The sequence below is a fragment of the Mesorhizobium sp. M1252 genome (assembly GCF_040318265.1).
Lineage (GTDB): Bacteria > Pseudomonadota > Alphaproteobacteria > Rhizobiales > Rhizobiaceae > Mesorhizobium.
Window position 1 is genome coordinate 108,887 of record NZ_JAMYLX010000009.1, and the last position, 166,634, is coordinate 275,520.

177 protein-coding genes, 2 tRNA genes and 3 pseudogenes (1 of these 182 cut by a window edge) are annotated in these 166,634 nt (G+C 62.2%); 98 read left to right on the forward strand and 84 right to left on the reverse strand.

From position 1 onward, the window contains the following. Nucleotides 1-936 carry the 5' portion of a LysR substrate-binding domain-containing protein gene (locus NKH22_RS19260; RefSeq protein ID WP_352910562.1) on the reverse strand. The gene continues 24 nt to the left of window position 1, outside the view, so only the first 936 of its 960 coding nucleotides appear in the window; the start codon lies at nt 934-936; its stop codon lies beyond the left edge, outside the window. 103 nt (nt 937-1,039) lie between these two features. On the opposite strand from NKH22_RS19260, the gene NKH22_RS19265 reads away from it, so the two are divergent. From NKH22_RS19265 to NKH22_RS19275, 3 genes are read left to right on the forward strand one after another with little or no spacing between them, the layout of a single operon-like run. Then, nucleotides 1,040-1,213, forward strand: a complete 174-nt coding sequence (locus NKH22_RS19265; protein WP_196813891.1) for a hypothetical protein — start codon at nt 1,040-1,042, stop codon at nt 1,211-1,213. Between the two features lie 28 nt (nt 1,214-1,241). Next, nucleotides 1,242-1,850: a class I SAM-dependent DNA methyltransferase gene (locus NKH22_RS19270; protein WP_023694158.1), complete on the forward strand. Its 609-nt coding sequence runs from the start codon at nt 1,242-1,244 to the stop codon at nt 1,848-1,850. Further along, entirely contained in the window at nt 1,847-2,731 is an 885-nt protein-coding gene (locus tag NKH22_RS19275; RefSeq protein ID WP_023697600.1) for a DMT family transporter, read from the forward strand. The genes NKH22_RS19270 and NKH22_RS19275 overlap by 4 nt, the downstream gene beginning before the upstream one ends. 20 nt (nt 2,732-2,751) lie before the next feature. Here NKH22_RS19275 and NKH22_RS19280 read toward each other — a convergent pair whose 3' ends face one another. Beyond that, nucleotides 2,752-3,693, reverse strand: a complete 942-nt coding sequence (locus tag NKH22_RS19280; RefSeq protein ID WP_031239324.1) for a phosphoribosylaminoimidazolesuccinocarboxamide synthase — start codon at nt 3,691-3,693, stop codon at nt 2,752-2,754. Nucleotides 3,694-3,856: 163 nt separating this feature from the next. Between NKH22_RS19280 and NKH22_RS19285 the strand changes: the two genes are divergently transcribed. The 3 genes from NKH22_RS19285 to NKH22_RS19295 are packed head-to-tail and all read left to right on the forward strand — an operon-like array spanning nt 3,857 to nt 5,983. Beyond that, nucleotides 3,857-4,828, forward strand: coding sequence for a DUF3592 domain-containing protein (locus tag NKH22_RS19285; RefSeq protein ID WP_352910566.1), 972 nt, complete (start codon nt 3,857-3,859; stop codon nt 4,826-4,828). 27 nt (nt 4,829-4,855) lie between these two features. Further along, nucleotides 4,856-5,356: a hypothetical protein gene (locus tag NKH22_RS19290; protein ID WP_352910568.1), complete on the forward strand. Its 501-nt coding sequence runs from the start codon at nt 4,856-4,858 to the stop codon at nt 5,354-5,356. Between the two features lie 24 nt (nt 5,357-5,380). Continuing rightward, nucleotides 5,381-5,983 (forward strand): hypothetical protein, encoded by a 603-nt coding sequence (locus tag NKH22_RS19295; RefSeq protein ID WP_352910571.1) that lies wholly within the window; start codon nt 5,381-5,383, stop codon nt 5,981-5,983. A gap of 23 nt (nt 5,984-6,006) precedes the next feature. On the opposite strand, the gene NKH22_RS19300 is transcribed toward NKH22_RS19295, so the two are convergent. The 5 genes from NKH22_RS19300 to NKH22_RS19320 all read right to left on the reverse strand — a co-directional run bounded on the left by NKH22_RS19300 (nt 6,007) and on the right by NKH22_RS19320 (nt 11,469). After that, a complete protein-coding gene (locus tag NKH22_RS19300; RefSeq protein WP_023669048.1) occupies nt 6,007-6,213 on the reverse strand; it encodes a type II toxin-antitoxin system HicB family antitoxin in 207 nt (68 codons plus the stop codon). A 102-nt stretch (nt 6,214-6,315) separates the two neighbouring features. Then, complete coding sequence (locus NKH22_RS19305) at nt 6,316-6,480, reverse strand: hypothetical protein (RefSeq protein ID WP_352910573.1); 165 nt, start codon at nt 6,478-6,480, stop codon at nt 6,316-6,318. 143 nt (nt 6,481-6,623) lie between these two features. Continuing rightward, nucleotides 6,624-7,250, reverse strand: coding sequence for an ImmA/IrrE family metallo-endopeptidase (locus NKH22_RS19310; RefSeq protein ID WP_352459409.1), 627 nt, complete (start codon nt 7,248-7,250; stop codon nt 6,624-6,626). After that, nucleotides 7,247-7,612, reverse strand: a complete 366-nt coding sequence (locus NKH22_RS19315; RefSeq protein WP_156951450.1) for a hypothetical protein — start codon at nt 7,610-7,612, stop codon at nt 7,247-7,249. Before NKH22_RS19315 ends, NKH22_RS19310 begins: the two co-directional genes overlap by 4 nt. Nucleotides 7,613-7,704: 92 nt before the next feature. After that, entirely contained in the window at nt 7,705-11,469 is a 3,765-nt protein-coding gene (locus NKH22_RS19320; protein ID WP_352910577.1) for a vitamin B12-dependent ribonucleotide reductase, read from the reverse strand. A gap of 732 nt (nt 11,470-12,201) precedes the next feature. Between NKH22_RS19320 and gltX the strand changes: the two genes are divergently transcribed. Further along, a complete protein-coding gene (gltX, locus tag NKH22_RS19325) occupies nt 12,202-13,575 on the forward strand; it encodes a glutamate--tRNA ligase (RefSeq protein WP_023694165.1) in 1,374 nt (457 codons plus the stop codon). Here the strand turns inward: gltX and NKH22_RS19330 are convergent. Next, a complete protein-coding gene (locus NKH22_RS19330) occupies nt 13,493-14,689 on the reverse strand; it encodes a DUF2865 domain-containing protein (protein ID WP_352910580.1) in 1,197 nt (398 codons plus the stop codon). The two genes, gltX and NKH22_RS19330, sit on opposite strands and share 83 nt — an antisense overlap. Nucleotides 14,690-14,892: 203 nt before the next feature. On the opposite strand from NKH22_RS19330, the gene NKH22_RS19335 reads away from it, so the two are divergent. Beyond that, nucleotides 14,893-15,513, forward strand: a complete 621-nt coding sequence (locus tag NKH22_RS19335) for a DUF1287 domain-containing protein (protein ID WP_352910583.1) — start codon at nt 14,893-14,895, stop codon at nt 15,511-15,513. Nucleotides 15,514-15,518: 5 nt separating this feature from the next. Here NKH22_RS19335 and NKH22_RS19340 read toward each other — a convergent pair whose 3' ends face one another. After that, a complete protein-coding gene (locus tag NKH22_RS19340) occupies nt 15,519-17,843 on the reverse strand; it encodes an NADP-dependent malic enzyme (RefSeq protein ID WP_023745999.1) in 2,325 nt (774 codons plus the stop codon). A 159-nt stretch (nt 17,844-18,002) separates the two neighbouring features. After that, nucleotides 18,003-18,782 (reverse strand): SDR family oxidoreductase, encoded by a 780-nt coding sequence (locus NKH22_RS19345; protein WP_023706506.1) that lies wholly within the window; start codon nt 18,780-18,782, stop codon nt 18,003-18,005. Between the two features lie 120 nt (nt 18,783-18,902). On the opposite strand from NKH22_RS19345, the gene NKH22_RS19350 reads away from it, so the two are divergent. Together NKH22_RS19350 and NKH22_RS19355 are read left to right on the forward strand one after the other, a co-directional pair. Beyond that, nucleotides 18,903-19,718 carry a UDP-2,3-diacylglucosamine diphosphatase gene (locus NKH22_RS19350; protein WP_023715971.1) on the forward strand — a complete coding sequence of 272 codons (816 nt, stop codon included), beginning with the start codon at nt 18,903-18,905 and terminating at the stop codon, nt 19,716-19,718. Between the two features lie 104 nt (nt 19,719-19,822). Further along, nucleotides 19,823-21,037, forward strand: coding sequence for an MFS transporter (locus tag NKH22_RS19355; protein ID WP_023822364.1), 1,215 nt, complete (start codon nt 19,823-19,825; stop codon nt 21,035-21,037). On the opposite strand, the gene dgcA is transcribed toward NKH22_RS19355, so the two are convergent. Continuing rightward, the gene (dgcA, locus tag NKH22_RS19360; RefSeq protein ID WP_023690143.1) at nt 21,008-21,991 is read right to left on the reverse strand and encodes an N-acetyl-D-Glu racemase DgcA; all 984 of its coding nucleotides are present in this window, start codon (nt 21,989-21,991) and stop codon (nt 21,008-21,010) included. The two genes, NKH22_RS19355 and dgcA, sit on opposite strands and share 30 nt — an antisense overlap. 77 nt (nt 21,992-22,068) lie before the next feature. Here dgcA and NKH22_RS19365 point away from each other — a divergent pair, with 77 nt between their 5' ends. The 4 genes from NKH22_RS19365 to NKH22_RS19380 are packed head-to-tail and all read left to right on the forward strand — an operon-like array spanning nt 22,069 to nt 26,143. After that, nucleotides 22,069-23,256, forward strand: a complete 1,188-nt coding sequence (locus tag NKH22_RS19365; RefSeq protein WP_023708615.1) for an MlaE family ABC transporter permease — start codon at nt 22,069-22,071, stop codon at nt 23,254-23,256. Nucleotide 23,257: 1 nt separating this feature from the next. Next, nucleotides 23,258-24,076 (forward strand): ABC transporter ATP-binding protein, encoded by an 819-nt coding sequence (locus NKH22_RS19370; RefSeq protein WP_023726892.1) that lies wholly within the window; start codon nt 23,258-23,260, stop codon nt 24,074-24,076. Between the two features lie 14 nt (nt 24,077-24,090). Then, a complete protein-coding gene (locus tag NKH22_RS19375; RefSeq protein ID WP_023715969.1) occupies nt 24,091-25,464 on the forward strand; it encodes an MlaD family protein in 1,374 nt (457 codons plus the stop codon). Nucleotides 25,465-25,501: 37 nt separating this feature from the next. After that, nucleotides 25,502-26,143: an ABC-type transport auxiliary lipoprotein family protein gene (locus NKH22_RS19380; RefSeq protein ID WP_502897145.1), complete on the forward strand. Its 642-nt coding sequence runs from the start codon at nt 25,502-25,504 to the stop codon at nt 26,141-26,143. Nucleotides 26,144-26,177: 34 nt separating this feature from the next. Here the strand turns inward: NKH22_RS19380 and NKH22_RS19385 are convergent, their stop codons facing one another. Further along, nucleotides 26,178-26,930, reverse strand: a complete 753-nt coding sequence (locus NKH22_RS19385) for an RNA ligase family protein (protein ID WP_352910588.1) — start codon at nt 26,928-26,930, stop codon at nt 26,178-26,180. 6 nt (nt 26,931-26,936) lie between these two features. Then, on the reverse strand, nt 26,937-33,146 hold the full coding sequence (locus NKH22_RS19390; RefSeq protein WP_352910591.1) for an apolipoprotein A-IV repeat region-like domain-containing protein: 6,210 nt from the start codon (nt 33,144-33,146) through the stop codon (nt 26,937-26,939). Nucleotides 33,147-33,459: 313 nt separating this feature from the next. On the opposite strand from NKH22_RS19390, the gene NKH22_RS19395 reads away from it, so the two are divergent. From NKH22_RS19395 to NKH22_RS19405, 3 genes are all read left to right on the forward strand, one after another. Further along, entirely contained in the window at nt 33,460-33,798 is a 339-nt protein-coding gene (locus NKH22_RS19395) for an Hpt domain-containing protein (protein ID WP_023706163.1), read from the forward strand. Nucleotides 33,799-33,955: 157 nt separating this feature from the next. Then, nucleotides 33,956-34,276, forward strand: a complete 321-nt coding sequence (locus tag NKH22_RS19400) for a 2Fe-2S iron-sulfur cluster-binding protein (RefSeq protein WP_352910593.1) — start codon at nt 33,956-33,958, stop codon at nt 34,274-34,276. 104 nt (nt 34,277-34,380) lie between these two features. Beyond that, nucleotides 34,381-35,412: an NAD(P)/FAD-dependent oxidoreductase gene (locus NKH22_RS19405; protein ID WP_352910596.1), complete on the forward strand. Its 1,032-nt coding sequence runs from the start codon at nt 34,381-34,383 to the stop codon at nt 35,410-35,412. Nucleotides 35,413-35,432: 20 nt separating this feature from the next. Here the strand turns inward: NKH22_RS19405 and NKH22_RS19410 are convergent, their stop codons facing one another. After that, on the reverse strand, nt 35,433-36,821 hold the full coding sequence (locus tag NKH22_RS19410; protein WP_352910598.1) for an MDR family MFS transporter: 1,389 nt from the start codon (nt 36,819-36,821) through the stop codon (nt 35,433-35,435). 329 nt (nt 36,822-37,150) lie between these two features. Beyond that, nucleotides 37,151-37,771 (reverse strand): DUF922 domain-containing Zn-dependent protease, encoded by a 621-nt coding sequence (locus NKH22_RS19415; RefSeq protein ID WP_023728091.1) that lies wholly within the window; start codon nt 37,769-37,771, stop codon nt 37,151-37,153. 133 nt (nt 37,772-37,904) lie between these two features. Between NKH22_RS19415 and folP the strand changes: the two genes are divergently transcribed. The 3 genes from folP to folK are packed head-to-tail and all read left to right on the forward strand — an operon-like array spanning nt 37,905 to nt 39,647. Next, nucleotides 37,905-38,750, forward strand: coding sequence for a dihydropteroate synthase (folP, locus tag NKH22_RS19420; protein WP_352802730.1), 846 nt, complete (start codon nt 37,905-37,907; stop codon nt 38,748-38,750). A gap of 35 nt (nt 38,751-38,785) precedes the next feature. After that, on the forward strand, nt 38,786-39,145 hold the full coding sequence (folB, locus tag NKH22_RS19425; RefSeq protein ID WP_023673502.1) for a dihydroneopterin aldolase: 360 nt from the start codon (nt 38,786-38,788) through the stop codon (nt 39,143-39,145). Beyond that, nucleotides 39,129-39,647, forward strand: coding sequence for a 2-amino-4-hydroxy-6-hydroxymethyldihydropteridine diphosphokinase (gene folK, locus NKH22_RS19430; protein WP_023685987.1), 519 nt, complete (start codon nt 39,129-39,131; stop codon nt 39,645-39,647). The genes folB and folK overlap by 17 nt, the downstream gene beginning before the upstream one ends. Here folK and NKH22_RS19435 read toward each other — a convergent pair. Next, complete coding sequence (locus NKH22_RS19435) at nt 39,644-40,192, reverse strand: DUF924 family protein (RefSeq protein ID WP_031243621.1); 549 nt, start codon at nt 40,190-40,192, stop codon at nt 39,644-39,646. The two genes, folK and NKH22_RS19435, sit on opposite strands and share 4 nt — an antisense overlap. Then, nucleotides 40,192-42,039 carry a monovalent cation:proton antiporter-2 (CPA2) family protein gene (locus NKH22_RS19440; RefSeq protein ID WP_023748742.1) on the reverse strand — a complete coding sequence of 616 codons (1,848 nt, stop codon included), beginning with the start codon at nt 42,037-42,039 and terminating at the stop codon, nt 40,192-40,194. Before NKH22_RS19440 ends, NKH22_RS19435 begins: the two co-directional genes overlap by 1 nt. A gap of 161 nt (nt 42,040-42,200) precedes the next feature. On the opposite strand from NKH22_RS19440, the gene NKH22_RS19445 reads away from it, so the two are divergent. From NKH22_RS19445 to NKH22_RS19455, 3 genes are all read left to right on the forward strand, one after another. After that, nucleotides 42,201-43,190, forward strand: coding sequence for an AraC family transcriptional regulator (locus NKH22_RS19445; protein WP_023673498.1), 990 nt, complete (start codon nt 42,201-42,203; stop codon nt 43,188-43,190). 59 nt (nt 43,191-43,249) lie between these two features. Beyond that, nucleotides 43,250-44,458 (forward strand): MFS transporter, encoded by a 1,209-nt coding sequence (locus NKH22_RS19450; protein WP_023715852.1) that lies wholly within the window; start codon nt 43,250-43,252, stop codon nt 44,456-44,458. A gap of 183 nt (nt 44,459-44,641) precedes the next feature. After that, nucleotides 44,642-44,908, forward strand: a complete 267-nt coding sequence (locus NKH22_RS19455) for a hypothetical protein (protein ID WP_023685989.1) — start codon at nt 44,642-44,644, stop codon at nt 44,906-44,908. Between the two features lie 342 nt (nt 44,909-45,250). Here NKH22_RS19455 and NKH22_RS19460 read toward each other — a convergent pair whose 3' ends face one another. The 4 genes from NKH22_RS19460 to NKH22_RS19475 form a co-directional block, all read right to left on the reverse strand. Then, entirely contained in the window at nt 45,251-45,799 is a 549-nt protein-coding gene (locus tag NKH22_RS19460; protein WP_023673495.1) for a hypothetical protein, read from the reverse strand. An 82-nt stretch (nt 45,800-45,881) separates the two neighbouring features. Next, complete coding sequence (locus tag NKH22_RS19465; protein ID WP_352910600.1) at nt 45,882-46,946, reverse strand: YcjF family protein; 1,065 nt, start codon at nt 46,944-46,946, stop codon at nt 45,882-45,884. Further along, nucleotides 46,943-48,421 carry a YcjX family GTP-binding protein gene (locus NKH22_RS19470; protein WP_023673493.1) on the reverse strand — a complete coding sequence of 493 codons (1,479 nt, stop codon included), beginning with the start codon at nt 48,419-48,421 and terminating at the stop codon, nt 46,943-46,945. Before NKH22_RS19470 ends, NKH22_RS19465 begins: the two co-directional genes overlap by 4 nt. A gap of 86 nt (nt 48,422-48,507) precedes the next feature. Further along, entirely contained in the window at nt 48,508-49,011 is a 504-nt protein-coding gene (locus tag NKH22_RS19475) for a SixA phosphatase family protein (protein WP_023696494.1), read from the reverse strand. A gap of 69 nt (nt 49,012-49,080) precedes the next feature. On the opposite strand from NKH22_RS19475, the gene NKH22_RS19480 reads away from it, so the two are divergent. Beyond that, entirely contained in the window at nt 49,081-49,260 is a 180-nt protein-coding gene (locus tag NKH22_RS19480; protein WP_023696495.1) for a hypothetical protein, read from the forward strand. A 5-nt stretch (nt 49,261-49,265) separates the two neighbouring features. Beyond that, nucleotides 49,266-49,682, forward strand: coding sequence for an RNA polymerase-binding protein DksA (gene dksA / locus NKH22_RS19485; protein ID WP_023673491.1), 417 nt, complete (start codon nt 49,266-49,268; stop codon nt 49,680-49,682). 175 nt (nt 49,683-49,857) lie between these two features. Here dksA and NKH22_RS19490 read toward each other — a convergent pair whose 3' ends face one another. Then, entirely contained in the window at nt 49,858-50,574 is a 717-nt protein-coding gene (locus NKH22_RS19490) for a flagellar biosynthetic protein FliO (RefSeq protein ID WP_023693371.1), read from the reverse strand. A 205-nt stretch (nt 50,575-50,779) separates the two neighbouring features. On the opposite strand from NKH22_RS19490, the gene cckA reads away from it, so the two are divergent. Continuing rightward, nucleotides 50,780-53,350: a cell cycle histidine kinase CckA gene (cckA, locus tag NKH22_RS19495; RefSeq protein ID WP_023688649.1), complete on the forward strand. Its 2,571-nt coding sequence runs from the start codon at nt 50,780-50,782 to the stop codon at nt 53,348-53,350. Between the two features lie 84 nt (nt 53,351-53,434). After that, on the forward strand, nt 53,435-54,145 hold the full coding sequence (locus NKH22_RS19500) for a purine-nucleoside phosphorylase (protein ID WP_023712397.1): 711 nt from the start codon (nt 53,435-53,437) through the stop codon (nt 54,143-54,145). Nucleotides 54,146-54,150: 5 nt separating this feature from the next. Here NKH22_RS19500 and NKH22_RS19505 read toward each other — a convergent pair whose 3' ends face one another. Continuing rightward, the gene (locus tag NKH22_RS19505; RefSeq protein WP_023670924.1) at nt 54,151-54,453 is read right to left on the reverse strand and encodes a ribbon-helix-helix domain-containing protein; all 303 of its coding nucleotides are present in this window, start codon (nt 54,451-54,453) and stop codon (nt 54,151-54,153) included. 220 nt (nt 54,454-54,673) lie between these two features. Between NKH22_RS19505 and NKH22_RS19510 the strand changes: the two genes are divergently transcribed. From NKH22_RS19510 to NKH22_RS19520, 3 genes are all read left to right on the forward strand, one after another. Further along, nucleotides 54,674-55,069: a VOC family protein gene (locus tag NKH22_RS19510; RefSeq protein ID WP_352910602.1), complete on the forward strand. Its 396-nt coding sequence runs from the start codon at nt 54,674-54,676 to the stop codon at nt 55,067-55,069. Between the two features lie 80 nt (nt 55,070-55,149). Further along, nucleotides 55,150-55,674: a twin-arginine translocation pathway signal gene (locus NKH22_RS19515; RefSeq protein WP_023712396.1), complete on the forward strand. Its 525-nt coding sequence runs from the start codon at nt 55,150-55,152 to the stop codon at nt 55,672-55,674. Between the two features lie 51 nt (nt 55,675-55,725). Then, nucleotides 55,726-57,297 carry a GMC family oxidoreductase gene (locus NKH22_RS19520; protein ID WP_023670928.1) on the forward strand — a complete coding sequence of 524 codons (1,572 nt, stop codon included), beginning with the start codon at nt 55,726-55,728 and terminating at the stop codon, nt 57,295-57,297. 64 nt (nt 57,298-57,361) lie between these two features. Here NKH22_RS19520 and NKH22_RS19525 read toward each other — a convergent pair whose 3' ends face one another. Continuing rightward, nucleotides 57,362-59,275, reverse strand: a complete 1,914-nt coding sequence (locus NKH22_RS19525; protein ID WP_352910606.1) for a PhoX family protein — start codon at nt 59,273-59,275, stop codon at nt 57,362-57,364. A 117-nt stretch (nt 59,276-59,392) separates the two neighbouring features. Beyond that, nucleotides 59,393-59,788 carry a hypothetical protein gene (locus tag NKH22_RS19530; RefSeq protein WP_023684620.1) on the reverse strand — a complete coding sequence of 132 codons (396 nt, stop codon included), beginning with the start codon at nt 59,786-59,788 and terminating at the stop codon, nt 59,393-59,395. A gap of 313 nt (nt 59,789-60,101) precedes the next feature. Here NKH22_RS19530 and urtA point away from each other — a divergent pair, with 313 nt between their 5' ends. The 6 genes from urtA to NKH22_RS19560 all read left to right on the forward strand — a co-directional run bounded on the left by urtA (nt 60,102) and on the right by NKH22_RS19560 (nt 66,593). Beyond that, nucleotides 60,102-61,412 (forward strand): urea ABC transporter substrate-binding protein, encoded by a 1,311-nt coding sequence (gene urtA, locus NKH22_RS19535; RefSeq protein WP_352910609.1) that lies wholly within the window; start codon nt 60,102-60,104, stop codon nt 61,410-61,412. 112 nt (nt 61,413-61,524) lie between these two features. After that, nucleotides 61,525-63,141 (forward strand): urea ABC transporter permease subunit UrtB, encoded by a 1,617-nt coding sequence (gene urtB / locus NKH22_RS19540; RefSeq protein WP_023742498.1) that lies wholly within the window; start codon nt 61,525-61,527, stop codon nt 63,139-63,141. After that, a complete protein-coding gene (urtC, locus tag NKH22_RS19545; protein WP_023670933.1) occupies nt 63,138-64,370 on the forward strand; it encodes an urea ABC transporter permease subunit UrtC in 1,233 nt (410 codons plus the stop codon). The genes urtB and urtC overlap by 4 nt, the downstream gene beginning before the upstream one ends. Nucleotides 64,371-64,374: 4 nt before the next feature. Beyond that, on the forward strand, nt 64,375-65,121 hold the full coding sequence (urtD, locus tag NKH22_RS19550) for an urea ABC transporter ATP-binding protein UrtD (protein WP_023696501.1): 747 nt from the start codon (nt 64,375-64,377) through the stop codon (nt 65,119-65,121). A gap of 69 nt (nt 65,122-65,190) precedes the next feature. Then, complete coding sequence (gene urtE, locus NKH22_RS19555) at nt 65,191-65,886, forward strand: urea ABC transporter ATP-binding subunit UrtE (RefSeq protein ID WP_023688639.1); 696 nt, start codon at nt 65,191-65,193, stop codon at nt 65,884-65,886. 530 nt (nt 65,887-66,416) lie between these two features. Then, on the forward strand, nt 66,417-66,593 hold the full coding sequence (locus NKH22_RS19560; RefSeq protein WP_023670936.1) for a hypothetical protein: 177 nt from the start codon (nt 66,417-66,419) through the stop codon (nt 66,591-66,593). 91 nt (nt 66,594-66,684) lie between these two features. On the opposite strand, the gene NKH22_RS19565 is transcribed toward NKH22_RS19560, so the two are convergent. From NKH22_RS19565 to NKH22_RS19600, 8 genes are all read right to left on the reverse strand, one after another. Further along, nucleotides 66,685-67,830 carry a GGDEF domain-containing protein gene (locus tag NKH22_RS19565; RefSeq protein WP_023688638.1) on the reverse strand — a complete coding sequence of 382 codons (1,146 nt, stop codon included), beginning with the start codon at nt 67,828-67,830 and terminating at the stop codon, nt 66,685-66,687. 308 nt (nt 67,831-68,138) lie between these two features. Beyond that, nucleotides 68,139-68,942: a DUF72 domain-containing protein gene (locus tag NKH22_RS19570; RefSeq protein WP_023696502.1), complete on the reverse strand. Its 804-nt coding sequence runs from the start codon at nt 68,940-68,942 to the stop codon at nt 68,139-68,141. A gap of 28 nt (nt 68,943-68,970) precedes the next feature. After that, nucleotides 68,971-69,435: a GNAT family N-acetyltransferase gene (locus tag NKH22_RS19575; RefSeq protein WP_023706185.1), complete on the reverse strand. Its 465-nt coding sequence runs from the start codon at nt 69,433-69,435 to the stop codon at nt 68,971-68,973. 34 nt (nt 69,436-69,469) lie between these two features. Then, nucleotides 69,470-72,391 carry an excinuclease ABC subunit UvrA gene (gene uvrA, locus NKH22_RS19580; protein WP_352910615.1) on the reverse strand — a complete coding sequence of 974 codons (2,922 nt, stop codon included), beginning with the start codon at nt 72,389-72,391 and terminating at the stop codon, nt 69,470-69,472. Nucleotides 72,392-73,174: 783 nt separating this feature from the next. Continuing rightward, entirely contained in the window at nt 73,175-73,396 is a 222-nt protein-coding gene (locus NKH22_RS19585; protein WP_352910717.1) for a hypothetical protein, read from the reverse strand. A gap of 146 nt (nt 73,397-73,542) precedes the next feature. Then, a complete protein-coding gene (locus tag NKH22_RS19590) occupies nt 73,543-74,151 on the reverse strand; it encodes an ATP-dependent Clp protease proteolytic subunit (RefSeq protein ID WP_023684630.1) in 609 nt (202 codons plus the stop codon). Between the two features lie 29 nt (nt 74,152-74,180). Then, nucleotides 74,181-74,648: an SRPBCC family protein gene (locus NKH22_RS19595; protein WP_023746155.1), complete on the reverse strand. Its 468-nt coding sequence runs from the start codon at nt 74,646-74,648 to the stop codon at nt 74,181-74,183. Then, a complete protein-coding gene (locus tag NKH22_RS19600) occupies nt 74,645-74,959 on the reverse strand; it encodes an ArsR/SmtB family transcription factor (RefSeq protein WP_023670944.1) in 315 nt (104 codons plus the stop codon). The genes NKH22_RS19595 and NKH22_RS19600 overlap by 4 nt, the downstream gene beginning before the upstream one ends. A gap of 133 nt (nt 74,960-75,092) precedes the next feature. Between NKH22_RS19600 and NKH22_RS19605 the strand changes: the two genes are divergently transcribed. The 5 genes and pseudogenes from NKH22_RS19605 to NKH22_RS19620 all read left to right on the forward strand — a co-directional run. Then, a complete protein-coding gene (locus tag NKH22_RS19605; RefSeq protein WP_352802752.1) occupies nt 75,093-75,494 on the forward strand; it encodes an ABC transporter ATP-binding protein in 402 nt (133 codons plus the stop codon). A gap of 210 nt (nt 75,495-75,704) precedes the next feature. Further along, entirely contained in the window at nt 75,705-76,238 is a 534-nt protein-coding gene (gene ssb / locus NKH22_RS19610; RefSeq protein WP_023670946.1) for a single-stranded DNA-binding protein, read from the forward strand. A 37-nt stretch (nt 76,239-76,275) separates the two neighbouring features. Beyond that, the gene (locus tag NKH22_RS31530) at nt 76,276-76,494 is read left to right on the forward strand and encodes a DUF2306 domain-containing protein (RefSeq protein WP_502900243.1); all 219 of its coding nucleotides are present in this window, start codon (nt 76,276-76,278) and stop codon (nt 76,492-76,494) included. Between the two features lie 2 nt (nt 76,495-76,496). Beyond that, nucleotides 76,497-76,655: a DUF2306 domain-containing protein gene (locus tag NKH22_RS31535; protein WP_502900244.1), complete on the forward strand. Its 159-nt coding sequence runs from the start codon at nt 76,497-76,499 to the stop codon at nt 76,653-76,655. A gap of 23 nt (nt 76,656-76,678) precedes the next feature. Next, nucleotides 76,679-77,101, forward strand: a pseudogene (locus NKH22_RS19620) (OsmC family protein); the annotation flags it as partial. 27 nt (nt 77,102-77,128) lie between these two features. Here NKH22_RS19620 and NKH22_RS19625 read toward each other — a convergent pair. The 3 genes from NKH22_RS19625 to NKH22_RS19635 all read right to left on the reverse strand — a co-directional run bounded on the left by NKH22_RS19625 (nt 77,129) and on the right by NKH22_RS19635 (nt 78,813). Beyond that, nucleotides 77,129-77,758, reverse strand: coding sequence for a MarC family protein (locus NKH22_RS19625; protein ID WP_023670949.1), 630 nt, complete (start codon nt 77,756-77,758; stop codon nt 77,129-77,131). A gap of 106 nt (nt 77,759-77,864) precedes the next feature. Next, a complete protein-coding gene (locus NKH22_RS19630) occupies nt 77,865-78,242 on the reverse strand; it encodes a VOC family protein (protein ID WP_352910618.1) in 378 nt (125 codons plus the stop codon). 34 nt (nt 78,243-78,276) lie between these two features. Further along, on the reverse strand, nt 78,277-78,813 hold the full coding sequence (locus NKH22_RS19635; RefSeq protein WP_023706193.1) for a hypothetical protein: 537 nt from the start codon (nt 78,811-78,813) through the stop codon (nt 78,277-78,279). A gap of 87 nt (nt 78,814-78,900) precedes the next feature. Between NKH22_RS19635 and NKH22_RS19640 the strand changes: the two genes are divergently transcribed. Together NKH22_RS19640 and gyrA are read left to right on the forward strand one after the other, a co-directional pair. Continuing rightward, the gene (locus NKH22_RS19640; protein ID WP_352802760.1) at nt 78,901-79,752 is read left to right on the forward strand and encodes a helix-turn-helix transcriptional regulator; all 852 of its coding nucleotides are present in this window, start codon (nt 78,901-78,903) and stop codon (nt 79,750-79,752) included. A gap of 223 nt (nt 79,753-79,975) precedes the next feature. Continuing rightward, nucleotides 79,976-82,765 carry a DNA gyrase subunit A gene (gene gyrA, locus NKH22_RS19645; protein WP_023696506.1) on the forward strand — a complete coding sequence of 930 codons (2,790 nt, stop codon included), beginning with the start codon at nt 79,976-79,978 and terminating at the stop codon, nt 82,763-82,765. A 56-nt stretch (nt 82,766-82,821) separates the two neighbouring features. On the opposite strand, the gene NKH22_RS19650 is transcribed toward gyrA, so the two are convergent. Then, entirely contained in the window at nt 82,822-82,968 is a 147-nt protein-coding gene (locus tag NKH22_RS19650) for a hypothetical protein (protein ID WP_023670953.1), read from the reverse strand. Between the two features lie 194 nt (nt 82,969-83,162). Between NKH22_RS19650 and coaD the strand changes: the two genes are divergently transcribed. The 7 genes and pseudogenes from coaD to tgt all read left to right on the forward strand — a co-directional run bounded on the left by coaD (nt 83,163) and on the right by tgt (nt 87,813). After that, nucleotides 83,163-83,663, forward strand: coding sequence for a pantetheine-phosphate adenylyltransferase (coaD, locus tag NKH22_RS19655; protein WP_023726681.1), 501 nt, complete (start codon nt 83,163-83,165; stop codon nt 83,661-83,663). Nucleotides 83,664-83,832: 169 nt separating this feature from the next. Further along, entirely contained in the window at nt 83,833-84,327 is a 495-nt protein-coding gene (locus NKH22_RS19660) for a peptidylprolyl isomerase (protein ID WP_245260645.1), read from the forward strand. 43 nt (nt 84,328-84,370) lie between these two features. Next, nucleotides 84,371-84,883, forward strand: a complete 513-nt coding sequence (locus NKH22_RS19665; RefSeq protein WP_023696509.1) for a peptidylprolyl isomerase — start codon at nt 84,371-84,373, stop codon at nt 84,881-84,883. A gap of 12 nt (nt 84,884-84,895) precedes the next feature. Continuing rightward, on the forward strand, nt 84,896-85,345 hold the full coding sequence (locus NKH22_RS19670; protein ID WP_023822231.1) for a DMT family transporter: 450 nt from the start codon (nt 84,896-84,898) through the stop codon (nt 85,343-85,345). After that, nucleotides 85,345-86,433 carry a tRNA preQ1(34) S-adenosylmethionine ribosyltransferase-isomerase QueA gene (gene queA, locus NKH22_RS19675; RefSeq protein ID WP_023822230.1) on the forward strand — a complete coding sequence of 363 codons (1,089 nt, stop codon included), beginning with the start codon at nt 85,345-85,347 and terminating at the stop codon, nt 86,431-86,433. The genes NKH22_RS19670 and queA overlap by 1 nt, the downstream gene beginning before the upstream one ends. After that, nucleotides 86,423-86,690: pseudogene (locus NKH22_RS19680) on the forward strand (hypothetical protein). Before queA ends, NKH22_RS19680 begins: the two are co-directional and overlap by 11 nt. Then, complete coding sequence (gene tgt, locus NKH22_RS19685; protein ID WP_023706199.1) at nt 86,683-87,813, forward strand: tRNA guanosine(34) transglycosylase Tgt; 1,131 nt, start codon at nt 86,683-86,685, stop codon at nt 87,811-87,813. Before NKH22_RS19680 ends, tgt begins: the two are co-directional and overlap by 8 nt. A gap of 6 nt (nt 87,814-87,819) precedes the next feature. On the opposite strand, the gene NKH22_RS19690 is transcribed toward tgt, so the two are convergent. Beyond that, nucleotides 87,820-88,242, reverse strand: coding sequence for a DUF4864 domain-containing protein (locus NKH22_RS19690; RefSeq protein ID WP_023684643.1), 423 nt, complete (start codon nt 88,240-88,242; stop codon nt 87,820-87,822). Nucleotides 88,243-88,435: 193 nt separating this feature from the next. Here NKH22_RS19690 and NKH22_RS19695 point away from each other — a divergent pair, with 193 nt between their 5' ends. The 16 genes from NKH22_RS19695 to glpK all read left to right on the forward strand — a co-directional run bounded on the left by NKH22_RS19695 (nt 88,436) and on the right by glpK (nt 105,608). Beyond that, a complete protein-coding gene (locus NKH22_RS19695) occupies nt 88,436-89,047 on the forward strand; it encodes a DsbA family protein (protein ID WP_023700783.1) in 612 nt (203 codons plus the stop codon). A 68-nt stretch (nt 89,048-89,115) separates the two neighbouring features. Beyond that, the gene (locus NKH22_RS19700) at nt 89,116-89,352 is read left to right on the forward strand and encodes an Lrp/AsnC family transcriptional regulator (protein ID WP_023670963.1); all 237 of its coding nucleotides are present in this window, start codon (nt 89,116-89,118) and stop codon (nt 89,350-89,352) included. Between the two features lie 307 nt (nt 89,353-89,659). Continuing rightward, the gene (locus NKH22_RS19705; protein WP_023670964.1) at nt 89,660-91,072 is read left to right on the forward strand and encodes a circularly permuted type 2 ATP-grasp protein; all 1,413 of its coding nucleotides are present in this window, start codon (nt 89,660-89,662) and stop codon (nt 91,070-91,072) included. 151 nt (nt 91,073-91,223) lie between these two features. Continuing rightward, nucleotides 91,224-92,165, forward strand: a complete 942-nt coding sequence (locus NKH22_RS19710) for an alpha-E domain-containing protein (protein ID WP_023693403.1) — start codon at nt 91,224-91,226, stop codon at nt 92,163-92,165. A 1-nt stretch (nt 92,166) separates the two neighbouring features. Continuing rightward, complete coding sequence (locus NKH22_RS19715; protein WP_023739978.1) at nt 92,167-92,961, forward strand: transglutaminase family protein; 795 nt, start codon at nt 92,167-92,169, stop codon at nt 92,959-92,961. Between the two features lie 32 nt (nt 92,962-92,993). After that, nucleotides 92,994-93,725: a proteasome-type protease gene (locus NKH22_RS19720; RefSeq protein WP_352910623.1), complete on the forward strand. Its 732-nt coding sequence runs from the start codon at nt 92,994-92,996 to the stop codon at nt 93,723-93,725. Between the two features lie 89 nt (nt 93,726-93,814). After that, nucleotides 93,815-95,230, forward strand: a complete 1,416-nt coding sequence (locus NKH22_RS19725) for a pyridoxal phosphate-dependent decarboxylase family protein (protein ID WP_023819859.1) — start codon at nt 93,815-93,817, stop codon at nt 95,228-95,230. Between the two features lie 225 nt (nt 95,231-95,455). Further along, the gene (locus NKH22_RS19730; RefSeq protein ID WP_023670971.1) at nt 95,456-96,223 is read left to right on the forward strand and encodes a DeoR/GlpR family DNA-binding transcription regulator; all 768 of its coding nucleotides are present in this window, start codon (nt 95,456-95,458) and stop codon (nt 96,221-96,223) included. A 117-nt stretch (nt 96,224-96,340) separates the two neighbouring features. After that, the gene (glpD, locus tag NKH22_RS19735) at nt 96,341-97,861 is read left to right on the forward strand and encodes a glycerol-3-phosphate dehydrogenase (RefSeq protein WP_352910626.1); all 1,521 of its coding nucleotides are present in this window, start codon (nt 96,341-96,343) and stop codon (nt 97,859-97,861) included. A 38-nt stretch (nt 97,862-97,899) separates the two neighbouring features. Then, nucleotides 97,900-98,979 (forward strand): ABC transporter ATP-binding protein, encoded by a 1,080-nt coding sequence (locus NKH22_RS19740; protein ID WP_352910627.1) that lies wholly within the window; start codon nt 97,900-97,902, stop codon nt 98,977-98,979. Between the two features lie 11 nt (nt 98,980-98,990). Continuing rightward, on the forward strand, nt 98,991-100,082 hold the full coding sequence (locus NKH22_RS19745) for an ABC transporter ATP-binding protein (protein WP_023700777.1): 1,092 nt from the start codon (nt 98,991-98,993) through the stop codon (nt 100,080-100,082). Then, nucleotides 100,083-100,949: a carbohydrate ABC transporter permease gene (locus NKH22_RS19750; protein ID WP_023670975.1), complete on the forward strand. Its 867-nt coding sequence runs from the start codon at nt 100,083-100,085 to the stop codon at nt 100,947-100,949. It begins immediately after the preceding gene. A 1-nt stretch (nt 100,950) separates the two neighbouring features. After that, nucleotides 100,951-101,865 carry a carbohydrate ABC transporter permease gene (locus NKH22_RS19755; RefSeq protein ID WP_023670976.1) on the forward strand — a complete coding sequence of 305 codons (915 nt, stop codon included), beginning with the start codon at nt 100,951-100,953 and terminating at the stop codon, nt 101,863-101,865. Nucleotides 101,866-101,932: 67 nt separating this feature from the next. Next, nucleotides 101,933-102,220, forward strand: coding sequence for a DUF2160 domain-containing protein (locus NKH22_RS19760; protein WP_023670977.1), 288 nt, complete (start codon nt 101,933-101,935; stop codon nt 102,218-102,220). Between the two features lie 77 nt (nt 102,221-102,297). Then, nucleotides 102,298-104,025, forward strand: a complete 1,728-nt coding sequence (locus tag NKH22_RS19765; RefSeq protein WP_023670978.1) for an ABC transporter substrate-binding protein — start codon at nt 102,298-102,300, stop codon at nt 104,023-104,025. Between the two features lie 89 nt (nt 104,026-104,114). Further along, a complete protein-coding gene (gene glpK / locus NKH22_RS19770; protein WP_352910630.1) occupies nt 104,115-105,608 on the forward strand; it encodes a glycerol kinase GlpK in 1,494 nt (497 codons plus the stop codon). Nucleotides 105,609-105,699: 91 nt separating this feature from the next. On the opposite strand, the gene NKH22_RS19775 is transcribed toward glpK, so the two are convergent. Next, nucleotides 105,700-106,200: a BA14K family protein gene (locus NKH22_RS19775; protein WP_352910632.1), complete on the reverse strand. Its 501-nt coding sequence runs from the start codon at nt 106,198-106,200 to the stop codon at nt 105,700-105,702. A gap of 322 nt (nt 106,201-106,522) precedes the next feature. Here NKH22_RS19775 and NKH22_RS19780 point away from each other — a divergent pair. Then, nucleotides 106,523-106,598, forward strand: a tRNA-Lys gene (locus NKH22_RS19780). Nucleotides 106,599-106,671: 73 nt separating this feature from the next. On the opposite strand, the gene NKH22_RS19785 is transcribed toward NKH22_RS19780, so the two are convergent. From NKH22_RS19785 to NKH22_RS19815, 7 genes are all read right to left on the reverse strand, one after another. Next, complete coding sequence (locus NKH22_RS19785) at nt 106,672-107,457, reverse strand: hypothetical protein (protein WP_352910635.1); 786 nt, start codon at nt 107,455-107,457, stop codon at nt 106,672-106,674. A gap of 125 nt (nt 107,458-107,582) precedes the next feature. Continuing rightward, nucleotides 107,583-107,975 (reverse strand): hypothetical protein, encoded by a 393-nt coding sequence (locus NKH22_RS19790; RefSeq protein ID WP_352910637.1) that lies wholly within the window; start codon nt 107,973-107,975, stop codon nt 107,583-107,585. Next, a complete protein-coding gene (locus NKH22_RS19795) occupies nt 107,972-108,298 on the reverse strand; it encodes a hypothetical protein (protein ID WP_352910639.1) in 327 nt (108 codons plus the stop codon). The genes NKH22_RS19790 and NKH22_RS19795 overlap by 4 nt, the downstream gene beginning before the upstream one ends. Nucleotides 108,299-108,685: 387 nt before the next feature. Continuing rightward, on the reverse strand, nt 108,686-108,883 hold the full coding sequence (locus NKH22_RS19800) for a hypothetical protein (RefSeq protein WP_352910642.1): 198 nt from the start codon (nt 108,881-108,883) through the stop codon (nt 108,686-108,688). Further along, nucleotides 108,880-109,464 carry a hypothetical protein gene (locus NKH22_RS19805; RefSeq protein ID WP_352910644.1) on the reverse strand — a complete coding sequence of 195 codons (585 nt, stop codon included), beginning with the start codon at nt 109,462-109,464 and terminating at the stop codon, nt 108,880-108,882. Before NKH22_RS19805 ends, NKH22_RS19800 begins: the two co-directional genes overlap by 4 nt. 589 nt (nt 109,465-110,053) lie before the next feature. Beyond that, nucleotides 110,054-110,428: a hypothetical protein gene (locus NKH22_RS19810; RefSeq protein WP_352910647.1), complete on the reverse strand. Its 375-nt coding sequence runs from the start codon at nt 110,426-110,428 to the stop codon at nt 110,054-110,056. A 16-nt stretch (nt 110,429-110,444) separates the two neighbouring features. Continuing rightward, nucleotides 110,445-111,305 carry an ATP-dependent DNA ligase gene (locus NKH22_RS19815; protein ID WP_352910719.1) on the reverse strand — a complete coding sequence of 287 codons (861 nt, stop codon included), beginning with the start codon at nt 111,303-111,305 and terminating at the stop codon, nt 110,445-110,447. Between the two features lie 85 nt (nt 111,306-111,390). Between NKH22_RS19815 and NKH22_RS19820 the strand changes: the two genes are divergently transcribed. Together NKH22_RS19820 and NKH22_RS19825 are read left to right on the forward strand one after the other, a co-directional pair. Beyond that, complete coding sequence (locus NKH22_RS19820) at nt 111,391-111,618, forward strand: hypothetical protein (RefSeq protein WP_352910649.1); 228 nt, start codon at nt 111,391-111,393, stop codon at nt 111,616-111,618. A 364-nt stretch (nt 111,619-111,982) separates the two neighbouring features. Next, nucleotides 111,983-112,141 carry a hypothetical protein gene (locus tag NKH22_RS19825; protein WP_352910652.1) on the forward strand — a complete coding sequence of 53 codons (159 nt, stop codon included), beginning with the start codon at nt 111,983-111,985 and terminating at the stop codon, nt 112,139-112,141. Here NKH22_RS19825 and NKH22_RS19830 read toward each other — a convergent pair whose 3' ends face one another. The 18 genes from NKH22_RS19830 to NKH22_RS19915 all read right to left on the reverse strand — a co-directional run bounded on the left by NKH22_RS19830 (nt 112,142) and on the right by NKH22_RS19915 (nt 123,588). Next, nucleotides 112,142-112,840, reverse strand: a complete 699-nt coding sequence (locus tag NKH22_RS19830) for a hypothetical protein (RefSeq protein WP_352910655.1) — start codon at nt 112,838-112,840, stop codon at nt 112,142-112,144. A gap of 13 nt (nt 112,841-112,853) precedes the next feature. After that, on the reverse strand, nt 112,854-114,569 hold the full coding sequence (locus NKH22_RS19835) for a hypothetical protein (protein ID WP_352910658.1): 1,716 nt from the start codon (nt 114,567-114,569) through the stop codon (nt 112,854-112,856). A gap of 1 nt (nt 114,570) precedes the next feature. Further along, nucleotides 114,571-114,978 carry an HK97 family phage prohead protease gene (locus NKH22_RS19840; protein WP_352910661.1) on the reverse strand — a complete coding sequence of 136 codons (408 nt, stop codon included), beginning with the start codon at nt 114,976-114,978 and terminating at the stop codon, nt 114,571-114,573. A 1-nt stretch (nt 114,979) separates the two neighbouring features. Beyond that, on the reverse strand, nt 114,980-116,863 hold the full coding sequence (locus NKH22_RS19845; protein ID WP_352910663.1) for a hypothetical protein: 1,884 nt from the start codon (nt 116,861-116,863) through the stop codon (nt 114,980-114,982). A 2-nt stretch (nt 116,864-116,865) separates the two neighbouring features. Further along, nucleotides 116,866-117,057, reverse strand: coding sequence for a hypothetical protein (locus NKH22_RS19850; protein WP_352910666.1), 192 nt, complete (start codon nt 117,055-117,057; stop codon nt 116,866-116,868). Next, nucleotides 117,054-117,314 carry a hypothetical protein gene (locus NKH22_RS19855; protein ID WP_352910669.1) on the reverse strand — a complete coding sequence of 87 codons (261 nt, stop codon included), beginning with the start codon at nt 117,312-117,314 and terminating at the stop codon, nt 117,054-117,056. The genes NKH22_RS19850 and NKH22_RS19855 overlap by 4 nt, the downstream gene beginning before the upstream one ends. Before the next feature lie 2 nt (nt 117,315-117,316). Then, entirely contained in the window at nt 117,317-117,568 is a 252-nt protein-coding gene (locus tag NKH22_RS19860) for a hypothetical protein (protein ID WP_352910671.1), read from the reverse strand. Further along, nucleotides 117,568-117,912, reverse strand: a complete 345-nt coding sequence (locus NKH22_RS19865; RefSeq protein ID WP_352910674.1) for a P27 family phage terminase small subunit — start codon at nt 117,910-117,912, stop codon at nt 117,568-117,570. The genes NKH22_RS19860 and NKH22_RS19865 overlap by 1 nt, the downstream gene beginning before the upstream one ends. Nucleotides 117,913-118,028: 116 nt before the next feature. After that, on the reverse strand, nt 118,029-118,229 hold the full coding sequence (locus tag NKH22_RS19870; protein WP_352910676.1) for a hypothetical protein: 201 nt from the start codon (nt 118,227-118,229) through the stop codon (nt 118,029-118,031). Next, the gene (locus NKH22_RS19875; RefSeq protein WP_352910678.1) at nt 118,210-119,049 is read right to left on the reverse strand and encodes a hypothetical protein; all 840 of its coding nucleotides are present in this window, start codon (nt 119,047-119,049) and stop codon (nt 118,210-118,212) included. Before NKH22_RS19875 ends, NKH22_RS19870 begins: the two co-directional genes overlap by 20 nt. Nucleotides 119,050-119,053: 4 nt before the next feature. Further along, the gene (locus NKH22_RS19880) at nt 119,054-119,278 is read right to left on the reverse strand and encodes a hypothetical protein (protein ID WP_352910681.1); all 225 of its coding nucleotides are present in this window, start codon (nt 119,276-119,278) and stop codon (nt 119,054-119,056) included. Continuing rightward, nucleotides 119,275-119,832 (reverse strand): hypothetical protein, encoded by a 558-nt coding sequence (locus tag NKH22_RS19885; RefSeq protein WP_352910684.1) that lies wholly within the window; start codon nt 119,830-119,832, stop codon nt 119,275-119,277. Before NKH22_RS19885 ends, NKH22_RS19880 begins: the two co-directional genes overlap by 4 nt. A gap of 44 nt (nt 119,833-119,876) precedes the next feature. Then, entirely contained in the window at nt 119,877-120,131 is a 255-nt protein-coding gene (locus NKH22_RS19890; RefSeq protein WP_352910685.1) for a hypothetical protein, read from the reverse strand. Nucleotides 120,132-120,384: 253 nt separating this feature from the next. Next, complete coding sequence (locus NKH22_RS19895; RefSeq protein WP_352910686.1) at nt 120,385-120,903, reverse strand: hypothetical protein; 519 nt, start codon at nt 120,901-120,903, stop codon at nt 120,385-120,387. Beyond that, nucleotides 120,900-121,298: a hypothetical protein gene (locus tag NKH22_RS19900; RefSeq protein ID WP_352910689.1), complete on the reverse strand. Its 399-nt coding sequence runs from the start codon at nt 121,296-121,298 to the stop codon at nt 120,900-120,902. Before NKH22_RS19900 ends, NKH22_RS19895 begins: the two co-directional genes overlap by 4 nt. 216 nt (nt 121,299-121,514) lie before the next feature. Then, nucleotides 121,515-121,724, reverse strand: a complete 210-nt coding sequence (locus NKH22_RS19905; RefSeq protein WP_352910691.1) for a helix-turn-helix transcriptional regulator — start codon at nt 121,722-121,724, stop codon at nt 121,515-121,517. A 119-nt stretch (nt 121,725-121,843) separates the two neighbouring features. Next, nucleotides 121,844-122,404, reverse strand: a complete 561-nt coding sequence (locus NKH22_RS19910; protein ID WP_352910693.1) for a hypothetical protein — start codon at nt 122,402-122,404, stop codon at nt 121,844-121,846. Further along, nucleotides 122,401-123,588 (reverse strand): tyrosine-type recombinase/integrase, encoded by a 1,188-nt coding sequence (locus NKH22_RS19915; protein ID WP_352910695.1) that lies wholly within the window; start codon nt 123,586-123,588, stop codon nt 122,401-122,403. Before NKH22_RS19915 ends, NKH22_RS19910 begins: the two co-directional genes overlap by 4 nt. Nucleotides 123,589-123,720: 132 nt before the next feature. Here NKH22_RS19915 and NKH22_RS19920 point away from each other — a divergent pair. The 3 genes from NKH22_RS19920 to NKH22_RS19930 all read left to right on the forward strand — a co-directional run bounded on the left by NKH22_RS19920 (nt 123,721) and on the right by NKH22_RS19930 (nt 124,994). Next, nucleotides 123,721-123,786 (forward strand) — tRNA-Ser (locus NKH22_RS19920). A gap of 180 nt (nt 123,787-123,966) precedes the next feature. Beyond that, on the forward strand, nt 123,967-124,611 hold the full coding sequence (locus NKH22_RS19925) for a DUF433 domain-containing protein (RefSeq protein ID WP_352910697.1): 645 nt from the start codon (nt 123,967-123,969) through the stop codon (nt 124,609-124,611). 5 nt (nt 124,612-124,616) lie between these two features. Further along, nucleotides 124,617-124,994: a DUF5615 family PIN-like protein gene (locus tag NKH22_RS19930; protein WP_352910699.1), complete on the forward strand. Its 378-nt coding sequence runs from the start codon at nt 124,617-124,619 to the stop codon at nt 124,992-124,994. 45 nt (nt 124,995-125,039) lie between these two features. Here NKH22_RS19930 and NKH22_RS19935 read toward each other — a convergent pair whose 3' ends face one another. From NKH22_RS19935 to NKH22_RS19970, 8 genes are all read right to left on the reverse strand, one after another. Continuing rightward, entirely contained in the window at nt 125,040-126,485 is a 1,446-nt protein-coding gene (locus NKH22_RS19935) for an AAA family ATPase (protein ID WP_023822222.1), read from the reverse strand. A gap of 34 nt (nt 126,486-126,519) precedes the next feature. Next, nucleotides 126,520-126,720, reverse strand: coding sequence for an integrase arm-type DNA-binding domain-containing protein (locus NKH22_RS19940; protein WP_023822221.1), 201 nt, complete (start codon nt 126,718-126,720; stop codon nt 126,520-126,522). Nucleotides 126,721-126,992: 272 nt separating this feature from the next. After that, nucleotides 126,993-128,054, reverse strand: a complete 1,062-nt coding sequence (locus NKH22_RS19945; RefSeq protein WP_352740931.1) for an ABC transporter ATP-binding protein — start codon at nt 128,052-128,054, stop codon at nt 126,993-126,995. Between the two features lie 39 nt (nt 128,055-128,093). Beyond that, entirely contained in the window at nt 128,094-128,915 is an 822-nt protein-coding gene (locus NKH22_RS19950) for a carbohydrate ABC transporter permease (protein ID WP_023700756.1), read from the reverse strand. Next, nucleotides 128,916-129,854 (reverse strand): carbohydrate ABC transporter permease, encoded by a 939-nt coding sequence (locus tag NKH22_RS19955; protein WP_023670984.1) that lies wholly within the window; start codon nt 129,852-129,854, stop codon nt 128,916-128,918. Continuing rightward, on the reverse strand, nt 129,854-131,191 hold the full coding sequence (locus NKH22_RS19960; RefSeq protein ID WP_023822219.1) for an ABC transporter substrate-binding protein: 1,338 nt from the start codon (nt 131,189-131,191) through the stop codon (nt 129,854-129,856). Before NKH22_RS19960 ends, NKH22_RS19955 begins: the two co-directional genes overlap by 1 nt. A gap of 65 nt (nt 131,192-131,256) precedes the next feature. Further along, a complete protein-coding gene (locus NKH22_RS19965) occupies nt 131,257-131,916 on the reverse strand; it encodes a GntR family transcriptional regulator (protein ID WP_023688610.1) in 660 nt (219 codons plus the stop codon). A gap of 23 nt (nt 131,917-131,939) precedes the next feature. Continuing rightward, entirely contained in the window at nt 131,940-132,824 is an 885-nt protein-coding gene (locus NKH22_RS19970) for a dihydrodipicolinate synthase family protein (RefSeq protein WP_023822218.1), read from the reverse strand. Between the two features lie 249 nt (nt 132,825-133,073). On the opposite strand from NKH22_RS19970, the gene NKH22_RS19975 reads away from it, so the two are divergent. After that, nucleotides 133,074-134,216: a hypothetical protein gene (locus NKH22_RS19975; RefSeq protein ID WP_023822217.1), complete on the forward strand. Its 1,143-nt coding sequence runs from the start codon at nt 133,074-133,076 to the stop codon at nt 134,214-134,216. A gap of 217 nt (nt 134,217-134,433) precedes the next feature. On the opposite strand, the gene dprA is transcribed toward NKH22_RS19975, so the two are convergent. The 4 genes from dprA to NKH22_RS19995 are packed head-to-tail and all read right to left on the reverse strand — an operon-like array spanning nt 134,434 to nt 138,465. Further along, nucleotides 134,434-135,561, reverse strand: a complete 1,128-nt coding sequence (dprA, locus tag NKH22_RS19980; protein WP_352910703.1) for a DNA-processing protein DprA — start codon at nt 135,559-135,561, stop codon at nt 134,434-134,436. Further along, on the reverse strand, nt 135,558-136,163 hold the full coding sequence (plsY, locus tag NKH22_RS19985; RefSeq protein WP_023670990.1) for a glycerol-3-phosphate 1-O-acyltransferase PlsY: 606 nt from the start codon (nt 136,161-136,163) through the stop codon (nt 135,558-135,560). The genes dprA and plsY overlap by 4 nt, the downstream gene beginning before the upstream one ends. A 56-nt stretch (nt 136,164-136,219) precedes the next feature. Next, complete coding sequence (locus tag NKH22_RS19990; protein ID WP_352910705.1) at nt 136,220-137,506, reverse strand: dihydroorotase; 1,287 nt, start codon at nt 137,504-137,506, stop codon at nt 136,220-136,222. Continuing rightward, nucleotides 137,503-138,465 carry an aspartate carbamoyltransferase catalytic subunit gene (locus NKH22_RS19995; RefSeq protein ID WP_023670992.1) on the reverse strand — a complete coding sequence of 321 codons (963 nt, stop codon included), beginning with the start codon at nt 138,463-138,465 and terminating at the stop codon, nt 137,503-137,505. The genes NKH22_RS19990 and NKH22_RS19995 overlap by 4 nt, the downstream gene beginning before the upstream one ends. A gap of 196 nt (nt 138,466-138,661) precedes the next feature. On the opposite strand from NKH22_RS19995, the gene NKH22_RS20000 reads away from it, so the two are divergent. The 3 genes from NKH22_RS20000 to NKH22_RS20010 all read left to right on the forward strand — a co-directional run bounded on the left by NKH22_RS20000 (nt 138,662) and on the right by NKH22_RS20010 (nt 141,343). After that, entirely contained in the window at nt 138,662-140,290 is a 1,629-nt protein-coding gene (locus tag NKH22_RS20000) for a DNA alkylation response protein (RefSeq protein ID WP_023688598.1), read from the forward strand. 124 nt (nt 140,291-140,414) lie between these two features. Further along, nucleotides 140,415-141,002: a hypothetical protein gene (locus NKH22_RS20005; protein ID WP_023688597.1), complete on the forward strand. Its 588-nt coding sequence runs from the start codon at nt 140,415-140,417 to the stop codon at nt 141,000-141,002. After that, nucleotides 141,002-141,343 carry a DUF6105 family protein gene (locus tag NKH22_RS20010; protein ID WP_023693426.1) on the forward strand — a complete coding sequence of 114 codons (342 nt, stop codon included), beginning with the start codon at nt 141,002-141,004 and terminating at the stop codon, nt 141,341-141,343. The genes NKH22_RS20005 and NKH22_RS20010 overlap by 1 nt, the downstream gene beginning before the upstream one ends. On the opposite strand, the gene ruvX is transcribed toward NKH22_RS20010, so the two are convergent. Next, on the reverse strand, nt 141,261-141,767 hold the full coding sequence (gene ruvX / locus NKH22_RS20015; RefSeq protein WP_023726663.1) for a Holliday junction resolvase RuvX: 507 nt from the start codon (nt 141,765-141,767) through the stop codon (nt 141,261-141,263). The two genes, NKH22_RS20010 and ruvX, sit on opposite strands and share 83 nt — an antisense overlap. Before the next feature lie 181 nt (nt 141,768-141,948). Here ruvX and NKH22_RS20020 point away from each other — a divergent pair, with 181 nt between their 5' ends. The 7 genes and pseudogenes from NKH22_RS20020 (at nt 141,949) to NKH22_RS20050 (ending at nt 146,877) form a co-directional block, all read left to right on the forward strand. Beyond that, nucleotides 141,949-142,656, forward strand: coding sequence for a metal-dependent hydrolase (locus tag NKH22_RS20020; RefSeq protein ID WP_023684673.1), 708 nt, complete (start codon nt 141,949-141,951; stop codon nt 142,654-142,656). A 43-nt stretch (nt 142,657-142,699) separates the two neighbouring features. Continuing rightward, nucleotides 142,700-143,116 carry a hypothetical protein gene (locus NKH22_RS20025; RefSeq protein WP_352910708.1) on the forward strand — a complete coding sequence of 139 codons (417 nt, stop codon included), beginning with the start codon at nt 142,700-142,702 and terminating at the stop codon, nt 143,114-143,116. Between the two features lie 109 nt (nt 143,117-143,225). Beyond that, on the forward strand, nt 143,226-143,513 hold the full coding sequence (gene gatC / locus NKH22_RS20030; RefSeq protein ID WP_023670999.1) for an Asp-tRNA(Asn)/Glu-tRNA(Gln) amidotransferase subunit GatC: 288 nt from the start codon (nt 143,226-143,228) through the stop codon (nt 143,511-143,513). 7 nt (nt 143,514-143,520) lie between these two features. Continuing rightward, on the forward strand, nt 143,521-143,976 hold the full coding sequence (locus NKH22_RS20035; RefSeq protein WP_023706217.1) for a GNAT family N-acetyltransferase: 456 nt from the start codon (nt 143,521-143,523) through the stop codon (nt 143,974-143,976). Next, a complete protein-coding gene (locus NKH22_RS20040) occupies nt 143,976-145,541 on the forward strand; it encodes an amidase (RefSeq protein ID WP_352910710.1) in 1,566 nt (521 codons plus the stop codon). Before NKH22_RS20035 ends, NKH22_RS20040 begins: the two co-directional genes overlap by 1 nt. Before the next feature lies 1 nt (nt 145,542). Further along, on the forward strand, nt 145,543-146,073 hold the full coding sequence (locus NKH22_RS20045; protein WP_023671002.1) for a hypothetical protein: 531 nt from the start codon (nt 145,543-145,545) through the stop codon (nt 146,071-146,073). 7 nt (nt 146,074-146,080) lie between these two features. Beyond that, nucleotides 146,081-146,877: pseudogene (locus NKH22_RS20050) on the forward strand (YdcF family protein). Here the strand turns inward: NKH22_RS20050 and NKH22_RS20055 are convergent. Then, nucleotides 146,826-147,569 carry a DUF599 domain-containing protein gene (locus tag NKH22_RS20055; protein WP_023671004.1) on the reverse strand — a complete coding sequence of 248 codons (744 nt, stop codon included), beginning with the start codon at nt 147,567-147,569 and terminating at the stop codon, nt 146,826-146,828. The pseudogene NKH22_RS20050 and the gene NKH22_RS20055 sit on opposite strands and share 52 nt — an antisense overlap. A gap of 272 nt (nt 147,570-147,841) precedes the next feature. Here NKH22_RS20055 and NKH22_RS20060 point away from each other — a divergent pair, with 272 nt between their 5' ends. From NKH22_RS20060 to NKH22_RS20075, 4 genes are all read left to right on the forward strand, one after another. Continuing rightward, on the forward strand, nt 147,842-149,245 hold the full coding sequence (locus NKH22_RS20060; RefSeq protein WP_023730130.1) for an L-serine ammonia-lyase: 1,404 nt from the start codon (nt 147,842-147,844) through the stop codon (nt 149,243-149,245). 78 nt (nt 149,246-149,323) lie between these two features. Then, the gene (locus tag NKH22_RS20065; protein ID WP_023671006.1) at nt 149,324-149,761 is read left to right on the forward strand and encodes a DUF1489 family protein; all 438 of its coding nucleotides are present in this window, start codon (nt 149,324-149,326) and stop codon (nt 149,759-149,761) included. Nucleotides 149,762-149,864: 103 nt separating this feature from the next. Next, a complete protein-coding gene (locus NKH22_RS20070; RefSeq protein ID WP_352910712.1) occupies nt 149,865-150,590 on the forward strand; it encodes a VWA domain-containing protein in 726 nt (241 codons plus the stop codon). Then, complete coding sequence (locus NKH22_RS20075) at nt 150,590-151,288, forward strand: DnaJ domain-containing protein (RefSeq protein ID WP_023693434.1); 699 nt, start codon at nt 150,590-150,592, stop codon at nt 151,286-151,288. Before NKH22_RS20070 ends, NKH22_RS20075 begins: the two co-directional genes overlap by 1 nt. A 46-nt stretch (nt 151,289-151,334) precedes the next feature. Here the strand turns inward: NKH22_RS20075 and NKH22_RS20080 are convergent, their stop codons facing one another. Then, entirely contained in the window at nt 151,335-152,729 is a 1,395-nt protein-coding gene (locus NKH22_RS20080; protein ID WP_502882027.1) for an SPOR domain-containing protein, read from the reverse strand. 68 nt (nt 152,730-152,797) lie between these two features. Here NKH22_RS20080 and NKH22_RS20085 point away from each other — a divergent pair, with 68 nt between their 5' ends. The 4 genes from NKH22_RS20085 to clpA all read left to right on the forward strand — a co-directional run bounded on the left by NKH22_RS20085 (nt 152,798) and on the right by clpA (nt 156,499). Then, nucleotides 152,798-153,073: a hypothetical protein gene (locus NKH22_RS20085; protein WP_155927172.1), complete on the forward strand. Its 276-nt coding sequence runs from the start codon at nt 152,798-152,800 to the stop codon at nt 153,071-153,073. Continuing rightward, nucleotides 153,070-153,399 (forward strand): phasin family protein, encoded by a 330-nt coding sequence (locus NKH22_RS20090; protein ID WP_023671011.1) that lies wholly within the window; start codon nt 153,070-153,072, stop codon nt 153,397-153,399. Before NKH22_RS20085 ends, NKH22_RS20090 begins: the two co-directional genes overlap by 4 nt. A 277-nt stretch (nt 153,400-153,676) precedes the next feature. Continuing rightward, nucleotides 153,677-154,003 (forward strand): ATP-dependent Clp protease adapter ClpS, encoded by a 327-nt coding sequence (gene clpS, locus NKH22_RS20095; RefSeq protein WP_023671012.1) that lies wholly within the window; start codon nt 153,677-153,679, stop codon nt 154,001-154,003. A gap of 6 nt (nt 154,004-154,009) precedes the next feature. Beyond that, on the forward strand, nt 154,010-156,499 hold the full coding sequence (gene clpA / locus NKH22_RS20100) for an ATP-dependent Clp protease ATP-binding subunit ClpA (RefSeq protein WP_023693436.1): 2,490 nt from the start codon (nt 154,010-154,012) through the stop codon (nt 156,497-156,499). 365 nt (nt 156,500-156,864) lie between these two features. Here the strand turns inward: clpA and NKH22_RS20105 are convergent, their stop codons facing one another. The 4 genes from NKH22_RS20105 to NKH22_RS20120 form a co-directional block, all read right to left on the reverse strand. Continuing rightward, a complete protein-coding gene (locus NKH22_RS20105; protein WP_023693438.1) occupies nt 156,865-157,293 on the reverse strand; it encodes an HIT family protein in 429 nt (142 codons plus the stop codon). 95 nt (nt 157,294-157,388) lie between these two features. Then, complete coding sequence (locus NKH22_RS20110; RefSeq protein WP_023693439.1) at nt 157,389-158,603, reverse strand: GNAT family N-acetyltransferase; 1,215 nt, start codon at nt 158,601-158,603, stop codon at nt 157,389-157,391. 42 nt (nt 158,604-158,645) lie between these two features. Beyond that, a complete protein-coding gene (locus NKH22_RS20115) occupies nt 158,646-159,386 on the reverse strand; it encodes a glycerophosphodiester phosphodiesterase (RefSeq protein WP_023693440.1) in 741 nt (246 codons plus the stop codon). 14 nt (nt 159,387-159,400) lie between these two features. Further along, a complete protein-coding gene (locus NKH22_RS20120) occupies nt 159,401-159,865 on the reverse strand; it encodes a RidA family protein (protein ID WP_023693441.1) in 465 nt (154 codons plus the stop codon). A gap of 138 nt (nt 159,866-160,003) precedes the next feature. Between NKH22_RS20120 and NKH22_RS20125 the strand changes: the two genes are divergently transcribed. The 5 genes from NKH22_RS20125 (at nt 160,004) to tsf (ending at nt 163,760) form a co-directional block, all read left to right on the forward strand. After that, entirely contained in the window at nt 160,004-160,834 is an 831-nt protein-coding gene (locus NKH22_RS20125; RefSeq protein ID WP_023671019.1) for a cell envelope integrity EipB family protein, read from the forward strand. Between the two features lie 44 nt (nt 160,835-160,878). After that, nucleotides 160,879-161,157: a DUF4031 domain-containing protein gene (locus tag NKH22_RS20130; protein WP_023671020.1), complete on the forward strand. Its 279-nt coding sequence runs from the start codon at nt 160,879-160,881 to the stop codon at nt 161,155-161,157. Beyond that, nucleotides 161,154-161,765: a LysE family translocator gene (locus NKH22_RS20135; protein WP_023706228.1), complete on the forward strand. Its 612-nt coding sequence runs from the start codon at nt 161,154-161,156 to the stop codon at nt 161,763-161,765. Before NKH22_RS20130 ends, NKH22_RS20135 begins: the two co-directional genes overlap by 4 nt. Nucleotides 161,766-161,942: 177 nt before the next feature. Then, nucleotides 161,943-162,731 carry a 30S ribosomal protein S2 gene (gene rpsB, locus NKH22_RS20140; RefSeq protein WP_023671022.1) on the forward strand — a complete coding sequence of 263 codons (789 nt, stop codon included), beginning with the start codon at nt 161,943-161,945 and terminating at the stop codon, nt 162,729-162,731. Nucleotides 162,732-162,839: 108 nt separating this feature from the next. Further along, nucleotides 162,840-163,760 carry a translation elongation factor Ts gene (gene tsf / locus NKH22_RS20145; RefSeq protein ID WP_023684688.1) on the forward strand — a complete coding sequence of 307 codons (921 nt, stop codon included), beginning with the start codon at nt 162,840-162,842 and terminating at the stop codon, nt 163,758-163,760. Nucleotides 163,761-163,793: 33 nt separating this feature from the next. Here the strand turns inward: tsf and NKH22_RS20150 are convergent, their stop codons facing one another. Next, nucleotides 163,794-164,720 (reverse strand): LysR family transcriptional regulator, encoded by a 927-nt coding sequence (locus tag NKH22_RS20150; protein ID WP_023684689.1) that lies wholly within the window; start codon nt 164,718-164,720, stop codon nt 163,794-163,796. A 99-nt stretch (nt 164,721-164,819) separates the two neighbouring features. Between NKH22_RS20150 and NKH22_RS20155 the strand changes: the two genes are divergently transcribed. Next, on the forward strand, nt 164,820-165,347 hold the full coding sequence (locus NKH22_RS20155; protein ID WP_023734354.1) for a nuclear transport factor 2 family protein: 528 nt from the start codon (nt 164,820-164,822) through the stop codon (nt 165,345-165,347). Between the two features lie 34 nt (nt 165,348-165,381). Next, nucleotides 165,382-166,491 carry an aldo/keto reductase gene (locus NKH22_RS20160; RefSeq protein ID WP_023730118.1) on the forward strand — a complete coding sequence of 370 codons (1,110 nt, stop codon included), beginning with the start codon at nt 165,382-165,384 and terminating at the stop codon, nt 166,489-166,491. Nucleotides 166,492-166,634: the final 143 nt, after the last annotated feature.

Below are 166,634 nucleotides of genomic sequence, written 5' to 3' on the forward strand. Positions count from 1 at the left end.
GGCGAGTTTTATCGCGGTGCCTAGAGGGCTGTCGCGCTTTTCGCGTTCGCGTATCTCTGCCGTTTGCGCCAGCACCCAGTCGCGAAACACCTTGATTTTGGGCGCGTTGCGGCGGCTCTCCAGATGCACCAGCCAATAGCCGTCGCCGTCCGAGCCAAGCACGTCGAATGGCTGTATCAACTGGCCCTTTTCCAACAGGGCGCTGTAAAGGTTTCTGGTGAGGATCGCGGCGCCCTTGTCGGTCAGCGCCGCCATCGCATCATAGGCCTGCGTACCCAGCTTCGGGCCAGCGATGACGCGATCGGGCTCGAACGGCACGCCGGCAGCCTTGAACCAGATTTCCCACCAGGGATCGTCGGCACAGCATAGCGGCAGTTGGTAGAGATCCTCGGGGCGGTGGATGCCGCCGACGCTTTCGGCGAGTCTCGGGCTGAGCATCGGCGTATAGTCCGCCTTGAACAGATAGTGAGCCGTCAGTCCCGGCCAATTTCCACTGCCGGTGCGAATGCCGACATCCATGTCGCCGCGCGTGAAATCGACCAGCCCGTGCGATGTATTCACCTTCACGGCAAGGTCGGGATGCATCAGCTGGAATGTTCCAAGCCATACGGCCAGCCAGTTCGATGCGAAGGTTTCCATCGTCGTCACCGACAGCACGCCGGTCGCTCCACCCTTGGTGGCGACCCATGCGTCGGCCAGGGTCGAGAACGCGCCTGTTGCGTGCGGCGCCAGCTGCTGTCCGGCCTCGGTCAGCTCGATCTGCCTTGTTTTTCTTACGAAAAGCGGCGTTCCGGCACGTTCTTCCAGCACCTTTATCTGATAGCTGGCAGCTGATTGGGTCATGCCGAGTTCTTCGGCTGCCTTGGTGAAACTGCCCAGCCGGGCCGCGGCTTCAAAGACCCTGATGGCTCCTAATGGTGGCAGTTCCCAGCTCATGACGCATCAATCCTGCTGATGCATACTACGCGACGTTCGATTGGAAACCAAGCCCGGAAAACGGCATGCTGCATTCATCGGATCAAACCCTGGAGGATAGGGCATGACCACCACCATCGCTCTCTACAACACGCTTCGCCGGCCGATGCTCGACCTCTTCACCGCGCCGTTCAGACCTCGCAAGCACGGCCTGCTCGACCGCCGCTCGCTGTCGGATCATTTCCTCAGGGATATCGGCATGCTTGACGGACGCGTGCCTCCCGGCACCATTGGCTAAGCAAGCTCTTTGACCAGGGGAGGGAAAGATGACTGTGTTATCCGAGGATCTGGCGAAGAGCCGACAAACGATCAACGCCTATGAGGACTATGCCGAACGCTACGACGCTCTGGTGCGGCACGTTCCGAACCAAAGAGAACAGAAATGGCTGAAGCGCCTGGTGAAGATCGCCGGCAAAGGTGGCCGGATTCTTGAAGTCGGTTCGGGACCCGGATACGATGCGGACTTCGTCGAAGGGCTCGGTGTCCAGGTTCGGCGCACAGACGCAACGAAGCGGTTTCTCGAGTTGCAAGCCGCACGCGGCAAGCATGGTGAGTTTCTCGATCTCATCACCGACGATCTCGGCGGCCCCTACGACGCGGTGCTCGCATTGTGCGTCCTGATCCACGTGCCGCGCGAGCAGGCCGACCAGGTGCTTGCCAAGATTGCCGGGTCGCTGCGGCCGGGCGGCGCCTTCCTCGTCTCGATGCGCATTGGCGACGGCGAGAAGAGCGGCGAATATCATACGGTCTACTGGCGCAGGGACGACTTCGCGGCCCGCCTCGAAAACGCCGGGCTGGTTCTTGTCGGAGACGAATTCAACGTCGGCCGCGATCGCGAAGAGTGGACCACCTTTCTGGCTGTGAGGCCGTCATGACGCGCCGCGGACTGTTTTTGTTCGTGCTGCTCAGCCTCCTGTGGGGCATTCCCTATTTGTTGATCAAGCTGGCGGTTGCCGAGGTGTCGGTGCCCTTCCTGGTCTTTGCCCGAACAGCCGTCGGCGCCCTGGCGCTGCTGCCCTTCGTCCTTGTCCAGCGCAGTTTCGGATGGCTGAAGACACATTGGCGGGCGGTCGCCGCATTCTGTCTGGTCGAGATGATCCTGCCATGGGGGCTGATCACCCATGGCGAAGTCAGCATCGACAGTTCCACCGCCGGACTGCTGATTGCCATGACGCCGGCCGTAACCGTCGCGCTCTCCAAGCTGATGGGCTCGGATGAGCGGCTGGGGATACGCCGCTGGACCGGCCTTTTCCTCGGTTTTGCCGGTGTTTTCGTGCTGGCGCTGCCGACCTTGGGTGGCGGATTTCTCGCGGTCGTCGAGATTCTCATGGCCGCGGCCTGCTATGCCTCGGGTTCGATCATCGCGTCGCGCTGGCTGAACGATGTGCCGGCAACCTCGCTGACGGCAGTCTGTCTGGCAGGGGCCGCGCTGATCTACGCTGTGCCGGCGGCGTTGGCCTGGCCGGCGGCCATGCCGTCGACAACGGTGGTTGGCGCAATCCTCGGTCTTGGCGTGTTTTGCACGGCGATTGCCTTCGCCACCTACTTCTTGCTGGTGCGGGAGATCGGCCCCGAACGGGCGGTCGTCATAACCTATGTGGCGCCCGCCGTCTCCGTGGCAGCCGGCGTGCTCGTGCTTTCGGAGCCGCTCGATATCGGCATTGTCGCGGCCTTCGCGCTCATCCTGTGCGGATCATATCTCGGCACGTGGCGCGCTCCGCCAGAACCGTCCGTGTCCGCGACCTCGGCAAGTTGACCGGCGGCCGCCAGCCGCCGTCAGAAATAAGGTCGCAGGTTCTCGCGAATGCGGTCCAGCACCGTCTTTCCCGAGATATCGGCGGTGAAGGTCTTGCCTGTGATGGTCTCAAAGGCCTGCGTATAGACACGCGACGTCTGCTCGATGAGTTCGGCGGGGATTTTCGGAATACGGTCCTTGTAGGGATCGCAGCGCGCGGTTACCCATGCGCGAATAAAGTCCTTGTCGAAACTTTGCGGCCGCTCGCCTGCCTTGAAACGCTCTTCATAGCTTGCCGCAAGCCAGTAGCGGCTTGAGTCGGGCGTATGGATTTCATCGGCAAGGATGATGGCGCCATCCTTGTCCGTGCCGAACTCGTATTTGGTGTCGACCAGGATCAGGCCGCGCTTGGCGGCCAACGCTTTGCCGCGCGCAAACAGCGCCAGCGCATAGCGCGAGACGGTGTCCCATTGCTCTTCCGACAACAGGCCGCGCGTCAGGATCTCGTCACGCGTCAAGGGCTCGTCATGGCCGCCATCGAGCGCCTTGCTGGTCGGCGTGATGATGGCCTGCGGCAGCTTCTCATTGTCGCGCAGTCCGTCCGGCAGGCGGATGCCGTACATATCGCGTTCGCCGTTCTTGTATTTCGTCAGCACCGAAGTGCTGGTGGTGCCGGCGAGGTAGTCGCGAACAACGATTTCCACCGGCAGAATGTCGAGCCTGGTGCCGACGACGACATTGGGGTCGGGATAATCGAGCACATGGTTGGGGCAGATGTCCGCCGTTTCCTCGAACCAGTAGCGCGCCGTCTGGGTCAGCAGTTCGCCCTTGAGCGGGACAGCGGTCAGGATCACATCGAAGGCGCTCAGCCGGTCGGTGGCGATGATGATGCGGCGGCCATCCGGCAGATCGTAATTCTCGCGGACCTTGCCTTTGTAGTGGTTCGGGAGTTCCGGAATGAAGGCATCCGAGAGAACGCGCAGTGCTGTCATCCTGGTCTCATGGCTCCTAACAGTTTGGGCGACTCTTAACAAAGTTGGCGGGGCTTCGATACCCGAGGAAGGGCGGTTCGTCCTTTGCGAATAATCAAGACATTGCCTTCGCCGTGCTATCTATTTGCAGCTTCCGGCACTCCTGGGGGACGCGGTGGACGTAGAGCTCAAATTTCTGATTGTCGGATTTGCCTGCGCGATCGCGGGCGGTCTGTCGTTCATCACCTTCGTCAAATGGCGCGAGGTGCAGGCGATGAGCCACTGGCTGCCGGCGCCGGGCAAGATCATCTCGTCGCGCGTCGAGGCGCGTGAAGTCAGAAGGTCGGGCGTCGGCTCGGACAGCAGCGACACCACCGAGATGCGCAATTTTCCGGCGATCACCTTCGAATACAAGGTCGGTAAAAAGAAATTTCAAAGCTCGCGCTACAGCGTGAAGGAGAATCTGGGGAATTTCGAAGTCACCGAAACCCTGGCGCAGTTTCCCACCGGCGCTGAAGTGACCGTCTTCTACAATCCGGCCGATCCGGGCAAGGCCGTGATCGAACGCACCCTGCCGGACGGCGCCTTCAAGTTCATGGTCAAGCTCTCGGCCGGGCTGGTGATCGGCACGGTGGTGCTGGTGTTTTCGCTCGGTGGCGTGCTGGAGGCGATCCGGCCGCACCTGCCCAAGCCGCAGAACCTCGGCGCCGGAGCGCTGCTGCTGTTCATGGGCCTGATGATCCTGCGCATGGCCTTCGTCCAGAAGTCGCTTGCCGAGCAGGCGGCAAAATGGCCGGTCGCCCCCGGCCGCATTGACTCCTCGGGCCTGCAGACGCTGCGAAACTACAGCAGCCATCGACGCTGGAGCACCGTCTTCAAATCCCGCATCGTGTACAGCTACGGCGTCGCAGGCCAGCACTACACCTCAGACCGCGTCACCTTCGGCGCCACGGTCACCGCTTCAATGCCCGGCCTCGTCAGCGGCCAGGCGCGCAGCTATGCCGAGGGCGGCAAGGTCGACGTGCATTACGACCCAGCCAACCCCGCCTCGGCAGTGCTCGAATGCAGGGTGCGCGGGCTTTGGCTGCTGTGGGTCTGTTCGGCCGCGTTTCTGGGCGGCGCGGCTTGGCTGGTCGGTTTTATCTGAGGCGCCACTTTCATGACGAGACATCCAATGATCGTTCGCAGGCTGGCCGTCGTTTGCCTGGCTCTGCTCGGCGCCGTGCAGGCAGCGAGCGCAAAGGAATGTCTGCTCAGCCATGCCACCTACCGCGAGCCGCGTTCGGGCGCGGTGATGCAATTCCGGCCGCTGAACAATGAGCCGGCGGCACTGACGGCCGAAGTGTTTTCGGTGACCGTGCCCAACACCGACACGCGCTTGCCGGCCGACATCACCTGGACCAATGGCAAAAATTCGTTTCCGCTCGGCACCATCCGCCATGCCTGCACCGACGACGACCGCGAAGCGGGGCTGGAGGACGGCAGCGGGATGTGCCGGATATGGACTGGCCAGGTCTATGCCTTGACCGGAGGCGGAGCCGAGCAGCTGAATTCACGCGAAGCGACACCGGCGCCGAAAGGCTGTTGCTGCCCGATTTCGGCGCGGGCTTCACCGAATTTGCCGATTTCGCCAATGCCAATCCGGACGGCTCGGCGTGGGACGCCTTCACATTGACAGGATGCAGCGATGAATAGCGCCATGAGACCGATTGTCTGGATATGCACGCTGTTTGCCTCGGCGACGATATCAGCCGCAGCGCGGGCGGACGAGCCGGCGCCATCCCGCCCGCCGATCGACAAATGCGTCTGGGAAAAGCTGGCCGACAAGACGATTGGGCTGGCCGCCTGGGTGCAGCGCTGCGATTTCGGCTTCCGCCAGATCCATTTCGAATTCGTCGACAACGCACTCGCCATCAAATACAGCGATGGCAGCGCGCCCGATCCGCTGATCGAGGTGTTCGACATCAAATCAGGCGAAACCGCCGAGGCCGCGGTGTTGCGCCTGTTGCTGGAAAAGACCGACAAATCAGTCAGCGCCCGCTGCGTGCTGACGCCCTACACCGAGGGCACCGTGCCCACCGGCGTCAAACGCTACACATTCAGCCCTGATGCTGCCTATGCCAAAGAGCTGAAAGCGGTGGTGAGTGATGACGTTCCCGAACCACCCTGCGGCGACTGGGGCGAAATGCCCGACGGCATCCAGTACTTCGAGGTGCCGGCGGGCGAGGGGCGGAGGGTGCTGTTCGTTCGGGCGGGGCAGGACGAGCCGTTGTTCGACGAGCAGACGCTAAGGGCGCGGTAGGAGGTTGTCCTGAAGGTTACCGCTTATGCCTCTACATATTCAGCGAGACTGATTCCTTTGGGCACCTCCAGCCCATCGGCGCGCAAGCCCTCGATGTGAAAGCGTATAGCGTCGCGAATTTCGATTTCTACTTCTGGCACGGTAGCACCAGTTGCGATGCAGCCGGGTAGGTCCGGCACATAGGCAGAGAAATTGTTGCCTGCTTTTTCAATCACCACCGCGTAACGCATATAGTCACTCCTTCAAACCGGACTGCTTGAGGCACCTGGCGCAATTTCCTCAAACGGCTTGCCGGCCGCGGTGACGCGCCCGGCAAACTTCGCCTATCAATGTTACTTCTTGCGCGGCGGTTCGTTCTTGGTGTCCCCGTAGCCGGGCTTGGGGACATGCTCGACTGTGGTCGTGTTCGGGCGGCGCTCGGCTTCTTTCACAGAAATGAATTGGCCGCTCTTTGAGCTTCGTCCAATGTCGAAAGTCTTACGTTCATTGGTGGCCATTTGGGTATCTTTCCTCTGTGTTGCCAGAGCTACCTCGACTCCGAGAACCGACTCCCCATATGATAACCTTGCTAGAGGAGATGGGATTTCGATCTCGTCGCCCCGCGTAGGCTCCGGCCTGTTCGCGGTATCCAAAGCCGGCTCTAACGAGCCGGCTTTGGTATTTCTGCGGCTTTGCTTTGCATTCCTGTAATTGCCGTCTTGACCTGATGCGGAATTATATGTGGCTCTGAGATGCCAAGATTTTGGAGGCGTTTCTCGGCGGCTGTCCTACTCACAGCAAAGAACGGCATGATTTCCAAAACGTCGGTGAAGTCACGAATTAGAGTCTCCGGCATAAGAAAACCGGCGGCAAACGCGTTAGCTTGCCATTCTGCGCTCGCGTACGCAGGTAACTCTTTCATCTGAGAATATCGCCTAGGGGCTCGATCAAGGGGAACGGCCGATTTGTGAAGAACCAAATGCCCTAGCTCATGGGCCACAGTCCACCTGCCGCGGCCTTCAAAGTTCGCGGCGGATTGATACGTTGTGCCTGACAAGACAACGCAAGGCGGATCAAATTCGGTATACCCTTCCGCTCCGTCCATCAGGTGGTCATCTTTGACAACTAGTGCGAAATCGCCAAAAAGCCGGGGCATTTCATTTTCAAGGACACTAACCATATCAGGTGCTTGGCAAGTAGTGCCTATGCGAAGTGCTTGGCGCCATGCCGCTGCTAATATCTCGATCTCAGCGCGACTCTTGGCGGATACGCAATAGTCATGACTCATCTGTCATCTCCTGGGAGTTCTGCGTCCAGTTTTCGTATCTCGTCTGGGGACATCTTGTTGATCTTCCTAAATAACCTTCTAGCAAGAGCTGCGCGTTCTTTGTTTATTGGCGTAAAGCGAATAACATTAATGCGGGCATCTGCGAGGGCCTGTAGGTGCTTTCTCGTAACGATGTCCAATTTCAACCAGTTTCCAAAGTTTTCTACGTACCCCTCTGGAACTTGTTTTCCCCCAGTCTCGACAGCGGAGATAAATGACGGCGAACACTTGAACTCCTTTGCTTGATCAATCATCCGCAACCTTCGTGCCATTCTGATTTCCCGGCATGCGGACCCAAATGCCGTCAGAGTTTTTTCGACCATCTTTATGTTTCCCTATCTTTTTCACCTGTAGGTGAAACTCTCCCTCAAAAAAAACCTCTCTGCCGCGTTGGCGGCAGAGAGGTTCGTTCGTGTCAACTGCACCCGCTCGTCGAACCACAAGTATCGCACTTCTCGCAGGTGCCGTTCCGCACCATGGTGAAGTTGTGGCATTCCGAGCATTCGTTGCCGGTGTAGCCTTGCATCAAGGATTGCTGACGCCGCGTAGAGGCAAGCGCCTTTGCCTCGGCCGCTTCTTTCGCTGCTTCGTCGGTGAACAACCCGGTGGGATCGGCTGCCTCCTCGGAAACAATATCTTCGACCAGTTCCTTGGCTCGCTCCTCATAGTCGCGCTTGTAGGCGATGGCTTCGTCGCTTGCTGGTTTAAGCGCCAGCACGTTGGAGCCTGAGAACGCAGTTGGAGTGACCCGGGCAGGGGCTCCGGCAGGTGATCCGGCAAAACCCTTGGGTTCGCCACCTAAGCCAGACACCAACTTGACCGGCGAGGCGCCGCGGGTAAGGCCCTTCGAGAACGGCGTCGCCTTGCCTTCGTTGATGCCGCGTCCGAGCGCCGTCTTGTCGAAATCCGACTGGTCGACATGGGCGAGGTCGTGGCGGCCGAGATAGGACACGGCGAGTTCGCGGAACACGTAGTCGAGGATCGACGTCGCATTCTTGATCGCGTCGTTGCCCTGCACCATGCCGGCCGGCTCGAATTTGGTGAAGGTGAAGGCCTCGACGAATTCCTCGAGCGGCACGCCGTATTGCAAGCCGAGCGAAATGGCGATGGCGAAGTTGTTCATCATCGCCCGGAAAGCAGCGCCTTCCTTGTGCATGTCGATGAAGATCTCGCCGATGCGGCCGTCATCGAATTCGCCGGTGCGCAGGTAGACCTTGTGGCCGCCGACGACTGCCTTCTGGGTGTATCCCTTGCGGCGGTTCGGCAGTTTTTCACGATCGCGGTAGAGGCGTTCGATGACGCGTTCGACGATCTTCTCGGTCACTTGCACGGCGCGCTGTGAAGCGGGCGCCGCGATCAGCTGCTCGACCGCATCGTCCTCGTCATCCTCGCTGTCGGCGAGCAGCGACGAATTCAGCGGCTGCGACAGCTTCGAGCCGTCGCGGTAGAGCGCGTTGGCCTTCAGCGCCAGCTTCCACGACAGCATGTAAGCGCCCTTGGCGTCTTCCACCGTCGCATCGTTGGGCATGTTGATGGTCTTGGAGATGGCGCCGGAGATGAAGGGCTGTGCCGCCGCCATCATCTGGATGTGGCTGTTGATGGACAGCGAGCGCTTGCCGATCTTGCCGCACGGGCTGGCGCAGTCGAACACCGCCAGGTGCTCGGCCTTGAGGAAGGGCGCGCCTTCCAGCGTCATCGCACCGCAGACATGGATGTTGGCGGCTTCGATGTCCTTCCTGGAGAAGCCCAGCGCCGGCAGCATCTCGAACGAGAAATCGTTGAGCTGCTCATCGGTGAAACCAAAGGTGTCCTTCACCCAGTCGGCGCCGAGCGTCCACTGATTGAAGACGAATTTGATGTCGAAGGCCGACTTCAGCGCAGCATTGAGCGCCGCGATCTTGTCATCGGTAAAACCCTTCGCCCTAAGCGAGCCGGGGTTGACCGCCGGTGCCTGGTTCATGTTGCCGTGGCCGACCGCATAGGCCTCGATCTCGGCCAGCTGGCTTTCGGAATAGCCCAGCGTGCGCAGCGCTTCCGGCACGGCGCGGTTGATGATCTTGAAGTAGCCGCCGCCGGCGAGCTTCTTGAACTTCACCAGCGCGAAGTCGGGCTCGATGCCGGTGGTGTCGCAATCCATGACCAGGCCGATCGTGCCGGTCGGCGCAATCACGGTCGCCTGCGCATTGCGGTAGCCATGCTCTTCGCCGAGTTCGATGGCGCGGTCCCAGGCAGCCTTGGCGTGGACGAAAAGGTCCTGCTGCTTCAGGTCGGAAGCGACCAGCGGCACCGGGTTGACGGCGAGCTTCTCATAGCCGCCCTTTTCGCCATAGGCAGCGCGGCGATGGTTGCGCATCACGCGCAGCATGTTCTGCGCATTGCGGTCGTAGTCGGCGAAGGCGCCGAGTTCGGACGCCATCTCGGCCGAGGTGGCATAGGCGACGCCGGTCATGATGGCGGTGAGTGCTGCGCAGATGGCGCGGCCCTCGTCGGAGTCATAGGGAATGCCCGAGGTCATCAGCAGGCCACCAATGTTGGCGTAGCCGAGGCCGAGCGTGCGGTATTCGTAGGACTGCTTGGCGATTTCCTTCGACGGAAACTGCGCCATCATCACCGAGATTTCGAGGACGACGGTCCACAGCCGCACCGTGTGCTCATAGGCGGCGATGTCGATCGTGCCGTCGGCATTGCGGTAGGGCAAAAGGTTGATCGAGGCGAGGTTGCAGGCCGTGTCGTCGAGGAACATGTATTCCGAGCACGGGTTGGAGGCCCGGATCGCACCGGCCGAAGCGCAGGTATGCCAGTCGTTCATCGTCGTGTTGAAATGCAGGCCCGGATCGGCCGACGCCCAGGCGGCGTAGCCGATCTTTTCCCAGAGGTCGCGAGCCTTCAGCGTCTTCAGCACCTTGCCGTCCTTGCGGGCGGTCAGATGCCAGTCGGCGTCGTCCTCGACGGCGCGCAGGAAATTGTCCTTCAGCGACACCGAATTGTTGGAGTTCTGGCCGGAGACGGTGAGGTAGGCGTCCGAATCCCAGTCGGTGTCGTAGGTCTTGAACGACATCGAGGTGTAGCCCTGCTTGGCGAACTGGATGACGCGGTAGATGTAGTTCTCCGGCACCGCCGACTTCTTGGCCGCCTTGATCTCGCGCTTCAGCGCGGTGTTGATCGACGGGTCGAAGCAGTCGTCATCATGGCCTTCGCAGTTGATGCAGGCCTTCATGATCGCTTCGAGATGTTTTTTCACGATCTTGGAGCCGGTGACCAGCGACGCCACCTTCTGCTCTTCATTGACCTTCCAGTCGATGAATTCCTCGATATCGGGATGGTCGGCGTCGACAATGACCATCTTGGCCGCACGACGCGTGGTGCCGCCCGACTTGATTGCGCCCGCCGCGCGGTCGCCGATCTTGAGGAAGCTCATCAGGCCGGACGAACGGCCGCCGCCCGACAGCTTTTCGCCTTCGCCGCGCAGCATGGAGAAATTGGAGCCGGTGCCCGAGCCGTATTTGAACAGGCGCGCTTCGCGCACCCACAGGTCCATGATGCCGCCTTCGTTGACGAGATCGTCCTGCACGCCCTGGATGAAACAGGCATGCGGCTGCGGATGCTCGTAGGAGGACTTCGACTTGGTCAGCTTGCCGGTAAACGGGTCGACATAATAGTGGCCCTGGCTCGGGCCATCGATGCCGTAGGCCCAGTGCAGGCCGGTATTGAACCATTGCGGCGAGTTCGGCGCAACGCGCTGGGTGGCGAGCATATAGGCGAGTTCGTCGCGGAAGGCGCTGGCGTCTTCTTCCGACTTGAAGTAGCCGCCCTTGTAGCCCCAATAGGTCCAGGTGCCGGCCAGCCGGTCGAAGACCTGGCGGGCGTCGATTTCGGAACCGTAGCGCTCGGCTTCCGGCAGCTTGGCAAGCTCGGCCTCGTCGGCGACGGAGCGCCACAGGAAGGAGGGGACGTCGTTCTCCTCGACCTTCTTCAGGCGCGCGGGCACGCCGGCCTTGCGGAAATACTTCTGCGCCAGGATGTCGGCGGCAACCTGCGAGAACTGCGCCGGCACATCGATATTGTCCAAGCGGAACACCACCGAGCCGTCCGGATTCTTGATCTCCGAAAGCGCCTTGCGGAATTCGATCTCCGCGTAAGCTGATTGGCCTGGCTTGGTGAAACGACGCTCGATGCGCATTGGTCCGGTCCCTTTTGTCTATATATAGCGCTTTTCCCCGGGGATTTCTGCCCCCAATGCGAAACGCGCATGTCCGCCGTCTGCCGGCGTTCGAAAACACCGGCTCTCCTTGTGGCAGTCTTCGTCGCCTTGCTGGTCGAGCTTCTTACGAAGCCGCTGTTCCAACTCTGCGCCGAACCCTGCGGGTCCCTCAAAACTGAATTTTTCCTCGATTCCCTCGACCGAGGGAAATTCACACTATCTAGCGTCGAACCTGCCTGCAAACACTAAATATAGTGTTAACAGACAATTTATTCCAGTCCGACAAATCTCCCTTTTCGCTCCCGAAGCCCCCACGATCCAACGCTTCCGCCAGCCTCGTAAACAGGCGGAAATCATGGCCAAAACGCACAAAATCCGGGAAAAATGACCGGGCTCGAAACTCTCCGGTCGCGCCCTCAACAAGAGCACATGGCACATAAAAGGCGACTCGGTTTGCGTCGTCAAGGATTCGTTTGCGTAGCTTTTGTGACCCCAACATCTTGTGTGTCACATATGTGGATAACGGGGACAAAAAGCGGCTGAGGAAAGCCCGATTCTGCCGGCGTGCACCGCTGGTGAGCGGTTCACCCGAGACAGGCCCGGCCGGATTCTGGCTCACAGCCTTTTCATTTTAGCTGGCGTGCATTATGTCTTTGGCGTCGCGCGGGGGCGCGTCTTGTCAATTCCAAGAGCATCCGTTACGCCCCGCCCATGACAGTTACCGTCCGTTTTGCCCCCTCACCAACCGGCCGCATTCATATCGGCAATGCCCGCACCGCCTTGTTCAACTGGCTGTTTGCCATGAACAACAAGGGCCGTTTCATCCAGCGCTTCGACGACACAGACATTGCCCGCTCGAGGCAGGAATTTTCCGACGCCATCCTCTACGACCTGCACTGGCTGGGCATTTTCCCCGATGCCACCGAATACCAGTCGCGGCGCTTCGAAACTTACGACGCGGCAGTGGAGCGGCTGCAGAGAGCCGGCGTTGTCTATCCCTGCTACGAGACCCCCGAAGAACTCGACCTGCGCCGCAAGGTGCGCCGCACGCGCGGCCTGCCGCCGGTCTATGGCCGCGAGGCGCTGGCGCTTTCGCAGCAGCAGATCGCCGAATACCGGTCGGACGGGCGCCGGCCGCACTGGCGCTTCCTGCTGCCGAACTTCACCAGCGATCCGCTGCAGCCCGAGCGCACCGAAATCCACTGGAACGATCTGGTGCGCGGCGAGGAAACCGTCGATCTGGCCTCACTGTCCGATCCGGTGCTGCGGCGCGAGGACGGCACTTATCTCTACACGCTGCCATCGGTCGTCGACGACATCGAGATGGGGGTCAGTCATGTCATTCGCGGTGACGACCACGTCACCAACACCGGCGTGCAGATCGCGCTGTTCAAGGCATTGGGCGCCGAGCCGCCTGTCTTCGGCCACCACAATCTCTTGACCACGGCCTCGGGCGAGGGCCTGTCGAAGCGCAGCGGTGCGCTGTCGATCGAAAGCCTGCGCGAGGAGGGCATCGAACCGATGGCTGTGGCTTCGCTGGCCGTCCTTGTCGGCACCTCGGAAAATGTCGCGGCGGTGCATGACATGCCGGCACTGGCCGCGCGCTTCGATCCCGCCGCCACGTCGAAATCGGCGGCCAAATTCGACCCGGACGAGCTGTTCGTGCTCAATCGTGCGCTCATGCACCACATGCCGTTTTCCGAGGCGCGGGATCGGCTGATCGTGCTCGGCATCTCCGGCGACAAGGCCGAGCCGTTCTGGCTGGCGGTGCGCGGCAATCTCGACCGGCTGAGCGACGCGGTCGGCTGGTGGCGCATCCTTGCCGACGGCCCGCAGCCCGCGCCGGAATTTTCCGACGAGGATCGCGACTTCCTGCAGCAGGCCTTCGACCTGTTGCCGGAAGAGCCGTGGACCGGTACGGTCTGGAAAGACTGGACGGCCAGGATCAGGGAAGCCAGCGGCCGCAAGGGCAAGGCGCTGTTCATGCCGCTCAGGCTGGCGCTTACCGGACTTGCTTCCGGGCCGGAGCTTGCAGATCTATTGCCGCTGCTGGGTCGGGAAGGAACGCTGGCCCGACGACCCTGACCTTGCGCTGGTCCGGCGGGATCAGCGACACCGGCGACACCACCGGCTTGACGGCAAGGCGCTTGATGGCGGCGCGGTCGAGCCCGCCTTGTACGTTCGCCAGCGTCTCCGGATCCGCGCCAGGATCGGGTTTGGCCGCCGGCACCGGAATGAATGGCGTTGTCTCGGTATCAGGCTGCGATTGCTCGGGCGGTGGCGGGTTGCCGCCGATGATCTCGAAATTTCCGGCCTGCGCATTGCAGCCACAAGCCAGCGGCCGCGACATGTTGGGCTGTTTGTAGAGATAGGCGGTCGGCAACTCGCTGTAGGGCCTGCCGGTCACCGACGACGTCATGTTGGCCGAATCGTCTTCCATGCCGCGCGAATAGAACACCTGCATTTCGGTGCCGGGGCAGCTCGATTCGCAATTCTTCTGGTCGCGCTCGAAATCGCCGAGCGAAGCCGAGTTCGACATCGGGAAGAAATAGCCGTCGCAGGTGCGCACGCAGCTCGTATGGAACTCGCCGCCAACCGTCGGGAAATCCGGCACGCCGGGCTGGTTGAGGACGCGGCGCACATTGCGCTCCTCGCCGGGATCATCGGGCTGATCGAGCGTGTCGATCTGCCGGTTGCCGCCAAAAAGCTGGTCGAACAGATTGCCGTCGTCGGGTTCGCGGCTGGCTTCCTGCAGCGGCTCCCGGCGCGGCGCGGGCTCGTCGCGGCAGCCATTGGCGTCGAGCGCGGCCAGGATGCGGCCGCGGTCGCCCCGCGAGCCGCCGCCGGCAAGCTGCGCGCGCTTGGCTTGCAACGCATCGAGATTGGCGTTCATGCGATCGATGCTGCTGTTCAGCGCAGCACATTGGCTGACATTGCGCGAAAACAGCGAAAACCCGCAATTCGCATCGCTCGCACGACCGCGCACCTTTGATAGCTGTTCGAACTGGCGGGAGATGGCCTTGTCATACTTCCGCACCATGCTGGAATTGCCGCCGCCATTCGATGAAGAAGCAAGCTCGGCTTCCAGTTGACGGCAAACGCGGGAGGCGGCCTGCGGTTCAGTGGTGGCGACGGCCGAAAGCACAAACGCGCCGAGCAGCGCAGCCAGGTGCTTCAGCCTCCATCGTCCGCCCGTCATTGCCCGAACCCCGCTTGCCTGCCTGTCTACCGGATTCGCGGTTAACCGTTCCCCCAATCTACAACCAAAGATGGTCTTAGCCCATAGAGGCGTTGCAGGAGGCGTTTGGATAGGGCGGCAACTGTGCGATCTCACCGCTGCATGAAAAAGGCGCAATCGCCCCGGAATTATCCCACGATCCAGCAATGCCCCGGGGACCTGGCATGACCGCGATTACCCGTCGAACCGCACTGCAGTTCGGCCTCCTGTGCCTGGCGGCGCCCGCCGCCCGGGCGCAGGAAAATCCAGCCGCTCCGGACTGGCGCAGCAAATTGGTCGAAGCCGCGCGTGAGCAGATCGGCGTCACCACCTTCTACGACCCGGCCTATGTCCGCCTCGGCTATCCCGGTGGCGACGTCGCGCCGGATAGGGGCGTGTGCACGGATGTCATCGTGCGCGCCTATCGCCGCGCCTTCAATCTCGACCTGCAGAAACTGGTGCATGAGGATATGGCCGCCAATTTCGCCGCCTATCCCAAGACCTGGGGTCTGAAAGCGACCGATCGAAACATCGACCACCGACGGGTCGGGAATCTTGCCGCATTTTTCGGGCGCAAGGGAGTTTCCTTGCCCGCCAGCGAGTATCCTCCCGACTTTCAGCCGGGCGATATCGTCACCCAGATGCTGCCCGGCAACCTGCCGCACATCGTCATCGTCTCATCCGAACGCACGGCGGACGTGCCGGAACGAGCGCTGGTCATCCACAATATCGGGTCGGGCGCCCGCGAGGAGGACACGCTGTTCGCCTTCAGGCAGACCGGGCATTACCGCTTCGCGCCTGCGTGAGAAACTCAGCCGAAATGAACCACCGCCTGCGCCTTGTGCGCCGCCTCGACCACCGCCAGCGCCGTCATATTGACGACGCCGCGCGAGGTCACTGACGGCGTCAAAATATGCGCCGGCTTGTCGGTGCCAAGCAGGATCGGGCCCACATGCAGCGCATCCATCATCGTACGCAGCGCGGTCAGCGTGATGTTGGCGGAGTCGAGGTTGGGGAACACCAGGAGATTGGCTTCGCCCTTCAGCCGCGAATGCGGATAGACGCGCTGGCGCAGATGCTCCGACAGGGCTGAATCGGCATGCATCTCGCCGTCGCATTGCAGGTCGGGCGCAACGCGCGCCAGGATCGCCGCCGCCTGCCGCATCTTCAGCGCGCTGGGTGAATCGCGCGAGCCGAAATCCGAATGCGACAGCAGCGCTGCCTTCGGCTCGATGCCGAAGCGCTGGATTTCCTCCGCCGCCAGAATGGTCATTTCGGCGATCTCCTCGGCCGTCGGGTCGACCGAGACATGGGTGTCGGTGAGGAAGATGATGCCGCGTTGCGAGATCAGCATCGACAGCGTCGACAGGTCGCGGTCCTTGACGCCCGCGCGTGGTCCGATGACCAGCGTCACATTGCGCAGATGCCGCTCGAAACGGCCCTCGAGGCCGCAGATCATGGCGTCGGCATCGCCGCGCTTCAGCGCCAGCGCGGCAATCACCGTATTGTCGGTGCGCACCATGGTGCGCGCGGCTTCCGTCGTCACGCCGCGCCGGCCGGCAAGCTCGATCAACAGGTCGACATAATGGCGGTAGCGCGGATCGTCCTCAGGGTTGATTAGGCCGAAATCGACGCCCGGCTTGATACGCAGGCCGTAGCGCTTCAGCCTGACCTCGATGACATGCGGGCGGCCGATCAGGATCGGCTCGGCAATGCCTTCCTCCAGCACCACCTGGGCTGCGCGCAACACGCGCTCGTCCTCGCCGTCGGCATAGATGACGCGCTTGGCGGTCGACGCCTTGGCCGACGAAAACACCGGCTTCATCACTAGGCCGGAGCGGAAGACGAAGCGGTTGAGCTGGTCGATATAGGCGGCGAAGTCGGTGATCGGCCGGGTCGCGACGCCGGTGTCGCAGGCAGCCTTGGCCACCGCCGGCGCGATGCGCAGGATCAGGCGGGGATCGAAGGGCGAGGGGATAAGGAAGTCGGGTCCGAAGATCGGCGTCTCGCCGGAATAGGCGCGGGCGGCGACGTCGGATGGTTCCTCGCGGGCAAGGGCAGCAATTGCCCTGACCGCCGCCATCTTCATCTCCTCGTTGATGGCGCTGGCGCCGCAGTCCAGCGCACCGCGGAAGATGTAAGGAAAACAAAGCACGTTGTTGACCTGATTGGGAAAATCGGAACGGCCGGTGCAGATCATCGCGTCGGGACGGGCGGCGCGCGCGACCTCCGGCATGATCTCGGGATTGGGGTTGGCCAGTGCCAGGATCAACGGCTTAGGCGCCATATGATCAAGCAATTCCGGCTTCAGCACGCCGGCGGCCGACAGGCCGAGAAAAACGTCGGCGCCAAGGATCACATCGGCCAGCGTGCGCGCCTCGGTGTCCTTCACATATGGGTCTTTCCAGCGATCCATCTCGTCGGTGCGGCCCTTGTAGGCGACGCCGAAGCGGTCGGTGACCCAGATATTCTCTACCTTGGCGCCAAGCGAGACCAACAGGTTGAGGCAGGCGAGCGCTGCCGCACCGGCGCCTGAGGTGACGATCTTGATGTCGGAAATGGTCTTGCCGGCGAATTCCAGCCCGTTGAGCACGGCGGCGGCGACGATGATGGCGGTGCCATGCTGGTCGTCATGGAAGACGGGAATGCCCATGCGGGCCTTCAACTGCGCCTCGACCTCGAAGCATTCGGGCGCCTTGATGTCCTCGAGATTGATGCCGCCGAATGTCGGCTCCAGCGCCGAGATCGTCTCGACCATGCGCTCTATGCCCGGCGCGTCGATCTCGATGTCGAAGACGTCGATGCCGGCGAATTTCTTGAACAGCACCGCCTTGCCTTCCATCACCGGCTTGGAGGCGAGCGGGCCGATATTGCCGAGCCCGAGCACGGCCGAGCCGTTGGAGACGACGCCGACCAGATTGGCGCGCGCTGTATAATCGGCCGCGGTTGCCGGATTGTCGCGGATTTCGAGGCAGGGCGCGGCAACACCCGGCGAATAGGCCAACGCCAGGTCGCGCTGGTTGCCGAGCGGCTTGGTCGCCTGGATCTCGAGCTTTCCCGGCCTTGGATGCTTATGGAAGTAGAGGGCGGCTTCGTCGAGGTCCGAACGTGCCGTTTTCTTGTTCTCGCCTTCCATGCGGCCGCTCCCTCAAACCTGCTTTGCAGCCTTTTAGCACGCAAAAATGGTTTTTCGCGACGCCAAATAACGCAAGGGCGGCTAAAACAACCGGGGCCGGAAATATCGACCTATTTCAAATAATTGCGCTGAAATCCTGCCGATTATCCATCGAGCCTTTTAGAACGCGCTGACATAGAGGCCGCCATCGACCGGGATGTTCTGACCGGTGAGATAGCCGGCATGGACCGAGCACAGAAAGGCGCAGATCTGGCCGAACTCTTCCGGCGTGCCGAGCCGCTTGGCCGGAACGTCGGCGCTGATGCGGGTCTTGCGCGCTGCGGCCGCTGCCGGATCTTCCATCGTGCCGGCCTCATGCGGGCCGCGCAGCCGGTCGGTGTCGAGCTTGCCCGGCAGCAGGCTGTTGATGGTGACGTTGCGGTCGATCACCGTGCGCGCCACGCCGGCCAGGAACGAAGTCAGCCCGGCGCGCGCGCCGGACGACAGATCGAGGCCGGGGATCGGGACGTAGACCGACAGCGAGGTGATGTTGACGATGCGGCCGAAGCCGCGCTTGGCCATGCCGTCGATCACGGCCTGCACCAGTTCGATCGGCGTCACCATGTTCTGCGTCACGCCCTCGAGAATCTTTGCGCGGTCGAGCTCGCGGAAATCGCGCAAGGGCGGGCCGCCATTGTTGTTGACCAGGATATCCGGGTCGGGGCAGGCGGCAAGGAGCGCGTGCTGCACGTCGGGTTTCGAGACGTCGCCGACGATCTCGGTCACCTTCACGCCGTAGCGTTCGCGCAGTTCGGCTGCGGTTTTTGCCAGCAGCTCGGCATTGCGGCCGTTGACGACGAGATCGCAGCCGGCCTCGGCCAGCGCCATGGCGCAGCCGCGGCCCAGCCCTTTGCTCGATGCGCAGACGATGGCTTTCTTGCCCTTGATGCCAAGATCCATGACGATTTTCTCCTGTGAATGGCGCGGCACGCTAGCCCTTTGGCTGGCCCAATCGCAACCGTCATACGGTTGTTGCATGAATCGGGGCATAGCCTGCGCGAAAGCAACGGTGACGATCTGATGTCCGGTACAGAAACCCGCACTTTCCGCAGCATGTTCATATCCGACCTGCATCTCGGATCGAAGGCGGCCAAGGCCGAGTTCCTGATCGATTTCCTGCGGTATCACGACGCCGATATCATCTATCTCGTCGGAGACATCGTCGACGGCTGGCGTCTGCGGCGCAGCTGGCATTGGCCGCAGAGCCACAATGACGTCGTCCAGAAACTGCTGCGCAAGGCGCGCAAGGGCACCTCGATCACCTATATCGCCGGCAATCACGACGAATTCGCGCGCCAGTTCCAAGGCGTGCATTTCGGCGGCATCGTCGTTGCCGACCGCGCCATCCACGAAACCGCCGATGGCAGGCGCCTGCTGGTCATCCACGGCGACCAGTTCGACACCGTCGTCCACAATGCACGCTGGCTGGCCTATCTCGGCGACTACGCCTATGACGCGGCGATGCTGGTCAACCGCGCGGTGACGAGGCTGCGCCACCTGCTTGGGCTTCCCTACTGGTCGTTCTCGTCCTGGGCCAAGGTCAAGGTCAAGAAGGCGGTCAACTTCATCGGCTCGTTCCAGACCGTGCTGACTGAGGAGGCCCGCCGCTCGCACGTCGACGGCGTCATCTGCGGCCACATCCATCACGCCGCGATCGAGACTTATGAGGATGTGCAGTACATCAACACCGGCGACTGGGTGGAGAGCTGCACGGCGGTGGTCGAACATTTCGACGGCAAGATGGAGATCATCCACTGGGCGCTGGTGCTGCCCGAAGCACCGGACGAGCCGTTCATCCCGCTGCTCATCGAAGACAGGGTCGTCGAAGCGGCATAACCCTCCTGTTAATCGACTGGTCCAGGCAGTTTCGGACCGCTTTCGCGCATGTTAAGGGATCGATCTGCGTTGCAGCCCTTTGTGCAGCGTAATTGGATCGATTCATGTCGCTGCCGCCGCTCTCGCCCGAACAACTCGTCAAGCCGCGCCATTTCGAACTGCGCATGAGTCTGATCTTCGCGACATTATTCGTGTCGCTGGGAACGCATGTGCCTTATTTCCCGCTGTGGCTGCATGCCCAGGGTTTCCACGCCGAGCAGATCGCCATCATCCTGGCGGCGCCGATGTTCCTGCGCGTGGTGACAACACCCCTGCTGACCGCGCTGGCCGACCGGGCGAAGGACAGGGCGGATGTCTATATTGCGCTGGTGGCCGCGACGATGGTGCTTTCCGCCGGCTATTTCCTCAACCCGACCTACGCCATGGTGCTTGCCGTATCGCTGGCGCTGACGGTGGTGTGGACGCCGCATTCGCCGATCGCCGATTCGCTCGCGCTGTCGGGTGTGCGCCGCTTTGGCTCGAACTACACCGCGATGCGCAAATGGGGCTCGATATCCTATCTCTGCGCCAATGTCGCAGGCGGCTTTATCCTCGCCTGGACGAGCCCGCAGGCCGTGCCGGTAATCATCTTTGCGGCATTGTCAGCCGCGCTCGTCGCCGGATTGCTGGCGCCGCGGCTTGGCCGCCCGCGCCGGGCTTCGCCGCTATCTGCCGCCGACATCCAGCATCAGGCGCCGAGCCTTCTCAATCCGTATTTCCTGTATTTCACCCTCGGCGTCGGCATCATCACCGCCAGCCATGCCTTCCTCTACGGCTTTGTCTCAATCTACTGGAAGTCGGTCGGCATCAGCGATTCCGTCGTTGGCCTGCTGTGGGCCTGGGGCGTGGTGGCCGAGGTCTGCATGTTCGTGTTTTTCAACCGTATTTTTGCCTCCGTCTCAGTCGTCAAGGTGATGCTGATCGCCGGCGTCGGCTCCATCGTGCGCTGGATCGCCTTTCCGTTGATCTGGCCACTCGGGCTTGGCGTTGCCGGTTTCTTCGGCGTCCAGACCCTGCATTCGGTGTCGGTGGCGATGGTGTTGATCGGCCTGCAGAAGATGATCGGCGAAACGGTTTCGGAAGAACGCACGGGTGCGGCGCAAGGCATTGCCTATTTCTTCAACGGCTTCTTCATGGCGGCGGTGACGCTGGCGTCCGGCCCGCTTTACGAGCGCTACGGCGTCGACGGCTTCCTGGCGATGATCCCGATCGCCATCGTCGGCCTGGCGCTGATCGGGCTCGCCGCGCGTTCAGCCCCACAGCATCCTGTCAGGCGGTGACACCAGCGACCCCTGGTACACGAGGCCGGGCTGGCGGTCGCGGGCAAGCAGCAGCGGACCGTCGAGGTCGACGAAGTCGGCGCCTTGCGCCAAAAGCACTGCCGGCGCCATCGCCAGCGACGTGCCGACCATGCAGCCGACCATCACGCCGAATCCCAGCTCCCGGGCGCGGTTGCGAAGGGTAAGGGCGGCGGTCAGGCCGCCGGATTTGTCGAGCTTGATGTTGACGGCGTCATAGAGGCCGACAAGCGTTTCGAGGTCCTTCGCCTCGTGGACGCTTTCGTCTGCGCAGATCGGCACCGGATGCGCGATGTGGCGCAGGATGGCATCATGGCCGGCGGGAAGCGGCTGTTCGATCAGGGCTATGCCATGTTCGGCGGCGAAAGCGAGATTCTCGATGATGTTGGCATCGATCCAGCCTTCATTGGCGTCGAGGATGATGCGGCTGTCGGGCGCCGCTTCGGTCACGGCGCGGATGCGGGCCATGTCGTTGTCGCCGCCAATCTTGACCTTGAGCAGCGGCCGCCCGGCATTGGCGCGGGCTTGCGCCGCCATTGCCTCCGGCTCGCCCAGCGACAGCGTGTAGGCCGTCTCCAGCGCCGACAAGGGCACAACGTGGATGGCGTCCGCGACCGCAACGCCGCTGATCTTGGCCTCCAGGTCCCACAAGGCGCAATCGATGGCGTTGCGGGCAGCACCCGCCGGCATCGCATCGAGCAGTTCCTTGCGGCTGATGCCGCCTTCTATCTGCCGGCGCATGGCCTCGATGGCGTCGCGCACCCCCTCCATGGTCTCGCCATAGCGCTTGTAGGGGACGCATTCGCCCCATCCGCGATTGTCCCCATCACTGATCGTGCAGGTAATGACTTCGGCTTCGGTCTTCGACCCGCGCGAGATGGTGAAGGTGCCGGCAATGGGAAAACGCTCGGCCTCAACCGAAATGACACGCGCCATAATTTTCTGCTCCGGCTATGCGACAACGCGTCGTCGGCAAATCGACAGGTACGACCCGTCAGGCTAAACAGGACGCCATGTTGACCATCGGCAAACGCGACGCAAGCGGCAACGCCGCCAAGGAGGCCGACCACCAGCCCCGCGTTGCGGTCGGCGAGGAGGGCGGCGTCCTCGGCTGCGCTTTCTCCGGCATCTGGACGACGACGACAGTGGCGCTGATCGACGCCGAGATGCGCAAGATCGAGCAGCGCAAAGGCTTCCAGACGCTCGCTTTGGATCTTTCCCACATCGAGAAGATGGACACCGCCGGCGCCTGGCTGATCGATCGCCTGGTCAGTGTCTTCGAAAAGAAGGGTGTCGAGATCAAGATGCAGGGGCAAAGCGATGTCGCCTCGATCCTGCTCGGCGCCGTTGGCGAAGCTGTCCGGCGCGAGCCCGAATCGCGCGGCGTCCGGCGCCCCAACATCATCCTCCGCGGGCTGGAGGCGGTCGGCCGCCGCATCTATGAGATGCGCGACGATTTCCTCGCCTCGATGAACATCCTTGGCGCCACCATCGGCGGCGCCCAGATGAAGCTCGGGCGCGGCCATGCCATCAACCCTGCGGCGATCTTCAACCAGATCGATCGCATGGGGGTCGGCGCCATCCCCGTGGTGGTGCTGATGTCGGCGATCGTCGGCGCCATCGTCGCCCAGCAGGGCGCCTACCAGCTCAACTATTTCGGCGCCAACATTTTCGTTGTCGATCTGGTCGGCGTGCTGATCCTGCGCGAGCTCGGCGTGCTGATGACCGCCATCATGATCGCCGGCCGTTCCGGCAGCGCCATCACCGCCGAGATAGGCTCGATGAAGATGCGCGAGGAGGTCGATGCGCTGAAGGTCATCGGCCTCAACCCGATCGGCGTGCTGGTGTTTCCGCGCCTGGTGGCGCTGGTGATCGCGCTGCCCTGTCTCACCATCGTCGCCAATTTTGCCGCCCTTGGCGGCGGCATCCTCGCCGCCTGGCTTTATTCCGGTATTGCGCCGACGGCCTTCATCGACCGGCTGCGCGGGGCAATCGATATCAGCACCATCTTCGCCGGGCTGATCAAGGCGCCGTTCATGGCCATGATCATCGGCACCATTGCTTCCGTAGAAGGCATGAAGGTCGGCGGCAGCGCCGAATCGCTGGGGCTGCACGTCACCGCCTCGGTGGTGAAGTCGATCTTCGTCGTCATCATCCTCGATGGCCTTTTCGCAATCTTCTACGCGTCGATCGAGTTCTGACATGATGCGCAGAAACTCAAAGGCGACCAAGGCTGTGCAGGGAATGGAAGAAGACGATATCGTGCTGTCGGTGCGCGATATCACCGTTTCCCTGGACGACAAGCTGATCCTCGACAAACTGGCGCTCGACATCAAGCGCGGCGAAATCCTCGGTTTCGTCGGCGCCTCGGGCGCCGGCAAATCGGTGCTGCTGCGCACGATTCTCGGCCTGCTGCACAAGCAGTCCGGCACGATCAAGCTGTTTGGCCTCGACCTCGAAAAGGCCAGCGACATCGAACGGTTGCGCATCGATATGCGGCTTGGCGTGCTTTTCCAGCACGGCGCCCTGTTTTCGGCGTTGACCGTGCAGGAAAACGTGCAGGTGCCGATGCGCGAATATCTCGATCTGCCGAAGAAACTGATGGACGAGCTGGCCTTGCTCAAGATCGAACTGGTCGGCCTGCCGCCGGACGCCGCGCAAAAATTTCCCTCGGAGCTTTCGGGCGGCATGATCAAGCGCGCCGCCCTGGCGCGGGCGCTGGCGCTCGACCCCGACATCGTCTTCCTCGACGAGCCGACTTCCGGCCTCGACCCGATCAGCGCGTCCGAATTCGACGAACTGGTGGTCAAGCTGCGCGATACGATGGATCTGACGGTCTATATGGTGACGCACGATCTCGACACGCTGTTTACCGCTTGCGACCGCGTGGCGGTGCTCGGCAACAAGAAAATCCTGGTCGAAGGCACGATCGACGACATGCTGAAAAGCGAAGAACCGTGGGTCAAATCCTATTTCCGCGGAAAACGCGCTCGGCAACTTGATCTTGCCGCGCGCGCATAGACATAAGTGGGGCAATGGAAACCAGAGCCAACTACGTAATTGTCGGCATTTTCACCCTGGCTGCAATCCTGGCGGCGTTCGGGTTCGTCTATTGGACCGCCCAGATCGGTGATCGCGGCGAGACGGCGGAGCTGCGCGTGCGCATTCAGGGTTCGGCCTCCGGCCTCGGCCCCGGCAGTCTGGTGCTGTTCAACGGCGTCAAGGTCGGGGTGGTCAAGCGCGTCTATTTCGACCGCAATGACCCCAATGCCGCCATTGCTACGACCGAGATCGACCAGACAACGCCGCTCACCAAATCCACGCAGGCCGATATCGGCATCGCCAGCCTTGCCGGCCAGGTCAACATCGAATTGAAGGGCGCCGATCCCAAGGAACCGAACCTGCTGGAAGAGGCGGCAAAGGAAGGCAGGACGGCCGAGATCATCGCCAATCCGTCAGCGGTCACCAACCTGCTGCAGACGGCGCAGAACATCTTCACCCGCGCCGACAAGGTGCTTTCCGACCTAGAAGGGTTCACCAGGGATGTGCGCGGGCCGCTGACCCAGACCGTCAAGAACGCCCAGACATTTTCCGATGCGCTGGCCAGGAATGCCGACGGCATCGACAAGTTCCTGACCGCCGTCAGCGCGCTGTCGGACGAGTTGAAGGGTGTTTCCGGCAAGCTCGACGGCACACTGAAGGCTGCCGAAGGCCTGCTCAATGCCGTCGACAAGGACAAGATCAAGAGCATCGTCGCCAATGTGGACGCCGTCACCGCCAATCTGAAGGAGACCAGCGGACAGCTCGACGGCGTGATCAAGAACGTCGATACCGCGGTCGGCTCGGTCAACGATTTCGCCAAGCGCACGCAAGGCACGCTGGCAAAGGTCGACAATGTGCTCGACGGCATCGATCCGGCACAAGTGCGCGTGGCGCTCGCCAACATTCAGAAGGCCAGCGAAAACGCCAACAAGGCCGCCGCCGACATCGCCAAGGTGACCGACAAGTTCGCCGACCGGGCCGACGACATCGACGAGACGATCAAGGACGCCAAACAGCTTGCGTCGCGCCTCAACGATGCCTCGGTGCGCGTCGACGGCATCCTGAAAAGGGTCGATACGCTGCTCGGTTCGGGCCAGGCCGACGGCGTCATGGCCGATGCCAGGGACACGCTGAAGTCGTTCAAGCAGGTCGCCGACACGCTGAACGCCCGGCTTGGCACGATCACCGACAATATTGCGCGCTTCTCGGGCCAGGGCCTGTCGAATGTCGAGGCGCTGGTCCAGGACAGCCGGCGTTCGATCAGCCGCATCGAAGAGGCGGTGACCGATCTCAGCCGCAACCCGCAGCGCATCCTGTCGGGCGGCGACGGCGAGGTCCGGCAGTTCGATGGCAGGGCACGGCGTTGACTTCCGTGCCCGCCCGCAGCAATTACATGGACTGCGGATGCGGATTCATCATACGATCCGGGGACAGTGGGGATCACGCGTGACGTTCGGGTTGGGTGGGTATAGATCGGCAGTCGTTTTGCTTGGCTTGACGCTGGCTGGTTGCGCGGCATTGGGAGGCAAGCCGGCGCCGCTCGATACGTTCGAGCTGTCCGCCCCGTCGATCGACGCCCATGGCCACAGCCGCCGCCAGATCCTGATCGCCCAGCCCTCCGCGCTCAAGGCGCTGGACAGCCAGAACATCGTCATCAAGCCGTCAGATCGCTCGATCCAGTATCTCAAGGGCGCGCAATGGGCCGACCGGCTGCCGCTGATCGTGCAGGCGAGGCTCGCCGAAACCTTCCAGCGCTCCGGAAGCTTTGCCGGCGTCGGCAAGCCGGGCGAGGGGCTGGCGATCGACTACCAGGTGATCGTCGAGATCCGCTCCTTCGAAGTCCGCGTCAATGGTGGCGAGCATGCCGAGGTCAATCTCTTCGTGCGCATCCTGAACGACCGCAACGGCGAGGTGCGCGCCTCGAAGAGCTTCACCGCATCCGCTCCCGTCTCGGGCAGCGGCAATCCGGCCTATGTCAGCGCGCTCGACAGCGCCTTCGGCGAGGCGGCGAAGGATATTGTGGGCTGGACGGATTCGGTGATCTGAGCGAACCCGGCGAGGCGCTTGAGACCCAGGAACCTTAGCCGCCTGGCAGACGGTTGGTGATCAGTTCTGCCTTCATCCAGTGGGTTTCACTCTGGACATGTCCTGCCCGTACATATTTGCCCATGCGAATGGGCATGTCTGCCTCAGCAAATGCTTCGGCAACCCTAGCCACAAAGCCTTCTTGCTTGGCCTTATCCAGGGACGCAGCCAGATTATCGAAGAGGTTGGGGCTGAAAGGCCCACGATAGAGCGTGGGAACAGGAGTGATGCCCAGTTCCTCAAACCGGGCCAGGGTCAAATCCCACGGTTGAATTTCGGCCCCGATGATCCATGCAAAGCCAAGAAAAAATGACGGCAGCGCATCATACGCAACCGAATGTCGGGCATAGAGGTTCTCGCCGACAATCCGTTCATCGTCAGCAAGTTGCGGTGAAACATTTGCTGCAAATGCCTTCAGCCAGTCTCGGGGTGGATGATAACGGCTATCGGGACTGCGCGCGTGAGAGCCATCGCGATGAAGGGTTGTGTTCTCTCCATCCATCTTCTCGGTGACCACAAGATCAGCCACCCTTAGTCCTTCAAGCGACGCCATGACCTTGTCGTCGCTGGTGGCTCCGACCGATATCGGCAGATGAAAGGTGCGACCGTATTTCCTCATGCTGGAGGCATAGCTTGCAGCCCATCGCGCCAGCAAGGGCAGCCTGAGTTCTTTGCGCTCGTCATTGTTCGATCCATGACAAACGAAAAAGGCGGGAAATTTCCCGCCTTTTTCATTTTGATGCAGCAATCGTAGCTAGTGCAAACGGCCGCTCGCATGGGCCAGCATGGTGTAGACCTTGCCGGTGTCCGACGTCAGGTAGGTCTGCGCCATGATGTTGTCGCGGTCGTTGCGCGAGACGTCCTTGAGCAGCTTCTCGAAATCGTCGCAGTAGCGGTCGACAGCGGCGCGGAACTCCGCCTCTGCCTGATATTTGCGGCGGATTTCATCGAAGGTTTGCTGGCCCTTGAGCGTGTAGAGGCGGCGCGTGAACACGTCACGCTCGCCGCGCCGGTAGCGGTTCCACAGCTCGATAGAGGCGTCGTGGTCGATCGCCCGGGCGATATCGACCGAGAGCGAGTTGAGCGACTCCATGACATGCAGCGGCGAGCGCTGGGCGGGAGTTGCGCGCGGTGCTTCCGCGGGCGCTGCCGGCCTGGCGACTTCCTCCTCGCGCGATGCCCCGGTCAGGAGATCGCGCACCCACCCGCCTTGCGGCGTGCGGGCGTTGGCGTCGCGCTGGCGCGGTGCTTCGGCAGGGCGTTCGATATCGAGCGTGCCACGCAGGCCGCCGAGCGGCGCCTGCGGAGCAGGGCGCTCCGGCTGTGGCGCCGGCGGCGGGCGGCGTACCGGCTCGGCCGGGCGCTGCACTGGCGCCTGCGGCGCCGGGCGCAGGGCGCGCGGTTCGGCATTGTCGCCGCCGCGTCCCGATTTCGCAACGATGTCCGAAAGTTCCTTGAGCGCGTTGATCTGCTCGGCAACGGCACGGCGGATCGCCGAGGTCGATTCCTTGGCCTCTTCCGGCATCTCGATGACGCCCTTCTTGAGCTCGGCGCGGGTGAGGTCGAGCTCGCTCTTGATCGAGCTTGCGGTGCGCCGCATCTCCTCGGTCGCATCGGCGAACCGGCTGGTTGCCGAATCGACCACTTCCGTTATGGCGATGCGGATCTTGTCGGCTGATGCCAGCGTCTTGCCTTCGGCATTCTGCATCGTCTGGCCGACAAGGTTTTCGAACGAACGCATCACCTTCTCGAGGTCTTCCGACTTCTTGACCAGGCCGACGGCGAGATCTTCGAGCGACGATTGCCGCTCAAGCGTGTGCTCCAGATTGCTCTGCGCCGAGCTCAACAGATCCGAAGCCGAGGACAGCAAGCGGCTGTGCTCGTCGAACTTGGTGGCGATCGAGGCCACTTCGCGCAGGGTCGACGACGACAGTTCGGTAAGCCGCGTCGTGTTCGAATCGACCAGGCGTGCCGAGCTGGCGAAGGTCTGCGCGGCCTTTTCGGTGGTTGCCGCGAAGCTTTGCGTGCTGCCGCTCAGACGTTCGTCAACCTGGCCGAGGTTGATCGCCGCCTGTTCGATCAGCTCACCAAGCTGCGAGCTGGAGACGCTCATGCGGCCGATGAGGTCGGCGACGCTATCGGCGAGCGACGAGCGCGCGCCTTCGACGGCCGACAGCGTTTCGGCGGTGCGGCTGGCGAGCGCGTTGACGAGGGCGGCATTTTCGCTGCGCAGCTTCTCGGTCGCGCGTTCGGTGACCTCTTCCATGCTCTTTTGCAGTTCCGAGCCGCCCTGGGCGAAGCGCTCGACCAGCGGCCGCGCGGTTTCGTCCAGGATCTTCGCCATCTCGGCCGAACGCGCCGCCAGCATCGTGTTGAGCTCGCGGGTATTGGTGCCGATTGTCTTGGCAGCGTCGTTGGTGCTTTGGCCGATGTGCTGGCCGACCGCGGTAAAAGTCTCCGCAATCGTGTTGGCGCGCGAGATCAGCTGAGCTTCTGCGCTGGAAACCTGCTCGTTGAGCTTCTGGCCCATCGTCTCCGTCGTATAAAGAAGGCGGTTCTCGACGTTGGCGACCTGTTCCTCGACGCGCGAAGCTGCGGACGCAACGCTCGCGGCCAGCCGCTCATCGGCGCCGGCAAGAGCCTGCTCCATCTCGCGGGCGTGGACGGCAAGTTCCTGGCCGGTCTGGCGTGCACGTTCGGCAACACGCTGCTCGGTGCTGGCGAAGGCGCCGACGATGTTGTCGGCATGCTCGCCGATCGTCGAAGTGGAGTCGGCGATGCGCGACACCAGGCGGTGATCGGCCTCGTCGAAGATGCGGCTGATCTCGGTGGCGCGGGCTGACAGCGCGTCCGAACCCTCGGCGATGCGCGAGATCAGCTGTTGGTCGGCGGCGTCGAAGATGCGGCCAAGGTCCGAGGCGCGGGCGGCCAGCGCTTCGGCGGATTCGCCGATGCGCATGCTCAGCCGCTGGTCGGCGCCCTCGAAGTTACGCAGGATGTCGCCGGCGCGGTCGGCCAGCGACTGCGCCGTCTCCACCGCGCGGGCGACCAGCTTCTGGTCGGCGGCGTCGAACGTGCCGGCGATCTCGCCGGCGCGGGCAGCCAGCCGTCCGGCCGTTTCTTCGGCGCGGGCGAGCAGCGAGTTCGACGTCTCGTCGTGCCGGGCAAGCAGCACGCTCGTTGTGTCTTCGGCGCGAGCAAGCAAGGCATTCGTCGTATCCTCGGCGCGAGCAATCAGGGCGCTCGATGTGTCCTCGGCACGGGCGTGCAGACGGCGATCCGCGTCCTCGAAGGTGCGGGCGATGTCCTCGGCCCGGGCCAAAAGGGCGGCCGAGGTCTGCTCGGCACGCTCGGCGATCTTGCGGTCGGCGTCACTGAAGGCAGCACCGGCCTGTTCGTGCAGCGCGCTGGTGACTTCCATCACCTTCTCGCGGAGCGCGCCGGCAACGAAGACGGCGCTCTTTTCAAGCACGCTGCGGACATTGTCGACACCCACCGACAACGCGCGCTCCATGGTTCCGGCGCGCTCTTCGATGATGCCGGTCTGCTTGCTGAAGGCCTGCTCGATCTTCTCGACATCGGCAGCGATTGCCGCCGAGATATCGGTGCTTCTGCCGGCAATCTGGTCGATATGGCCCGACAGCGAGCGGTCGACATCCTTACGTATGTCGGCGAGCTTTGCCAGATCGTCTTCCAGCGCCTGGGTCAACATGTTGCGGCCTTCGGCCAGCTTGCCGACATGGCCGGCGATGATGTCGTCAACCTCACCGCGGCTTGCCGACAGCTTCTGCAGGTCGGCTTCCAGCGCACGCTTCAAGATGTCTCGGCCCTCGGCCAGCTTCTCGACCTGGCCCGCGACCAGTCCGTCGATGCTCGACCGGCTCTCGGCCAGCTTGGTGAGGTCGTCCTCGAGAGCCTTCGACAGCGTCGCGCGATCCCGAACGAGCTTGTCGCTGTGACCCTCGATCAGGCTGTTGACATTTTCCAAATCCGCTTCCAGCACCCGTGCGAACTCGCCACGGTTTTCGCTCAGCTTCTGCGACTGGTCGGCAATGGCGCTCCTGATCGCATTGAGATCGGCTTCGAGCGCCCGTGTGAGGATGTCGCGGCCCTCGGCGAGCTTCTCGACCTGTCCGGCGACCAGCCCATCGATGTTGGAGCGGCTCTCCGCCAGCTTGGCGATGTCGTCTTCCAATGCCTTTGAGAGCGCCGAACGGTCCTGGACGAGCCTGTTTTGATGATCGGCCATGATGCCGCTGACATTGTGCAAATCGTCCTGAAGCGCCTGGGATAGCGTCGAACGATCCTGGACAAGCCGGCTCGAGTGGTCGGTGATCAGGCTGTTAACATTCTGAAGGTCATCCTTAAGCGCCTGGGATAGCGTCGAACGATCCTGGACAAGCCGGCTCGAGTGGTCGGCGATCAGGCTGTTCACATTTTGCAGGTCGGCCTCCAATGCCTTGGAAAGCTGACCGCGCTCGTCCGCCACCTTGTCGGAATGACCCGCGATGGCACCCTTGATGGTGTTGAGGTCGGCTTCGAGCGCGCGCTTGAGGATATCGCGCCCCTCGGCCAGCTTCTCGACCTGGCCGGCGACCAGCCCGTCGATGCTCGACCGGCTCTCGGCGAGCTTGGCGAGGTCGGCCTCGAGCGTCTGTGACAACAGGCCACGATCGTCGGCAAGCCGGCTCGAATGGTCGGAGAGCAGGCCCCTGATGCCGGATAGGTCGTTCTCCAGCGCCTTGCTGAGTTCGGTGCGGTCCTCGGCCAGTTTCGCCGAGTGGTTCTCGATCACGCCCTTGATGCCGATAATGTCGTTTTCGAGCGCCTTGGTCAGGATGGCGCGGCCTTCGGCGATCTTTTCAACCTGGCCGGCGACCAGCCCGTCAATCGAGGCGCGGCTGTCGGCGAGCTTGCCGAGATCGGCTTCCAGGGCGCGCGACAGAATGTTGCGGCCTTCGGCCAGTTTACCGACATGTCCGGCGACCATTTCGTCAATGATCGTACGGGCTTGCACAAGTTTTCCGGAGTCTTCATGCAAAGCCTGGTTGAGCCGGTTGCGGCCTTCTTCAAGCCGCTCGAGATGGCTGCCCAGCGACGCGTCGATGGCGGCGCGCGATTCGTTGACCTTGCGTAGATCCTCTTCCAGGGCGCGCGAGATCAGGTTGCGGCCTTCGGCCAGCTTCTGCACCTGGTTGGTTACGGCCGCATCGATGCCGGCGCGGCCCTCGGCGAACTTCGCCAGGTCCGCCTGCATGGCAGCCGCCATGCGTTCGCGGCTTTCGGACAGCTTGCGGCTGTGGTTTTCGACGGCGTCCTCGATGCCGACGCGGGCATCGGCAAGACGCTGGATGTCGGTGTCGAATGAGCGCGACACGACATGGCGGGCGGCTTCCATCCGGCCAGCGAAATCGCTGGCGCGGGCTTCGAGCATCGACGAGGTCGACGAGACGATGTCGGCCATGTCGGCGCCGATCTGGGTCTTGCCCTGATCGATCATGGCCGACAAATGATCCTTGCTCTCGGCAAAGGTGTGGGCGATCTCGCGGGCGCGCTCGACCAGCGTTTCGTTGATCTGGCGGGCGCGCGCCTCGAGCGCGGCGTTGAGCTTCTGCGTGCCGGTATCGAGTGCTTCGGCGCGGGTCTGAAATTCGCTGATCAGCGCCTGGCCGCGCTCGGCCAGCGTCCGCTCGATGCCGTTCAGGCTGGACTCGAATTCCGAGCTCAGGGTGCGGGCGGCGCCGCCGAGCAGCGACACCATACCGGTGGTGCGGTCGTCGAGCAGGTCGGTCAGCGACCGGGTCAGGCCGTCTGTGGTGTCCGTCAGCTTGGCGATGCGGGTGTCGAGCAGCGAAGCAAAGGCTTCGCCCGACGTCGACAGCCTGTCGGTGATTGAATCCAGCCGGGTTTCGACGGAATCGAAGATCGACATCGAGCTTTCATTGATGCGGTCGATCAGTGTGTCGCCGGAATTCGTGATCGTCATCGACAGCTTGGTCGACGCGTTGAGGATAGAGTCGCGAATAATGTCGGAGGCGGCGCCGATCTCGTCCTTCAGCGTTTCGTGCGCGCCGGTGATCGAGGCGCGCACGCGCTCGGCATGAGTGACGACGGCTTCGCGCTCGCTGCCCAGCCCGTCGACCAGCGACCGGATGCGCGATTCATTCTCCGAATAGGAGCGTTCGATCTGGTTGACCTCGCTGTGGACCAGAGTTTCGAGCTCGACGGCGCGCGCCAGCGTGCGCTCAATGCCTTCGCCCATCGCCGCCACTTCACGGCGAACGGCCTGGCCGATCATCATCACGCGGTCTTGGGCGAGGTTTTCCGGCTCCGCCAAGCGGAAAGCCACCTCCGTCATCGACTGCGCGGCAATGCGCATTTCCTGCGCACGGCGGATCATCGCCGCGAAGGCCCAAAAAAGGACGACCGGTATGATTGCCGCGATCGCCAGGCCGATCAGTTCAGGGCGGGCCAGGATTTGATCGAACGTACGAATTTTCCAGATGCTGGGGCCAAACAGCAGATTGGCGAGGCCGCCGGCGCCGGCGATCCAGGCCAGCGACACGAACGCCACGACCCAATAGATCGTGCTAGACGCGCGCCGGTTGAGGCTGTGCAGCAGCGTCTTGTAATCTTTCTGGCGGTCATCGTTTGCCGGCTTGAAGCCGGCTGGCTGGGCGCTGTTGCGCGATTCGACCGGGCGCAGCTCGGCGGGCTTGGCCGCCGGCTTCGCACTCTGGTTTTGTTGGACGGGCGCGTTTTGAGCGGGGGCGGGCTTCTGGGGGCGGCCTTCGCGCGCCAGTTCGTCCGCGGCCTGCGATATCTGCGCTTCCAGATCTTCCATCGACGCCGCGATATCGAGATCGCCGCTGCCGTCTCCGCTGAGATCGAGGTCTAGTGCCTTTTCGAGTTCCCTGGCTACGTCGCTGTCGAGAGTTCTGGTCGTCGTTGGTTTCTTCGCCATGCCTTCGCTACCCTGTACTAGCTGCCGAGGGACTTCTTATTTTTGCCTGATTCTGGCTCGTCTTATCCCACGCAGGAGGCTGAAAATGGACCTTCGTATCGTAATGACACACAGGGGTAAAGAAAACATGCATTCCGCGAGATACGTAAAACTTTAAATATAAGGTTAACGACAACGTGATCTAACCGTCTCAACGGCAACAATTTTCCAGCCCAGTCATTAACGCGTTGGCGACGGAAATCGCCTAGTTTTTTCGGCGATCGGCACAAGGAGTTTCAAATTGGTACGCGGTGAAAGCGGCATTGCCTTCTCAATGCCGGGCGGCGATGCGTCGGGACCGGCCCGTTCGCGCCCAGTGGATCTGGCCCATCTGGCCCGTCAGACAATGGGCGATCGCGCCCTCGAACAGGAGGTATTGGCACTGTTCGTACAGCAGGCGCTTTCCGTCCGCGACAGAATTGTCGATGCCGACGTCAGGGAGCGACTGCTTCTGGCGCATGGGCTGAAAGGTTCGGCGCGCGGGGTCGGCGCCTTTGCCATCGCCGACTGCGCCACCTCGATCGAACAGCAGCCGGAAGATGCGCGCATCCTCAAGCGCCTCGGCGCCCTGATCGAGGAAGTGCGCGATTTCATCGCCGCCATCAGCCGGTAATGGCTGCCGCTCGGCAGCGGCCACCGGGATGAATCGACGGGGCCAGGGCGTGCTTTGGCCAGCTTTCCGAAAAAACGTCACAAAGCGGCGCTTTCGCGCGGCAGTTGACTTGTCCGGCGGAGTGATTATCTCGGCTGGGACTCCCTTCAGGTGACAAATGACCAAGCTGACCTTCATTGCCCATGACGGCACTCCTTTCGATGTCGAGGCCGAAAATGGCTCGACCGTCATGGAGAATGCGATCCGCAACGCGGTGCCGGGCATCGAGGCAGAATGCGGCGGCGCCTGCGCCTGCGCGACTTGCCATGTCTATGTCGACGAAGCCTGGACGGCCGAGGTCGGCGAGCCGGAGGCGATGGAAGAGGACATGCTGGACTTTGCCTATGACGTCCAGCCGAACTCGCGCCTGTCCTGCCAGATCAAGGTGCGCGACGCGCTTAACGGCCTCGTCGTGCGCGTGCCGGCTCGCCAGGGTTGATCTCCCGTACCATCTGATTTTTCCCGCCGCCGCTTGGCAGCGGGCCAATGCTCATGCAGTCTCGCGCCAGTTTCGCCCCAGTCTGACAATGAGGCTCGCCTGGCATGACCGATGTAATCAAGACGGACGCACTCATCGTCGGGGCGGGGCCGGTCGGCCTGTTCGCGGTGTTCGAACTCGGCCTCTTCGACATGAAGTGCCATCTGATCGACATCCTCGACCGGCCGGGCGGCCAATGCGCCGAACTCTATCCGGAAAAGCCGATCTACGACATTCCAGGCTGGCCCTCGATCTCGGCGCAAGGGCTGGTCGACAGACTGCTGGAGCAGATTCACCCGTTCAAGCCGGATTTTACCTTCAACCGCATGGTCTCCAGCCTGGAAAAGCTGGACGACGGCTCATTTCGGGTCACCACCGACGAGAACGAGGTGTTCGAAGCCAAGGTGGTGGTGATCGCCGCCGGTGGCGGCTCGTTCCAGCCCAAACGGCCGCCCATTCCCGGCATCGAGGCCTATGAGGGCAGGAGCGTCTTCTATTCGGTGCGCCGTATGGAGGAATTCAGCGGCCACGACCTCGTCATCGTCGGCGGCGGCGATTCCGCACTCGACTGGACGCTGAACCTGCAGCCGGTGGCAAAAAGCGTGACACTGGTCCACCGGCGCGCGGAATTCAGGGCGGCGCCCGACAGCGTCAACAAGATGTATGCCATGCAGGAGATGAAGCAGCTGGAGTTCCGGGTCGGCCAGGTGAGCGGCCTGACCGGCGCCGACGGCGAGCTGGCCTCTGCTACCATCAAGGGCGGGCCTGACGGCGACATCGAGGTGCCGTGCACGCGCATGCTGCCGTTCTTCGGCCTGACCATGAAGCTCGGCCCGATCGCCGAATGGGGGCTCAACCTTCATGAGAACCTCATCCCGGTCGATACCGAGAAATTCCAGACTTCGGTGCCAGGCATCTTTGCCGTCGGCGACATCAACTGGTACCCAGGCAAGCTGAAGCTGATCCTGTCGGGTTTTCACGAGGTGGCGCTGATGGCGCAGGCCGCCAAGCGCATCATCAGCCCGGGCGAGCGCATCGTCTTCCAGTACACGACGTCGTCGACCAGCCTGCAGAAGAAGCTCGGTGTCGTGGAGTAGGTCCTACAGGGCTTTCCGGATCACTCCACCAGAACGACCGGCGCCTCGGCGTCGTCGCGGCCGCGCAGTGACTTCTCCGGCATCAGCGCCAGCGTGATCAGCGCCAGCACGAGCGTGACGGCCGCGGCAAGGAAGATCATCATGAAGGGCGTCGCCGAGACGATCTGTCCGGCAGCCGGCGCGCCTTCGCCGGCAAGCGGCAGGCCATAGCCGAGCGCGACGGCGCCGAGCATGGCGACGCCGAGCGCGCTGCCCAGCGAACGCAGGAAGGTCAGCACGCCGGTGGCAACGCCGAGATGCGCGCGGTCGACGGCGTTCTGCACCGATACGGTGGCGACCGGGAAGGTGGTGCCGCTTCCAAGGCCGATGCAGATGGTCAAGAGCTCGACCACCAGAAGCGAGGCGCGGCCGGCGACCAGGCTGAGCACGCCAAGGCAGATAATGGCGAAGAGAACGCCGACCATGGCTATACGCTTGTAGTGGAAGAAGCGCGGTATCGTGCGGCCGCTGAACGTCGCGCCGGCGACCGTTCCGAGCAGCAGGCCGAGCATGGCAAGGCCCGACTGGCTGACCGACAGGCCGATGATCGACTGCAGATAGACCGGCAGGTACACCGACAGGCCGATATTGGCGGCCTGCAGCAGGAACATCGACGCCGTGCCGGCAAGCACGATCGGATTGCTCAGCACTTCAAGCGAAATCAGCGGCTCGGCCGCACGCATCAGCCTGAGGGCGAACGCACCCCAGAAGACCGCCGAACAGGCGAGCAGGCCGACGATCTCGCGCGAGGCCCATGGATAGGCGCTGCCGCCCCAGTTGAGGGCCAAAAGCAGCAATGCCGTCGCCACCACCAGAAGCAGCGCGCCCGGCGCGTCGATGCGATGCCGCTTTGCGGCGACCGGCAGTTTGCGCAGCGGCTTGTTGATGATGGCCATGGCCAAGATGCCGAGCGGGATATTGATCCAGAAGATCAGCGACCAATGCAGATGTTCGGCAAATCCGCCGCCGAGCAAAGGCCCGGCGATGCTGGCGACCGCCCAGGTGCCCGAAATCCAGGCGGCATAACGCGCGCGTTCGCGCGGCGGCACCAGGTCGCCGATGACGATCTGCGCCAGGGCGAACAGGCCGCCGCCGCCCGCACCCTGGATCGCCCGGCCGACAACCAACACGAACATGTTGGGGGCCATGGCGCTGACCAGCGATCCCAGAAGGAAGATCAGGATCGCCGCATAGACGGTCGGCCGGCGGCCATAGACGTCGGAAATCTTGCCGTAGAGCGGCGCCATGGCCGTCGCCGTCAGGAGATAGCCGGTCACGATCCACGGCAGGTAGTCGGCATGGCCGAGCGAACGGCCGATGGTCGGCATGGCCGGCGCGACGATTGTCTGGTCAAGCGCTGCCAGCAGCATCGACAGCAGGATGCCGGCGATGATGACGTTCTTCTCGCTTTCCGTCAGCGGTGCGGCGGGAGGCAGCCTAGCCGGCTTGTCGACAGCTTGGTCCTTATCAGTTCATCCATAAAGTTTGAGAGCGATTGCGCGGCGCCAAATGGCCGCTCCGCTACGCGCCGCCTCAATTGGTCTTGATCTGGTGTTTCGAAGCTCGCGCCTTGCCAGCCCGACATATCTTGCGAGCCTGACATATGTCGTCCCGTATAGGCCGATTTCGACCTATGCCCGAAAATTTTCTGGGGCTGGCCTCATGTTTCGGCAGAATTGGCTTGGTATCAGTCCGTGTTTCAGCCGGGCGGAAGCTGGCCGTTCTCAACGCGCTGCATGCGGTAGCGCAGCAGCCGCAGGATGCGGCTTTCGAAATTCACGCCTTCCACGCGGTCGAAGCGCAATTGGTCCTGGTCATGCCTGGCGAGTTCGGCCGCGGTGATCTGCGCCGCCTTCGCCTTTGCCCCGGCGCAGGTCTTTTGCGCAAAGCTCGCGTTCAGCGCGTCTTCGAGCAGACGGCCGTGGTTCTTGGCGATCTCGACATGACGCTCCTCATGGCGCTTGATGTCGGCCGACAGGGTGTCCCAGAACAGCCTGACATCGGGATCGGCCTTGCGCGGCCTGCGCCACTCCGGAAGGATGACCTTGACCTTGACGGTAACGGCGGCCTTGGCGATGCGGCAGGTGTCTGCGGTTTGCGCGTAGCTGATGCGGGTGGTGAACGCCATCTGGGTGGCGCCTGGATGCCGCATCCCGGTGCTTTTCACCTCGGGTCCATGCTTCGACAATTGCGTCTCGATGTCATCGAGCGTGCTGCCGCCGATGGCAAAATAGCTGTAAGTCTTCACCAGATTGGCAGCATTCGCCGGCAGGACGGTCAAAGCCAGCATCAGGGCGCAGAGCAGGGGTCGTTTCATCATGTTGCCTCTTCACGCACCTTGCTTTACGGCCGTTGCCGGCGCAACGGAATTGATCTTCCACCGATCACGCATCGGTGATGGATTGCAAGCGCCCGATGAGCCACATGCCAATGAGACACATGGTTGAAGGACAATGACGACAAGGCGATGGGAACTGGCGCATGGGCGCCATCTTGAACTTGGCGAGAAAGCTATTGTGGTCGGCATTCTCAACGTCACGCCGGACAGTTTTTCGGATGGCGGACTGTTCATCACGCCCGATCAGGCGGTGGCTCAGGCGCGCCGTATGGCGCAAGAGGGCGCTGCCGTCATCGACATCGGCGGGGAATCCACACGCCCCGGCGCATCGCCCGTAACTGCTGAAGAAGAGCAGGGCCGCATCCTGCCGGTGATCGCAGCACTCGCCGGTTCAGGCGAAGCCCTGATATCGGTCGACACCTATCGCGAGGAAACCGCGCGCCCCGCCGTCGCCGCCGGTGCGCATATCGTCAACGATGTCTGGGGCTTGCAGCGTGAACCCGGCATCGCCCGCGTCGCCGCCGAGACCGGCGCCGGACTGGTCATCATGCATACCGGGCGCGGGCGGCAAAAACTCCCCGACGTCATCGCCGACCAGTTTTTGTTCCTCAAGGCTTCGCTGGAAATCGCCAGGCGCAGCGGCGTTACGGACGATCATATCGTACTCGATGCCGGCTTCGGCTTCGCCAAGGAGACGGCTGAGGAAAACCTCGACCTGATGGCGCGGTTTTCCGAACTCAGGGCGCTCGGCTTCCCGCTGATGGCCGGCACCTCCAGAAAACGCTTCATCGGCACCGTCACCGGCCGCGAGGCTGCCGCGCGCGCCGCCGGGACGGCAGCCACCAGTGTCATCCTGAGGCTGAAGGGCGCCGATCTGTTTCGCGTTCACGATGTCGCAATCAACGTGGACGCACTGGCGGTCGCCGATGCTATGCTGGCGCGTGAAAAGCTAGGGCGCTGAGCCCAGGACACTAAGAAATGCCAGGACACTAAGAAATGTACGTCATCCGCATGAAGAACTGCGCCTTCTTTGCCCGGCACGGCGTGCTGGATGAGGAAGAAGCGCTTGGCCAGCGTTTTTATGTCGATGCCGAGTTGACGGTCGAGCCCAGCCGCCCACTGGAGGATGATTCCATCGAGGACACCGTCAATTACGGCATCGCCTTCACGGTGATTGAAAAGATCGTCACTGGACATCGCCGTTTCCTGATCGAGGCGCTGGCGCTCGAAGTAGCGAAGGCGCTGACTTCACGGTTTCCGCAGATCAGGAAGGCCGAGATCACCGTGCGCAAGCCCAACGCACCGGTGCCCGGCGTGCTCGATTATGTCGAGGTGACCGTTGTCTGGCCAGAGTAACAATAACACGGTCTATCTCAGCCTTGGCGGCAATCTCGGCGATCCCTCGGCCTCGATGGCGGCGGCGCTGCGCCTGCTCGACGCCGACGAGAGCACGCGCGTCGTCGCCGTCTCCTCACTTTACCGCACGCCGCCCTGGGGCAAGCTCGACCAGCCGGATTTCCTCAACGCCGCTGCCGAAATCTCGACCTCGCTGGCGCCAAGGGCGCTGCTCGACCTCTGCCTCGAGGCCGAGCGCAAGCTGAAGCGGGTGCGCGAGGAGCGCTGGGGTCCGCGCCTGATCGACATCGACATATTGGTGTTCGGCGACCGCACAATCCACGAAACCGGGCTGGAGGTGCCGCATCCCCGAATGGTGGAGCGCGCCTTCGTGCTGGCGCCCTTGGCAGAGATCGCGCCGGATCTGGCGGTGGGCGGCAGGAGCGTGACCGAGCGGCTCAGCGCCGTCGATACGTCAGGCATAGAGCGGCTGGCTTCCGGCCGCGATTGGTGGCTGGGTTAACCGGAGAAGCCGCCGCCATCGAGAAATGCCTGTTCGTCCGCCGTCGTCTCGCGGCCAAGCATCTTGTTCCTGTGCGGAAAGCGGCCGAAGCGCTGGATGATGTCGCGGTGCTCGATGGCGTATTTCACATACTCCGGCGCCCTGGCGGTGGTGAGCTCGACCGATCTGTCCTGGTCGGCGGGCAGTTCCGAATGTTCGTAGGGCAGGTACAGGAAGACGCGCAGGTTTTCTTCCAGCGAAAGGTCATGGCCGGCGGCGATTGCCTTGGCGGCAAAATGCCTTGCCAGCGGATCGGTGGCGTACATATGGCCTGAGCCGCGAAAGCAGTTGCGCGGAAACTGGTCGAGCAGGATCATCAGCGCCAGCGAACCCTCGGCATGCTCCGACCATGCGTCGCACTCGCGCCGCGCGGCGGCAAAGTGCAGGTCGAGAAACCTGCTGCGGAAATCCGCGTCGAAGGCGTCGTTCTTCTCGAACCACGCGTCTTCGCCGGCCTCGCGCCAGAATTTTGTGACGGCGAGCGCGCGCTCATCCAATGCGGTCATCAGCTTTCCCCCTGATCGGCGGGCTCCGGCTTGTGCAGCACGCCGGCCGTCTCTTCGTTCAGCGCCTGGCCGGGCCGGCGCGGTTGCGTCAGCGGCGTCGGGATCGGCGTGCCGGTATTGCCCCTGAGGAAACGTTGCCCGGCGCGGACGCCTTCGGCCAGCTGCGTCTCCAGTCGGGCATTGTCGCGCCGTCGCACATCCTCGATGACATCGGCGACATCTTCCGGCTCGACGCCCAAAACCTCGAGCGCGGAACCGCCGAAGACGAGGGCCGATTCGAAGGTCTCGCGCAGTTGGAAGTCGACGCCGGCGCGGATGAGCGAGAGCGCGGTGCCGCGATCGTACGCGCGTGCCAGGACGGTCAGCAGCGGGAACTCCGCCTTGATCAGTTCCGCCATGCGCACCGCGGCGTCCGGCTTGTCGACGCAGATCAGCACGGCGCGCGCGCGGCCTGCACCTGCGGCGCGCAGAATGTCGAGCCGCGTGCCGTCGCCATAATAGACCTTGAAGCCGAAATCGGCGGCCGCCTGTATCATTTCGACATCATTGTCGATGATCGACACATCGATGCCGCGCAACAAAAGCGGCTGGCTGGCGATCTGGCCGAAACGGCCGAAGCCGATGACCAGCACACTGCCGGTAAGGCCGTCGGCAATGTCGACGCCTTCAAGCGACTGCTCGTCGCGCGGCGTCACATTTTTGAGCGCAATGATGGCCAGCGGCGTCAGCACCATGGAGATGATGATGATCGCGGTCAGCGTTGCGTTGGCCCGGCTGTCGATGATGCCAACCGCCGCTGCGGCCGAATAGAGGACGAAGGCGAATTCGCCGCCTTGCGCCATGATCACGGCGCGTTCCAGCGCTTCACGATGACCGCTCTTCAGCAAGCGGGCGACGAGGTAGATGCCGAGCGCATTCATCGCCATGTAGGCGACGACATAGACGGCGATCAGCCGCCAGTTGTCGGCCACCACATGCAGGTCGAGCGACATGCCGACGGCGAGGAAGAAAAGGCCAAGCAGGATGCCGCGGAATGGCTCGACGTCGGCCTCCAACTGGTGGCGGAAGGTCGATTCCGACAACAGCACGCCGGCGAGGAAGGCGCCCATCGCCATCGAGAGGCCGGAAAGCTGCATGACCAGCGCCGACCCCAGCACGACCAGAAGGGCTGCCGCCGTCATGACTTCGCGCGCCTTGGCGTCGGCCAGGATGCGGAAGAACGGGTTGAGCAGATAGCGGCCGGCCACCACCAGCCCGACGATGGCGCCAAGACCGATGCCGATTTCGGTCAGCCGTTGCTGCAGGGTCATCTCGCTGCCGCCCGGCGCCAGGAAAGCGACCAGCGCCAGAAGCGGCACGATTGCCAGATCCTCGAGCAGCAGGATGGACACGATGCGCTGGCCCTTGGGGCTGGCCATCTCGCCACGCTCTTCCAGAAGCTGCATGACGATAGCCGTCGAGGTCAGGACGAAACCGGCGCCGGCAACGAAGGATTGCGCGATCGGAAAGCCGCCGGCGAGACCAACACCGGTAAGCAGCAATGCGCAGACGCCGACCTGCAGCGCGCCGAGGCCGAAAATCTCGCGGCGCAGGCCCCATAGCCGCGACGGCTGCATCTCCAGCCCGATGATGAACAGGAACATGACCACGCCGAGTTCGGCGACATGCAGGATGGCTTCCGATTCGGAAAAAATGCCAATACCGAACGGGCCGATGACCACGCCTGCGGCGAGATAGCCGAGGATCGAGCCCAGCCCCATGCGTTTGAAGATCGGAACGGCGACGACTCCTGCGGCAAGCAGCGCCACCACCTGAATGAGATCGCTGCCCGATGCTTCCGCTGCCATGCCTCTGGTCCCTGTGTCTGACAGCACTCCTTGCATGCACCGGGAGCGGGAGGCAAGGGTCGGGAAGCCTGCCAGGATGGGTAGGGTGCCGCGGCAGCGATTCCCCGGTGGAACAACAGTCTGCGCTTGCCTGTCGGACGGCCGGTATCTATATCTGACAAATGCCTGATTATTCGTCCCGGCCGTCGCCGCTGCCACATATCCCGATGGATGCGCTCAGCGAAGTTCTGCAAGACTTTCGCTTGAGTGGCGTCAACTATGGCCGCTGCGAACTCCGGCACCCATGGAGCATAGACTTTCCGCAACAACAACTGCTTCGTTTTCACTTTGTCGGCCAGGGTCCATGCTGGATTCACACCGAAGCGCAAGGCTGGCAGGAGTTGCGCGATGGCGATCTGGTGCTGCTGCCGCAAGGCATCGCCCATCGGCTGGCGAGTGCGCCGGACGTGGTGGGCGACTCGCTCGAGGGCTGCCAGGTGATCAAGTTGGGCGGCAACGTTTGCGAAGTGATACGGCAGGGAACGGGCGCGACAAGCACCCTTTTCTGCGGCTCCATGTCTCTCGGCTCCTATGCGCTCAATCCGTTGATCACGTTGATGCCGCCTCTCATCAAGGGTTGCGACGTGGCCGGCAATGACCCGATGGTCGGCCCTTTGCTGGCGGCCATGACGGTGGAGGCCGCGCAACCGCAGATGGGCAGCGCCACCATCCTGTCGCGTATGGCGGATTTGCTGACAGCCAGGCTCATCCGGTGCTGGGTCAATTGCAACGGCGCATCGACCACCGGTTGGCTCGCAGCCATCCGCGACCCCCATATAGGCCGCGCTCTGGCGGCCATGCACCGCGACCCCGGCCACAACTGGACGCTGGGAAGCCTCGCCGGCGTGGCAGGCCAATCGCGTTCGATTTTCGCCGAGCGCTTCAGCGCGGTATTGGGGGAGGGTGCCGCACATTATCTCGCCCGCCTGCGAATGCAGCTTGCCCGCGAATTGCTGGGCCAAAACGGCTTGTCGGTTGCCGAAGTCGCTACCCGTTTGGGCTATGATTCCGAGGCGTCCTTCGCCCGCGCGTTCAAGCGCATCACCAATGTCTCGCCAGGCGTTGTGCGTCGCACAATTCCCGGACGAATGGATATGAATTTCGGATTTTAAGGTACATAACATCCGGGCGGACTCGCCTATCTAAGATCTCCAACTGTGGAGATCTTTCCGTGACGGACACAACATTACAGCTTGAAGACGCCGCAATCGGCCTTGATGCCGATGCACCAGCCGCGTGGAGCGCGGCCACATGGTTTGCGGTCCTATCATTGGCGGCCACCAGCTTTGCCCTGGTGTCAGCCGAGTTCTTGCCGGCAGGTCTGTTGACGCCGATGGCGCGCGATCTCGGCATCAGCGAGGGAACTGCCGGACAGGTCGTCACCGCCACCGCTTCCGTTGGCGCCGTGACGGCCATGTTGAGCAATGTTCTCATCGGCCGATTGAACCGCAAGGCGGTGCTGGTTGGCCTCATGGCCCTGGCGGTCGGTTCCAATATTCTTGCGGCGCTGGCGCCCAATTTCTGGCTGCTGTTGCTGGGCCGGGCCGGGTTGGGGATCGCTCTTAGCGCTTTCTGGGCACTTTCCGTTGCCGTCGTGGCGCGGCTGGTCGGCGCCAATGCGACAGGTCGCGGCATGGCGATCGTGACCCTCGGCGTCTCGCTCGCGACCATTGCCGCGCCGTCGATGGGTGCGTTGATCAGTGACTGGCTGGGATGGCGCAGCGCGATGGCCATGACGGCGGGGCTGGCCGCGCTTGCCATGCTGCTGCAGCTTCTCAGCCTGCCGACCTTGCCTGCGGCGGCAAGCAACAGCCTTGCAGACGTCTTTCGGCTGACACGGCGGCGTGGCATCCAACTCGGCATGCTTGCCATTGTTCTGCTGATGACCGGGCATTTTGCCGGCTCGGTCTATGTGCGCCCGTTCCTCGAACAGGTGACGCTCCTCACAACCGGGCCGATTGCCCTGGCGCTGCTCGGGTTCGGCATCGCCGCTGTGATCGGCAATATTGCCGGTGGCCGCCTGGCCGACACCAACATCCACATGGCCCTCGCAGTTACCGCCGCGTTGATGGCGTTTGCGGCACTCGCTTTGGTGCTTTGGGGCGCGCAAACCGGCGTTGCCTTCGGCTTTGTTACGCTGTGGGGCTTCGCCTTCGGCATGGCGCCGGTGGTGCTGCCGACCAATATGTCTCGCGCGGCATCTGATGCGCTGGAAGCAGCAGGCAGCCTGATGGTCACTTCCTTCCAGGTTGCCATCACCGTCGGTGCGGTTGTCGGCGGCTATGTCGTGGACACCTATGGCGCTACGGGACCTTTGACCCTAACCGCCGTCCTTGCCGCGGCGACGGCCGCACTGGCGCTGCTGCAGCCTCGTGGCTGAAACCTCGCTTCGTCTGACACGGGCGGCCTCAATCAGGCCGTCCGCGCCGTTGCAGCAGCGCTGCACAGGTTTATGCGCCGCACACGTTGCGTTTTGCCGCAATCGGCGGCTATGGGACGCCAGGCTTCGGCCGTTGGAAGGCAGCGACGATCAAGTTCTGCCTTCGTGAGGAGAATGACTGACATGAAGAAGTTTTTGCTCGTCGGCGTGGGTGTCGCCATGCTTGCCGCATCGGCCTGTTCGAAGGCGCCTGAATGCACGCAGGAAATCGCGGCCAAGAAGGCGCAGGAAATGACCGCCGCGCTGCAGGAAGCGATCACCAAGGATCCGACCAAGGCCGCCGACCTGACCGCCAAGGTGCAGGCTGTGACGACCAAATATCAGGGCGCCACCACGCCGGCCGACGCCTGCAAGGCCTATGACGATCTGACGGCCGCCATCAAGGGCTGATTCTTCGTTCGGAAATTGAGGAAGGCGGTGGCTCGAGTAGCCGCCGCCTTTTTTGCTGGTGTTCTTAAAGCGCATCGCGCTGACACGGAGGACCGCCGGCACGCACAGGACCATGACACGTTGGCCTTGCTGTGGCTTGGGCCATCGGAGACGCTGACATCGTCGGTTGCGCGCCACATGTCCGGTCGCGGCAGAAAGGTGCCGCCCGAGCGGCCCGTGCTTGAGGAGCGCCAACCTGGCCGCAAGGTGGCGTGTCCTTCCCGACATCGAGCTGAGCGGAACAGCTCAGCTAACGCGCAGTGCAACCCCGTTCCGCGCTTTTTTCGGGGAACCGCTTGAGAGTCAGTTTTTGGCGATGGAGCCGACTTCGACGGCGTCGACGCGCTTGAGGCTCATGCCGATGACCGGCACCAGCTGCTGGTCGACGCGCACGGCGATGGTCACCGTCATCGAATTGTCGTCGGGAATGCGGGCCTGCATGACGCCGCGCAGCTGGTTGCGGTTGATGGTGAAGACGACTTTGCGGGCATCGACCACGTTGCCGCCGATGATGTCCAGGCCCGACCCCGCGGCGCCGCCCATGAAATTGCCCTTGTAGTCGCGGCCCTTGCGCTCGACGGTCGCCGACATTTTCTGGGTGAAGACACCGACGCGGCAGTCGCCATCGAGCGTCATGCCGGTCTTGTTGTCCGGCGTCGAGCCGTCGAAGCTGCAGGTGAACTTCGTGCCCTTGTATTTGCCGGCGATGATTTCGCCCGGGCCGACCCATTTGCCTTCAACGGTGCGGAAGAACTGCTTGTCGGGCTCCGCTGCAAAGGCTTTCCCGGTCGGGCCCAGAGGTGCTGCAAGCGCGACCAGGGGCAGGACGCAGGACAAGATTACGCTTTTCATAGACGACACCCGGCAACAAGGAGGCTGTTGTTGGACGACCATGAACAAGATTGGTTAATGCTTGGTGACCGCGAGAGGGCGTTCACTTGGTCGAGGCGGGTGCTTCATTCTCTTTTCTGGCCGCAAACGAGGTCAGCGCCGACAGGAAATCGCCCATACCCGGCCGCCTGCCGGCAATGAAGGGCAGGGGCCGCGCCGTCTCCATGGCAGCAATGCCGATACGCGCCGTCATCATGCCGTTGACCACGCCTTCGCCGAGTTTCGCCGAAAGCCGTGCGGCAAGGCCATGGCCGACGATCTGCTGGACAAAGCTGTCGCCGACGGCGATCGAGCCGGTCACCGCCAGATGGGCAAGAACGCTGCGCGCCAGCCGGAAAAAGCCCAGCGTGCCCGGCCTGCCGCCGTAGAGTTCGGACAAGCGGCGGATCAGGCGCCCGGCCTCGAACACGACATAGGCAACGTCTACGAGTGCGCGGGGGCTGACGGCGGTGACCAGCGACACGCGTTTGGCTGCTTCGAGGATCATCACCTTGGCTCTCGCATCGAGCGGCCCGAGAATTTCGGTCTCGGCCAGTCGCACCAGATTGCCGCCATCGATGATCTCGCCGCGCAATTCGGCCAGGGAGCGCCTGCCGGCCGCGGTTTCGGGTTTCGCAGCGACAAAGGCCGAAAGCTCTTCGACGACGGCCCTTGTAGCCTTCGGATCGTCGCGGGCCACGGCATCGAGCGCCCGCTTTTGCAGTTTTTCGACCTCGGCCAGCCGGGCGATAGCCAGGAATTCGCGCACCAGCACGACTGCGAGGGCCAACACGGCAATTGCGGCCATTCCCGCTGCCAGCCACCCCAGCCACTCTGCGCGCTCGAACAGGTCGCGGATGAGCTGGTCGGTCCACAGGCCGACGGCGAGCGAAACCAGCACGCCGACCGCGCCGAAAAACAGGCTGGCAAACAGCGAGCGCCTGCGCGGCGCGGTCGCCGGCGGCGGTTCGGCGGCGACAATGTCCGGCTCATCGAAGACATCGATCTCGGCCGGCACGACGACGGTGCGCGGCTTGCGCGGCGGCTCGGCATGGGGGCTGCGCGTTTCCTGCTTCGGTTCGGCCTCCGGCTCGATGCGGAAAGCTGCCGGTCTGCGGGGCGCGGTCATGCCAGATGGTCTCCGATCAGGAACTGCAAGGCGCGGTCGAGCCTGATATGCGGCAGCGACAGCGTGACGCCTTCAGCGGTGCGTTCGAGCTTTGGCGGGCGAAAGCGCACGAAACGGATCGCCGGATCGTCGCTGCTCTGCCGGTGGTCGGCTTCCGAAACGTCGAAAACCGCATCAATTTTCTCCGGCAAGTCCCCGGGAAATATGGCGGTTTCGGCTTTACCATCAAAGGTTTCGCCGTTGATCTTCTCGCCCTTCAGCGGCGTGCCGATGATCACCGGCAGGGTGTCGCGGCCTTGCTTGACCGTGCCTTCGCGCGTCGCGCGCACCGCCGCCATGGCGACCACATCGACATCGGCGCCGGTGAAATTTGCCCGCGCCACGGCGCGGTCGGCAAGCCGCCGCACGATTGCCTGCAGCCGGTCATGGCTTTCGTGATGCAAATGGTCGGCCTTGGTCGCGGCAACCAGGATGCGGTCGATGCGGCGTGAAAACAGGTCGGTGAGGAAATTGCCTCGGCCAGGACGGAAACAGGAGAGGATTTCGGTCACCGCGCGTTCCAGGTCGGCCATCGCGCCGGGGCCGGCGTTCAACGCCTGCATGGCGTCGATCACCACGATCTGGCGGTCGAGGCGGGTGATGTGTTCGCGGAAGAACGGTTTCACCACATGCGTCTTGTAGGCCTCGTAGCGGCGCTCCATCATCGCTTGCAGCGAGCCGGAGCGCGGCCGTTTCTCACCCTTGAGCAGCAAGGGCGCGAAGGTCAGCGCCGGCGATCCCTCGAGGTCGCCAGGCATCAGGAAACGGCCGGGCGGCAAGGTCGAAAGCGCCCGCTCGTCGAGCTTGCAGGCCTTGAGGTAGGCGGCAAAACTCTCGGCGAGGCGCCGCGCCGTCATCTCGTCGGCTTCGGCATTGGGTTCGATCCTCGCCGACAGCGCCCGCCAGTCCTGCGACAGGTCGGCCCGCACCGGCAGCATCGCCATCTCGAACGCCTCGCGCGAAAAATCGGCGAAGGATTTGCCGAGCAGCGGCAGGTCGAGCAGCCATTCGCCGGGGTAGTCGACGATGTCGACCGACAATCGGCCGCTGGAAAACATCCGGTTCCAACCGGAGGCAGACTCATATTCGATGGTGAGCCTGAGTTCCGAAATGGCGCGCGTCGAGTCCGGCCAGACACGGTCGTTGACCAGGGCGGAGATATGGTCCTCGTACTGAAAACGCGGCACGGCATCGTCCGGCTGTTCCTCGAGGAAGGCGCGAGCGATCCGTCCCGACTTCTGCGCCTCGAACAGCGGCAGGCGCCCACCATGGATGAGATTGTGGACAAGGGCGGAGATGAACACTGTCTTGCCGGCGCGCGAAAGGCCGGTAACGCCCAGCCGAAGCGACGGCGAAAAAAGCCCGCTCGCACGCCCCGACAGCGTATCCAGGGCAATTCTCGCTTCGTCGGTGAAAGTGGTCAGCGATGATGCCAAAATCTGTTCTCTCGAGGCTTCCGTTCGCCCGATATAGGCTTTGCATCTCCAGTTTGAAATGGCGCCTGGACCTGGCCGGTTTCCGCTCAGAGATCGGCGGGCGTCAGGAAGGCTTCGAGATAGCCCGAACCTTGCGCGGCGTCGGTGAGGGTACCGTCGAAGCGCACGACCGCAAGGCCGGAGGTCGGGAAACCATGGTTCATGATGGCCCGCGCGGCCTCGTCGCCATCGCCCGAGACCGCCATGGCAAGGTCTTCCGTCATCGGATTGTGGCCGATGACCAGCAGCGAGCCGGGGCCGCCATTGCTGCGGATGATGGCGAGGTAGCCGGCGGCATCCTCGCTGTAGAGCGTGTCGAAGAACAGCACCCGGCCGGTATCGGTGTGGCCGGCGATGCCTTCCAGCGTCTGGCGCGCCCGCTTGGCGTTGGAGCAGAGCGTGATATCGGGGATGTAGTTGCGGGCACGCATCGCAGTCCCCATCATTTCGGCATCGGCAATGCCGGATGCGTCGAGCGGGCGATCGAAGTCGCGCACGCCGGGAAGGGCCCAGCCAGCCTTCGCATGCCTCAACAGATACAGTCTGCTCACCGGACCCCCAATGGTGTGCTGCCCACCAATGACACAACTGGATTAGCCACGAGAAAGGCCTGAGGCACAATGGGCGGCGACGCCCAAGCGCAGCGAATCATGTGCGAATTCGCCCGCGCCCTTGCTATGGAAGGCTTTGCTGAGGATCGCCCGCGCGGCATTAACAATTGCGTGAAACGCGCGCGGATTACGCTTGTGCAGCCTTCTCTGCGCGAATATATAGGCGCCAAATTTGGGGTTGTTGGGTGAGTCGAATGAACGATATCGTTACAGCCAATTACGTACCCTCCGAAGACGAGCCGTTCATGAACGAACGGCAGAAATCCTACTTTCGCCTGAAGCTCGTCACCTGGAAGACCGACATACTGCGCGAAGCGCGCGAAACCCTCGAAATCCTGCAGCAGGAAAACGCCAACCATCCCGATCTCGCCGATCGCGCTTCCTCGGAAACCGACCGCGCCATCGAGCTTCGGGCCCGCGACCGCCAGCGCAAGCTCATTTCAAAGATCGATTCGGCGCTGCAGCGCATCGATGAAGGCACATACGGCTATTGCGAGGAAACCGGCGAGCCGATCGCGCTGAAGCGGCTGGATGCGCGTCCGATCGCGACCTTGTCGATCGAAGCGCAGGAGCGCCACGAACGCCGCGAGAAGGTCTATCGCGACGATTGAGCCGCTGCCGTCAGGCAGGACTGTTTCATCAGAAATGGCCGGGTTTCCCGGCCATTTCTGTTTTTGGCCGAAGGGTTTAGTCCGCCCCCAAGTTAAAGCGCGTCGCGCTGAAACGGACGACACGCTTAAGCGGCGTTCGATCGGGAATCGGCAAGATGTGACGGTTCGCCGGGCTTTACCGTTTCTGGCTGGCGAGTTCGCCGAGCAGCTTGGTCATCTCGTCGTCGAGAGACTGCGGTGCCTTCGCAGCCGGCTTGCTTGCCGGTTTGGGGTGCGAATCGTCGAGCGAGACCTCGAGCTCCCGCATCAGGGTATCGTCGATGGACTCATGCTTCGGTGGCGGGGCCTGCCGGGCAGTATTGGCGGCGGAGCCATAGGCCGGCAGCGGTGTCACATTGCTCGCCTGGTAGATTTGAGCCGGTTTCGGCGCCGGCGCGGCCTGGCGCGGCGGAACGGCGGCTGGAGCAGCCCTTACCGGTTGCGGCGGTGGCGCCTGCCTTGCGGGCGCGGTGGGAGCGGGTTGTGCTGCGCGCGGCCGCGGCGCCTGTTGCTGCTGGCCAACACCGCCATCGCCGGTCAATGCCGGACGGCGTGGCGCTGCAAGTCTGATATCGCGCTCGACGACAACGTCGGTCGGGCCGCCGATCAAAAGCAGGTGTTCGATGTCGTCGCGACGGATGAGCACCAGCCGGCGGTGGCTGTCGACCGCCGTCGCGTCCATGACCGCCAGCCGTGTCTTGCGGTTCCTGCCGCCGGCAACGAAGGTGCCGAAGGTCAGGTTGCGGACCAGCCTGATGATGATGAGCACGATGACCAGCAGGACAAGGGCAGCAAACGTCCACAGCAGCGCTGCGGCATATCCGGGACCCGCCACATTATCCAGCCACTGCATCGGTGCCCCCAATCGGCTTTTGAAGTGGAGGGACACTAGACCGTTGCGGCCAGCCACCGCAAGTTGCCTTCACGCTTCGTGAACAGCTTGAAAACACCGACGCGTCATTTTTATCCGACATTTGCCGCCAGGGCCTTTTCCGGATTAGGAGAATGTGATTCAACCGGCCGGGGGCGGTGTCGGACAACTCACGAGCAGGGGGCATATGGCCAGGGAAACGCGCGGCGATTTCTATCCGGTACCGATCGTCGATCAGAACACGCGGCCAGGCGCGGTTACCCGGCTCATCGTGTTCATCATCGTCCTGACCGGGGCCGCGATCGTTTTCGGCATTTTCCGCGAGCGTCTTGGCGATCCGTTCCTGCTCGGCATGCTGGGCGTGCTTGCCATGATCGGCGTCGGCTTCCTGTTCGCCACGGCCATCGGCTTCGTGCAGATCGCGCCGCGTTCGACCGGGGATGAACTGTCGAAGGCCTTCGTCGATTCCATGTCGCAGGGCCTGATCGTCACCGACACGAAGGGCCGCGTGGTCTACGCCAACCGGGCCTATGCCGAGATGACCGGGGCTGCGTCGGCCGCCGATCTGAAGACGGTCGAAGGCCTGCTTTCCGATGTCCCCGAAGCTTCGGTGACCATATACCGGCTGGCCTCGGGCTTGCGCGATGGCCAGGCCGGCGACGGTGAGTTCCGGCTGGCACAGTCGATCCGGCCGGGCGCCGAACCCGGCGCGCGCTGGTACCGGGCGCGAGCCCGTACTTTCAGCGTTCCCGGTCAGCGCCTGCCGATGCTTGCCTGGCAACTCGCCGACATCTCGCAGGAACGGGCCGAGCAGGAGCGTTTCTTCCTCGACCTGCAAAAGGCTATCGACCATCTCGACCATGCGCCGGCCGGTTTCTTCTCGGCCGACCAGGAAGGCCGTGTCACCTACATCAACGCCACGCTCGCCGAATGGCTGGGCATCGATCTGGCGAGCTTCACCCCTGGCGCCGTGACACTCCCGGAAATCGTCGCCGGCGACGGCATGGCGCTGGTGCGCTCGGTCAAGGCCGATCCCGGCACCACCCGCAACGCCGTCATCGATCTCGATCTGACGACGACAACCGGCGAGGCGGTGCCGGTGCGCTTCATGCATCGGGTCTCGGCCAGCCGCGAGGGGACCAACGGTCCGACCCGCACCATTGTGCTCAACCGCACCCAGGGCGAGGACGCATCGGCCGACCTTCGGGCTTCGGAAGTGCGCTTCACCCGTTTCTTCAATTCGACGCCGATGGCCATTGCTGCCGTCGACAATGGCGGCCGCATCCTGCGCACCAACGCGCCGTTCCTGTCGCTGTTTTCCTCCGTCGTCGACGGCGACGCGGTTGACCGCCGCGTGCGGCTGGACACCGTGATCCATGAGCGCGACCGGCCGGCCTTTGCCGCCGCGTTCGAAAAGGCGCGGCTGAGGCAGGCCGACATCGAGCCGATCGACACGCTGCTGCCAGGCAATGAGGAGCGTCACATCCGCTTCTACGTCAACGCCGTCGCCGACGGCACCGGCGAGGGCGCCGAGGAATCGGCCATCGTCTATGCCGTCGAGACCACCGAGCAGAAGGCGCTCGAGGGCCAGATGGCGCAGAGCCAGAAGATGCAGGCGGTCGGACAGCTCGCCGGCGGCATCGCCCACGACTTCAACAATGTGCTGACCGCCATCATCATGGCGTCGGATCTTTTGCTGACCAATCACCGGCCGTCGGACCCGTCCTTCCCCGACATCATGAACATCAAGCAGAATGCCAACCGGGCGGCCTCGCTGGTGCGGCAGTTGCTCGCCTTCTCGCGCAAGCAGACATTGCGGCCGGAAGTGCTGAACCTGACCGACGTGCTTGCCGATCTCCGGATGCTGCTTGCCCGCCTGGTTGGCAACGAGATCAAGCTGAAGGTCGACCACGGCCGCGATTTGTGGCCGGTCAAGGTCGATATCGGCCAGTTCGAGCAGGTGGTGGTCAACCTGGCCGTCAACGCACGCGACGCCATGCCGGCTGGCGGCGACCTCACCGTGCGCACCCGCAACGTCACCGCCGAACAATGCAAGAGCTTCTCCTACCGCGAGCTCACGCCTGCCGACTATGTCGTGGTCGAGGTCGAGGATAGCGGCTCGGGCATTGCCCCGGACGTGCTGAAGAAGATTTTTGAGCCGTTCTTCACCACCAAGGAAGTCGGCAAAGGCACCGGCCTTGGCCTGTCGATGGTCTATGGCATCATCAAGCAGACCGGCGGTTTCATCTTCTGCGATTCCGAAGTCGGCAAGGGCTCGACCTTCCGCATCTTCTTGCCGCGCCATATCGTGGAGGCGAAGAAGCCCGGCGACGTCAGCGAGGCGCCGGCTGCGCCGGTGAAAGCCGCCGACAGCGCCAAGGACCTGTCGGGCTCGGCCACTGTGCTCCTCGTCGAGGACGAAGACGCCGTGCGCATGGGCGGCTCGCGGGCGCTGACCTCGCGCGGCTATACCGTCCATGAGGCCTCCTCGGGCGTCGAGGCGCTGGAAGTCTTCGAAGCGCTCGGCGGCAAGGTCGATATCGTCGTGTCCGACGTGGTGATGCCGGAAATGGACGGACCGACGCTGCTCGGCGAACTGCGCAAGCGCCAGCCCGACATCAAGTTCGTCTTCGTGTCCGGCTATGCCGAAGACGCTTTCGCCAGAAACCTGCCGCCGGACGCGCAATTCGGCTTCCTGCCGAAGCCGTTCTCCCTCAAGCAGCTGGCCACCGTGGTCAAGGATGTGTTGGAGTCTTAGGGCGCCCTAATTCAAAGCTTGCGCAATGACGTGACGCTGCCATGATTGCAGGCGAAACGGGCGGCGGGTATTGGGGAGCATGTCGTGACGCCGCACAACGAGGCTGCCAGGGGCGACTATGCCGCAACGGTGCTGTTACCGGGCGATCCGCAACGCGCCGAGTGGATGGCAAAGACATTTCTTGAGGCACCGCGCTGCGTCAACCGCCGCCGGGGCGCACTCGGCTTCACTGGTCTCTATCGCGGCCGTCCCATCAGCATCCAGGCCACCGGCATCGGTGTCCCGTCCTTCCTGGTCTATGTGCATGAACTCCTGGATGTTCACGGCGTCAAAACGCTGATCCGCACAGGTACCTGCGGCGGCCTGACACCCCGCGTGCCGCTGCGCTCCTTGGTGATCTCGCAGTCGGTGCGCGCCGAAAGCGACCAAAGCGGCCAGGTCTTCGGCCTCTACGATGCTGCCGCCGGGCCCGATCCCGGCCTGTTCGCCCACGCTTTGGCCTGCGCCGCCCAGCTCGGCATCGACCACCAGGCCGGGCTGACCATCTGCAGCGATGTCTTCTACCACCCTGTAGGGCGCGACCGCTTTGCCGAAGCGCAGGCGCTTGGCGCTCTCGCTGTCGATATGGAAACCAGCGCACTCTACCGAATCGCGGCGCATTTCGGCGCCCGCGCGCTGTCGCTGCTGACCGTCGTCGACAACATCGTGACCGGCGAACAGACTGCCTATTCCGAACGTCAGGCGCTGTTCACCGATATGGCGCGGCTCGGGCTCGACGTTGCGGCGGAAGGCTAGCTTCCTCAGGCCGCTTCGCGCTTCGGCGTCAGCTCATCCATGTCTGGCCGGTGACCGCGCAGATAGAGCGCGCAGGTGGTACGCAGCATCGACGCGAAGTTGGGAATGGCGCCGTTGATCTCGATCGCCTCGTCATAGAGTTTTGAGATGAACTTCGGCGTCGTCAGGCCCTGGCTGTCGGCAATTTCGTCAAGCAGCGCCCAGAACGTTCCTTCAAGCTGGATACTCGTAGAGTGACCGTCGATGCGGATCGACCGGTTGATCTGTCGATAGCCTTCCGGATCCTGCCCGGCAAAAACCCTGCACATCCTTACCTCCCGATATTGTTGGTTTTGGGCGCAGCGTGTCGCGCCTTCAAGTTGTGGTTGTCCCTGCATGTTCGGCCTTGTGGGCCGAATCGGCAATCGGACTTTCGTCTTTAGGCGCTGGCATAGCAGCGATTGCAAATTTAGCCGTGGTAACCGGCTGCCACCACCTTTCGCGCGTGCCGCCCATAATCGCCTCCAACATGCAGCGGCGGAGACTGATTTGGCGAAGGCAATCCATTCCATGATCCGGGTTCTCCAAGAGGCCAGATCCGTCGATTTCTACAGAAACGCTTTCAGGCTCGACGTCGCCGACAGGCTGGATTTCGAGACATTCACGCTGATTTACCTTGCCAACGCCGAAACGGGGTTCGAGCTCGAACTCACCGTGAACAAGGGCCGCACCGAGCCTTATGGGCTTGGCGACGGTTACGGCCATCTGGCGGTCTCGGTGTCCGATCTCGACAGCGAACACGACCGGATCGGCGCGCTCGGCCTCAACCCCAAGAAGATCGTCGAATTCAACCGCGACGGATCGCTGATCGCCCGCTTTTTCTTCATCGAGGACCCCGACGGCTACAAGATCGAGGTTCTGCAGCGTGGAGGGCGCTTCCAGTAGGGGATTATCAGCCGCATTCAGCCGCGCGGCGCCAGCAACGGCGCTGTTCAAAGGCGCAAACAGCAAGCAGGGAGGAACAAATGGTCACGATCTATGACGCGAGGCTCTCACGTCGTGAACTTCTCAAACGCGGCGGCATCGGCGCGTTGCTCGTCATTTCCGGCAGCGCCGTCATCAGCCCTGAAAATGCCTGGGGGCTCGAGACATCGGCGCTCAAGCCCGAAACCATGGCGACGCTGATCCAGATGGCGCGCGACATCTATCCGCACGATCAGGTGCCCGACAAATACTACGCCATCGCCGTAAAAGGGCATGATGAGCAGGCCGGCAAGGACGCTGCCTACAAGGCGATGATCGAAGACGGCATCGCCGACCTCGACAAGAAGTCGGGCGAGGGCGGCTATCGCGGCCTCGGCTGGGAGGAGCAGCGCGTTGCCGTGCTGCAGCAGATCGAGGCGACGCCGTTCTTCCAGTCCATCCGCGGCGGCCTCGTCGTCAGCCTCTACAACCAGCAGGAGGTGTGGCCGATCTTCGGCTACGAGGGCGAATCCTACTCCAAGGGCGGCTACATCGCGCGCGGTTTCGACGACATAGAGTGGCTCTGAGCCCTTCCGTCGTTCTGAAACCCGGCAAACAGGAATTCATGGGAGGAAACCATGGCAGCTTCATTTGATCTCAACAACGACGGCGTGGTCGTGATCATCGGCTCCGGCGCCGGCGGCGGCACGCTCGGCAACGAACTCGCCCAGAAAGGCGTCGATGTCGTCATCCTCGAGGCCGGCGCGCGCCACGAATACGAGGATTTCATCAATGATGAGTGGGGTTCCTTCAGCCAACTCGCCTGGACGGACAAGCGCACGACGTCCGGCGACTGGCGGGTGTCGAAGGATTTCCCCAATTTGCCGGCCTGGATAGTCAAATCGGTCGGCGGCTCGACCACGCACTGGGCCGGCGCCTCGCTGCGCTTCCAGGAGCATGAGTTCAAGACGCTCTCGACCTACGGCAAGCTGGAAGGCGCCAACCTGCTGGACTGGCCGGTCACATTGGCCGAGATGGAGCCGTACTACGCCAAGGCGGAAGCCAAGATGGGCGTCACCGGCACCAATGGCTGGCCGCGGCTGCCCGGCAACAACAATTTCAAGGTGCTCAAGGCCGGCGCCGACAAGCTCGGCTACAAGGAATGTCATACCGGCAACATGGCAATCAATTCGGTCGAGCGTGATGACCGGAACTCCTGCCAACAGACCGGCTTCTGCTTCCAGGGCTGCAAATGGGGCGCCAAATGGTCGACGCTCTATACCGAGATCCCCAAGGGCGAGGCCTCCGGCCATCTCGAAGTCCGGCCGAATGCCATGGCGATCAAGATCAACCACGACGCCTCAGGCAAGGTGACCGGCGTCGTCTATGCCGACAAGGACGGCAAGCTGCAGGAACAGAAGGCCCGCATTGTCGCCGTCGCCGGCAACTCGATCGAAAGCCCGCGCCTGCTGCTGAACTCCGAGTCAGCGAAGTTTCCGCAAGGGCTTGCCAATTCGTCGGGGCAGGTCGGCAAGAACTACATGCGCCACACCACCGGTTCGGTCTACGCCATTTTCGACCAACCGGTGCACATGTATCGCGGCACCACCATGGCCGGCATTATCCGCGACGAGGCGCGGCACGATCCCTCACGCGGCTTTGTCGGCGGCTATGAATTCGAGACGCTGTCGCTCGGCTTGCCCTTCATGGCCGCCTTCCTCAACCCCGGCGGCTGGGGCCGTTCATTCACCACCGCGCTCGACCACTATGATCACATGGCTGGCCTGTGGATCGTCGGCGAGGACATGCCGCGCGCGGAAAACCGCATCACGCTGCACAAGGACGAGAAGGACGCGCACGGCATGCCGATCGCCGACGTGCATTTCGATGATCATCCCAACGACACGGCGATGCGCAACCATGCCTACAAGCAGGCCACAGCGCTTTACGATGCGGTCGGCGCGACGCGCTCCTTCCCGACGCCGCCCTATCCCTCAACCCACAATCTCGGCACAAACCGGATGAGCGAAAAGGCGGAAGACGGCGTCGTCAACAAGCACGGCCAGGCGCACGACATCAAAAACCTGTTCGTGTCGGACGGCAGCCAGTTCACCACCGGTGCGGCTGAAAATCCGACGCTGACGATCGTGTCGCTGGCTATCCGCCAGGCCGAATACATCGCTTCGCAAATGTCGGCCAAGACGATCTGAGCCGTCCTCCCGGATCGCTACGCGGAACGCGCATGGCGCGTTCCGCCTTTTTCACTAGGACTCACTATGCGCCGACCGGCTGTCCGTCCCTGCGGCGGATGGCGACGACGGACGGTCGCGGCAGCTGGCCATCCCTGAAGTCGGGCCACAGCGTCTGCGCCTTGTCGAGCGTCTCTGCATCTTCCGCAGGGTGCTGCACCGACAGGAACAAAGTCGTGCCGTCCGGCGTGAAGCATGGGCCGGTCGCTTCGGCGCCATGCGGGCAGGTGAACAGCAGCTTCGGCAGGCCGCGCGCCGCACCTTCGGTGTCGACGCCATAGACGCCGTCCGGCAGGTCGAAATCATTGGCGCCGTCCGTCGCCACCCACAGCCGCCCCGCCGGGTCGAAGGTGATGTTGTCGGGGCAGACGAACCAGCCATTGTCCGACGTGTCCGGATGAAAAGTGGCGCCGACCTTGGCATCTTTCGGGTTGCCGCAGAGCACGAACAGGTCCCAGGCATACTTTTCCGCCGTGTGGTCGGCATCCGCGCCGCGGCCGCCGGGCGGGATCAGTTCGACAATATGGCCCCAGAGATTTTCCGGCCGCGTGTTGGCCGGATTGACCTTTGACTGGTCGCGCTTCTTGTTCTTGGTCATCACCGCATAGACGCGGCCGGTCACCGGATTGGTCTCGATGTCCTCGGGCCGGTCCATCGGCGTGGCGCCGAGCGCATCTGCCGCAAACCGCGTCTTCAACAGCACCTCGGCCTGGTCGGCAAAACCGTTCTCGACGGTAAGCTTGCCCTGGCCGTGCACCAACGGCAGCCACGTCATCGAGCCATCGGCATCGAAGCGGGCGACCGACAGCACGCCATCGTCGAGCAGATCGGCGCCGAAGGCCGGGTTGGCCTTGTCATAGGCCTTGGCCGAGACGAAGCGGTACATATATTCGAAATAGTCGTCGTCACCCATATAGACGACAACGCGGCCGTCCTTGTTGAGGACCACGGTCGAGGCCTCATGCGACATGCGGCCAAGTGCCGTGCGCTTCACCGGCCTGGACTGAGGATCGTAAGGGTCGATCTCGACCACCCAGTCGAAGCGGTTGGCCTCGTTCGGTTCCTTGTCGAGGTTGAAGCGGTCATGGAAGCGGCCGCGGCCATAGATGTCGGAGCCGTCGAAGCCGTAACGGTCGAGCAGGTCGGCAGTCGTCGCCTTTTTCGGGTCGCCGCCGAAAATGTCGGACACGCCTTCCTCGCAGGTCAGCACCGTACCCCAGGGGGTGAAACCGCCGCTGCAATTATAGCTGGTGCCGAGCACTTTCGTGCCAGTCGGGTCGGCCGAGGTTTTCATCAGCGCATGGCCGGCAACCGGTCCGGAAACGGTCATTTCGGTGTTGGCGGTGATGCGGCGGTTGAGCGGACTGTCCGCCACGGTTTCCCACTTGCCGTCCTTCAATTGCACCTCGAGGATCGAATGGCCCATCGCGGCCATGCCGAGATTGACCTGTTCCCTGGTCATCGTCTTGCCGGCATCGCCCTCGGTCATCCCCGGAAACATCACATTGGGCGAGATGTATTCGTTGTTGACGCAGAGCAGGCCATGATCGGAATTCACCGTGCCCTTGGGCAGCGGCATGAAGGCGATGTAGTCGCAATTGTAGCCGAAGCGCTTTTCCTGTTCCTCCGCCGCGACCTTGTTGCCGTCGAATTCGGCGAGGCCGGCTGCAAGCGGGTCGCCCCAGCGCGCGACGATGGTCGTCTCATAGCCTTCGGCGGCGGCATGGGTCTTGTCGTAGACCCGCTTCAGCTCGGGAAAGCCGAGCGTCGACTGCGCTGCGGCGGCATGCGTTTCGCCGGCAAACAAGGAGCCGACAAAGCTGCCGCCGGCAATCAGCGCGCCGGAGGCGAGGCTGCCTTTCAAAAGAGACCGGCGCGAGACGCGCTCGGCAATGATTTCGCGGATGACGGGGGAGGATGAAGACGGTGTATTGGCCATGGTGTCTGCCTCTCAGGGTGGATGTTACGGCGCACCGTTGCCCTAGTCTGCTTAGGCAACATTCACATGACATAAGAGGAAGGTTTTGCCGCAACTGGGCGCGGCACTACGCATCGCTCAGCCCTTGGTGCAGGTCGAGGCGGTGAAGGCGCCGTCGGGCTGCTTCAGAATGATGTCGAATGACGGGGCGGTCTCGCCGTCCAGTGTTGCCTGTGTCATGGAGACGGAGTTGCCACCGGTGGTATAGCCGCCCAGCGGCCCGAGCCAGGTGATCTCGCCATTGGCGTTCATCTGATAGTTGTAGCCTTGCAGCGCCGTTCCGAACGTCACCGGGCCGGTATAGACATTGCCCTTGATGGTGATGTCGCCGAGGTTGAGGAAGGCGCCGAGCAAATAGACCTCGCAATGATAGGTGCCGTCAGGAAGTTTGCCCTCGCTGAAATCGGCGCGCGCGGCGCCGCTCGTTGCCATCAGCAGCAGGATGCAGGAAATGCGTGAGATGCGAGATGTCATGACGTCTCTCTTTTGAAGGGCGAGCTTGCCCTATTTTTGCGCGGTGCCGCAACATTGTTCGCCCGGAACCCACGGCCGGAGATCAAAAACTAGGCATTTGTCTCTATTGGGCGAAAATTAGGCAAAAGTGGTGTGCGCTGCGCAAATTTGCCTCAATCAATTTTTACCGGCTGCCTTTTTGTTTCTCCAGGCTAATATACCAACCGGCTGATAACGCTCGGCTATTCCATCTTTGTGAGCGGCGCCTTCGCGTTTGGCACGGCAGTTGCTTTGCATTGTCGCGGTGCAATCAAACAGCTTGGGAGTCTTCGGTATGAGGGGTAATTTCTCCACAATAACAAAAATGTTTTCGGCGGGCGTGATCGCCGCCGGCCTGTCGATGTCGTCTCCGGCCAAGGCCGCCGAAGACACGATCAAGGTCGGCATTCTGCATTCGCTATCGGGGACCATGGCGATTTCGGAGACGACGCTGAAAGACGCCATGCTGATGCTCATCGAAGAGCAGAATGCCAAGGGCGGTCTGCTCGGCAAGAAGCTCGAGGCGGTCGTTGTCGATCCGGCCTCCAACTGGCCGCTCTTTGCCGAAAAGGCGCGCGAGCTGATCTCGAAGGACAAGGTCGCCGCCGTGTTCGGCTGCTGGACCTCGGTGTCGCGCAAATCGGTGTTGCCGGTGTTCTCGGAACTCGACAACATCCTGTTCTACCCCGTCCAGTATGAGGGCGAGGAAAGCGAGCGCAACGTGTTCTACACCGGCGCCGCCCCGAACCAGCAGGCGATTCCTGCCGTCGATTATCTCATGAGCGAGGACGGTGGCTCGGTGAAGCGCTGGGTGCTGGAAGGCACCGACTACGTCTATCCCCGAACCACCAACAAAATCCTCGAGGCCTATCTGAAGGCCAAGGGCGTCGCCGCCGAAGACATCATGGTCAACTACACGCCGTTCGGCTTCTCCGACTGGCAGACCGAAGTCTCCGCAATCAAGAAATTCGGCTCGGCCGGCAAGAAGACCGCCGTCGTCTCGACCGTCAATGGCGACGCCAACGTTCCGTTCTACAAGGAACTCGGCAACCAGGGCATCAAGGCCGAGGACATCCCGGTCATGGCCTTTTCGGTCGGTGAGGAAGAACTGGCCGGTCTCGATACCGCGCCGCTGGTCGGCCATCTCGCTGCCTGGAACTATTTCGAGAGCGTCGACACACCCGAAAACAAGAAGTTCATCGCCGACTGGCACAAGTTCATCAAGAATGACAAGCGCACCACCAACGACCCGATGGAAGCTCACTATATCGGCTTCAACATGTGGCTGAAGGCGGTCGAAAAGGCTGGCACCACCGATCCCGACAAGGTCATCGACGCCATGGTCGGCGTGTCCGTGCCGAACCTCACCGGCGGCTATTCGACCATGATGCCGAACCATCACATCACCAAGCCGGTGCTGATCGGCGAGATCCAGGCCGACGGCCAGTTCGAGACCGTGTCGCAGACGCCCGGCCTCGTGATGGGCGACGAATGGTCCGACTATCTGCCCGATTCCAAGGACCTGATTTCGGATTGGCGCGCGCCTCTGTCCTGCGGCAACTTCAACGTTGCCACCGGCAAATGCGGCGGCAAGGGCACGAACTGATCCCTCCCGGGACTGACCGATCGTGGACGCGTCCACGATCGGTACCGCCAAGCGTCCGGGCGCTTCAGCCCGCCCGGACGCGGAATTTCCCCACAGAAGAGTATCTGAACGGATGATCCTGTTGCGCACTCTCGGCCTCATGCTGGTGTTCCTGGTGGCAAGCCTATTGCCGTCGAACGCAGCCGAAGCCGATCTGCGCGCCATCGTCGCCAAATTCGCCACGGGCACGGGCTTTGCCGCCACTGAGGCTGTGGTGCGCGAACTTGCCGCCACCGGCGATCCGCTGGTTGAACGGCCGCTTGCAGCCCTCGCCGAAGGCAATCTCTACATTCGTAAAGCCGATTCAGCCGTCTTCGTCGGCAGTGAGGCCGCCGACAGCGTCACGCTGCTCGACCCGCTGAGCGGCGAGAAAGCCGGCGACGCCGCCAAGGCCGACATCACCAAGATCAAGGTCAACAACACGCTGCGCCGTGTCATCCGAGATGCGCTGGGAACGCTGACGTTGCGCGCGAGAGATCCTTCTGTTCGCATCGCCGCCGCCGACACCATGTTCAAGACCCCCGATGCCGCCAATATCGAGCCGCTCGATGCAGCCATCGCCGCCGAGACCGACGCCAAGGTCAAGGCATTGTTCGAACAGGCGCGCGCGGCATCGGTGCTGGTCTCCGATAAGCCGGAGGCCGACAAGCTTGCCGCCATTGCCCTGATCGGCGCGCGCGGCGACCGCGACGCGGTCTCGCTGCTCACCGCGGTCGAGGCCAATGCGCAAGGCGCGGTCAAGGATGCCGCGACGGCGGCAATCGCCAGCATCAATTCGAGCCTGGCGCTGTGGGATGCCGGCCAGAACATATGGTACGGCATCTCGCTTGGCTCGGTGCTGCTGCTGGCCGCCATCGGCCTCGCCATCACCTTCGGCGTCATGGGCGTCATCAACATGGCGCATGGCGAGATGGTGATGCTCGGCGCCTACACCACCTTCGTCGTCCAGCAGGTGATCCGAACATCATTCCCCGGCCTGTTCGACTGGTCGCTGGTGATCGCGCTGCCGCTCGCCTTCCTGGTTGCCGCTTCCGTCGGCCTGATCATCGAGCGCGGCGTCATCCGTTTCCTCTACGGCCGGCCGCTGGAAACGCTGCTCGCAACCTGGGGCGTCTCGCTTGTCCTGCAGCAGGCGGTGCGCTCGATCTTCGGACCGACCAACCAGGAGGTCGGCAACCCCTCCTGGATGTCGGGATCGTTCGATGTCGGCCAACTCGCCGTCACCTGGAACCGCCTCTGGATCCTGGTCTTCGCGCTCACCGTCTTCGGCGTGCTGCTCTTTGTCATGAAGCGCACGCCTTGGGGCCTGCAGATGCGCGCCGTCACCGCCAACCGCCGCATGGCCGCCTCGATGGGCATCAGGACGCCTTGGGTCGATGCGCTGACCTTTGCGCTCGGCTCCGGCATTGCCGGCATTGCCGGCGTCGCGCTCAGCCAGATCGACAATGTCTCGCCCAATCTCGGCCGCGGCTACATCATCGACAGCTTCATGGTCGTGGTCTTCGGCGGCGTCGGCAATCTCTGGGGCACGCTGGTCGGCGCCTTCTCGCTCGGCATCGTCAACAAGGTTCTCGAACCCTATGCTGGCGCGGTGCTCGGCAAGATCGTCGTGCTGGTGCTGATCATCCTGTTCATCCAGAAGCGCCCGCGCGGCCTGTTCGCGCTCAAGGGCAGGGCGGTGGAAACATGATCACGGGACGCTTCTTCGCCGCGGGTGCCGACCGTCGCATCGCCATCACTATTTTCATCCTGCTGACGGCCGCCATTATCGTGCCGCTGCTCAACCTCGCAGTGTCGCCGCAAAGCGCGTTCTATATTCCGTCCTACATCGTCGCGTTGACGGGCAAGTACCTCTGCTATGCATTGCTTGCCTTGGCGCTCGATCTCGTCTGGGGCTATTGCGGCATCCTCTCGCTCGGCCATGGCGCCTTCTTCGCCCTCGGCGGCTATGCGATGGGCATGTACCTCATGCGCCAGATCGGCTCGCGCGGCGTTTACGGCAATCCGATCCTGCCCGATTTCATGGTGTTCCTGAACTACAAGGAATTGCCCTGGTTCTGGACCGGTTTCGACCACTTCTGGTTCGCCGCCATCATGGTGCTGGCGGTGCCCGGCCTGCTCGCCTTCGTCTTCGGCTGGTTCGCCTTCCGCAGCCGCGTCACCGGCGTCTATCTCTCCATCATCACCCAGGCGATGACCTACGCGCTGCTGCTCGCCTTCTTCCGCAACGACATGGGTTTCGGCGGCAACAACGGCTTGACCGATTTCAAGGATATTCTGGGCTTCAACGTGCAGGCCGACGCCACCCGCTCGGCCCTGTTTGCCGCCAGCGCCATCATACTCGCGCTCGCCGTCTTCATCACCTGGGCGATCGTCGGCTCCAAATACGGCAAGCTGCTGATGGCGGTGCGCGACGCCGAGAGCCGCACCCGCTTCCTCGGCTGGCGGGCGGAGAACGTGAAGCTGTTTGCCTTCACCGTCTCGGCTGTCATGGCCGGCATCGCCGGCGCGCTCTATGTGCCGCAGGTCGGTATCATCAATCCCGGCGAATTCGAGCCGTCCAATTCCATCGAAGTCGTGATCTGGGCAGCCGTCGGTGGGCGCGGCACCATTGTCGGCCCGATCGTCGGCGCGCTGCTGGTCAATGCCGGCAAATCCTGGTTCACCGGCCTGCTGCCGGAGTTCTGGCTGTTTGCGCTCGGCGGCCTGTTCGTCGCCGTAACCCTGTTCCTGCCCAAGGGCATCGTCGGCATGTGGGATTCCTGGCGCGGTAACGCTCGGGCGATGCGGGCTGCAGCGATTGCAGAGGAAGCGGGCACAGACCCTGATGCCCCGCCGCCATCGAAGATCGTGCGCAGCGCGGCAACAACGCCCGGTGCCTGGTCCGCGTCCGGGCCTGAACCGCAGCCGGCGGAATAGAGCGATGTCGAAGTCCAACACCATCCTCTATCTCGACGGCGTCTCGGTCTCCTTCGACGGTTTCCGCGCCATCAACAATCTGTCGCTGGTGCTCGACAAGGGCGAGATGCGCGCCATCATCGGTCCCAACGGCGCCGGCAAGACGACGATGATGGACATCGTCACCGGCAAGACCCGGCCCGACGAGGGCGAAGTGTTCTTCGACGGCCAGGTCGATCTGACCCGGCACGACGAGGCGGAGATCGCCATGATGGGCATCGGCCGCAAATTCCAGAAGCCGACCGTCTTCGAAAGCCACAGCGTCGAAGACAATCTGATGCTGGCGCTGAAGGGCCCGCGCTCGATCTTTCCGGCGCTGTTCCATCGCCGCTCGGCCGCCGAAGCCAGACAGATCGACGACATCCTCGGCATCATCCGGCTGGGCGACAAGCGCCACGATCTGGCAGCCAATCTCAGCCATGGCCAGAAACAGTGGCTGGAGATCGGCATGCTGCTGGCGCAGGACCCGAAGCTGCTTTTGGTTGACGAGCCGGTCGCAGGGATGACCGATGCCGAGACCGAGGAAACCGCGCGGCTGCTCAAGGACATAGCGCGCGACCATTCGGTCATCGTCGTCGAGCACGACATGCATTTCGTGCGCGAACTCGGCGTCAAGGTCACCTGCCTGCATGAGGGCTCGGTGCTGTCGGAAGGCTCGCTCGATTTCGTCTCGGCCGACGAGCGGGTCGTCGAAGTTTATCTCGGGAGATGAGCATGGTCTGGCGGGTGCAATTCCATCGCTTCGACTTTTCGTTCCTCCGCTTCTGGAGAAGGCGCTGACATGCTCGAAGTTTCCAACGCCACGCTCCATTACGGCGCTGCTCAGGCGTTGCGCGGTGTGTCGCTGACGGCGGGTGCCGGCAAGATCACCTGCGTGCTCGGCCGCAACGGCGTCGGCAAGACCAGTTTGATGAGATCGATCGTCGGCCACCACCGGCTGACGAGCGGAAGCGTTGCCTTCGAGGGGAAGGCGCTCGACCGGAGCGCGGCGTATGATCGCGCCCGGTCGGGCATCGCATTCGTACCGCAGGGCAGGGAGATCTTTCCGCTGCTGACGGTGCGCGAAAACCTGGAGTCCGGCTTTGCGCCGTTGAAGCGCGCCGACCGCAACGTGCCGGCGCATGTCTTCGAACTGTTTCCGGTGCTGAAGCAGATGCTGGGGCGGCGCGGCGGCGATCTCTCAGGCGGCCAGCAGCAGCAGCTCGCCATCGGCCGGGCGCTCGTCATGCGGCCGAAACTGCTGGTGCTCGACGAGCCGACCGAAGGCATCCAGCCCTCGATCATCAAGGACATCGGCCGCGCCATCCGCTATTTGCGCGACCAGGCCGGCATTGCGGTGCTTCTGGTCGAGCAATATCTCGATTTCTGCCGCGAGCTCGCCGACGAGGTCAACATCATGGACCGCGGCCAGATCGTCCACACCGGCCCGGCCGAAGATCTCGACCGGGCGGACGTCAGGAAGTTTCTGACGGTTTAACGCAGGTCGACGGCTGCACGGATCGTACACGTCGAAGATTGGCTGAAATGCCCACAACCACTTCGTCATTCTAGGGCGGAGCCAAGGAGCGGAGCGACGCGCGCAGACCCTAGAATCCATGCCGCGACATCAGCCAAAGAGTGCCGCGATGCAGAACAAGATCGCTTCTGCGGCACATTGGCATTCCACATTCTGCACCGTTAATGACGCTTCTTCGTCCCGGCATGGATCCCTGGGTCTTCGCTCCGCTTCGCGTCGCTACGCCCAAGGATGATGAAGTCGCGAAGATCCGCGCCCGTTGCGTCGGACTTTCGTCCGAGGCCGCCACCTCTGGCACGCCGAATACTGCATGCTAGTCTTTCCTAGGCCTCGGTGAGTCGGCCGCTTCCGTATCAGTCTGGTTCTGTAGCAGATCGAGGGAATATGCTGGCTCAGCCTGCAAGTTCCACGCAAGCAAGCCACCCTAGCTTCCGTCGCAGTTCTGATTGTCGGTCAATGCGTTCAGATAATCTTGCCAGGAGAATAGGGCTATGGAACGGTTCGTCGAGGACCACCAGAAACGACGGCTGACAGAGCGTGTCGACATCATCACCGCCATCAACATTCTGCGCTCGCAAGGCTACCAGCAGGATGAGCTGATCGGCGAAATCACCAAGGTTTTCTACGTCGACCTCGACACTTACAACGAGATCGTCATAGCGGCCTAAAAACGCCTCGCGCCTGAACGGCCTCATGCGACGCGCTTTAGGTTGTTGTTTTACGTGTGGTGAGGTTCAGGCCGGCTGAATATCAGCCAGCCTACCCGGCGCGCCGGAAGGCGAGCACACGATTGCGGCCGCCGCGCTTGGCGCCGTAAAGCGCCTTGTCGGCGGCGCTGAGCACCTTGTCGAATTTGGTGCCGCCCTCGCTGCCGAAGGCGTAGCCGGCGCTGACCGTGCAGGAGAGCAGGCGGGTCTCGGTATCGATCCGGCGCATGGCAAAACTGGCCCGGATCCGCTCGGCTATGAATTCCACCTTTTCAGGCAAGGTGCGATCGAGCACCAATGCAAATTCCTCTCCGCCCATGCGCGCGGCGACATCGCCCGGCTGGAGATTGGCGGTCAAATCCTTGGCGAACAGTTTCAGCACCTCGTCGCCGGTGGCATGGCCGAACTCGTCATTTATCGCCTTGAAGCCGTCGAGATCGAACACGATCACGGCGGTGAAGGACCGGACAGGTGTTTTGCCGTGCAGATCGAACAAAGCGCGCCGGTTGAGCAGTCCGGTCAGCGGATCGGTCAGCGCTTCGCGGCGATGATACTGCGCCAGGCGTCCCTGGTTGAGCGCCAGCGAGAGCGCGCCGATGCCGGTCATGCAGGCGATGACGACGATGAGGCTGAAATCCTCGGCCCAGTTGCTCGGCGCATGGCCAAGCACCAGCCTGCCATCCCAGACAAGTGCACCGGAGCACAGCACGAAGGAAATTGCGGTGGCGGTGTAGAGCCCTGCAATGCCGAGGATCGGGGCCGGGAATTCCGTACGACCCTTCCAGTATTCATAGGCCGTCGCAAACAAAAGCAGCGCGGCGAAGGCATTCTCCAGCATGAAGCCCAGCCCGTCATAGCCAAGCGCCATCGGCGGCAAGGCGACTGCCAGCGAGACGCCGGCGCCGACAGCGATGCGCGGCAATGGCGAGCGGCCGGTCGTGAACTGATGGGCCGCGCCCAGCATGGTCGCGAAGCCGAGCAGCAGGAACGTGAAGCTGGCGAGGCCGAGCAGGCGTCCGGGCGCGTCGATATAGGCCTGGTAGGCGAAGACGTCGGCGACGATCAGAAGCACGCTGACCGCCCAGGTCAGCAGGAATTTTTCCGAGCGCGCGGTAAGCCAAATGCCGAACAGCGTCAGGCCGAGGCAAGCGGCGGAAAACCCGACAGCCAACAGAAGGGAACTGTAGTCGAGCGACATGCCCTCGTCCTTGCGCGCGGCGGCCGGCCTCTAGAAAGGACCCGCACCGGATTTATGCAGGATGGAGGTATCGATAAGGTTACGATGCGCATAAGCTATCACGCTTCGGTTCATCGTAGCAATTCTGGGTTGAAACCCTTTTCAAGGGAAAGCGCTGACCGCTTTCCCGGGAAAACCGTCCCACACTTTTCCTGGAATTGCTCCTAACGCCCAGAAGTGTGCCGCGGTTCTGGGACAACGGCATGCATCAAGACAAAGACTTAAATCGCGTCGTATGAATCCGTTTCAGCGCGACGCGCTTTAACCGATCAGCTCACCCGCTTCATCAGCGCCATGGCGCCGAACGGCGCGCGCACCTTGCCCTCGGTGATGAAGTAGACGAACACGTCGCGCGGTTTCACCGGCGCGTCGAAAGTCGGATCGGCGCGCCGCAGATCGGCCGGCTGCTTGCCTTGCGCCCAGGTCTTCACCCGCGCTGCCCATTCGTCCAAGCCATTCGGCGTATAGCAATCCGGATTGTCGTCGCTGCCGGTCTGCAGCCGCGCATAGATAAAATCGCCGGTGATGTCGGCGATACCAGGATATTTGGCATGGTCGGCATAGACGATTGCCGCCTTGTATTTGCGCGCCAGGCCCACAAATTCCGGCACGCTGAAACTGTCGTTGCGCACTTCCAGCGCATGGCGCAGCGCCACGCCATCCTGCTTTTCCGGCAGCAGCTTCAGGAAGGCCTCGAAATCGTCGGCGTCGAACTTTTTCGTCGGCGCGAACTGCCACAGGATCGGGCCCAGCTTGTCGCCCAGCGCGGCAATGCCGGAGCCGAGGAAGCGCGTGATGGACTCGCCGGCTTCGCCAAGCACGCGGCGGTTGGTGACGAAGCGATTGCCCTTCAGCGAATAGACGAAACCGTCCGGCGCCTCGCCCGCCCATTTGACGAAGGTCGGCTCCTTGAAGCTGGAATAGTAGGTGCCGTTGACCTCGATGCTCGGTACCTGGCGGGTGGCGTAACTCAGCTGTTTGGCCTTGGAAAGCTTGTCCGGGTAGAAGGACGTATCCCAGGGTTCGAAAGTCCAGCCGCCCATCCCGGCGCGGATTGTTCCTTGGCTGATCATCGTCTTCCTCCCAGTTCTAAAAATGCGGTCAGGCTATTTTTCCAACCGGTTTGATCATGTCGACCACGGTCCATCCGGGACGGTGGGGATTGGCTCGGCGGCCCGTTTCGTGGAAGCCATAGGCCGTATAGATCTCGATGTTCCGCTCCATGCGCGAATTGGTGTAGAGCCGGACCTCCGGCACCCCCCATAGCCGCGCCTGTTCCTGGGCGAAGTCGAGCAGCGCGGTGCCGAGTTTCCTGCCCTGGAAAGCGGGGGAGACCGCGACGCTGAAGATCATCGCATGATCGGGATGGCGCTCAATAACGATCAGCCCGGCGAGTTCCGCGCCGCTCTCCAAGAGCCAGACCTCGCCACGCTCGATGCGTGGCGCATAGTCCTCGGTGACTGGGAGCGGCGGCGCGCCTAACAGGGGCGTGTAGTGCTCATAGGCGGTCTGCGTCAGCGAGACGACTGCGTCGAGATCACCGGCAAGCGCCTGTCGGACTGTCATTCAAAGCTCTCCAGGCGCCCGACCGGTCTGTCAGTTACTCCGCCGCTTCGCGCTTGCCTCCGGGCCGCCGCTCCAAAAGCTCCTTCAGGAACTGGCCGGTGTAGCTGCGCTTTTCGCGCACGATGGCTTCCGGTGTGCCCTGTGCCACCAGTTCGCCACCGCCATCGCCGCCTTCGGGGCCGAGGTCGAGCACCCAGTCGGCGGTCTTGATGACTTCGAGATTGTGCTCGATGACCACCACCGTGTTGCCCTGGTCGACCAGTTCGTGAAGCACTTCCAGCAACTTGGCGACGTCGTGAAAGTGCAGGCCGGTGGTCGGCTCGTCGAGGATGTAGAGCGTCTTGCCGGTCGCCTTGCGCGACAATTCCTTGGCGAGCTTGATGCGCTGCGCCTCGCCGCCCGACAGCGTCGTCGCCTGCTGGCCGATATGGATGTAGCCGAGGCCGACCTGCTTCAGCGTCTCCAGCTTGTCGCGCACCCCGGGCACGGCGGCAAAGAAATCGACGCCTTCCTCGACCGTCATGTCCAGGACGTCGGCGATCGACTTGCCCTTGAACAGGACGTCGAGCGTCTCGCGGTTGTAGCGCTTGCCGTGGCAGACGTCGCACGTGACGTAGATGTCGGGCAGGAAGTGCATCTCGATCTTGATGACGCCGTCGCCCTGGCAGGCCTCGCAGCGGCCGCCCTTCACGTTGAAGGAGAAGCGGCCCGGCTGATAGCCGCGGGCCTTGGCCTCGGGCAACCCGGCAAACCAGTCGCGGATCGGTGTGAAGGCGCCGGTGTAGGTGGCCGGGTTCGAACGCGGTGTGCGGCCGATCGGCGACTGGTCGATGTCGATGACCTTGTCGAGGAATTCGAGGCCCTCGATGCGGTCGTGATCGGCCGGATGCTCGCGCGAGCCCATGATGCGGCGCGACGCCGCCTTGAACAGCGTCTCGATCAGGAAGGTCGATTTGCCGCCGCCAGACACGCCGGTGACGGCGGTAAAAGTGCCGAGCGGGATTTCGGCAGTGACGTTCTTGAGATTGTTGCCGCGCGCGCCGACGATCTTCAGCCGGCGGTTTTTCTTGGCCTCGCGCCTGACACCGGGCGTGGCGACTTCGAGCGCGCCCGACAGATATTTACCGGTGATCGAGTTGGGATTGGCCATCACCTGCTGCGGCGTGCCCTGGGCGATGATCTCGCCGCCATGAATGCCGGCGGCCGGACCCATGTCGACGACATAATCGGCATGCAGGATGGCGTCCTCGTCATGCTCGACGACGATCACCGTGTTGCCGATGTCGCGCAGATGCTTGAGCGTGTCGAGCAGGCGGGCATTGTCGCGCTGGTGCAGGCCGATCGACGGCTCGTCCAGCACATAGAGCACGCCGGTGAGGCCGGAGCCGATCTGCGACGCCAGCCTTATGCGCTGGCTCTCGCCGCCCGACAGCGTGCCGGAATTGCGCGACAGCGTCAGATAGTCGAGGCCGACATCGTTGAGGAAGCGCAGGCGGTCACGGATTTCCTTGAGAACGCGCACCGCGATCTCGTTCTGCTGGTCGTTGAGATGTGGCGGCAGTTCGGTGAACCACTGGTCGGCCTTGCGGATCGACAGCTCTGTGACTTCGCCGATATGCTTGCCGGCGATCTTCACCGCCAGCGCTTCCGGCTTCAGCCGGTAACCCTTGCAGACCGGGCAGGGCGTCGCCGACATGAAGCGCTCGATCTCCTCGCGCATCCAGGCGGATTCGGTTTCCTTCCAGCGCCGTTCGAGATTGGGAATGACGCCCTCGAACGTCTTGGTCGTCTTGTAGGAGCGCAGGCCGTCATCATACTGGAAGGTGACCTCGCGCTCGCCGGTGCCGCGCAGGACGGCTTCCTTGGCCTCTTCGGTCAGGTCTTTGAACTTGTCGCCGAGCTTGAAGCCATAGGCTTTGCCCAGCGCTTCCAGCGTCTGGGCGTAATAGGGTGAGGTCGACTTCGCCCACGGGCTGACGGCGCCGTCGCGCAGCGAGACGTTTTCGTCCGGCACGATCAGGCTGGCGTCGATGGCGCGCTGGTTGCCGAGGCCGTCGCAGGTCGGGCAGGCGCCGAACGGGTTGTTGAACGAGAACAGCCGGGGCTCGATCTCCGGAATGGTGAAGCCGGAAACCGGGCAGGCGAATTTTTCCGAGAACAGGATGCGCTCATGCGTCTCGTTCTTCGATTTGTTGACCGAGTCCTCGCCGGTCTGGCTGGCGTCGAGCGGCCGGTCGGCGAACTCGGCCACCGCCAGCCCTTCCGCCAGCTTGAGCGCCGTTTCGATGGAATCGGCAAGCCGTGTCGCCAGGTCGCCGCGCACGACGATGCGGTCGACGACGACATCGATGTCGTGCTTGTACTTCTTGTCCAACGCCGGCACATCGGCGATCTCATAGAAGACGCCGTCGACCTTGACGCGCTGAAAGCCCTTCTTCTGCAGCTCCAGCAGTTCCTTGCGATACTCACCCTTGCGGCCGCGCACGATCGGCGCCAGCAGGAAAAGGCGCGTGCCTTCCTCGACCGCCAGCACCCGGTCGACCATCTGTGAAACCGTCTGGCTCTCGATCGGCAGGCCGGTCGCCGGCGAATAGGGGATGCCGACGCGCGCGAACAGCAAGCGCATGTAGTCGTAGATCTCGGTGACGGTGCCGACCGTCGAACGCGGGTTCTTCGACGTGGTCTTCTGCTCGATCGAGATGGCCGGCGACAGGCCGTCGATCTGGTCGACATCCGGCTTCTGCATCATTTCGAGGAACTGGCGCGCATAAGCCGACAGGCTCTCGACGTAACGGCGCTGGCCCTCGGCATAGATGGTGTCGAAAGCAAGCGACGATTTGCCGGAGCCCGACAGGCCGGTCATGACGATCAGGCTGTCACGCGGCAGGTCGAGATCGACATTCTTTAGGTTGTGTTCGCGTGCCCCGCGAATGGAAAGGTATTTATGGTCGGCCATCGCCGGTCGCCGCCTCAGGTCTGGTGTCAGTGGGATCGGCGGGTTTTCCCGGCCATTCCCTATGTAGGTATTTTTGCCGCCACGTCGAGAGACGCCACACTTCTCGACCAAAGCCGTTTAACCGTCTTTCGCGCGAACGGGCAAGCGGAAAGAACAAAGACCGAACACGCTCCTGACAAAGCTGTGCAGAAACTGACAAGGGTGTTTCAGAAACTGACCCTGACGTAAGCTCCCGACGATCACATTTTCCGTAACCGGCTATTCAAGGTTGACGCCGTCGAATCAGGGGCGCACTCTGCCGGAGTCAACGGAGCCGGCCGTCTTTGATGGCCTCGCCGCCCATAGCGGCCTGCGAGACGCCGCAGGTTTTTGCGATTTGTGCTTCGGATTGACACCAGTCGCAACGGACATAGGAGCGGAGCATGACGCCACCGGATAGTCCCTTGAGGCTCCACCTGCTAGTGGAGCCGCGGCGGGCATAAGTGCCAGGTAGTTTCAAGGCATTGGAGTGTATGCGTCCAAACGAACGCATCGCGTCAGTCCAACAAACCACCAGACAAACCGTGACCTGCCGAATCCCACAAAAATCAGAGACGGCTAGTCGGATCGTCGGCTGAATGCCGCGAAGCATCCGAAATCAAAGTCGGTATAACACTACCGGCAGTTTGGATTTGGAATCCAAGAAAAGCCCCGACCGTTAGCGGAAGCAACGGCGGGGCTGTTCTTTTGCGAGGAAGTCGTCGGCGCAGGCTTTCTCTCCCGTATAGTAGCTGGGAGAAGGGGCTACCGGCGCGTCGGCTTGATCCCACCCGTGCCGACATCGACAGTGATGCTGCCGGAAATCCTGACATCGGTGTCGCCGATCTTGAACGTGCCGTTCTCGACGGCAGGCAGCGCGTCGTCCGGCTCCGGCTGCGGCGCGGGCTTGGCGATGCGGTAGTCGCCGGCCACGCCGGGCAGGGCGCCTTTCCGCGACGTGCTGGTGCTGCCCCCGGCAAAGGCCATGCTCGATGTCGCCGCCGTGATGGCAATGGCTATGGTCAGTCTGTTCAGGTGGTAGCGCATGGCAAGACTATAGTGCCGCGCTCAAGGCGAGGCCAGACCAGAGGCGTTGAAATTGAGGGAACACCGGCCTGCATTCAATCCGCCGATCAGGCCGCTGCCTGCTTGCGGGTGTCGAAGACGTGGTCGACGAGGCCCCAGTCCTTGGCCTCCTTCGCGGTCATGAAGAAATCGCGGTCGAGCGTGCGTTCGACCTCTTCGTGGGTGCGGCCGCAATGGTGAGCGTAGAGGTCGGCCATGTGCCGCTTGGTGCGCAAAATGCCTTCGGCGTGACGCTGGATGTCGGAGGCCTGGCCCTGGAAGCCGCCCAAAGGCTGATGCAGCACGATGCTGGCATTGGGCAGCGCGATGCGCCGCCCCGGCGTTCCCGCCATCAGCAGGAAGGAGGCCATCGACGCGGCAAAGCCCATGCACACGGTCGACACCGGGCAGCTGACATATTGCATCGTGTCGTAGATGGCGAAACCGCTGGTCACCACGCCGCCCGGCGAGTTGATGTAGAGCGAGATCTCCTTGTCGGGATTGTCCGATTCCAGCGACAGAAGCTGGGCGCAGACCAGCGCCGACATGCCGTCATTGATCTCGCCATTGACGAAGATGATGCGCTCGCGCAGCAGCCGCGAGAAAATGTCGAAGGCACGTTCGCCGCGGCTCGATTGCTCGATCACCATCGGCACCAGATTGGCAAAGCCGCTCATCTCATTGTCTCCGTTTTGATTTTTCCGGGTCAGGCAGCGCGCAGCAACAGGCGTGGCGCGTTGGCGGCGACAGGCGGTTTGGGCTTGTATGCGCGCAGCCAGAGCCGGCAGCCCGCGCCGGCCATCGCGACCGCAGGCGTCAGGACAAACCCGTCATGGACGATGCGCAGATGCGTGCCGCCGGAAACGGTGCGGGCGAGTGTGAAGGTGACGATGCTCTCCAGCTCCTCGCGGTCGGCGTCGCCGGAACGCTCGCGCCAGGAATAGCGCAGCAGGCGCCCCGGTTCGGCATCGAGCACTTCGCACTCGATCGGCTTCTCAGGCCCGGCAAAGGCAAAGCGGCTGCCGGTTTCCGGATTGATGTCGTTCGGCATCATCCATTCCGCCAAGAGGTCCGGCACGGTCAGTGCCCGCCACACTTTTTCCGGTGCGTCCGGCAGATCGCATTCGAAGGCGAGGGCATCTTTGGCGGTCTGCGTCTGCTTTTCGTCGGTCATTGGTCCATGTCCTTCAAAACGGCCTTCAGTCTTTCGATGCGCTCCGGCCAGAATGCGCGGTAGCGTTCGATCCAGCCGAGCAGCGGCTCGAGCCCTTGCGGATCGGCGCGATAGTAGGCGTTGCGGCCGGCGCGTCTTTCGCTGACCAGGCCTGCGCCGCGCAGCACGGCAAGGTGCTGCGACACCGCCGGCTGCGACACGCTCATGCCAGTGCGCAACTCCGACACGCTCATCTCGCCGGAAGTCAGCCGCTCGTAGACGGCGCGTCGCGTCGGGTCGGCCAGGGCGCGAAAAATCTCTGCTTCGATCATGGCAAAAGCATAAGTCGATACTTATCGATTTGGCAAGGGGTGTTTTGAATGCCCCGTATTGATTGGATCCTGCCGGGCCTCTAATCCATGGGCAACAAGATGGGTCGATCATGGCGAGGCAGGAGTAGTATTTATGAATTCCAACGTCGATCGTTCGTCCGCCGAGAACCTCAACGAGGCTCTGAGGCTCTATCGCCGCCTCGTCCTCGGTATAGGCGCCATCGCCGTCATCGGTTTCATGGCCGTGATCTTGTTGGCCAAGCTGGGTACGGCGCTATCGCCGCCATACGGGATTTACATCTTCGGCGAAGGATTGGGGACCTGGGGCCTGATCGCGGTGGTAGCGGCGCTCGTCGCTCAGGTCTGGTGGCACGGGCGCGCGATCGGGAAATTGCTGAATGACCCGGCTCTGAAATCTGAACCTGCAGTCGGGCTGATGTCGGCACCAACCGTGATCGCACAGCGCGCCCATGCCATGGGCATGGAGTGGAGCGGCTTTTTCGGTCCGTTGCGACCAGCTAAAAAACGGCGCTGACGACACCGCTTCTCGCCCCTGCGTGTCAGCTAAATCCACGCGCCCGCGTCCGCGATTGCTGCCATTCCTTGACAATCCGTGGTTAACAGTATAGGAACGAAAAGGGAACAAAAACCTTGTGGGAAAAGCCAGCCGCGGCAAGCCAGGATTGTCCGCGGCCTGTAAGGTGAACGACTTGAAATTTGGTTCGGATGAGCGCGGAGAAGTGTCATGGCGGGTAGCGTCAACAAGGTCATTCTGGTCGGCAACCTCGGCGCGGACCCTGAAATCCGCCGCCTGAATTCCGGTGACCCGGTCGTCAACATCCGCATCGCCACGTCGGAAAGCTGGCGCGACAAGAATTCCGGCGAGCGCAAGGAAAAGACCGAATGGCACAACGTCGTCATTTTCAATGACCAGATCGCCAAGGTCGCCGAGCAGTACCTGAAGAAGGGCATGAAGGTTTACGTCGAAGGCCAGCTGCAGACACGCAAATGGCAGGATCAGACCGGCGCCGACAAGTACACGACCGAAGTCGTGTTGCAGAAATTCCGCGGCGAGCTGCAGATGCTCGATTCTCGCGGCGAGGGCGGCGGTCAGGTCGGCAACTATGCCGGCGGCGGCGGCGCGAGCCGTGGCTCGGATTTCGGCCAGTCTGGCCCCAATGAGAGCTTCAACCGCGGCGGCAACAGCGGTGGCGGCGGTTCCAAGGGCGGCGGTGGCGGCGGCTCGTCGCGCGAACTGGACGACGAAATCCCGTTCTGAGCTGACGGTAGTCAGCGATATCTGAGGAGAGGGCGCGATGTCGCTCGGACCGCTTCTATCGGCGCGCCCTCCCATTCCATGGCACGCCTTCGCGGCCCTTGCCGCGCTGGCCATTGGCGCTACGCAACTGGCGCTGCCGAAAGGCACGACGCGTCATCGTGTCGTCGGCTATGCCTGGGCGGCGCTGATGCTGGTCGTCGCCAGCAGATACGCCTCGTCGGTCCGTTCAGCCCGATCCATCTCTTGTCGATTTTAGTGTTGATCGCCGTGCCGCTGGCGGTCTGGCACGCGCATATGCATCGGGTCGCCAAACATGGCAGGGTCATGATATCGCTGTATGTTTTCGCCCTGATCGGCGCCGGCGTGTTCACGCTGCTGCCGGGGCGGATCATGCACACGGTCGTCTTCGGCCAGTGACGCTTTCTGAAAGGAAGATTGCCGTGAAAGCACGGATCAAATGGGTCGAGGAGCGCACCTTCGTCGGCGAGTCCGGCAGCGGCCACAAACTGGTGCTGGGAACCGCCCCCGGGCCGGAAGGCAAGACGCCGGGTCCGAGCCCGATGGAACTGGTGCTGATCGGCACCGGCGGCTGCTCGGCCTATGATGTCGTCCACATCCTCGAAAAAGGCCGCGAGGCGATCGAGGACTGTGTTGTCGAACTCGACGCCGACCGGGCCGAAACCGACCCGAAAGTCTTCACCCGCATCCACATGCATTTCATCGTCACGGGCCACGCGCTGTCGCGCGACAAGGTCCAGCGCGCCATCAACCTGTCGATCGAGAAATACTGCTCGGCCTCGGCCATGCTGGCCAAGACGGCTGTCATCACCCACGATTTCGAGGTCGTCGATATGGCGGTGGAGCAGGGAGCAGGGAGCAGGGGCTGCCGCTTACCCCGCCATCAGCGCCTTGATGCCATCCGCGACGAACTGAACCGCAAGCGCGGCCAGGATGACGCCGAGCAGGCGGGTGAGGATCGAGCGGCCGGTCTGGCCGAGGATGCGGTCGATGCGCTCCGACAGCACGAACACCAGATAGGTGATGGCAAGGCAGACGAAGATGATGCCGACCAGCGCCGCTTGTGCTGCAAAACCCTGAAAAGAGCCCGACAGTAGCACAGTCGCCGAAATCGCACCGGGGCCGGCGATCAGCGGGATCGCCAGCGGGAAGGCCGCGATGTTGTGGATCATGTCCTTGGTGATGGCGACGTCGCCGATCTTCTCCTTGCGGTCCTGGCGGCGCTCAAACACCATTTCGAACGCGATGAAGAACAGCAAAAACCCGCCGGCGACGCGGAAAGCCGGCAACGTGATGCCGAACACCGACAGGATGGACGCCCCGGCCACCGCAAACAGCGCCATCACCAGGAAGCCGATGATCGAGGCGCGCACCGAAACCTGCTGACGTTCCTCGCGGTTCATGCCGCGTGTCACCGCGAGGAAGAGCGGCGCGAGACCTGGCGGGTCGATGGTCACCAGAATGGTGACGAAGGCGTTGAACAGGCTGTCGAAACTCGGCATCGCTGACCCCTCCCGCCGGGCCGGACCCCTGCGCCACGATAGTGGTAGAGCAAAGCCTGGCCGGTGGGAACCGTCTGAGATGCCGATACCGGAGACGCCGGCTATGTTAGGCGGCAGCGTTGCAATAGGCCTCCAGGCGATAGCCGTCGGGATCGACGATGAAGGCAGCGTAATAGTCCTCGCCATAGTCGGCGCGCACGCCCGGCGCGCCATTGTCGCTGCCGCCTGCACGCAAGGCGGCGGCATGGAAGGCGACGACACTCTGCCTCGTCGGCGCGGCAAAGCAGAAATGCAGACCGGACTTCTCGTCCGATGGCACTGGCCGCTCCGCGTCGTTCACCCACAGCGCGACGGCTTGCGCACCATAACCCAGTGAGCCTGGCGACTGGCTGAGGCAGGAATAACCGAGCGGCTTTAGCGCGGCATCGTAGAAGGGCTTCGAAACGTTGGTGTCGCGGACGCCGATCGAGACATGGCCAAGCATGCTTTTGGTCACCTTTTTGCAATATGTTGCGTCATCAGTCGTGGGCGACGCGGCGCGCCAGGAACTCGACTTCGAGACGCCATGTCTTGCCATCGTCGTGCGAACGCTCGCCGAGCCAGCGGAAGCTGTCTTTGGTGATGCGCGAAAAGCTCCAGCGGACCGAGGAACCAGTGCCGTCGGCGCCGACCTGCACAATCGTGTCGCCTTCGGCGCGACCAAGCTGGCGGCTGTAGTATTGGTTGCGCGGGTCGCTCCAGAAGATGTGCCAGGCATCCGAGCCGGGATCATAGGCCCGCAGCGTTGTGCCATAGAAAGTCCATTTGCCGAGAGAAGGCGAGGGGCCGGCATCCCGCGCGGGCAGGATCCATACATCCTGGATCGCCCTGCCTTCCAGGACCCAGCCGAAATGCACCTCGCCGCGTCCGGTGAGAACCGTGCCGTCCTCGAGATGGCGCGTGGCATCGAATGTCCAGGCGCCGACGAAGCGGCCGTAGAGATCAAGCTTGTCAGCCAGACCGGGGTTGGGGCCGTCGCTGTGGAGCGCTTCGGCAAAGGAGGATGTACCGATCATACTTGCTGCCTTCGTTGTGTCAGGAGGCTGCAAGCGATAGGCCCCGGCAGGGTGTCGCGCTTGGGAAAAATTGCTATCTTTCAAGCCATGACGACGAGCGAACAAAACCTGGCATCGGGGCAGGGCTGGCATGTGTCCGACGTGCTGTGCACGGCCGGCGCCGGCGACCGCCCGTTCGAGGAGGCGCACGACACCTTCTGCGTTGCCGCTGTCACCAGCGGCACCTTCCGCTACCGCACCAGGCAAGGCGCCGCCATGCTGGCGCCGGGCGCAATCCTGCTCGGCAATGTCGGCGCCTGCTATGAATGCGGGCATGAGCATGGCGCCGGCGACCGTTGCCTGTCCTTCCACTTCGCTCCGGCCTATCTCGACCGCATCGCCAGCGACGTGCCCGGCGCGAGCAAGCTCGCCTTCGGCGTGCCGCATATGCCGCCCTTGCCGGCGCTCGCATCGCTGCTGGCCGAGGCGGAAGCGGCGCGCGAGATGGTCGACATCGACGCCTTTGAAGAGCTTGGCCTGCGAATTGCCGGCGCAGCACTGGCAGTTGCCGGCGCAGCACTGCCCGTCGCCAGCGATGCGGTGCCTGGCGTTCGACCGCCGAGCCGCCGCGACCAGAAACGGGTTGCCGAGGCGGTGCGGCAGATCGAGCTCAATGCCGACAGGCCGGTCTCGCTTTCCGAGCTTGCCTGCGCGACGGCGACCAGCCCGTATCATTTCCTGCGCACCTTCCGGCAGGTCGCCGGCATGACGCCCTATCAGTTTCTGCTGAGAACCCGGCTGCACCGCGCGGCGGTGCGGCTGCGCATGTCAGGCGATGCCATCTCGGCAATCGCCTTCGAGGCCGGTTTCAACGATTTGTCGACGTTCAACCGCCGTTTCCGGCGCGTCATGGGTGAGACGCCTGGCCACTATCGCGCCCGGCGGGTGGCTACCCGCTAATGCGTCCGCCTGCCTCCTGATACGTTCTTGGCTTGGAAAACGGTCCATCGCAGGCTTTTGCCCTGGCGGCGGCGAAATGCGTTATGGCCAAATCGTCGCAATCAGCTTTATCCATTTGAAATTACCACTGAAATCGTCATTGGAAAAGCACCACGAATATTGGAGTTTCGGCCGTGCTTCCTATATAAGCGGTCAGTGATTCCTGATTAGATTGTGATCCGATTTGACCGACCAAAAACCCCCGCGCGGCGCCGACGGCGGCCCTACCGGCATCGAGCCCATCTCCATCATCGAGGAGATGCAGAGCTCCTACCTCTCTTATGCCATGAGCGTGATCGTCAGCCGTGCGCTGCCCGATGTGCGCGACGGCCTGAAGCCGGTGCACCGCCGCATTCTCTATGCGGCGCATGAGAGCGGCTACCACTGGAACCGCAAATATGTGAAATCGGCCCGCCCGGTCGCGGACGTGATGGGTAAATACCATCCGCATGGCGACGCCTCGATCTACGACGCCTTGGTGCGCATGGCGCAGGACTGGTCTCTGCGCGTGCCGCTGATCGACGGGCAGGGTAATTTCGGCTCCATCGACGGCGATCCGCCGGCGGCGATGCGCTACACCGAATCGCGGCTGACCAAGGTCGCACATGAGCTGCTGGAGGACATCGACAAGGAAACCGTCGATTTCCAGGAGACTTATGACGCCTCCGACACCGAGCCGAAGGTGCTGCCGGCGCGCTTCCCCAACCTTCTGGTCAACGGTTCCGGGGGCATTGCCGTCGGCATGGCCACCAACATTCCGCCGCATAATCTGGCCGAGATCTGCAACGGCGCGATCGCCATCATCGACAATCCGGCAATCGACTTGCCGGCGCTGATGGAGATCATTCCGGGTCCCGATTTCCCGACCGGCGGCATTGTGCTCGGCCGTTCCGGCATCTACAGCGCCTATGCGACTGGCCGTGGCTCCATCGTCATGCGCGGCAAGGTCAATGTCGAACAGCGCGGAAACGACCGTGAATCGATCATCATCACGGAAGTCCCGTACCAGGTGAACAAGGCCTCGATGATCGAGAAAATGGCCGAGCTGGTGCGCGACAAGCGCATCGAAGGCATTTCCGACATTCGCGACGAAAGCGACCGCCAGGGCTACCGCGTCGTCATCGAGCTGAAGCGCGACGCTGTCGCCGACGTCATTCTCAACCAGCTTTACCGCTTCACGCCGCTGCAGACCTCCTTCGGCGCCAATATGGTGGCGCTGAACGGCGGCAAGCCGGAAGTGATGAACCTGACCGACATGCTGAAGGCGTTTGTCAGCTTCCGCGAAGAGGTGATTAGCCGGCGCACGAAATTCCTGCTGCGCAAGGCGCGCGACCGCGCCCACGTGCTGGTCGGCCTCGCCATCGCCGTCGCCAACATCGACGAAGTGATCAAGCTGATCCGCACCGCGCCCGATCCGCAGACGGCGCGCGAGCAGTTGATGGAGCGGCGCTGGCCCTCCGGGGACGTGGAGTCATTGATTCTGCTGATCGACGATCCGCGCCATCGCATCAATGAGGATGGCACCTACAACCTCTCCGAGGAACAGGCGCGCGCAATCCTCGAACTGCGCCTGCAGCGCCTGACCGCGCTCGGCCGTGACGAAATCGCCGACGAGCTGAACACCATCGGCGACGAGATCAAGGATTACCTCGATATTCTGTCGTCCCGCGCCCGCATCCAGCAGATCGTCAAGGACGAGCTTGCCGCCGTGCGCGACGAGTTCGGCACGCCGCGCCGCACCGAGCTCACCGACGGCGGCGCCGACATGGAAGACGAGGACCTGATCCAGCGCGAGGACATGGTCGTCACCGTCAGCCATTCCGGCTACATCAAGCGCGTGCCGCTGTCGCTCTACCGGGCGCAACGCCGCGGCGGCAAGGGCCGCTCCGGTATGTCGACCAAGGAAGAGGATTTCGTCACCCGGCTGTTTGTGGCCAACACGCATACGCCGGTGCTGTTCTTCTCCTCGCGCGGCATCGTCTACAAGGAAAAGGTCTGGCGGCTGCCAATCGGCAATCCGCAGTCGCGCGGCAAGGCGCTGATCAACATGCTGCCGCTGGAGCAGGGCGAGCGCATCACCACCATCATGCCGCTGCCCGAGGACGAGACCAGCTGGGGCGAACTCGACGTCATGTTCGCCACCACGCGCGGCACCGTTCGCCGCAACAAGCTGTCCGAATTCGTCCAGGTCAACCGCAATGGCAAGATCGCCATGAAGCTGGAGGAGGAGGGCGACGAGATTCTCGGCGTCGAGACCTGCACAGACAATGACGATGTGCTTTTGACCGCCAGCTCCGGCCAGTGCATCCGCTTCCGCGTTGGCGATGTGCGCGTCTTCCAGAGCCGCAATTCGGTCGGCGTGCGCGGCATAAGCATGGCCGAGACCGACCGCATCATCTCCATGTCGGTGATCGAGCATGTCGATGCTTCACCGGCGGAACGCTCCGCCTACCTCAAGCGGGCAGCACTGGAGCGGCGGCTTGCCGCCGAGGTGACCGGCGAGGAAGAAGAGATTGCACTCACCAATGAGGAGATTGGCGAGGAGACCGAGCTTTCCGACAGCCGTTACGAAGAGCTCAAGGCGCATGAGCAGTATGTGCTGACGGTGACCGAATATGGCTACGGCAAGCGCTCGTCATCCTACGATTTCCGCCTGACCGGACGCGGCGGCAAAGGCATCCGAGCCACCGACGTGTCGAAGGTGGCCGAGATCGGCCAGCTGGTGGCGACTTTCCCGGTCGGCAATGACGACCAGATCATGTTGGTTTCGGATGGCGGCACGGTCATCCGGGTGCCGGTCAACGGTATCCGTTTCGCCAGCCGCGCCACCAAGGGCGTGACCATCTTCAACACCGCCGAAGGCGAGAAGGTCGTTTCGGTCGAACGGATTTCGGAGCCGCAGGCCGACGAGGATGTCGAAGAGGGTGTCATTGAGGCCGGCGCCGGAGATGCCGTACCGGACAGCACCGAATAGGTTTGAGCAACAACGCCGGCCCGATGGGCCGGCGCAAACAAGAAACTAGCAATAAATCAGGGGCGACGGTGGGGCCAGCGAGCGCCGAAACCTTCGAACCGCTTTGTGCGGACACGGACGCGCTCTGCCTCGCTATGCAATCCGAATGCGGTGGCGATCAGCATGGCGACGGTCATTGCGGTGGCGAGCATGTAGATCAGCATGTGCGTGTTCTCCTGCGCCTATCCAACGGTTAGATCGGGTTTTGGTTTCATCTTCCGAAGTGCAAACTAGCGAACGCGGCGTGAAGTCTTCGTGATCAAGGCATTCATCTGTCGTTCATGTCTGCGAAAAGGTTCACGCAGATGTTCCCAATCGCATTTGCCTTCCGCCCAATGCCCCGCTAGAAGCACCTCCCATGACCGATCGCATCGCCCTTTATGCCGGCTCCTTCGACCCGCTGACCAACGGCCATCTCGATGTGCTGAAGGCATCGCTGGCTGTCGCCGACACGGTATATGCGGCGATCGGCACCCATCCCGGCAAGACGCCGCTGTTTTCCTTCGACGAACGGGTGAAGCTAATCGAGGCCGCGACGAACGCCGAATTCGGCCGCGACGGAGCCCGCATTAGGGTTGTCGCCTTTGACGGGCTGGTCATCGACGCGGCCCGCAAGCATGGCGCCTCGATCATGATCCGAGGCCTGCGCGACGGCACCGATCTCGATTACGAGATGCAGATGGCTGGCATGAACGAGACCATGGCGCCGGAACTGCAGACGGTTTTTCTGCCCGCCAGCCCATCGGTACGCACCATTACCGCCACACTTGTGCGCCAGATAGCCTCGATGGGCGGAGACATCCGTCCCTTCGTACCGGCCGCCGTTGCCGGTGCGCTCACCGCCAAATTCGCGAAATAGTGCATGTCGCCCCAAAGTGGATGCCGGTTTTTGGGGCAACGACATGCACCCTAACAAAGACCTTCGGAGATCCCTTATGCAGCTGAAAAAGCTCGCCTCGTTCCTCGTCGTGCTTGCCGGTCTCGTGACCTCATCCGTTTCGGCCTTCGCCGCCGAACCGGAAAACACCATGGTCATCACCTTGAAGAACGGCGACGTCACCATCGCGCTACGCCCCGACCTGGCACCCAAGCATGTCGCGCAGATCAAGAAGCTGGTGCGTGAAGGCGCTTATAACGATGTCGCATTCCACCGGGTCATCAACGGCTTTATGGCGCAGACCGGCGACGTCAAGTTCGGCAACATGAAGAAGGGGTTCAGCCCCGAGGCCGTCGGCACCGGCGGTTCAGACCTGCCCGACCTGCCGGCCGAATTCTCGCAAAGCGAACATTTCAAGCGCGGCACGCTCGGCATGGCCCGCTCGCAGGACCCGAACTCCGCCAATTCGCAGTTCTTCATCATGTTCGCGCCGGCGCCGAACCTCGATGGCCAGTACACCATCGTTGGCAGTGTCGTCAGCGGCATGGAGATGGTGGACAAGATCAAGAAGGGCGACGAGGCCGACAACGGCACGGTCAGCGAGCCCGACCGCATGATCAAGGTACGCATCGCCGCCGACAAGTAAACCAATCAAATCAATCTGTTTTCTGAGATAAAGGATATACGACATGGCTGAGATCAAGGACCGCGAGAACGCGCTCATCCTGGAAACGACCAAGGGCAAGGTCGTCATCGAACTGTTCCCCGATTTGGCTCCCGGCCACGTCGCCCGCATCAAGGAACTGGCCCGCGAAGGCGCCTATGACGGCGTGGTCTTCCACCGCGTCATCGAAGGCTTCATGGCGCAGACCGGCGACGTGAAGTTCGGCAATTCGTCGAAGCCGACCTTCGCGCCTTCGCGTGCGGGCATGGGCGGCTCGGAAAAGCCGGACCTGAAGGCTGAGTTCTCCAACGCCAACCATGGTCGCGGCACCTGCTCGATGGCCCGTTCGCAGAACCCGAACTCGGCCAATTCGCAGTTCTTCATCTGCTTCGACGATGCCGCTTTCCTCAACCGCCAGTACACGGTCTGGGGCCAGGTCATCGAAGGCATGGACAATGTCGACAAGATCAAGCGCGGTGAGCCGGTGGTCGATCCCGACAAGATCGTGTCGCTGAAGGTCGCGGCCGACGTCAAGTAAGGACAAACGAAGATGATGGGCGTGGTCTGGTCGCTGCTCGGCATCCTGTCAGGCGCCTTCATCGCCGTCCAGGCGCCGATCAACTCGCAGCTGGCGCGCGGCCTGGGGCTCCCGGTCGCGGCTGCTGCGTTTTCGTTCCTGTCGGGCGCGATCGTGCTTGGTATCATCTCCATTGCCGTTGTGCGGCTGCAGGACATCTCGCTCGACTGGAAGGCGCCGGCGCCTTGGCTGTTCATCGCCGGCGGCATGCTCGGCGGTTTCTATGTTACCCTGTCAACCATTCTTACGCCGCGCATTGGTGCAGCCGCGTTGATGGCGTTCCTGGTTGCCGGCCAGTTGCTGGCCGGCATGCTGATCGATCGCGTCGGCTTTCTCGGCGTGGCGGCGCGCGAGATTTCGCTCGGCCGCATCGCCGGCGCGGTGCTGCTGTTGGCCGGAGCGCTGCTCGTCCGGCTCTACTGATGCGCGTCGACCTCTTCGACTTCGACCTGCCTGAGGAGCGCATCGCGCTTCGCCCGGCCGAGCCGCGCGACAGCGCCAGAATGCTGGTGGTCAGGCCGGGCGAGGGTCTTTCGGATCGCACGGTTGGCGACCTTCCGTCCTTGCTCAGGGCTGGCGATGTTCTGGTCTTCAACGACACCAAGGTCATTCCTGCCCAGTTAAGAGGCATCAGGCGGCGCGGCGAAGCGCAGGCGCAGGTGGACGCCACGCTGCATATGCGCATGGCGCCGGACCGCTGGCTGGCCTTCATGCGGCCTGGCAAGCGCATCGCCGCCGGCGACCGCATCCATTTCGGCCATGACGGCAATTCCTGTTTTCTCGGCCAACTCGACGCCACGGTGATCGAGAAGGGCGAGGCGGGCGAGGTGCTGCTCGGCTTCGACCTCTCCGGCCCGTTTCTCGACGAAGCGCTGCGCGCCGTCGGCCACATCCCGCTGCCGCCCTATATCGCCTCCAAGCGCAACGACGACGCGCGCGACCTGACGGATTACCAGACCATCTATGCCAAGGAGGAGGGCGCAGTCGCTGCCCCCACCGCAGGCCTGCATTTCACGCCGGAGCTGTTTGCCGCGCTCGACGCCAAAGGCATCGAACGCCGCTTCGTCACCTTGCATGTCGGCGCCGGCACCTTCCTGCCGGTCAAGGCGGACGATACCGCTGACCACAAGATGCATGCCGAGACCGGCTCGGTCAGCGAAGCAACAGCCGACGCTCTGAATGGCGCCAAGGCGCGGGGCGGGCGCATCATCGCTGTCGGCACGACCTCGCTGCGCCTGCTGGAGAGCGCGGCACGGCCTGATGGCTCGCTGACCGCCTGGTCCGGCCCGACCGACATCTTCATCACGCCGGGCTATCGGTTCAAGACCGCCGACCTGCTGATGACCAATTTCCATCTGCCGCGTTCGACGCTGTTCATGCTGGTTACGGCCTTCAGCGGCCTCGATACAATGCGCGCGGCCTATGCGCATGCCATCGGGAACGATTACAGATTCTACTCCTACGGAGACGCAAGCCTGCTTTATCGAGCGGAGATGAGCGATGGACGATGACCTGCAAGCTTTTGATCGCGAGAGCCTGATCGCCGAAGTGAAGAAATTGCGTGCCGGCATTCGCCAGCATCGCGATGCCACCGGCCACGATTTGCTGGCATCACCCCAACCTGTGGGATCTGCTGCCGGAAAGGACCGATCCATCGATTGCCGTGCCGCCCTGGCCGAGATTTATGCGCGGCTGCATCCACTACCGGCAGTCGCTCGACAGGCAGGCGCCAGGCGCGCCTGTCCATGACAAGGAATTCAATGGCTGAGACATTCACCTTCAAGATCCTCGCCACTGACGGCAAGGCGCGGCGCGGTTCCATCACCATGCCGCGCGGCGAAATCCGCACGCCGGCCTTCATGCCGGTCGGCACCGGCGGCACGGTCAAGGCCATGTATATGGACCAGGTGCGCGGCGTCGGCGCCGACATCATCCTGGGCAACACCTATCATCTGATGCTGCGGCCCGGCGCCGAGCGCGTGGCGCGGCTTGGTGGCTTGCATGAATTCGCCCGCTGGCCGCAGCCGATCCTGACCGACAGTGGCGGTTTTCAGGTCATGTCGCTGTCGAAGCTCAGAAAATTGACCGAGAAGGGCGTCACCTTTCGCTCGCACATTGACGGCGCTGCCTACGAGATGTCGCCGGAGCGCTCGATCGAGATCCAGGGCCTGCTCGATTCCGACATCCAGATGCAGCTCGACGAATGCACAGCGCTGCCGGCCGACCTCAAGCAGATCGAGCGCGCGATGGAGCTGTCGCTGCGCTGGGCCGAGCGCTGCAAGACAGCGTTCGGCGACCAGCCCGGCAAGGCCATGTTCGGCATCGTCCAGGGTGGCGACAACGCAGCACTCAGGGTGCGCTCGGCGCAGGCGCTGAGCGCGATGGAGCTGAAGGGCTATGCCGTCGGCGGCCTGGCCGTCGGCGAGCCGCAAGCGGTGATGCTGGATATGCTGGAGATCACCTGTCCGGAATTGCCTGACAACAAGCCTCGATATCTCATGGGCGTCGGCACGCCGGACGACATCGTGAAATCGGTGGCGCGCGGCATCGACATGTTCGACTGCGTGATGCCGACCCGCGCCGGCCGCCATGGCCTGGCCTATACCAGGCGCGGCAAGGTCAATCTCAGGAATGCCCGCCATGCGGACGATCCGCGGCCGCTGGACGAGGAGAGTGACTGCCCGGCGGCACGCGACTATTCACGCGCGTATCTGCATCATCTCGTGCGCTCGCAGGAGGCGCTGGGCGCGATGCTTCTGACCTGGAACAACCTGTCTTACTATCAGAAGCTGATGCAGGACGTTCGCGCCGCGATCGAGGCAAAGGCCTTCGAGGCGCGCACATCAGACATTTCAGAGGGATGGGCGAGGGGCGATATTCCGGTGCTATAAGCACATCTAGGTGCTGAGCGAATTCGCTGCGCGCAAGCTGCAGCCGGTGATTTGAAAGCTGCCGTCGGGCTGCTGTTCCAGCGTGTAGACCGCCTCATAGTCCTTGCCGTCGGGCCCAACGATCAGCACTTGCTGGATTAGCGAAGTTGGCCCCATCTGCTCGACCTTGCCGAAGGAATAGCTCTGCGGCTGGCGCACCGGCGGATAGCCGTTGGTCACCATGTTCATGAAGGTGTCGACGGTCGGAAAGATGCGCTTCACATTTGGAGCGGCGAAACTGTACGCCTTGGCGCCATCATTGGCGATGAGCGCCTTCAACTGACCATCGATGACGGCCTGGCCGGCCTTGACTTCGGCGTCGCCGGCAAGGGCTGCCGACACGAACAACGCGAACAGCAATGAAACAACTGCGAATGCGGTGCGGCGCATGGCCTGTCTCCATTGTCCCCCAACAAAACCTGTCCCGGGACGCATCATACCATACGCTTTGCGGAGCCTCACGGTTTCAGCAACCGCAATATTCGCCACGCAAGTGCCACATGATCATGCTTAAGCCTCCTTTAACGCGGGGCGCGCATCGTAGGGACGGGTGGGGACCCGTTCGCGCAACCAGGGGACGACCATGTTCAAGCAGCCGATCGACCGGCGCCTTTTGCTGAAGGGCGCGGCAAGCCTCGCAGTTTTGGCCCCCTTGCCCGCCTGGGCAAGCACTGGGCCGACCGTCACGGAAGTCGCCTTTGATCCCGCCATTCCAGCGCTCGGCAACCCCGATGGCGACGTCACCATCGCCGAATTCGTCGACTATCAATGCCCGATCTGCAAGCTCGTCTTCGTCGAACTGAAGAAGTTGATGGAAGAGGACAGCGGCGTTCGGCTTGTGATGAAGGACTGGCCGATCTTCGGCGACGTGTCGCGCGACGCGGCGCGGGTGACGCTGCTGAGCGGCGAACACTATGGCGCGGCGGTCGATGCGCTGATGACCAACCAGCGCGGCCTTTCGGAACGCCGCACCAACGACATCCTTTCTTCCGTCGGTGTCGATGTGGCGATGGTGCGTGCCGACCTCGCCATCCGTGAACCCGATATCGACGCTGCCCTTGTCCGCACCGAAGTCCAGGCGACGGCGTTCAAGCTGCGCGGCACGCCAGCCCTGGTCATCGGCGGCAACTTGTATCGGCGCGGCATGCCGGTGTCCGAACTGAGACAAGCCGTCGCCAAGGCGCGCTCGGCCTGATGCTTGAAAGCCGGGCGGCAGTCTGCCACAAGGGCCGCTTGTGTGCTGAAGCTTGATCGGGACCGGCAATGAAGACGTTTTTCATGCAGATAAAGTGCGATCTGGGCAAGTCCTACGAGGTCGCCAGCGCGCTCGCCGATGCCGAAATCGCCTCGGAAATCTACTCGACCGCCGGCAATTACGACTTGCTTGCCAAATTCTACGTCGACGACGAGGAAGATGTCGGCCACTTCGTCAACGAGAAAGTGCAGATTATTCCCGGAATCAAGGACACCTTCACGGTCGTCACTTTCCGCGCATTCTAAAGCAATTCCAGGAAAAGTGTGAAGCGGTTTTCCGTCCGGAATTGCGGCAAAGCAAAAAGCCATGGCAGGTCGCCGTTTCCATGAAACGGTGAACTGCTATGGCCGCATCAGGCACTTGCCCGGTGAACTGCTAGAGCCGCATCAGGCACTTGCCCGGCGACAAGGCAGAGCCTGATTAAGGTCCTGTTCCGACTGCCCGAATTTTGGGCAGTCGGAACATACTGATCGCCGATATCCTCCAAATCACCGATTGCGCTTGATTTTCTCCCGCGACGCCAGTGAAATGGCGTCACAGGGGAGTATGCGATTGGCAGCGTTCGATGAAATGCTTCCGGAAGTTTCCGGGCTGAGACAACCGTATACGGCTTACGACCGCTGGCTGAAGGAGCAGGATCCGGCCAGGCTTACCGAAAAGATGCAGGACGCCGAGCGCGTCTTCCGCAAGACCGGCATTACCTTCGCCGTCTATGGCGAGCAGGAAGCCTCCGAGCGGCTGATCCCCTTCGACATCGTGCCGCGCATCATCTCCGGCAATGAATGGCGAAGGCTGACGCAAGGCATCGAGCAGCGCGTGCAGGCGCTGAACGCTTTCCTCGACGACATTTACCACCGCCAGGAAATCCTGCGCGCCGGCCGCGTGCCGAGGGAGCTGATCGCCAGGAACGAGGCGTTCCTGCCGGAAATGATCGGAGTGCGGCCGCCGGCCGGCGTCTACACCCACATTATCGGCGTCGATATCGTCCGCATCTCGGAGAACGAGTTCTACGTGCTGGAGGACAATGCGCGCACGCCGTCGGGGGTCTCCTACATGCTGGAGAACCGCGAGACGATGATGCAGCTCTTTCCCGAGCTGTTCCAGCAGATCAAGGTGCGGCCGGTGGAGAATTATCCGCAATTGCTGCGCCAGTCGCTGGCGGCAGTGCGGCCGCAAAGCACCAAGGGCGCACCGACCATTGCCGTGCTGACGCCGGGCAGCTTCAACTCCGCCTATTTCGAACATGCCTTCCTCGCCGACCAGATGGGCGTGCAACTGGTCGAAGGCCAGGATCTGCGCGTCGTAGACGGCCACGTCGCCATGCGCACGACCGAAGGCTACAAGCAGATCGACGTGCTTTACCGGCGCGTCGACGATTCCTTCCTCGATCCGCTGACCTTCCGGCCGGACTCGGCCCTTGGCGTGCCCGGCATCATGGACGTCTACCGCGCCGGCAACATCACCATCGCCAACGCGCCGGGAACCGGCATCGCCGACGACAAGGCGATTTATTCCTACATGCCCGACATCGTCGAGTTCTACACCGGCCGCAAGGCCATCCTCGGCAACATCCCGACCTGGCGCTGCTCGGAGCCCGACAGCCTGAAATACGTGCTCGAACACATCCATGAGCTGGTCATCAAGGAAGTGCACGGCTCCGGCGGCTACGGCATGCTGGTCGGCCCGGCTGCGACCAAGAAGGAATGCCAGGATTTCGCCAAGAAGCTGCAGGCGAAGCCCTCCAACTACATCGCCCAGCCGACGCTGGCGCTGTCGACTTGCCCGATCCTGACCGAAAAAGGTCTGTCGCCGCGCCATGTCGATCTCAGGCCCTATGTTCTGGTCTCCGACCGAATCCAGATCGTGCCCGGCGGCTTGACGCGGGTGGCGCTGAAGGAGGGGTCGTTGGTCGTGAATTCCTCGCAAGGCGGCGGGACGAAGGATACGTGGGTGTTGGACGATTAGGTAGGGAATAGGGCAGTAGGCAGTAGGCAGTAGGCAGTAGGCAGTAGGCAGTAGGCAGTAGAGGGACAAGAAATGCCGTATTCCACAGAGATTCAAATGTTTACTAATCCCTACTCACTAATCCCTACTCACTAACCCGAAGGGTCTTGCCATGCTTCTCGGCCGCACCGCCAACGGGCTCTACTGGATGAACCGTTATATCGAGCGGGCGGAAAACATGGCGCGTCTGGTCGATGCCGGCCTTCGCATGGCGCTGACCCGCACCCAGAGCGCGTCGGAAGAGTGGAATTCGGTGCTGCTCAGCGCCGGCTCCGACGTCACCTTCACGCAGAAATACAAGGACTATACCGCCGCCAATGTCGCCGACTTCCTGCTGCGCGACACCTCGAACCCGTCGAGCACGATGTCGGCGATCGAGACCGCTCGTAACAATGCCCGCATGGTGCGCACCGCGCTGACGCGCGAGACCTGGGAGAGCATCAACGAAGCCTGGATGGCCCTGAAGCGCATGCTGGCAAAGCCGATCGACGAGCGCGACTTGCCGAGCGTGCTCGACGCCATCAAGCGCGAGACGGCGCTGATTCGGGGCTCGTTTTACGGCACCATGCTGCGCAACGAAATCTTCGACTTCTCGCAGCTCGGCACCTATGTCGAGCGGGCCGACAACACGGCACGCATCCTCGACGTGAAATACTACGTGCTGCTGCCGTCGATCTCCTGGGTCGGCTCGAGCCTCGACAACTACCAATGGGAATCGATCCTGCGCTCGGTGTCGGCGCACCGTTCCTATCGCTGGGTCTATGAGGCCGACTACAAACCGACCAACATTGCCGACTATCTGATCCTCAATGTGCGCATGCCGCGCTCGCTGACCTTCTGTTATCGTTTTCTCGCCGAGCATCTGAAGTTCCTCGGCGACGATTATGGCGACCGTCATGCCTGCCACGCCACCGTCGACAGGACACAGGCGATGCTGCAGGCAGGGTCGATCAAGGACATATTCGACGCCGGCCTGCACGAATTCCTGGCCAGGTTCATTCAAGACAACACCAAGCTTGGCGAAGAGATCGCACAAGATTACCGGTTCAATTGATATGCGATTGAAAATCACCCATCGGACCGAATACCGCTACGACGCGCCGGTGCATTATCTGCTGCAGCGGCTGCGGCTGCTGCCGGTCAGCGGACCGACGCAGACCGTCTTGTCCTGGGCGCTGAAGATCGAGGGCGCGCGCGAGGAAGTCCGCTTCAACGACCATTTCGGCAACGATAACAGGTTGTTGAGCGTCGATGGCGAGCGCGACTTCATCACCGTCGAAGCCTCCGGCGAGGTTGTGACGCGCGACACAGCAGGCGTGTCCGGCCCGCATCACGGCTTTGCGCCGCTGTGGCTGTTCAGCCAGGAGACAGCTTTGACCATCCCCGGCGAGGGCATAAGCGAGCTTGCCGCGGCGGTCGGCAAAGGTACCGACATCGAAAGGCTGCATCGGCTGATGGCGCTGATCGTCGAGCGCGTCGCCTACACGCCGGGCACCACCAGCGTGACGACCCCGGCGGAAGAGGCATTGGCGCTGAAGACCGGCGTTTGCCAGGATCACAGCCACATCTTTGTCACCGCAGCCCGCGTCATGGGTTTTCCGGCCCGCTATGTCAGTGGCTATCTGATGATGGATGCGGCCATCGAGCAGGCGGCAAGCCATGCCTGGGCCGAAGCCCATGTTCAGGGTCTCGGCTGGGTCGCCTTCGACGCCGCCAACGGCATTTCCCCCGATGAACGCTATGTCAGGGTAGCCACCGGCCGTGATTATCGCGACGCCTCGCCGGTGTCGGGAATTCGACTGGGACAGGCGGAGGAACAGCTTGCAGTCACCGTCACGGTAGAGCAGTAGTCTCCGGCAAGATTGCTGCCTGAAGAGATTCCATGACTTATTGCGTCGGCCTCAAGATCGATCGTGGGCTCGTGTTCATGTCGGACACGCGCACCAATGCAGGGATGGATTCGATCTCCACTTTCAAGAAGATGCATGTCTGGGAAGAGCCAGGCGAGCGCGTCATCGTACTGATGTCGGCCGGCAATCTGGCTACGACGCAGGCCGTGGTCAGCCTGCTCGACGAGCGCACCAAGGCGGTGGCGGAACGCCACGCGACGCTGCTCGAGACCCCATCCATGTACCAGACGGTTCGGCTGGTCGGCGACACCGTCAAGGAAGTCATCGCCAGCTCGTCGCCTGCCGGCGAAAAGGCGGATTCCTATTTCAACGCCTCCTTCATCCTCGGCGGCCAGATCAAGGGCAGCCCGCCACGGCTGTTCATGATCTATCCCGAGGGCAATTTCATCGAATCGACCGACGACACGCCGTTCTTCCAGATCGGCGAGACCAAATACGGCAAGCCGATCATCATCCGTGCCTATGAAAGGACGATGAGCCTGGCTGAAACGGTCAAGCTCTTGCTGGTATCGTTCGATTCGACGCTGAAATCGAACCTGTCCGTCGGCCTGCCTCTCGACCTGCTGTTCCTGCAGGAGGACACGTTCATGGTGGGTTTGAAAAAGCGCATCGGCCAGGACGATCGATATTATCGTGCTATTTCCGAAGGCTGGTCGAACGCGTTGAAGACGGCCTTTGCCAGCCTGCCGGATTTTCCGGGGTAGCGCGGGAACCTTCGTCGCGGTTGCCTGTCTCTATTTAACATGTTAATCAAAATTCAAGCGGCTGGCTGATCGGCGCGTCGGGAGGATCCATGGACAACGAGCAATTCCGCGACTGGTCGAGGCGCGCCGCCGACTGGGGCGCTGATTACCGCGCCGGCCTTCGCGATCGGCCCGTGCGACCTGCCATAGCGCCGGGCGAGATCTTCAGGAGCATCGAAGCTTCTCCGCCGGAGGCCGCGGAATCGATGGAGACGATCTTCGCCGATTTCGAAGCCAAGATCGTGCCCGGCATGACGCATTGGCAGCATCCGCGTTTCTTTGCTTATTTCCCGGCCAATGCAGCACCCGTCTCGGTGGTGGCCGAATATCTGGTCTCTGCGATGGCCGCGCAGTGCATGCTGTGGCAGACTTCGCCGGCGGCGACAGAGCTTGAGACGCGCATCGTCGACTGGATGCGCCAGGCGCTCGGCCTGCCCGAAGGCTTTTCCGGCGTGATCCAGGACTCCGCATCATCGGCGACGCTGGCCGCCGTGTTGACCATGCGCGAGCGCACGCTCGACTGGCAGGGCAACAAGAAGGGTCTTTCCGGGCAGGGCAGGCTGCGCGTCTATTCCTCCGACCAGGTGCACACCTCGATCGACCGCGCCATCTGGGTCGCCGGCATTGGCGAGGAAAACCTCGTCCGCATTCCCGTCGCCGGCACCTACCGCGCCATGGATACCGCGGCTTTGGAAGCGGCGATTGTTGCCGACCGCGCGGCCGGCCTATTGCCGGCCGGCATCATCGCGTGCGTCGGCGGCACCAGCACCGGCGGCACCGACGACATCGCTGAAGTGGCCGCGGTGGCCAAACGCCAGGGGCTCTATCTGCATATCGACGCCGCCTGGGCCGGATCGGCGATGATCTGTCCGGAATACCGGCATTTCTGGACCGGCGTCGAGGGCGCGGACTCGATCGTCTTCAACCCGCACAAATGGCTGGGCGCGCAATTCGACTGCTCGATCCAGTTCGTCCGTCAGCCGGAGGATCTCGTGCGCACGCTGGCGATCAAGCCGGACTATCTGAAAACTCGCGGCCATGACGGCATCATCAACTACTCCGAATGGTCGGTGCCTCTCGGCCGTCGCTTCCGGGCGCTGAAGCTGTGGTTCCTGCTGCGCGCCCATGGCCTCGAGGCGCTGCGCACCATGATCCGCAATCACGTCGCCTGGAGCGAAGGCATAGCAGCGCGCCTGGCCGAGGAGGAGGATTTCGAGCTCGCCAGCCAGCCGATGCTGTCGCTGTTCTCGTTCCGGCATCGCGCCGCATCCGGCGCTGACTGCGACGAGCACAATCTGCGTCTGGTCGACGCCATCAACAATGACGGCCGTATCTACCTGACGCAGACGCGTGTCGATGGGCGGGTCGCCATCCGCTTCCAGGCAGGCCAGTTCGAGACAACCGCGGCCGATGTCGATACCGCCTTCACTGTCATCTGCGAGTGTGCAAGATCGCTGAGGGACTGACAGGGTAACAGGCTAATCAGGTCCCAAACCGCGGTCGGTTCGGACGCAGCTTCATGCTCGCCCGGCAAACTCGCCGCTGTTGCACCCGCAACGTTGCCCGGCCAGCGTTACCCGCCCGCATCGATTTCGCCTTTGCAATCATCGGCATTTCATTAGCCGGCGTCTCCCTTTTCATCGCTTTCGTTTTCAGCTACAAACAAGAAAAACGAAAACGGGAGGTTCTCAGTGTATTTGTCGCCGCGCCATGCCGAAATCATCCAGATGGCGAAGGACCATGGCCGTGTGCTGGTCGATGACCTCGCCACGCATTTCAACGTGACGCCACAGACCATCCGCAAGGACCTCAACGATCTCTGCGACCAGCGGCTGCTGACGCGCATCCATGGCGGGGCCCTGTTCCCGTCCGGCATCGAGAATATGGAGTATGAGGCGCGCCGCAAGATTGCCGCCGACGAGAAGGAGGCTATCGGCCGCGCGGCGGCCAGGCTGATACCCGACAACGCCTCCCTGTTCATCAACATCGGCACCACGACCGAGTCGGTCAGCAAGGCGCTGCTCGACCATACCGGGCTGATGGTCATCACCAATAATATCAATGTTGCCAACAGGATGCGCATCTATCCTTCGATCGAGGTGGTAATCGCCGGCGGCGTCGTGCGCGGCTCCGACGGCGGCGTTGTCGGCGAGGCCGCGGTCGATTTCATCAGGCAGTTCAAGGTCGACTATGCGGTGATCGGCGCCTCGGCCATCGACCATGACGGCGCGTTGCTCGATTTCGACTTTCGCGAAGTGAAAGTGGCGCAAGCCATCATCGCCAATGCCAGGCACGTCATCCTGGTGTCCGACCAGACCAAGTTCGAACGCACCGCGCCGGTTCGCATCGGCCATCTCTCGCAGGTAAACACCTTCATCACCGACCGCTGCGACATCCCGTCGGTGCGCAAGATCTGCGAGGAAGCGGAGGTGCAATTGATTGAAACGTCGCTCGGATAGCGGCGCTATCACAGCCCCGTGATATTTCGTTTGACATTCGTTCTTATTTCGAAATAATCCCGCTACGGTTTCGTGAAAACCTAAAAATGCTGCAATGCGAAATCGCGGGAGGGCTTTGTGGACGCAGTCCGTGACATCTTCGTCATCGGTGGCGGCATCAATGGCTGCGGCATCGCCCGCGACGCCGTTGGGCGGGGCTTTTCGGTGTTTCTGGCTGAGATGAACGATCTTGCCAGCGGAACCTCCTCCGGTTCGACCAAGCTGATCCATGGTGGCCTGCGCTACCTCGAATTCTACGAGTTCCGGCTGGTGCGCGAGGCGCTGATGGAGCGCGAGGTTCTGTGGAAGAACGCGCCGCACATCATCTGGCCGATGCGCTTCGTGCTGCCCTACGCCAAGGGCCTGCGCCCGGCCTGGCTGATTCGGCTCGGCCTGTTCCTCTACGATCATATTGGTGGCCGCAAATTGCTGCCGGCGACCCGGACACTGGACATGTCCAAGGATCCGGCCGGCAAGCCGCTGAAGCCGCTGTTTCACAAGGCGTTCGAGTACTCGGACGGCTGGGTCAACGATGCCCGGCTGGTGGCGTTGAACGCGCGCGACGCCGCCGACCGCGGCGCCACCATCCGCACCCGCACGAAAGTCGTCGGGGCGCGGCGCGAAGGCGATCTATGGGCGATCCGCGTGGAAGACGTGCGGACGGGAGAGGCCGACGAGGTCAAGGCCCGGCTGCTGGTCAATGCCGCCGGTCCATGGGTCGACCACGTCCTGTCGACCACCGTGGGCCAGAACGACGTGCACAATGTGCGCCTGGTGCAGGGCAGTCACATCGTCATCAAAAAGAAGTTCGATGATCCGCGCGCCTACTTCTTCCAGAACAAGGACGGGCGCATCATCTTCGCCATCCCTTACGAGGAAGAATTTACGCTGATCGGCACCACCGATCGCGACTATCCCGGCGATCCGCATGACGTGAAGATCAGCGACACCGAGATCGACTATCTCTGCGCGGCGGCGAGCGAATATTTTGCTGAAGCCGTGACGCGTCCTGACATCGTCTGGACCTATTCGGCCGTGCGCCCGCTCTATGACGACGGTGCTTCGAAGGCGCAGGAAGCGACCCGCGACTATGTGCTGAAAGCCGATGGCGGCGAGGGCAAGGCGCCGATCGTCAACGCTTTCGGCGGCAAGATCACCACCTACCGCCGGTTGTCGGAATCGATGCTGGAAAAGATCGAAGGTTTTCTCGGCAAGCGCGGCAAGCCGTGGACGGCGAACGCGCCCTTGCCAGGCGGCGATTTCCCGGCCACCGGTTTCGACGCCCAGGTGGCGAAGCTGAAGAGCGCCTTTCCTTTCATCGACCAGCGCCTGGCGCGTCGGTTGACCCGGCTTTACGGCACGCGCGCGCAAGTGCTGCTCGGCCTCGCCAAGTCGAACGCCGATCTCGGCCGCAATTTCGGCGCCGATCTCTATGAGGCCGAGGTACGCTACCTCAGCGAAAACGAATGGGCGCTGACCGCCGAAGATGTATTGTGGCGTCGCACCAAACGCGGTCTGCATCTCAGCCGCGAACAGGCCTCGGCGCTTGACGAATTCATGCGCGGCATCAGCCGGCGCCATGTCGCGGCAGCGGAATAGGGAAGGCGATTGATGCACAAAGCCTGGGAGGAGGCATCATGCTGGAACTGAGAAACGTGACGAAGATGGTCGGCGCGGTGGAGCATATCCGCGACGTGTCGCTGACGCTTCAGCACGGCTCGCTCAACGTTTTGCTCGGGCCGACACTGTCGGGCAAGACCAGTCTGATGCGGCTCATGGCCGGACTCGACGTGCCGACCACCGGTTCAGTCTGGTTCGACGGCCAGAATGTCACCGGCATGCCGGTGCAGCAGCGCAAGATCGCCATGGTCTATCAGCAGTTCATCAACTACCCCGCGATGACCGTCTACGAGAACATCGCCTCGCCGTTGCGCGTCGCCGGCACCGACCAGGCCAAGATCGACAAGGAAGTCCGCAACGCGGCAGGGCTTTTGAAGCTCACACCCTATCTCGGCCGCACGCCGCTCAGCCTGTCCGGCGGCCAGCAGCAGCGTACGGCGCTGGCCCGCGCCATCGTCAAGAATGCCAGCCTGGTGCTGCTCGACGAGCCGCTCGCCAACCTCGACTACAAATTGCGCGAGGAGCTGCGCGCCGAACTGCCCAAGATATTTGCCGCCGCCGGCACTATTTTCGTCTACGCCACGACCGAGCCGCATGAAGCCTTGCTGCTCGGCGGCAATACGGCGACGCTGTCGGAGGGGCGGATCACTCAATTCGGGCCGACCATCGACGTCTTCCGCAAGCCGATCGACCTGGTGACGGCGAAAACCTTTGCCGATCCGCCGCTCAACACCATCGTGCTGGCCAAGAAAGGTCCGGATTTCCTTCTCGAGGGCGGCGTCAAGCTGCCGGTACCTGCAGAACTCGCCGGCATTGCCGACGCCAACTACACGATCGGCTTCCAGCCGCATCATCTGTCGCTCGAGCGGCCCAACGCTGCCGCGGTGCCGGTGCGCGCCAAGGTGACGATCACCGAGATCACCGGCTCGGAAAGCTTCATCCATCTCGATTTTGCCGATGCGCGCTGGGTCATGCTGACCCACGGCATCCGCGATTTCGAGCCCGACGCCGAGATCGAGGTGTTTATCGATCCGCGCCACATCATGGTCTTCGACAGCAACGGCAGCGCCGTCGCCGCGCCGAAGCTTGCGGCCTGAGGGGGGAAGAGATGGCGCGCATCGACGTCAACCATGTCAGGCACTCCTACCTGCCCAATCCGCAGAAGGATGCCGATTTTGCGCTGCGGGAAGTGCACCACACATTCGAGGATGGCGGCGCCTATGCGCTGCTTGGGCCCTCGGGTTGCGGCAAGACCACGCTGCTCAACATCATTTCGGGACTTCTGCACCCCTCGCACGGTGAGTTGTTGTTCAACGGCAAGGACGTCACCAATCTGTCGACGCAGGAGCGCAACATCGCGCAGGTGTTCCAGTTCCCGGTCATCTACGACACCATGACCGTTTACGACAATCTTGCCTTCCCGCTGCGCAATCGCGGCGTGCCGGAGGCCGATGTCGACCGCAAGGTGCGCGAGACGCTGGAGATGATCGACCTGGCGTCGTGGGCGAAGAAGAAGGCGAGGGGCCTGACCGCCGACCAGAAGCAGAAGATCTCGCTCGGCCGCGGCCTGGTGCGCTCGGATGTCAATGCCATCCTGTTCGACGAACCGCTGACGGTTATCGATCCGCACATGAAATGGGTGCTGCGATCGCAGTTGAAGCAACTGCACCGCCGCTTCGGCTACACCATGGTCTATGTCACCCATGACCAGACCGAGGCGCTGACCTTCGCCGACCAGGTCGTCGTCATGTATGATGGCGGCATCGTCCAGATCGGCACGCCGGCTGAATTGTTTGAGCGCCCGCGCCACACATTCGTCGGTTACTTCATCGGCTCGCCCGGCATGAACGTCATGCCGGTGGCGATCGACGGCAAGACTGCGACCATTGGCAGTCAGCGCATCGAGTTGCCCGGCGCGCCAAAGACCGCCGCTGGGAGCTCCGGCGCCATCGAACTCGGCATCCGCCCCGAGTATGTCAGGCTCGGCCGCGAGGGCATGGCGGTTAAAATAAGCAAGGTCGAGGATCTCGGCCGCCACAAGGTGGTGCGCGCCAGCCTCGAAGGCCGCGAGATCGCTGCCGTCATCGGCGAGGACGAGAGCGTGCCGGCCGACCCAAAGGTTCGCTTCGATCCGGCCGGCATCAACATCTATGCCGATTCCTGGCTGGTTGAGATGGGGCGTGTCGAGATGGGGGCATAGATGGAAAAGACCTGGAACAACAAGGCCTGGTTCCTGGTGCTGCCGGTGCTGGTGCTGGTGGCGTTCTCGGCCGTCATTCCGCTGATGACGGTCGTCAACTATTCGGTGCAGGACACCTTCGGCAACAACGTCTTCTTCTGGGCAGGCACCCAGTGGTTCGAGGAACTGCTGTCGTCCAGCCGCTTCTGGGAAGCCATGGTGCGCAACCTGATCTTCTCCTTCATCATCCTGGCCATCGAAGTGCCGCTCGGCATCTTCATCGCGCTCAACATGCCGAAGAAGGGTTGGGGCGTGCCGGTCTGCCTGGTGCTTATGTCGTTGCCGCTGCTCATTCCGTGGAACGTCGTCGGCACCATCTGGCAGGTCTTCGGCCGCAACGACATCGGCCTGCTCGGCTACTACGTCAACGCGCTCGGCATCGACTACAATTACGTGCAGGATCCGTTCGACGCCTGGGTCACCATCATCATCATGGACGTCTGGCACTGGACCAGCCTTGTCGTGCTGCTCTGCTATGCCGGCCTGGTTTCGATCCCGGATGCCTTCTACCAGGCGGCCAAGATCGACGGCGCCTCGCGCTGGGCGGTGTTCCGTTATATCCAGCTGCCGAAGATGCAGCGTGTGCTTTTGATCGCCGTGCTGTTGCGCTTCATGGATAGCTTCATGATCTACACCGAGCCCTTCGTCGTCACCGGCGGCGGCCCCGGCAACTCGACCACCTTCCTGTCGATCGACCTCGTCAAGACCGCGCTCGGCCAGTTCGACCTCGGTCCGGCGGCCGCCATGTCGCTGGTCTACTTCCTGATCATCCTGTTGTTGTCGTGGGTGTTCTACACCGTGATGACCAACTACGACGCGGAGCGCTGAGATGAGCGGCGCCAACGAAAGAGCCGACAGAGTGAGCGAAACCACCGCTTCGGGAAAATTGGCGAGCACGCTTTCGCAGGATCAGGTCGCCCGGCTGATGCGCAAGCGCGGCGAGGAATCGCGCTGGTGGTGGATCGTGCCGACGATCTACATCATCGTGCTTCTGCTGCCGATCTACTGGCTCATCAACATGAGCTTCAAGACCAATGCCGAGATCGTCTCCTCGCTGACGCTCTATCCGCATCAGCCTACGATCGCCAACTACGTCACCATCTTTACCGACGCCTCCTGGTACTCGGGCTACATCAACTCGATCACCTATGTGGTGATGAACATGGTGATCTCGGTGGCCGCCGCGCTGCCGGCGGCCTACGCCTTTTCGCGTTACCGCTTCCTCGGCGACAAGCATCTGTTCTTCTGGCTGTTGACCAACCGCATGGCGCCGCCGGCAGTGTTCGCGCTGCCGTTCTTCCAGCTCTATTCGGCTTTCGGCCTGATCGACACCCACATCGCCGTGGCGCTGGCGCACTGCCTGTTCAATGTGCCGCTGGCGGTGTGGATCCTCGAAGGCTTCATGTCGGGCGTGCCCAAAGAGATCGACGAAACAGCCTATATCGACGGCTACTCCTTCCCGCGCTTCTTCGTCAGGATTTTCATGCCGCTGATCGCCAGCGGCATCGGTGTCGCGTGCTTCTTCTGCTTCATGTTCTCATGGGTCGAGCTTTTGATCGCTCGCACGCTGACGACCACCGATGCCAAGCCCATCGCCGCCACCATGACCCGCACCGTCTCGGCCGCCGGCATGGACTGGGGCCTGCTTGCCGCCGCCGGCGTGCTGACGCTGATCCCCGGCGCGCTCGTCATCTGGTTTGTCCGCAACTACATCGCCAAGGGCTTCGCCCTGGGGAGGGTGTGATGAAACAAACGCACGGGTTCATCCTCACCACCACCGCCAAGGGCTTTGCCCTGGGGAGGGTGTCACCATGAATCTCGACCTCACCTGGATGGCGTGGACGTGGCCGACGGCGGCGTTCTTCGGCACCATTCTTCTGCTGCTGTGCGGCATGGCGTTTTGGGAATTTGCCTCGCCGGGCGGCAATCCGCGCGTCGGCATCCTGCGCTTCGAGACGACGCGCGGCGACCGTCTTTTTCTGTCGCTGCTTGGCAGCGCCTTTATCCATCTCGCTTGGCTGGGTCTTGTCGGATCCAACCTGTGGTGGGCTCTCGCTCTCTCCGTGGTCTACGCCGTCGGCGTGTTCCGCTACGTATAGAGGGGGAAACTGTTGGATCGACCGCGTGCCGGCGGCCGTTCCAGATCGCACTTGAAACCTAAATGTGGAGGAAACCTATGCGACGGCAATTTTTAACATCAACAACTGCCCTTGTCCTGTTGCTCGGGGTAGGCAACGCCTACGCCGGAATGGATGAGGCCAAGGCGTTTCTGGACAAGGAAATCGGCCCGCTGTCGACGCTCGACCGCGCCGGCCAGGAAGCAGAAATGCAGTGGTTCATCGATGCCGCGAAGCCTTTCGCCGGCATGGACATCAAGGTCGTGTCCGAAACCATCGCCACCCACCAGTATGAATCGCAGGTGCTGGCGCCGGCCTTTACCGCCATCACTGGCATCAAGATCACGCATGACGTCATCCAGGAAGGCGACGTCGTCGAGAAGATCCAGACCCAGATGCAGACCGGCCAGAACCTTTATGACGGCTGGGTCAACGATTCCGACCTGATCGGCACCCACTGGCGCTACCAGCAGGTCCGCAACCTGACCGACTGGATGGCGGGCGAGGGCAAGGACGTTACCAATCCGAACCTCGACCTGAAGGATTTTATCGGCACCTCCTTCACCACCGCGCCGGACAAGAAGCTCTATCAGCTGCCCGACCAGCAGTTCGCCAACCTCTACTGGTTCCGTTACGACTGGTTCAACGACGAGAAGAACAAGGCCGACTTCAAGGCGAAATACGGCTACGACCTCGGCGTTCCCGTGAACTGGTCGGCCTATGAGGACATCGCCGAGTTCTTCACCGGCCGCGAGATCGATGGCAAGAAGGTCTATGGCCACATGGACTATGGCAAGAAGGACCCGTCGCTCGGCTGGCGCTTCACCGACGCCTGGCTGTCGATGGCCGGCAACGGCGACAAGGGCCTGCCGAACGGCCTGCCGGTCGACGAATGGGGCATCAAGGTCAACGAGAAATCACAGCCGGTCGGCTCCTGCACGGCGCGCGGCGGCGACACCAACGGCCCGGCTGCCGTCTACTCGATCCAGAAATACCTCGACTGGCTGAAGGCCTACGCTCCGGCCGAAGCCCAGGGGATGACGTTCTCCGAATCCGGCCCGGTGCCGGCACAGGGTGCGGTCGCGCAGCAGATATTCTGGTACACCGCCTTCACCGCTTCGATGGTCGACGCCGGCGCCAAGGCGGTGCTGAACGACGACGGTACGCCGAAGTGGCGCATGGCCCCGTCGCCGCATGGCGTCTACTGGAAGGACGGCATGAAGCTCGGCTATCAGGACGTGGGTTCCTGGACGCTGATGAAGTCGACGCCGACCGACCGCGCCAAGGCCGCCTGGCTCTACGCGCAGTTCGTGACCTCGAAGACGGTCGACGTGAAGAAGAGCCATGTCGGCTTGACCTTCATCCGCGAAAGCACGATCCACGACAAGAGCTTCACCGAACGTGCGCCGAAGCTCGGTGGTCTGATCGAGTTCTACCGCTCGCCGGCCCGCGTTCAGTGGTCGCCGACCGGCACCAACGTGCCCGATTATCCGAAGCTGGCACAGCTCTGGTGGCAGGCGATCGGCGATGCCTCGTCCGGCGCCAAGACGGCGCAGGAAGCCATGGACTCGCTCTGCGCCGAGCAGGAAAAAGTCATGACCCGCATCGAGAAGTCGGGCGTCCAGGGCGATATCGGCCCGAAGATGGCCGAAGAGCATGACCTCGCCTACTGGAACGCCGACGCGGTCAAGAACGGCAATCTCGCGCCTCAGCTGAAGATCGAAAACGAGAAGGAAAAGCCGATCACCATCAACTACGACGAACTGGTGAAGAGCTGGCAGAAGTAATCTTGGCGTACGCGCCAGGATCATAGTGAACGGGGAGGCGGCATCTTGCCGTCTCCCCTGTTTGTATAGGCGAGCTACCGGGAGGACTAATGACCGGATACATCCTTGCAATCGACCAGGGTACGACATCGACCAGGGCGATCCTGTTCGACGGCGCGATGAAGGTCGCCGGCAGCAAGCAGCAGGAATTCACGCAGCATTATCCTGCCTCCGGCTGGGTCGAGCATGATCCGGAAGAGATCTGGGCAAGCGTCGTCGCCACCGTCAAAGGCGCGCTGAAGGCCGCCGGCCGCGAGGCTTCGGATGTGGCGGCGATCGGCATCACCAACCAGCGCGAAACCGTCGTCATCTGGGACAAGGCGACCGGCAAGCCGATCCACAATGCCATCGTCTGGCAGGACCGCCGCACCGCGCCGCTCTGCCAGAAGCTGAAGAAACACGGCCTGGAGAAAAAGTTCACCAAGAAGACCGGCCTGCTGCTCGATCCCTATTTCTCCGGCACCAAGATCGGTTGGATGCTGGACAAGGTGAACGGTGCGAGAAAGCGAGCCGAAAAGGGCGAACTGCTCGCCGGCACCATCGACAGTTTTTTGATCTGGCGGCTGACCGGCGGCAAGGTGCATGCGACAGATGCCACCAACGCCTCGCGCACGCTGGTCTATAACATCGAGAAAAATGTCTGGGACGACGAGCTGCTCTCCATCCTGCGCATCCCGGTGGCGATGCTGCCTGAGGTCAAGGATTGCGCCGACGACTACGGCGTGACGGAAAAAAGCCTGTTTGGCGCTGAAATCAAAATCCTTGGCGTGGCCGGCGATCAGCACGCAGCGACCATCGGCCAGGCCTGTTTCGAGCCAGGCATGATGAAATCGACCTATGGCACCGGCTGCTTTGCGCTGCTCAACACCGGCGCCGATCTGGTGCGCTCGAAGAACCGGCTGTTGACCACCATCGCCTATCGGCTGAACGGCAAGACTACCTATGCCTTGGAAGGCTCGATCTTCATCGCCGGTGCCGCCGTGCAATGGCTGCGCGACGGCATCAAGGTGATCGGCAAGGCCGAGCATAGCGGCGTTTTGGCGGCAACCGCCGACCCCACGCAGAACGTCTATCTGGTGCCGGCTTTCGTCGGTCTCGGCGCGCCGCATTGGGACGCCGAGGCGCGTGGCGCGATCTTCGGGCTGACGCGCAACTCAGGCCCGGCGGAGTTTGCCCGCGCGGCGCTGGAATCCGTCGCCTACCAGACGCGCGATCTCCTCGACGCAATGCGCAAGGACTGGAAGGGGGCGTCGGCCAAAACCGTGCTTCGCGTCGACGGCGGCATGGTGGCCTCCGACTGGACCATGCAGCGGCTGGCCGATATCCTCGATGCGCCGGTCGATCGCCCGACCATTCTGGAGACGACGGCGCTGGGTGCGGCGTGGCTTGCCGGCTCGAAAGCAGGCGTGTGGCCGAAGGCGAAGGATTTTGCCAAGAGCTGGGCGCTCGAGCGCCGCTTCAAGCCGGACATGGATGCCGACACCCGCTCGGCAAAACTGGCGGGTTGGCGCGACGCGGTGCGCCGGACATTGAGCGCGTCCTGATTTCGCACTTAAGACCAAGTCCGCGAAAAGACGAAGCCCGCGCCCATTGCCGGCGCAGGCTCCGTCCTACCCTAACTTCGCCCTAAACACATCAATAGGGCGAATTACACTGCCGCCGAGGGCCGTAGTTGGGCTGGAATGTGTTGTCCGAGGCGCGGTAGGAGCGATAGCGGTCGTGGCACCACTGCACATGCGCATCGCCGCCGTAGACGCGGTTGTTCTCGCTGTTGACGATCGCACCGGTGATCAAGGCGCCGGTGGCGAAGGCAGCCAGCGGGAACCAGTAGTCGCCGTGACGGCGATAGCCGCGGTGATATTCGCGATAGCCGCGATGGCCATTCCAATAGCTGCCGCTATCATTGTTGCGCGAGAACTGGCGGCCTACGCGGAAATCGCGATTGCCGGAATTGCGGTTGCCGTGGCGCATCCACCGCCAGTTGTCATGACGAGAATCGCCCACATTCACGATGTCGGACGAAGTTGCTGATGACTGGGGCACGAACATCTGGGCGGCATTGGCCGGCATAGCGGCGGCCGCGGCAAACGAAATTGACAGGGTGGTCGCCAGTAGACCCGTTGCGATCTTGTTCATGATCTTCTCCTTGAAGGGTGGTTGACGTCCCTTGTGAGACGAAAACGGCCCGCTCGTGCGATGGTTCCCACCAAAACAGTAAGTTGCTGATTTGTAATGTTTCTCGAACTCGGCGCGTGAGAAAAGGCGCGTCTCGCGCGCCAACAGATCGAAGCGGCGACCACGTTGCGGGAGCGGCTCACCGGGCTGGTGACGACGCAATTTGCGGCGCGTCTGGCGATGGCTGAAACCCCGGTCGAAGGGCCATCTTTTTCCGGTTGACCGGTCGCGGCACTCTCCCTATGTTCCGCGCAATTTCGAGGGCGGCCTTTAGAGCCCGCGGGAGCGCGTAGCTCAGCCGGTAGAGCAACTGACTTTTAATCAGTAGGTCATGGGTTCGAATCCCATCGCGCTCACCAGTTTTTTCAAGCACTTAACGGTTTAGCGCCTGCGCCTATGTCGTGCCGGGCTAACAAAGGGCTAACAAAAACCTTAGTCTGTAGTCGGATTGCGGTGGAGCGATTCACATTCTTCAACAAATCTCGATGCGGTTTCTGAAATTTGGCTAAGGGTTTCGAAGACAGGCCTACCTTGCAAGGGCTGACCTGGACCGAAAGCGATTTCAAAATTCATCCCAAACTGGCCATCTAGTTTCACGTCTCCCGACGCTCCAGGTGGCACGGAAACGGTGGCATTGAACACGCGGCCGTCTTGGGAGAGAAAATCTTGTGGCCCAAGGGCCACCCGGTGGCCGCCGATCGATACATCAAGCTTGTATACCTTCAGCTTGGATATCGATGGAATAAGCAAATTGTGTTTGTCTGCAAGATCCAGCTCGTGAAGCTCTCTCAATAGGTATTTGCCCCCGGGATAGGGCTGAAGCCGTTCCAGCATCAGGCGAGCGCTTACGCTAGCATCATGCATAATGGTTCTCAAAAAACTCTGGAATCGTTCGGGATTTTCACCCGTAGGGAATGCCGCTCTGATTCCGTCACCAGAGCCTAAAGGGGGCTTTGTGAGAGCTACGGCACAATAATCAAAAGCGGTCCTGATGTTGTGCACCGAGTCACCGACCACCGTAGCGAATTCCAGCGGCATCAAATTTTGCGTCATATAGGTTACATTGAACTTGCCATCCTGCACGGGTCCTCCCGGCAAAAGGAATTGAGTACCCTCCCGCAACGCAAATTCGTGCTCTGCGCGCCTAAGATCGGCGAGGTGCTGACGGCCCCTATGAATCTTCACAGTCGCACCGGCAAAAGGTGAGCCGTAGGTCATATACATCATCACCAAATTTTGGATATCGATAACGATCCCTTACCACACAATTATGACTGGCGCCCGTCGTGAGCCCAGGCCCGCCACCGTGAGGCAGCGGGCCAAATCCTTCACGCTGAAAGATTTTACAGCGAGACAAGCACTTCCTGGGACTTGAGGTCGTCCGGCCACATGACCGTTTCGCCATAGTCTTCCGGGCAATAACCCTCAGCGTCGGCGCCTTCCTCGTCGTCGGCGTTGTCTAGCTCTAGATCGCATGTGTCGCAGGCCGGCAGGTTGGGAGCGGTTCCGGACAGGAACGACTGCCCGCCATTATGCGCCCAGCCCAGAGAAGGCTCGTCGTCTGCGGTTTCCTCATCGTCGCAAAAGTCCGCCTCCATTAGATCCAAAGCTGTCACCAGCGACATCGCCCGGTCTAGAAGGTCGTCGAGTCGCTTCTCGACGGACTGGCGCCAGACGCGCGGGTCTGTTCCCCTAGGCATGCCATAGGGCTTTAGAACGCGAATGTGGCCGGTCATGACACGCGCTCCTGATCGAGGAACGCCAGCGCCGTCATCATTTCATCACGGTGCCACCGGCTCGTTTCGCCGGCATCAAGCAATGTTTGGAAGAGGCGGTTGCATACTGCCTTATCGATAGGCTTTGCTCGGAGGCTTGCGCTGTAGGCATCGTGTGCCGCGCTCAGGGCGGCCAGGGCGGCCTGCCACGCCTTGATCTTCTCCATCAGATCGGACGGGATAGTTGCGGGCGGCGCCAGCGCTACAGCGCCCGCTATGGCCGGAAGCGAGGCCAGTCCGACCAGCAAATGCCGCCGGTCGATGGTTGTTGCCTGTGATGTCATGTTGAAGTGTCCCCAGGAAGGGCTGTTCAGGCCCGCGTGGCGAGCAGCGCCATAGCCGGGGTTGAACACTTGCCTGGAAGACAAGCCGAACGCCTTTAAGGTTTCCCTCTGGACATAGCGTCCGCCCCCGGCCATAAAAGCCGAGTTGGACGCCCGCCAAGGCGCTCCACATGCGTCTAGGAAGCCTGTCAGGGCCTCCAAGTCTCGCTTTTTCGGTGAAGCCGCCCCGCCAAGGGTTGCGCCGCCGTATTCCAGGTCCGGGTGTTCAGCCCACGGACACAGTTTGCTTATTCGCCGATTTCGTCAAGCACTCCCTTTGGGGAGACGGCTTGCGTTTGCGCGAACGAATAGGCCGGCGGACAAAGCCGCCGGCTGCTGCTCCTCTTATCAGTGATGAGTTTTACGGTATCGCCGCCGGACTTCGGCCAGGACGAACTCGGGGGATGCTCTGAGCGGAATAGCCTCGCGGTCGTGCTGTTCCTCGATCGGCTCAGGCTCACGATCGGTGTCACCGTCCATCTCGTCGAGCACCGCAATGAGATGCTCGATGGTGGCTTCAATGCGGTCGCGGAAGAATGTGCTCAATGGACGCTCCCCCACTGAACGGAGAGCGTGCCGCCGAGTTCGTGGATGGCGCGCACGATGCAGTTATAATTCGCGGTCCCACGCTTTCCTCGCCAACGTTTGTCCTTGAAATAGCGCTTGGCATTGGCGAACTCATCGAGGTCAGCCATCGAGATGTTCTGCCGCCAACACTCCTCGCGCAGTGTGTCCAACAGGCCGATGCCGGTCGTCTCGTAAGGCTTACGCGGTCGTGAAAGCTTTTGCTGCGAACCACGGTCGAAAATAGCACGCGATTCCATCTCGGGAAACGCTTCGTACAGCACCTTAGTGGTAGCCGTGCGATACAGCTTGCGGAACAGCGTGTCTCTCTTAGCTGTCCATGTGCTGCTCTTGGTGATTCCGATGCTCACGCACCGGCTCTTGATCGCGCAGCGGCTGCGGTGGGGAAGCGCTCTTGATATAGCGGCATAGTCGGGATAACCGTCCCGGCAAATGCCGTCTTCAGCGTCTGTCCAAAGCTTGTAGCCCCGGCATGTCACTCCCTGCTTTTGGATCCTTCTTCTGGTTTTTTCCCCGATCGTTTGATGGTGGGCAACGAACATCAGGCACTCTCCTCTTCATGTGATTGAAAAAATCTTTGGAGGCTTGAGCTTCTTCATGTCACCCGACGTTTCGTCGCCGTCGAACCGGGAAATAGTGGGTAGGACAAATCTGTCGCGAAATGGGGTAGAGAAAACTGTGCCCGTGAATCCCGCTGTTATCCCCCGCCCATGAACATTATCCCCCTCTACATCGCCGCAATCGCCCTCCTGATGCTCGCCAGCGCGGTCTGGCGCTACCGGCAGCGGGACATGGTGGGTGTGGCCGCGTGCCTCCTGATGGCTGCGCTTGGCGTCGTAGCCCTACTGCTTCCTGTGAGGTAGAACCTGAATGCCCGCTTGCGCTTATTCGTATAACAGTTCAAGCACGCCCTTGCGGGGGCGAAGCTATGGGGGGATCGAATGTTGTTGTTTTCTGCGGGCTTTGTGCTGGGAATAGTCGCGTGCATCGGCGGCATCCAAGCGTTCGCTTGGTGGGTAGACCGATCAGCAGACCGTTCAGTGAGTTAAATCGGCCTTTTATTAGCACCCGCTCATCTTGACTGCACCGCCGGCTCGCCATTGGCTTTGGCTTTGGAATGGCACTGGCCGGTTAGCGTAGATCCGCCCCGGCAATCCGCCGCGTGAAGGCCCGCTCAACACCAGCAACAGCCTCATCCTTCGTTTCGACTGTTCCGTGCGCGCCGCCGTCATGGCACGTCCAGAACCAAGTGCCTGCGGCTGGGCCGTGCATCCTCTTCATGATGCGTCCGACCTTTTCCTGCTGGAACGCTGCGGCGAAATCGAAGGGCGCCGTCTGCCCTCCTATGACGGTCCGCGACCATGCCAGCCAAACGCGAGCACCTCGGCCGAGCACGAACTTGAACGCCTCGTCCTGTTTCTCGAACGTCTGGAGGATCGCGCTTCCGTCGAGGACCTGAAAGCCGATTTGATAGGCGAAGCGGACGGTAAGGCGATCTGCTGGCATGGCTCCGATATAGCGTTCAATCTTCCTCGCGGAAATCCTGCAAAGAGGCATGGCGAAGGTCTTCCTCGCCGCGCAAGTGCTTCACACGGCCGATAAGGCCCGGCTTAACCCATTGCGTCGCCGGCCGCTTCATGCCCTTGGGTGCCGGCCCAGCGTGCTCCTGGACGCGCTTCCATAGCCGTTCCCGGATTGCCCGGCTGGAGTTGATGAACGCTGAGCCGACATACTGCCCGGTGGTCCGATCGGCCATCAGCGCAAAGGCCGGCTTGCCCGGCTCCCGCTCGACACCGAGCAGGTCGTATTCCTCCACCATGTAGTTTTTGATCTTCAGCCAGGCGGTCGACCGGCCGCTGCGGTATTTGCTGTCGCGGCGCTTAGAGACCATGCCCTCGATGCCAGCCTCGTCGATCAGGTGGAAGATGGCTTTTGCGTCACCGGGCAGCGCCTGACTAAATTGAATGCGAATGTTGGCGGGGATCATGCTTTCAAGGATCTCGCGCCGTTCCTGCAGGGCCATGTCGCGCAGATCGTGGCCGTTGAGGTGGAGGAGATCGAAGGCGACGAAATAGAGGTCGTGCTGCCGGCGCGTGATCGCCTTGCGCAGTTCGCCGAAGTCCGACAGGCCAGCATCGTTCAAGACGACGATCTCGCCGTCGACGATGGCGCTCTGGGCGCCGAGCTCCGCGCTTGCCGCCACGATATCGCGGTATTTTGTTGTCCAGTCGAGCCCACGGCGGGTGTAGATCCGCGTCCCGTCCTCGTCGATGATCAACTGCGAACGGTAGCCGTCAAACTTCACCTCATGAGTCCAGTCGCCGCCCTCGGGAGGCTTCTCCACCAAGGTCGGCATTAACGGCTCGATGAACTTCAAACGCATGCACTGACCCACCGTCCGGCGATTCAAGCGGCGAGCCTGAAATCGGTTCCGGAACATTTTAGACGAATTGCATGTTTGAACGGTTATGAAGATCGAAGCCGACGAATGCCGGGCAGCGTTGACGCTCATCCGGCGCACTATCGAGGATCTCTGTCCGCCTGGCGTGCTGCCCAGCGAGGAAGCGGTGAACGGTCTCTATGGGCCGGGGCTCATGGATGAGGCGGAAGCGCTGGCTGCTGCCATCGTCGCAACGATCGACCAGATGCAATTGCGCGTGATGGTGAAACCGCCTTCCCCAAGCATCAAGTCCTAGACACCCCGTGACGACCGGCTGTTTTGCCTTACGCAAAGCTTTCGGCCGGCAGGTCCGTCAACCGGCTACCCACAGAAGCAGTGCGACACCGACCGCATAAGGGATCAGCACAGCCGCAAAGGCGACCCACAGGCCCGGATCGGCGAATACCTGCATCTGGCTGCGAAGCTGTTCCATGGCACCAAACAGCAAAAGGCCCGCTGTGTTCCCAAAAGCGCAAAAAAGCCGGCCACCTTTCGGCAGCCGGCCAGTTCCAACAGAAGGGAACGGTGCACCGATGGGGCAGTGCAGCGTCCGAATTGTTTCGAGGCTACAATGTTCCAAGGGGATTCACAGATTCGGAGTTTCGATCTATGCTGAAGGCATGGAAGCGATCTTTGACGATATCGCCAGCGCCCTCAGAGAGCCCCGCCAGGACGTGTGGCGCCCCGTCCGCGCCTTCGCCCTCGACATGGCAGCCAAGCTGTTCCTTGGCATTGCTATCGGCCTCGGTGTTGGCTTTGGAATGGCGCTGGCCGGCTGATCACTGGAACGAGATGCCCACGGCCTTGATGACCGAGCCGGACAGGGTGACGGTGAAATCTCCACTCGCATTATTTTCCGTCGTTGCCATAGACCATGCGTCGGTCGCAACAGGCCGATCGTTGGTCAAAGCAATCTCATCATGAATTGGACTGTTGACGCCGCTCCATGAGCCGACTGCGCCGCTGCCGGTGATTGAGCCCGACAGGAAGAAAGCCACGCCTGACGTTTTGACCTCTAGATCGGTTGCGGTCGCACTGTTTGTGCCCGATGCGGTCACGCTGTCGACAGGTGTGCTGCTGACCGGGAACAGACGATAGACGGCGATCGTGCAATTGAACGGTGCCGCCCCAGCGAAGGTGACGACAAAGGTGGCAGTGGTCCCCGCAGCGATCGGCAGGTAGAACCATGAGACAGAGCCTTGGCCGTTCCCGCCGACGACTTCGGGTCCTTTGGTCATGGCATTGCCATCAGCGGTAACACTGTTCACGGCTCTGGACGTCCCGGTATTTCCAACGTTGCCGTTGACGCCAACCAGGATGAGGCGCCCGGCTCCGGCAGCGCCAATGTTCTTGGCCGTGAACGTATAGGCCGTTGCGTTGGTGTTATCGACGGTCGCGCCCTCGTAGCTGTACGTCATTGGTGGCGCTGGCGGAGGTCCACCAGTGCCGTTGAAAAAGTTTCCGCCGGAAAGCAGCATTGGTGTTCACTCCTTATCGTTCAAACATGGCGATCGAATAGGGTTCGATGACTGAGCGCGCGATGTCGCGCACCCCTGCTGTCACGTCGATAACAGCGCCCTGAATGAGATCGTCTATGTTCTCTGTCGCGACTTCCGAAGGATCGAATCCGCCGCCGTGGACCATCAGGTCTTCGAGAAAGTCGGAGAGCAGCCGGTCGTTGATACCGTCCCCGGCGATCAGCCGAAGCCGGCGAGGCTGCCCGGAAATGACCACCACAGCGGTTTCAGTCTCGCCGTCATAGGCAAACCCTGTAACGCTTGCGTTGGCGCCGGTGAATGAGCGCGTGACGCCGGTCTTGAGGTCTGTGAGGTAACTTGTCCCGCCAGCTGCGAAATAGAAGTCTTCGGTTAGCCGATTAAGGTCAGGCGCACACAGTCTGCGCGTCCCCCCGTTGGCCTGAATCTGATAAGGCACAGTCTTGCTATATTCGACTGCGCCGGTCGTGCCATTGATGCGGCTGACGGTTGCGGCGTCGGTCCAGACGACGAGATCGCCGTCATCATCGTAAACGGCATATCTGAGATCGTTCGGAAGAGTCGCCAGGACGCTGCTGCTCTTCAAAAAGCCAGAAGAGGTGAACGTCACCTTCACCAGATCGGCATCCGCGCAAAGCCAAACATCCACCTCGCTGCCCCGCTGTTCGCCAGGCGTAACGCACTGGACGGAAGCGTAGCCACCCCAGCCCTCCGCAGACGAATACGCCAGGGTCACAGCCGCTTCGGTCAGGAGAACCGAAAAGATCCCCACATCATCGCTGACGCCAACCATGATCGCGGACGAAGCGAAATCGATGAGGCAACCCGGATCACCCGATATGCCGGAAGACGCCACGACGTTGTTGACCGTATCGATGGCGGCACCCGTCGAGCCATCGACGAGAACGGCTTTCCATCCACCGAAGCCAGCGAAACTGCCGAGGTAAATCAGGCGATCGAGCGCGCGGCTGTAGCGAAACAGGGCATAATAGGCCAATGCGTCGGCGGGGAGGTCGAGGCTGAAATATTGGCTGACTGAATAGATCGAATAGAGAGTGGCATTCGGGGCCGTGTCGAAACCGTAGAGCTTGCCTTGATCCCAGACAGGAATGATCTGCCCGAATGCGATCGAACCGCTAAAGGTTGTGAAAGCATCATAGTCGTGCGTCGATGCACCGTCCTGAATCCATTCCGCTTCGAAGACAGGAGGCGCACCCAGACCGGCAATATCAAAGTCGGTGACCACGATATCGAGGTAGCCCCTGTGAGCGGAGACGTTGGTTTCGCCTTCTTCCTTCACCATGGTCGGGTCGCGCGGCTGGGTGCTTTTCCCGTCATATGCGCGGAACTTCAGTCCTTTTGCACGGTAGCCGCTTGTGGCATCGTAAATAGCCTTCCCGTTGGCGTAGAGCTTGCGCATCGTCCATGTCGAGTTTGGAACAAGCGGACGCGCAAACCGCAGGCGAGCCGACATCTTCGCCGTGGTCGACGTGATCGTATCCCAGTATTCGATATGGGTCGAAGTAACCGTCAGGATCGGCGGCACCCAGATATAGGCTGCCGGTAACCGGCACTTGCCCCAGACGACAGGGATGGTCTGCCCGTAAGCCGAGGTCGGTAGTGTTACCTGAACGTTTGGAACTTCCGGCACAGTCGGCGTCGGCTGTTCCTGACCCCAACCGCCGTAACTCCCCAGACGACGCGCGCTCATGCTATTGCCCGCCTATGCAAAAGCTGTCCAGCAAAGCTGCCGGGCAACCAGGTTCATCCACCATCGAGATTTCGTTGACGTCGAGCATCACGGCGATGAAAGACACTCCGGAAGCGATAGGCCGGGCTATGCCCTTCTTGCGGCCCATGGACAGGCCGGTGAGCTTGCCTGTTTCCATCAGATCCCGCGCGAGTTTTGCGCGTGGCGAATCCGACAGCTCGCCGACACAAAGAAGGCCACGGTCGTCTTCCTCGAACTTGATCCACTTGCCGATCTCTTCGCCTTCGTGCTGAAGCAGCATTTTGGGCTGGAAGCCTCGCCGAATGAGATTTTCGAACGCGCCTTGACCGACAACGATCTCGTCGTTGCAAGCAACACCCCAGGCGATGGCATGGCCGGCGATAAGCATTCTATTCCCTCGATGCCTGCAGGGTGAGTTCGTCAAACATCTGGCGAGCGCGCTGGCGGGCCGTGCCCTCGCTCTCGCCGGCTGCTGCGGTGTAATTCAACGTGATGTTTGTGCCGGGCTGCTGGACATTGACTGAGGTATTGGACGAGCCGTCGTCGGCGGTGGAGGCAAGCTTGTAGCTACCGAGTTGCGTGTGACCGATTCCCCAACTCGAAATGTAACTGCCGACGCTCGGATCGAATGCGTCACCGAACATGGTATTGCCGGTACCGGTCGCGCCACTGTCATTGTTGTGCACAAGTGCCGCGAGGATTGACGACGAAAGCATGCCGAAAGTCTGCGCGGTCACATCGCTTAGTTTGTTGATGACGATGTTCTGTTGTTGCGTCTGCTGCGCTGAATAGCGGCCGATGTCGTCACTCAGCCGGCTGATATAGCCTTTGGTGTTCGTGTCCAGGCGGTCCACGTTGTCGGCGGTATCTTCGGTATAGTCAGCGGTGGCCTTTAGGTTCGGATCGCCGCCAAATGACCTGACACCGACGCCGGAGCCGTTGGCGTTGGAGTTGTAGGTCGAACTGCGCGACGGCAAATCAATCTGGTTCGGATCGCCGCCATAGCGATGGACGGTCGGGAGCGATGTGGTGGAGCCCGCACTAAGCTCGGCGTTCATCTTCGCCAGAGCATCCATAGATGCATTCTCGGCAATACGAAACGCCTGCGCGAACTGCCCTGCAATGGTGTTGGCTGCGGTTACGCCAACGGCTTGCGTTACCTTCAATTCGTCTTGGAGATGCTGAAGATTGGCTTTGGCATCATCGATTTGGATGCCGACGCCAATCCCCCGGTCGCTCATCTGTTGAAGTTCGGCGATCTGCTGCTGGACAGAGGCTATGTCGGCGTTGATGTCGTCAGCCGAACGCCCAAACGCTGCTGCGGCAGTCTTTGCACCCTCGGCAATCTTGTCCAGAAGACCGACCTTCGCATCTCCTCTGACCAGGGTCAGGAAGTTTTCAAACGTCGGGTTTGTTTTGAAGTTGGCCAACTGCTCAGAGAAATGCGCTAGTTCCTGCGAAAACCCGGAAAACGCTTCGGTGGCGCCGGTTAGCAGGGGCGCCAGCCTGATTAGTGCCTTCCCCAGATTGGCATTGATCACCGTCGACAGGACATCGAGCTTGTCGTCCAGTTCCCCGGCCCGCTGAAGCAAATCGTCAGGGATGATGATGCCGAGTTCCAGCGCAGTCTTCTTGAACTTGTCGATCGAAGCGCGGCCCTGCTCAAAGATGCGCGCCATCTCGACGCCACCCTTGCCGAACACGGCAGCCGACAATGCGGCCTTTTCCGTTGCGTCGCTCGTCTGCGCCATCGCATCGGCGACGAGCTTTAGGCGCTCCTCCTGGTCTTTGGTGTTGAGGATGTTCTGGAGCAGTTCCGGGTTGAGCTTCTTCAGGCTGGAGAAAAGCGCACCCTGGCCCAGAGCAGCAAGGCCGGCATTCTTGGCGAAGATATTCAGCGAAGAGTTGTAGCTCTCCTGATCGATGTTGGCCTGTTTGGCGGCAAAGGCGAGCGCCTGATAAGTGTCCGTCCTAAGCCCGGTGGTCTTGGCGTTAGCGGCAATCTCGTCATATTCGGAGATCGTCTGCTTCAGCTTGTCGAATGCACCGCCCAACGAGGCCAGCGCGGCCAGGCCGACACCAGCGGCAAGGCCCGTACCGAAAGTCTTCAGCGTACCCGCCATGCCCGCCACGTTGCGCTCGACGGCAGATACCGCTTTCGCCATCCGAGCACTTTGCGTTTCAACCGTGGCGGCGTTCCTTTTGAAGCCGTCCGCGAATTTGTTCGCATTGGTCGACAAGTCGATGCTGATGCTGCCAACTGTTGCAACCATGGCTAGGCGTTCCCTTGTGTCTCGATCGCTGCGACTTCGGCGGTCAAATGTGCATTGTGAGCGGCGAGAAAGGCGCCCATGGCGGTTTCGACTTCCTCCAATGCCTGGAGGCCAGAGCCGGTGACCTGGAAAGCCATCTCGATGCCGGCAATGATCAGGTTGCGCGCCAGATGAAGCTGTTCGTCCTTGCTCATCGACATGCCGCCTCCAACTCGCGCTGCAATTCGAGCGCCTGCTGAAATGATTGCGCGAACAAGTTAGTCCGCTCTGTCTCGGCAGGCGGATTGGCCGGATTGCAGCCGAGCGGGGTATCTGGCAGCGGCGACATTTCCCAGGGACGCAGGCCCAATGCCTGATGCAGCGCGCGGAAATCGCGTGCGCGGTAGGCATCGATTGCCGCCTCTGTGATCTTGAACGCTCGGGATTTGTCTTTGCGACGCTTAACAGGCATCCTTATGGCCTCCCAAATTGGTCGAGCGCCCAAGGCGTCTCGCGTGTGTCTTTGGGCACCCATGTGACCAGGAAAGCATGCCCGAGCCGCTTCCATGCCTCGGGAAGAGCGGCTTTAACCTCGGCGTCCGAGAAGAGCCCAAACAGCTCCAGATCATGGAAGAAATCGAACTCGCATTCGAACGCGGTCGACCATGCAGCAATCTCTGCCAACGAGTCGGTTCTGCGTTTCGCAAGACGTCTTTTGACTGGCATCAGGCGCCCCTTCTGTTGGAACGCAAGGCAGGAGGCCGTGTACGGCTGGGTGGCGCGTCAACATCGAGGTCCAGTTCTCGGACCAGGCGCGCAAAGCCTGTCCTGGCGTCCTTCTCGATGCCCACCGCTGGGTGAGCACGCACGTTCTTGCGGTCGTCTGTGGTCGTGATCCCTTCCTTGTCGATCACGGCTCGGGCCTGCTGCGAACGGTCCCACGCTTCGGCCGCAAGTTGCAGAAGCCGCAGATGGTGCGGCTCTAGTTCGTAGTCAGTGACAACACCGCGCCACCAGGCCTTGGCCTCGTCGCTCAGGTGTCCAGGTGGGTTTGGCCCGCGTCTTTTCATGGCTCAATCATTGGTGTGGGGAAACGGGGGCACCGTTCGGCAATGTTGTGCCTCGGGAGCGGTCGCAGGAATTAATTTTGAAAAGGCCTTTTCGGCCCCCCCCGGGTTTGCATGGCTCATGGTATTGCCCTCCATGCGTCAGCACGGGCAGCGGCTCGCCATTGCTGATGGTCAAGGTTCTCTTCATCAATCGGCATAGGCAGGGCATCGAACGACTGCATGAAGCAGTTGTCGTCGCGATCGTAGCCCATGAGCCAGATGGTGCGGCGATCCTCGCAAAGCACGACGTCGATCTGTTCAAGCCTGAGTGTCGGCATGTGCCTTCTCCAACTTCTCGACGGCGCCACGCTTCACAACCAAGCGCCAGCCCATCGGGCTCTCGTTTGGACGTAACCCTTTGCTCTCGATCTCGCTGTGCCAGAGCCCGCCTTGATGGCTGACGAAGTCCCCTGGTGCGTACGTTGAATCCGTCTTCCACGAGCCGCGATAGGGAATGTTCAGCTCGACCTTTCGTGCGGAGGATGACGGCTCCCAGAACTTGCGGCCGTCGTCACCCTCGCGCAGGATCTCAAACACGCTGTCCGGGTTCGCGCCGTCCTTGCAGATACTCACTTCCCCCAGCATCCACTGGCCGTAGAATGCCTTGTCCTCGACGATGCCCTGCAAACGCAATGACGAGTTGACGGCGGCGCCAGAGAAGCAGCGCAATTCGCCTCGCTCGATCAAACCCCAAGCGAAATCACCGGATTCGTTGTCATTCAATTCGGCACGAACATAGACCAGCCGGTTGGTCTTCCTGATATAGAACACGCTGCCGATGGGCGCGTTGTGTCCCTTGTGGCTGCTCAAAAGCGAGACGGGCAATTCAGCGTCGACGCCATGAGCAATGAGGCTGTAGTTGTGAGTGTTGATTGTCGAACTGGACGCCAAGCCGTGGATGCGCCTTGACCCCGGTCGCGGTGGAATTGACATCTCGAAGTCGTCGCCGCCGCATGCCGTCCATTTCGACTTGGTTGGCTCCGCCATTGGCTTGGGCGCATATTGCGCTTCGATTTCGGCCAAACGCTTTTCCTCGATCTCGCGCCAGATGCGATCGATGGTTTCGTCGTGGGTTTCCTGCCTGCGCAATTCGAGCACTCCATCAGCCACGCATGTCGCGCGTCAGGTAGCCGCTTGGCGCCTTCCTGCTGGCAGGCACCGTTGCCTTTGCCGACACGGTTGGCAGAGAGCGCCAGAACTTTTCGGACAAATGGCCGGTCGGCTTCAGGCCTCGGCACAAGTCGAACCTCGCTTCGTAAAGTTTTCCATTGAGGCGGCAGCGCTCACCTTCGCGATAGCTGATCTTTGGATGCCATTGGTCTGTCATTGGCGTGATCCTTTCGCGATCATCCTGGTGATGGTGTTTGCGCTCGGCTCCAAAAGCCTTCGAGCCATGAGTGCGTCATTGATGACTCCGGGAAGCTCAAGTCCCGCTTCGCGCGCCTGAGCCCCAAGGATCGACGCGATATCCAGCATTTCCAGAACTTCACTGAGACGCTGGCTGATCGCCGATCCAAGGCTGGTGACGTCTCCGGCAAGACAGTTGCGGACCTGCTCTCGATAGATCGTCCGAAGACGATCGAACTCAGCCCGGGTTTCTCGGTCGCGTAGGTCGGCCTCCGAAAGCTCGATAGCCAAGCCTTTCAGCATTTCCTGCAGCTGATGCGTCGGAATCTTCGCCCTGGAAGGGTTGTCGATGTTGGCTTCGACCTTCAGTGCTTCGAGCCTGCCGCTCAGACTCCGCCGAGCGTCGGAGGCTTTGCGGTAGGCATTTTCCGCCGCGACGAATTCCGAGGTCGGTCTCGGGAGCTTCAGTGCTGATCTGAAGTAAGCGGCGCCGGCCGTTTTCGAAGGGCGAGATATCTTGGCAGCGATGTTCATGCCATTATGTGCCATCGCAAACGCGATGCGTCCCGTCGCGTTTGTCACGTCTGCCGAAAATATTCCCGCAGAGCCGCTACGTCGGCTTTCCATCTGCCGCCGGCGCGTTGGCCGAAACCTTTCCGCCGGCACAAGTTCCGGATGGTGTCGATCTTCTGGCCGAGAGCCTCGGCGGCAACCGCCGTCTCGACCAAATCTCCAGAACTCCGATCCTCGAACTCAGTTTCGATCTCGGCGACCAGCGCTGTGATTTGCGCGAGCTGGCGTCTGATCGCTGCGAGTTTGCGGACAGTGCTCATTGGACGGCACCTCGCGATGTATGCGACGGAGTGCTCTCGCAGCCGGGTAGAGCGCCGACGTTCGATCCTGGCGCCTCTTCCCTCCAGAGCCACTTGCGGCGGTTGGTGACGGTCGCAAACTTTTGCGATTGGCGAAGGTTTAAGTTCTTTTTTTTGTTCTTTTTAGATTCGGGTCTATGTTCTGGTCTGTGTTCTGTTCCTTCTCGGTCTCTGTTCTGTGTGTCGAGAGGCTGTCTACAGGCTGTCGAGAGGCTCATAGTCTGCCACCTCTCATCAATCGAGAACTGGCCAGGGCCGAAGTGATCGGCTGCACGACGGGATCATCCCACGGTGCCTTCTCCTCCTGCTTCTGATCGGGTGAAGGGAAAGTCTTCCTGCCCCACTCGGTCTCCAGAAAGTCCGCCTCGGCAAGCTCTCTGATATCGTCGCTGTCAATGTTGGAGATGATTTTCATCGTCCCCTTGGCATGGTCCTTGTTGGTCGGGATGTTGCCTTTATGCTTGAACCATTTCTTGACGTAGCTCTCTTCCGTCCGCGGATCATGCAGGACGAGATCCGCAGCGATGATGCTTGCCAAAGCCGCCTGATACTGATCGGCCCGCCACTTGAGATCGGCCATGACATAGCCCTCACGGACGCGGCAGCAACCTGAACTGTTCTGGTGAGGCGAAGAGATGAAATACAGGTGCAACTGCCGGCCGTCGCCGTCGAGCGACAGGAAGGCGGGGGATGCCCAAATAGAGGGAGAGAGGGGGGCGAAGTCGCGGCTCATGCGGCACCGCCTTTGCGCATAGCGGCATGCCGTTGGCGATGGTCGCTGCGGCAGAGCCAGACGATCCCGTCTAGAGGCTTCGAATATGCTTCGGGATCAGTTTCGATCGGATGGTGGGCGTCCACGTTTACCGTAGAGCCGCATTCCTCGCAGGCCCAGCGGACGAGTTCGCCTTTCTTGATGGCCTGGGCGACCAGCGCATGAGCGCGGCGTGCATGACGGTTGCGATCATTCCAGGCACGTTGCGCCCGCCATTTCGGATCCAGCGCACGTTGCGCGGAAGCCTTAGATTTGCTATCTGTCGAGATGTCACTTGCCGGGAAGCTTGTGGACGTTTCGAGGCCGGTTGGCGCGTCGTGCGCCGCCGGCTTTCGGCTATCAGGAGACCGATACATCGGCGCCTCCCTCGTCGGCGTCGACCGGCCAGTCTGCGCGAAGATTTGCAGTCCTGATCGCCTGGCACGCTTCAAGGGCGCTTAGGCCAAATAGGCGCCGAATGGTCGGGATGATCGGCTTCGGGCAAGCCAGTCGGTTGGCGGCAAACCAATCAGCCGCTTCTTCGGTGCGGCCGGCGTCGGTCTGGTGATCTAGTGTCGGAACGGGGCGCTGCATCACGCGGCCTCCGACTGACGCACAAGCCAGACCGGACGCGACGCGAGCCAGATGTCGATCTCGGAGTCGGTCCAGAACCTGCTATTTTCGCCGAGCATGCGGCCGGGCGGAAAGCCGTTCTTGTCGACAAGGCGCTTGAGCTGGGGCCAGCTGCAAACGATGCCGCGCTCTTTCAGGTCTGCAAATCGCAGAAGTTTTGGTAGGGCCATTGGAGCCTCGCTGGATTCCGCGAGGCGCCACGGTGTTAGATTGCCTCGCGTTTAGTGGCGAGACTTCCAATTGCACGGCGTTTAGCTCAGATGGTCCTAGTCGTTCATGGGTGGAAATATTAGGACGGCTTCAGCAACTTTCCGATCCTGGTCCAAATCTGTTCAACTTGCTTGTATCCCATGGGGATATTGGCGTGGGCCAACGCCTCGGCAACGACGAGCGAGGCCGAACGGTTGCCAGTGCGGCCGGTCGGTTTGAGACCGAACACCTCGGCCACCTCATCGACTATCATGGTGATGGCGATATCTCGAAAGATGTGGTCTGCTTTCTCCGGTCCTGAGACCCTGCGGGGAGGGGCAACAGCGACAAGTGAGCTGTAAGCTGACAATTGAGGCGCCAACGACTGCCCACCTCGGATCGCCTCCAAGATGAGATCACGTATGGCGCTGTCGGCAAGACCCCAGCCTTGGCTCGCGTAGTCAGTATATCCGGTCAATGCTTGGGGATCGCGGCTCGCAAAGTCCTTCATCATATCTCTTACGGCGCGTCGCCCGTCAGCCTTCGACAAAAAACGAACAGACGGCAAGCCTGGGATTTCAATCGCGGTGTCGCGGGCGAAAATTACGCGTCGATTGGCATATTCCAAAGCCTTATCATTGGTAGGCGTGCGCCAACTCATTTTCGCGCCCCCCTCTTGAGCGCCACGACGTTCTTGGCGGCCGGGTTCAAGATCGTCTTCAGGAGGGCATCGAGGCGGGCGAGTGCGTTCGCCTTCTCGGCTTGATATTTATGGCGGTTGTAGATCCCTTCCACGCCGTCGAGGGCGTGTCCCAGGACGCGCTCTGCCGTGTCGCTGTCCACGCCGGCCCGAGCCATCAGAGATCGCGCGCTGCGTCTCAAATCGTGGATGGTCCAGTGGGGGATCTGCACCTTTTCATCGAACGCGACTTTGGCTTTTGACATGCCGTTGAAATAGCCGTCTTTCGTGCGACCGGTGAACACGTGCGGGTTTTCGCCCACGCGGCTGCGCGCTTTCACCACTTCCAAGGCTAGGGAAGGGAGCTTGATCTCGCCGCCGGTGCCTTTCTGGCGATCGTCGCTCGGGACATGCCAAACTCCGTCGATCGACACGTCGTCCCAGCGCAACGTCATGACCTTCTCGCGCCGTTGCGCCGTCGACAGGGCAAGCTTGAGGATATCGCCGAATGTGCCAGCCTTGCTGGCATGCTGCCAGATGGCTCGGATCTCGTCGTCGTTGAGTACGCGCTCCCGCTTCACCTGCGCCGCGCGACGCATGCCCCGGACGATCGGCGAGAGGTAACTCTCGTTTCGGGCCGCATACCAGTTGCAGATGCCCCGGACTATCGCCAACACCATGTCGGCCTGTCTGGCGCCGTTGCCGTCCTCGATCTCGTCAAGCAGGGTAGCTACGTCGCCCCGGCGGATGCCTGTGAACTCGCGCTTCTCCCATTTGGGATAGACGTATACTTCGAGGCAGCGCTTGATCTCCTTTTCGGAAAGCAGGCCCTTCGCTGCCACATGTCGCTTGAGATAATTCTCTGCGACGACCTTGAACGTGTCAGCAGCGGTTTTCTGCTCGATCGGCGGCAATCCGGCTTGGATGCGCTTGATTGCCTCTCTTGCGCCGTCCCTGGCCTTGTCTATGCCGATCATGTCGGCGGCGCCGACAGTGGCCCACACCTGCTTGCCGTTCGGATCTCGTGAAACAGCAACGAACGATTTGGCGCCTGAAGGCATTACGCGAACGTAGTGCCCGCGCAGTTCGGGGTCGGAAAATGTATAGCGTGCGGCCTTGGCTTTCAGGTCGGCAACGCCAGCGTCGGACAGGGTCTTTCTGCGCATCAGATTTGCCCTTTGGCTAACATTGGGCTAACAAGTCGGTGCGGTAACACCGGCTAACGCCCGGCTAACAAGGGCTAATCTGTACGCCAAAACAGCGTCTTACGCAAAGCGGAATTTAGGGGAATTTCGCTGGGGGTAGTGGTGAGGCTCTGACTTTTAATCAGTAGGTCTCGGGTTCGAACCCCGACGCGCTCACCAAAAACATAGCGATATCAACAATTTATGGCAGGTCGAGTGCTTCTTCGGCAGGCCGAGTTTTGTGTGTCCGCGCAGTGTCCGCAAAATCGCCGGAATTTCAGCAGCGACGGGACTGTGCTCTTAATTGAGATTCTTGCGTTTTTGGAAAGTTTGGCGACACTGTGCACTTGGGAGTCGGCAATGGACGACAACAACGTCATCGGCGCGTTTAGTGAGGAAGACGCCGCTCGGCTTACCGGGCTGTCGGTCGGTCAGCTCCAGCTATGGGACCGGACCGGTTTCTTAAAGCCGAGCTATGCCCCTGAGAATAGACATCTTCCTTATAGCCGGGTGTTTTCGTTTCGGGACATCGTTTCGCTGCGGGTTCTGGGACAGCTACGCAACGTGTACAAGGTTCCCATGCAGCATTTGCGGATGGTGTCTCGCACGCTGGCCCATCTCGGCGATACCAAATGGACCGCAACCACTCTTTACGTGCTGGGAAAACGTGTCGTCTTCACCGATCCCCGCACAAACGAGCGGAAAGAAGTGGTCAGTGGTCAGCGCGTTTTCGATATCCCATTGAAGATCGCGATCTCCGACACTCGGAAGGCAATCCAAGATCTCAATGTCCGCGGCGCTAAAGAAACGGGGAACATCGTCCAGGCGAAGTTCGTCATGCAGAACGAGCCGGTATTTGAGAGGACCCGAATTCCTGTCGCTGCCGTGCAACGATACTTGGCCGCAGGCTATTCGCCTGACGCCATAATAAAGGAATTTCCGCTGCTGACAGTCGAAGACATCAATGCAGCGAAGACCTTCACCATGCCGGCTAGCGCGGCCTAGCACATATGGCAAAACGGTCGGTATTCGCATTTCTGACCGATGTGAATGTTCCGGACTCCGTAGGGGATTTCCTGTCGAGCCAAGGCCACGATGTAGGGCGGGTCCGCGACTTTATGCCAAGCGATTCCCCGGATCCTGTGGTTGCTCAAGCTGCAATGGAGGCTGACCGCATCCTCGTAAGCTGGGATAGGGACTTCAACCAGCAACGATTCATGACGCCACGCTTCGATCGTCTCAGTCGCGTCGGATTTTCATGCCCCGAACCAGAGGGCGCGGCACGCTTGGAGCAAGTGCTCGATCTGTTTGAGTTTGCGATCAAGCGAGCGAAGGGAAAGCCGGTCGCTATTCGAATCGGGCGTGACAAAATGCAGGTCAAATGCTGATGAGAGATGAGGTAGGCTGTGAACGGGCGAGCGGCGACGCGCAGGTCACGGCTCACGGAAGAGTCCTAGCCAGTCAACAATCTTATTGCCTAGAAAGTGATGTAGACTCGTGGGCTCCGCCGATCTGGGGCGATCAATTGCTTGGCCGATAGCCATGCCCACCGCTACTTCCCAAGGCTTGGTGGAGCCGGCGATCACCGTGATGATGTTGCGAAGCCCTTTGACCTCGGCTCCTTGGCGATCCCAGCGGGTGTCTATGAACCTCTGAATGTCGGGCGCCTGAGAATGCTCAGGCGCGGTCGCGAGCATGCTCTGCAGACCATCTTGCATGCGGCGCCAGGTCGTTCCCAGCACCTGCAGAACCTCATCTGAAAGTAGGAGGTTCTCGGCAGTGCGGCAGTTCAGCCTTGCTCTGCGGATCCTATCTACATCGTCTATCTCATATGGTTGATCATCGCGATCACGCAGAGAATAGCCGGTGGCGTTGTCATAGACAGCGTTCATTATCTTGTTCGAGAGTTCCTCATAGCGGTTTAAACTCTGAACATCACCGGCTGGGCAAGGCCATACTCGAACCCGGCCCTGGCTTGTGCGTACCGCTTGTTGCCAAATTCGAACGTCGTCATCACCTTCCACAAGCATGATCGGATTGTCGTTGAATACGTTGGAAAGCGGGTGAGCGCCAAAGATTGGAAGTATCTCCCGGATCATCGGTTGGATTGGTTGAAACTCGATGCGGTTAGCTCTCGGCATCATGAAGCCTATGCGAGAATTCTCAGCATCGAGGGCATAGGCAATCGCGGTGCTATGGCTGGCAATCAACACGCGACAAGGTTTGTCGCGCGTCGCTTCAACGAGCAACTGCATCAACCTATGCTGAAGATCGGGGTGCAGGTGCACGTCCGGCTCGTCGAGTAGGAGCCAATTTTCTCGATCGCGATTTGCCGGATCCATAACGGCCTCGCAAAAGGTCAGAATTTCAATTGCCAAGCTGATCAACTCGGTCTCGCCGCTGCTGAGGTCGCCAGGGTTCCTCGCTGAAGCGGGGGCCAGCCGTTCCCTGACCCCGAATGAGTTGCTTTGAAAGTCGCGGAATATTTCGACATTTTCAAGCAGGTCGTTGATTTGCGCGATGACGTCATCGAACGTAAAGTTCGATCGTCTGACCTCTGGGTCAATTTCGATTTTGCGTAGTGCGGCAGTCTGCAATCTTTGAAATTGCGAAACACTCTGGTGTCTGAAACTCTCATCGCGGTTTCGCCTACGCGTAGATGGGAGCCAGGTCGGATCGCGTCGTGCCGCTTCGATGTTGCCTTGAACGCTCAATTCTCCGCCCCGCTCAGGGGTAATATATGAGACGAACCCTCCCTGTCCGAATTCCCGTTCGAAGGCTCTGAGGAGATGGCTTTTCCCGACCCCATTCTTACCAAGAAGCAAATTGATTTTCTCGACTCCGATAAGTGAACGGCCGTCTGCAACGAAATCGGGCATGCCTGATGCCTCCCCACGATACATCGTGGACGCTTCACAGCCAGATTTCAACGGATCCGATGGTGATGCGGCGCTCGCGGCCTTTCCGAGTTCGATAGTTGAGAATGAACGACTTGGCGCCGGTAGCGGTCAGCCGCACGCCGAAGCCCTTGGTTTCCTCGTCGTAGACAATCCTGCTACCGTTGGCTGGTGCAGCCAGGCCCTTTACAATCGCCTCAGACAGCTTTTCCGCCACGTTCCATGTTCTCCCGTGTCCGCACTGTGTCCGTCGGCGTCGCGACAAACTGAGTGCAGAAAATGACATCCTTTGGCAGGGCGTGTCAAAAGATGGCATCTAAGAAACAGTGGCTTACGAAGGGAGCCTCACAATTTGGTAATGAAAGCAGGTGCTTAGGAAAAGCGGCCAAAACGGACTTTTAATCAGTAGGTCTCGGGTTCGAACCCCGACGCGCTCACCAGAAATATTTCGTGCGAAAGTTGCTCCCTGTCAGCAGCCCCCGTCGCCGCCTACAATCGCCGCCCGGTCTTGACGTCGAACAGATGAGCACAGGCGCGGTCGATCTCGATGCGCATCTGCTCGCCCTGTTTCAGTGCCAGCCGCTCGCGGAAAAGGCAGGAGATTTCTTCTCCGGCGCAGTCGACCCTGGCAAATATTTCCGAACCCGTTGCTTCCAGAAGCACGATCGTGCCGGGGATTCCTTTGGCGGTCGTCGCTCGGATGTGTTCGGGCCGGATGCCGTAGATGAGGTCGCCGCCGGGAATGTTGGTCAGGTCGATGCCTTCTGGCAGCGGCAAGATCAGTCCACCGGCGCTGCGGAAAACGCCTTCCTCGACATGGCCGCGAATGAAATTCATCGCCGGCGAGCCGATGAAGCCGGCAACGAAGAGGTTGGCCGGGCGATCGTAGAGATCGAGCGGCGCGCCGATCTGCTCGACGAGGCCGTCATGCAGCACGACGATCTTGTCGGCCATGGTCATGGCCTCGATCTGGTCGTGGGTGACGTAGATGGTGGTGGTTCCCAGCCGCTGGTGCAGCGCCTTGATCTCGCCGCGCATCTGCACTCGCAATTTGGCGTCGAGATTGGACAGCGGCTCGTCGAACAGGAACACCTGCGGGTCGCGCACGATGGCCCGGCCCATGGCGACGCGCTGGCGCTGGCCGCCGGAAAGCTGACGCGGATAGCGGTCGAGCAGCTTGTCCAGGCCGAGAATGCTGGCGGCCCTGCCGACGCGGCCGGCGGTGTCGGCCGGATCGGCTTTCTTGATCTTCAGGGCAAAGCCCATATTGTCGGCCACCGTCATATGCGGATAGAGCGCGTAGTTCTGGAACACCATGGCGATGTTTCGGTCGCGCGCCCTGAGATTGTTGACGACGCGATCGCCAATGGCGATCCTGCCGCCCGTGATCGTTTCCAGTCCGGCAATCATGCGCAGCAGCGTAGACTTTCCGCAGCCCGACGGCCCGACCAGGATGACGAATTCGCCATCGGCGATGTCGACGCTGACATCGTGGATGATCTTGGCGGCTCCGAAAGCCTTCTGAACGTTGTTGATTGTTACCGATGCCATTGGATTTCTCCCGGAAATGAGTCATGTCGGGGCCGTGCCTCAGCCGCCCTTGACGGCGCCTGCGGTCAGCCCGGCGACGATCTGCCTTTGCGCGAACAGGGTCAGCACCAGCACCGGCAGCGTGACCACAAGTGCTGCGGCGGCGAGCGGACCCCAGCTCACCTGCTCGTAGGAAAGCATGTTGTAGACGGCGACCGGCAGCGTGCGGGTCTCGCGGCTGGCGAGCACAATGCCGAAGACGAAATTGTTCCATGAGAAGATGATCGACAGGATGAAGGCGACGACAATGCCCGGCTTGGCGATGGGCAAGGCGACCAGCCGGAACACCTGCCAGGAACTGGCGCCATCGATGTTGGCCGCTTCTTCCAGCTCCATCGGCGTGGTCTCGAAATAGCCGATCATCACCCAGACCACGATCGGCACCGTCACCACCAGATGGATGATGATCTGCGGCCACAGCGTGCCGAGAATGCCGACCCACTGGAACAGCAGGAACAGCGGAATGAGATAGGAAAGCCCCGGCGTCATGCGGGCGATCATGATGACCACCGCCGAGCGTTCGGCCTTGAGCCGCGCGATGCCATAGCCCGCCGGCACGCCGATCAGCAGCGCCAGCAACGTTGCCGTGCCCGTCACCAGAACCGAATTCCAGAAATAGAGCAGGAAATTGTTCTCCTCGAATACCTTCACATAGTTCGACCAGGCGAGATGTTCCGGGATCAGGATCGGCGGGTAGGCACCGTTGTCGATCTCGAACTTCAGCGACAGCGAGATCATCCAGAGGAAGAACAGGATCGCCGGCGAGACGAAGACCAGAGCCGCGAAAAACAGCCCGATCCGGTTGAGCAGCCGTGAACTCATCTATTTGCCCTCCACCCCGATCCATTGGGAGCGCTGGCGCAGCATCAGCAGGATGAAGGACAGCGCGACGATGACGATGAAGAACACCACGGCCATGGCCGAGCCATAGCCGATGTCGTAGTAGGAGAAGGCGGTGTTGTAGAGATAGATGTTGATGGTTTCCGAGGCCGTGCCCGGTCCGCCCTGGGTCATCGCGTAGATGATGTCAAAACTCTTCAGCGCATCGATGGTGCGGATGATCATGGCGATCATCAGGAACGGCGCGATCATCGGCAAGGTGAGATAGCGGAACTGCTGCCAGGCGTTGGCGCCGTCGATCTCGGCGCTCTCGAAGGGCTCGCGCGGCACGGAGGCCAAGCCGCCCAGCACGATCAGCATCACCAGCGGCGTCCACTGCCAGGTCTCGACCGCAACCAGGGACGGGATGACCGTCCTGGCGTTAAAGATCCATTCCTGCGCCGGAATGCCGACCAGCGACAACAGATAGTTGAGCACGCCAAGCTGGGGATGGAACATCATCGTCCAGACCAGCGCCACGGCGACTGGCGTTGCCATCATCGGCATGACGAAGACGCCGCGCAACAGGCCGCGCAGCGGAAATTTGGCGTCGAAGATCAGCGCCGCGACAGTGCCAAGGAACATCGGCGCCGCGACCGAAAGCGCCGTGTAGGTCAGCGTATGGAAAAGCGATTCCCAGAAGCGTTGGTCGACTGCCAGCCGCAGGTAATTTTCCATCCCGGCAAAGCTTCGCGCCTGTCCGAGGGTCCAGCGGTTGACGCTCATCCACAGCGTGAAGGCCCAGGGAAAGACGATCACGGCGCCGACGACGACGAGCGCCGGGACGACGAAAGGCCAGTAGTTGGGAGCCAGACGGATGGTCTGGCCCCCTTCGATGGCTTGCGTCGTCACCCCGGTGCGTTCTGGGGTGATGGCGGACATCAGCCTTGCTCGCTCCGGTCGAGCACCGGCTGGAACTGCTCGGTGGCCTTCTTTAGTTCCTCCGCCGGATCGGCGCCGGCGATCAGATTGGTCAGCGCCACGCCATAGATGTCGCGGAACTCGGTGACCGGAATGATGACCGGCAGCGACAGCCGGCTGACATTGCCCGAGCCGACCACGGCATCGAGCCAACTCGCCGGCATGGTGACGCCTTCGCGCACCTTGGGATTTTCCAGCACCGACTTGCGGAACGGCACGCCGGCACCCGCCTGCAGCAGGCGCGCGCCCATGGCGGGCGAAATCGCCCACTGGCAGAAGAGGTAGGCGGCCTCCTTCTTCTCGCTGGTGGCCGTCACGCCGAGGCCGTCGCCAAAGGTGCCGGCGGCATGCGCCTTGGGCCCCTTCGGCATGACGCCGTAGCCAACCTTGCCGACCACTCGTGACTTTTCCGGATTTTCCATTGGCGGGGCAAAGCCGACGCCATCGAACCACATCCCGATCTTGCCTTGCAGGAAGGCGGACTGGGCTTCGGCCCAGTTGAATCCGGTGACGCCTGGAGGCGCCGACTTGGTCATCAGCCGCTGGTAGAGGCTGGCTGCCTCGACCGCCTCGGGCGAGGTCGTGCGCAGCTTGCCCTTGTCGTCGAGCGGCGTCATGTCGTAGCCGAGCATAAGCGACGTCCACACCGGCGTGTTGGCGTTCTTGAGGCCGCGGCCGACAAATCCATAGGTGTTGGTCGACGGGTCGGTCAGCGCTTCGGCCGCCGCCACCAATTGCTCGAAGGTTTCAGGGTATTTGAGGCCCTTGGCCTCGAACAATTCCTTGTTCCAGTAGACGATCCAGTAGTCGACTGAGAACGGTAGCGAGCGCAGCACGCCCTGGCCGTCCTTGGCAAACAGCATGCCGGCATCGGCGAAATCGGTTTCCACCAGCGCAGGATCGGTCAGGGTCGGGTCAGCGAGATAGCCTGATATGTCGGCCAGCCAGTCGCCCTTTTCGAACTGGCGCTTCTGCACGTGGTAGCTCAGATGCACGACGTCGAAGCTCGGTTTGCCGGAGCTCAGTTCGATCACCGTCTTCTGGCGCTGCTGCTGTTCCGGCGTCGCTTCGGCATTGACCTTGATCCCGGTCAGTTCCTCGAACTCGGCGATGTATTTTATCAGCGTGTCGCTGCGCGGGCTTTTCACCAGATTGACGTCAAGCGTCGTTCCCGCAAAGCGCTTCCAGTCGACGCCGGCGGCAAAGCTTGGGCGAACGCCCGCAAAGCTGGCGGCGGCAAGCGCCGCGGTTCCCTGGAGGAGTTGCCTCCTGGTTGGGTTGAACAGATTGGATGACATTTTCTTCCTCCCGGTGTTGTCGTTGTTGATTGCGCCACAGCGACCGCGGCGCGGCTCATGCTTCCTCAGATTTGTAGCGCCAGCCGGCGCGCCTTTTCGATATGCTGGCTGATGGCCTCGACCGCCTTCCCAGGATCGCGGCTCTGCATCGCATCGATCACCGCCAGGTGCTCGCGCATGACCGGCACGACGCGCCCGTCGATACGGAACCGCTCCTGGTGGATCAGGCGGATCTTCACCGAATTCACCAGATAGGCCTTGGCGATGATCTCGTTGCCCAGCGCATCGATGAACGTGTCGTGCATGGCCCAGTCGATGGTCTGCGCCTTGGCCTCCATCTCCGGCGTCGGGGTTTGCGCCAGCGCCTGGGCAAGCATGTCCTCATGCTCGCGCCGCAAGCGGGCAAGCTCGGCATCGGAGGCGCTTACCGTAAACAGCGCCACCGCTTCACGCTCCATGAACAGGCGGAACTGAAAGGCCTCGCGGATCAGGCTGATGTCTATATGGGCGATCTGCATGCCGCGCTGCGGGATGGTCGTCAGCAGTCCTTCCGCCTCGAGACGCGGCACGATCTCGCGAATGGCGCCGAGCGGCAGTCCGGTGAAGGCAACCAGCTCACGTTGCGACACGAACTGGCCCGGCTTGAAGTCGCGCGCCAGCAAATGCCGCGTGAAGCTGGCATAGGCCTTCTCCCTGAGGGTGGTCGGTTCGTTGCCGTCTTCCATTTCGGCGCGCTTCCCTTTGCCGGTCAGGCCGGTTCCCTGGCAAACAGGCTGTCATAGGCTGCGGCAAGCTGCTGCTGCCCTTGCAACGCAATCGGCTCCAGCGGCGGACGGACCGCCAGCCACCGCTCGTCGCCGGTCTTGCGCGCCACCATGACCTTTACCGCGGGGGTGACCGGATATTTCAGCAATTCGAGCACAAAACTTTCGACGCGAGGATCGTCGCGCCCGTCCTCGGCCATGGCGCGGATTTCGCCCGGGACGAAATTGGCCATGCCCGAGATTGCACCTTGAGCACCCAGTCGCACCGCACGCGCCAGATGCCTTTCATCGCCGATCAGGATCACCAGATCGCCATGGGCGGCAAGCAGCGCCTCGCTGTAGCTCCAATTTCCACCGGAATCCTTCACCCCGGCGACCACGTCGGGAAAAGCAGTGCGCAACCGGCCGATCAGGCCAAGCGAAAGCTGCACCATGGTAACCGAAGGGATGTTGTAGAGCAGCACGTCACGGGCGAGGGGGCCAAGCGCGGCAAAGACGGCGGAAAACCAGCCGAAAAGGCCATCGTCGCCGACATTCTTGAAGTAGCTTGGCGGGGCCAGCAGAATGTTTCGGGCGCCGCGCTGCAAGGCATGCTGTGCCTGTTCGGCGGCGTCTTCGGCGGCGTCGACCAGCACGCCGGCAACGAGTTGATGCGGCAAGATTCCAGCAGCCAGCATGGCTTCGGTCACCGACCGCCGCTCCGTCGTGCCCACCGACGCGCCTTCCCCTGTGGTGCCGAAAAGCGTCACGCTGCCGCAACCCTGCGCCAGGCAACTTTTGGCCTGAGCGATCATGGGGGCGGTGGCGATCTGCCCGCGGGCATCGAAAGGCGTGGCGAGAGCGGCCGAAAGGCCAAAGCGTGATGTCACCGGAGGTCTCCGAAGTAGGTGTATATGCCGTGTTAGCACACTAACATGTTAGTCGTAAATTGGGGTGGTGCGCTTTTTTAACAGCGGAGGGCCTTATCGAGCGGTTCACGGGTTCGAAGCTCATGGCGGATCGAGACCATTGGCGAAACAGCAGGATGGCCCAGTGTTCGGGCGCGGAGCGGCAGCTCCAACCTTGTCCCCATCCCAGTCGATGGCTAAACTCAGCCTTTCCCAGGGGAGGGTTCTGACATGACACTTCAGCTTTCGGCGGATGCTGTCGCTCCTAAGGCGGCGGCGCCTCAAAAGTACCTCTTCGGCCCGGTCGCCGATTTCCTCATGCTGGGCGGCAGCGCCTTTCTCATCCTGCCGGTGCTGTTTCTCGTTCCGCTCGAATATGAAGGTCCGGTGGCCGCAACGATGGTCTTCGTGGCCTATCTCGTGAACTATCCCCACTTCGCCCACTCCTACCAGCTCTTCTACCGCAATTTCGGGCGCAAGGTGACGGGCGACGGCTACGACAGGAGCTTGCAGCTCCGCTACATCTTCGCGGGCATTGTCGTGCCCCTGGTCATGGCCGGGTTCTTTGCCTATGGCGCCGCGGCGGCGAACACGCGCCTGCTCGGCTATGCCACCAACGCCATGTTCTTTTTTGTCGGTTGGCACTACGTCAAGCAGGGCTACGGCATGCTGATGGTGGATGCGGTGCTGAAGCGCAAATTCTTCGACGACCGCGACAAGAAGGTGCTGCTGGTCAACTCCTATGCCGTGTGGATTCTGGCATGGCTGCAGACGAATACGGCGGTCACCCAGGGCAAATATTATGGCCTGGACTATTACACATTCGCGGCCCCTTCCTGGATTACCGACATCGCCATGCTGGCGGCCGTTGCGTCGACGACGGCCACGCTCTTGATGCTGGTCAATCGTTGGCGGAAGAACGGCGGCGGCCTGCCCTATAACGGTTTGGTGGCCTATGTGGCGTCGCTCTATCTCTGGATCTTGATCGCGCGCGTAAACCCGCTTTGGCTGCTGATCGTGCCCGCGCTCCACTCGCTGCAGTATCTCGCCGTGGTCTGGCGCTACCAGACGAACGTCGAGCGAGACAGTTCCGATGCCGAAGGCGATCCGCAGCCGAAAATCCTGTCCTTTCTTGGCCCCCTCTACAGGTTTCGGCTCCTCGGCTTCATCGTCGGCGGCACGGCCCTTGGCTATCTCGGCTTCTGGCTGATCCCATCCGCGCTGACGGCTTTGATTCCCTATGACAGGCAAGTGCTGGGGTCATCGCTGTTCTTCTTCATCGTGCTCATCTTCATCAATGTGCACCATTATTTTCTCGACAATGTGATGTGGCGCCGTGGCAATCCGGAGGTATCGAAGTATCTGTTCCGCTGACTGATGCGCAGACTGTCGAGCCCGGTTTTCGTCAGCTGTCGAGTATGCCATTGCGAGCGTGATCGTCAGTGCAACGGAGAGCCCTGGAATGGCGGAGTGCTTTTCCGAGAGCCGCCTGGAAAAATACCCTGCGGTGGATCTGTACCGGCGTTGGCGCCGCCGGCGTGACCCTCGACGCGTGAGTTGCGGCCGACGTGCGGCGGGATCGGGTGGAACGTCACGAAACCAGTGAGACATTGCCGCCGGCATGGCGCTCGATGCGGCCGGCAAGGTCGAGTTCCAGCAGCACCATGGAGACTTGCGCGGCGTTGAGGCCGGTGTGGCGGATGATCTCGTCCACGCCCACCGGCGTTGGGCCCAGCGCCTCGAGCACGGCGCTGCGTTCGTCCTCACCGGGCGGGGGTGTTGCCGAAAAATCGGGTGCCTTTTCTGGCGGCGCAATGCTTCGCGTTCGCGTGCCCGCCAAGGGTGCGATCGCACCGGAAACGTCGGCCGCCTCGGTGACCAGGGTGGCGCCATCCTTGAGCAGCCCGTTGGAGCCGGCGCAGCGCGGATCGAGCGGCGAACCCGGTACGGCAAAGACCAGCCGGCCCATCTCGCCGGCCAGGCGCGCGCTGATCAGCGAGCCGGAGCGTTGCGCAGCTTCGATCACCACCAGTCCGAGGGCGGCGCCCGCGACAAGCCGGTTGCGGCGCGGAAAATCCTGCGCCCGCGGCTGCCAGCCGAACGGCATTTCCGAAATAACGGCGCCGCCACGCTCGGCAATGTCTTCGCACAAGCCGATATTTTCGGGCGGGTAGGGGACATCGAGCCCACCGGCCAGCACACCCACTGTACCAGTCGAGAGACTGCCCTGGTGTGCTGCCGTGTCGATGCCGCGCGCCAGGCCGGAAACGATGACGTAGCCGTCGCGGCCAAGATCCGCCGCCAGCATGCGCGCCATCTTGATGCCGGCGAGCGACGCGTTGCGGGCGCCGACGATGGCCACCGCCGGCAGGCGAAAGACGGCTGCCTCGCCCTTCACGGCAATCAGTGGCGGCGGATTGTCCATGTTTTTCAGCATCGGCGGGTAGTCGGCCTCGCCGATGCCGACGAAGCGGGCGCCGTTTTCACTGGCTGCGTCGAGTTCCGCTTCGGCTTCCTCCACGGAAGGAATGCGCATGATCCTTTTGGCTCCGCCCGAAATCATCAGCTCGGGCAGCATCTCCAACGCCGCCTCCGCCGAACCAAAGCGGTTGATCAATTCGCGAAACGAGGCCGGGCCGACATTTTGTGTGCGGATCAGCCGCAGCCAGCTCAGCCGCTGCCGGTCGCTGAGGCGCGGCCCGGCGGCGGGCTTGCTCAACCCTTGGCTCCGATCTTGCCTTCGGTGCCGGCAAGAAGGCGCGAAATGTTGGCGCGATGTTTGAAGATGACGATCAGGCTCATCACCAGGAACAGCCCGGCGGTCTCAGGTGTGCTCCAGAAATAAAGCGGGATCGGCACGATGACCGCCGCCGTCAGCGCTGCCAGCGAGGAATAGCGAAACAGAAAAGCCATCGCCAGCCAGACGACGATAAAAATCAGCGCCACATGCCAGCCGAGCGCGATCAGCACGCCGAGATAGGTCGCCACGCCCTTGCCGCCCTTGAAACCGAGCCAGACCGGAAACAGATGGCCAAGGAAGGCGCCAAGGCCCGCCCAGAGTCCAAGGCCGGCCCACAGTCCGTAGTCGTGCCCAAAATGGCGCGCGATCATCACCGCCGCCGTACCCTTCAACGCGTCGAGCACCAGCGTCGCGGCGGCGAGGCCCTTGTTGCCGGTGCGCAGAACGTTGGTGGCGCCGATATTGCCGGAGCCGATTTTGCGCACATCGCCGAGGCCGGCCGCGCGGGTGATCAAGAGGCCGAAGGGAATCGAGCCGAGGAGATAGCCGAACAGCAATGCCAGGATAACGTTATAACTCATTGTTTGCCCTCGCATTTCCCCAGCAACATATCGGTCTGCGACGTGGCGCGATCGCTCTAGCTCGAAAACACTGTGCGGCCCGCCACCAGCGTTTGCAAGACCATGCCTTGCAGCCGCGCACCTTCGAAGCAGGTGTTTTTCGAGCGCGAGCGGATGCCGCTTTCACTCACGATCCAGGGTTCTTCAAGGTCGATCAGCGCAAGATCGGCCGGCGCTCCCGGCTTCAGCGTGCCGCCCGGCAGGCCGAACAGCCTTGCTGGTGCGGTGGACAGTGTTTCGACCAGCCGAAGTAGCGGCACGTCGCCATTGTGGTAGAGCCGAAGCGCTGCTCCAAGCAGCGTCTCCAACCCGATCGCGCCGGCAGCTGCATCGGCGAAGGGAAGGCGCTTGGTGTCGACATCCTGCGGGTCGTGCGAGGAGACGATGATGTCGATCGTGCCGTCCTTGACCGCCTCGATCATGGCCAGCCGGTCTTCCTCCGCGCGCAAAGGCGGCGTCAGCCGGAAGAAGGTGCGGTATTCCCCGACATCGTTCTCGTTCAGCGACAGATTGTGGATCGCCACGCCCGCCGTGACATTGGCCTTGTCGGCTTTCGCGCGCGTCATCGCTTGCGCTGCCATCGCCGTCGAGATCTTGGCCGCGTGGTAGGCGCCGCGCGTCAGCCGTGCCAGCGCCAGGTCGCGCTCCAGCGGGATGGACTCGGCCTCGCGCGGAATGCCGGCAAGGCCGAGCCAGCTGGCATACAGGCCTTCATTCATCACGCCTGCCGAAGCGAGGTCGCCATCCTGTGTCTCATGTGCGATGACGCCGCCGAAATCGCGGGCATAGGTCAGCGCCCGGCGCATCACCAGTGTGCTGGATATTGTGTGCCGCCCATCGGTGAAGGCGACCGCACCGGCCTCGCGCAACAGGCCGAATTCGGTCATCTCGCGACCGGCGAGGCCTTTGGTGATCGCCGCCGCCGGAAAGATGTTGACGCTTGCCGTGTCCCGGGCGGTGCGCAGCACGAATTCGACCAGCGCGACATTGTCGATCACCGGGTCGGTGTCGGGCATCATGACGACGGAGGTAACGCCGCCGGCCGCCGCCGCAACGCTGGCCGAAGCGATGGTCTCGCGATGTTCGCCGCCCGGTTCGCCGATGAAGACGCGCGCGTCGATCAGGCCGGGAATGATTGCCTTGCCGGCGCAGTCGACCACGGTGGCTCCCGCCGGCAGGCCCTGGTTCAGGGCAGCCTTGCCGGCGGCAACGATCTTTTTCCCTTCGACGATGACGGTGCCGACCTCGTCGATGCCGCGTGACGGGTCGACGATGCGGGCGCGCTCAAAGACCGTCGTGCTCATGCGACCCGGCCCTCGTTGCGGCGCGGGTCGAGCAGCGCTTCCATCACCGCCATGCGCACGGCGACACCCATCTCGACCTGTTCCTGGATGACGCTTTGGGGACCGTCGGCGATTTCGGACGCAATCTCGACGCCGCGGTTCATCGGACCGGGATGCATCACCAGCGCGCCGTCCTTGGCGGCCTTCAGCTTTTCGGCATCGAGGCCGAAATAGCGAAAATATTCGCGCACCGAAGGCACGAAGGCGCCTTCCATCCGCTCACGCTGCAAGCGCAGCATCATCACCACGTCGGCGCCCTTGAGGCCCTCGGCCATCGAGCGCGAGACGATGACGCCCATTTTCTCGATGCCGGACGGCAGCAGGGTCGACGGCGCCACCACACGCACCTGCGCACCAAGCGCGTTCAACAGCATGATGTTGGAACGCGCCACGCGAGAATGCAGGATGTCGCCGCAGATCGCTACGATCAGTTTCGACAGCGGCCCCTTGGCGCGGCGGATAGTCAGCGCATCGAGCAGCGCCTGCGTCGGGTGCTCATGCGCGCCGTCGCCGGCATTGACCACCGAGCAGCCGACCTTCTGCGCCAAAAGGGCGGCGGCGCCCGCCGATTGGTGGCGGATGATCAGGATGTCGGGCCGCATGGCGTTCAGCGTCATCGCCGTGTCGATCAGCGTCTCGCCCTTCTTCACCGAAGAGCTCGCCACCGACATGTTCATGACGTCGGCGCCGAGCCGTTTCCCGGCCAGTTCGAACGACGACTGCGTGCGCGTCGAGGCTTCGTAGAAGAGGTTGATCTGGGTGCGGCCGCGCAGCGTCGAGGTCTTCTTTTCGGACTGCCGCGAAATGGCGACGGCGCGATCGGCCCGGTCGAGCAGGAGCTCGATATCACCGGGGGAAAGATCGCGGATGCCCAGAAGATGGCGGTGAGGATAAAGCGGCAGGGACGAAGCGTCGGTCATCTCAAGGCGCTGCTATAGGGGGGAGAATTCCTTGCCGCAAGCGCCAGCTTGGGATTGCGGCCTTTCTCCCCGGTATTTTCGTCGCGCGCGCCGCCTGGCTTGGGCTATATCTAGCCGATTGCTTCGGATTCGAAGCCTTGTGATGATAAGGCCTTTCTACCGTTAGAAGGCCCTTCTACTTTCAGAAGGATTGGGCGTGACCGACGACGTGACCAACCAGCCGCCGCCGCTGACGGGCGGCAACGCCTGGCGGGGCGATCCGTTGCTGATCCAGCTTGCCGAGCGTTTTTCCGATCCGGTGCGCAAGGACCTCGACGGGCTTGGCCGGTTCGTCCTGACGCAGGAGGCGCAGGAGCTGGCGCGCCTCGCCAATGTCGAGACGCCGAAGCTCCGCACGCATGACCGTCAGGGCCGGCGCATCGACCTCGTCGAATTCCATCCGGCCTATCATGCGCTGATGCGCCGCTCGGTTGCCGGCGGCCTGCATTCCTCGATCTGGGAAAACGGCGATAGCGAGATCGGCCGTCGCCATCAGGTGCGCGCCGCGCGTTTCTACCTGACCGCCGAACTCGAGACCGGGCATCTCTGCCCCATCACCATGACCAGCGCTTCGCTGGCCGCCCTGATGGCCAGCCCAAAGCTGTTTCGCGAATGGGCGCCGCGCGTGACGACGCGCAAATACGACCAGAGTCAGAAGCCGCCGGTTGACAAGACCGGGCTGACGCTCGGCATGGGCATGACCGAAAAGCAGGGCGGCACCGACGTGCGCGCCAACACCACACGGGCCGAACGCGCCGGCAGCGGCTTTTATCGCCTCACCGGCCACAAATGGTTCATGTCGGCGCCGATGTCGGACGCTTTTCTCGTGCTTGGACAGGCGCCGGAAGGGCTTTCCTGTTTTCTCGTCCCGCGCATCCTCGGCGACGGTTCCGGCAACGGCTTCCGCTTCCAGCGGCTGAAGGACAAGCTCGGCAACCGCTCCAACGCCTCGTCGGAGGTAGAGTTCGTCAACGCCATCGGCGAGATGGTCGGCGAGCCCGGCGCCGGCATAAAGACGATCATGGACATGGTCACGCTGACCCGGCTCGACTGCGCCGTCGCCTCGTCGGCAATCATGCGAGCGGGGCTGGCTGAGGCCGTGCATCACGCCCGTCACCGCCAGGTGGCCGGCTCGACGCTGATCGAACAGCCGCTGATGCAACGCGTGCTGGCGGACATGGCGCTCGATGTCGCCGCCGCCACGGCACTCTCGTTCCGACTGGCGCGCTCCTTCGACGAGGCTGCCGGCGACCGCGGCGAGGCTGCTTTTGCCCGCGCCATGACCCCGGTGGTCAAATACTGGGTCTGCAAGATCGCGCCGCCACTGCTCTATGAGGCGATGGAGTGCCTCGGCGGCAATGGCTATGTCGAGGAAGCGCCGCTCGCCCGCTACTACCGCGAAGCCCCGGTCAATGCGATCTGGGAGGGCTCAGGCAATGTCATGGCGCTCGACGTGCTGCGCGTGCTCGGCCGCGCGCCCGGCCTGTTCGAGGAGGTGCTGGCCGGCATCGACCGCGATCTCGGCGCCGGCGGACGCGGAACCATTGGCGTGCTCAAGGCGGCCATGCAGGTCGCCGGCACCGATGAGGGGTCGGCCCGCCTGCTGACCGAACAGCTGGCGCTGTCGGCGGCAGCTGCGGAATTGCGCCGGCTGGGGGCAGGGCGGATTGCGGACGCCTTCGTCGAGACGCGGCTCGCCGGCCAGTGGCGCAACACCTATGGCATGCTCGATTCGCGCCACGATGCGCGCATGATCGTCGACACGCTCTATCCGCCGGTGAATTGAGGGCCTTCCGCCAGGCCTTGAACGAATTTGCCTGCCTGTGGAAAGCCGTTAACCTTAACGAATGGTTTCCGTTGCAGCCGCAGGCCGCAGACCCCACTGTCTTTGTCACCAAAGCAGGAATGCCATGCGGCACATTTTGACGTCCTTTCTGGCCTTGCACTGGGCGCTGGTTTTCGCCCTGCTGGCGTTCATCTGTGTCGATGGAAACCGCGGCGTTGCGGGCGCTCTGGGCGTGCTCGGCGTCGTCGTGGAAAACACTCGTCTGGCCGATCTCGACAATGCTGCCGTCGTGGCGCCGCTGGCCATCGCCTTGCTGGTCGTGGCGGTGCTGTTTTGCTGGGTCTTCGTCGAGAGTCTGGTTAACGCCGCAGCGAGCCCAGACGGAGCCGACAGTGTGGCGCGGACCGCCTTCATTTCGGCATCCGCGGTGTTGTCGCTGATCCTGATCGGCGGCGCAGCGCGAGGCATCAACGGCCTGTTTTTGGTTGTCGCCGTGCAATTGGCGGCACTTCTGGCCTCCTATGTCGCCATGCTGGCCGAGCGGAGGTCGGTCTTCGCCGTCATGGTTTCGCGGGAGGCAGAGAGTCGCGCCACCGCCCATGCCATGGCCAAGGGTGCCGCGCACGGCTCCTTGCTGTCGCGCATTTCCGGCCGTCCGGACATTGGTCCCAGCGGTCCCAGAGGCGGCTCCAGCCGCAGGGACGGTCACTGATGCGCACGCTGTTCGCATTGTGGGCCGCGCCACTCGCTCTGTTCTGGGGCTGGTTCTTCCTGTCGCTCAACGACATCAATTTCGGCTACGTCATGCTCAGCCGGCAGCTGCATGATTTCGTGTTCCAGCTCTACGGGCAGATGCTGGGCATCGATCCGGCGATCATTCCGGGCATGGTGGCAAGGGCCTGCGTCTTTGACGGCTTCCTGCTGATGGCATTGTGGGCGTTTCGCCGCCGCCGCAACATCACGGCCTGGGTCAGGCGGCAGGCGGGGAATCCGGTTCCGTCCGATCGCGTGGGTCAAGCGACTGGAGCCGGTCCAGAACTCCCTGCAGAATAAAGGCCGCAGCCGCCGAATCGATCTTGCCGGCGCGCTTTCGGCGCGAGAAATCCATCTCGATCAGCGTCCGCTCCGCCGCCACCGTCGACAGCCGCTCGTCCCACAGCACGAAGGGCAGGTCGGTTATGCCTGCCATGTTGCGCACGAAGGCGCGCGACTTCTGGGCGCGGGGACCTTCCGAGCCGTCCATGTTGATAGGAAGGCCGAGTACAAACGCGCCGACATTATCCTTCTGCAGCTGGGCGAGCAGCGCTGCCGCATCCAGCGAAAACTTTTTACGCAGGATGACAGGGCGCGGATGGGCAAAGGACAGGCCGCGGTCGGAAACGGCGACACCGATCGTCTTGTCGCCGAGGTCGAGTCCGGCCAGCGTCCTGCCGCCTTCCAGGCGTGACGGCAGATCCTCGATTGCTATGATGCCCAACGGCTTTCCCAACCAGTTTTACCGTGACCCAGTCTTAACCGTGACCCAGACTTACCGTGACCCAGACTTGCCGTCACAAAGAGCGCGACACGTTCTTTTGAACCGCGAGCACACTATGTCACTTTAATTTTGCTGCCGGCGTTCTATCTTCCGGCGCAACCAAAATCGAGGAACACGATCGATGAAATTGACCTGGTACGGACATTCCGCCTTCCGCGTCGAGACATCAGGCGCGACCATCCTGATCGACCCCTATCTCGTCGGCAACCCATCATGGACGAGCGGCTGGGAGGGGCCGGCGGAAGGCGTCACCCATGTGCTTCTGACCCACGGCCACAGTGACCATGTCAGCGGCGCGGTGGAGGTGCTGAAGAAGAGCGGCGCCCAGCTGGTCGCCAATTACGAGATCTGCATGTACCTGGTCGGCAAGGGCGTCGACGGCAAGAAGATCAATCCCGGCAATCATGGCGGCACCGTCGATTGCGGTGCCTTCACCACCACATTCGTGCAGGCACTGCATTCCTCGTCGTTTGGGCTCGATGGCGGCCAGAACGTCTACCTCGGCAATCCCAACGGGCTGGTCCTGCATTTCCCGGAGGACAAGACGCTCTACCATATGGGCGACACCGACATCTTCTCCGATATGGCGCTGATCGAGGAACTGCATGAGCCGAAGATCGGCCTCGTGCCGGTCGGCGACCGCTTCACCATGGGCGGCGCAGTGGCGGCCCTGGCCTGCCGGCGCTTCTTCCACTTCGACACGGTCGTTCCCTGCCATTTCGGCACCTTCCCGATCATCGACGCGACGGCGGAGAAGTTCGTGGCCGGCCTCGAAGGGTCAGGTGTCGACGTAGCCTTGCCAGCGATCGGCCAAACGATCACACTATAAAGCGATCGTTTGAACGATCCCTTGTCGCAAAGGGAATCAAACCATGGGCTTGAGAGTGACTCTTTGCGTGTCGATGCTGGTTGCGGCGTCGCCCGCATCAGCCGCCGAGGACTTCATCAAGGGCGTTTACCTCCAGACCCAGGAGCTTTGCGCGCAAGCCAAAAAGGACACGCTGCAGACGCTGATTGACACCGGCAATGTCATCTTGTCGGCGGACGGCCTGGAAAGCGTCGAGTATAATTGCGAGTTCGTCCAGGTCACCAAGGCGACGCGCTCGCCGAGCTGGGCGGTCACTGCCATCTGCCAGGAGCCGGGCTTTCTCTTTCCCGATATACTGTCGATCACGCAGATGAACGCGACCCAAATCGACATCGTCTCGGTGCGCCCGACCGCCGACGAAGGCGAGCAGGCCGGCAATGGCGGCAGCTATTATCTGTGCGAGGGTGTATCGCTGCCCTAGGCTGAAATGCCGCCCTGGCATGAACGGGCTCTATCCCCAAGCACGATCGATGTTGCGCGGCACGCGCCACGCCGCTATAGCGCATCTGGTTTTCCCAAAGGCTAAAGACATGTCCGTTGATCTGCAAACTGTGAAGCGCGTCGCGCGTCTCGCCCGCATTGCGGTGAGCGAGGAGGATGCCGAGCGCATGACCGGCGAGCTGAACGCCATTCTGGGCTTTGTCGAGCAGCTGAACGAGGTCGATGTCTCCGGCGTCGAACCGATGACATCGGTGACGCCGATGGAGATGAAGAAGCGCCAAGACATCGTCACCGACGGCAACAAGGCTGCCGATATCGTCGCCAACGCGCCGGCCACTGACGAGAATTTCTTCCTCGTGCCGAAGGTCGTGGAGTAGCTGGCCGATGGCAATCGAGATCGCCATCGAAACGCCGCTGCAGGACGATGTCCGCGCTTTGGTCGAGGAGCTCAACGCGACGCTGCTCGAACTGACGCCGCCGGAGCATTGCTATCATCTGACGGTCGAGCAGATGGCTGGCGACGACACCACCGTGTTCATCGCCCGCGACGACGGGCAAGCCATCGGTTGCGGCGCGCTGAAGCGCCATGACGCCCGCGTCGGTGAGGTCAAGCGCATGTACACGCGGCCCTCGCATCGCGGCAGGAAGATCGGCGCCAAGATCGTCGAGCATGTCGAAACGCTGGCGCGCAGCGAAGGGCTGAAGCGCCTGGTGCTTGAAACCGGCGACCGCCATCCCGCCGCCTGGACCGTCTATGAACGCGCCGGCTTCTCGCGCTGCGGGCCGGTGCTGGATTATCCCGATTCCGAGTGGTCGGTGTTTTACGAAAAGAGCCTTTGATGAGCGAACTGACCCATCTGACAATTTCGCAGGCGCGCGCCAAGCTGCGCGCCAAGGAGATTTCGGCCGTCGAAATCACCGAGGCCTATCTCGGTGCCATCGAGCGCGCCAATCCGGTGCTCAATGCCTACATCGTCGTCACCGGCGACAAGGCGCGCGATATGGCCAAAGCTTCCGACGCCAGGCTCGCCAAGGGCGAGGGCGGTGCGCTGGAAGGCATCCCGCTCGGCATCAAGGACCTGTTCGGCACCGAAGGTATCCACACCCAGGCCTGCAGCCATGTGCTGGACGGCTTCAAGCCGCGCTACGAATCGACCGTCACCGCCAATCTGTGGGCAGACGGCGCCGTCATGCTGGGCAAGCTTAACATGGACGAGTTCGCCATGGGCTCGTCCAACGAGACCTCCTATTACGGCCCTGTCGTCAATCCGTGGCGGCGTTCGCGCCTCGACACGGTGGTGATGCCGACCACGCATCAGGGCGATGGCGGTTTCGTTTCGGCCGGCGGCACGAAGACCGCGCGCACGCTGGACAATGCCCAACTGGTGCCGGGGGGCTCGTCGGGGGGCTCGGCTTCCGCCGTCTCGGCTTTCCTGTGCGCCGGCGCCACCGCCACCGACACCGGCGGCTCGATCCGCCAGCCAGCCGCCTTCACCGGCACCGTCGGCATCAAGCCGACCTATGGCCGCTGCTCGCGCTGGGGCATCGTCGCCTTCGCTTCGTCGCTCGATCAGGCGGGCCCGATCGCCCGGGACGTGCGCGATGCCGCGATCATGCTGAAGTCCATGGCCTCGGTCGACGCCAAGGACACCACTTCCGTCGACCGGCCGGTGCCGGATTACGAGGCGGCGATCGGCAAACCGATCAGGGGCATGAAGGTCGGCATTCCCCGGGAATACCGCGTCGACGGCATGCCGGAAGAGATCGAGGCGCTGTGGCAGAAGGGCATTGCCTGGCTCAGGGATGCCGGCGCCGAGATCGTCGACATTTCGCTGCCGCACACCAAGTATGCTTTGCCGGCTTATTATATCGTAGCGCCTGCCGAAGCATCGTCCAATCTGGCGCGCTATGACGGCGTCCGCTATGGCTTGCGCGTGCCAGGCCAGGACATTGTCGACATGTACGAAAAGACCCGAGCCGCCGGGTTCGGTCAAGAGGTCAAGCGTCGCATCATGATCGGCACCTATGTGCTGTCGGCAGGCTATTACGATGCCTACTATCTGCAGGCGCAGAAGGTGCGCAATTTGATCAAGCGCGACTTCGAGACGGTTTTTGCCGACGGCGTCGACGTCATCCTGACGCCGGCGACGCCGTCGGCCGCCTTCGGCATCGCCGACGAGGACATGGCCGCCGATCCGGTAAAAATGTACCTCAACGACATTTTCACGGTGACCGTGAACATGGCCGGACTGCCGGGCATTGCCGTGCCTGCCGGCCTCGATGCCAAGGGCCTGCCGCTCGGCCTGCAGCTGATTGGCCGTCCCTTCGACGAGGAAACCCTGTTCCAGACAGCCGCCGTTATCGAGCAGGCGGCGGGAACCTTCCAGCCGGAGAAGTGGTGGTAGCATGCCGCCTCCGTCTCGCATTTCCATCGTCGAGACGGGAAACGAACTGCTGATCACGAACCCGCCACGCACCTCGGATTTCAGGACAGTCTTTGTCCTGATCGGGGCCGCGATCGTCGCCTACACCGGCTACATGGGATTGACGGATATGTCGTCCGCAACGCTCACCAGCGGCACGCTCGGCCTGCTGTCCTTCGTGGCGGTCATTGCCCTCTTCACCTATTTCCTGGGCAAGGATTTCATCTGGCGGGTGTTCGGCAGGGAAACCCTGCGGCTGACCGACACTGCAGCCGTGCGCTCGGTGAGGGGTTCCTTGCGAAATCGGTGGTCACTGCCTTTGAAAGGGCATCTTAGGGTCGAAATCCTCGACCATACCTATCCCACGGACGAAGTGGGACTGTCGGAAGTCATCAGCTTGACCAACGCGAACGGCGTCCTTGTTTTCGGCAGGGAGTTAAGCCGCCTCGAAGCGGAAGCGGTAGCGAGTGCGGTCGAGCACTTCACCGGCCGTCACAATTTGAGCTGGAGATAGGCAGGCAATGTTCTTCTATCTCTCCAAGGTATTCTGGTTCTTCGTCCAACCACTCAACCTGGCGATCTTCCTGCTGCTTGCCGGCTTGCTCGCGGCGCTGATCGGCCGCCGGCGATTGGCGGCGACGGGCAGTGTGTTCGCCTTCCTGATTCTGGCGCTGTCGGCCTGGACGTCGCTTGGCGCCATGATGCTCAATCCGCTCGAAGAGCGCTTCCCAAAGCCGCCGCTGCCGCGGAAGGTCGACGGCATTGTCGTGCTCGGCGGCGGCTTCGAGGGCGCCATCAACTTGGCGCGCGGCGGCTATGAGCTGAATTCCGGCGGCGACCGCATGGTCGAGGCGGCGATCCTGCCCGGCGCTTTCCCGAGGCGAAAGTGGTTATCTCGGGCGGCACCGGTGAACTGTTCATCGATGGCGAGGGGGATGCGGCCACCGCGCCGCGGCTGCTCGGTGCGCTTGGCGTCGACGCCGATCGCCTGATGCTCGAGAGCAAATCCCGCAACACCTATGAGAATGCCGTCTTCACCAAGGAACTGGTAACGCCGAAATCGGGCGAAACCTGGCTGCTGGTGACCTCCGCCTTCCACATGCCGCGCGCCAAGGCGCTGTTCGACAAGGCCGGCTTTCACACGGTCCCGTGGCCGGTCGACTATCGCACCTCGGGCAAGGAAGGCTTTGGCCTGTTTCGCGACAACGCACCCGATTCGCTGCAGACCACGACCATGGCGATCCGCGAGTGGATCGGGCTCGCCGCCTATTGGCTGTCGGGCCGGATCGACCAGCTTTTCCCCGGCCCGGGCGGCTGACCGATCACGGCTTGCCTTGCGGCGGAAAAGAACTGACGCCGCACCAGCACTGCCAGTAGCAGCAGCGTCGACAGCACGAACACGATCGGGTCGACGAACCAGCCGAGATAGCCGATCGAGAAGAACACCGCGCGCAGGCCTGAATTGAAATGCTTGCCGGCCAGCATGTTCATGCGCGCCGCGCGCCACACCGCCGTTTCGCTGACCGGGTTGCGTGACGCCTCGCCATAGGGGATCGGCACCGCGCCGATCAGGATCGTGCAGTAGTTGAAGAGACGGTAGGCCCAGCCGAACTTGAAGAAGGCGAAGGCCAGGATCAGGACCAGACCAAAGACCTTGATCTGAAAGGCGGAGCGCGATGAGGTCGCGTTCAACGGCAGGTCGTTCAGCACGGCAAGGACCTGATCCGAGGCGCCAAGCAGCGCGAAACAGCCACCGAGCGCAATCAGCGAACTGGAGGCGAAAAAGGCGGTGCCTTGCTGCAGGCCGCTCATGATGGCGGTGTCGACGATGCGGATTTCGCGCTCGGCCATGGTGCGCATCCAGGCCTCGCGCTGCACGTTCATGGCCATCGTCAACGACACCCGGCTGACCAGTCTGCCGTCGGACGCCAGCGTATGCAGCAACCATGCGAGCAGGAAAAAAGCCAGCGCCGCCAGATCAGCCGTCGACAGATGGAAGGAATCGCCCATGCCCCCTTTTACCACAGGCAAAGCGGTCAGTTCGATGCTCCAAAGCATGTCGCCCAGAAGTGAGCTGCGGTTCTGGGACAACCACATGCATTAAAACAAGAACTTAAAGCGCGTCGCATGAATCCGTTTCAGCGCGACGCGCTTTCAGCCGGGGATGTCGCTGCCGGAGCAAACAAGGTCGGCAGGTGCAGCGCCGCAATCCGCAAAACAGCACAAACATCATGGAAAGTCCTATATGTAGGTCTTGATCCCATTCCCGGAGACGGCGCAGCGTGTTTCTTTCGGTTTTCGACTTGTTCAAGATCGGCATCGGACCGTCGAGTTCGCACACGATGGGACCGATGACAGCGGCGCGGCGGTTTCTCGACGAGATCGCCGGCGATGACTGGCCGCGCCCGGCCGGCGTCAAGGTCGATCGCATTGGCGCCAGCCTGCACGGCTCGCTCGCCTATACCGGTATCGGCCATGGCTCGGATCGCGCCGTTGTCCTCGGACTTGCTGGCCTGACACCGCAGACGGTCGATCCCGATCAGGCCGAGGGAATCGCCACGCGCATCGCCGCCGAGAAGCGGATATCGCCACGCGGCCATCCCTCCTATCGCTTCGATCCGGCGACGGATCTGGTGCTCGACCGCAAGACGCCGCTCACCGGCCACGCCAACGGCATGGCCTTCTACGCTTACGATGCCGGCGACCGGCTGCTGCTCAAGCGCATCTACTATTCCATCGGCGGCGGCTTCGTGGTGTCCGAGGAAGAGCTGCAGCGGATGAAGGTGAAGGGCTCGGTGACCACAGAAGGCAAGAAGGTGCCCTATCCCTTCAAGAATGCCGTCGAGATGCTGAAGATGGCAGGCAAAAGCGGCCTGTCTATCGCCGACATGAAGCGCATCAATGAAGAGACGCATATGTCGCGCGAGGAGCTCGACAGCGGCCTTGATGCGATCTGGGGCGCCATGAAGGGCTGCATCGACCGCGGCCTGTCGCAGGACGGCATCATGCCGGGCGGGCTGAAAGTGCGCCGTCGTGCCCGCATGCTGCACGACAAGCTGCAGGAGCAATGGCAGCAGAACAAGCCCAACCCTTTGCTGGCCAATGACTGGCTGTCGATCTACGCCATGGCGGTGAACGAAGAGAACGCCGCCGGTGGACGCGTCGTCACCGCGCCGACCAATGGCGCGGCCGGCACATTGCCGGCGGTGCTGCGTTACTGGCTGCATTTCCACCCCGAGGCCGACCAGCCGAGCATCCGCGACTTCCTGCTCACGGCCGCCGCCGTCGGCGGCATCATCAAGACCAATGCCTCGATCTCCGGCGCCGAGGTCGGCTGCCAGGGCGAGGTCGGTTCGGCCTCGGCGATGGCTGCCGCGGGTCTCTGCGCCGTCATGGGCGGCACGCCCGAGCAGGTCGAGAACGCCGCCGAAATCGCGCTCGAACATCATCTCGGCATGACTTGCGATCCAGTCGGCGGTCTGGTCCAGGTGCCTTGCATCGAGCGCAACGCGCTCGGCGCCGTCAAGGCGGTCACCGCCGCCTCTCTGGCGATCAAAGGCGACGGCGTCCATTTCGTGCCGCTCGACGCCGCGATCGAAACAATGCGCCAGACGGGCCTCGACATGAACGAGAAGTACAAGGAAACCAGCCTTGGTGGGCTCGCCGTCAATGTCGTGGAATGCTGACCGTGCAACGCCACTGGCACTGTGGAGAAGTCGGGCAGGGCCGTTGACGCAATCGCGCGCCAGACTAAACCTTAAGCGATGGCACTCAATCTCCTAAAACTGTGCGTCGGTTGCGACAGCGTCGAGGACCTCGAAGAATGGATCGCCTTCCGCCTCGATGAGCGCCGCCGCGCCGGCGAACCCGCCGAGCACTGGCACACCACCCGCATGGTGCCGACGCGCGGCGCCGAGGTCACCGATGGCGGTTCGCTTTATTGGGTGATCAAGGGCAGCGTGCAATGCCGCCAGCTGATCACTGATATCAGGCCCTTCACGGACGACGAAGGCATCGGCCGTTGCCGCCTGATGCTCGACCTCGACGTCGTGCGCACCGACTGGCAGCCGCGCCGCGCCTTCCAGGGCTGGCGTTATCTCAAACCTTCGGATGCGCCCGCAGATATCGGCAAGGGCAAGGCCGGAATGGTCGAGATGCCGCCGAAACTGAAGCGCGAGCTCGCCGATCTGGGCTTGCTGTAGAGCCAAGGGCGCGGCCGCTTCTCCCAGAGCGTCGAGCGCTGGCCCTTCATCTTGTCCAAGGCTGGACTTGCAAGGGGGCCGACAACGCCACATCTTGCTTCTTATGAGCGACAAGAAGCAGCGCGTGCCCGCAAGGGCCAGTCCTGCGCCGGTCAAGCCTCAATCCAATGCCGGCGAGATCGACGCCTTTATCCGTCAGGCCCGGACGCTTGTCGCGACCGGCACGGGCCGGCTGATCCTTGCCCTCGACGCAACGATGAGCCGCCAGCCGACCTGGGATGTCGCCGCCAAGCTGCAGGGCGAGATGTTCGACGCCGTTGGCAAGGCCGGCACCCTCAGTGTCCAATTGGCCTATTTTCGCGGGTTGGGCGAGTGCCGCTCGTCGGCTTTTGTCGCCGACACCAATGCCCTGAAGCAGCTGATGACGCGGATCGACTGCCGTGCCGGCCACACCCAGATCGGCAAGGTGCTGGCGCATGCGCTGAAGGAAACGGCGGCGGCCAAGGTCAATGCTCTGGTCTATATCGGCGACGCCATAGAAGAGGATATCGACGACCTGGCGCAGAAGGCCGGCAGCCTCGGTCTGCACGGCGTTCCCGTCTTCGTCTTCCAGGAAGGCCATGATCCCGGCGCAGAAAAGGCGTTCAAGGAGATTGCGCGGCTGTCCAAAGGGGCTTGGTTCCGATTTGATCGGCGGGCTGCCGCGACCTTGGCCGGGCTGCTTTCGGCGGTTGCCGTCTATGCGACCGGCGGATTGAAGGCGCTCGAGGCAAGGGACAGGCCGGGAGACCGGCTGCTGATCGAGCATCTCAGGGGCGGCGGGAATTGATGGGCGCTATCATTGCACTTGTTGCACTGTTTCTGGTGCTGCTCGGCGCGGCGACGATCTTTGTCCGCGCCGATGCGCAAAAACTGGCAAGCGGCATGCGCACGCTCGGGCCGGTGCTTCTGGCGCTGGTCGGGCTCGCCGTGCTGGTGGTCGGGCGCGAAGGCATTGCCGGCCTCATTCTGGCCGCGGCCCTTGCCTGGTACGGTTCGATGCGAATGAAGCGGCCGTCGCTCGGGCCGGCGCCCGGCAAGCGCTCGACGGTGCGGACCGCCGCATTGGAAATGGAGCTTGATCACGATACGGGCGGGCTTGAAGGCCTGGTTCTGGCCGGCCGCCATGAAGGCAAGATGCTGGGTGCGATGGGCCTGGCCGAGCTGCAGCAGCTTTACCGCGAACTCCCCGGCGACCCGGAGAGCCGCCAACTCCTAGAGACGTATCTTGACGGCCGTTTTCCCGTCTGGCGCAAAGACGCTGAGGCGAACGGTGGCGAAGGGCTGGGTGTTGCGCCAGGTGCGGGCGCCATGACTAAGGAGGAGGCCTACAAGATCCTTGGTCTTGAAGCGGGGGCCGCCGCGGCGGATGTCCGCAAGGCGCACCGCCGCCTGATGCAGCGCCTGCACCCCGACATCGGCGGCACGTCTTTCCTGGCGGCGCGGATCAACGAAGCCAAGGACGTCTTGCTCTCCAATCACAACTAGTCTCCTTCGACGCAGTAAATTTCCGGGAGATGGTTCCGACGCCGCCCTACTGTTGGACGGCGTAGCAGGCGATTTTCTTTTTCTTCAGGGCATTGCAGGCATTCCAGGCCGCGTCCTTCGAGCGGAAGCCGCCGAACCGGGCGCGGTAATAGGTCTCGCCATCCTTCTGGAAGGCGACGGTGAAGCCGGAAGCAGCCCCAAGAACCTTGGGCGCCTGCTTGGCGGTCTTGTCTAGGAAAGCCAGGGCTTCGGACTGCTTGGGCGACGACGCTACCTGCACCGCCCAGCCAGCCGGCACCGAGGCCGTGTTGACCGGGTCGACCCCCTGAGGGGATGCAGGCGTGGGTTCGGCATAGGCAGCCACAATCTGCGCAGTTTCGACCTTCGGCGCCGTCACGATGACGGTCTTGACCTTCCTGGTCTTGACGACGGGGGCGGGCTCTTCGACCGCGGCCACCGTCTGTTCGTCGGCAGACTGGCCTTCAGCAGACTGCTCGTCAGCGGATGTCGGATCGTCATTGGACGCTACGGCATCGTCTTCAACGATCGGCTTGCCATCGGGCGTCGGCGCGTCATGCTTGGGCAGGAAGACCTTGGCCAGCGCCTTGACCGGATTGTCGCCGCCGGCCTTGGCGACCAGGGCGCCGCCGCCGCGGGTCGATGCGCGCGGCATGTAGGCGTTGATCAGGCCGGCCATCTGATTGTCGCGGCTGCGCCCCGAAGTGCCGCCCATGACGACGGCGACGAGGCGGCGGTTGCCATCCGAAACCGACGAGACGAGGTTGAAGCCGGAGGCGCGGGTATAGCCGGTCTTGATGCCGTCGACGCCCTTGATGCGGCCGAGCAGACGGTTGTGGCCATTGATGCGCTGGCGGCCGTAAAGGAAGGAGCGCTGCGAGAAATAGCCGTAATACTGCGGATAATGTTCCCTGAGCGCTATGCCAAGCATCGCCATGTCGTGGGCGGTTGTGAACTGGCCGGGATCGGGCAGGCCGTTGGCATTGCGAAACACGGTGCCGTCCATGCCGAGCGCGCGCGCCTTGGCGGTCATCATGCGGGCGAAATTGCTTTCGCTGCCGCCGAGCAGTTCGCCGAGCGCGGTCGCCGAATCATTGGCCGACTTGGTCACCATCGACAGGATGGCGGTCTCGACCGAAACCGCTCCGCCCGCCTTGACGCCGAGCTTGGTCGGCGGTTCGGCCGCCGCTTTGGCCGAGAACGGCACGGGCGTGTTCCTGCTGATCCGGCCCTTCGCCATGGCCTCGAAGGTCAGATAGAGCGTCATCATCTTGGTCAGCGACGCCGGGTAGCGCCGGCCGTTGGCATCGGACGAATAAAGCACCTTGCCGGTCTTGGCGTCGACGACGATCGCCGAAGACCTGGCGGCCATCGAGGACGCGGCATCCGCAACGACAAATGACATCGCCAAAGCGAGGATCATGATCATTTTGAGGGAAGATGCGGATTTTGAACCGAAGACCGACAACGCCTGACGCACTGATAGTTCCTTTGAAACTCATTGCCATGGAGGCGGCAAAGGGATCCGACCTCACTTGTCGTCAAACTATCGCGGCCAGCGTTACCAATCCGTTTATGGTAACCGGCGCGTTCACCATTTTCCTCGGGCTTGAGCCTTTCTTTATTCGAATTTTAGCTGTTGCCGGCGCAGCGCGGCCTGATGCCGCTGAAATCTTGACTTTTGTGCAGCGCACAATATATTCTCGTGCATTGCACAACCGCGCTCAGGCAAGGGCGCTTCAAAACGCCAAGGGAAACGTCAAATGACCCAGACCTACGAGGACTTCTCGAAATACGGCAAGGAGTTTGCCGATACCGGATTGAAGAGCTTCACCTCGCTCTCCAAGGGCGCGCAGGCGATCGCCACCGAAGCTGGCGAATACACCAAGAAGAGCTTCGAAGCCGGCAGCGCCGCGGTCGAAAAGCTGTTCTCCGCCAAGTCGCTGGAAAAGGCGGTCGAGATCCAGTCCGACTTCGCCAAGCAGAGCTATGAGAGCTTCGTTGCCGAGGCGACCAAGTTCGGCGATCTCTATGCCGATCTCGCCAAGGAGGCTTACAAGCCCTTCGAATCGATTGTCGCCAAGGCGAAGTAATTTCGCTCGAGAATACCAGGCACGGCCTTTCGGGCTTGCAAAACAGACCCGGTCGCGGATGCGCGGCCGGGTTTTTTCATGCCGGTTTCAATTCCGGGGCTTTGGCGGTTCACGATTTTGAAAATCGCCTCGGTTTGCCCACCTAGCCATATTGTCAGCTAACAAGAAGGGCTTAAAATCGTCCATCGAACACCTACATATCGAACTCGCCATGGGGATTCGAAAGAGGCAGGATTACGTGACTTCAGGTTTGACTGCCACAACAAGCGTGGTGCGGATGCAAAGTGACGGCGACGGCAATGAGGCCGGTCGCGGCACAGCCGTCATTACGCGCACGAAGACCAAGACCAAGAAGCCCAGCCTTTACAGGGTCCTCATCCTCAACGACGACTATACGCCCATGGAGTTCGTGGTTCACGTCCTGGAGCGTTTTTTTCAAAAGGACCGCGAAGCCGCCACACGCATCATGCTTCATGTTCACAATCATGGGGTGGGCGAGTGCGGGGTCTATACATTCGAGGTGGCCGAGACCAAAGTGTCTCAGGTCATGGATTTCGCCCGACAGAATCAGCATCCGCTGCAATGCGTGATGGAGAAGAAGTGAGGTAACATGCCGGCTTTCTCCCAAGGCCTGGAAAAGGCGCTTCACCAGGCGCTGACGCTCGCCAATGAGCGGCACCATGAATATGCAACCCTAGAACATCTGCTGCTCGCCCTCATCGACGACACCGAGGCGGCCGCCGTTATGCGCGCCTGCAACGTCGATCTGGACGAGCTGAAGCACACCGTTCTGACCTATATCGACACCGAACTCGACAATCTGGTCACCGGTTACGATGAGGATTCCAAGCCGACCGCCGGCTTCCAGCGCGTCATCCAGCGCGCCGTGATCCATGTACAGTCATCCGGCCGCGAGGAAGTGTCCGGCGCCAACGTGCTCGTCGCCATCTTTGCCGAGCGCGAGAGCCATGCCGCTTATTTCCTGCAGGAACAGCAGATGACCCGCTACGACGCGGTCAACTACATCTCGCACGGCATCGCCAAGCGCCCCGGCGCATCGGAGACGCGCTCGCCGCGCGGCGCCGATGACGAGCAGGGCGGCCCGAATGGCGCCGAGCCGCAGGAGGAAGGCGGCAAGAAGAAGCAGCAGCAGGATGCGCTGACGGCTTATTGCGTCAACCTCAACAACAAGGCCAAGGCCGGCAAGATCGATCCGCTGATCGGCCGCGAGAGCGAAATCAACCGCACCATCCAGGTGCTGTGCCGCCGTTCCAAGAACAACCCGCTCTATGTCGGCGATCCCGGCGTTGGCAAGACGGCGATTGCCGAAGGCCTGGCCAAGCGCATCGTTGAAGGCGATGTGCCCGAAGTGCTGCAGGACGCCACCATCTTCGCGCTCGACATGGGCACGCTGTTGGCCGGCACGCGCTATCGCGGCGATTTCGAAGAGCGGCTGAAGCAGGTCGTCAAGGAGCTCGAGGATTATCCCGGCGCCGTGCTGTTCATCGACGAGATCCACACGGTGATCGGGGCCGGCGCCACGTCAGGCGGCGCGATGGATGCGTCGAACCTGTTGAAGCCGGCGCTGTCTTCGGGTGCCATCCGCTGCATCGGCTCGACCACTTACAAGGAGTTCCGCCAGTTCTTCGAGAAGGACCGCGCTCTGGTGCGGCGCTTCCAGAAGATCGACGTCAACGAGCCGACCATCGAGGACGCCATCGAGATCATGAAGGGCCTCAAGCCCTATTATGAGGAATTCCACAAGGTGAAGTTCACCAACGAGGCGATCAAGGCTTCGGTGGAACTGTCGGCCCGCTACATCAACGACCGCAAGCTGCCGGACAAGGCGATCGACGTGATCGACGAGACCGGCGCCTCGCAGATGCTGGTGCCGGAAGCCAAGCGCAAGAAGACGATCGGCATCAAGGAGATCGAAGCCACGATCGCCACGATGGCCCGCATCCCGCCGAAGACGGTTTCGGCAGACGACGAGAAGGTGCTGCAAGGCCTCGACATCGAGCTGAAGCGCGTCGTCTATGGCCAGGACACCGCCATCACCGCGCTGACCTCGGCGATCAAGCTGGCGCGTGCCGGCCTGCGCGAACCGGAAAAGCCGATCGGCTCCTACCTGTTCTCAGGCCCGACCGGCGTCGGCAAGACCGAAGTCGCCAAGCAGTTGGCTGCCTCGCTCGGCGTCGAGCTGATCCGCTTCGACATGTCGGAATATATGGAACGCCACACCGTCTCGCGGTTGATCGGCGCGCCTCCCGGCTATGTCGGCTTCGACCAGGGCGGTCTGCTCACCGACGGGGTCGACCAGCATCCGCACTGCGTGCTCTTGCTGGATGAAGTTGAGAAGGCGCATCCGGACCTGTTCAACATCCTGTTGCAGGTCATGGACCACGGCAAGCTGACCGACCACAACGGCAAGCAGATCGACTTCCGCAATGTCATCCTTATCATGACCACCAATGCGGGCGCATCCGATGCGCAGCGCGCGGCGATCGGTTTCGGATCGACCAAGCGCGAAGGCGACGATGTCGAGGCCATCAACCGGTTGTTCACGCCGGAGTTCCGCAACCGTCTCGATGCGATCATCCCGTTCGGCTCGCTGCCGGTGCCGGTCATCCATCAGGTGGTGCAGAAGTTCGTCATGCAGCTCGAGGCCCAGCTCTCCGAGCGGGGCGTCACCTTCGACCTGTCGCCGGACGCGATCGCCTGGCTGGCCGACAAGGGCTACGATGAACGCATGGGTGCGCGGCCGCTCGGCCGGGTCATCCAGGAGCACATCAAGAAGCCGTTGGCCGACGAGGTGCTGTTCGGCAAGCTCAAGAAGGGCGGCACGGTGCGCGTCACCGTCGAGAAGAAGGAAACCGGCGAAACCGGCCTGAAGCTCGAATCACTGGCCGACGAAGCCCCGGTGCAGCCGAAGCAGGAGCCGGAAGAGACGCCGAAAGCCCGCAAGGCAGTGGCCAAGAAGCCCGTCGCCAAGAAGGCGGTGGCGCAGAAGCCTCAGCCCAAGGGCAAGGACGAGCCTGAGCCCAAGGGCAAGGATGGCGGCAAGCGCAGCCTGGTGCCGCAACTGCCGCGCAAGAGCTGAAAGGTTCGCCTATGAAGGGCCCGGTGACGGGCCCTTTTTTCATTGGCTGGCCGGTTTGCCGACACAGCGCCCCTGCTTTTCAGGGCAGATGTTGTTAGGTCAGGCGGCGACGCCCTCGGGTGCAAACTTGCCCAGGAAGTACCCGCACGCCTTCCAGATGGCGATCGAGATCAGAACGCTCGCATAGCCATCCACGGCGCGGCAGCTGCTTCTACCAACGGCTCTGATGTCGCAACCGAATGTTCCACGATTTTGAAAACCCAAACGCATCCCGGTACGGCGCGCGTTATCACGGGTGGTTTGATATTTCCCTAACCGACGTAATGGATTGTGGCTGAGCTCATCGCCTTGAGGCGCACGCCACCTCAACCGTTCAGCGCTGCCCGGATCCTGGCCGCGTTCTCAGTCAGCACTTCGGGCTTCTCCATCTGTCCCGTATGCGGCTTGAGCGCGATGCCTTCGAACCGCGGGATGACATGGACATGCAGGTGGTAGACGGTCTGGCCAGACGCCGGTTCGTTGAACTGCAGGATGGTGACCCCGTCAGCGCCGAAAGCCTTTTTGACCGCCAGCGCCACCTTCTGGACCGTGGTGAACAGCCGGCCGAGCGTCGCCGGATCGGCATCGAGCAGATTGCGCGACGGTGCTTTGGGCACCACCAGCGTGTGACCGGGGCCTTGCGGCATCACATCCATGAAGGCGACCACGGCATCATCCTCGTAGACGCGGTGCGACGGGATTTCGCCGCGCAGGATCTTCGCGAAGATATTGCTGGGGTCGTAAGCCTCGGTCATGGCGGCGCTCCGGGAGTATGCTCCCGGTGTAGCGAAGCTGTCCCGGACCGGCAAGATGGTCCGGCGATATCGACAGGCGAGGGCAGGGCGGATCGCTATTCCTCAAGATCCTTGCGGAACGGCGTATGCTCTTCCAGAATTTCGCCCATCCGCTCGACCTCGCGCCGCTCACGCCGGAGATAATCGGCCACAGCATTGCGCAGGCCGGGATGTGCGATGTAGTGCGCCGAATGCATGGTCACGGGACGATAGCCGCGCGCCAGCTTGTGCTCACCCTGCGCGCCGGCCTCGACCACCTTCAGCTTACGCTCGATGGCGAAGTCGATGGCCTGATGGTAGCAAACTTCGAAATGCAGGAACGGGTGGTCCTCGATGCAGCCCCAATTGCGGCCGTAGAGCGCATCGGAGCCGATGAAGTTGATGGCGCCGGCGACATAGCGGCCATTGCGCTTGGCCATTACCAACAGGATATCCTGGGACATGCGCTCGCCGATCAGCGAGAAGAACTTGCGGTTGAGATAAGGCCGGCCCCATTTGCGGCTGCCGGTGTCCATATAGAAGGCGAAGAAATCGTCCCAGGCCCTTTCGGTCAGGTCCTTGCCGGTCAGCCGGTCGATCGAGATATCGTTGGCGAGCGCCTCGCGCCGCTCCTTCTTCATCGCCTTGCGCTTGCGCGATGCCAGCGTAGCGAGGAAATCGTCATAGGTCGAAAAGCCTTCGTTGAAGAAGTGGAACTGCTGGTCGGTGCGGTGCAGGAAGCCGGCTGCTTCCAGCGTTGCAACGTCGCTTTCACTGGCGAAGGTGACATGCGCGGAGGACACGCCGAGCTTTTCCGTCACCGCCTTCAGGCCCGCTGCGAGACCGGCCTTCACAATGGCGCTGTCCTCGCCCTTGCTGACCAGCAGGCGAGGGCCGGTGACCGGAGAGAACGGCACGGCGCATTGCAGTTTCGGATAGTAGTTGCCGCCGGCGCGTTCGAACGCATCGGACCAGCCGTGGTCGAAGACATATTCGCCCTGGCTGTGCGATTTGAGATAGCAGGGCACGGCGCCCAGCAATCTGCCTTGGGCATTTTCCAGTCTGAGATGATGACCTTGCCAGCCGGTACGCCGCACGGCGCAGCCGGAATCTTCAAGCGCGCTCAGAAAAGCATATGAAACGAGAGGGTTATAGCCATTTTCTGTGTCGCTGCGGGTTGTGCCGGTAAAGCCGTTCCACTCGTCGCAGGTGAAGGCATTGATGCCGGCGGCGACGCGGATGGAAAACTCCGCATTCGCCGTTTGCCCGTCGCCTTCATCACCCTGATCCATGGGGCTTATTTAAGCTCTGTCGGGGCCGCTACAAGTCACGTTTCAGGCACTTCCATCAGGCGACACTGACAGATCGGGTTCGAACCCTTCGAACGTCATCTGGTCGGCGTATTTGAAAGTGAGATCCACCGCCGGCTGGTCATGCACCGTCCAGGTGATGACAGGCATTTTAAGCCTTTCGCGCACGAAGCTGACGAACGGGTTCGGCAGATCGCCCGCGGCATAGGAGGTGAAGGCGAGGTCATGTGCCAGCATGGCAAAATGCGCCTCGATCAACTGATTGTCCCTGCCGTAGGCGGTCAGCCCACCCGGAATGCCAGGCGCATCCCTAGGGAAGTCGCGGACCAGCCAGTGGTCGAACGACATGATCGCCGCCTTGCCCTTGTAGCGCTCCAGCATCTTGCCGACGCTTGCCACCAAGCCCTCGTCGTAACCGGGCACACCCTTCAGTTCGACAATCATCGGCACACGGCCGTCGACCAGGTCGAGCGCTTCTTGCAGTGTCGGCACATGGTCCTTGGTGCCGCCGATCCTGAGCGCCGCCAGTTCCGCTGCCGTGCGCTGCCAGACAAAGCCGTCCTGGCCGGTCAGCCGCTTGAGGTCGCCGTCATGGATGATGACGGGAACGCGGTCGGATGAGAGGTGCACGTCGCATTCGATCGCATAGCCGCGCTCGGCGGCAGCAGCGAAGGCCGACAGCGTGTTTTCCCAGCGCGTCTTGTTCATGTCGTGAAAGCCGCGATGCGCCACCGGCCGGGCGGTCAGCCAGGAAAGGTCGGTCATTGTCTTGGTCCTGCTCATGCGACCTCGAAGACGGCTTCGATTTCCACTGCGGCATTAAGCGGCAGACAGGCGGTGCCGACGGCGGAGCGGGCATGCTTGCCGCGCTCGCCAAGGGCCGCGACCAGGAAATCGGAGGCGCCATTGGCGACCAGATGCTGCTCGACGAAATCCGGCACTGATGCAACAAAGACGGTGATCTTGACCAGCCGCTGGATTTTTTCGAGATCGCCAAGTGCTGCTTTTGCCTGCGCCAAGATGTTGATTGCACAGTACTTTGCGCCTTCCTTGCCGGTTGCCGTGTCGACGTCGCGGCCGAGCAGGCCGCTTGCCTGCAGCTTGCCGTCCTTGAGCGGCAACTGCCCGGCGGTGAACAAAAGATTGCCGGACCTGCAATAGGGCACATAGTTCGCGGCGGGCGCTGCGGCGGCAGGTATCGTCACGCCGAGATCGCTTAGCCGCTTTTCGATTGTTTCACTCATGGTATTTCCCTATTGCTTGGAGACGCCGCGCTGGCCGGGCCGAAATTGCTATTTTTGCCTCGCTTCCGCCACGACTTTTTTTAAGCTGGACCATCTTTACCTGCGGCCTGCCATCAGCTGCGACGATCGGAGCCCCTTATGCGCGCAACGCGCCTTGCCTTCCACGCCGTTCTCGTTCCGGTGCTGTTCTCGATGGCTCCGGCCTTTGCCGTGCCGGCGCTGCAGGCGCATCGCGCCGTCTACGATCTTACCCTCGACAAGGCGTCGGACCGCTCGGGCATCACCGGCATTTCCGGCCGCATGGTCTATGAGTTCAACGGCTCGCCCTGCGAGGGCTATACGGTAAAATTCCGTTTCGTCACCCAGATCGCCACCGGCGACAACACCAGGCTGACCGACCAGCAGACGACCACGTTCGAGGACGCCGAAGGCAAGACCTTCTCGTTCGTGACCAAATCCTTCGTCGACCAGAACCTCGACAAGGAGGTCAAGGGCACCGCCACGAAAGAGACCAAGGGCCTCAAGGTCGACATCGACAAGCCCGAGAAGAACAGCCTGGAACTCGCCGCCACTCAGTTCCCGACCCAGCATCTGGTCGAACTGATCGGCAAGGCCGAGAAGGGCGAGAATTTCTACGAAACCAGCCTGTTCGACGGTTCGGAGGATGCCAACAAGGTGATGACCACCACCGTCATCGTCGGCAAGAAGGCCGAGGGCGACAAGGCCGACCCCGAAGCGCCGGCGCTGGCCAAGCTTGCAGGCGACAAATACTGGCCGGTCGACATCGCCTATTTCGACGAGACCGACAAATCGGGCGAAGAGGTGCCGGAATACCGCATCAGCTTCAAGCTGCACGAGAACGGCATCACCCGCGACCTCACAATGGACTATGGCGAGTTCTCGATGACCGGAAAGCTGGTCAACCTGTCGCTGTTCGATCAGACCAAGCCTTGCCCGGTCTCGAAATAGCAACAATGCGGCGCTGGCCACGGCAGGCTTGATGGCAGTTCCCGATGGCGGTCTATGTCGATGCGGCGATCTGGAAATGGGCCGGCCATCGCTGGTGCCACCTGATGGCCGACGATACGGACGAACTGCATCGTTTCGCCGCCGAGCTTGGCGTCAAGCGTTCGTCCTACCAGGGGCCGCCCAGGACATCGGCGCCGCACTATGACATAACCGGCTTCGAGCGCGACCGGGCGGTGCGGCTCGGCGCCATCGAATGCAGCCGCGAGGAGATCGTTGCGATCTTCAGGCGCGTACGGGTACCCAACGGAAAGGGCCGATCGTGACCCTAACGGCATTCCTGGCTTATTGCCTTGCCATCACACTTGCCGCCGCCACGCCGGGACCGGCGATGTTCACGGTGATCACCAACGGCGTGGCACGCGGCTTCCTGCGTGCGTTCGTCGCCGGAATGGGCATTGCCGCCGGCGATGCCGTGCTGGTCACCCTGGCACTGCTCGGGCTGGTGGCGCTGGCCCAGACCTTCGAATGGGTGTTTCTCCTGTTGAAATACGCCGGTGCGGCCTACCTGATTTTCCTCGGCATCAAGATGTGGCGGGCCGCGGCCGCGCAATCGGCCGCGCAAGGAATCCCCCAAACCGGATTGTCGCGGTCGTTCCTGCTTGGCGCCTCCGTGGCGCTCGGCAACCCGAAGGCGATCCTGTTCCACGCCTCGATCATGCCGCTGATCCTCAACCTCGACACCATGACGTTTGCCGACGGCCTGCTGGTGGTGGCAGTCGTCGTCGGCGCCAATATTCTCACCATTGGCATCTACGCCGCGCTGGCGGGCAGGGCATCCGGCTGGCTCAGGACGCCCGAACGCATGCGGCTGATTAACCGGTTCGCCGGCAGCGCCATGATCGGCACCGGAGCGCTGATTGCCGCACGCTGAGCGATGAAGCACCTCACCGCTTGCGTTTGCAGCGCTTCCCCTCTATATGCGCGCTCATTCCACACACGGACTTTGGTGTCTGCCCGGGAGAAATCCGGCTGAAACCTCCGGTGGCGTTCGAGGACAAAGTCCAAAAATGCCTGTGTCCGTGGAGGCTAACCGGAAAAGGAACTAAGAATGGCACTGCCTGATTTCAGCATGCGCCAGCTTTTGGAAGCTGGCATTCACTTCGGCCACCAGACCCACCGCTGGAACCCGAAGATGGCGCCTTACATCTACGGCGCCCGCAACAACATCCACATCATCGACCTGTCGCAGACGGTGCCTTTGCTGCACCAGGCTCTGAAGCAGGTTTCCGACACCGTTGCCAAGGGCGGCCGCGTGCTGTTCGTCGGCACCAAGCGCCAGGCGTCCGACATCGTCGCCGACGCCGCACAGCGTTCGGCCCAATACTATGTCAACTCGCGTTGGCTCGGCGGCATGCTGACCAACTGGAAGACGATCTCGAATTCGATCCAGCGCCTGCGCAAGCTCGACGAGATGCTGGCCGGTGAGGCCCAGGGCCTGACCAAGAAGGAACGCCTGAACCTCGACCGCGAGCGCGAGAAGCTCGACAAGGCGCTCGGCGGTATCAAGGACATGGGCTCGACCCCCGACCTGATGTTCGTCATCGACACCAACAAGGAAGCGATCGCCATTCTCGAGGCCAAGCGCCTCGGCATTCCGGTCGTCGCCATCATCGATTCGAACTGCGATCCGGACAAGATCGACTTCCCGATCCCCGGTAATGACGACGCGGCGCGCGCCATCCAGCTCTATTGCGACCTGATCGCCAAGGCTGCCATCGACGGCATCGCCCGCCAGCAGGGCGCGCTCGGCGTCGACATCGGCGCCTCGGTCGAAGCTCCGGTCGAACCGGCGCTTGATCCGGCTCCGGCCCCGGCTGCGGACGCTCCGGAAGCTTGACAGTCGAAGGCCGGTTGCGGCCTTCATCATTCTCATATTTGGCACGCTAGACGGACGCATCACCGAGTACCGGTGGTGCGTCGGTGCATTTAAAACAAAGAGGCGACAATGAGCATTTCGGCTGCACAGGTCAAAGAACTCCGCGACTTGACCGGCGCGGGCATGATGGACTGCAAGGCGGCGTTGACCGAGACCAACGGCAACATCGAAGAGGCCGTCGACTGGCTGCGCAAGAAGGGCATTTCCAAGGCCGACAAGAAGGCTGGCCGTACTGCCGCCGAAGGCCTGATCGGCGTCGACTCCGGCGTCCGCGAGGCCGCCATCGTCGAGGTTAACTCCGAGACCGATTTCGTGGCCCGCAACGAGCAGTTCCAGGAGATCGTTCGCAATGTCGCCAAGGTCGCGCTTGCTTATGGCACGACGGAGGCTGTCTCTGCCGCAAAGTATCCGGGTTCGGACAAGTCGGTCACCGACACCATCAAGGACGCCGTTGGCACCATTGGCGAGAACATGAGCTTCCGCCGTTCGGCCAAGCTCACCGTCCCGCACGGTGCTGTCGCAACCTACGTCCACAATGCGGTTGCCGATGGTCTTGGCAAGCTCGGCGTTCTGGTCGCGATCGAGACGACGGGCAATGAGCATGCCGCCAACGCCTTTGGCCGCCAGGTCGCCATGCATGTCGCTGCCACCAACCCGCTGGCGTTGACCGCCGAGCAGATCGATCCGGCAGCGGTCGAGCGCGAGAAGGCGATCTTCGCCGACCAGGCGCGCCAGTCCGGCAAGCCGGAAGCGATCATCGAAAAGATGGTCGAAGGCCGCCTGCGCAAGTTCTACGAGGAAGTCGTGCTCCTCAAGCAGGCCTTCGTGCTCAATCCCGACATCACTGTCGAGCAGGCGCTGAAGGATGCCGAGAAGGACATCGGCGCTCCGGCCAAGATCTCCGCCTATCTGCGCTTTGCGCTGGGCGAAGGCATCGAAAAGGAAGAGACCGATTTCGCGGCGGAAGTCGCGGCGGCGGTGAAGAAGTAGTTTTAAAAATAGCCCCTAAAAGGGCTTCTCAGCTCAGGCAACTCGGCCGGGTGTCCGCAAGGATGCTCGGCCGATTTCTTGTGCGGTGTCGATGAAGGCCCTGAGCTTTGGCGCCGTCGACGCCCTGCGCGGGAAGTAAAGGAAGAGGCCGGGCTCCTCGATCGCCGTTTGCGGCAGGATCTGAACGAGGCGGCCGGCGGCCAATTCCGCGCGCACCAGCGGCTCGAACACATAGGTCAGCCCGACGCCGGCAAGCGCAAGGTCGATCGCGGCCAGCGAATCGGTGACGATGACCGTACCCTTCGTCTCGGCCACCACATCCTTGCCGTCCTCGGTCAGGTCCCAGCGATAGAGTGCGCCGGAGCGCACAAGCCGGTAGCCGATGCAATTGTGGTCCGAAAGATCCGCCACACCGCGCGGACGGCCATGCCGGCCGACATAGGCGGGGGAGGCGACGATCACGGCGTTGAATGGCGGCGTCAGCCGGACCGTGACCATGTCCTGTGCGATCATCTCGCCCAGCCGGATGCCGGCATCAAAACCCTCGCCGACAATGTCCACCAGCCCCTGGTCGGTGAGCAATTCGATGGTCACATCAGGATAGCGTTCAGCCATCGCGGCGGCCACGGGAGTGACGGCAAGTGGAACGGCGATGTTGGGAACGTTCAACCTGAGCAAGCCGGAGGGCCGGCCCTTGATGGCTCGGATGCGGTCCATCCGGTCGGCGATATCCTGGAGGGCAGGGGCTGCCGTGTCCACCAGCGCCTTGCCGGCTTCCGTCAGCGAGACGCTGCGCGTGGTGCGCGCAAACAGCGGCTGGCCGATCCGCTCCTCCACGAGGCGCACCGCATGGCTGACGGCAGATGGGGACATGCCCAGTTCGGCCGCGGCAAGCGCAAAGCCGCCGCGTCGGGCAACGGCGACGATGACAGGCAAATGACTGAGCAGATCCCGGTCCATTCATGCATGATATCGCATAGTCCTTGCGAACACTTCAATCTTCTCGATGCCGACAGGCTGACCCATATTGCCATCACCGATGCACAAAGGAGAAGAGAGATGGATGCCTTGAAACACGCTACCTTCGCCGCAGGCCTTGCCCTAGCGCCGGTCGATGCCGGCGGCGCCGAGCCGTCCGGTTGGCGCGCGCTCGCCGACGAACGCGCCGTCATCCGCATCGCCGACGCCATCGACCGTGCCGTCGATGCGCAGGACTGGAAGCTTGCCCGCTCCTATTTCGCCGAGCGTGTCACCGTCGACTTCAGCAGCCTGTCAGGACAGCCTGCCGCCACCATCCCCTCCGACAATCTGATCGGTACCTGGGCCGGCAACCTCAGGGGCAGCAAGACCAGCCTGCATCTGCGCACCAATCACCAGGTGATCTTTGAGGCGGACGCGGCGACCGTCTCTTCGAACGGCTATGCCTGGAACCGGATGGAAGGCAATGGCGACCCGCTGTGGGAAGTCTGGGGCACCTACGAGCACCATCTGGTTCGCTCCGGGACCGGCTGGAAAGTCGACGGCTTCGTTTTCCGCGCCACGCATGAGCGCGGCAATCCCTGGGTCAAGATGACGCCTGGCCAGTGAGCCGGCGTCAAGAAATCAGGATAGGAAAAACACCATGACCATGAGCTATTACACACTGGGCAACAGCGGCCTGCGCGTCAGCCGGCTGGCACTGGGCACCATGACCTTTGGCACCGAATGGGGCTGGGGCGCGGACAGGGAAACCGCGCGCGCCATGGCCGACGCCTATGTCGAGGCCGGCGGCAATTTCTTCGACACCGCCGACCTCTACACCGGCGGCACAGCCGAAACCTGGCTCGGCGAATTCATCGCCGAGCGAGGCTTGCGCGACAGAGCGGTGATCGCCACGAAATTCACCTTCAACGCGGAGCCCGGCAATCCGAACGCCGGCGGCAATGGCCGCAAGAACATCTTGCGCGCCGTGGACGCTTCCCTGAAGCGGTTGGGCACTGATTATATCGACCTCTACCTCCTCCATGTCTGGGACGGGCTGACGCCGGCCGAGGAGGTCATGCGCACGATGGATGATCTCGTGCGTGCGGGCAAAATTCGCCATGTCGGCCTGTCCGATGTGCCGGCCTGGTATGCTGCCCGCGCGCAGACGATCGCCGAGTGGCGCGGCTACGAGCCGGTGTCGGCCCTGCAGCTTGAATATTCGCTGGCGGAGCGTTCGATCGAAAATGAGTTCGTGCCCTTCGGCACCCGCCATGGCGCAGGAATCATGGTGTGGAGCCCGCTGGCCAGCGGGCTGCTCAGCGGCAAGTACCGGCCGACGCAGGAAGGCCATGCCGGCCGGCTCGACGGCTTTCGCAACACCACTCATCCGGGGTTCCAGAAGTTCACCGAGCGCAACTGGGCGATCGTGGCGGAGCTCGAAAAAGTTGCCGCCGAACTCGGACGCAGCATGGCGCAGGTCGCGCTCAACTGGGTGGCAACGCAACCGGGCATCGCCACCGTGATTCTTGGCGCCACCAAGCTGGCGCAGTTGCAGGACAATCTGGCGGCGTTGGATTTCACTTTACCCGCCGAGCTTCGCGCGCGGCTGGATACGGTCAGCAAGACACCGCCGCCATTCCCGTACGCCTATTTCGGTTCCGACATACAAGCCCGGGTTACCGGCGGCGCCGTGACCGGCGACAAGCCGTTGGGTTATGCGCCGCCGCTGCTGGTCGACGGCGACGCCGTCAGCATCACCAGCAACTGACGGGCCGCGACGGGAAGGCGGAATTGGGCGAGGGGCGCCGCGGGGCATCGCGGCGCCCGTGGTGTATCGGGACTCGGCATAGCGCCCGCGGCGGCGCCCGCGCGCGGGCGGCCGGCCCCGGGTCTGTCTGGTTTACACATATG

Coding starts and splice junctions, on each gene's coding strand:
- NKH22_RS19265 (WP_196813891.1), top strand. CDS start 1,040: ATGACCACCACCATCGCTCTCTACAACACGCTTCGCCGGCCGATGCTC.
- NKH22_RS19270 (WP_023694158.1), top strand. CDS start 1,242: ATGACTGTGTTATCCGAGGATCTGGCGAAGAGCCGACAAACGATCAAC.
- NKH22_RS19275 (WP_023697600.1), top strand. CDS start 1,847: ATGACGCGCCGCGGACTGTTTTTGTTCGTGCTGCTCAGCCTCCTGTGG.
- NKH22_RS19290 (WP_352910568.1), top strand. CDS start 4,856: ATGATCGTTCGCAGGCTGGCCGTCGTTTGCCTGGCTCTGCTCGGCGCC.
- NKH22_RS19295 (WP_352910571.1), top strand. CDS start 5,381: ATGAGACCGATTGTCTGGATATGCACGCTGTTTGCCTCGGCGACGATA.
- NKH22_RS19300 (WP_023669048.1), bottom strand. CDS start 6,213: ATGCGTTACGCGGTGGTGATTGAAAAAGCAGGCAACAATTTCTCTGCC.
- NKH22_RS19305 (WP_352910573.1), bottom strand. CDS start 6,480: ATGGCCACCAATGAACGTAAGACTTTCGACATTGGACGAAGCTCAAAG.
- NKH22_RS19310 (WP_352459409.1), bottom strand. CDS start 7,250: ATGAGTCATGACTATTGCGTATCCGCCAAGAGTCGCGCTGAGATCGAG.
- NKH22_RS19315 (WP_156951450.1), bottom strand. CDS start 7,612: ATGGTCGAAAAAACTCTGACGGCATTTGGGTCCGCATGCCGGGAAATC.
- NKH22_RS19320 (WP_352910577.1), bottom strand. CDS start 11,469: ATGCGCATCGAGCGTCGTTTCACCAAGCCAGGCCAATCAGCTTACGCG.
- gltX (WP_023694165.1), top strand. CDS start 12,202: ATGACAGTTACCGTCCGTTTTGCCCCCTCACCAACCGGCCGCATTCAT.
- NKH22_RS19330 (WP_352910580.1), bottom strand. CDS start 14,689: ATGACGGGCGGACGATGGAGGCTGAAGCACCTGGCTGCGCTGCTCGGC.
- NKH22_RS19335 (WP_352910583.1), top strand. CDS start 14,893: ATGACCGCGATTACCCGTCGAACCGCACTGCAGTTCGGCCTCCTGTGC.
- NKH22_RS19340 (WP_023745999.1), bottom strand. CDS start 17,843: ATGGAAGGCGAGAACAAGAAAACGGCACGTTCGGACCTCGACGAAGCC.
- NKH22_RS19345 (WP_023706506.1), bottom strand. CDS start 18,782: ATGGATCTTGGCATCAAGGGCAAGAAAGCCATCGTCTGCGCATCGAGC.
- NKH22_RS19350 (WP_023715971.1), top strand. CDS start 18,903: ATGTCCGGTACAGAAACCCGCACTTTCCGCAGCATGTTCATATCCGAC.
- NKH22_RS19355 (WP_023822364.1), top strand. CDS start 19,823: ATGTCGCTGCCGCCGCTCTCGCCCGAACAACTCGTCAAGCCGCGCCAT.
- dgcA (WP_023690143.1), bottom strand. CDS start 21,991: ATGGCGCGTGTCATTTCGGTTGAGGCCGAGCGTTTTCCCATTGCCGGC.
- NKH22_RS19365 (WP_023708615.1), top strand. CDS start 22,069: ATGTTGACCATCGGCAAACGCGACGCAAGCGGCAACGCCGCCAAGGAG.
- NKH22_RS19370 (WP_023726892.1), top strand. CDS start 23,258: ATGATGCGCAGAAACTCAAAGGCGACCAAGGCTGTGCAGGGAATGGAA.
- NKH22_RS19375 (WP_023715969.1), top strand. CDS start 24,091: ATGGAAACCAGAGCCAACTACGTAATTGTCGGCATTTTCACCCTGGCT.
- NKH22_RS19380 (WP_502897145.1), top strand. CDS start 25,502: ATGCGGATTCATCATACGATCCGGGGACAGTGGGGATCACGCGTGACG.
- NKH22_RS19390 (WP_352910591.1), bottom strand. CDS start 33,146: ATGGCGAAGAAACCAACGACGACCAGAACTCTCGACAGCGACGTAGCC.
- NKH22_RS19395 (WP_023706163.1), top strand. CDS start 33,460: ATGCCGGGCGGCGATGCGTCGGGACCGGCCCGTTCGCGCCCAGTGGAT.
- NKH22_RS19400 (WP_352910593.1), top strand. CDS start 33,956: ATGACCAAGCTGACCTTCATTGCCCATGACGGCACTCCTTTCGATGTC.
- NKH22_RS19405 (WP_352910596.1), top strand. CDS start 34,381: ATGACCGATGTAATCAAGACGGACGCACTCATCGTCGGGGCGGGGCCG.
- NKH22_RS19410 (WP_352910598.1), bottom strand. CDS start 36,821: ATGCTGCTGGCAGCGCTTGACCAGACAATCGTCGCGCCGGCCATGCCG.
- NKH22_RS19415 (WP_023728091.1), bottom strand. CDS start 37,771: ATGATGAAACGACCCCTGCTCTGCGCCCTGATGCTGGCTTTGACCGTC.
- folP (WP_352802730.1), top strand. CDS start 37,905: ATGACGACAAGGCGATGGGAACTGGCGCATGGGCGCCATCTTGAACTT.
- folB (WP_023673502.1), top strand. CDS start 38,786: ATGTACGTCATCCGCATGAAGAACTGCGCCTTCTTTGCCCGGCACGGC.
- NKH22_RS19435 (WP_031243621.1), bottom strand. CDS start 40,192: ATGACCGCATTGGATGAGCGCGCGCTCGCCGTCACAAAATTCTGGCGC.
- NKH22_RS19440 (WP_023748742.1), bottom strand. CDS start 42,039: ATGGCAGCGGAAGCATCGGGCAGCGATCTCATTCAGGTGGTGGCGCTG.
- NKH22_RS19445 (WP_023673498.1), top strand. CDS start 42,201: ATGCCTGATTATTCGTCCCGGCCGTCGCCGCTGCCACATATCCCGATG.
- NKH22_RS19455 (WP_023685989.1), top strand. CDS start 44,642: ATGAAGAAGTTTTTGCTCGTCGGCGTGGGTGTCGCCATGCTTGCCGCA.
- NKH22_RS19460 (WP_023673495.1), bottom strand. CDS start 45,799: ATGAAAAGCGTAATCTTGTCCTGCGTCCTGCCCCTGGTCGCGCTTGCA.
- NKH22_RS19465 (WP_352910600.1), bottom strand. CDS start 46,946: ATGACCGCGCCCCGCAGACCGGCAGCTTTCCGCATCGAGCCGGAGGCC.
- NKH22_RS19480 (WP_023696495.1), top strand. CDS start 49,081: ATGGGCGGCGACGCCCAAGCGCAGCGAATCATGTGCGAATTCGCCCGC.
- dksA (WP_023673491.1), top strand. CDS start 49,266: ATGAACGATATCGTTACAGCCAATTACGTACCCTCCGAAGACGAGCCG.
- NKH22_RS19490 (WP_023693371.1), bottom strand. CDS start 50,574: ATGCAGTGGCTGGATAATGTGGCGGGTCCCGGATATGCCGCAGCGCTG.
- cckA (WP_023688649.1), top strand. CDS start 50,780: ATGGCCAGGGAAACGCGCGGCGATTTCTATCCGGTACCGATCGTCGAT.
- NKH22_RS19505 (WP_023670924.1), bottom strand. CDS start 54,453: ATGTGCAGGGTTTTTGCCGGGCAGGATCCGGAAGGCTATCGACAGATC.
- NKH22_RS19515 (WP_023712396.1), top strand. CDS start 55,150: ATGGTCACGATCTATGACGCGAGGCTCTCACGTCGTGAACTTCTCAAA.
- NKH22_RS19520 (WP_023670928.1), top strand. CDS start 55,726: ATGGCAGCTTCATTTGATCTCAACAACGACGGCGTGGTCGTGATCATC.
- NKH22_RS19525 (WP_352910606.1), bottom strand. CDS start 59,275: ATGGCCAATACACCGTCTTCATCCTCCCCCGTCATCCGCGAAATCATT.
- NKH22_RS19530 (WP_023684620.1), bottom strand. CDS start 59,788: ATGACATCTCGCATCTCACGCATTTCCTGCATCCTGCTGCTGATGGCA.
- urtA (WP_352910609.1), top strand. CDS start 60,102: ATGAGGGGTAATTTCTCCACAATAACAAAAATGTTTTCGGCGGGCGTG.
- urtB (WP_023742498.1), top strand. CDS start 61,525: ATGATCCTGTTGCGCACTCTCGGCCTCATGCTGGTGTTCCTGGTGGCA.
- urtC (WP_023670933.1), top strand. CDS start 63,138: ATGATCACGGGACGCTTCTTCGCCGCGGGTGCCGACCGTCGCATCGCC.
- urtD (WP_023696501.1), top strand. CDS start 64,375: ATGTCGAAGTCCAACACCATCCTCTATCTCGACGGCGTCTCGGTCTCC.
- urtE (WP_023688639.1), top strand. CDS start 65,191: ATGCTCGAAGTTTCCAACGCCACGCTCCATTACGGCGCTGCTCAGGCG.
- NKH22_RS19560 (WP_023670936.1), top strand. CDS start 66,417: ATGGAACGGTTCGTCGAGGACCACCAGAAACGACGGCTGACAGAGCGT.
- NKH22_RS19565 (WP_023688638.1), bottom strand. CDS start 67,830: ATGTCGCTCGACTACAGTTCCCTTCTGTTGGCTGTCGGGTTTTCCGCC.
- NKH22_RS19570 (WP_023696502.1), bottom strand. CDS start 68,942: ATGATCAGCCAAGGAACAATCCGCGCCGGGATGGGCGGCTGGACTTTC.
- NKH22_RS19575 (WP_023706185.1), bottom strand. CDS start 69,435: ATGACAGTCCGACAGGCGCTTGCCGGTGATCTCGACGCAGTCGTCTCG.
- uvrA (WP_352910615.1), bottom strand. CDS start 72,391: ATGGCCGACCATAAATACCTTTCCATTCGCGGGGCACGCGAACACAAC.
- NKH22_RS19585 (WP_352910717.1), bottom strand. CDS start 73,396: ATGGCCTTTGCCGGGGGCAGCACCAGCACGTCGCGGAAAGGCGCCCTG.
- NKH22_RS19590 (WP_023684630.1), bottom strand. CDS start 74,151: ATGAGCGGCTTTGCCAATCTGGTGCCGATGGTGATCGAGCAATCGAGC.
- NKH22_RS19595 (WP_023746155.1), bottom strand. CDS start 74,648: ATGACCGACGAAAAGCAGACGCAGACCGCCAAAGATGCCCTCGCCTTC.
- NKH22_RS19600 (WP_023670944.1), bottom strand. CDS start 74,959: ATGATCGAAGCAGAGATTTTTCGCGCCCTGGCCGACCCGACGCGACGC.
- NKH22_RS19605 (WP_352802752.1), top strand. CDS start 75,093: ATGAATTCCAACGTCGATCGTTCGTCCGCCGAGAACCTCAACGAGGCT.
- ssb (WP_023670946.1), top strand. CDS start 75,705: ATGGCGGGTAGCGTCAACAAGGTCATTCTGGTCGGCAACCTCGGCGCG.
- NKH22_RS31530 (WP_502900243.1), top strand. CDS start 76,276: ATGTCGCTCGGACCGCTTCTATCGGCGCGCCCTCCCATTCCATGGCAC.
- NKH22_RS19625 (WP_023670949.1), bottom strand. CDS start 77,758: ATGCCGAGTTTCGACAGCCTGTTCAACGCCTTCGTCACCATTCTGGTG.
- NKH22_RS19630 (WP_352910618.1), bottom strand. CDS start 78,242: ATGCTTGGCCATGTCTCGATCGGCGTCCGCGACACCAACGTTTCGAAG.
- NKH22_RS19635 (WP_023706193.1), bottom strand. CDS start 78,813: ATGATCGGTACATCCTCCTTTGCCGAAGCGCTCCACAGCGACGGCCCC.
- NKH22_RS19640 (WP_352802760.1), top strand. CDS start 78,901: ATGACGACGAGCGAACAAAACCTGGCATCGGGGCAGGGCTGGCATGTG.
- NKH22_RS19650 (WP_023670953.1), bottom strand. CDS start 82,968: ATGCTGATCTACATGCTCGCCACCGCAATGACCGTCGCCATGCTGATC.
- coaD (WP_023726681.1), top strand. CDS start 83,163: ATGACCGATCGCATCGCCCTTTATGCCGGCTCCTTCGACCCGCTGACC.
- NKH22_RS19660 (WP_245260645.1), top strand. CDS start 83,833: ATGGTCATCACCTTGAAGAACGGCGACGTCACCATCGCGCTACGCCCC.
- NKH22_RS19665 (WP_023696509.1), top strand. CDS start 84,371: ATGGCTGAGATCAAGGACCGCGAGAACGCGCTCATCCTGGAAACGACC.
- NKH22_RS19670 (WP_023822231.1), top strand. CDS start 84,896: ATGATGGGCGTGGTCTGGTCGCTGCTCGGCATCCTGTCAGGCGCCTTC.
- queA (WP_023822230.1), top strand. CDS start 85,345: ATGCGCGTCGACCTCTTCGACTTCGACCTGCCTGAGGAGCGCATCGCG.
- tgt (WP_023706199.1), top strand. CDS start 86,683: ATGGCTGAGACATTCACCTTCAAGATCCTCGCCACTGACGGCAAGGCG.
- NKH22_RS19690 (WP_023684643.1), bottom strand. CDS start 88,242: ATGCGCCGCACCGCATTCGCAGTTGTTTCATTGCTGTTCGCGTTGTTC.
- NKH22_RS19695 (WP_023700783.1), top strand. CDS start 88,436: ATGTTCAAGCAGCCGATCGACCGGCGCCTTTTGCTGAAGGGCGCGGCA.
- NKH22_RS19700 (WP_023670963.1), top strand. CDS start 89,116: ATGAAGACGTTTTTCATGCAGATAAAGTGCGATCTGGGCAAGTCCTAC.
- NKH22_RS19710 (WP_023693403.1), top strand. CDS start 91,224: ATGCTTCTCGGCCGCACCGCCAACGGGCTCTACTGGATGAACCGTTAT.
- NKH22_RS19715 (WP_023739978.1), top strand. CDS start 92,167: ATGCGATTGAAAATCACCCATCGGACCGAATACCGCTACGACGCGCCG.
- NKH22_RS19720 (WP_352910623.1), top strand. CDS start 92,994: ATGACTTATTGCGTCGGCCTCAAGATCGATCGTGGGCTCGTGTTCATG.
- NKH22_RS19725 (WP_023819859.1), top strand. CDS start 93,815: ATGGACAACGAGCAATTCCGCGACTGGTCGAGGCGCGCCGCCGACTGG.
- NKH22_RS19740 (WP_352910627.1), top strand. CDS start 97,900: ATGCTGGAACTGAGAAACGTGACGAAGATGGTCGGCGCGGTGGAGCAT.
- NKH22_RS19745 (WP_023700777.1), top strand. CDS start 98,991: ATGGCGCGCATCGACGTCAACCATGTCAGGCACTCCTACCTGCCCAAT.
- NKH22_RS19750 (WP_023670975.1), top strand. CDS start 100,083: ATGGAAAAGACCTGGAACAACAAGGCCTGGTTCCTGGTGCTGCCGGTG.
- NKH22_RS19755 (WP_023670976.1), top strand. CDS start 100,951: ATGAGCGGCGCCAACGAAAGAGCCGACAGAGTGAGCGAAACCACCGCT.
- NKH22_RS19760 (WP_023670977.1), top strand. CDS start 101,933: ATGAATCTCGACCTCACCTGGATGGCGTGGACGTGGCCGACGGCGGCG.
- NKH22_RS19765 (WP_023670978.1), top strand. CDS start 102,298: ATGCGACGGCAATTTTTAACATCAACAACTGCCCTTGTCCTGTTGCTC.
- glpK (WP_352910630.1), top strand. CDS start 104,115: ATGACCGGATACATCCTTGCAATCGACCAGGGTACGACATCGACCAGG.
- NKH22_RS19775 (WP_352910632.1), bottom strand. CDS start 106,200: ATGAACAAGATCGCAACGGGTCTACTGGCGACCACCCTGTCAATTTCG.
- NKH22_RS19785 (WP_352910635.1), bottom strand. CDS start 107,457: ATGACCTACGGCTCACCTTTTGCCGGTGCGACTGTGAAGATTCATAGG.
- NKH22_RS19790 (WP_352910637.1), bottom strand. CDS start 107,975: ATGACCGGCCACATTCGCGTTCTAAAGCCCTATGGCATGCCTAGGGGA.
- NKH22_RS19795 (WP_352910639.1), bottom strand. CDS start 108,298: ATGACATCACAGGCAACAACCATCGACCGGCGGCATTTGCTGGTCGGA.
- NKH22_RS19805 (WP_352910644.1), bottom strand. CDS start 109,464: ATGTTCGTTGCCCACCATCAAACGATCGGGGAAAAAACCAGAAGAAGG.
- NKH22_RS19810 (WP_352910647.1), bottom strand. CDS start 110,428: ATGCCAGCAGATCGCCTTACCGTCCGCTTCGCCTATCAAATCGGCTTT.
- NKH22_RS19815 (WP_352910719.1), bottom strand. CDS start 111,305: ATGCGTTTGAAGTTCATCGAGCCGTTAATGCCGACCTTGGTGGAGAAG.
- NKH22_RS19820 (WP_352910649.1), top strand. CDS start 111,391: ATGAAGATCGAAGCCGACGAATGCCGGGCAGCGTTGACGCTCATCCGG.
- NKH22_RS19825 (WP_352910652.1), top strand. CDS start 111,983: ATGGAAGCGATCTTTGACGATATCGCCAGCGCCCTCAGAGAGCCCCGC.
- NKH22_RS19830 (WP_352910655.1), bottom strand. CDS start 112,840: ATGCTGCTTTCCGGCGGAAACTTTTTCAACGGCACTGGTGGACCTCCG.
- NKH22_RS19835 (WP_352910658.1), bottom strand. CDS start 114,569: ATGAGCGCGCGTCGTCTGGGGAGTTACGGCGGTTGGGGTCAGGAACAG.
- NKH22_RS19840 (WP_352910661.1), bottom strand. CDS start 114,978: ATGCTTATCGCCGGCCATGCCATCGCCTGGGGTGTTGCTTGCAACGAC.
- NKH22_RS19845 (WP_352910663.1), bottom strand. CDS start 116,863: ATGGTTGCAACAGTTGGCAGCATCAGCATCGACTTGTCGACCAATGCG.
- NKH22_RS19850 (WP_352910666.1), bottom strand. CDS start 117,057: ATGAGCAAGGACGAACAGCTTCATCTGGCGCGCAACCTGATCATTGCC.
- NKH22_RS19855 (WP_352910669.1), bottom strand. CDS start 117,314: ATGCCTGTTAAGCGTCGCAAAGACAAATCCCGAGCGTTCAAGATCACA.
- NKH22_RS19860 (WP_352910671.1), bottom strand. CDS start 117,568: ATGCCAGTCAAAAGACGTCTTGCGAAACGCAGAACCGACTCGTTGGCA.
- NKH22_RS19865 (WP_352910674.1), bottom strand. CDS start 117,912: ATGAAAAGACGCGGGCCAAACCCACCTGGACACCTGAGCGACGAGGCC.
- NKH22_RS19870 (WP_352910676.1), bottom strand. CDS start 118,229: ATGCCGACACTCAGGCTTGAACAGATCGACGTCGTGCTTTGCGAGGAT.
- NKH22_RS19880 (WP_352910681.1), bottom strand. CDS start 119,278: ATGACAGACCAATGGCATCCAAAGATCAGCTATCGCGAAGGTGAGCGC.
- NKH22_RS19885 (WP_352910684.1), bottom strand. CDS start 119,832: ATGAACATCGCTGCCAAGATATCTCGCCCTTCGAAAACGGCCGGCGCC.
- NKH22_RS19890 (WP_352910685.1), bottom strand. CDS start 120,131: ATGAGCACTGTCCGCAAACTCGCAGCGATCAGACGCCAGCTCGCGCAA.
- NKH22_RS19895 (WP_352910686.1), bottom strand. CDS start 120,903: ATGAGCCGCGACTTCGCCCCCCTCTCTCCCTCTATTTGGGCATCCCCC.
- NKH22_RS19900 (WP_352910689.1), bottom strand. CDS start 121,298: ATGTATCGGTCTCCTGATAGCCGAAAGCCGGCGGCGCACGACGCGCCA.
- NKH22_RS19905 (WP_352910691.1), bottom strand. CDS start 121,724: ATGGCCCTACCAAAACTTCTGCGATTTGCAGACCTGAAAGAGCGCGGC.
- NKH22_RS19910 (WP_352910693.1), bottom strand. CDS start 122,404: ATGAGTTGGCGCACGCCTACCAATGATAAGGCTTTGGAATATGCCAAT.
- NKH22_RS19915 (WP_352910695.1), bottom strand. CDS start 123,588: ATGCGCAGAAAGACCCTGTCCGACGCTGGCGTTGCCGACCTGAAAGCC.
- NKH22_RS19925 (WP_352910697.1), top strand. CDS start 123,967: ATGGACGACAACAACGTCATCGGCGCGTTTAGTGAGGAAGACGCCGCT.
- NKH22_RS19930 (WP_352910699.1), top strand. CDS start 124,617: ATGGCAAAACGGTCGGTATTCGCATTTCTGACCGATGTGAATGTTCCG.
- NKH22_RS19935 (WP_023822222.1), bottom strand. CDS start 126,485: ATGCCCGATTTCGTTGCAGACGGCCGTTCACTTATCGGAGTCGAGAAA.
- NKH22_RS19945 (WP_352740931.1), bottom strand. CDS start 128,054: ATGGCATCGGTAACAATCAACAACGTTCAGAAGGCTTTCGGAGCCGCC.
- NKH22_RS19950 (WP_023700756.1), bottom strand. CDS start 128,915: ATGAGTTCACGGCTGCTCAACCGGATCGGGCTGTTTTTCGCGGCTCTG.
- NKH22_RS19955 (WP_023670984.1), bottom strand. CDS start 129,854: ATGTCCGCCATCACCCCAGAACGCACCGGGGTGACGACGCAAGCCATC.
- NKH22_RS19960 (WP_023822219.1), bottom strand. CDS start 131,191: ATGTCATCCAATCTGTTCAACCCAACCAGGAGGCAACTCCTCCAGGGA.
- NKH22_RS19965 (WP_023688610.1), bottom strand. CDS start 131,916: ATGGAAGACGGCAACGAACCGACCACCCTCAGGGAGAAGGCCTATGCC.
- NKH22_RS19975 (WP_023822217.1), top strand. CDS start 133,074: ATGACACTTCAGCTTTCGGCGGATGCTGTCGCTCCTAAGGCGGCGGCG.
- plsY (WP_023670990.1), bottom strand. CDS start 136,163: ATGAGTTATAACGTTATCCTGGCATTGCTGTTCGGCTATCTCCTCGGC.
- NKH22_RS19990 (WP_352910705.1), bottom strand. CDS start 137,506: ATGAGCACGACGGTCTTTGAGCGCGCCCGCATCGTCGACCCGTCACGC.
- NKH22_RS19995 (WP_023670992.1), bottom strand. CDS start 138,465: ATGACCGACGCTTCGTCCCTGCCGCTTTATCCTCACCGCCATCTTCTG.
- NKH22_RS20005 (WP_023688597.1), top strand. CDS start 140,415: ATGCGGCACATTTTGACGTCCTTTCTGGCCTTGCACTGGGCGCTGGTT.
- NKH22_RS20010 (WP_023693426.1), top strand. CDS start 141,002: ATGCGCACGCTGTTCGCATTGTGGGCCGCGCCACTCGCTCTGTTCTGG.
- NKH22_RS20020 (WP_023684673.1), top strand. CDS start 141,949: ATGAAATTGACCTGGTACGGACATTCCGCCTTCCGCGTCGAGACATCA.
- NKH22_RS20025 (WP_352910708.1), top strand. CDS start 142,700: ATGGGCTTGAGAGTGACTCTTTGCGTGTCGATGCTGGTTGCGGCGTCG.
- gatC (WP_023670999.1), top strand. CDS start 143,226: ATGTCCGTTGATCTGCAAACTGTGAAGCGCGTCGCGCGTCTCGCCCGC.
- NKH22_RS20035 (WP_023706217.1), top strand. CDS start 143,521: ATGGCAATCGAGATCGCCATCGAAACGCCGCTGCAGGACGATGTCCGC.
- NKH22_RS20040 (WP_352910710.1), top strand. CDS start 143,976: ATGAGCGAACTGACCCATCTGACAATTTCGCAGGCGCGCGCCAAGCTG.
- NKH22_RS20045 (WP_023671002.1), top strand. CDS start 145,543: ATGCCGCCTCCGTCTCGCATTTCCATCGTCGAGACGGGAAACGAACTG.
- NKH22_RS20055 (WP_023671004.1), bottom strand. CDS start 147,569: ATGGGCGATTCCTTCCATCTGTCGACGGCTGATCTGGCGGCGCTGGCT.
- NKH22_RS20065 (WP_023671006.1), top strand. CDS start 149,324: ATGGCACTCAATCTCCTAAAACTGTGCGTCGGTTGCGACAGCGTCGAG.
- NKH22_RS20070 (WP_352910712.1), top strand. CDS start 149,865: ATGAGCGACAAGAAGCAGCGCGTGCCCGCAAGGGCCAGTCCTGCGCCG.
- NKH22_RS20075 (WP_023693434.1), top strand. CDS start 150,590: ATGGGCGCTATCATTGCACTTGTTGCACTGTTTCTGGTGCTGCTCGGC.
- NKH22_RS20080 (WP_502882027.1), bottom strand. CDS start 152,729: ATGATCCTCGCTTTGGCGATGTCATTTGTCGTTGCGGATGCCGCGTCC.
- NKH22_RS20090 (WP_023671011.1), top strand. CDS start 153,070: ATGACCCAGACCTACGAGGACTTCTCGAAATACGGCAAGGAGTTTGCC.
- clpS (WP_023671012.1), top strand. CDS start 153,677: ATGCAAAGTGACGGCGACGGCAATGAGGCCGGTCGCGGCACAGCCGTC.
- clpA (WP_023693436.1), top strand. CDS start 154,010: ATGCCGGCTTTCTCCCAAGGCCTGGAAAAGGCGCTTCACCAGGCGCTG.
- NKH22_RS20105 (WP_023693438.1), bottom strand. CDS start 157,293: ATGACCGAGGCTTACGACCCCAGCAATATCTTCGCGAAGATCCTGCGC.
- NKH22_RS20110 (WP_023693439.1), bottom strand. CDS start 158,603: ATGGATCAGGGTGATGAAGGCGACGGGCAAACGGCGAATGCGGAGTTT.
- NKH22_RS20115 (WP_023693440.1), bottom strand. CDS start 159,386: ATGACCGACCTTTCCTGGCTGACCGCCCGGCCGGTGGCGCATCGCGGC.
- NKH22_RS20120 (WP_023693441.1), bottom strand. CDS start 159,865: ATGAGTGAAACAATCGAAAAGCGGCTAAGCGATCTCGGCGTGACGATA.
- NKH22_RS20125 (WP_023671019.1), top strand. CDS start 160,004: ATGCGCGCAACGCGCCTTGCCTTCCACGCCGTTCTCGTTCCGGTGCTG.
- NKH22_RS20130 (WP_023671020.1), top strand. CDS start 160,879: ATGGCGGTCTATGTCGATGCGGCGATCTGGAAATGGGCCGGCCATCGC.
- rpsB (WP_023671022.1), top strand. CDS start 161,943: ATGGCACTGCCTGATTTCAGCATGCGCCAGCTTTTGGAAGCTGGCATT.
- tsf (WP_023684688.1), top strand. CDS start 162,840: ATGAGCATTTCGGCTGCACAGGTCAAAGAACTCCGCGACTTGACCGGC.
- NKH22_RS20150 (WP_023684689.1), bottom strand. CDS start 164,720: ATGGACCGGGATCTGCTCAGTCATTTGCCTGTCATCGTCGCCGTTGCC.
- NKH22_RS20155 (WP_023734354.1), top strand. CDS start 164,820: ATGGATGCCTTGAAACACGCTACCTTCGCCGCAGGCCTTGCCCTAGCG.
- NKH22_RS20160 (WP_023730118.1), top strand. CDS start 165,382: ATGACCATGAGCTATTACACACTGGGCAACAGCGGCCTGCGCGTCAGC.